Origin of the sequence: Pseudomonas sp. PDM10 (assembly GCF_014852295.1) — a bacterium.
In the GTDB taxonomy this organism is placed as follows: Bacteria; Pseudomonadota; Gammaproteobacteria; order Pseudomonadales; family Pseudomonadaceae; genus Aquipseudomonas.
In genome coordinates this window covers 283,780-512,283 of the sequence record NZ_JACVBJ010000003.1, presented here as the reverse complement: position 1 = coordinate 512,283, position 228,504 = coordinate 283,780, and the positions used below count along the sequence as shown (strand labels likewise).

The following is a 228,504-nucleotide window of genomic DNA, read 5'->3' as shown; positions in this document are numbered from 1 at the left end:
CCCGCCTAGGCTAAGACCAAGCGGGCAGCCCCAAAGGTTTAAAAACGAATGAATGCTCTAGCCCGCCGCGCTGCAGGCCTGCTGCTCAGCACAGTTTGTCTGCCCCTCTCGGCCCTGGCTGCCGATCCACAACCCACCCACGAATTCACCCTCGATAACGGCCTGAAGGTCGTCGTGCGCGAAGACCATCGTGCGCCGGTGGTGGTTTCCCAAGTCTGGTACAAGGTCGGCTCCAGCTACGAGACCCCCGGTCAGACCGGTTTGTCCCACGCCCTGGAACACATGATGTTCAAGGGCAGCGAAAAAGTCGGCCCCGGCGAAGCCTCGCTGATCCTGCGCGACCTCGGCGCCGAAGAGAACGCGTTCACCAGCGATGACTTCACGGCGTATTACCAGGTGCTGGCCCGCGACCGTCTGGGCGTGGCCTTCGAGCTGGAAGCCGACCGCATGGCCAGCCTGCGCCTGCCGGCCGACGAGTTCGCCCGCGAGATCGAAGTCATCAAAGAAGAACGTCGCCTGCGCACCGACGACAAGCCGATGTCCAAGGCCTACGAACGCTTCAAGGCCATGGCTTACCCGGCCAGCGGTTACCACACGCCGACCATCGGCTGGATGGCTGACCTGGACCGCATGAAAGTCGAAGAGCTGCGCCACTGGTACCAATCCTGGTACGTGCCGAACAACGCCACGTTAGTGGTGGTGGGCGACGTGACCCCGGACGAGGTCAAAACCCTGGCCCAGCGCTACTTCGGCCCGATCGCCAAACGTGATGTGCCGCCAGCGAAAATCCCGATGGAGCTGGCCGAGCCCGGTGAGCGCCAGATTACACTGCATGTGCAGACCCAACTGCCAAGCCTGATGCTGGGCTTCAACGTGCCAAGCATCGCCACCGCGCAAGACAAACGCTCGGTCAACGCCTTGCGTCTGATCTCCGCCCTGCTCGACGGCGGCTACAGCGGACGTATCCCGACACAACTGGAGCGCGGCGAAGAGCTGGTCTCTGGCGGTTCGTCGAGTTACGACGCCTATACCCGTGGCGACAGCCTGTTCACCTTGTCGGCAACGCCCAACACCCAGAAAAACAAAACCATGGCTCAGGCTGAAGCTGGCCTGTGGAAGCTGCTCGAACAGCTGAAAACCACCGCGCCGTCCGCTGAAGAACTGGAACGCGTCCGCGCGCAGGTCATCGCCGGCCTGGTTTACGAGCGTGACTCGATCACCAGCCAGGCCACCGCTATTGGCCAACTGGAAACCGTCGGCCTGTCCTGGAAGCTGATGGACACCGAACTCTCCGAGCTGGAAAGCGTGACTCCGGAAGATATCCAGAAAGCCGCCAAGCTGTATTTCACCCGCGAACGTCTCAGCGTCGCCCATGTATTGCCAGAGGAGACGACTCATGAGTGAGCGTAAAAAACCGCGCCTGGCGCTGATTGGCCTGATCGCTGTCGCCTTGATCGGGTCTGCCGCGTTCTACTTCTCGAAGACCGACGATTCCAAGGCCAGCGAAGCCCTCGACAAGGCCAAGGCCAGCCAGAAACTGCAATCACTGGCCGAGCTCGATGGCAAAGCGCCAAGCCACCGCACCCTGGACGTGCAGACCTGGAAAACTGCCGAGGGCGCCAAGGTGCTGTTCGTTGAAGCCCGGGAGCTGCCGATGTTCGACATGCGCCTGATCTTCGCCGCCGGCAGCAGCCAGGACGGCGACGCACCTGGCCTCTCCATGCTGACCAACGCCATGCTCAACGAAGGTGTGGCCGGCAAAGATGTCGGCGCCATTGCTCAGGGCTTCGAAGGCCTGGGCGCAGACTTTAGCAACGGCGCATTCAAAGACATGGCCCTGGCTTCCCTGCGCAGTCTCAGTGCCGCGGACAAACGCGAGCCGGCCCTGAAGTTGTTCTCTGAAGTCATCGGCAAACCGACCTTCCCGGCCGATTCCTTTACGCGCATCAAGAACCAGATGCTCGCCGGTTTCGAGTACCAAAAGCAGAACCCCGGCAAACTCGCGAGCCTGGAGCTGATGAACCGTCTGTACGGCGATCACCCGTACGCGCACTCCAGCGACGGCACGGCGAAAACCGTTCCGGCGATCACCGTGGCGCAACTGCGCGCATTCCATGAGAAAGCCTATGCGGCTGGCAACGTGGTGATTGCGCTGGTGGGCGACCTGTCTCGCACCGAGGCCGAAGCGATTGCCGCACAAGTCTCCAGCGCGTTGCCGAAAGGCCCGGAGCTGGCGAAAATCCCGCAACCGGAAGAACCGAAAGCCAGCATCGGCCACATCGAGTTTCCGTCCAAGCAGACTAACCTGATGCTCGCGCAATTGGGCATCGACCGTGACGACCCGGACTACGCGGCACTGTCCATGGGCAACCAGATCCTCGGTGGCGGCGGTTTCGGTACACGACTGATGAGCGAAGTGCGCGAGAAACGCGGCCTGACCTACGGCGTCTATTCGGGTTTCACCCCGATGCAGGCCCGCGGCCCGTTCATGATCAACCTGCAAACCCGCGCCGAGATGAGCGAAGGTACGTTGAAACTGGTGCAGGATGTGCTCGCCGACTACCTCAAAACCGGCCCGACCCAGAAAGAACTCGACGACGCCAAGCGTGAACTGGCCGGCAGCTTCCCGCTGTCCACCGCCAGCAACGCCGATATCGTCGGCCAACTCGGCGCCATGGGTTTCTACAACCTGCCGCTGAGTTATCTGGATGACTTTATGCGCGAGTCCCAGAGCCTGACAGTCGAGCAGGTCAAAACCGCACTGAACAAACACTTGAGCACGGACAAAATGGTCATCGTCAGCGCTGGCCCGACCGTGCCGCAAAAGCCGTTACCGGCCCCAACTGATAAACCTGCCGAGCAACCGCTCGGGGTTCCGGAGCATTAATGGCCACTCGTCCTAAAAAACCCGTACACAACGTGCATAACGGCGTGAACCAACTGCGCATTATCGGCGGTGAATGGGGCAGCCGGAAGCTGAGCTTCCCGGATGCACCGGGCCTGCGCCCTACCCCGGACCGGGTGCGTGAAACCCTGTTCAACTGGCTCGCGCCTTATGTCGCTGGCGCCAAGGTTCTGGACCCGTTCGCCGGCAGCGGCGCATTGTTCCTCGAAGCCTTGTCCCGTGGCGCGGCCATGGGTCAGGCGCTGGACGCCAGCAACATCGCGGTCGCCAGCATCAAGGAGCATCTGGGCACGCTGCGCTGCACCACCGGCCAGATTCAGACCGCCGATGCCCTGCGCTACCTGGAAACCCAGACAGCGACTGCATACGACCTGGTGTTCCTCGATCCGCCGTTCAACCAGAACCTGTTGCCAGGCGTTTGTGCATTACTTGAAGAACGTCAGTGGCTGGCCGACGAAGCCTGGATCTACACTGAAAGCGAGAATGCGCCATCGAGCCTTGGCTTACCAGGCAACTGGCGCCTGCACCGGGAGCAGAAATCCGGGCGGGTGTATTACGCGCTGTGGCAACGTATGGCAGAGATTGCCGGTTAATCAACCGGCCTGAAAAAGGTGCGCGCCTCAAGCGAGGCTCGCACCGCTGCATCGAGAACCATCGTGCCCCATTTGCCAGAACGTTTCACCCCCGCCTTCGGCCTCGGCAACCCGCACTTGCAAACCTTGTGGGGACCGCTGTGGCGCAAAACCACACACATCGAACGCCAGCGCGAACGCTTGTGGCTTGAGGATGGCGACTTTCTCGATCTCGACTGGCACGGCCCGCACAGCGTCGAGGCGCCACTGGTGCTGGTATTGCACGGGCTGACCGGCTCTTCAAATTCGCCTTACGTGGCCGGCATGCAAAAAGCGTTAGGTGCCCAAGGCTGGGCCAGCGTCGCACTGAACTGGCGCGGCTGTTCGGGCGAACCGAATCTGTTGCCGCGCAGTTACCACTCCGGCGTCAGTGAAGACCTCGCCGAAACCATCAAACACCTGAAAGCCCAACGACCGCTCGCGCCGTTGTATGCGGTCGGCTATTCCCTGGGCGGCAATGTGTTGCTCAAGCACTTGGGCGAATCCGGCAGCAACAGTGGCGTGGTCGGTGCGGTGGCGGTGTCGGTGCCGTTTCGTCTTGATCAATGCGCCGACCGTATCGGCCAGGGTTTTTCGAAGTTCTATCAGGCGCATTTCATGCGGGAGATGGTCGCCTACATCAAGAACAAGCAACGCCAGTTCCAGCATGACGGGCGCGAGGATGGTCTGGCGGCATTGGCCGCGCTGGGTTCACTGGAGAACATGCGCACGTTCTGGGATTTCGATGGCCGGGTCACCGCGCCGCTGAACGGCTTTGCCGATGCCGAGGATTACTATCGCCGCGCTTCGAGTCGCTATTTCCTTGGCGAGATTCGGACGCCGACCCTGATCATTCAAGCGGCCGATGACCCGTTTGTCTTCCCTCATAGCCTGCCGCAAGCCGACGAATTGTCCGCCTGCACTCAATTCGAGCTACAGACCAAGGGTGGGCATGTCGGCTTCGTCGATGGCTCGTTCAGGCAACCGGGTTACTACCTGGAACGCCGCATCCCGCAGTGGCTGACCGCCGTGGGTCGCCAGTAAGGCATGGACGTCGATCAGGGCGAGTCGATCCGATTCTGGCAAACAGCACCGTTGGCCGGCGTCGAGTTATTGTCCGCGCGCTACATCGAACACCGTTTCGCACCCCATGTGCATGACGGCTACGTGATCGGCATGATCATGGCCGGCGCCCAGCGCTATCGCTATCGCGGCGCCGAACACTTGGCCGGTAGCGGCACGCTGGTGCTGATCAATCCGGACGAACTGCACACCGGTCATAAAGGCACCGAGGATGGTTGGTTGTATCGGGCGTTCTATCCGGACAGCGGTCAGATTCTGTCGCTACTCGATGAGTTGGAACTGCCGACCAACAACTTGCCGGCGTTCGGCGCGACGCTGTATCGCGATCCGGATCTGGTGAAGGGTTTCTGCCAACTGCATCGTCTACTGGAAAGTCCGTCCACGGCCCTGCAACAACAAACGGTCTGGCGGGAAATGATGCTGTTGCTGCTGCAACGGCACGCGACCGTGCCGATTGCCGGCAAGCCGGGCAAGGAACATCGGGCGGTGACGCTGGCCAAGGATCTGCTGCAAGCACAATTGGCGACGCCGCCTTCGCTGGAAGAACTGGCCGCGGCGGTCAACCTTTCGCCCTTCCACTTCGCCCGGGTGTTCCGCCGCGCCACGGGCACGCCACCGCACACCTGGCTGATGCAGCAGCGCATCGCTCGGGCGCGGGCGTTATTACAGAACGGTTGTTTGCCGCTGGAAGTGGCGACGCAGCTGGGGTTTGCTGATCAGAGTCATCTGAGTCGGCAGTTCAAGCAGGTTTACGGTGTTGGGCCGGGCGCGTATCGCAGCGCCCGCTTACGGTGATATCTCAACGCATCAATTGCCCCCTGTGGGAGCGAGCCTGCTCGCGATTGCGGTTTAACATTCAACATTGATGTTGACTGGTACACCGCAATCGCGAGCAGGCTCGCTCCCACAGGGGTTAAGCGTTTATTCGCCTATGGCGATGCCGTGCGCTGGATCGTTGATCCACTCACTCCATGAGCCGGCATACAACGAGCCCAGCGGATAGCCGGCCAGGCACAACGCGAACAGGTTGTGACAGGCCGTCACGCCAGAACCGCAGTACGCCACCAAATCGGTCGGCGAGCGATTACCGAGCTTCGCGGCAAACCGCTGCTTGAGCTGATCGGCCGGCAGAAAACGCCCGTCGCTGCCCAGGTTGTCGGTGAACGCCGCGCATTGCGCGCCGGGGATGTGCCCGGCAATCGGGTCGATCGGTTCTACTTCGCCCTTGAAACGCGGCAAGCCGCGGGCATCAAGGAGGGTCAGCGCGGGCTGGCCGAGACGTTTCTGGAGCTGTTCGGCGCTCAAGACCAGCGCGTTGTCCGGCGTCCCCGTGAAGGTGCCCCGCTCAATCTGTGGCGCATCAAGACTCAGGGGCAAACCGGCTGCGTGCCAGGCCTTGAGCCCGCCATCGAGGATGAACACGCCGTCACGTTTGCCCAGCCAGGCCAGCAACCACCAGGCCCGCGCCGCGTAGGCACCCGGGCCGTCATCGTACAAAATCACATCGCTGTCGGCGTTGACGCCCCAGGCTTGCAGTCGCTCGATCAAGTCTTCAGGTTCAGGCAAAGGATGGCGCCCGGTCACACCCTTGACCACTGTCCCGCTCAAATCACGCTCAAGATCGGCAAAGCTCGACTCGGCGATATGCCCTTCGGCATAGCTGCGCTGACCGTAATCCGGGTCTTCGAGGGCAAAACGACAATCCAGAATCACCAGCCCCGGCTGCTCCTTTTTCAAGTCCAACGCTTGCGGGCTGATCAGTTGCGCTATGGGCATAACGGGCTCCTGTGATAGGCGATGTTTGATCCTACTGCACTTTCTATCCCACTTCTTCCAACGCTTGGGCCAACGGCACGTAAAACTCCTCGAACAGCGCATTCACCGCGGCGCGAGACTGATCCGTGACAAAACCTGCCTCAAGCACCAGCACCTGATACACACCACGTTTTATGGCCTGCTCGCTCAGGTGATTGGAATTTTCGCGCGTGGTGCACAGAAAACGTACCCAGGACGTCAGGATGATCCAGGCATTGAGCGTCAGGGACTCGATCTGAACCTTGTCCATTTGCAGGATGCCGGCCTCGACGAAGCCCGCGTAGATATGCGTGCCATAGATCAGACAGCGTTGGGAAAAGCGCCGATAACGGGCGGCCAGCTCCGGATCACTGTCGAGCAAGTGCTCCAGATCACGGTGCAAAAACCGGTAGCGCCACATGGCGGCCAGCAGCTCCTGGAGGTAGAAGCGCTTGTCTTCGACCGTGGCGGCACGCCCCTGGGGCGGGCGCAGGAAGCTGTCCACCAGGCTTTCGTACTCACTGAACAGCACGGCGATGATCGCCTGCTTGTTGGGGAAGTGGTAGTACAGGTTGCCCGGGGAAATTTCCATGTGGGCAGCAATGTGGTTGGTGCTGACGCTGCGCTCACCCTGCTGATTGAACAGCTCCAGGCTGTTCTGCACGATGCGCTCGCTGGTTTTGATCCGAGGGGCCATGGCTTGGGCTTTAATTCAAAAGGCGTTGACGGGCATCTTACGACCTATCCGCGAGTGGATAAAACAAAGCTGCGCCAGGATGTCATTTGACTTTATAGAGCATAGACTCTAAAAAGTCCCTCATTACAATAAATCCGGAGCCGACCATGACTGCTGACATCGCTTACTTGCAGAACCTGCAGCAGCCCCTGGAAGAGCTCCAGACCCTGTTCGACGCCCAGCGCGCGGCGTATGCCGCCAACCCGATGCCACCCGCCGCCCAGCGCCAGCAATGGCTAAAAGCCCTGCGCGATCTGTTGAGCAATGAGCGTCAGGCATTGATCGATGCCATCAGCCAGGATTTCAGCCATCGCAGCGCCGATGAAACCCTGCTCGCCGAACTGATGCCCAGTCTGCACGGCATTCACTACGCCAGTCAGCACCTCAAAGGCTGGATGAAAGCGTCGAAGCGCAAGGTCGGGGTTGCCTTTCAACCCGCGGCGGCCAAAGTCATTTATCAGCCGTTGGGTGTGGTCGGGGTGATCGTGCCCTGGAACTACCCGCTGTATCTGGCCATCGGGCCGTTGGTGGGCGCGTTGTCGGCAGGCAATCGGGTGATGCTCAAGCTCAGCGAATCGACCCCCGCCACCGGCGTGTTGCTCAAGGAACTGCTGGGCCGAATCTTCCCGCAAGACCTGGTTTGCGTGGTGCTGGGCGAAGCCGATATCGGTGTAGCGTTCTCCAGATTGCGTTTCGATCACCTGCTGTTCACCGGCGCCACCAGCATCGGCAAACACGTGATGCGTGCAGCGGCCGAGAACCTGACCCCGGTGACCCTCGAACTCGGCGGCAAATCCCCGGCCATCGTGTCGCGCGACGTACCGCTCAAGGATGCTGCCGAACGCATCGCCTTCGGCAAGACGCTCAACGCCGGGCAGACCTGTGTGGCCCCGGACTATGTGCTGGTGCCGGAAGATCGCGTCGGAGCTTTCGTCGAAGCCTATCGTCAGGCGGTTCGTGGGTTTTATCCGACCTTGACCGACAACCCGGACTACACCGCGATCATCAATGACCGACAATTGGCGCGCCTCAACGGCTACATCAGCGACGCCACCAGCAAGGGCGCGCTGCTGATTCCGTTGTTCGACAAGGGCCAGGGGCGCCGCATGGGCCACAGCCTGCTGCTCAACGTCAGCAACGACATGATGGTGATGCAGGACGAAATCTTCGGCCCGCTGTTGCCGATCGTTCCGTACAAGGATCTGGATCAGGCCTTTGCCTACATCAATGAGCGACCTCGTCCGCTGGCCCTGTATTACTTCGGCTACGACAAGCGTGAGCAACACCGCGTACTTCACGAAACCCATTCCGGCGGCGTGTGCCTGAACGACACCCTGCTGCACGTCGCTCAGGACGACATGCCATTCGGCGGCATCGGCGCCTCGGGCATGGGCCATTACCACGGCCACGAAGGTTTCTTGACCTTCAGCAAAGCCAAAGGTGTGCTGATCAAGCAGCGGTTCAATGCGGCGAAATTGATCTACCCGCCGTACGGCAAATCCATTCAGAAGCTGATCCAGAAGCTGTTTATTCGCTAACGATCATCATCCCCTTCGGGTAATAACAATAATGAGCCCAAGTCTGTCCGACACACCCGCGCTGTCACGGCGCGGCTTGCTTAAATTCAGCCTGGGTGCCAGCGCTTTTCTCGCCACCGCCGGTTTGGGCGCGAGCCTCAGCGGCTGCTCATCGAGCACTCCGGCCAGCGGTTTCGCGATTCTGCGCAGCGGTGACTTGCTGTTTCTGCGGGCACTGATTCCGGTGATGCTCGACGGCGCTGTGGCCGTCGAAAAAATGCCGACGGCCGTCGGTGACACCCTGCACTGCCTGGATAACGGTCTGAATCACCTGTCGCCGGAAATGCTCAAGCTGACCCGGCAGTTATTCGATGTGCTGGGAATGAGCATTACCCGCGGACCGCTCACCGGGATCTGGGGCAGTTGGGAAAACGCCAGTGCCGACGAAATCCGGCATTTTCTCGATCGCTGGGAAAACAGTTCGTTAAGTCTGCTGCGCATGGGCCACAGCTCGCTGCTGCAACTGGTGATGATGGCTTGGTATAGCCGGGCGGAGTCGTGGGCGCATTGCGGGTATCCCGGGCCGCCGACGGTCTGAAACCGTGGCGACCCAATCGCGAGCAGGCTCGCTCCCACAGGGGGGTACGCGATCCAATGTGGGAGCGAGCCTGCTCGCGATGGCGTCAGCCGCCTCACCACCGAACCCAAAACAAGAAGAGAACCTGAAGATGCCCGTACCCGATCCGTTCCGCGAAGGCCTGGCCCGTGGCTGGAAAACCTATAACGGCTCGCAACTGACCCAGGACCTGACCCTCGAAGCGGACGTGGCGATTATCGGCAGCGGCGCGGGCGGCGGCACCACCGCCGAAATCCTCAGCGCCGCGGGCTACAAGGTATTGCTGATCGAGGAAGGCCCGCTCAAGACCAGCAGCGACTTCAAGATGCTCGAAGACCAGGCCTACACCAGCCTCTACCAGGAAGGTATCGGCCGCATGAGCAAGGACGGCGCGATCACCATCCTTCAGGGCCGCGCGGTGGGCGGTACCACGTTAATCAACTGGACCTCAAGTTTTCGCACGCCGGACCCGACCCTCGACCACTGGGCCAAGGAACACGAGGTCAAAGGCCACACGCCGGCCGAGATGGCGCCGTGGTTCGAAAAAATGGAACAACGCCTGGGCGTCGCCCCCCGGATGATCCCGCCCAATGCCAACAACGACGTGATCCGCAAAGGCTGCGAAAAACTCGGCTACGCCTGGCATGTAATCCCGCGCAATGTGCGTGGCTGCTGGAACCTGGGCTACTGCGGCATGGGTTGCCCGACCAACGCCAAGCAATCGATGCTGGTCACGACCATTCCGGCGACTCTGGAAAAAGGCGGCGAGTTGCTCTATCTGGCTCGCGCCGAAAAGCTCTTGATCAGCGGCGGCAAGGTCACAGGCTTGCACTGCGTTGCGATGGACGACCGCTGCGTCGCACCTACCGGACACACGGTCACGGTCAAGGCCCGGCATTACGTGCTGGCCGGTGGCGGGATCAACAGCCCGGCGTTGCTCATGCGCTCCGAGGCACCGGATCCGCACAAACGGCTGGGTAAACGGACTTTTCTACACCTGGTGAACATGTCGGCCGGGCTGTTCGACGAGGTGATCAACCCGTTTTATGGCGCGCCACAGTCCATCTATTCCGACCATTTCCAATGGCAGGACGGCACCACCGGCAAAATGTCTTACAAACTCGAAGTCCCGCCGCTGCACCCGGCACTGGCCACGACCCTGCTCGGCGGTTTCGGCAAGGAAAACGCCCAACACATGGAAAACCTGTCCCACACCCACGCCATGTTGGCCCTGCTGCGGGACGGTTTTCACCCGGACAGCCCCGGCGGCAGCGTCGAGTTGCGCGGTGACGGCACGCCGGTGCTCGACTATCAGGTTTCACCCTATGCGTGGGACGGATTGCGTCGCTCGTTCCACAGCATGGCAGAGATCCAGTTCGCGGGCGGTGCCAAGGCGGTAATGCCCATGCACGCCGACGCTCGCTACGTGAAAACCCTCGCCGAAGCGCGCACGCTGATCGACGGCCTGAGCCTGGAGCTGTATCGCACACGACTGGGTAGCGCCCATGTGATGGGCGGTTGTGCCATGGGTGAAGACCCGAAAAACGCCGTGACCGACAGCCTCGGCCGGCATCATCAACTGGGCAATCTGTCGATTCATGACGGCTCGCTGTTCCCCACCAGCATTGGCGCAAACCCGCAATTGTCGGTCTACGGGCTGACGGCGCAGCTGGCAACTTCTTTGGCCGAACGTTTGAAAAACCCATGAAAAGGGAGAATATTCCCATCGTCTATAGTGCTTTCTTACTCAAAAGGCGACTTGGCCGACCGGGAAGGCTGCGATACCATCCGACTCCCCAACGGACTCCCGCCAGGACGACGCGATGAACCGAGTGTTGTACCCAGGTACCTTCGACCCTATTACCAAGGGCCATGGCGATCTGGTCGAACGCGCCGCGCGCCTGTTCGATCATGTGATCATCGCCGTCGCCGCCAGCCCGAAGAAAAACCCGTTGTTTCCCCTGGAACAGCGTGTGGCGCTGGCCCGCGAGGTCACTAAACATTTGCCCAACGTTGAAGTCGTCGGCTTCTCGACGTTGCTGGCGCATTTCGCCAAAGAGAAGAACGCCAACGTGTTCCTGCGTGGTTTGCGAGCGGTGTCGGACTTCGAATACGAATTCCAGCTGGCCAACATGAACCGTCAGCTGGCGCCGGATGTGGAAAGTCTGTTTCTTACCCCGTCCGAGCGTTATTCGTACATTTCCTCGACGCTGGTCCGTGAAATCGCAGCCCTGGGCGGCGATATCACCAAGTTTGTACACCCTGCGGTGGCGGATGCCCTGAACGAACGCTTCAAGAAGTAACAACCGCTCAAGCGGCGTCCGCGTGCACTGCGGGCGCCAATGCGGCACAATTGTGCGCATTGGTTTATTGCGCCCGGGCCTTCCGCCCTGGCTGGAGTTAGCATGTCCCTGATCATCACCGACGATTGCATCAACTGCGACGTCTGCGAACCCGAGTGTCCGAACGCCGCCATCTCCCAGGGCGAAGAGATCTACGTGATCGACCCGAACCTGTGCACCCAGTGCGTCGGCCACTACGACGAACCTCAGTGCCAGCAAGTGTGCCCGGTGGATTGCATTCCGCTGGACGAGGCGCACCCGGAGACTGAAGAGCAGTTGATGGAGAAGTACCGGAAGCTTACTGGCAAGGCTTGAGTCAGATAGTTTTGTAGCGGCTGTGCCGGCCCTATCGCGAGCAGGCTCGCTCCCACAGTTAATCGCGGTCTACTGTGGGAGCGAGCCTGCTCGCGATAGGGCCATCAGCCACACCAAAGAAGTAACCGACTTTACTCCCGCTGCTCAAACCCTTCCCCGATACACCCAAGACACCGCACGAACGCCGCTTTCGCCGGGTCGACCACCAACGCCTGCCCCGCATCGCCGACACCGCCACCCAACGCGGTAAACGGCAACGACACCACAAACGCTCCGGCACCAATCACCGTCGCCACGACCAGCAAGGGTCGGGCAATCAGCAAATCGCCGATCATGGCGTACGCCGGGGGATTCTGGATGGTGTAGCGCGGGTCGCCGCTGCCCGCATTTGCTGCCAGCACTGGCGCACCGATGCTCAGCAGCAAAACGACGACAAGGGTTCGAAACAGGTTCATGGCACAGTCCTTGGGCTAGGCAGTCAGAACACTGACTATAGACCCTGAGCGTTTCAGCTCTGACAACGCGGGCAAAAGACGCTGGCGCGCTGCCCGAGCTTCACTTCCCGCAACTCCGTGCCACAGACTTTGCAGGGCGCACCGCCACGGCCGTACACGAACAGTTCCTGCTGGAAGTAACCCGGCTGACCGTCACCGCCGATAAAGTCGCGCAGTGTGGTGCCACCGCGCTCGATAGCGGCCGCCAGGATGCGCTTGATCTCGATCGACAGTTTCAGATAACGCCCCCGAGAGATGCTTTTGGCCTCACGACGCGGGTCGATACCGGCGGCGAACAACGCTTCGGTTGCATAGATATTGCCCACGCCGACCACCACCGCGTTGTCCATGATGAACGGCTTGACCGCCATGGATCGCCCGCGGGACTGCTGGAACAAGCGTTCCCCGTCGAACAGCTCGGTCAACGGCTCCGGCCCCAGGCGGATCAACAATTCGTGGTTGAGCGGGTCGAGGCTCCAGAGCATCGCGCCAAACCGGCGCGGGTCGGTGTAACGCAGGGCCAGGCCGGATTCCAGCTCGATGTCCACGTGCTCATGCTTGGCCACCGGCGTGCCGATTTCCACCAGACGCAGATTTCCCGACATCCCCAAATGGCTGATCAGCGTGCCGACTTCGGCATTAATCAGCAAGTACTTCGCGCGTCGCTCCACCAGCACGATGCGCTGGCCAGACAGCCGCACATCCAGGTCTTCGGGAATCGGCCAGCGCAAGCGCCGCTCACGCACGATCACCCGGCTGACGCGCTGGCCTTCCAGGTGTGGCGCAATTCCGCGGCGAGTGGTTTCGACTTCAGGCAGTTCCGGCATGGTGCTCTCGAATCAGGCTGTGCAACGCTCAGCGGTGAGCGCCAAGGTCACGAATCGTTTGTTTGAGGGTCTCGAAGTCGTAGTCCGAGAGGCCGACATAATCGAGAACCAGCGGTGCGATGCTGTTCCACTCATGGTCATCACGCTGGCTGCCCAGCACCCGGAAGGACGCACAAATGTGCTCGGCCATTTTCAGGATCGCCAGCAGGTTTTTCAGCTGACTGTTGCGCGACGACTCATCGCTGAAGATTGCCAACGCATTGTGGTGATTGGCGATGGCGGCGGTCACATGCTCCGGCAGGCGCCAGGATTTGGCGGTGTAATAACCGACCACTGCGTGGTTGGTATTGAACACCCCATTCTCAGTGTCCACCACCCGGCATTCAGCGCTGGCGCTGGCGTAAGCCTCTTCCAGAACGGTCATGTAGTTGGGGAAGCGCTTGAGCATCAGCGGCACGCCGCAGTCATGGAACAGACCCAGGGCGTACGCTTCATCGCCGGCCTGGACGCCGATGCGCTTGGCCAGGGTCAGGCAGGTCATCGCCACATCCTGGGCGGTATCCCAGAAACGATTCAAGGTAACGATGGTGTCGTCGTTCATCTCGCCCTTGATCGACTGCGCGTTGATCAGGTTGATGATCGAGCGGCTGCCCAGCAGGTTCACTGCACGCTGAATCGAGGCGATCTTGTTGCTCAAGCCGTAATACGGCGAGTTGACGATTTTCAACAAGGCGCCAGAGAGGCCCGGGTCCTGGGAGATCAGCTTCGCGATCACCTCCAGATCCGGATCGGGCATGTACTGTTCCATCTGCAAATCCACCATGATTTGCGGCTGGGCCGGCACGCTGATGCCTTGCAGGGACTGTTGAATCTGTTCGGTGGTCAGCTCTGGGGACATAAGTACACACTCTGGGACAGGCGGCGATTCTAACCCTTAAGAAGATGGATCCGACAGTCAGTCAAGCGCAAGCCCGCTCCCACAGGTTCAGCACCTTACTGACGACCCTCATCGGCGTTTCATCGACCACCAAACCCGCCACTACCTCAACACGCTATACTCCCGCTCTTTTTTCCGGAGCGACGTCATGTCCCTGCCTAGCCTGCGCCTCAAAGCCAACGCCGACCGTCGCCTGCGAAACGGCCACTTGTGGGTCTACAGCAACGAAATCGATGTAGCCGCCACCCCATTGCATGGCTTCAAGGCCGGCGACCAGGCGATCCTCGAAGCGGCCAGCGGCAAGCCGCTGGGCATCGTTGCCATGAGCCCGAACAACCTGATCTGTGCCCGCCTCTTGTCGCGCGACATCAAGTTGCCGCTGGACAAGTCGCTGCTGGTGCATCGCCTGAACGTCGCGCTGTCCCTGCGCGATCGCCTGTTCGACAAGCCGTTCTATCGCCTGGTCTACGGCGATTCCGACCTGCTGCCAGGTCTGGTAGTTGATCGTTTCGGCGACATCCTGGTGGTACAGATCGCTTCGGCAACCATGGAAGCCCATAAAGAAGACGTGATCGCAGCGCTGACCCAAGTGGTCAAGCCTAGCGGCATTCTGTTCAAGAACGACTCCGCTGCCCGTGATGCCGAAGGCCTAAACCGCTACGTCGAAACCGTGTTCGGCCTGGTGCCGGAGTGGGTTGCCCTGGAAGAAAACGGCGTGAAGTTCGAAGCACCCGTCATCCAGGGACAGAAAACCGGATGGTTCTACGACCACCGCATGAACCGCGCGCGCCTGGCACCTTACGCCAAAGGCAAACGCGTGCTGGACCTGTACAGCTACATCGGTGGCTGGGGCGTGCAAGCGGCCGCATTCGGCGCCAGTGAAGTGTTCTGCGTCGACGCATCGGCCTTCGCCCTCGACGGCGTCGAGCGCAACGCCGCGCTGAACGGTTTCGCCGACAAGATGACCTGCATTGAAGGTGACGTGTTCGAAGCCCTGAAAGAGCTGAAAGCCAGCGAAGAGCGTTTCGACGTGATCGTTGCCGATCCTCCGGCGTTCATCAAACGCAAAAAAGACATGAAGAACGGTGAAGGTGCCTACCGTCGCCTGAACGAGCAAGCCATGCGCCTGCTCAGCAAGGACGGCATCCTGGTCAGCGCTTCGTGCTCGATGCACCTGCCGGAAGACGATCTGCAGAACATCCTGCTGACCAGCGCCCGTCACCTGGACCGCAACATCCAGATGCTGGAGCGTGGCGGTCAAGGCCCGGATCACCCGGTTCACCCGGCTATCGCCGAAACCCGCTACATCAAGAGCATCACCTGCCGTCTGCTGCCAAACAGCTGATTTCGCCGGTTTGACGGGGAGCCAGCCGGCTCCCCGTTCTATTATCTGTTATTGAACTCTCTAACTTCCTACTCCAGCGATCTTAATGACTTGCAGGACGTTTCGCCCTGCCTGTTATTTAAGCGGACAGAACTTACAAGGCTCATCCAACCCTCAGATCAATCCGACAAAACTACTGGAACATTCCTACCCAATTTCCCCTTGATAAGAACTCATTACAAACTATGATTAAGTCGTCACAAAGGAGTGACACTCACAATCAATTACAAGGAGTTCAAAACATGAAAGCAATTACTCTGGAAACCAACAAAATCGCTAACCTGGCTTTTCTGGTTGAGCCAAAAGTTCGCTAAGTAAATGAAACGCTGGGGAATGCCGGCTACCCAGCGTTTTCTATGGAAAAGACCAGAGTGAATCGCCAATCATGCAGATAAACCCTTATATATTCATACTTCCTCGCACGCCCGACCAAATAGTCTGGGATTACAAGAACCACAAACAATTCGAATTGAACCTTGAGTATTCAACCCGTCTCGCACACCTTATCGACAACCCTGAAAAGTTTGATGGCAATAACATAATTGACACGCAACTCCTGAACGCGGGAATACTCACACCCTCAATACAAAACCCTCTTGAATGGGGTTGGGATGAACTGTCGAAGATATTTCATATCGGCACCAAGAACATTCCTTGTGAATATGTCCCCCAAGATATTAATGAATGGTCGAGACACTATCTGGACCATTGCGCCGAAGTACTGGCTACTCCTGCCCCCCAGACCAGGCGCACAGAGCGCCCGACAACCGAACGAATTGCCCTGCCTCAACCTTCCTGCTTCCCGGTAAAAGCGCTGGTAAAGACATTGATCGAGAGAAAGACCTGTCGCACCTTCACGGGTGAAAGGGTTTCCCTCGATGAGGTGAGCACTCTTCTGTATTTGTCCCTTGGCTATTTGCGTGAGCGCGACAACGACATCGACGAAACCATCGCTGACGGTCTCGGCGCCCGGCGTAGCAGTCCATCCGGTGGCGGACTGAATGCCTGCGAAGGTTTTCTTCATGTTCAGAACGTCAGCGGCCTGAATCCCGGTCTCTACGCCTACCACCCCGACGAACATGCTCTGAGCTTCGTCAGTCCGGTGCCTGACTCGCCCTTGGGCCAGTTGTTGTGTGGGCAGCATTTCATCAACAACCTGCCAGTCGGCCTGTTCATCACCGCTCGCTTCGACAAACTGTGGTGGAAATATGAACACTCGCGGGCGTACCGAATGGCCTACGTGGAGGCCGGTCATATTTCCCAGACCTTTCAACTGGTGGCCACCGCACTTGGGTTAAGCACCTGGCTGACCGGTGCGTTGGCGGATGATCAGGTCGAAACGTTGCTGGGGATCGAGGACAGCGCCGAACAACCGTTGTTTTTTGTGGGCTGCGGCCAGAGTGACGGGCAAGTGATGTGCAAGGAATTAAAAGCACTGCTGCGCAGCCGAGGCTCACAACAATGACCGAGCCCCGCACAGACGACCTGTCACTGCCCGACGCCTGGGCACAGCGCTTCACCCTCGGTGACTGGAACAGCCGAGCCTCGGTACGAACCAGCGACCACACCTATCAATTGCCATCTGATCTGGAACGGCAACTGGAAACACGACACTGGTTCCCGCCCGCCTTCTTGCCCTACCTGAATCACCCGGTGATCGAAGCGGCCGGCAGCGCGATCACCCATCGTTTATCAGCCAACCATCTGGTGTATTTCCTCGACTACACCACCCGGCTCGAACATCGGATCGTCAACCGCTCCGTGGAAACCATCGTCCACGATGAGCTCGGTGCGCCCATCCCCCGACGGATGAAAACGGCCGCCCTCCAGCTCTATACCGATGAGGGTTATCACGCGCTGTTCTCCAATAGTCTCGCCGAGCAGATAGCCGACCTCTACGGCATGACCCAACGCCCGGTGATGCCGCACCGCATTACCCGACTGAACGCCCTGATTGACCACTGCCCAGACAGGCATAAAGCGCTGGCCTGGTTTCTCGTCGGTTTCGTGTCCGAGACCATCATCGCCAGGGAACTGCTTGAGGTTTGCCGCAACGAGCTGGTGTCCAGCGTCCAGGAAATGCTCAGGGACCACCTCACCGACGAGGCCCGACACAGTCGTTATTTTTGCGAGGTGTTCCATTATCTGTGGCTGACCCTGAACAGCAGCCAACGCACGTTCGCCGCGAAGCTGCTGGTGGACATCCTCCTGATGTTCTTTGAGGTCGATGAACGATGGCTGAAGGAAAGCCTGAACAGCGTGGGCCTCAGGGAAAATTGCGTCGCAGAAATCCTCAGTGCCCTGACCGGCCCGCAAGCCTGCCTTCAGCGCGCCCGATCAGGTGCAGGCGCGACGCTACAGGCAATGGAAAAGGCAGGTTTTTTCGACCTGCCTTTTAACCAGCGGCTCTTCGTACAGGCAGGACTTATCGATGGATGAAGGAAAATCTGCGGTCAGTGTCAAACACCGCCGCTCTGCGATCACCCTGTTAATGACCATGGTCATGCTCGGGGTCTTCCCTCTGGATGTTCTGCTGCCATCGTTCCCGGCGCTGGCCGAACACTTCCGGACCACGCCAGGCGACATCGCATTTTCCATCAGCCTGTTTGCCATCGGGATCGCACTTTCCCAACTGCTGGTCGGGCCGCTCTCGGATGTCATCGGGCGCAAAAGTCTTCTGCTGGCGGGAATGGCGGTCTCGATTGTCGGTGCGACGGGTTGCGTGCTGTCCACCGACTACGCCTGGTTCCTGATGTTCCGGGTGGTACAGGCCATTGGCTGCGGTTGCTTCGTACTTTCACAGGCGTTGGTCCAGGACCTGTTCGACGGCAAGGAGCGGGATCAACTGCGGATCCTGATGGTCACCGCCAGCGGGATCTTCATTTCCGTCTCGCCACTGGCTGGCACCCTGTTGCAACAGGCACTGGACTGGCCTGCAAGCTTCATTGTCTTTATTGCCCTCGCGGCTGCCGTGTTCCTCAAGGCCTGTTTCTTTCTTGAAAACCGGCACACCGCCACAACCCCGCGCCGAAGCATTCTTCAGTCCTACCGGCGCGTCTGTCGCGATGCGGGTTTCCTCGGCTATTGGCTGATCGCCGCAATCGCCTTCACCTGCCACTTTTCCTTCATTGTCATCTCGCCCCTGATCTTCATGGAGCAGTTGCAGCTTTCGGCCTACGAGTTTTCCCTGACATTGTTGCTGTATGGCGTGGCCTACATCATCGGCGGCATTGTCGCTCGAGTCCTCGATGGACGGATCGCACCCAATACACAGATCATTGTTGGTTTGAGCCTGATCTTTTTTTCGGGGCTGGTAATGCTCTTGCTCTCAAATCTGCTGGGGCTTTCAGCCCTGACCGTGCTGATCCCTATGGTCATCTGCACCGCCGGCACGACCATCGTCCGCCCTGTCGCCACCTCCAAAGCCATGGAAGTGTTCCCGGACAATGCCGGTACATCGGCGTCGGCCGGGAACACGCTGATCTTCATCTTTGGCGGGGTGATCAGCGCCTTGATCAATCTGAGTGGAGCCCATCTGCAAACGACTCTCGCATTGAGTTTCATCGTCTTGAGCACCGTCGGCGTTTCCTTCAATGCACTGATCACACGTCGGCAGCTCTCGCTGAATACCGGATGATTCCTGCCGGTCGTCATCCCACACGCCCCGTCAGCGCTGGATCCCCCTTTTCCGGCATTCCCTCCTGACGCCAGCCGTGTAGAATCGCGACATTCATCGCCAGTCATCCCCCGGCGGGTTTATGAGCTCAAGCTGAAGCGCGCGGCGATCCCGCAAAGTTATCGGCAACTTCCGGACACACGGCCATTTCTGAGTGTTCCAGACGTCAATAGAAGCTCACTTCCCTTTTGATACCTGATTAGCCGCCCGGAGTGCTTCATGCCTGATTACCGCTCGAAAACATCCACCCATGGCCGCAACATGGCCGGCGCCCGCGCACTGTGGCGCGCAACGGGTATGAAAGATGACGACTTCAAAAAGCCGATCATCGCCATTGCCAACTCCTTCACCCAGTTCGTACCGGGCCACGTCCACCTCAAGGACCTGGGCCAACTGGTCGCCCGCGAAATCGAACGCGCCGGCGGTGTCGCCAAAGAATTCAACACCATCGCCGTAGATGACGGCATCGCCATGGGCCACGACGGCATGCTGTATTCGCTGCCGAGCCGCGAGATCATCGCCGACTCCGTCGAGTACATGGTCAACGCTCACTGCGCCGATGCGATCGTCTGCATCTCCAATTGCGACAAGATCACCCCTGGCATGCTGATGGCCGCCCTGCGCCTGAACATCCCGGTGATCTTCGTTTCCGGCGGCCCGATGGAAGCCGGCAAGACCAAACTGGCCAGCCACGGTCTCGACCTCGTCGACGCCATGGTGATCGCCGCCGACTCCAGCGCTTCTGACGAGAAAGTCGCTGAGTACGAGCGCAGCGCCTGTCCGACGTGCGGTTCGTGCTCCGGCATGTTCACTGCCAACTCGATGAACTGCCTGGTCGAAGCCCTGGGCCTGGCATTGCCGGGCAACGGTTCGACCCTGGCCACCCACAGCGACCGCGAGCAGCTGTTCCTGCAGGCCGGCCGCACCATCGTCGAGCTGTGCAAGCGTTACTACGGCGACAACGATGAGTCGGTATTGCCGCGCAACATCGCCAACTTCAAGGCGTTCGAAAACGCCATGACGCTGGACATCGCCATGGGCGGCTCCACCAACACCATCCTGCACTTGCTGGCTGCGGCCCAGGAAGCCGAGATCGATTTCGACCTGCGCGACATCGACCGTCTCTCCCGTCACGTTCCACAACTGTGCAAAGTCGCGCCGAATATCCAGAAGTACCACATGGAAGACGTGCACCGCGCCGGCGGGATCTTCAGCATCCTCGGCTCGCTGGCCCGTGGCGGTCTGCTGCACACCGACCTGCCGACCGTGCACAGTAAAACCCTGGCCGAAGGCATCGCCAAGTGGGACATCACCCAGACCAACGACGAAGCGGTGCATCACTTCTTCAAGGCTGGTCCTGCGGGCATCCCGACCCAAACTGCGTTCAGCCAGTCGACCCGTTGGGAAACCCTGGACGACGACCGTGAAAACGGCTGCATCCGCAGTGTCGAACACGCCTACTCGAAAGAAGGCGGCCTGGCCGTTCTCTACGGCAACATCGCGCTGGACGGCTGCGTGGTGAAAACCGCCGGCGTCGACGAGTCGATCCACGTGTTCGAAGGCAACGCGAAGATCTTCGAAAGCCAGGACAGCGCCGTGCGCGGCATCCTCGCGGACGAAGTGAAAGCCGGCGACATCGTGATCATTCGTTACGAGGGCCCGAAAGGCGGCCCGGGCATGCAGGAAATGCTGTACCCGACGTCGTACCTGAAATCCAAAGGCCTGGGCAAAGCTTGCGCCCTGCTCACCGATGGCCGTTTCTCCGGCGGCACCTCGGGCCTGTCCATCGGCCACGCTTCGCCAGAAGCGGCGGCCGGCGGCGCGATTGGTCTGGTGCAGGATGGCGACAAAGTGCTGATCGACATTCCGAACCGCTCGATCAACCTGTTGATCAGCGACGAAGAAATGGCCGGTCGTCGTGCCGAGCAGGATCAGAAAGGCTGGAAGCCTGTGGAAAAACGTCCACGTAAAGTGACCACCGCACTGAAGGCCTACGCCCTGCTGGCAACCAGCGCCGACAAGGGTGCTGTGCGTAACAAGGCGATGCTCGACGGTCTGTAAGCGTCAGTCGCAAAAATAAAAATGCCCCGCCAAGTGCGGGGCATTTTTTTGTGGCCAACTCGGTCAACTGTGGGAGCGGGCTTGCTCGCGAAAGCGGTGGGTCAGTCGACATCATCATCGGATGTGACGGCCTCTTCGCGAGCAAGCCCGCTCCCACATTGGTTCTATGGTGCTCACAAAATCTGTGTATCACCCCAACCCATGTGGGAGCGAGCTCGCTCGCGATGGCAGCGCCTCGGTCTTACTGAATCTCTTCCGGCTTCACGATCACCCAGTTTTTGTCCGCCGTGACCTGCAACCCTTCCTTGGCCTGAGCCGCCGCGTGCTTGGCCATCATGCCGTTAATCTGGGTCATGTATTTGTCTTTGCGGTTGACCCACAAGTGGATGCCACCCTTGGCCACGTCGACATCGTGGAACAGCATGTAACCGTCGCTGCTCGGGGTATCGCCGCCCACCAGTACCGGTTTTTTCCACTCGTCGATGTAGGTCAGGATTGCCGCATGCTTGCCGGCCATCCAGGTCGCCGGGGTCCACAGGTACGGGGTCAGTTCGAGGCCGAGGTTGGCCTTCTCGTCATACTTGCCCGCGGTGATCTGCTTGCGCGCCGTAGTCAGCTCGCCGGTCTGGCGGTCCTTGAGCAGCGTGGTCACGCCGATCACGTTCTGCGGTTTGACGTTGTAGCCGTACTTCGGATCGGCGGCGACCATGCGCACCAGCTCTTCGGAGGCGGCGGTCATCACGTAGACATCGATGCCGTTCTCCATCAGCTTGTTGTAGAGCTCTTTCTGGCCGGTGAAGATTTTCGGCGGGTTGACGTCGAGGTTCTTGACCACGTCGCCTTCGTAATACGTCGCCGGCACCGGTTTACCAGACGTCATTAACTCATCGACGTAGCCTTTGAGTTCCTGGAGGGTGAAGCCGGAGAACACTTGGGCGACCCATGGGTAGCAAACCATGTCGTCGACTTCGCAAAGTCGATAGTAGTAGCTGAACAGGCTTTCCTTGTGGTCGGCAGTGTCTTTGAACGGCATCAGTTTCAGGGAGGGATCGAGTTTCTCGCGGGTGATCAGGCCCTTGTTTTCCATGAACGGCAGCAACGACTCTTCGAGGTCGTAGCGGTAACTGGTGTTGTCCATGTCGAACACCGCGTAGTTACCTTTGTTGGCGTTGGCGGCAATCATTGCGTCCAGCGCCTTGGCCTGATCGGCTGGCCAATGCTTCAAATCCGTGGCGAATACCTGGCCGGCGAGGCCAAGACCCAAACTCAATCCCAACGCGGCAGCCAGAAATTTCGGTGCAAGCTTCATCGGCATTTCTCCCTGAATGAAAGACATCGACGCTAACAAATAAGTGTGACAGTCCTCGCCTGTCAGCGACCGCTCACGTCTCCATTGCGCCAGCTGCATCCCCGTGAGCGACGCGCGCTTATTCCAAAAACGACGGTTTTCATACGTTTTTGGTATTAATTCATTGGAAATCAAGCTGTTAGGCTTGCCGGTTCGCAGTCACCCCGGAAGGTGGCTGGCACAAGTCTTATCGGAGTTCTCATGAATCTGCCGCTGATCCTCAATCTGCTGGTGTTCCTCGCGTTACTTTTTGGTCTTGCACAAACCCGTCACACCACCTGGAGCCTGGCGAAAAAAGTTCTGCTCGCGCTGGTGCTGGGCGTGGTGTTCGGTGTGGCTCTGCACACCGTTTACGGTGCCGGCAACCCGGTACTGAAAGCGTCGATCGGCTGGTTCGATCTGGTGGGCAACGGTTACGTGCAGTTGCTGCAAATGATCGTGATCCCGCTGGTGTTCGCCTCGATCCTTAGCGCCGTGGCCCGCCTGCACAACGCCTCGTCGCTGGGCAAGATCAGCTTCCTGACCATCGGCACGCTGCTGTTCACCACGGCCATTGCGGCGCTGATCGGTATCGGGCTGACCAACCTGTTTGGTCTGACCGCTGAAGGCCTGGTGGCCGGCACTCAGGAAATGGCCCGTCTGCAAACCATTCAGACCGACTACGCGGGCAAGGTTGCCGACCTGAATGTGCCGCAGCTGTTGCTGTCGTTCATTCCGCAAAACCCGTTCGCCGACCTCGCTCGCGCGAAGCCGACCTCGATCATCAGCGTGGTGATTTTTGCTGCGTTCCTTGGGGTCGCGGCGCTGCAACTGTTGAAAGATGACGTCGAGAAAGGTCAGAAAGTGATCAACGCCATCGACACCCTGCAAGCCTGGGTGATGCGCCTGGTACGTCTAGTGATGAAGCTGACCCCGTACGGCGTATTGGCGCTGATGACCAAAGTGGTCGCCGGCTCCAACCTGCAGGACATCATCAAACTCGGCAGTTTCGTAGTGGTTTCCTACATCGGGCTGGGGCTGATGTTTGTGGTCCATGGCCTGTTGGTGTCGGCGGCCGGGATCAACCCGCTGCGTTTCTTCCGCAAAATCTGGCCGGTGCTGACGTTTGCTTTCACCAGCCGTTCCAGTGCGGCGACCATTCCGCTGAGCATCGAAGCCCAGACCAGCCGTTTGGGTATTCCACAGTCCATCGCCAGTTTCGCCGCGTCGTTCGGCGCGACCATTGGCCAGAACGGTTGTGCCGGTCTGTACCCGGCGATGTTGGCAGTGATGGTTGCACCGACTGTGGGCATCAACCCGCTGGACCCACTGTGGATCGCGACGCTGGTGGCGATTGTGACGCTGAGCTCGGCGGGTGTGGCCGGAGTGGGCGGTGGCGCGACGTTTGCCGCGTTGATCGTGTTGCCGGCGATGGGCTTGCCGGTGTCACTGGTGGCGTTGCTGATTTCGGTTGAGCCACTGATTGATATGGGGCGCACGGCGTTGAACGTGAGTGGTTCGATTACCGCCGGTGCGATCACCAGCCAGATCATGCAACAGACCGATAAAGAGCTGCTGGATGCGGATGAGCATTCGGAGTTGGCTCACGCTTAAATTTTTTAGCGTCTGATCCGGCCTCATCGCCAGCAGGCTGGCTCCCACAGGGATTTTGCGTGTTCACACAATCCGTGTTTCACCTCAAACCCACTGTGGGAGCCAGCCTGCTGGCGATGCTTTTAGGCCTTTTCCCACACCTCGAAGTTGTACGCCGGCTTGTCGCCTTCAGCCGGATTCGGAACATTCGACACCAGTTTCCACTGCCCCAAATCAAACTCTGGAAACCACGCATCCCCTTCCGGGCTCAGCGCCACGCGCGTCAAATACAGCCGATCAGCCTGGGCCAACCCCTGCGCATATAACTGCGCCCCACCAATCAGCATCAGCTCATCGACGCCCTGTTCCCGCGCCCACTCTTCAGCGCGAACCACTGCAGCCGCAAGCGACGGATAAACCTCCGCACCTTCCAACTTCAGATCCGCCTGACGGCTGACCACGATGTTCAACCGGCCCGGCAACGGGCGACCGAGGGAATCCCAGGTCTTGCGACCCATGATGATCGGCTTGCCGAGGGTCGTGGCCTTGAAGTATTTGAAGTCCCCCGGCAAGTGCCAGGGCATGCTGTTGTCGACGCCGATCACACGGTTTTCACCGAGGGCTGCGATCAGGCTGAGGGGGAGTGATTTAGTCATGTCGGCGAGGATACCAGAGCCTCCCGTACCCCGATAAGCGCCACAGCGGTTATGCTCACCGTTCAATTGAGCGACGGGATGCCGCGTGACTGAACTGACTCCACTGCAAAACCTCTGGCTGACCGAGACGGTGCGCCTGCGCGAAGAACACGCCGGCCCCCTGGATGATCTGGAAGCCAACCGACTGGCCCGCAGCGCGGGCGGCGATCTGCCGACACGTATTCAACGCCGTGCCCTGTGGCTGGCCGAGCGCGATGGGCTGACCAGCGCCCTCAAACATTGGCTTCAAGGCGCGCGTCTGGCGCTGATCGTGATGGCGGTGCTGGCCATTGCCAGCGGCGCCGGTCTGGCGTTTGCCGCGTTGGGCGACGGACAAACTCCGGTGAATGTGTTCTGGGCCTTGGGCAGTTTGCTCGGGCTGAACCTGATTCTATTGCTGAGCTCGGCCTTGGGCCTGGCCTTCGCTGGCGAACACGGCGCCACCCTCGGCCGCTTATGGTTATGGCTCAGCGAAAAACTCGCCCGCGATGCCAAAGCCGCACAACTGGCCCCGGCCCTGCTGCTCTTGCTGCAACGACAGAAACTCAATCGCTGGGCGGTCGGCATACTGGTCAACAGCTTGTGGTTGCTGGCGATGCTCAGCGCACTGATCATGCTGTTGATGCTGATGGCGACCCGCCGTTATGGCTTCGTCTGGGAAACCACGCTCTTGGGCGGCGACACTTTCGTCGCCATGACCCAGGCCCTCGGTGCCCTGCCGGCCATGCTGGGTTTCAACGTTCCGACCGTGGAAATGATCCGCGCCAGCGGCGACGCCGCATTGAATATCGAAAGCGCCCGTCAGGCCTGGGCAACATGGCTGGTCGGCGTACTGGTGGTCTACGGTGTTTTGCCGCGACTGTTGCTGGCGCTGTTTTGCCTGTGGCGCTGGAAAACCGGGCAAGCAACATTGCATCTGGATTTGAACCTGCCCGGTTACGCCCAACTGCGCGAACGGCTGATGCCGACCAGCGAACGCCTGGGCATCAGCGACGCTGAGCCAGAGCAATTGCATCGTATTGAAAGTGGTGTCAGCGACCTGCCAAGCGATGGCGCGCTGTTGGTGGCCATCGAGCTGGACGACCAACGCCCCTGGCCGCCGCCACTGCCGAAATCCGTGAGCAACGCCGGCGTCCTCGACAGTCGCGAATCGCGGCACAAACTCCTCGAACAGCTGAGTCGCTTCCCCCCGGCCCGTCTGGCCATCGCTTGCGATCCGCGACGTTCGCCGGACCGCGGCAGTCTGGCACTGATCGCCGAACTGGCCCGCAGCGCCAGCGCCACCCGCGTCTGGCTGCTGCAAGCTCCGCCGGGTGAAGCGCTGGATGCCGAAAGGCTCGGCGACTGGCACGTGGCGCTGCAACAGCTGGACTTGCCGTTCGCCGATTGCGCGCCGTTGAACTGGCTGGAGAGCGGTCATGACTAATCCATGGAAACCGCCCTTGAAGCTCGCAGTGGTCGGCCACACCAACGTCGGCAAAACCTCATTGCTGCGCACCCTGACCCGCGATGTCGGTTTCGGTGAGGTGTCTCATCGCCCCAGCACCACACGACACGTCGAAGGCGCACGGTTGTCGGTGGACGGCGAGCCGTTGCTCGACCTCTACGACACCCCCGGCCTGGAAGATGCCATCGCCCTGCTCGACTATCTCGAACGCCTGGAGCGTCCCGGTGAACGCCTCGACGGCCCGGCACGGTTAGCGCGATTTCTTGATGGCAGCGAAGCACGACAACGGTTTGAACAGGAAGCCAAGGTGCTGCGGCAACTGCTGACCTGCGACGCCGGTCTCTACGTGATCGACGCCCGGGAACCGGTACTGGCCAAGTACCGCGACGAACTGGAAGTGCTGGCCAGCTGCGGCAAACCGCTGCTGCCGGTGTTGAATTTTGTCAGCAGCGCCAACCACCGCGAACCGGATTGGCGCGAAGCGTTGGCACGCCTCGGCTTGCACGCATTGGTCCGCTTCGACAGCGTCGCACCGCCGGAGGATGGCGAACGTCGACTGTATGAAAGCCTCGCCCTGCTGCTGGAGAACGCCCGCCCGCAACTGGAACGCTTGATCGCTGATCAGCAAGCCCAACGCCAGGCCCGGCAACAGAGTGCTGCGCGGCTGATTGGCGAATTATTGATCGACTGCGCCGCGTGCCGGCGCAGCGTGGTCAGCGAAGCCGAGCAAGAACAGCAAGCCATCAACGAACTGCGCAAAGCAGTTCGACAACGGGAACAACGCTGCGTCGAAGCGCTGCTCAAGCTCTACGCCTTCCGTCCTCAGGACGCGGCGGCCAGTGACCTGCCGCTGCTCGATGGCCGCTGGGGTGACGACCTGTTCAACCCGGAAACCCTGAAACAGCTCGGCGTGCGAGTCGGTGGCGGTATCGCGGCCGGCGCGGCAGCCGGGGCCGGAGTCGACTTGCTGGTAGGCGGCCTGACCCTCGGTGCGGCCGCATTGGCTGGAGCGATTGCCGGTGGCGCCCTGCAAACGGCCCGCAGTTATGGCAGTCGGTTGATGGGCAAGATCAAAGGCCAGCGCGAACTGACCGTCGATGACAGCGTGCTGCGGCTATTGGCGCTGCGTCAGCGACAACTGCTGCAAGCACTCAATGCGCGTGGGCATGCGGCGATGGACAGCATTCAAGTCGCCACACCTCAGGACAAGACCTGGCGCGAAGGCAAACTGCCCGAACCGCTGAACAAGGCCCGGGCGCATCCGCAATGGTCGTCGCTTAATCCGCATTCGAAGTTGAATCAGGCGGAGCGGCAAGAGCAGATCGAAGTATTGGCGCAGCAACTCTGAACCTGATCGTTCCCACGCTCCTGCGTGGGAATGCAGCCCGTGACGCTCCGCGTCACTGGACGCGGAGCGTCCCTTGAGGCATTCCCACGCAGAGCGTGGGAACGAGCAACCACTACCAATCGACCTTCAGAAACTCTCTCACCAACGACCTGACACGACTGCGATCCGTGCGATCCGCGCGCCCGTCATTGTCCACATCCGAACTCAGTATCACCTCCAGTCCACCATCGTTATCAAGATCGTGAGCCGCGGCTTTATAGGCAATCTTCTGCCCCTCGTGAAAATGTAGCCGCACCGTTTCAGGTGTGCCGTCAGCGGATGAATTCTGCGAGAAGATGCGCAAGTGCCGCGCCTCACCTTCACCCTCGTTGAACCAGGCGCATTTCAAATAGGTTTTGCCGAGCGACCTGAGTTGTTGCCGATCTGCATCCGTCGTCTCACGCTGCAACCGATCAGCTTCATAGAATTCAAAATGAACGGTATCTGCCGAGCCCTTCCCGCTTCGATCCTGTGCAATCACTTTCAAATAACGCATCCGTGCGCTTCCTTGCGAAAAGCCCAGATTGAACCGTTATCGCAAGCCCCTCCATCCGCCGTTTCTCAATTGCCTGTGAGACAACTCATTGCGCCTCGCGGGACAATAGACCGACCGCTTTGCGTTTCAACACTTCCAGATCAATCACCGGCACCGCCATCTCCTTCGCCAGCTCATCCCACTGGCGCATGCGCAGACTGACCTCGCACAACGGATCTTGCTCGAAGGCTTCAGCCTCGGCGACCGTCATCACCCCGCCCTGATACTCCAGCGTCCGACGACTGGCTTCACTCAAGCGCTCGTAGTAACCCGGTTCTTTAAGTGTCAGATAACGCTTGGCCTGAACGTGATACTCCACCAGCCGTGCCATGCGCTCGCTGAAACCTGCACGGCGTAAATAATCCGCGCCCAGGCGCTCGTGACTGACCACGCCGAAGCCGCCCATGTTCTCGGCACTCTCTGCGCAGATATGCCCGATGTCGTGGAAGAACGCGGCCAGCACCACTTCGTCATCGAAGCCCTCGGCCATCGCTAGTTCGGCGGCCTGGGACATGTGCTCGATCTGCGACACCGGTTCGCCGATGTAATCGCTGTCGCCAAAGCGCTCGTACAGACCGAACACCTCGGCGATCACTTGCTCATTGCGATCCATCAATGCTCTCCCAACAACGTTGCTACGTTGCGTTCAGCCATCGCTGGCCCGACGCTCATGCCGACACCCGTGTGCATCAGCGCCACGCTCACGCCCGGCATCGGCCGCAGGAACGAGAACGGCCCCGGACCACGAGAACCATAGACGCCCTGCCAACGTTCAACCACTTGCACCTTGCAACCCAGGGTGTGTTCCGCGAGCTCAAGCATCCAGTTATCCACCTGCTCAGCGTTGAACGGCGACGGGTCGCTGCCGTAATGGTGGGAGTCGCCGATGATCAATTCGCCATACGGTGTCGGGCTGATCAGCAGGTGAATGCCGTTTTCATGCAGGTGCGGCGCGTCTCGCAGGATTTGCGCCTGCACCGCCGCCGCTTCCGGCAGATCGGCGAAGGCGCCGTAGTGCACGCAGCTCAAACCGGTGAGCAACGCGTGTTGCAGGTTGAGGTTGATTTGCGGCCGGGCGCGAAGCATTTGAAGGCGGCAGATTTGCGGGTTGAGTTCAGCGATCGGCTCGGCCAGCAGCGTCTGATAATCGTGGCCGGAACAGACGATGATCTGCTCGGCACTGAAGGATCCGGCGGTGCTGTGCAAGCGGCCGGGCTCGATGTCGCGCACGAGAGTGGAGAAGTGAAACGTGACACCGAGTTCGCGACGCAGGTAGTCGATCAGCGCTGGTATCGCTTCACGGGAATACAGTTGCTGATCGTCCATCCCGTGCAACGCGGCGCGGTGATGGCTGAACTGGCCGCGGTACACATCGCGCAATGCAGCGCCACGCAGCAGGTTGACGCGGTAACCGTGTTCCACGGCGCGACCGGCGCAGAAGGCTTCCAGCAGATGTTCTTCGGCTTCGGTGCGGGCAAACAGGTATGAGCCGTTGCGCTTGAGTTGCAAGCCGGCGAGTTGTGCCCAATGGCCCCAGATCTCGCGGCTGGCTTTGGCCAGTTCGAGCATCGGGCCCGGTGGTTGGCCGGTGACCAGGGCCTGGCCGAAGTTGCGCACCGAGGCGCCCAAAGGCGTTTCGCTGCGTTCGAAAACGGTGACTTTCAGACCGCGCCGGGCGGCGGCGTAGGCGTGGGACAGACCGAGGATGCCGGCGCCGACGATCAGCATGTCGTTGTGGTGTGTCATGGAGTTCCCCCAATGATCGTTCCCACGCTCTGCGTGGGAATGCAGCCATGGACGCTCCGCGTCCACTGTGACGCAGAGCGTCACGTGATTCATTCCCACGCAGAGCGTGGGAACGATCGGTGTCAGTTACTTGGCAGCCACTTTCTCGGACTTGCCGTCATAGCGCTTGCGCCATTCGGTCAGGATTTCGTCGCGATTCTTCGACGCCCAGGCGAAGTCGTTCTTGATCAAACGCTGCTCATAATCCGCCGGCAATTCGGTCTGCGGCTTGGCAATACCCGGTTGCGCGAGCACGGCGAAGTTCTCTTTATAAAGCTCCATCGCTGCCGGGCTGGCGGAGAAGTCAGCCAGTTTCTTCGCCGCTTCTTCGTGCGGTGTGCCCTTGATCACAGCCGTCGCTTCGATCTCCCAGCCCAGGCCTTCTTTCGGCAGGATGATGTCCAGTGGCGCACCTTGGCGTTTCAGCTGAACGGCCGGGTATTCAAAGGAAATACCAATCGGGAATTCGCCCGCCGCCGCCAGTTTGCAAGGCTTGGAACCGGAGTGAACGTACTGGCCGATGTTCTGGTGCAGGTCGTCCATGTACTGCCAGCCCTGCTTATCGCCGAAGGTTTGCAGCCAGGCGCTGACATCGAGGAAACCGGTGCCGGACGAGGCCGGGTTGGGCATCACGATCTTGCCTTTGTACTCAGGCTTGGTCAGGTCCTGCCAGCTCACCGGTTTGGTTAAACCCTGCTTTTCGGCCTCGACGGTGTTGAAGCAAATGGTCGCAGCCCAGACGTCCATGCCGACCCAGGCTGGCGGGTTGGCGGCGTCGCGGTAGTTGCCGCCGATCTTGCCCAGGTCCTTCGGCGCGTAGCTTTGCAGCATGCCTTGCTGGTCGAGGATTGCCAGGCTTGAAGCCGCCAGGCCCCAGACTGCGTCGGCTTGCGGGCGAGCTTTTTCGGCCAGCAGCTTGGCGGTGATGATGCCGGTGGAGTCGCGCACCCACTTGATCTCGACGTCCGGGTTGGCTTTTTCGAAAGCTTCTTTATAGGTCTTCAGTTGTTCGGCTTCGAGGGCGGTGTACACCGTCAACTCGGTTTTCGCCGCGAAGGCGTTCAGGCTGAAAGCGGTGAGGACAGCAGCGGCCAGGGCCAGGGGCTTGAACATGATCTTTTCCTGTTTTTGAGTTGAGGGGCTTTCGGTTTTAGGAGCAGCGAATCAATGACCAGGCGCGGTCTGCCGCCAGGCCTGGGAGCGGCGCAGCAAACCGCGCGAGGCCCAGGCCAGCAGCAGGGACACGCCCGCCGAGGTAAACAGAATCAGGGTCGACATCGCCGCTGCGCCGCCGACGTTGCCGGCGTCGTCCATGTTCAGCACCGCCACCGCCGCGAGGATGGTGTCGGGGCTGTAGAGGAAGATCGCTGCCGAGACGGTGGTCATGGCCGAGACGAACAGGTAGCGCACGATGTCCAGCAGCGCCGGCAGGCAAATCGGCACGGTGACGCGCAGGTAATGCCGATACAGCGGCGCCTTGAGCGACAGCGCGGCGGCTTCGAACTCGGCGTCGAGTTGGCGCAGTGCGGTGGTGGCGGTCATTTGCGCGGTGGTCAAATAGTGAGCAATGGTGCAAACCACCAGCAGGGTCATGGTCCCGTAGAGCACATGCAGCGGGTTGCCCGTGAGGTTGAAGAAGAAGACATAACCCAGGCCCAGCACCAGACCCGGCACCGCCATCGGTACGAAACTGAGCATGCGCAGTGTCAGATTCAGCCCTCGTTGGCCCTTGGTTTTTTCCATCAGGTAGGCGCCGGTGAAGATCAGCACGCTGCCGATCAACGCCGTGCATAAGGCCATCTTCACGCTGTTGCCATAGGCCAGCCAGCCACCGCCCGCGGTGTCGTTGAACTGGTAATGATTGAGCGACAGCGACAGGTTGTACGGCCAGAATTTCACCAGTGACGAATACACCGCCATGCCGAACACCAGCAGCAACACCGCGCAGATCAGCAGCACGATGGCCAGGTAGCAACCGTCCCGTAGTTTCGACGGCGCCGGTTGAAAGACCTGCGCCCGACCGCTCATGGAGTCGCCGTGACGCCGACGCAACCAGGCATCGACACCGAAGCTGAACAGCGCCGGCAGCAGCAGGACCATGCCGATCAACGCGCCGCGACCGAATTGTTGCTGGCCAACCACGGCTTTGTAGGCTTCCAGCGCCAGCACTTGATAGTCGCCACCGACCACCACGGGCACGCCGAAGTCGGTGATGGTCAGGGTGAACACCAGACAGAACGCCGCGAACACAGCCTGACGAGTCGCAGGCCACGTGATGCTGCGAAACGCCTTCGCCGGACTGGCGCCCATGCTGGAGGCGGCATCGAACAGTCGCGCATCCGCCAGGGACAGCGCCGACAGCAGAATCATCAGCGCGTGTGGGAAGGTGTAGATAACCTCGCCCAGAACAATGCCCCAGAAGCCGTAGATATTGTCCGAAAGCAAACCGCGCAACATGCCCTGGTTGCCGAACAGATAAACCAGCGCAATGCCCGGCAACATCGACGGCGCCATCAGCGGCAACAGCGACATGCCGCGCCAGATACCTTTACCCGGAATCAAGGTGCGTTGCAGGGCGTAGGCAAACAGGTAGGCCAGCGGTACGACAATCGCCGCCACGCTGAGGGAAACTTTCAGGCTATTGCCGAGCAACCAATGGAAATTGGCACTGGTCAGCAATTCACGGGCGGCCACTAGACCGCCGCCCTGCCCGGCTTCGGAGCTGAAGCCGCGCCAGAAGATCGCCAGCAACGGCATCAGTACCGCAACGCCGAGCAACACCAGTAACAGGACTTTGCCGCCGACCACGAACACCCGGTCGGCGATCTCGGCACGGGAGGTCTGCCGAACCTGCTTGTGCGGGATCGGCAGCGCGAGGTTCGCGCTCATCAGGCAAACACCTGCAGGCTGCGCGGAGGCAAGGCGACCATGATCTGTTGCACGCCAAGGCGCGGCATGGCTTCCGGCGCCAGTTCCGCCAGCAATGCATGACCCGGCAGTTGATCGAGTTCGAAGCTCATGCGGCAGCGGTTGCCGAGAAAGGTTATTTCGCGAACCTTGGCCGGGAACAGGTTTTCTTCATGCACGGGCGGGTTGATGTTGATCGCTTCCGGGCGGCAAAACAGACGACCCGATGCGGCGTTGCCCGAATCGGCGGCCAGGCGCATGTTCATCCCGCCGACCTGGGCGTGGCTGTCGCTGCTGCGCTGGAAGGGCAGCCAGTTGCCCTGGCCGACGAACTCCGCCACAAACGGTGTGGCCGGGCGGTCGTAGATTTCCTGCGGGGTGGCGTATTGCTCGACCTTGCCGTTGTTCATCACGGCGATGCGGTCGGCCATCAGCATGGCTTCGTCCTGATTGTGGGTGACCATCAGGGTGGTGATGCCGAGGTTGCGCTGCAATTGGCGCAGTTCGGTGCACAGATGCTCGCGTACCCGGGCGTCGAGGGCCGACATCGGTTCATCCAGCAGCAGCAACGAAGGTGCCGGCGCCAATGCCCGAGCGAGTGCGACGCGCTGCTGTTGGCCGCCGGACAATTGGCCGGGGTACTTTTTCTCACTGCCGATCAGGCCGACCAGCTCCAGCATCTGACCGACACGTTTGCGCACTTCATCGCGACCACTGCCGGCGAGGCCGTAGGCAATGTTCGCTTCGACGGTGAGATTGGGGAACAGCGCGTAGGACTGAAACAGAATGCCGTAGTCCCGAGCCTGAGGCGCAAGGTGGGAAACGTCGCGATCACCGAGGTACAACTCGCCGCTGTCCTGTTTCTCAAGACCAGCAATGCAACGCAATAAAGTGGTTTTGCCGCAGCCCGACGGACCGAGCAGGCACACCAACTCACCGGCCGCCACGTCGAGGGACACGTTATCCAGCGCGGTGAAGGCGCCGAAGCGTTTCTGCACGCCGCGCACTTTCATCGGCGCGCCGGGGTTGGTCAGGGCAGTTGCGATCGAGTGGTTCATGGACAGGCCTCATCAAGCAGATGAGGGCCATCCTAGGTTTGTAATGCGTCCGTCATGTGGCAGTGAGGCAAAAACGGCTGATAGTGGTATTCGAGGATTTGGGTTCACCGCCGATCGTTCCCACGCTCTGCGTGGGAATACCTCAACGGACGCTCCGCGTTCGGCTCTTGGGACGCAGAGCGTCCCGGGCTGCATTCCCACGCGGAGCGTGGGAACGATCATTACGCGGGGGCCATTTCCTGCGCCAACCCCAGAAACGCCGCCGGCAGCCGTGCGCCTTTTCGCTCTTTGAGGCAGTACAAGTACTCGGGAATCTGCGGCGCATTCTCGATGGTCAGCACGCGCAGTTGCGGATCATGCGGCACTTCCTGCCGGGCAATGATGCTGATGCCGATGTTGCGCAACACCGCCTCACGGATCGACTCACGGCTGCCAATCTCCAGCAGCGGCCCGAAACTCACCCCGGCGCTGGCCAGCAATTCCTCGGTCAGACGTCGAGTGGTCGAACCCGATTCGCGCATCAATAACGTATGCCCGGCCAACGCACTGAGCGGCACATGGTCGTGAACCGCCAGCGGATGATTGCGATGCACCGCCAGCACCAGCGGATCGCTGCCAAGTACCCGGCGAATCAGCCGTGCATCGTCGAGCAACTGCGACGACGCCGCGACATCCACCCGATAGTCCTCCAGCGCTTCGAGCACCTGCTGGGAGTTGCCGATCTCCACTGACACTTCCACCTGCGGCAAGCGCTCGCGGAAGGTCTTCACCAGATCGAGGATGTAATACGGCGCAGTCGCGGCGATGCGCAACGTGCCTTGGACCTGACCGCTGTTGCGCAGGAAAAACTCGATGTCGGCTTCCTGCTGCAACAGCACCTTGACCATCGGCAACAGCCGCGCACCTTCATCGCTGACGCTGAGGCGGCGGCCGCCACGGTAGAACAGTTCAACCAAGTACTGACTTTCCAGATTGCGAATCTGCGTGGTCACCGTGGGTTGGCTCAGGCCAAGCTTTTTCGCCGCCAGGGTAATGCTGCCCAGGCGAGCAACCATGTAAAACGCCTTCAGCTCGGCACTCAGCACACCCTTCCCCCATCGCTTATTTGCGCAACAGGCGCAAACCGTTAAACACCACCAACAGGCTCACGCCCATGTCGGCGAACACCGCCATCCACATGGTGGCGATCCCGGCGAAGGTTACCCCAAGAAAGATCGCTTTGATGACCAATGCCAAGGCAATGTTCTGTTTGAGGATGCTTGAGGTTTGCCGTGACAGCCGGATGAAGGTCGGGATCTTGCGCAGATCGTCGTCCATCAGGGCGACATCGGCGGTCTCGATGGCGGTATCGGTGCCCGCCGCCGCCATGGCAAAACCGATCTCGGCTCGCGCCAGGGCCGGAGCGTCGTTGATACCGTCGCCGACCATGCCGACGTTATGGCCCCGGGCATAAAGGGCGTCGATGGCTTGCAGCTTGTCGGTCGGCAGCAGATCGCCCTTGGCCTCGTCGATGCCGACTTGCGCGGCAATCGCCTGAGCGGTGTGGACGTTGTCGCCGGTCAGCATCAGGGTTTTGATGCCCAGCTCGTGCAGTTGCTGGATCGCCTCGCGGCTGGACTCTTTCACGGTGTCGGCCACAGCGAACAGCGCCAATGGGCCGGATTTGTCGAGCAGCAGCACCACGGACTTGCCCTGTTTCTCCAGCGCGAACAGCTTTTCCTCCAGCGCAGGCGAGCACAGGTTCAGTTCTTCCACTAAACGGTGATTACCCAAGTGGTAAACCTGACCGTTAATTTCGCCGCGCACTCCGCGACCGGCCAGTGCCTCAAAGTTATCCACAATCAGCGGAGCGAATTGTTTATCCACAGCCGCGTTGGCAATGGCCAAGGACACCGGGTGATCGGAGCGACCGGCCAGCGCCGCCGCAATCGCCGGGGCTGATGCGTCCGCGGTCGGATCAAGCGACAGGTAATCGGTCTGCACCGGTTTGCCGTGCGTGATCGTGCCGGTCTTGTCCAAGGCCAGGTAATCGAGCTTGTAACCGCCCTCCAGATAGACGCCGCCCTTCACCAGAATGCCTTTGCGCGCCGCCGCCGCGAGGCCGCTGACGATGGTCACCGGGGTGGAAATCACCAGCGCACATGGGCAGGCGACCACCAGCAACACCAGCGCTCGGTAGATCCAGTCGAACCATACGGCGCCCATGAACAGCGGCGGGATTACCGCAACGGCGAGCGCCAGGATGAACACCGCCGGGGTGTAGATTTTCGAGAAGCTGTCGACGAAACGCTGGGTCGGCGCCCGCGCGCCCTGGGCCTGTTCCACGGCGTGGATGATTCGCGCCAGGGTCGAGTTGTTGGCCGCCGCGGTTACCGAGTATTCCAGGGAGCCAGACTGGTTGATGGTGCCGGCGAAGACTTTATCGCCGATGGTCTTCTCCACCGGCAGGCTTTCACCGGTGATCGGCGCCTGATTGATGGTCGAACTGCCCGACACCACTTCACCGTCCAGACCGATCCGCTCGCCGGGACGTACCCGCACTCGTGCCCCCAACTCGATGGCTTTGACCGGCTGCAAGACCCAACTACCGTCGGCCTGCTGCACCGTGGCCTGTTCCGGGGCCATCTGCATCAGACCACCGATGGCGTTGCGTGCCCGGTCCAAAGACTTGGCCTCGATCAACTCGGCTACGGTGAACAGAAACATCACCATCGCCGCTTCGGGCCACTGACCGATCAGGATCGCGCCGGTCACCGCGATGCTCATCAGCGCGTTGATGTTCAGGTTGAGGTTTTTAAGTGCGATCCAGCCTTTTTTATAGGTGCCGAGGCCGCCGCTGAGGATCGAGATCAGCGCGATGACCGCCACCACCCAGTTCGGCGCAGCGCTGGTGAAGTGGATAACTTCGGCGACCAACGCGCCAACACCCGACAGCGCCAAGGGCCACCAGGGCTTTTTCTCGGGCGCCGGTGCAGGCAGTTCAGCGCCCTGCTCCAGCGGCTCGGCCTGCATGCCAAGGGACTTGATCGCGTCGATGATCGGCGCAGTGCTCGGCAGGTCATGAGTGACACCCAACACGCGGTTGATCAGGTTGAATTCCAGTTGCTGCACGCCCACGAGTTTGCCGAGTTTGTTCTCGATCAGCGTCTGCTCGGTCGGGCAATCCATGGCGTCGATGCGGAAATTGCTCAGTCGCGCGCCAGCCGTTGTGGTTTCACTCAACTTGATCAGCGACGGTGCAGCCACTTTGGCGGAACAGCAGGAATCCCCGTGGCCGCCATGCTCATGCTTCTGTACAGGCTGCAGCTTGTGGCTGTGATCGTGATCGTGATCGTGATCGTGATCAGCCTCGGGTTTGTGCGTGTGAAGGGAATCGCTCATTGGGTCGCGTCCGGAAAGGTGCCTGTTGCCAAGTAAAGACCCTGTAGCCACTATAGGGTCAAGCATCCTTTTGGAGATTGTCGTCATGAAGATCGGAGAACTGGCCAAACTCACCGACTGCGCCGTGGAAACCATTCGCTACTACGAACGCGAAAACCTGCTGCCGGAGCCGGCCCGCAGCGACGGCAACTACCGCGTCTACACCCAGGCCCACGCCGAGCGCCTGACTTTCATCCGCAACTGCCGCACCCTCGACATGACGCTGGAAGAAATCCGCAGCCTGCTGGCCCTGCGCGACAGCCCGCAGGATCAGTGTGAAAGCGTGAATGCGCTGATCGACGAACACATTCATCACGTGAAGGCGCGGATTGACGGGTTGATGGCATTGCAGACACAGCTGCTCGACCTGCGCCAACGTTGCAGCGAAGGGCCGGATATCGATCAGTGCGGGATTTTGCAGCGGCTGGAGGTCAGTGGCGGGGTTGTGGCGACGGAGGTTGAGCATTCCCATGTTGGCCGCAGCCACGGGCATTAAGCACACCACAAAACCCTGTAGGAGCCGAGCTTGCTCGCGATAGCGGTTAGTCAGACACATCAATGTTGAATGTGCTGCCGCCATCGCGAGCAAGCTCGGCTCCTACAGGGTCTGCGGTAGTTCTTTAGACCGCCATCGGTGCGGTCATTGGGGCGTGGTGCTCGTAGCCTTCCAGCGAAAAATCGCTCGGTTCGATCAACTCCAGCCACTCCGGCTGATAAACACCGGTCTTGGCAAACTCAGGCACACGGTCGCTGATCACCAGTTTTGGCATCGGGAACGGCTCGCGCTTGAGCTGTTCATTGAGCATGTCCAAATGGTTTTCATAAACGTGGGCATCACCAATGAAATAGGTGAACCAGCGCGGCGTGTAGCCGGTCAGGCGACCGATCAAGCTCAGCAGCGCGGCGCCTTCGGTGAGGTTGAACGGCGTGCCCAGGCCCAAATCATTGGAGCGGATGTACAGAGTCAAAGAGATCTCTTTGGTCTCCACATTCGGGTGGAACTGGTACAGCAAGTGGCACGGCGGCAAGGCCATTTCATCAAGTTGGGCCACGTTCCAGCCGTGGAACAGGATGCGGCGGCTGCCCGGGTCTTTGATGATGGTGTCGACACACTGGCGGATCTGGTCGATCGCCTTGTACAGCACCACGTAAGCCTGGCCGTCTTCTTCGCCTTCGGCGATCTGGCGGTAGCCCTGATTCAGGGTCTGCTCGATGGCGGCCTGGTTGCTGACCGGGATCTGCTTGTATGCCGGCCATTTGCGCCATTGCACGCCGTAGATCTCGCCGAGGTCGTCCTCGCCCTGACGGAACGGGTTGGCCAACCACTGGGCGTTTTCGTTGGCGTTCTGATCCCAGACCTTGCAGCCCAGCGCACGGAACTCGGCGGCATTGTTCACCCCGCGCAGAAAACCGCACATCTCGCCGATAGCCGATTTGAAGGCCATTTTGCGGGTGGTGATCGCCGGGAAACCTTCCTTCAGGTCATAACGCAGCATCGCGCCAGGGAAGCTGATGGTGTTCACGCCGGTGCGGTTGGCCTGTTTGGTGCCGTTCTTGATGACGTGGGCGACCAGTTCGAGATATTGCTTCATGAGTTACCTGTGTCCTTGAACCCGGGACCGTCGCCCCGGGGTTCGAATTTATACAGCCGCCGCTGGAGCCGCCGGTGCACGGTGATACGCCAGCCAGATCAGGTACAGACCGCCGACGATCATCGGTACGCACAGCACCTGACCCATGGTCAGCCAGTTCCAGGCCAGATAGCCCAGTTGCGCATCCGGTACGCGGACGAATTCGACGATGAAACGGAAGATGCCATAGAACAGCGCGAACATCCCGGACACCGCCATGGTCGGCCGCGGCTTGCGCGAGAACAACCAGAGAATGGCGAACAGCGCCACGCCTTCGAGGGCGAACTGATAGAGCTGCGACGGGTGGCGCGCCAGTTGCGCCGGATCGGTCGGGAAGACCATCGCCCACGGCACATCGGTGGCCTTGCCCCACAACTCGGCGTTGATGAAGTTGCCGATACGTCCGGCGCCCAGACCGATCGGCACCATCGGTGCGACGAAGTCCATCAGCTGGAAGAACGACTTGCCGTTCTTTTTACCGAACCACAACGCGGCCAGCATCACGCCGATAAATCCGCCGTGGAACGACATGCCGCCCTTCCACACTTCAAAGATCAACAACGGGTTGGCGATGTAAGCACTCAGATCGTAGAACAGCACATAGCCCAAGCGGCCGCCGACAATGACGCCCATCGACATCCAGAACACCATGTCGGAGAGTTTCTCTTTACTCCAGGTCGGGTCGAAGCGGTTCAACCGGCGCGACGCCAGCAGCCAGGCGCCGCCGATGCCGATCAGGTACATCAAGCCGTACCAGTGGATTTTCAGCGGACCGATGGCCAATGCCACCGGGTCGATCTGCGGGTAAGGCAGCATTGCGACTCCTCGTTAGAGTTGAAACCTTTAAAATTCCCGGGCGACGCTGTCACGCCAGGATTAAGCCAGGATTGCGCTGCGTCAGAGCAGGAAATTCAGGCCGACGCAGAACAGCAAAGCGGCGAACAGTCTTTTCAGCAACCTCGGCGACAGGCTGTGAGCCAGTCGTGCGCCGAGTCGGGCGAAGAACATGCTGGTCAGGGCAATCCCCAGCAGCGCCGGCAAATAAACAAAACCGAGACTATGGGCCGGCAACAATGGATCGTGCCAGCCCAGAATCATGAAAAATAATGCACTGGACAACGCAATCGGCAGGCCGCAGGCGGATGAAGTCGCCACGGCTTGCTGCATCGGTACGCTGCGCCAGGTCAGGAACGGCACCGTCAGCGAGCCGCCACCAATCCCGAAAATCGCTGACGCCCAGCCAATCACACTGCCGGCCACGGTCAGACCGACTTTACCCGGCACCGTTCGACTGGCCTTGGGTTTGAAATCCAGTGCCAGTTGCGCAGCGATGACCAGGGCGAAAACGCCAATGATTTTCTGCAGGTTGGGCCCGGAAATCGCTTCAGCCGTCAGCGCGCCGAAACCGGCGCCGATGAGAATACCGAGGGTCATCCAGGCAAAAATCGGCCAACGTACGGCACCGCGGCGGTGATGCTCGCGGATCGCATTGACCGAGGTAAATATGATTGTCGCCAGGGACGTGCCGACCGCCAGGTGCGTGAGGATCGACGGATCGAACCCTTGCAGCTTGAAACTGTAGACCAGCACCGGAACGATAATGATCCCGCCGCCGACCCCGAACAGCCCGGCCAGCACACCTGCACAGGCGCCGAGCGCCAGATAGAGCAGAAATTCCATGCGCATCCCCAAATGAGAGCGGCATGGTAACGGATGCATGGCCTCAAGCTCCACTGGATGGCGATGGATACCCACACGATGACTGAGTAGAGTGGGCAGAAAACACACAAGGACTGCCTTATGTGCCTGATTGTTTTCGCTTGGCGACCGGGTCACGCCCAGCCGCTGATCGTGGCGGCCAACCGCGACGAATTCTATGCCCGGCCCAGCCTGCCGCTGGCGCAATGGCCCGAAGCACCGCACGTGCATGCCGGTCGCGATCTGGAGGCGGGAGGCACCTGGCTCGGTGTTGGCGCCAATGGACGCTTCGCCGCGCTGACCAATATCCGCGATCCGCATCAGCCGCCCGCGCGCAAATCGCGAGGTGAACTGGTCGCGCGATTCCTGACCGGCGACATGTCGATAGATGACTACTTGACGGACGTTGTCGGACGTTCACTGGAATATGCCGGATTTAACCTGCTGGTCGGCAATGCCAACGAACTGTGGCACTTCAATGCCCGAGAGACTGAGGCGGTGATGCTGCCACCGGGGGTTTATGGGTTGTCGAACGCCGGGCTGGATACGCCGTGGCCGAAACTGCTCAAAGCGCGGGCAGCGCTGGAGGAAGTGCTGGACGATCCGCAACCCCAGGCTTTATTGGCGTTGCTGAATGATCCGCAGACGGCACCCTTTGCCGAACTGCCGGATACCGGAGTCGGGTTGGCCACCGAGACGTTGCTGTCGAGTGTGTTTATTGCCAGTCCGACTTATGGGACGCGAGCGAGTACGGCGTTGATTGTTCAGGCGGATGGGACGCGGTGGATGGTGGAGCGGAGTTTTGGGCCGTATGGCGGGCATTTGGGGGAGGTAGAGGTGCGGGTTTAGATTGTGAGGTGTCAGTTAGAACCACCCCTCACCCTAACCCTCCCGAAACGTCGGACCGCCCCAGGGGGTAGAGGGGACTGACCGAGTTGTTTTTTTGATATTTTGCGACCGAGGAAATCGAGTCGAACTCAGGGTTTGAACAGCATGGAGATCGGCTCCCTTTCCCCCTCTCCCCCATGGGGAGAGGGCTGGGGTGAGGGGTCGATTTTAGAGTCGCACCAGGTTTAGAGGGTCTTGGCCGAAGCCGGATTAATCATCCGCGCCAACCCTAGGTTCTTCAGCGCCAGTTGCAGCGAGCTGTGGATAACTTGCGGGTTGTCGATGGTCATCAACTCCGCGAGCAATTCCTTGGCCTTGCTCAGGTTGATCTGACGCAACATCCACTTCACTTTCGGCAAGTTGGTGGCGTTCATCGACAGGCTGTCGAAGCCCATCGCCATCAACAGCACTGCCGCCGCCGGGTCACCGGCCATCTCGCCGCAGATACTCACTGGCTTGCCTTCGGCATGAGCGTCACGCACCACGCTCTGAAGGGCTTGCAGCACCGCTGGGTGCAGGTAGTCGTAGAGGTCGGCTACCCGCGGGTTGTTTCGGTCCACCGCCAACAGGTACTGGGTCAGGTCGTTGGAACCGACCGACAGGAAGTCCACTTGCCGCGCCAGTTCCTTGGTCTGATAAACCGCCGCCGGAATTTCGATCATCACGCCGATCGGCGGCATAGGCACGTCGCAGCCTTCGTCGCGGACTTCGCCCCAGGCCCGGTGAATCAGGTGCAGGGCTTCTTCCAGCTCGTGGGTGCCGGAGATCATCGGCAGCAGAATCCGCAGGTTGTTCAAGCCTTCGCTGGCCTTGAGCATGGCGCGGGTCTGCACCAGGAAGATTTCCGGGTGGTCGAGCGTGACGCGAATGCCGCGCCAGCCGAGGAACGGGTTGTCTTCCTTGATCGGGAAGTACGACAGCGACTTGTCGCCGCCGATGTCCAGGCTGCGCATGGTCACCGGTTGCGGGTGGAATGCAGCGAGTTGCTCGCGATAAATCGCCAGTTGCTCCTTTTCGCTTGGGAACCTCTGATTGATCATGAACGGCACTTCGGTGCGGTACAGACCGACGCCTTCAGCCCCACGCTTCTGCGCTCGCGCTACATCCGCCAGCAGGCCGGTGTTGACCCACAGCGGCATGCGGTGGCCATCGACGGTCACGCACGGCAAGTCCCGCAGTGCATCCAGCCCGAGGGCCAGTTGTTTCTCTTCCTCGACCACTTCGGCGAACTGCTTGCGCAGCACTTCGCTGGGGTTGGTGTAGACCTCGCCGTGGTAGCCGTCGACGATCATCTGGATGCCGTCGACCTTGGAATACGGCAAGTCGACCAAGCCCATCACCGTCGGGATACCCATGGCGCGCGCCAGGATCGCCACGTGGGAGTTGCCGGAACCGAGTACTGACACCAGACCGACCAGCTTGCCTTCCGGCACCTCGCCGAGCATTGCCGGCGTCAGTTCTTCGCTGATCAGAATGGTGTTGTCGGGGTAGACCAGGGTCTGTTGACGCTCTTCCTGCAAGTAAGCCAGCAAACGTCGACCGAGGTCCTTGACGTCCGAGGCGCGCTCACGCAGGTAGGCGTCGTCCATCAATTCGAAACGGTTGACGTGCTCGGCAACCACCTGACGCAACGCGCCCTGGGCCCACTGGCCAGTCTTGATCACGGTGGTGATTTCGCTGCCGAGCGAGGCATCGTCGAGCATCATCAGGTAAACATCGAACAGCGCGCGCTCTTCCGGGCGCAACTGGTTCGCCAGTTTGGCGGACAAGGCGCGCATGTCGGCGCGCACGCCTTCGATGGCAGTCTTGAACAGCGCGAGTTCGGCGGCGATGTCGGTGATGGTCTTGTCCGGCACCACGTCCAGATCGGCCGGCGGCAGCATGACCACCGCGGTACCGACCGCCGCACCCGGCGAACCCGGTACGCCGATGAACTTGGCTTCCTGGATGCCCTTGCCCTGACGGCCCAGCCCGCGGATCGAACCGGTGGCTTCGGCGTGGGCGATAACGCCGGCAAGCTGCGCGCTCATGGTCACGAGGAAGGCTTCTTCACCTTCGTCGAACTGGCGACGTTCCTTTTGCTGAATGACCAACACGCCGACGACGCGGCGGTGGTGAATGATCGGCGCCCCGAGGAACGAGGCGTAGCGTTCTTCACCGGTCTCGGCGAAGTAACGGTAGCGCGGGTGATCCGCGGCGTTTTCGAGGTTCAGGGGTTCTTCACGCGTGCCGACCAGGCCAACCAGACCTTCGTTGGGTGCCATGCTGACTTTGCCGATCGAGCGCTTGTTCAAGCCCTCGGTGGCCATCAGCACGAAACGGTTGGTTTCAGGGTCAAGCAAGTAGACCGAGCAGACCTGGCTGCCCATGGCCTCTTTGACGCGCAACACAATAATCCCCAACGCCGCCTTGAGATCCTTGGCGGAGTTAACTTCCTGGACGATCTTGCGCAGCGTATTGAGCATGGCTCGGGGTCGAACTCCGTCGTCAGTCGCGCGATAAAAGGCGCGGGGCAAGCTCTTTGAGAGCGCGTCGATACACTTCGCGCTTGAATGTCACCACCTGGCCCAACGGATACCAATAGCTGACCCAGCGCCAGCCATCGAATTCCGGTTTACCGGTCAAATCCATCCGCACCCGCTGCTCGTTGGAGACCAGGCGCAGGAGAAACCATTTCTGTTTCTGGCCGATGCACAGCGGTTGGCTGTGCGTGCGGACCAGACGTTGCGGCAAACGATAGCGCAACCAGCCCCGGGTGCAGGCGAGAATTTCAACATCTTCGCGCTCAAGCCCCACTTCTTCGTTCAACTCGCGGTACAAGGCGTCTTCCGGCGTCTCCTGGGGGTTGATCCCGCCCTGTGGAAACTGCCAGGCATCTTGATTGATACGGCGAGCCCATAGCACCTGTCCGGCATCATTCGTGAGAATGATCCCGACATTGGGGCGGAAACCATCGGGGTCGATCACGGCAACAACCTCGCAAACGCATGTCGCCGCATTGTTCCACAAAGGTTGTGATAGCAGCAACGAGCCGGCCTACCTTATGTGCACTCTTGTGAAAAGTCCGTATTCTGAACGCCTTTCTACAGACTTTTCAGCGAGTAACTGCAATGCGGCTGGCTTTATTCGACTTGGACAACACGCTCTTGGGCGGTGACAGCGACCACGCTTGGGGCGATTACCTGTGCGAACGCGGCTTCCTCGACGCCGTCGCCTACAAGGCACGCAACGACGAGTTCTATCAGGATTACCTGGCCGGCAAACTGGATAACGATGCCTACCTGAACTTCTGCCTGGAAGTGCTCGGCCGCACCGAGATGGCCACGCTGGATCAATGGCATCTGGATTACATGCGCGATTGCATTGAGCCGATTGTGTTGCCCAAGGGTCTCGAACTGCTGGCCAAGCACCGCGAGGCGGGTGACAAGTTGGTGATCATCACCGCGACCAACCGTTTTGTTACCGGGCCGATTGCCCAGCGTCTGGGCGTCGAAACCCTGATCGCCACGGAATGTGAAATGGTTGATGGCCGCTACACCGGGCGCAGCACTGATGTTCCGTGCTTCCGGGAAGGCAAGGTCACAAGGCTGAGTCGCTGGCTGGAAGAGACCGGGCATTCGCTGGCAGACAGTTACTTCTACAGCGACTCGATGAATGATTTGGCGCTGCTTGAGCAGGTAACGAATCCGATCGCCGTCGACCCGGACCCGAATCTGCGTGCTGAAGCCGAGAAGCGTGGTTGGCCGGTGATTACTCTGCGCGACTGATATCGCCATCGCGAGCAGGCTCGCTCCCACAGGGATTTGCGTCGATCACAAATCCAATGTGGGAGTGAGCCTGCTCGCGATTGGGGCGACTCGATTTAAACCTTAAACCGGCTTGGCGCCCATCAACCCCGCGATCGCGATAAAACAGACGAAGCTGAACAGTGCGATGGCGAAAGTGAGCTTGCCGCTGCCACTCGGAACAGTGCGCAGTTTGTTCAGCCGCACCAGCAACCAGAACCAGCCCAACGCCGCGACGGTGTAAAGCACACTGGAAGCCAACAACCAGATCTGCCCCAGCGGCCAGCCCACCAGATGCACCATCCACCAGCCGGTAAACGGCATGCTCAGCAGGGCCAGCCCCATCACCAGCCAGATAAATACTCGCGGCCGCTGCAATGTGCGCGCATGAGCCGTTGCGTCGCCGTTACGGCGCGTACGCCACACCCAGATCGCCAGACCCAGTGCGCTGACCAGCAGCAACACCGTCGCCACCATATGAGCGACTTTCAGGGCGGTTAACGTTTCCATTGTTCGATTTCCTTATAGCCTGGCCATCAGCGTAGCCGCTCAGCCGAGAAACAGCTGATAGGCCGGGTTGTCGCTTTCGTCCCAGTACGGGTAGCCGATTTCTTCCAGCGCTGCGGGCACCAGATGGCGTTCATCGTGAGGCACTTGCAGGCCCGCGACCACACGACCATCCGCTGCGCCATGGTTGCGGTAATGGAACATCGAGATGTTCCAGCGCCCACCGAGCTTGTTGAGGAAGTTGAACAGCGCGCCCGGACGCTCCGGGAATTCAAAGCGCAGAATCACTTCATCCACCACATGCGCCGCACGTCCGCCAACCATGTGACGGATGTGCAACTTGGCCAACTCGTTGTCGGTCAGGTCGAGCACCGGAAAACCCTGCTCCGTCAGGCTGGCAAGCAGCGCACTGCGCGGATCGTTTTCCGGGTGTGTCTGCACGCCGACAAAGATGTGCGCCTCGTTGCCGGTGTTGTAGCGGTAGTTAAATTCTGTGATCTGGCGCTTGCCGATGGCTTCGCAGAACGCCTTGAAGCTGCCCGGTTTCTCGGGGATGGTCACGGCGATAATCGCTTCGCGGCCCTCGCCCAGTTCAGCACGTTCGGCGACGTGGCGCAGGCGGTCGAAGTTGACGTTGGCGCCAGAGTCGATGGCCACGAAGGTATGCCCGGTGACGCCGCGTTGCTCGACGTACTTCTTGATCCCGGCCACGCCCAAGGCGCCGGCAGGTTCGGTGATCGAGCGGGTATCGTCGTAGATGTCCTTGATCGCCGCGCAGATTTCATCGGTACTGACGGTGATCACTTCATCGACATAATCTTTGCAGATGTCGAACGTGTGCTGACCAATCTGCGCCACGGCGACGCCGTCGGCGAAGAGGCCCACGGTCGGCAGGATCACACGCTCGCCAGCGGCCATGGCGGCTTGCAGGCAGTTGGAGTCGTCCGGCTCGACGCCGATGATTTTGATTTCAGGCCGCAGGTACTTCACGTACGCCGCGATCCCGGCGATCAATCCGCCACCACCCACCGGGACGAAGATCGCGTCCAGACGGCCAGGGTGCTGGCGCAGGATCTCCATCGCCACCGTGCCCTGCCCGGCAATGGTGTGGGGATCGTCGTAAGGGTGGATGTAGACGTAGCCTTTTTCGTCGACCAGTTTCAGCGAGTAGGCCAGGGCTTCCGGGAACGAATCCCCGTGCAGCACCACTTTGCCGCCGCGTGAACGCACGCCTTCGACTTTGATTTCCGGGGTGGTCTTGGGCATCACGATGGTCGCTTTCACGCCCAACACTTTCGCCGCCAGGGCCAGGCCTTGGGCATGGTTGCCCGCGGAAGCAGTGACCACGCCACGAGCGCGCTCTTCATCGGAAAGCTGCGTGAGCTTGTTATAGGCGCCACGAATCTTGAACGAGAACACCGGCTGCAAGTCTTCGCGCTTGAGCCAAATACTGTTGCCCAGCCGCTCGGAGAGCTGGCGGGCAGTCTGCAATGGGGTTTCTACGGCAACGTCATAAACGCGCGAGGTGAGGATCTTTTTGACGTACTGTTCGAGCATCGGAAAGCATCACTGAGCGGGTTGGGCAGGGCCAAGGAGTCTAACCCGGCTTTCGGCTGGGCGACCACACGAATCAAGAGGTTTTAGCCTTCGCAAACACCGCAGATCCATTGTGGCGAGGGGATTTATCCCCGTTGGAGTGCGAAGCGCTCCCCAGCATTCCCCCAGATACACCGCACTCTCAGGTTTTACGACGGCTGCGCCGCCGAACGGGGATGAATCCCCTCGCCACAGGAGGTTTTAGCCCGGCATGGGGCTATAATGCCGGCCTTTCCGTTCTTCCCTTGCCCGCTTCGGAGCCCGCATGACCCAGGATCAACTCAAACAGGCAGTGGCTCAGGCCGCCGTCGACTTCATCCTCCCGAAACTCGACGACAAGAGCATCGTCGGGGTCGGCACCGGCTCCACCGCCAACTGCTTCATCGACGCACTGGCCAAGCACAAAGGCGCGTTCGACGGCGCGGTCGCCAGTTCTGAAGCCACCGCTGCCCGCCTCAAGGGCCACGGCATTCCGGTGTATGAGCTGAACACGGTCAGCGACCTGGAGTTCTACGTCGACGGCGCCGATGAAAGCGACGAGCACCTGAACCTGATCAAGGGCGGCGGCGCAGCCCTGACCCGCGAGAAGATTGTCGCGGCTGTGGCCAAGACCTTCATCTGCATCGCCGACGCCAGCAAACTGGTGCCAGTGCTCGGTGCGTTCCCGCTGCCGGTGGAAGTGATCCCGATGGCCCGCAGCCACGTGGCCCGCGAGCTGGTGAAGCTCGGCGGCGACCCGGTCTACCGCGAAGGCGTGCTGACCGACAACGGCAACATCATCCTCGACGTGTTCAACATGCAGATCACCAACCCGGTGGAGCTGGAGACGCAGATCAATGCGATCGTCGGCGTGGTCACCAACGGTTTGTTCGCGGCACGTCCGGCGGATTTGCTGCTGCTGGGTACCAGCGAAGGCGTGAAAACCCTGCGCGCGAAGTAATTCGACACGCAGATAAATCATGTGGGAGCGAGCCTGCTCGCGATAGCGGTCTTTCAGTCAACATCTCGATCGACTGACACGGCCTCATCGCGAGCAAGCCCGCTCCCACAGTAGATTTGGGGTGTTGGTCAGGGTTGTACCGGTTTTTTGAAGACGTAGAACAGGTTCGGCTCGCTCACCAGGTACATCGTACCGTCGTCATCCATGGCGATCCCTTCCGCTTGGGGCACCGTCTTCTGCAACCCCTGACGCCCTTTGCTCAATGACAGGGTACTCAGCGGCCGCCCGTCCACATCGAGTTCCAGAATCAGCCGCGACTCATCCGACAACGCCAACAGATGGCCGCTGCGCTCGTCGTATTGCAGGCTCGACAGGTCCGTCACGAACATCCCGGCATCGCGCTTGGGGTTGTTCACGACGTGCACCGCGTAGGATTTTTCCGGGTTGTAATGGGGAAAGCCCTGCACTTCGTAGATCAGCATCGGGTCGCGCTCCTTGGCGACAAACAACCGCTTGCCCACCGAGTCGTAAGCCAGGCCTTCGAAGCCCTTGTTGCCGCTCATGTGCACGCCAAGGGTCATCTGCTCGGCATCCGCTGCATCAAGGAACGTTGTGTCGTTCTCCAGATGAATCTTGATCAGCCGCTGCTGACGTTCGTCAGTGATCACGTACGTATCGGCGCTGATGAATTCCACGGCTTCCGGATCGCCAAACCCGATCAACGCAATGCGTCGAACAATTTGGCCGTCCAGCGACAGTTCGATCAGCTCTGAGTTTTTGTTGGTGACGGTGAACAGGCTTTTGCGCACCGGATCGAAGGTCAGCGCCGAAACATCGTTGTCCAGCCCAACAATGACTCGCGCCTCGACCGCTACCTGGTACTGATCCAGAGCGATGGACTGACCGTTCTCTGGCTGCCAAAGGGCGTGCAGGTTGAACCAGGCGCGCTCGAACAGGCGCAGGTTCTGGCCGACCGCAACCAGCGCGATCAACGCAATGACCGACAGGATCAGAATCAGGGGTTTGGGGCGGGCAAGTCGGCGCATTCGGGCAAGTTCGGAATCAGGACGGGCGGATGAAATACCACGGCAGTCTGAATTGAAGCTTAATGGCCAGTGGCCGCGGTCCCGCAGGTGTACCCCAACAGGCGACCGCGCGCCACCCTCACGGCGGGCTTATTTCTGCTTTTCGAAGCGGTAGAACAGGTTCGGCTCGCTCACCAGGTACAGCGTGCCCGCCTCGTCCATGGTCACGCCTTCAGCGCGAGGAATGGTTTTCTTCAAACCATTGAAGCCGCCCAGCAAGGTCATGAAGCTGACCTGCTCGCCTTTCTCGTCCAGCTCCAGCAATAAGTGGGAGTCGGCAGACAGCACCAGGGTGTGGCCAGTGCGCGGGTCGATGGCCAGGGCCGAGAGGTTGCGGATGTCCAGTGCATCACTGGTGAGTTTTTGCTTGTCGCCGGTGAGTGTCTGGCCATCGTTGCTTTTCCAGGAGGACAACGCCGGTGGACGCTCTTCACCCAGCAACATTTGCTGATTGCGCGAATCCCAGACAATGGCTTCGAACGCCTTGTTCTGGTCTTTCGAAGGGCCGAGGTCGTATTTCGCAAAGTTGGCGATGTTCAGCTCGCGGGTGTTGGCGTCAACCTTGACGATGGAGAGCATGTGGTCGCGCTCATCAACGATGGCCAGCAGACCGTTGCCCATCACGGTCACGCCTTCAGGATTGCTCCAGCCCACCAGCGGCATTTTGCGCAGCACGTCGCCCTGCAGTGTCAGCTCGACGAGGAACGGGTTCTTGCCCATGACCGAGAACAGGGTTTTGGTTTGAGGGTCGTACGCCAGGTCCGACGCTTCGTCCTTCTCCATGCCCGGCAGCACCTTGGCATCGATCACTGCCCGGTAATCCGGCAGCCAGATGCTCTGCTGACGTTCGGCGGGACTTTCGAAACGCTCGCGCAACCAGAGCACGCCACGGTCATCCCAATGCATGGCAAACGCAACGCCGTACGCGATGGCTGCCACCAGCAAAAGCCAGGAATACCAACGCATGACAAAGCGCGAGCGGCGGGCAGTTTTAAGCTTGGGCAGTGGTTGTTGGGTGACCATTGAGGGATGCGTTCCAGAAATTCAGGCTAAGGGTAATAGCACAATTGGGACCGGCCAAGACGCCGCAAGTCCCGGAATTATCCGGACGGAATGTGAAAAAAACGGGAAATGGCGGGATTGCCCTTCCATTGCCCATCACAGAAACCAAATGTGGGAGCGAGCCTGCTCGCGATGAGGCCAGCACATTCAACAATGATGTCGAATGACAGACCGCTATCGCGAGCAGGCTCGCTCCCACAGGGTTCAGCGGTGATCTGACTAGCGCACGCTGCTGGTGAAGCTGCTGGCGCCTGGCAATTCCAGCACCAGTTCGTCACCGACATTCAGCGGGCCGACGCCAACTGGCGTACCCGTCAGGATCACATCACCGGCCTGCAGCGAGAAGCAGCCGGCCATGTGCTGGATCATCGGCACGATCGGGTTGAGCATTGCGCTGCTGTTGCCATCCTGGCGCACTTCGCCGTTGATGGTCAGGCGGATGCCGATGTCGGTCAGGTCAGCGAATGTGCTGCCGGACACGAATGGCGCAATCACCGCCGCACCGTCAAAGGACTTGGCGATTTCCCACGGCAGGCCCTTGGCTTTCAGCTCGGCCTGCTTGTCGCGCAGGGTCAGGTCCAGGGCCGGGGCGAAGCCGGAGATGGCATCGAGCACTTCTTCACGGCTCGGTTTGGTCGACAAAGGTTTGCCGATCAACACCGCGATTTCCGCTTCGTAATGCACCGAGCCACGTTCGGTCGGAATGCTGAAACCACCCTCCAGCGGCACGACGCAACTGCCCGGCTTAATGAACAGCAGCGGTTCTGTAGGCACCGGGTTGTCCAGTTCCTTGGCGTGTTCGGCGTAGTTACGGCCAATGCACACCACTTTCCCCAGTGGGAAGTGAATACGCGTACCGTCGACATACTGGTGCTGATAGCTCATTACCGACTCCTGTTTCGTGCTCTTAACGTTCGAAAATCAAACAGCGAAGATCTTGCCCGGGTTCATGATGCCGTTCGGATCGAACACCGCTTTGACCGCTTTCATGTACTCGATCTCGACCGGCGAGCGGCTGTAAGTCAAGTAATCACGCTTGGTCATGCCCACGCCGTGTTCGGCGGAAATCGAACCGTTGTACTTCTCGACGGTTTCGAACACCCACTTGTTGACGGTCGCGCACTTGGCGAAGAACTCATCCTTGCTCAGGTTTTCCGGCTTGAGGATGTTCAAGTGCAGGTTGCCGTCACCGATGTGGCCGAACCAGACGATTTCGAAATCCGGGTAGTGTTCGCCGACGATCGCGTCGATTTCCTTCAGAAATGCCGGGACTTTCGACACAGTGACCGAAATGTCGTTCTTGTACGGCGTCCAGTGGGAAATGGTCTCGGAGATGTATTCGCGCAGCTTCCAGAGGTTCTGCAGCTGGGTTTCGCTCTGGCTCATCACGCCGTCCAGCACCCAGCCCTGCTCAACGCAGTGCTCGAAGGTTTCCAGGGCGTGGTTGGCCACTTCTTCGGTGGTCGCTTCGAATTCCAGCAGCGCGTAGAACGGGCAATCTGTTTCGAAAGGCGCCGGTACGTCACCCCGGCCCATGACCTTGGCCAACGCTTTATCGGAGAAGAATTCGAAGGCGGTCAGGTCGAGCTTGCTCTGGAACGCGTGCAGCACCGGCATGATCGAGTCGAAATCGGCCGTGCCGAGGACCATGGCGGTGAGGTTTTTCGGCGCGCGGTCCAGACGCATGGTGGCTTCGACCACGAAACCGAGGGTGCCTTCAGCGCCGATGAACAGCTGGCGCAGGTCGTAACCGGTGGCGTTCTTGATCAGGTCTTTGTTCAGTTCCAGCAGATCACCTTTGCCGGTGACCACTTTCATGCCCGCGACCCAGTTACGGGTCATGCCGTAGCGAATAACCTTGATCCCGCCGGCATTGGTGCCGATATTGCCGCCAATCTGGCTCGAACCTGCCGAAGCGAAATCCACCGGGTAGTACAGGCCTTTATCTTCGGCGACGTTCTGCAGGTGTTCGGTGACCACGCCCGGCTGGCAGACCGCGGTGCGGTCGGTCATGTTCACATCGAGGATCTGGTTCATGTAGTCGAAGGACACAACGACTTCGCCATTGGCGGCCACGGCAGCGGCGGACAGCCCGGTGCGACCGCCCGACGGCACCAGCGCAACTTTGTGCTCATTGGCCCAACGGACAATGGCCTGGACCTGCTCGGTGGTCTTGGGGAACACGATGGCGGTCGGGGCCGGGGCGAAATGCTTGGTCCAATCCTTACCGTAAGCATTCAGGGAGTCGGCATCGGTCAGCACCTTGCCAGGCTCAACCAGGGTCTTCAGCTCTTCAATCAGGGCAGGATTGGTCATCGACAGAACTCTCGAACAATTCATGGTCATCCTGAGAACGCTTCACGTCGCAGGAATGAGTGTTTAGCGGGGTGCATATGCTAGCATACCGACCCCGCAGGATAGTGCCCAACGGCTATTCTGTGGCGACGGCTTTCCTGCCGTCCGGGTCAGCGTCTGCTGGCTATTTCCTGCCATTTTTCTCCGGGATACAGGTTTACGCAGATGAGCAAGACTTCTCTCGATAAGAGCAAGATCAAGTTCCTTCTTCTCGAAGGCGTCCACCAATCGGCTGTCGACGTCCTCAAGTCGGCGGGCTACACCAGCATCGAGTACCTCACAGGTTCTCTGCCGGAAGCCCAGCTGAAGGAAAAGATCGCTGATGCGCACTTCATCGGCATTCGCTCGCGCACTCAACTGACCGAAGAAATCTTCGATCACGCGAAGAAACTGGTCGCTGTCGGCTGTTTCTGCATCGGCACCAACCAGGTTGACCTTAATGCTGCCCGCGAACGCGGCATCGCAGTGTTCAACGCTCCGTACTCCAACACTCGCTCCGTTGCCGAGCTGGTGCTGGCCGAAGCGATCCTGTTGCTGCGCGGCATCCCAGAGAAGAACGCTTCCTGCCACCGTGGCGGCTGGATCAAGAGCGCGGCCAACTCCTTCGAGATCCGTGGCAAGAAGCTCGGCATCGTCGGTTATGGCTCGATCGGTACTCAACTGTCGGTTCTGGCGGAAGGCCTGGGCATGCAGGTGTACTTCTACGACACCGTGACCAAGCTGCCTTTGGGCAACGCCACTCAGGTCGGTAACCTGACCGAGCTGCTGGGCATGTCCGACATCGTCACCCTGCACGTTCCGGAAACCGCTGCGACCCAGTGGATGATCGGCGAGAAAGAAATCCGTGCGATCAAGAAGGGCGGCATCCTGATCAACGCGGCTCGCGGCACTGTAGTTGAACTGCAAGCGCTGGCGGACGCGATCAAGGACAAGCACCTGATCGGCGCTGCCATCGACGTATTCCCGGTGGAGCCACGCTCCAACGAAGAAGAGTTCGAAAGCCCGCTGCGTGGCCTGGACAACGTGATCCTGACCCCGCACATCGGCGGTTCCACCGCTGAAGCGCAAGCCAACATCGGTCTGGAAGTGGCAGAAAAACTGGTCAAGTACAGCGACAACGGTACCTCGGTATCGTCGGTGAACTTCCCGGAAGTGGCCCTGCCGGCTCACCCTGGCAAGCACCGTCTGCTGCACATCCACGAGAACATTCCGGGTGTGATGAGCGAGATCAACAAGGTCTTCGCCGAAAACGGCATCAACATTTCCGGTCAGTTCCTGCAGACCAACGAGAAAGTCGGCTACGTCGTGATCGACGTCGACGCCGAGTACTCGGAAATGGCGCAAGAGAAGCTGCAGCACATCAACGGCACCATTCGTTGCCGCGTGTTGTTCTGATAGTGACTTGAGTGACAAAAAAAGGAGACCTTCGGGTCTCCTTTTTCATGGGCGCGACTAACGCTACTTAACGTTGACGGTGATTTTTTCCGACACGATCGGCGGATCGAACGGCATGTGACCGCTATCGCCCAGTTCCAGCTGCAAGGTGTGCTTGCCCGGCGTCAGCTTGACTTCAGCCTGGGTCTGCGCCTTGCCGAAGTGCAAATGGTTGGCATCGTTGGGGATCGGCGCACCGGCGGCAGGCAGTTTGTCGACATCGATCAGCAGGTGGTGATGGCCGGTGTTCTTGGTGACATCGCCCGCTGGCGCCAGCGCAATGTTCTTGACAGCGAACTTGACGACGACGGTTTGCGGTACCGTGGCTCCGTCCGCTGGAGAAACGATGGACACTTCTGCACCTTTGGGAGCCGGTGTACCAGCCGTTGCCAGCATCGAAGCACCCATCAACAGGCCAGCCAATGCTGCTCGTGACATAAAGGTTTTCATTTTCTTCTCCAGTTTTTTCGTAAAATCCGCGTGGCCATGACAACTTCACGGCCATTCGTTGTCGAAGGCTCTCGACAACCATAGCAAAGCGAGCCTGAACAGAGCGTCGCGATAATGAATTCAAAGGAGTGACCATGCGTTTTCTGCCTGGCCTGATCTGTCTGCTACCCCTTCTGAGCCCTTTGGCTCATGCCGAACTGATTGACGATGTAAACGACCGAGGCGAATTGCGTATTGCCCTTGAGGCTAATACACCGCGCTTCAATTTCAAGGAAGACGGCCAACTCTCCGGCTTCGAAGTCGAGTTGGGGCAACTGCTGGCCAACGAACTGGATGTGCGGGCCGACTTCGTCGTTACCGATTCCGACGACCTGTTGACCGGTGTCGAAAGCGGTAAATACGACATCGCCATCAACCACATAGCAGTGACCCCGGACCTCAAGGATCGTTTCGATTTCAGCGAACCTTACATTCACACTGATGCGCAATTGATCGCGCAGAAGGAAGAGCCGCGTTCGATTCTGCTGGTGCAGTCGCTGACGGAAGAGAAGCCGAAGGCTGGCCCGGCAGTGAGCCTGGCGATTCCGTTTCAGAAAGGTAACCCGGCGTTTCATGCCAGCCTGGAAAACGCGCTGCAGCGGATCAAGGCGGATGGGCGACTGGAGGCACTGGAACAGAAGTGGTTGGGGGCGGATGCGAGTGTGGCGCCGAAACCCTAGATATCGTCAGCCGCTAGAACCACCCCTCACCCTAACCCTCTCCCCAGGGGGGCGAGGGGACTGACCGAGGTGTCTAACGCTATCCATCGACCTGAAAAATCGAGTCGATTATCGATTCAGTAAAAATCGTTCAGGTCGCAAAATTTCTTCAGATCCCCACGATCAGTCCCCTCGCCCCCCTGGGGAGAGGGTTAGGGTGAGGGGATGGATTCCGGATAAGCCCAAAACACCCAAAGCTACCGCAGCCTTAACCAACTCCAGCTCACTGAAGACCTGCACACCATGGCGCTTGAGCAATGCGGCAGTCACACCTTCGCCACTCACCTTCACCCCACTGAACGTCCCGTCATAGGTCAACAGATTCCCGCAAGACGGGCTGTTGGCCTTGAGCACGGCAATGCGGATGCCGTGCTTTTGCACCAGTTCCAACGCCTGACAAGCCCCCGAGAGAAACTCGGCGCTGACATCGTCGCCCTCGGTGGTGATCACTGAGGCGTGGCCATCCAGCACTTCACTACCCTGCCCGCCCGAAATCTCGGCCGCTGCCCTTGGCGTCGGCAACCCGCCGGCCACCTCCGGACACAACGGCACCACCCGACCTTCATCAAGCCACTGCTGAAGCTGATCGAACGGTCCACTGGCCCCGCCGTCATAACGTACGCGGTGCCCCAGCAGACAGCGGCTAACCAGAATTTTTTGCATGATCAGAACGGCTCATTGCCACGCCGCCGGAACCAGCCGGTCAACGACAGGCGATCACGGTTCGCGGGCAGGACTTCGTGGGGCACTTCACCCGACAGGAACACCACCAGGCATCCGCCGGTGGGCACCACATCATGTTCGACGCTTTCATCCAGGTACATGCGCAACTGGCCGCCGTATTCGGGCAACCAGGCGTCATTGAGATAGACCACCGCCGACACCATGCGCCGGTCGTCGTCGCGGAAACGGTCGACATGCCTGAGGTAGAACGCGCCGGGCGGGTACAGCGCGAAATGGCTTTCGAAATCTTCCAGGCCCAGAAACAAACCGCGATTCATCGCCTCGCGCAGGCTGTCCATCAAATCCAGATAGCTGTCGCACACCAACGCCTGGCCGGGCTCGATCCATTGGATATGGTCGCCGCGAATCCCCTCGCGAATCCCGGATGTCGACCCGCGCCCTACGGCGGCCGGGGCCAATTCGCCCTCGGCAGCACGTTTACGGCACTCAGCCGCCAGTTCCCGGGTCAGACCCAGAGGAAGGAAAACATTCTGCTGCGACCAGCCATGTTCGGCCAGGTCGTCGACGATACGTAACAGCAGCGGGTGATCAGAGGGTATTCGCATGCCGCGCATAGTATTCCTGTGCCTGAAAATCCGACAGAGCCGCGCAGCGGGTTGATACGAATTCTCGACAAGGACGAATGCCACACGGAGAATAGTCGCCTGCTGACAGGAGTCCCTATGCGCCGTTTGCTTTTTTCACTGTTGATGTTCTGTGTATTGCCCGCTTGGGCAGACGGCCACGACCAGTTGTACAAGGTCGCCGGTTGGCCAGAACAACGCGCGCATTTCAACGACGCTCTCTCGGCGGCTCAGCAGCGGTACCAGAACAGCCTGCCGCCGGCAGTGTTCCAGGCGCTGGTGAATAACAGCAATCAGCGCTTTGCCCCCCAGGCCGTCGACCAACGCGCCGAAGCGCAATTGCGCAAGACCCTCGCCGATCCGAAACCTGCGCTGACATTCTTTCAGTCGCCCCTTGGCAAGAAAATCGTGGCCGCCGAATTGCTCGCGACCCGTCGCGATCAGCTGGCAAAAAACGCCAAGGGTTTGCCCAAGGTCCAGGCCAGCGACAGCCGCCTGCTGATCATCGGCCATCTGGCCCAGGCCTTGCCCGCTCGCGAAGCCGGCGCTGAAGTCAGCCTGGCGATTGCCGGCGTCGCGGCCGACAGCCTCAGTTCGATGATCCCCGGCCTGCTCGGCGGTGGTCAGGCGCAAGGCATGTTGAATGGTCAGCGTCAGCGCTTGATGGAGCAGATCGGCAACGACCTGAACAACACGCTGTTGTATGTCTATCGCGACCTGTCGGATGAAGAACTGGAAGAGTTCGCGACCTTCGCCGAGTCCACCGAGGGCAAGGCTTATTACCAGGCAGCCTTGGCGGCGATTCGCGCGGGGTTGGCGGTGGGGCAGGACACTTCAAGTCTTCGCCAGTAATCTTCGGTGCCTTATAGATCGCTATCGCGAGCAGGCTCGCTCCCACAGTGAGCGAGTTGTTCAAATGTGGGAGCGAGCAGGCTCCGGGCGGCGATCCGACGATGAGGCCCTGACGACCGCTAAAGATTCCGGCCCTTGATCCGCTTGGTCAAAAACCCGAAATACTCCCGCCGCAACGCCAGCGTCTCATTCGCCAGGTGATGCCGCGCCTCAGGCAACATCAGCACCTGCGGCCGATCGAACTTGCCCCGCAACACTTCAAGGTTATGCTCCCAATCCACGGTCATGTCCGCCTGCCCCTGCACAATCAGCGGTCGCCGCATGCTGTACGGTGCGGCTTCGATGCGCTTGATCCAGCGCGCCAACGCACCGACCCAGGCGGTCGGCAAACGGAGCGGCTGCAACGGGTCCGCTTGCAGGAAAGGCAGAAAATCCGGGTCGTTGGAGTTCTCGCTGAAGCGCCGGGCAATCGCTTTGACGAAAGGCTTGAGCAGGTAATAGCTGAGTTGCGACCAGCCCCAGGCCCGTGGCCTTACCAACGGCGACAGCAAGATGACCTGGCCCTGGGCCGGACTGCTGGCGCCCTGATTGAGCACATGATCGATCACGATCGCGCCGCCCGTGCTTTGCCCGCACAGGTGCCACGGCTGAGGCAGATCGAGGGATTGCGCCTCGGTGAACAACCCTTGCAGCGTGTCCTGATACTCGGTGAAATCCTTGATGCTGGCCCGTTCGCCGCTGGACAGTCCGTGCCCCGGCAGGTCGCAGGCAATCACCGCAAAATTCTGATCCAGCGCCCACTCGATCACATGCCGGTAGAGCCCGGTGTGATCGTAATAACCGTGGAACAAAAACAGCGTCGCCTTCGCCCGCTCGGGCCACCAGACCTGACTGACCACGTCATAACCATCGACCGCAAAACGCCCAAGGCCATTGCGCACGTTGCGCCCCGCAAAATCCAGCCCGTAGAAATGCTGGTAAGCCAGCGCTTCCTCCGACAGCGGCTGCCAGTCGGCCAGCGGCCGCAGGCTGGCACGCAGATGATCGGAGTCGAAAGTGGCAGACATGAGCAATTCCAGAACGCGAAACAGACTTTATGGGCCTGCGATATTCATCTGTTGGGGCAAGCATGGCAAGCTAGCGCACCTTCGAGGACTGAAATCCATGCGCTCGCCCTACCGCGCCACACTGCTTGCCAGCCTGCTCGCCCTCGTGTGTGCCGGTTTGCTGTGGGCTGCCTACGACTGGTTTGAGGGGCGCTACTTGCGAGCGTTCAGCGAGCACACCGCGGTGTTCTCCGGCGACCCGCTGCGCCTGCCCGACAACCTCGCCGGCCCCGGCGCCATCCGCCTCGTGCACTTCTGGGACCCGGCCTGCCCGTGCAACGTCGGTAACCAACAACACCTGAGCGAACTGGTTGAGCACTACGCACCGCAAGGCGTGGAGTTTTATGCGGTACAAAAACCTGGCAGCCACGGTCAGTTGCCAAGCACCTTAAGCCGCCTGAAAAGCATCGTCGTCCTGCCAGGTTCCGAACAGATCCCCGCGAGCCCGGCCGTGGCGATCTGGGATCGCAGCGGCAAACTGGCGTATTTCGGCCCGTACAGCGAAGGCCTGACCTGCAATTCGAGTAACAGCTTTATTGAGCCGATACTGCAAGCGTTGAGCGAAGGCCGCGCGGTGAATGCCACGCACACACTGGCCGTGGGTTGTTACTGCCCGTGGCCTGTCGACGCAGTGAAGCAAGGCTGACAGGAGACGCGAATCCCTCCTAAGTGCGATGGCCATGGCGGCAAGCCGTGTTAAACAGTGGCGCCAGGGAACTGCTGCCACGGATAACAACAAGGAATCACCATGAAACGTAGCCTGACCGTCCTCGCCCTGCTGATTGTTGCGCTCGCCGCAGGTGCAGGCGGGTACGTCTACAGCAAGCAACCGACACGCCAAGGCATGGTGGAACTGCAACACCTGCAAGGTTCGGTCACCGTGCGCTACGACGAACGCGGCATCCCGCACATCCGCGCCGAGAACGAAACCGACCTGTACCGCGCCCTCGGCTATGTGCACGCCCAGGATCGGCTGTTTCAGATGGAAGTCCTGCGCCGCCTCGCCCGCGGCGAGCTGGCCGAGGTACTGGGCCCAAAACTGCTCGACACCGACAAGCTGATGCGCAGCCTGCGCATTCGCGAACGCGCCGACACCTACCTGGCGAACATGGACAAACAGTCGCCGGCCTTTATCGCCATGCAAGCCTATCTGGATGGCATCAACCAGTATCAGGACGGTCATTCAAAACCTGCGGAGTTTGATGTACTGGGCATCCCCAAACGCCCCTTCACCGCCGTGGACACCATCAGCATCGCCGGTTACATGGCCTACAGTTTTGCCGCAGCGTTTCGCACCGAACCGTTGCTGACCTACGTGCGCGATCAGTTGGGCGCCAACTACCTGAACGTCTTCGATCTCGACTGGCAGCCCAAGGGCGTGCTGGCGAAACACCGCAGCGCTGCCATGCCACCCCTCGCCAGTACCGACTGGAAAGACCTCAACGCCCTCGCCCGTCTCAGCGAACAGGCACTGGCCGACAACGGCTTGCCGCAGTTCGAGGGCAGCAACGCCTGGGCCGTCTCTGGCAGTCGGACCAAAAGCGGCAAACCGCTGCTGGCCGGCGACCCGCATATCCGTTTTTCCGCGCCGTCGGTGTGGTATGAAGCGCAGCTCTCGGCGCCGGGTTTCGAGCTCTACGGCCACTATCAGGCATTGATGCCGTTCGCCTCCCTCGGGATGAACCGCGACTTCGGCTGGAGCATCACCATGTTCCAGAACGACGACCTCGATCTGATCGCCGAAAAGGTCAACCCGGACAACCCCAATCAGGTCTGGTATCGCGGCAAGTGGGTGGACATGCTGACCAGCGAACAGCAGATCGCGGTCAAGGGCCAGACGCCGGTGACACTGGTGCTGCGCCAGTCGCCCCACGGTCCGATCGTCAACGATGCGCTGGGCAGCGGCGTCGGTAAAACGCCGATCGCCATGTGGTGGGGTTTTCTCGAAAGCCAGAATCCGATCCTTGAGGGCTTCTACCAGCTCAACCGCGCCGACACCCTGGCCAAGGCGCGCAGTGCCTGCGCAAAGGTCCAGGCGCCGGGCCTGAACATCGTCTGGGCCAACGCCAAGGGCGACATCGGCTGGTGGGCAGCGGCGCAACTACCAAAACGTCCAGCGGGTGTGCGTCCGGGGTTCATCCTCGATGGCAGCACCGCCGACGCGGACAAGGAAGGTTTCTACCCGTTCAGCGCCAACCCACAGGAAGAGAACCCGACACGCGGTTACATCGTCTCGGCCAACTTCCAGCCGGTGTCGCCGACTGGCATGGAGATTCCCGGTTACTACAACCTGGCCGATCGAGGTCAGCAGCTCAATCGCCAGCTCAGCGACAAAACCATCAAGTGGGATCTGGACGCCAGCCAGAAGCTGCAACTGGGCACCACCACCGCTTACGGCCCGCGCTTGCTGGCGCCGTTGCTGCCCGTACTGCGTGAAGTGGTGAGCGATCCCGCCGAACTCAAACTGGTTGAGCAACTGGCCCAATGGCAAGGCGACTACCCGCTCGACTCCACTAGCGCCACGCTGTTCAACCAGTTCCTGTTCAACCTGGCTGACGCGACGATGCACGATGAGCTGGGCAATGACTTCTTCGAGACGTTGCTGTCGACCCGGGTGATTGATTCCGCATTGCCGCGCCTGGCCGCGACTGCCGATTCGCCGTGGTGGGACAACCGCAACACCCTCGGCAAGGAGACCCGCGCCGACACGGTCAAGGTTGCGTGGCAGGCGAGCATCGCGCATCTCAAGACCACCCTCGGCGGCGATTTCGCGCAATGGCAGTGGGGCAAGGCGCACACACTGACCCATGGCCATCCGCTGGGGCAGCAAAAGCCGCTGGACCGGATCTTCAATGTCGGCCCGTTCGCGGCACCCGGCACCCATGAAGTACCGAACAATCTCTCGGCCAGGATCGGCCCGGCGCCTTGGCCTGTGACTTACGGTCCGTCGACGCGGCGCCTGATCGACTTCGCCGACCCGACCCACAGCCTGACCGTCAACCCGGTTGGCCAGAGTGGCGTGCCGTTCGACAGCCACTATGATGATCAGGCTGAGGCGTATATCGAAGGGCTTTACTACCAGGCGCATCTCAACGACGAAGAAGTCACGGCCAACACGCGCAGTACGTTGAAGCTGTTGCCAGCGCGGTCAGGGCAATAGATTTGTGTTGACCGGGCTGACGCCATCGCGAGCAGGCTCACTCCCACAATGGATCTTCATTGGACACAAATATTGTGTGCGCCGACGATCCAATGTGGGAGCGAGCCTGCTCGCGATGAGGTCCTGACAAGCAACAAAAATGTCAGCTCAAACCATCGCCGCAAAGTTCAGCCTGAACTGCTGCGGCGTCACGCCCAGCCTGCGGTTGAACACACTGCGCATGTGCTGGGCATCGCGAAATCCGCACTGATACGCCACGGTCTTCAGCGGTGAGTGGGTGCTTTCAAGCAGCACCCGCGCCGCATCCACCCTGGCTCGCTCGACGAATTCCGCCGGGGTGACTTTCGCCTCTTTGGCAAACACCCGTGAAAAGTTGCGCGCACTCATGTTGGCGGCGTTGGCCAGGTCGGCAATCGCCAGGTCGCCCGTCAGGTTGGCCAACACGTAGAGCTGCACCAACGCCACGGCAGAAGTAGGTTCGGCGTGTGGCGTGAGGAATGGGCTGAACTGTGACTGCCCGCCCGAGCGTTGAGTAAACACCACCAGTCGCTTTGCCACACTCAGCGCGACTTCCGGCCCGTGATCCCTGGCCAGCAAGTACAGCGACAGATCAATCCCGGCCGTGACACCCGCCGAGGTGTAGAGCTCGCCGTCCTCCACGTAAAGGCGATCTGCCTCGACCTGAGTCGACGGGCACAACTGCGCCAGCGCCGCGGCATCGCCCCAGTGGGTGGTGACCGTTCGCCCTTCCAGCAATCCGGCCCGGGCGAGCATGAACGCGCCGTTGCAGATCGAGCCAAAGCGTTGCGCCCGCGCGCAGGCATCGCGCAGCCAGGCATCGAATGCCGCACCAAAATCCATGAACGGCAACTGCGGCCCACCGGCCACCAGCAGCAAGTCATAGGCCTCCAGCGCTTCGCTGAAATGCCAATGGGCATTGAGTGACAAACCGTTGGAACACGCCATCATCCCGCGCTCGACACCGATCACCTCCAGTCGATAGTGATCGTGCGGTTCGAGGAAACGATTGGCTTCGCAAAACACATCCATGGGGCCGGTGACGTCCAGGGACTGAACGCCGGCGAAGACCACGATGGCAACGGTTTTACTCATGGCAGGAATCGCTCTCAATGGATCATGGCCAACACTAATCTGTGCCAAGTGCGTCTTTGTGGTGAGGGGATTTATCCCCGCTGGGCTGCGCAGCGACCCCAAAAAGTCTGGGAGCGCTGCGCACTCCAACGGGGCGGTGCGACGTTTCGCTAAATCCCCTCGCCACAAAAGCTTATTCCCCGAGAGCAAACTTAGCCAATCCGCGCCCAACAAGCGAGGTTGGCGCGATATGCATGCTCATTGGCCGGGATCGCAGCCATGGATCGATTGTCCGGTTTGGGGTGCGCGGACAGACTGACTCCATCAGCGCCGCCACGGCGTTCCCCGAGAGGACAGCACCATGAGCAGCACCATCGCCGGTATCGAAATCCCCGACAGCGCGTTGGCCAAAGCCACCACGGAATACATTCGCGACGTCGAATCAGACCTGCTGTATCACCACTCGCGCCGGGTGTTTCTGTTCGGTGCCTTGAGCGGCGAACGCAAGCAACTGACCTACAACCCAGAACTGCTGTACGTCGGCGCGATGTTCCATGACTTGGGTCTGGTAGAGGGTCATCGCACTGACGACGAGCGCTTCGAAGTCGATAGCGCCAACGCTGCCAAAGCATTCCTCAAGCCCTACGGTTTGTCCGACGATGATATCGAGCAGGTCTGGTTGTCGATTGCTCTGCACACCACACCGGGCGTGCCGCAACACCTGCGGCCTAATGTGGCGCTGGTCACCGCGGGCGTTGAAATGGATGTGCTGGGCATCGATTACGCAGCGTTCCCCAGCGCGCAACGCGAAGCCGTGGTGCATGCCCACCCGCGTGGCGAAGGGTTCAAGGAGTGCATCTTGTGTGCGTTTGCCAATGGCTTCAAACACAAGCCGGATACCACGTTTGGCACCGTGAACGCAGATGTGCTGGTGGATAGCGAGCCAGGTTTCAAACCGATGAACTTCGTCGAGATCATCCGCAAGTCCCCTTGGGTTGCCTAGAACCAAATGTGGGAGCGAGCCTGCTCGCGAAAACGGAGTGTCAGTCGACATCAATGTTGACTGACGCACCGCTTTCGCGAGCAGGCTCGCTCCCACATGGGATCTGGCGTGGCCACTTATTCGTGACCAACCTTCAAGCCGCTTCCGGCGCCTGCTGTGCGCGACGCACGTCCGGTTGTTTCCAGGAGTCGGCAGCGCCTTCTTCGATCGCCTGCTGGATCGCACGTTTGCGACTTTCTTCGGCACGACGGCTGAAGAACCAGACCAGGAACGTCATCAGCGATACCGCCAGCAAAATCAGACTGGCCACGGCGTTGATCTCGGGTTTCACGCCCAGACGCACCGCCGAGAACACTTCCATCGGCAGGGTCGTCGAACCCGGGCCCGATACGAAGCTCGCCAACACCAGGTCATCCAGGGACAAGGCGAACGACATCATGCCGCCGGCCCCCAACGATGGCGCAATCATCGGGATGGTGATCAGGAAGAACACCTTCCATGGCCGCGCGCCAAGGTCCATGGCCGCCTCTTCGATGGACAGGTCCAGCTCACGCAAGCGCGCCGAGACCACCACCGCCACATACGCCGCACAGAACGTGGTGTGGGCGATCCAGATGGTGATGATGCCGCGTTCCTGTGGCCAACCGATCATCTGCGCCATCGCCACGAACAGCAGCAACAGCGACAGACCGGTGATCACTTCAGGCATCACCAGCGGCGCAGTGACCAGGCCACCGAACAGCGTGCGACCCTTGAAGCGGGTGATACGGGTCAGTACAAACGCCGCCAACGTACCCAGCACCACCGCCGCCACCGCCGTGTAGCAGGCGATTTCCAGCGAGCGCACCACCGAGCCCATCAGTTGGGTGTTGTCCATCAAGCCGACGTACCACTTGATCGACCAGCCGCCCCACACCGTCACCAGTTTCGAGGCGTTGAACGAGTAGATCACCAGGATCAGCATCGGCGCGTAGATGAACAGCAAACCCGCCACCAGCATGAAACTTGAGAAACGGAAGCGCTTCATTCTTTACCCTCCATTTCCTTGGCCTGACTGCGGTTGAACAGGATAATCGGCACAATCAGGATCGCCAGCATCACCACCGCCAGGGCAGACGCCACCGGCCAGTCACGGTTGTTGAAGAACTCTTGCCAGAGCACTTTACCGATCATCAGGGTTTCCGGACCGCCGAGCAGTTCCGGGATCACGAACTCGCCCACCACCGGAATGAACACCAGCATGCAGCCGGCGACGATGCCGTTCTTGGACAGGGGAATGGTGATCTTCCAGAAGCTGTTGAAGTTACTCGAACCCAGGTCGGAGGCAGCTTCCAGCAGGCTGTTGTCGTGCTTCACCAGGTTGGCGTAGAGCGGCAGGATCATGAACGGCAGGTACGAATAAACGACGCCGATGTACACCGCGAGGTTGGTGTTGAGGATCTGCAGCGGTTCGTCGATCCAGCCCATGCTCATCAGGAAACCATTGAGCAGACCGTTGTTGCTGAGGATGCCCATCCATGCATAAACGCGGATCAGGATCGCGGTCCAGGTCGGCATCATAATCAGCAGCACCAGCACCGTTTGCAGCTCTTTACGGGCACTGGCGATGGCGTAGGCCATCGGGTAGCCGATCAGCAAACAGAGGACGGTGCTGATCAGCGCCATCTTCAACGAGCCGAGGTAGGCGGCGATGTACAACTCGTCGCCGGCCAGCATCGCGTAGTTGCTCAGGTTAAGCAGCAACTGCACCTTTTGGTCGAGGTAGCTGTAGATCTCGGTGTACGGCGGAATGGCCACGTCGGCTTCGGCGAAGCTGATCTTCAGAACAATGAAGAACGGCAACATGAAGAACATGAACAACCAAATGAACGGAACCCCGATGACCATCTGACGGCCACCGGGAATTATTCGATTGAGTCTGCGTTTGAATTTGCGCATGTTCATGAGCGAAGTACCACGCCGCTGTCGTCTTCCCAATACACGTAGACCTGGTCACCCCAGGTTGGACGCTGACCGCGGCGCTCGGCGTTGGCGACGAAAGACTGGACGATCTTGCCGCTCGGCAGTTCGACGTAGAACACCGAGTGGCCACCGAGGTAGGCGATGTCGTGCACCTTGCCGCTGGACCAGTTGTATTCGCAGGTCGGCATGGTCGGCGTCACCAGCAGTTTTTCCGGACGGATCGCGTAGGTCACGGATTTGTCCTGCACCGAGGTGCTGATGCCGTGGCCCACGTAAATCTGCCGGTCCAGGTCCTTGCAGGTGATGATTGCGTGGCCTTCGGCATCGTCGATCACTTCACCGTCGAAGATGTTGACGTTGCCGATGAACTCGCAGACCAGACGGCTGGTCGGGGTTTCATAGATGTCGATCGGGCTGCCGATCTGGGCGATCCAGCCCAGGTGCATGATCGCGATGCGCTCGGCCATGGTCATGGCCTCTTCCTGGTCGTGGGTCACCATGACGCAGGTTACGCCGACCCGCTCGATGATTTCGACCAGCTCCAGCTGCATTTGCGAACGCAGCTTCTTGTCCAGAGCACCCATCGGTTCGTCGAGCAGCAACAGCTTCGGCCGCTTGGCCAGGGAACGCGCCAGGGCCACACGCTGACGCTGGCCACCGGACAACTGATGCGGCTTGCGCTTGGCGTATTGCGTCATCTGAACCAGCTTGAGCATGTCCGCGACACGGGCATCGACTTCAGCTGCGGGGATTTTGTCCTGTTTGAGGCCAAATGCGATGTTCTGCGCCACGGTCATGTGCGGGAACAAGGCGTAGGACTGGAACATCATGTTGATCGGCCGCTCGTAAGGCGGCATGTCGGTGATGTCTACGCCATCGAGGAAAATGCGCCCCTCCGTGGGCCGTTCGAAGCCTGCGAGCATGCGCAGCAACGTGGATTTGCCCGATCCCGAACCGCCGAGCAGGGCGAAAATCTCGCCTTTCTTGATTTCCAGGGACACATCGTCCACGGCAATCGTCTCGTCGAACTTCTTCGTGACCCGGTCGATTTTGACCAACACCTGTTTAGGTGATTGATCGCCCTCGAGGGCTTTCTTATAGGCGCCGGAGGCAACTGCCATTTACGAAACTCCCAGAAAAAAAGAGTGCAGTTCGCTCAAGGTGAGCCAACCTTGGATAATTTGAGCCTTGCAGCTATTTACCCGACTTGACCTTGGTCCAGCTGCGGGTCATCAAACGTTGAATGTTTGGTGGTAACTCGATAGACACGTAGGTCTTGTCGAGGACGGCTTGCGGTGGATAAACCGACTCGTCAGTACGGATGGACTGTTCCATCAATTTGTCCGAGCCGGGGTTGGGGTTCGCATAGCCAACAGAATCGCTGACCTGTGCGATCACCTCGGGTTTCAACAAGTAATTGATGAAGGTGTGGGCTTCCTTGACGTTGGCCGCGTCCTTGGGGATCGCCAGCATATCGAACCAGAGCGCGCCGCCCTCTTTGGGAATGGTGTAAGCGATGTTCATGCCCTTGCCGGCCTCAGCCGCCCGGGCCTTGGCTTGAAACATGTCACCGGAGAAGCCGATCGCGATGCAGATATCGCCGTTGGCAAGGTCCGCGATGTACTTGGACGAGTGGAAGTACGTCACGTAAGGCCGCACCGCCAGCAACTTGGCTTCGGCTTTCTTGTAATCTTCGGGGTTGGTGCTGTTGGCGTTCAGGCCCATGTAGTTGAGGACCGTGGGCATCATTTCATCGGCGGAGTCGAGGAACGCCACACCACAGCTTTGCAGCTTCTTGATGTTTTCCGGTTCGAACACAGCGCTCCAGGAATCGATCTTGTCGACGCCCAATACCGCCTTGATCTTGTCGACGTTGTAACCAATGCCGTTGGTGCCCCAAAGGTACGGTACGGCGTATTGGTTACCCGGATCGTTTTGCTCCAGGCGCTTGAGCAGCACCGGGTCGAGATTGGCATAGTTGCTCAGCTTCGACTTGTCGAGCTTCTGGAAGGCGCCGGCCTTGATCTGCTTGCCAAGGAAGTGATTGGACGGCACGACCACGTCGTAACCGGTGCGCCCGGCCAGCAACTTGCCTTCCAGGGTTTCGTTAGAGTCGAAAACGTCATAAACCGGTTTGATGCCGGACTCTTTCTGGAAGTCGGCCAGGGTGGTCGAGCCGATGTAGTCGGACCAGTTATAAATATGCACGGTACTCGCGGCCTGGACGCTGACAGCCAGTGTCAGTCCGGCGCCGACCAGCACGGCATTGCGCAACAAAGAAAAAACAGGCACGTGGAGGTCCTCTAAAATTAGTTGGGCCCAAGTTGCCCCGCGTTACATGACAGCGATGGCTGCCTGGCAACAAAACCGGCGCGCAACTTACCCTCGAAAAACCGTTCCAGCAAAACTTTCTGTCATTTAATTACACCGGCTGCCGTCACCGCGCAGGCGACGACAGCAGGTGATTACCTCAAACCGGCTTACTTACCGGATTTGATCTTGGTCCAACTGCGAGTCAGCAGTCGCTGGGTCGCGGCCGGCAAGTCGGCAATCGCGTACAGCTTGGCCTGCACTTCCGGCGACGGGTAGATGCCCGGGTCACTAGTGATGTCTTTATCGACCAGTGCGGTGGCGGCCGCGTTACCGTTCGGGAAGCGCACGGCGTTGGTGATTGCAGCCATGACTTCCGGCTTCTGCAGGTAGGTCATGAACTTGTAGGCGCCTTCGACGTTTTCGGCATCTTTAGGGATGGCGACCATGTCGTAGAAGCTGCCCGCACCTTCTTTCGGAATGTTGTAGCTGACTTTCACCTTGTCACCGGCTTCAGCAGCACGGGACTTGGCCTGATAGACGTCACCCGAATAACCGACTGCGACGCAGATGTTGCCGTTGGCCAGGTCGGAGATGTACTTGGACGAGTGGAAGTAAGCGATCGAAGGACGGACTTTCAGCAGCAGCGCTTCAGCCTTGTCGATGTCTTCTTTCTTCTGGCTGTCGGTTGGCAGGCCCAGGTAGTGCAGCGCCGCCGGAATCATCTCGGTTGGCGAATCCAGCAGGCTGATACCGCAAGACTTCAGCTTGGCGGCGTTTTCAGGCTTGAAGATCAGGTCCCAGGAGTTGGTTGGAGCATCGGCACCCAATGCAGCCTTGACCTTCTCGGCGTTGAAGCCGATACCGATCGAACCCCACATGTAAGGGAAGGCGTGTTCGTTGCCCGGGTCGCTCACCGATACCGCTTTGAGCAGTTCAGGGTTCAGGTTCTTCCAGTTAGGCAGCTTGGACTTGTCCAGCTTCTGGTAAACGCCGGCCTTGATCTGCTTGGCCAGGAAGTTGTTCGACGGTACGACGATGTCGTAACCGGACTTGCCTGCCAGCAACTTGGCTTCCAGAGTTTCGTTGCTGTCAAAAACGTCGTACACCACCTTGATCCCGGACTCTTTTTCAAAGTTCGCGATGGTGTCCGGTGCAATATAGTCGGACCAGTTATAGACGTGCAGGACCTTGTCGTCCGCCTGCACCGCGCCCGCCATCATGCCCATCAGGGACATGGCAAGGAGAGTCTTGCCAGCAAACTTCTTTCCTAATGCCTTCATTCGTAATGCTCCAAATTTTTCTTTTTTGAACCACTTTGTTCAGCGGCCGAACCCGGACAACTGGAACCGCGACTAGTCTGGCAAGATCCGAGGCGGTCTTTCAAGGAAAGCCCGCCCTTCAAGACTGCTCTGAGCGAAAGTTTCATATGTCCGCTCAGAGCCTAGCACTTAGCCCTGCAACGCACTCAGGGTCAGGTCCAGACACTTGCGTGCCTTGGTCACCAACTCATCGATTTCAGCCGGTGTAATCACCAGTGGCGGAGCGATGATCATGGTGTCGCCGACGGCGCGCATGATCAGGCCGTTTTCGAAGCAGAACGTGCGGCAAATCATGCCGGCGCCCTTGCCTTCGTAACGCTTGCGAGTGGCTTTGTCCTTCACCAGCTCGATCGCCCCCAGCAGACCTACCCCACGCACTTCCCCCACCAACGGGTGATCGCTCAGTTCCCGTAGACGCTTTTGCAAATAGGGTGCCGTTTCTGCATGAACGCGCTCGATAATTTTTTCTTCGCGCAGGATGCGGATGTTTTCCAGTGCCACCGCAGCAGCCACCGGGTGTCCGGAATAGGTGAAACCGTGGTTGAAATCGCCACCTTCGTTGAGCACCGCCACCACTTCATCGCGCACGATCAGGCCACCCATAGGGATGTAGCCGGACGTCAGGCCTTTGGCGATGGTCATCATGTCGGGTTTGAGGTCGTAGAAATCGCTACCGAACCACTCACCGGTACGGCCGAAACCACAGATCACTTCGTCAGCCACGAACAGGATGTCGTACTTGGCGAGGATTTCCTTGATGCGCGGCCAGTAGGTGGCAGGCGGAATGATCACGCCGCCGGCACCCTGGATCGGCTCGGCAATAAAGGCACCGACGTTGTCCACGCCGACTTCCAGAATCTTCTCTTCCAGCTGATTGGCCGCCCAGATACCGAACTCTTCCGGCGTCATCTCGCCGCCTTCAGCGAACCAGTACGGCTGCGCGATGTGGACGATGCCCGGGATCGGCAAATCGCCTTGTTCGTGCATGTACGTCATGCCACCCAGGCTCGCGCCGGCCACGGTGGAACCGTGATAGCCGTTTTTGCGGCTGATGATGACTTTCTTCTTCGGCTGGCCCTTGATCGCCCAGTAGTGGCGAACCATACGCAGCATGGTGTCGTTGCCTTCAGAGCCGGAACCGGTGAAGAACACGTGGTTCATGCCTTGTGGCGCGATGTCGGAGATGGCCTTGGCCAGTTCCAGCACCGGCGGGTGAGCCGTTTGGAAGAACAGGTTGTAGTAAGGCAGTTCGCGCATTTGTTTGCTGGCGGCATCGGCCAGTTCATCGCGACCGTAGCCGATGGCTACGCACCACAGACCGGCCATGCCGTCGAGGATCTTGTTGCCTTCGCTGTCCCAGAGGTAAACGCCCTTGGCGTTGGTGATGATCCGCGGGCCTTTCTCTTTCAGCTGCTTGAAATCGCTGAACGGGGCCAGGTGGTGATCGTTGCTCAGGGTTTGCCATTCACGGGTTTGCGGGTTGTTGCTGGTCATGCGAATTCTCCTAAGATTTCAGTGAAAGGCGCGGCAATTTCCAGCCGCGCCCGGCGCATCAGACGGCGAAGAGCAGGAATTCCCGCTCCCAGGAACTGATCACGCGCTTGAAGTTTTCATGCTCGGCCCGCTTGACCGCGACGTAGCCAGTGATGAATTTCTTGCCCAGGTATTTCTCGATAGTCGCGCTGTGTTCCATGCGTTCCAGCGCGTCTTCGATGGTCAGTGGCAGGCGCAGGTTGCGGCGTTCATAGCCACGGCCCACCACCGGCGCACTTGGGTTCAAACCTTCGACCATGCCGATGTAACCGCAGAGCAGGCTCGCGGCAATCGCCAGGTACGGGTTGGCGTCGGCGCCCGGCAGGCGGTTTTCCACCCGACGGTTTTGCGGCCCGGCATCCGGAACCCGCAGGCCCACGGTACGGTTCTCTTCGCCCCACTCCACGTTCACCGGTGCCGAGGTGTCCGGCAGGAAGCGGCGGAACGAGTTGACGTTCGGCGCGAACAGCGGCAACAGCTCAGGGATCAGTTTCTGCAAACCACCGATGTGGTTCAGGAACAGCTGGCTCATGGTCCCGTCTTCATTGGAGAAGACGTTCTTGCCGGTCTCGATGTCGATGATGCTCTGGTGCAAGTGCATCGCGCTGCCCGGCTCGCCGGTCATGGGCTTGGCCATAAAGGTGGCTGCCACATCGTGCTTGAGCGCGGCTTCGCGCATGGTGCGCTTGAACACCAGGATCTGGTCGGCCAGGGACAGGGCATCGCCGTGACGGAAGTTGATTTCCATCTGCGCCGTGCCGTCCTCGTGGATCAGCGTGTCGAGGTCCAGTTCCTGCAATTCGCACCAGTCGTAGACGTCTTCGAACAGCGGATCGAATTCGTTCGCCGCTTCAATCGAGAAGGACTGGCGACCGGTTTCCGGGCGACCGGAACGGCCAATCGGCGGTTGCAGCGGGAAGTCCGGGTCTTCGCAGCGCTTGGTCAGGTAAAACTCCATTTCTGGCGCCACGATCGGCTGCCAGCCCTTGTCGGAATAGAGTTTCAGCACCTTTTTGAGCACGTTGCGCGGCGACAGCTCGATGGGGTTGCCTTGCTTGTCGTAGGTGTCGTGGATCACCTGAGCGGTAGGCTCGATGGCCCAGGGCACCAGGAATACCGCGTTCTGGTCGGGGCGGCAGATCATGTCGATGTCGGCCGGGTCGAGCAGTTCGTAATAGATGTCGTCTTCGACATAGTCGCCGGTCACGGTCTGCAACAGAACGCTCTCGGGCAGGCGCATGCCTTTTTCGGCAATGAACTTGTTGGTCGGCGAAATCTTGCCCCGGGTGATCCCGGTCAAGTCGGCGATCATGCATTCGACTTCTGTGATCTTGTGGTCTTTCAACCAATCGGTGAGCTGGTCGAGGTTGTTACTCATAAATGCCTCTTAGGCTGAGTTTCCTGACTCTAATAAGTCAGGCGTTGTTTGACGCATCGGCGTCGCGTTGTAATGCGTGCTTACGACAGGCATCGCCAAATGCCTGGAAGATCGCAAGGTAATCCGGGTTTGAGCTTACCTGCCATTCGGGATGCCATTGCACTCCCAAAGCAAAACCCTTGCCCTGCGGGACCGAGACTGCCTCAATCAACCCGTCAGGCGCCAAGGCTTCGACGCAAAGGCCCGGCGCCAGACGTTCAACGCCCTGACCATGAATCGAATTGACCTGTATCTCGCTCGCCAGGCCCAGACCTGCGAGCACACCACCCGGTTGAATGTGCACAGGGTGACTTGGCGCATACTGCCCTTCAAGCGGTAGGCTATCGTCTTCACGGTGATCCATGAATGGACCGGCTTCGTGGACTTTTTGATGCAGGCTGCCGCCGAACGCCACATTCATTTCCTGGAAGCCGCGGCAAATGCCGAGCACGGGAATACCGGCCTCGACGGCGGCGCGGATCAACGGGAGGGTGGTGGCATCACGTGCAGAATCATGAGCAGTGCCCGGCGCGCTGGCTGGGCCGCTATAGTGAAACGGTTCTATATTGGAAGGAGAGCCTGTAAAGAGGATGCCATCCAGACCGTCCAGAATATCGGACGGTGCCAGCAAATCGGCCAGGGACGGAAGAATCACCGGCAGCCCCTTGGCCGCTGAGGCCACGGCGCGGACGTACTTGTCGCCACTGATGTGATAAGCATGCAGACCGATCTGCTTAGAGCAGGCGGTGACGCCGATTAACGGCAGGCGAGCCATGAAGCACCCCGGTATTATTGGTGTTATGGGTTTGAATCGAGCTTAGCCTTGTTCATTTTTTTACACAACACCCCCGTAAAAAATACAACACGGCCTGCTCCAGCCCGCAGGCGCTAAAGCGCTCAAAGGCATAAAAACGCCCCAAAGTGCCTCAAAAAAGCCCCACGGGTGCTTTTTTAGGGCAAAAAAGGCCTCGCTTGACTTCGGCATGCCGTTCGGGTTGACTGGAATCCGAAGAGATCAATGATTGATATTTTTAACAACAAAGGTGTTGCATCATGTCGGTACCCCCGCGTGCCGTTCAGCTTAACGAAGCGAACGCGTTCCTTAAGGAACATCCTGAGGTTCTGTACGTTGACCTTCTGATTGCGGATATGAATGGTGTGGTGCGCGGCAAGCGCATTGAACGCACCAGCCTCCACAAGGTTTACGAGAAAGGCATCAACCTGCCGGCCTCTCTATTTGCTCTGGATATCAATGGCTCGACGGTGGAAAGCACCGGCCTGGGCCTGGACATCGGCGATGCTGACCGAATCTGCTATCCAATCCCTGACACCCTGTGCAACGAGCCTTGGCAGAAGCGCCCTACCGCGCAACTGTTAATGACCATGCACGAACTTGAAGGTGAACCTTTCTTCGCGGATCCCCGTGAAGTTCTGCGTCAAGTTGTTGCCAAGTTCGACGAGATGGGTCTGACCATCTGCGCCGCGTTCGAACTGGAGTTCTACCTGATCGACCAGGAGAACGTGAACGGTCGCCCACAACCGCCTCGCTCGCCAATCTCCGGCAAGCGCCCGCATTCGACCCAGGTTTACCTGATCGACGACCTCGACGAATACGTCGACTGCCTCCAGGACATTCTGGAAGGTGCGAAAGAGCAAGGCATCCCTGCCGACGCGATCGTCAAGGAAAGTGCCCCGGCGCAGTTCGAAGTGAACCTGCACCACGTTGCCGACCCGATCAAGGCCTGCGACTACGCGGTCCTGCTAAAACGCCTGATCAAAAACATCGCCTACGACCATGAAATGGACACCACGTTCATGGCCAAGCCTTACCCGGGCCAGGCGGGCAACGGTCTGCATGTCCACATCTCGATTCTTGATAAAGACGGCAAAAACATTTTTGCCAGTGAGGATCCCGAGCAGAACGCCGCACTGCGTCACGCGATCGGCGGTGTGCTCGAGACCCTACCGGCGCAGATGGCTTTCCTCTGCCCGAACGTCAACTCCTACCGTCGTTTCGGTGCACAGTTCTACGTGCCGAACGCACCGTGCTGGGGTCTGGACAACCGTACTGTTGCGGTGCGTGTGCCGACCGGTTCCGCCGACGCGGTCCGTCTGGAACACCGCGTTGCCGGCGCCGATGCCAACCCGTACCTGCTGATGGCTTCGGTCCTGGCAGGCGTGCACCACGGCCTGACCAACAAGATCGAGCCGGGCGCACCCGTGGAAGGCAACTCCTACGAGCAGAACGAGCAAAGCCTGCCGAACAACCTGCGCGATGCATTGCGTGAGCTGGACGACAGCGAAGTCATGGCCAAGTACATCGACCCGAAATACATCGATATCTTCGTCGCGTGTAAAGAGAGCGAGCTGGAGGAGTTCGAACACTCCATCTCCGACCTCGAGTACAACTGGTACCTGCATACCGTGTAAGTGGTTGCAGTAAAAACAACGCCGCCGGCTTCACAGCCTGCGGCGTTTTTTTATGGCTGAACACAGACTTTGTGGCGAGGGGATTTATCCCCGTTCGGCTGCGAAGCAGTCGCAAAACCTCTGTACGCGATACGCCTGACACACCGCAGCTGCAGGCTTTGGGGCCGCTTCGCGACCCAACGGGGATATGGAACATCTGCCCGCTCTGCGTACAATGCCCGCTGCCCCGCAGGAGACTTCAATGACGCGCACCGCCACCCTTCGCAAACCCCGCGCTCGCAGCCAGGCCCGGATCGACTCGATACTCGATGCCGCCCGCACGCTGCTGGCTGCCGAGGGCGTGGCCAGCCTGTCGATCTACAGCGTCGCCGAACGCGCGGAGATCCCGCCCTCCTCCGTCTACCACTTCTTTGCCAGCGTCCCGGCGCTGCTCGAAGCCCTGACGGCCGATGTCCATGCTGCGTTCCGTGCCTGCCTGCAAGCGCCCATCGACCACGAAGCCCTCAACGGCTGGCGCGATCTGTCGCGACTGGTGGAACAGCGCATGCTCGACATCTATGACGAAGACGCCGCCGCCCGCCAACTGATCCTTGCCCAGCACGGGCTGACCGAAGTCACCCAGGCTGACCGTCAGCACGACATCGAACTCGGCGACTTGATGCACAAACTCTTCGATCATCACTTCGAGCTGCCGAGACTGCCGACCGACGTTGATGTGTTTGCGTTGGCCATGGAGCTCGGCGACCGCGTCTATGCGCGCTCGGTGCAACAACACGGACAGATTACGCCGCGCATGGCTGAGGAAGGGATGCGGGTGTTTGATGCGTATTTGGGGCTGTATTTGCCACCCTATTTGCCCAAGCGCACCGTTTGATTATTCGCTGACCATCTTGGCCTCATCGCGAGCAGGCTCGCTCCCACATTGAGTTAGTGTCGGGCACACAATTCATGCTCACTGGAGATCAACTGTGGGAGCGAGCCTGCTCGCGATAGCCGCACCGCTGATTTACCGGAAAACACGCATAAAAAACCCCGAAGGGCTTAAACCGTTCGGGGTTGTTGTTTGCGCACGCGCTTACAACTTGGCGATCGACACCTCGGTGGATTTTACAAACGCGATCACTTCGCTGCCGACCACCAGTTCCAGCTCTTTCACCGAGCGAGTGGTGATCACCGAGGTGACGATGCCGGAAGCGGTCTGTACGTCGATTTCGGACAGCACGTCGCCGAGAACGATTTCCTTGATGGAGCCTTTGAACTGGTTGCGAACGTTGATGGCTTTGATCGTCATGATGTTGATTCCTGTCGTTGGATAAGGCTTGAGTTATTGAGCCCAGCGCAACTGCGTGGGCAATGGTGAAACAGGTTCCGGTGCCGGCGGTTCGCCGGGCAACGCCAGCACGCGATTGAGTACTTCGGTTTCCAGCGCCGCCAGCCGATGGGAGCCACGAACCCGAGGGCGCGGCAGCTCAACGTGCAGGTCGAGGCCGACTTCGCCCTCTTCGATCAGGATCACCCGATCGGCAATCGCCACCGCTTCACTGACATCGTGGGTGACCAGCAACACGGTAAAACCGTGCTTCTGCCAGAGCCGCTCGATCAGTTGCTGCATTTCAATTCGGGTCAGTGCGTCAAGCGCGCCCAGCGGTTCGTCCAGCAACAGCAAACGCGGTTGGTGGATCAGCGCGCGGGCCAGGGCCACCCGTTGCTTCTGGCCACCGGACAAGGCGGCCGGCCATTCATTGGCGCGATCCGCCAGGCCCACCGACTCCAACGCCTCCAGCGCTTGCGGACGCCAGTTGCCCTTGAGCCCGAGGCCGACGTTGTCGATGACCTTTTTCCACGGCAGCAAGCGCGCTTCCTGGAACATCAATCGAGTGTCTTCCCGCGCCTTACTCAGCGGCGCAGAACCTGCGAGCAATTCACCGCCCGTGGGCTTGTTGAGACCGGCGAGCAAGCGCAGCAAGGTGCTTTTGCCGCAACCGCTACGACCGACCACAGCGACAAACTGACCGGCCGGGATGTGCAGATCGATCTCGCGCAAAACCTGGCGCGTACCAAAAGTCTTCTGCAGTTTGCGCACTGCCAGCGGAATCCCGCGCAGCAGGCGTGGAGGTTGTTGAGCCGTCATGCCGCACCTCCTTTAACAACCTGATAGGCCGGGTGCCAGCGCAACCACACGCGTTCAAGTCCACGGGCCGCGAGGTCGGCGAGTTTGCCGAGCACGGCGTACAACAGAATCGCCAGTACCACCACGTCGGTCTGCAAGAACTCCCGGGCATTCATCGCCAGGTAGCCGATGCCGGAACTGGCGGAAATGGTTTCCGCGACGATCAACGTCAGCCACATGAAGCCCAGTGCGAACCGCACGCCGACCAGAATCGAAGGCAGCGCCCCCGGCAGAATCACCTGACGGAACAGGCTGAAACCGGACAAGCCATAACTGCGGGACATTTCCACCAGCGCCGGATCAACGTTGCGGATGCCGTGATACGTGTTGAGGTAGATCGGGAACAACGTGCCCAACGCCACCAGGAAAATCTTCGCCGACTCATCGATGCCGAACCACAGGATCACCAGTGGAATCAGCGCCAGGTGCGGCACGTTGCGGATCATCTGCATCGAACTGTCGAGCAGGCGTTCGCCCCATTTCGACAGGCCGGTGATGAAGCCCAGGGTCAGACCGATGCTGCCGCCGATGGCGAATCCCAGCGCTGCACGCCAGCCGCTGATCGCCAGGTGCGTCCAGATTTCACCACTGCGCACCAAGCTGACGCCAGCTTCGATGACGGCGATTGGCGCCGGCAGAATCCGTGTCGACAACCAGCCCGCCGACACCGACAACTGCCACACCGCCAGCAGCAACAACGGCAACGCCCAAGGCGCGAGGCTATGGATGATTTTCTTCATGGCGCGCCTCAGCTCTGCGACGCGGCTTTGGGAAGAATGTCGTTGGCGACCATCTCACCAAACGGGCTGACGTAACCGGCACTTTTCGGCAATTCCGGACGCTCGATATCGAGGTGCGGGAACAGCAATTCGGCGACGCGGTACGACTCTTCCAGGTGTGGATAACCGGAGAAGATGAACGTGTCGATGCCCAGGTCCGCGTATTCCTTTACGCGAGCGGCCACGGTCGGACCGTCGCCCACCAATGCTGTACCGGCACCGCCACGCACCAGGCCGACACCGGCCCACAGGTTGGGGCTGACTTCCAGGTTGTCACGGCTGCCGCCATGCAGCGCGGCCATGCGTTGCTGACCGACCGAGTCGAAACGCGCCAGAGAAGTCTGGGCACGAGCGATGGTGTCGTCGTCCAGATGAGAGATCAGCCGATCCGCCGCTTGCCAGGCTTCGGCATTGGTTTCACGAACGATCACATGCAAACGAATGCCGAAGCGCACGGTGCGCCCGAGCTTCGCGGCTTTGGCGCGTACTTGTTCGATCTTCTCGGCAACCGCAGCCGGCGGCTCGCCCCAGGTCAAAACCATTTCGACCTGCTCTGCCGCGAGGTCTTGCGCCGCTTCCGAAGAACCGCCGAAGTACAGCGGCGGGCGCGGTTGCTGGATCGGCGGGTAGAGCAATTTCGCGCCCTTCACGCTGATGTGCTGACCGTCGTAATCGACGGTTTCGCCTTCCAGCACGCGGCGCCAGATGCGGGTGAATTCCACCGAGGCTTGATAGCGCTCTTCGTGAGTCAGAAACAAACCGTCGCCGGCCAATTCTTCCGGATCACCGCCGGTTACCAAGTTGAACAACGCACGGCCGCCGGACAGGCGATCCAGCGTCGCAGCCTGACGCGCGGCCACCGTCGGGGAAATGATCCCGGGGCGTAGCGCGACGAGGAATTTCAAACGCTGGGTCACCGGGATCAGCGACGCGGCGACCAGCCACGAGTCTTCGCAAGAGCGACCCGTAGGAATCAGCACCCCGCCGAAGCCCAGACGATCCGCCGCTTGCGCAACTTGTTGCAGATAACCGTGGTCGACGGCGCGGGCGCCTTCGGCGGTGCCAAGGTAATGGCCGTCGCCGTGGGTAGGCAGGAACCAGAAGATATTGAGGCTCATGGAGTGGTCTCCTTAGGGATTCGAATTACTGAGCGTTGGCAACGGCCGCCGGTGGCGTCCAGATCACGTCTTTGATGCTCAGCGGCTTTGGAATCAGCTTGAGCTGGTAGAAGCTGTCGGCGATTTTCTGTTGCGCGGCGACCACTTCAGGCGTGAGGAACAGCGCGCCGTAACCCTGGCGTTTCACCGAAGTCAGGGTGATGTCCGCCGGCAAACCGAGCAGTGGCGAGACTTGTTGGGTCACCTCGATGGGATTGGCCTTGGACCACTCACCGACCGCGCGCACTTCTTCCACCAGGGTCTTGATCACCTCAGGATTTTTCTGCGCGTACGGCTTGGTCGCGAGGTAGAACTGATGGTTGTCGACGATGCCTTGGCCATCACGCAGGGTGCGTGTTTGCAACTGTTGTTCGGCGGCGGCCTGGTACGGGTCCCAGATCACCCAGGCATCGACACTGCCACGTTCGAACGCAGCGCGGGCATCGGCCGGCGGCAGGAATACGGTCTGGATGTCGGTGTAGTTGAGGCCGGCATCTTCAAGCGCGCGGACCAGCAGGTAGTGAACGTTGGAGCCTTTGTTCAGGACGACTTTCTTGCCCTTGAGGTCCTGCACCGATTTGATCGGCGAGTCCTTCGGCACCAGGATCGCTTCGCTGTGAGGCGCCGGCGGTTCGTAGGCGACGTAGAGCAGATCGGCACCGGCTGCTTGAGCGAATACCGGTGGCGTTTCACCCGTCACGCCGAAGTCGATGGAGCCGACGTTCAGGCCTTCGAGCAATTGCGGGCCGCCGGGGAATTCAGTCCATTGCACGTCCACGCCTTGGGCGGCGAGGCGTTTTTCCAAAGTGCCCTTGGCTTTGAGCAGCACCAAAGTGCCGTATTTTTGATAGCCGATTCGCAACGTCTCGGCCTGTGCTTGAGAAATAACGCCGAAGGACACAGCCGCAGCAAACAGAGCGACCAGACCACGACGCAAAATGACAGTGCGCATGGCGCTCTCCTTTTTGCAGTTGGGTTTTGGCTGCACCTGCTTGGCCGTTAGCGGCTGAGTAAGGTGAGTACTTCAAATTGGGGTAAGGCTTAAATGCTCCAGCGAGCACTCAACAAACGTTCATTCAACAGGTTCGGATCGATCGGCTTGGGCCGTCGGGCCATGGCGCTGAAAAACAGCTCCAGCGATTCATTCAGTCTTTCTTCCAGCTCCGGCGCCAACTGCGCCTGGACGCTGCCTTCGCCGTAAGCGATCTGGCTGTCTACGGCGAAAATCCCGTGGAGCATTTCCTGGGCTTTCAACGCCGACAGCACCGGTTTTAGCGCGTAATCCACCGCCAACATGTGAGCGATGCTGCCGCCGGTGGCCATTGGCAAAACCACTTTGTGGGCCAGGGCGCGTTCGGGCAGCAGGTCCAGCACGGTTTTCAATGCGCCGGAGAACGATGCTTTGTAGACCGGCGTGGCGATCAGCAGGCCATCGGCGTTTTCAATCTGTTGCAGCAGGTCGATCACCTTCGGGCTGTCGAAGCGCGCATGCAGCAAGTCTTCAGCCGGGAAGTCCCGTACCTGGTAACTCACCACTTCCACACCTTGCCCCTGCAACCAGCGTTGGGAGCGCTCCAGCAGTACGCCGGAACGGGAGCGTTGGCTGGGACTGCCACCGAGTGAGACGACCAGCATTCAGAGGATTCCTTGAACGGTGTTGGCGATTCGCGGTTTGCGATCTCGCGTTGATGGAAGTGACCTTAACAGGTGATTGTTATATCCATAAATCATATTTATTCATTTGGTTATTCTTTATAGATCTATATGAAATAGCTTTTCCGGGCAAAAAAACAGGCCGTAAAAACGGCCCGAAATCCCTGCTGATCGTTCCCACGCTCTGCGTGGTAATGCCTCAAGGGACGCTCCGCGTCCAGTGACGCGGAGCGTCACGGGCTGCATTCCCACGCAGAGCGTGGGAACGATCAATTCAACGATTGGGCTGTGGCGTCAGACGCAGGTACGGCTTCACCGCGCGATAGCCCTTGGGAAAGCGTTTGTTGATTTCGTCTTCGTCCTTGAGCGACGGCACGATTACCACTTCATCACCGTCCTGCCAGTTGGCCGGGGTGGCCACCTTGTAGTTGTCGGTCAGTTGCAGCGAGTCGATCACTCGCAGAATTTCATGGAAGTTACGGCCGGTGCTAGCCGGGTAGGTGATGGTCAGCCGAACCTTTTTGTTCGGGTCGATCACGAACAGCGAACGCACGGTCAGGGTGTCGTTGGCGTTCGGGTGGATCAGGTCGTAGAGGTCCGAGACCTTGCGGTCGGCGTCGGCAAGGATCGGGAAGTTGACGAGGGTGTTCTGGGTTTCGTTGATGTCTTCGATCCACTTGTGGTGCGAATCCACCGGGTCCACGGACAGGGCAATGGCTTTCACACCACGTTGGGCAAATTCGTCCTTGAGCTTGGCAGTGAAGCCCAACTCCGTGGTGCACACCGGGGTGAAGTCCGCCGGGTGGGAAAACAGCACACCCCAGCTATCGCCCAGCCATTCGTGGAAACGGAGGGTGCCGGCGCTGGAATCCTGTTCAAAGTCGGGGGCAATGTCGCCCAGTCTGAGGCTCATGGTGCTGCTCCTGGTGAGTGCTTGTTGAGGTCAACTGTGCCTGCATTTTTTATTCATTAAAAAGAATAAATATCGATTTATTTAGATCGTAAATGAATATTAAAAATGTGTTCACTGGACCTCGGCGACGATCAGGACGACCATCGCCCACAAGGTTCGAGAAGGCCTTGAGTTGCTGCACAAAGAGGGAAATTTCGAGGAGGGTTTACGGGGGTGAGCCTGACTTGAAAATGCAAAAGCCCCGCCCGGCGAGATGCCGGGCGGGGCTTTTTTTACTTCAGTTACGCGAGTGCTATTACAACAGCGGGATCGAGTAGCTGACGATCAGACGGTTTTCGTCCTGGTCGCGTTGGCCCGGGATGTCGTTGCGCCACATGGCGTTTTTCCACGTGAGGCCCAGGTTTTTCAGTGGGCCTTCCTGGACTACGTACGCCAGGGTCAGGTCGCGTTCCCACTCAGAGCGGCCGGTTGCGTTAACGCTAGTCTGAGCAGCACCCACTTTACCGGTGGTGTCGATGTTATCGCCACGCAGGTAAACGATGCCGGCAGTTGCGCCTGGCAGGCCAAGCTTGGCGAAGTCATACGAGTAGCGAGCTTGCCAGGTACGTTCGCCGGCGCGAGCGAACTTGGCAATCTGCGAGTCGGTAGTGAGGTAAGCCGACGAGCCGTCACCCTGGTTCAACCAAGGGAAATCGCTGTTACCGTTGCTGACCTGGTAACCGCCACCGAAGGTGTGACCGGCAACCGAGTACAGGAACAGGCCGCTATACAGGTTGTTGTCGACTTTGCCTTTGGTGATGCCAGTACCGTAGTCACCCGTGGTGAAGTAGGCGGACTCATGGCCGTTGGCGCCATCGTCACGGCTGTTGAAGTAACGGAAGTCAGACTTCAGTACGCCCGGACCGATCGACCAGTTGTGAACCAGACCCAGGAAGTGCTGCTTGTAGAAATCTTCCAGGTTGCCGTAGTAGTACTGGGCAGTCAGGTCTTTGGTGATCTTGTAGTCGCCACCACCGTAGATGAACTTGTTGCTGTCACGGCCGGAAGCGGTGGGGGAGTTCGCACCAGCAATCGACAACTCTTCGTTGTTGCTGGAGTTACGACCCTTGGCGTGCTCGATCTGACCACCGACCAGTGTCAGGTCTTTGATTTCGTTCGAGGTGATCTGACCACCTTGAAAGGTTTGCGGCAGCAGACGGCCATCGTTGGTCACGATAACCGGCAGTTTTGGCTGCAGGGTGCCCAACTTCAGCTCAGTCTGGGAGATCTTGGCCTTGGCCGTCAGACCCAGGCTGGAGAAGTTATCAACCGCTTCACCGTTAGACTTGCTTGGGAAAACAGTGCCGCCGTAAGAAGTCGAAGTGGCGCCGTTAGTGCCGCCGCCCGAATCCAGACGCACACCCAGCAGGCCGATAGCATCGATACCGAAGCCGACGGTGCCTTGGGTGTAGCCGGAGATGAAGCGCAGGTCGAAGCCTTGACCCCATTCTTCGTTCTTGCTTTGAACGCCGTTGGCCTTGACCCTGGCGGTACCCGCGTCGGAATCACGGTTATCGGTGTTGATGTAGAAGTTACGCAGCCCCAAAGTAGCTTTGCTGTCTTCGATGAAACCGGCGGCGCCTGCCTGCTGCGCCAAAACCCCTACGGCCACAGCCAGGGCCAAGGTGGACTTGTTCATTTGTTTCGCTCCTATCGTTTCTAATTTTTAAGGTCCTGAGTCGAATGCCCTGGATCCTGAAATGCTCGGTGAGTGCCAGACCGTGTGACTACGGCGATGGCCTGACCTCTGTGATTTTGGTCCGCATGATAAACACAAAAAGAATTATTTCATTACTTTTCATGCCATTCAGGAATATAGCTTCGTGCCATTACTCTGAGTCGGGACACAAGGTATCGGCTCATAAGCCACCCACTTTAGGCGTTTGGCCTAAAAGCTAAAAAGAATAAAAAATTACTACTTAAGCTATATTTGGAATATTAAAAAAAACACAAAAAAAAACCTCGCCGGCGGGCGAGGTTTTTTCTGATGGCTATTACAAGAAGCTGTAGGTGTAGTTGAAGATCAGACGGGTCTGGTCAACATCAGGGTTGTTGCTGACTTCACTGCCACGGTAGACGCCATTACGCAACGTCACGCCGAAACCTTTGAGAGCGCCCTGCTGGATGGTGTAGTCGATCCGCATGTCGCGTTCCCACTCGGACGCATCAGGGCCACTGCCGTTCGTTGCCTTGATGTTATCGCCGTGCAGGTAGGCGATCGAGGTTTTCAGGCCCGGTACACCCAACGCTGCGAAGTCATAGGAGTACTGACCGAAGGTGGTGTTTTCACCGGCACGGACAAAACCATTGATCATGGAGTCGGTGAACAGATAGAAGCTTGCGCCACCATTGCCTTCCGCATGGCCATTGCCATCAACCACGTTGCCCTGGTTCAGGTAAACGAAGCCGCCGTCATCGTTGACGCGCTGATGGCCCAGCAAGAAGGCATTGCCACCCAGGGTGTAGGTGAACATGGCGCTCCAGGTCTTGTTATCGACCTCGCCCGGCTTGCTGGCGTAACCGTTGTTGTTGTTGAAGCGATAACCCGCATCACCGTTCTTGCCGTTGGAGCTGCTGTCGAAATAGCGGATATCAGTCTTGAAGGACTGGTTGGCGTTGATCGGGAAGACGTGGATCAAGCCGAAGAAGTCCTGCTTGTAGTAGTCCTTCAGATCCGAGTGGTAGTACTGCAAGGTAAGGTCCTTGGTGACCTTCCAGTCAGCACCGCCATAGCGGAACTGGTTGCTGTCATGAGTACCGCCAGCCACGGCCAGGCCGGTGGAGTTTGACGAGGCGCGACCGGCCGAGTGTTCCAGCTGACCTGCGTTGAAGGTCACGTTGTCGATTTCCTTCGAGGTGAGGGTGCCACCGTCAAAGGTCTGTGGCAGCAGGCGGCTGTCGTTCGCTACCAAAATTGGCAAGTTAGGCTGCAGAGCGCCACCCAGATGGGCTTCGGTCTTCGAGAAGCGTGCCTTGACGTTAGCTGCTGCACGGCTCCATTCGTCCACAGCCGAACCATCGCTGTCGCTTGGGAAGAACGTGTTGTTGTTGGCTGGGTGGTGGCCTCTGCCGCCGTCCAGATGGATACCTACGAGGGCCTGGGCGTCGATACCGAAGCCGACAGTGCCTTGGGTGAAACCGGACAGATAATCGAACTTGAGGCCTTCAGCGGTCTCTCTCTGATCCGCGCCGCCTTCTCGGTTATCGTTATTGAAATACATGGTGCGAGAGCTGACGGAAGCCTTGCTGTCTTCCAGGAAACCCGCGGCGCCTGCCTGCTGCGCCAAAACCCCTACGGCCACGGCCAGAGCCAAGGTGGACTTGTTCATTGTTTCGCTCCTATCGTTTCTAATTCTTGTATTCCTGGTCCGGGGTTAATTGCCTCGGATCCTAAGATGCACGATTAGCGCCAGACCGTGACTCACAAGTCAATCGTAACTTTGTGTGTCTACGACCATAGTCTAATCCCCAGTAAATTCGCTCCTTGCCGGGCAATGAACGCTTCATAAACCCAAAAAGAATCACCCAATTCTTTTTCATACCGTTTAGGAATTAAGCTCCGCACACCTCTTGAGCCAGGACACGGGCACCGGCTCATAAGCTAATTCCTAAATGGTATTTGTTAGCCTTTTTTTAGATCGATTAGTTTTGATGCAGTCCACGATCAATCACTATCGAAAGGCAGCGCCATGACCACCAAACGCGCACTATCCGGCTCAATTGTTACAGTTTGTGTATCGCTAATAATATCCTTCAGCGCTCAAGCGGCAAACCTCACAATCGGTTATCAAACCGGCATCGACCCCAGCAAAGTCCCCCAGGCAGACGGACTGTACGAGAAAACCATAGGCCAGAAAATTGATTGGCGTCGTTTTAATAGCGGCCCGGAAGTGGTTACTGCCATTGCTTCTGGCGACGTGCAGATTGGCAACCTCGGCTCAAGTCCGCTGGCAGCCGCGGCTTCGCGCAATCTGCCAATCGTTGCGTTCATTGTTTCCGCCCAGATCAACGCTGCTGAAGCACTCGTGGTGCGCAATGGCAGCGGCATCGATAAACCGGATGATCTGATCGGCAAGACCATCGCCACCCCCTTCGTATCAACCTCCCACTACAGTTTGCTGGGTGCGTTGAAGCACTGGGGCCTGGATGCCTCGAAAGTCAAAGTGGTGAATTTGCAACCGGCGGAAATCGCGGCGGCGTGGAAGCGTGGTGACATCGATGGGGCGTTTGTCTGGTCACCCGCCCTGGGGGAAATTCGCAAGACTGGCAAGACCTTGACCGACGCGGCACAGGTCGGCCAATGGGGTGCACCGACCTTCGAGGTCTGGGTCGCGCGCAAGGATTACGCCGAGAAGCACCCAGAGGTGGTGGCCAAATTCGCCAAGGTCACGCTGGACGCGTTCGCCGACTATGCCGCGCATAAGGACAGCTGGACTGCTGACTCGGTACCGGTGCAAAAAATCGCCAAACTGACCGGTGCCAATGCCGTCGATGTGCCGGAGTTGCTGGCCGGTTCCACGTTCCCGGATGCAAAAGCCCAACAGACCACCGCGCTGCTGGAAGGCGGCACGGCCAAGGCGATTGGCGAGACGGCGAAGTTCTTGAAGGAACAAGGAAAGGTCGAGACGGTGCTGCCGGATTATTCGCCGTATGTCAGTGCGAAGTTTGTGCAGGATTGATGATCGTTCCCACGCTCTGCGTGGGAATGCAGCCCGGGACGCTCCGCGTCCCATCTAGAGCCGAACGCGGAGCGTCCGTTGAGGCATTCCCACGCAGAGCGTGGGAACGATCAAGCGTGCGGTCAGAGGGCTTTTTCGAAGATCTTCGAATTACGCTGGTAGTTGTACAGCGACGCCCGCGCTGATGGCAGACGTTCAACACTGCTCGGCACAAACCCACGCTCGCGAAACCAGTGAGCGGTGCGGGTCGTCAATACGAACAAGGTTTTCAGCCCCTGCGCCCGGGCGCGGGTTTCGATGCGCTCCAGCAGCTCATCACCACGACCGCCATGGCGATACTCCGGGTTCACCGCCAGACACGCCAACTCCCCCGCATCCGAATCAGCAATCTGATACAGCGCCGCACACGCGATGATCATGCCTTCGCGTTCGACCACACTGAACTGCTCGATCTCACGCTCCAGCACCTCGCGGGAACGCCGAACCAGAATGCCCTGCTCTTCCAGCGGGCTAATCAAGTCCAGCAAACCACCGACGTCTTCGATGGCCGCTTCGCGCACCACCTCGAATTGCTCCTGGGCCACCAGCGTACCGCCGCCATCGCGGGTGAACAGTTCGGTAAGCAATGCGCCGTTTTCGACATAACTGACGATATGGCTGCGGGCGACACCGCCGCGGCAGGCCTCAGCGGCCGCATCCAGCAGCTCAGCCTGATAGTTGCTGCCCAGGCGCTGCAGATGCGCTGGCACTTGTTGCGGACGCAACTCACGAACCAGACGACCGTTTTCATCGATCAGCCCCAGGTCAGCACCGAACAACAGAAGCTTGTCCGCCCCCAGATCGATGGCCGCACGGGTGGCGACGTCTTCGCAGGCGAGGTTGAAAATCTCACCGGTCGGCGAGTAGCCCAGCGGCGACAACAGCACGATGGAACGCTCATCCAGCAGGCGATTGATGCCCTTGCGGTCGACCCGACGCACTTCGCCAGTGTGGTGATAGTCGACACCTTCCAGCACGCCAATCGGCCGCGCCGTCACCAGGTTGCCGCTGGCCACCCGCAGACGCGAGCCCTGCATCGGCGATGAAGCCATGTCCATGGACAGCCGCGCCTCGATGGCGATGCGCAGCTGGCCGACCGCATCGATCACACACTCCAGCGTTGCGGCATCGGTGATGCGCATGCCGTGGTGGTAATGCGGGGGCAGGCCGCGCGCAGCCAGGCGGGTTTCAATTTGCGGACGGGAACCGTGAACCAGCACCAATCGCACGCCCAGACTGTGCAACAGCACCAGGTCGTGGACGATATTGCCGAAGTTCGGGTGCTCCACGCCGTCGCCGGGCAGCATGACGACGAACGTGCAATCGCGGTGGGCGTTGATGTAAGGCGAAGCGTGACGAAGCCAATTAACGTATTCGGGCATGAACCTGGGCCTGTAATAAATAGCAGCCAAAAAATGGGCGAAACAGAAAACGCACAGCGGGCTGATGGTTATCGTCGGAACAGGCTTGGCGACACGCGCGCTCTCCTCATGAATACGGGTTGGGACACCGGCAATTTACAAGGCTTGCCAGCCGTGACACAGCCCCTGTGGGAGTGAGCCTGCTCGCGATAGCGGAATGTCAGTCGATACTGAAGTGTCTGACACACCGCTATCGCGAGCAGGCTCACTCCCACAGGGATCTCGCTCAACCGACTGGCATTGGCGTTTTGGCCGGTGTCAGGCAGTAATGTTCAATCAGTTGACGTAATAGATGCACCGTAGGCTGCAAACGTGACATTTCGAGGTATTCCCCCGGTTGGTGCGCACAGGCGATGTCGCCAGGGCCGAGCACCAGTGTTTCGCAGCCAAGACGCTGAAGATAAGGCGCTTCGGTGCCGAACGCCACTGCTTCGGCACGATGGCCGGTGAGCTTTTCCGCAACCCGGACCAATTCTGCATCCTCGGCCTGCTCGAACGGCGGCACTTCGGGGAACAGCGGCGCGTAATCGATCTTCACCTGATGCCACTCGGCAATGGGCTTGAGCTTCTTCAGAATCTCAGCGCGCAGGGCATTGGGGTCCATGCCCGGCAACGGACGCAGATCAAACTCCAGCGAACACTGACCGCAAATACGGTTGGGGTTATCGCCGCCATGGATGCAGCCGAAATTCAGGGTCGGCGTCGGTACGCTGAACTGTGGATTACGGAACTCACGCTGCCACGCCAACCGCAAACCACGCAGTTCACCGATAGCATCGTGCATGGCTTCGAGGGCGCTGTGGCCCAGGCGCGGATCCGAGGAGTGGCCGCTCTGACCGAGGATGTCGATGCGCTCCATCATGATGCCTTTGTGCATGCGGATCGGCTTGAGCCCGGTCGGCTCGCCGATCACCGCCGCACGACCGAGCGGACGCCCGGCTTCGGCCAGGGCGCGAGCGCCGGACATCGAGCTTTCTTCATCGCAAGTGGCGAGGATCAACAGCGGTTGCTTGAACGGCTGATCGAGCAGCGGTATGACGGCTTCGATGGCCAGCGCGAAAAAGCCCTTCATGTCACAACTGCCCAGCCCCACCCAGCGACCGTCGACTTCGGTCAGCTTCAGCGGATCGGTCTGCCACAGCGCGCCATCGAACGGCACCGTGTCACTGTGACCGGCCAGCACCAGGCCACCGGGGCCGGAACCGAAACTGGCCAGCAGATTGAATTTGCCGGGGCTGACCTGCTGGATGTCGCAGGTAAAACCCAGATCGCCGAGCCACGTCGCCAGCAAATCGATCACCGGACGGTTGGTTTGATCGAGGCTGGCCTGCGTACAGCTGACGGACGGTGCGGCGATCAGCGCAGCGAACTGATCTTTCATGGACGGCAAAGGCATCGCTGACTCCAACTCCCGAGTTGAACTCCATCATAGAACCATCCGGCGACAGGAATAAACCGTCGCGGCGCGTAGGTACGTTCACTCCTGTACACTGCACGACCTTGGCAGCCACACATTTCCCCCGGCTGCGCTCCCGATCCTGGATTTTCCGGCCATGCAGAAAGAAACCGAAATCAAACTCCGCGTCAGCCGAGAAACCCTCGCGGCCCTGCGCGAGCACCCGCTCCTGAAAAAACGCAACAAAAGTGGCTGGGAACGCCGTGAGTTGATGAATCAGTACTTCGACACGCCTGAGCGCGACCTGGCCCGCGCCAAGGTTGCCCTGCGCCTGCGCCGCGATGGCGAAGAAGTGATTCAGACCCTCAAGACCCGCGGCCAGAGCGTCGCCGGTTTGTCCGAGCGTAACGAATACGACTGGAACCTGCCCAAAGCCAAGCTCGACGTGAAGAAACTCGACGGCGAATGCTGGCCTGAAGAGCTGGCCGAACTGGACAAGAAAACCCTGAAGCCGATCTTCACCACCGATTTCGTCCGCGAACGCGCGGAAATCGCCTGGGGCCGTGGCAAGACCAAAGTGGTGATCGAAGCCGCACTGGATCTGGGTCACGTGATCGTGGGCAAGCAGAAAGAAGAAATCTGCGAGCTGGAACTGGAACTGCGTGAAGGCGAGCCGGCCGCTCTGCTGGAACTGGCCGCCGAACTGGCCGCGACCCTGGCCCTGATGCCCTGTGACATCAGCAAAGCCGAGCGCGGTTATCGTTTGTACGACGCCAACAGCTATTCGTTGAGCCTGCCGGCGCCGCAGATCACCGCCGAAATGCCGCTGGACGACGCTTTCGCCGCGCTGAGCTGGCACTTGCTGAGCAGCAGCCAGCGCCTGGCCGAGCAGTATCGCTTCAATGGCCACTGGCGCCTGTTGCTGGACTGGGTTGAAAACCTGGCTGAATTGCGCGCGTTGCTGAGCAGCCTGGGCCAAGCCGCACCGCGTCAGTCGACACACGATCTGCGCGTCGCGCTGGATGCCTTGCTGGAAGACTGGCGCCCGCTGGTACAGGCCGGTATCGACGACGAAGACGTGCGCAAAGCTGCACCGGAGCAGTTCCTCGAAGAACTGCAAGATCCGCGCTGGGGCTTGTTCTCGCTGAACACTTCGCGCTGGTTGCTGGCCCGCACCTGGACCGCCGATCGCAACGTTCGTGGCAATCGCCAGGGCGCTGCGCAATTGGGCAGCTGGTTGCCGCGTCTGCTGGGTGAAGAAGCGACCTCCCTGCAACTGCAGCGTTACCAGCAACAGCCGGAAGACCTGGCCGAGCAACTGCCGCGCATCGAGCGCATCCAGGCTTGGCTGCACCACGCCCGCAGCGTGCTGGACATCCCGGAAATGGATCGCTTGTACGGTGAGCTGAAACAGCTTGCTCAATTGGCGAACGAGCCGATCACCGATGAATCGCTGGATGCGCGCAAGCAGCAGGCGATTGCGGTGTATCAGAATCGTGCCTGGAAAATGCTGCTGCGCATGTAAATCTCGCGATGATGATCGTTCCCACGCTCTGCGTGGGAATGCCTCAAGGGACGCTCCGCGTCCAGGTGACGCGGAGCGTCACCGGCTGCATTCCCACGCGGGAGCGTGGGAACGATCAGTGTAGGGTCAGCGCAACACCGGCAAACTCGTCGTGGATTTGATCTCCGACAACGCCACGATCGAGTTCACCTCCTGGATCCCCGGCACCATCGACAGCTTCTCGAAAAAGAAGCGCTCATACGCCTCGATGTCCGCCGTCACAATCCGCAGCAAGAAATCCACCGACCCCATCAGCACATAACACTCCAGCACTTCGGGAAAACCGCGAATCGCCTCGGTGAATTCGGTGAAGTTCGAACGCCCGTGAGCGTTGAGTTTGATTTCAGCGAAGATCTGCGTGTTAAGCCCGATTTTCTTCCGGTCGAGCAAGGTCACTTGCCCGCGAATGATCCCCTCCTCCTTCATCCGCTGAATCCGCCGCCAGCACGGCGACTGCGACAACCCCACCTGTTCCGCAATCTGCGCACTGGAAAGCGAAGCGTCCTCTTGCAGCAACGCGAGAATCTTGCGGTCGTAGCCATCCAGCTCGCTATGCATAAAAAAACCTTTGATTGATAACTTATCGAATCAAGCAATTCAAACAATCGCCAATAAGCCCAATCATAGATAAGAAATGCCCGGCACCGAATGTAAAAATTCCTCCAGTGATTTTGGAGATCGACCATGCCGCATCTAGAAACCGTAAACACTCCGCACACCCGCGCCGATGTCTGGAACGTCAGCAACGCCCACTGCCACGTTCACTATCAATTGCTGGCCGAGGCCGAACCGGACTTGCTGTGCCGGGCGCTCAACCTGTTCGCTTTGCAGTTTCTGACGCCACAACAGGTCAACGTGCAGCGGATGGACGATCTGTTGTCGATCGACATCGTGATAGACGGCCTAAACTGGCACCGCGCCCAAGTGATCGCGGAAAAATTACGTAACCTGATCAGCGTCTGTTCAGTTGAGCTGCAAGCGGTTGATTGCGTGTGGAATGAACCGGCACAGGCGGCGGGCTGAAAAAACTCGACACGGCTTCGTCGAGTAGTGGCCCAACGGTCTGCCGGTCCGCGACTATCCTTTGCGAACTGTTGTTCATGAGGAGCCCGCATGTCCGTTCAACTTGCCATTCAGGACCGCTGGCTGGATCTCAATGATTTGCTGCGTGAACTGGTCGCCCAAGGTTTTATCAGTCAGGATTCGGCCGAACACGCGCTCAATGCTCGACGCCGTCACGCAGCCAATGGCCAGACGCACCCGCTGGAATTCATCGCCAGCCAACTTCTGGACGACCTCAGCCGTCCCGGTAAACACCTCGACCTGGAAAGCCTGACGCTTTGGCTGTCGCAGCAGGCCGGCCAGCCTTATCTGCGTATCGATCCGCTGAAAATCAACGTGGCGGCGATTACCCCGCTGATGTCCTACGCCTTCGCCCAGCGCCACAAGATTCTTGCGGTGTCTATCGACCGCGACGCAGTGACCGTGGCCAGCGCCCAGCCCTACGTCACCGGTTGGGAAGCCGACCTGACCCATGTGCTGAAACTGCCGATCAAACGTGTCGTCGCCAACCCGGTCGACATCCAGCGCTTCAGCGTGGAGTTTTTCCGCCTGGCCAAATCGGTCACCGGCGCGACCAACGCCGATCAGCAAATGAACACCCTGGGCAATTTCGAGCAACTGCTCAACCTCGGCGCCAGCGACCAGGAACCGGACGCCAACGACGCGCACATCGTCAACATCGTCGACTGGTTGTTTCAGTACGCGTTCCAGCAACGCGCCAGTGACATCCACATCGAACCCCGACGCGAACAAGGCACGGTGCGCTTTCGCATCGACGGCGTGCTGCACAACGTCTATCAATTCCCGCCGCAAGTGACCATGGCCATCGTCAGCCGCCTGAAAAGCCTCGGGCGGATGAACGTCGCGGAAAAACGCAAACCCCAGGACGGCCGGGTCAAGACCAAAACCCCGGACGGCGGCGAAGTCGAGCTGCGCCTGTCGACATTGCCGACCGCCTTCGGCGAAAAAATGGTCATGCGGATCTTCGACCCGGAAGTACTGCTCAAGAACTTTGATCAGTTGGGCTTCTCCGCCGATGACTTGCGCCGCTGGCAGGACATGACGAGCCAGCCCAACGGCATCATCCTGGTCACCGGTCCGACCGGTTCCGGCAAAACCACCACGCTGTACACCACCCTGAAGAAACTGGCGACGTCGGAGGTCAACCTCTGCACCATCGAAGACCCGATCGAAATGGTCGAGCCGGCGTTCAACCAGATGCAGGTCCAGCACAACATCGACCTGACCTTCGCCGCCGGTGTGCGCGCCCTGATGCGACAGGATCCGGACATCATCATGATCGGTGAGATCCGTGATCTGGAAACCGCTGAAATGGCGATCCAGGCTGCGCTCACGGGTCACTTGGTGCTGTCGACGCTGCACACCAACGACGCGCCGAGCGCAATCAGCCGCTTGCTGGAACTGGGCGTGCCGCATTACCTGATCAAAGCCACGGTGCTTGGCGTTATGGCCCAGCGCCTGGTCCGCACCTTGTGTCCGCATTGCAAGGCGCCGCTGACCCTGGGTGAAGAAGACTGGCAAACCTTGACCCGGCCCTGGCAGGCACCGTTGCCGAACAACGCACATCGCGCCATCGGTTGCCTTGAATGCCGCGATACCGGCTACCGCGGCCGCGCCGGGGTCTACGAAATCATGCAACTGACGGACGGCGTCAAAGCGCTGATCAACCCCGACACCGATTTGCTGGCCGTGCGGCGGCAGGCCTTCAAGGAAGGCATGCGCAGTTTGAGATTGTCAGGCGCGCAAAAAGTGGCGGCGGGTTTGACGACGATTGAGGAGGTGCTGCGGGTAACACCGCAAAGCGAGCAAAAGTAGGCGCGGCCGTTACGGAACTCGATTGGGGGATTTGTAATCCAACGCCGCAGTTAACCCAGTGGAGTCACCCAATATGCGTCTCAAACTTGCTGTCGCTACCATCGCCTTGTTGTCCCTTCCTGTCGGTTCGGCGATGGCTGATAGCTTTTGGCGTAACGTCATCTCATCCGGTGCGACCACCGGTTCGACCTACCTGACCTTCAAGGATAACAAGCTGATCGTTGCCGCCCAGGACGATGCTGGCAGCTTTGTCGCCAGTGACGGCGGCATCCGCGGTCCATACCTGGAGGCCGCGATGCAGAAAGTCCGTGCCGACAACCCAGGCCTGCAGGCCACGGACATGGAACTGGCGAACGCGATTCTGGCGAAGAATGCCGTCGCTTCGAATTAAGATTTATTGCTGAACAAAAATGCCGCTCCCATGAGCGGCATTTTTTATGCCTGATACAAAACCCTGGGGGAGCGAGCCTGCTCGCGATAGCGGTGGATCAGTCGAAATCATCCATGACTGTCACACCGCTATCGCGAGCAGGCTCGCTCCCACAGTGGATTTGTATCTCCTGCGAGATCAGCGGTAATCGTCTACCGGCACGCAGGCACAGAACAAATTGCGGTCGCCGTAAACGTTATCCACCCGGTTCACCACCGGCCAGTACTTGTGCGCCTTGGTGTGAGCATCCGGCGTCACCGCCTGCGCGATGCTATAGGACCGCTCCCAAACCCCGGTGATGTCCGCCAGGGTATGCGGTGAACGTTTCAGCGGGTTGTCATCGGCCGGCCAGTTGCCGTTCTGCACCTCGGTGATTTCCGCGCGGATACTCAGCATCGCCCCGATAAACCGGTCCAGCTCTGCCTTCGATTCACTTTCGGTGGGCTCCACCATCAACGTTCCCGGCACCGGAAACGACATGGTCGGCGCATGGAAGCCATAGTCCATCAACCGCTTGGCGACGTCCTCCTCGCTGATCCCGGTCAGCGTCTTGAGTGGCCGCAGGTCAAGAATGCATTCGTGAGCCACCCGCTCGTTGCGCCCGGTGTAGAGCACTGGGAACGCCCCGGACAAGTGCTGCGCCAGGTAATTCGCGGCGAGGATCGCCACCTCACTGGCATCCGCCAATTGCGGCCCCATCATCGCGATGTACATCCAGCTGATCGGCAGGATGCTCGCGCTGCCCCAAGGCGCCGCACTGATTGCGCCGTTTTGCGCCAGCGGCCCGTCAATCGGCACCACCGGATGGTTGGCCACGAACGGCGCCAGATGCGCGCGCACACCAATCGGCCCCATGCCCGGCCCGCCGCCACCATGGGGGATGCAGAAAGTCTTGTGCAGGTTCATGTGGGACACGTCGGCGCCAATGTCCGCCGGGCGCGCCAGTCCGACCTGAGCGTTGAGATTGGCGCCATCCATATAAACCTGGCCACCGTGGCTGTGGATAACTTCACAGATTTCGCTGATGCCTTCCTCGTATACACCGTGGGTCGAAGGATACGTCGCCATCAGGCAGGCGAGTTTATCTGCGGCCTCTGCGGCCTTGCCTTTGAGGTCATCCAGATCAACGTTGCCCGCCTCGTCGCATTCGACGATCACCACGCGCATGCCGGCCATCTGCGCCGAAGCCGGGTTGGTGCCATGGGCCGAGGACGGAATCAGGCAGATATCCCGCGCGCCCTCATGTCGACTCTCGTGATATTTGCGGATCGCCAGCAACCCGGCGTACTCACCTTGGGCGCCCGAGTTGGGTTGCATGCAGATCGCGTCGAAACCGGTAATAGCGCAGAGCCAACGCTCCAATTCTTCGATCATCAGCGAATAACCCACCGCCTGCTCTTTCGGCACGAACGGGTGCAGGTTGGCGAACTGCGGCCACGTGATCGGGATCATCTCGCTGGTGGCGTTGAGCTTCATGGTGCAGGAGCCCAGCGGGATCATCGATTGGTTGAGCGCCAGGTCCTTGTTCTCCAGTTGCTTGAGGTAGCGCAGCATCTCGGTTTCACTGTGATGGGCGCTAAACACCGGGTGACGCAGGTAAGACGAGGTACGCAGCAGACCTGCGGGAATGCCGGAAACAAGAGCTTCAGCGTCCAGTTCGTCGACGTTAAGCCCATGATCGGAACCGAGGAACACATCAAACAACTTCGCGACGGTGGATTCGTCAGAGGTTTCGTCGAGGCTCAACCCCAACTGCCCACGCCCGAGAATGCGCAAATTGATCTGCGCGGCCTGGGCACTTTCGATGATTGCCGTCTGAGTACCACCGACTTCCAGCGTCAGGGTATCGAAAAAGTGTGTGTTGAGGCGGGTGATGCCGTGGCGCTCCAGGCCAGCGGCGAGGATGCTGGTCAGCCGATGGACGCGTTGGGCAATACGTTTGAGCCCTTCCGGACCGTGGTAGACCGCATAGAAACTGGCAATGTTGGCCAGCAGCACCTGCGCGGTGCAAATGTTCGAGTTAGCCTTTTCCCGGCGGATATGTTGCTCGCGGGTTTGCAGGGCCATGCGCAGGGCGACGTTGCCGCGAGCATCTTTCGACACGCCGATGATCCTCCCGGGAATCGCCCGTTTGTATTCATCGCGACTGGCAAAAAACGCCGCGTGAGGGCCGCCGTAACCCATGGGCACGCCGAAACGCTGGGATGAACCGAACACCACGTCGGCACCCAACTCCCCCGGCGGCGTCAGCAACAGCAGACTCAGCAGATCGGTGGCGACACACGCCAAGGCTTGCTGCGCATGCAGATGATCGATCAAGGGACGAAGATCGCGGATCTCGCCGTGGGTGTCGGGATATTGCAGGAGCGCGCCGAACACCTGGTGCTGTTTCAAGTTATCCACAGAATCGATGATCAGCTCGAAGCCGAACCCTTCTGCTCGGGTCTGCACCACGGAAATGGTCTGCGGATGACAGTTTTCGTCGACGAAGAACAGATTGCTTCTGGACTTGGCGACACGCTTGGCCAGTGCCATGGCTTCCGCCGCCGCCGTGGCTTCGTCCAGCAGTGAGGCGTTGGCAAGCTCCAGGCCGGTGAGGTCGATGGTCAATTGCTGGAAGTTCAGCAGCGCTTCGAGCCGCCCTTGGGCGATCTCTGGTTGATAGGGTGTGTACGCGGTGTACCAACCGGGATTTTCCAGCACGTTGCGCACAATGACGGCTGGCGTGAGGGTGCCGTGGTAGCCCATGCCGATCAGGCTGGTCCAGACCTGGTTTTGCTCGGCGTAACCACGCAGTTTGGCCAGCGCGGCTTCTTCGTCGAGGGCGGGTGGCAGGTCGAGCGGCCTGTTCAGGCGGATTCCTGGCGGCACCGTCTGCTCGATCAACTCGACCCGGCTGCCGAGGCCGAGGCTGTCGAGCATCGCCTGTTGTTCGGCGGCATCGGGCCCGAGGTGGCGGCGAAGGAAGGCATTAGGGTCGCGTAACTGGCTCAAGGACGGCAACTGGGACATGACGGGCTCTCTCTTGACTGGCGCTCAACGTCGATGCAACACGGTCAAACCAGCATAGCAGTCGATACCCGAGCGGATGGATTGGCGCCAACGATCATTGCGGATCAGAATGCTCGGCATCTGCCCAATGTCCGCTGATCAGGTGACTGTATTTATGAGCCAACTGCCTTTCCTGCCATTCTCCAAACCCACCATCGACGAAGCCACGATTGCCGCTGTGGGTGACGTATTGCGCTCGGGCTGGATTACCAGCGGCCCCAAGGTTCAGGCCTTTGAACAACAACTCTCGGAGTATTTCGGTGGGCGCCCGGTGCGCACCTTCAATTCCGGCACCTGCACCATGGAGATCGCCTTGCGCATTGCCGGTATCGGGCCGGGCGATGAAGTGATCACCACACCGATTTCCTGGGTGGCCACCGCCAACGTCATTCTCGAAGTCGGCGCTACGCCGGTGTTTGCCGACATTGACCCGATCACCCGCAACCTCGATCTGGATCAGCTGGAAGCGGCAATCACCCCGCGCACCAAAGCGATCATTCCTGTGTACCTCGCCGGTTTGCCGGTGGACATGAGCCGGTTGTATGCGATCGCCAAAAAACACGGATTGCGGATTGTCGAAGACGCCGCGCAAGCCTTGGGTTCGAGCTGGAACGGCCAGCGCATTGGCTCGACCGGCGATTTCGTGTCCTTCAGTTTCCAGGCAAACAAAAACGTCACCTCGTCAGAGGGCGGTTGCCTGGTATTGAACAATGATGAGGAAGTGCAACTGGCGCAAAAGTACCGTCTACAGGGCGTCACCCGTAGCGGCTTCGATGGTCTGGATGTCGATGTGCTGGGCGGCAAGTTCAACATGACCGACGTTGCAGCGGCCATCGGCCTTGGGCAATTTGCTCACATCGAAGCAATCACAACCCATCGCCGTGAACTGGCCAGGCACTATTTCGCTTGTTTTGGCGAGGATTTCGAAGCGTTGTATGGGGCTCAACTGCCCCCGGCGGATTTCGAGAACAGCAACTGGCATTTGTTTCAGCTGGTGCTGCCTGAGCGCAGGGATGGCCAACCGGCACGGGCTACCTTCATGGAACAGATGCAGGCGTTAGGTATCGGCATCGGTTATCACTACCCACCGATTCACCTGCTGAGTCTTTACCGCGAACGCGGGTTCAAGGAGGGCATGTTCCCGGTCGCCGAGCGGGTCGGTCGCCTGATCGTTTCACTGCCGATGTTCACCGCCATGACTAAAGCGGATGTTGAGCGGTCAGTCGCAGCGGTGAAGTCAGTGCTAAATCCATAGACCCTGTGGGAGCGAGCCTGCTCGCGAAGTGGGAGTGTCAGTTGGCATAACTGTTTGCTGACACACCGCTTTCGCGAGCAGGCTCGCTCCCACATGGATTTCGCAAGGCGACGATTATTCGCCGATGGCGGCTTTATAGCCGGCGGCGTCCAGCAGCTTGTCCAGGTCAGCCGCGTTGCTTGGCTTGAGCTTGAAGATCCAGGCACCGTACGGGTCGGAGTTGAGCAGCTCAGGGTTGGCGCTCAGTTCTTCGTTGATCGCAATCACTTCACCGGCCACCGGGGAGTAGATGTCCGAAGCGGCTTTAACCGACTCCACCACACCGGACTGATCACCGGCAGCGAAGACTGTTCCGACTTCGGTCAGCTCAACGAACACCACGTCGCCCAAGGCTTCCTGAGCGTGATCGCTGATGCCCACGGTAACGCTGCCATCGGCTTCGAGACGGGCCCACTCGTGACTTTCGGCAAAACGCAGGTCGGCAGGAATATCGCTCATGTTCTGTGTCCTCAAGAGAATTGTCAGCGGTCGTTGCCCGCCAAAAAAGGTTAGATCAAGGTTTTGCCATGGCGTACGAAGGTCGGTTTGACCACTCGGACCGGGTACCACTTGCCACGGATTTCCACTTCTGCGCGGTCGGCTGTCGCCATCGGCACGCGCGCCAGTGCAATCGACTTGCTAAGCGTAGGAGAGAAACTACCACTGGTGATCTCCCCTTCGCCAACATTGGCGATGCGGACAACTTGATGAGCGCGCAAAACCCCACGCTCCTCAAGGACCAGACCGACCAGTTTGTGCTGCACGCCACCCGCCCGCTCGGCTTCAAGAGCGCTGCGCCCGATGAACTGGCGAGTGGCCGGTTCCCACGCAATGCTCCAGGCCATGTTGGAAGCCAGTGGTGAAACGTCTTGATGAATGTCCTGGCCGTAGAGGTTCATACCGGCTTCGACCCGCAGCGTATCGCGCGCCCCGAGGCCGATCGGTGAGATGCCCGCGCCCACCAGATCGTTGAAGAATCCTGGCGCTTGATTGGCTGGCAGAACGATTTCCAGGCCATCTTCGCCGGTGTAACCCGTGCGTGCGATAAACCAGTCACCGTCGGCCTGGCCTTCGAAGGGCTTGAGCATCTGAATCAGGTTGCCGCGGGACTGGGTCACCAGTTCGGAGATTTTGTGCCGGGCGTGGGGACCTTGAATGGCCAGCATCGCCAACTCGGAGCGCTCGTTGAGCTGCACCTTGAAACCTTCGAGGTGAGCCTGCATCCAGGCGAGGTCCTGATTGCGGGTGGAGGCGTTGACCACCAGCCGATAACCCTCCTCGAGACGGTAGACGATCATGTCGTCGACGATGCCGCCGCGCTCGTTGAGCATAGTGCTGTACAAGGCACGGCCAGGGCTGTGCAGACGTTCGACGTCATTGGCCAGCAAATGCTGAAGCCAAGCCTTGGCCTGAGGGCCGCTGACATCGATCACGGTCATGTGGGATACATCGAAAACCCCGCAATCGCGGCGCACCTGATGGTGTTCCTCGACCTGCGAGCCGTAATGCAATGGCATATCCCAACCGCCAAAATCGACCATCTTCGCGCCGAGGGCGAGATGAAGGTCATACAGAGGCGTGCGCAGTCCCATGGGTTTCTCCTTCCGGGCGTGGCGAAGGTGCGGGCCGGTGCTGCACGGAGTGAAAGCCTTGAAATAGAAGGCTTTCAGCCGATTTCAGCTACCTGGTCCGTAGGACGGACCGCACCGAATGCCGCGCATTGTAGCCTCAAGGTGTAGGACTGGCACCTAGGCGTTTCGATGCGCTGAACGTCGAATCAATCCGATGACCGGTAACAGCCCGACCAAAACCAGGGTCAGTGCCGGCAGCGAGGCCCTCGCCCACTCGCCTTCGCTGGTCATTTCGAAGATCCGCACCGCCAGCGTGTCCCAGCCAAACGGGCGCATCAGAAGGGTCGCGGGCATTTCCTTGAGCACATCGACGAACACCAGCAACGCGGCGCTCAACGTTCCTGGCAGCAATAACGGCAGATACACTTTGAAAAACAGTCGTGGCCCACTGACGCCAAGGCTACGTGCCGCTTCGGGCAAAGATGGCCGTATTCGCGCCAGACTGCTTTCCAGCGGCCCATAAGCCACCGCGATGAAACGCACCAGATAGGCCAGCAACAACGCCGACAGGCTGCCCAGCAGCAATGGCTTGCCGGCGCCCCCCAGCCAACCCGACAACGGGATCACCAGTTCGCGGTCCAGGTAACTGAACGCCAGCATGATCGACACCGCCAGCACCGAGCCTGGCAAGGCGTAGCCGAGATTGGCCAGGCTGATGCCGGAGCGGATCGCGCGGGTCGGGGCCAGACGCCGGGCAAACGCCAGCACTAAAGCAACACTGACGGTAATCAGCGCCGCCATGCCGCCCAGGTACAACGTATGGACGATCAGCCCCGCGTAACGCTCATCCAGGTCAAAGCGCCCGCGCTGCCAGAACCACGCCACCAGTTGAAGCACTGGAATGACGAAAGCGCAGGCGAATATCAGACCGCACCAACTCATGGCCGCCAGCGCCTTGAAACCGCGCAGGTGATACAGCGCCTTGACCCGTGGTCGTTCGTTACTCGCCCGGTTGGCCCCGCGAGCACGGCGCTCGCCGTACAGCACGACCATCACCACCAGCAGCAACAGGCTGGCCAGTTGCGCGGCGGTGGAAAGGCTGAAAAATCCGTACCAGGTCTTGTAGATGGCGGTCGTGAACGTGTCGAAGTTGAACACCGACACCGCACCGAAATCCGCCAGGGTTTCCATCAACGCCAGCGCCACGCCAGCGCCGATGGCCGGGCGCGCCATGGGCAAAGCGACTCGCCAGAACGCTTGCCACGGGGATTGCCCCAGGACTCGCGCCGCCTCCATCAAGCCTTTGCCCTGAGCCAGGAACGCGGTTCGCGCCAACAGATAAACGTAGGGATAGAAGACCAGCACCAGCACCAGAATCACGCCGCCGGTGGAGCGCACGCGCGGCAACCTCAAGCCCGAGCCGAACCATTCGCGCAACAGGGTTTGCACGGGGCCGGCAAAGTCCAACAGGCCGACGAAGACGAATGCCAGCACATAGGCGGGAATGGCGAATGGCAGCATCAGCGCCCAGTCCAGCCAACGCCGACCGGGGAATTCGCAGAGACTGGTGAGCCAGGCCAGGCTAACGCCCAAGAGCGTCACGCCGATACCGACACCGAGTACCAGGGTCAGGGTATTGCCCAGCAGGCGCGGCATCTGGGTATCCCAGAGGTGGGACCAGATTTGATGATCGATGGTTTGCCATGACAACAGCAAAACGCTGAGGGGCAACAGGACCAGCGCAGCGATGGCGAAGACCAGGGGGTACCAGCGGCGTTGGGCGGGGTGGGCCACGTTGAGGTCTCTGAGACGGTTAGTTTGGTGTCTGGGTCAAAATCGGCTCCTTCTAACCCTCCCGAAACGTCGGACCGCCCCAAAGGGGCGAGGGGACTGACCGCGGCGTTTGGTTGAAATCCTGCGACCTGAAATTTCAAAGTCGAACTCAGGATTTGAAAAGCATAAAGATCGGCTCCCTTTCCCCTCTCCCCCGTGGGGAGAGGGTTGGGGTGAGGGGTGGATCTTGAAGCTAACGAAAGAAGACCGACAGACTCAGTTCCAGCCAGCCCGATCCATCATGCGAATCGCTTCAGCCTGACGCTTGCCGGCAATTTCCACAGGCAAGGTATCAGCCACAAACTTGCCCCAACTCGCCACTTCTGCAGAAGGCTGAACCGCAGGGTTGGCCGGGAATTCCTGGTTCACGTCAGCAAAGATCTTCTGTGCTTCAGGCGTGGTCATCCACTCCACCAAGGCCTTGGCCGCTTCCGGGTGCGGGGCGTGTTTGGTCAGGCCGATGCCCGACAGGTTCACGTGCACGCCACGGTCACCCTGGTTTGGCCAGAACAGCTTCACGGCCAGATCAGGCTTCTGCTTGTGCAGACGACCGTAGTAGTACGTGTTGACGATGCCGACGTCGCATTGACCCGCGTTGATGGCCTCCAGCACCGCGATGTCATCCGAGAACACATCGGTGGACAGGTTATTCACCCAGCCCTTGAGAATCTTCTCGGTTTTTTCGGCGCCATGGACTTCGATCATGGTGGCGGTCAGGGACTGGTTGTAGACCTTCTTCGCCGTACGCAGGCACAGGCGGCCTTCCCAGTTCTTGTCGGCCAGACCTTCGTAGGTGGTCAACTCACCGGGTTTCACCCGATCGGTGGAGTAAGCGATGGTCCTCGCCCGCAGGCTCAGGCCTGTCCAGGCATGGGCGGATGAGCGGTATTGCAACGGGATGTTGGCGTCGATCACCTTGGACGTAAACGGTTGCAGGATGCCCATTTGCTCGGCCTGCCAGAGGTTGCCGGCATCGACGGTCAGCAGCAGGTCCGCGGTGGCGTTCTCGCCCTCGGCCTTGATCCGCTGCATCAGCGGCGCTTCCTTGTCGGTGATGAATTTCACCTGCACGCCGGTTTTCGCGGTGTAGGCATCGAAGACCGGTTTGATCAGCTCGTCGATACGCGAGGAGTAAACCACCACCTCGTCAGCGGCCTGGGCAGCGGTGCTGCCAATCAGGGTCAGGGCGAGCGCGGTCAGTAGACGCTTCGGTGCCAACATGGGAGCGATCTCTCGATTGGAAAATTGAAGCCAAATGATATGGACTCACATTTAGCTTCTCAATCGAACTGTTTGTGGAGGAGTTACCAGATGTTGCACAGCTGGAAATTTGCGGTGAATGTTCCGGCCCCATCGCGAGCAGGCTCGCTCCCACAGAGATCTTCAGTGTTCACAAACCCCCTGTGGGAGCGAGCCTGCTCGCGATGGGGCCATCAGACGCAGTGAATATTCAGGCTTTGGCCAACGCCGGCAGATCCCCGGTCAACCCCAGCGCCTCACGCACGAACAGCGCCTTGGCTTCGGGCATTTGGTCGACCATCTTCAACCCGGCATTGCGCAACCAGCGAATCGGCAACGGATCAGCCTGGAACAGGCGCTCGAAGCCTTCCATCGCCGCCATCAACGCCAGGTTGTGGGGCATGCGCCGACGTTCGTAACGGCTGAGCACTTTCACATCCGCCAGACGTTCGCCACGCGTGGCCGCTTGCAACAGCACTTCGGCCAGCACGGCGGCATCGAGAAAACCAAGGTTCACGCCCTGCCCGGCCAAGGGGTGAATGGTGTGCGCCGCATCACCGATCAACGCTAAACCTTCAGCTACATAGCGCTTGGCATGACGCTGGCGCAGCGGTACGCACAGACGCGGGTCGGCGCTGAGCACCTTGCCGAGTCGGCCTTCGAAGGCCCGCTCCAGCTCTTTGCAGAAATCGTCGTCATCCAGCGCCATCAGGTGCTCGGCTTCGCTCGGGGTGGTCGACCAGACGATCGAACACCAATCCTGCTGACCGTCACGCTCCAGCGGCAAAAACGCCAGCGGACCGTTGTCGGTGAAGCGCTGCCACGCGGTCAGTTGATGAGGTTTGGCGCTGCGCACGCTGGTGACAATCGCGTGGTGCAGGTAGTCCCACTCGCGCGTCGCCATGCCGGTCAGACGCCGAACGGCGGAATTGGCGCCATCCGCTGCGATCACCAAAGGTGCGCGCAAGGTGCGGCCATCGGCCAGGGTCAGCAGCCAGTCATCGCCGGAACGACGCATTTGCTCCAGGCGCGCGTTGGCCAACATGCCGAGATCGCAATCGTGCAAGCGGTCGAGCAAGGCGTCCTGAACCACGCGGTTCTCGACGATATGCCCCAGCACGTCGGCATGCACACTGGCTGCCGAAAAATGGATTTGCCCGGTGCCGCTGCCGTCCCAGACCTGCATGTCGGTGTAGGGGCTGCTGCGCCGTTTGGCGATGCCGTCCCAGACGCCCAGACGATCAAGAATCCGCTGGCTGGCAATCGATAAGGCGCTCACTCGCGGCTCGAACGAAGCCTGAGCATCGAAGGGTTTGACGCTCATGGGGCTGCCGTCCAGCAGCAGGACTTCCAGCCCGCTGTCCTGCAACGCCAGCGCCAGGGCGCTGCCGACCATTCCGGCCCCGACAATCAGCAGATCTGCGCGCATTTCCATGCTTTAAGCCTGTCTCGCTTGCGGCTTGAGCCGCCTATAAAGGGATTTAACCAAAGTGCCGGCGCCGAGGTTCGGCAGGTAGAAGCTGCCGAACGTGTTGGCCAGCCACTTAAGCATCGGGACGCGTACCCAAACCCATGGCCTGTCGCGCGAACCAGCGTTTGGCCGGCGGCAACAGGTCCAGCCCGAGCAGACCGATGTTGCGGCCCAGGGAAACCAAGGGTTGAGTACTACCGAACAAACGGGTGACCTGATCGGAGAAACCCACGGTCAGGTTCTGATCCAGACGCTGACGCTCGCGGTAGGCCTGCAAGGTCGCAAAGTCTCCGGGAGATGTTTCGCTGGCCAGCAATGCATCGGCCAGCGCTTGAGCATCACGCAAGGACAGGTTGAAACCTTGCCCGGCAATCGGGTGCAGGCTGTGGGCAGCATTGCCGAGAATCGCCAGGTGCGGACGCACCTGCTCCTCGGCCTCGATCAATGTCAGCGGGTACAAATGCCGCGCGCCAACCTGCTTCAAAGTGCCGAGGCGATAACCGAACACGCCTTGCAACTCGCTGAGAAAGCTCTTTTCATCGAGGGCCGCCAGCCGTTGCGCGTCCATGCCCAATCGGGTCCAGACCAGTGCGCAGCGGTTTTCCGGCAACGGCAACAAGGCCATCGGCCCGTCATCGGTGAAACGCTCGAAGGCCATGCCGTTGTGCGCTTCACTCGGCGTGATGTTGGCGATCAACGCGCTCTGGTTATACGGGCGCTTTTTGATGCCGATCCCCAGTTGCTCGCGCAGGCCGGAACGGCCGCCATCAGCCAGCACCGCAAGCTCGCATTCCAGCGTGGTTTCGTCGTTGAGGGTCAGGCGATAGCCATCGATCAGCGGCTCCATGCGCGTGACTTCCGCCGGGCAACGCCAGCTGATCACGTCCTTGTCCAGCCCCTGCCAGAGGCATTGGCCGAGCCAGGCGTTTTCCACCACATAACCCAGCGCCGGAACGCCCTCTTCCATCGCCGACAATCGCGCGGTGGAGAAGCGTCCACGGTCGGAGACATGAATCTGTTTGATCGGCTCGGCGCGGCGGGAGATTTCCTGCCACACGCCCAGGCGTTGATAAATCTGCTTGGCACCGTAGGACAACGCCGAGGAACGGGCGTCATAGCTCGGTTGATAAGTATCGCCGGGGGCAAACGGCTCGATCAGCACGATCTTCCAGCCACGAGCCTTGGCCCCGGCCTGCAACGCCAACGCCAGGCTGGCGCCGACCAGACCACCACCGATGATTGCCAGATTGACTCGACTCATGCCGCTTGTGTCCGAGCGGCGGCCATCAAGGCCTCGATCTCGGCGACCGTTTTCGGCACGCCTTTGGTCAGGATTTCACAGCCGCTTTTGGTGACCACTACGTCGTCCTCGACGCGCACGCCAATGCCGCGCCATTTCTTCGCTACGTTCTGGTTGCCCGGGGCAATGTAGATGCCCGGTTCCACGGTCAGCGCCATGCCGACTTCCAATACACGCCATTCGCCGCCGACCTTGTATTCGCCAACGTCATGTACATCCATGCCCAGCCAGTGGCCGGCGCGGTGCATGTAGAACGCTTTATAGGCTTCGCTGGCGATCAACTCGTCGACGTCGCCCTGCAACAGGCCCAACTTCACCAGACCGGCAGTAATCACCCGGACTGTGGCTTCGTGGGCCTGATTCCAGTGTTTGTCCGGGGCGATTTCCGCAAACGCAGCTTCTTGCGACGCCAGCACCAATTCGTAGATTGCCTTCTGTTCCGCTGAATACTTGCCGTTGACCGGCCAGGTGCGGGTGATGTCGCTGGCGTAGCAGTCGATCTCGCAACCGGCATCGATCAACACCAGATCGCCGTCCTTGAGCACCGCGTCATTCTGCTGGTAATGCAGGATGCAGCTGTTGCGCCCAGCGGCGACGATCGAACCGTAGGCCGGCATTTTCGCCCCGCCCTTGCGGAATTCGTAGTCGAGTTCGGCTTCGAGGCTGAACTCATGCAGCCCCACACGACTGGCCTGCATCGCGCGGATGTGTGCCTGTGCGGAAATCCGTGCGGCTTCGCGCATCACCTTCACTTCTGCCGCCGATTTATACAGGCGCATGTCGTGAAGCAGATGATCCAGGGCAACGAATTCGTTAGGCGGCTGGGCGCCGAGGTGCGCTTTAGAGCGGATCACGTTGATCCAGTCCATCAGGTGCCGGTCGAATTCCGGGTTGCTGCCCATGGCCGAATACACCCGGTCGCGACCTTCGATCAGGCCCGGCAGGATGTCGTCGATGTCAGTGATGGGGAAGGCGTCGTCGGCGCCAAAGTCGCGAATCGCGCCTTCCTGCCCGGCGCGCAGGCCGTCCCACAACTCCCGTTCGGCATTGCGTTCACGGCAGAACAGTATGTATTCGCCATGCAGACGCCCCGGCATCAAAACGATGACCGCTTGAGGTTCGGGAAAACCGCTGAGGTACTGGAAGTCGCTGTCCTGACGGTAGACGTGCTCGACGTCGCGGTTGCGGATCGCAACGGCGGCGGCGGGCAGGATGGCGATGCTGTTGGGTTCCATCTGCGCCATCAGGGCCTTGCGGCGACGGCTGTATTCCGATTTCGGGATATGAATCATGGGCAGATGGCTTTCCCTTTCACGCGATTAATGCAACGACGGTTTGGCGGCAGCCGGCGCGTCCGGCTTTTTGTTTTCGGTGAACAGCAGCAGCGGCGCGACGCGCAGGTACTCCATCACTTCCATGTAATCGCTTTCGCCGTCGTCGGACTCTTCCAAGGCGTCTTGCACCTGCGAAATAGCCGCCAGGTCCTGAAGCACTTCGGTGGCCTCGGTGCTCAGCATGCTGCTGTCACGGCAGTTCAGGCCGAAACCGCTGAGGAAACCCTGGCACCATTGGCCCAGTGCAGCGGCGCGGTCGGCCAGTGGTTCGTCATCGGTCGGCAGCAGCAGAACGACGGTCACGTCGTCGCCGGTGAGCTCGCCCTTGACCATCTCCTGCAAGCCGATCAAGGCGTTGCGGACATTATCCTGCGGCTCGCTTTCGAGCAGCTCGGCGGCATCGATCAGCCAGCCTTCGGCATCGAAACCGGCTCCGGCGCAACTGCGGCCGAGCAACAGGCCATGCAGTTCGGCAGGCGAGACGTTATGACCGCTGGAAGTCAGCAGTTTGGCGAAGGCTTGGTACGGGGAATTCTGAATGGGCATGGGCAGCTAGGCGCCAGACGGCGCTATGTCTAGAATGAAGGCCTGTATCCTACATCGACAGACTCGCCAAGACTATTAAAGGCTGTCCGCCAGCTACCACCCATCTGACACATTTTCAGTGGACACAATGGAAGACACCGACCTGCAAGCGCTGATGGCCAGACTCGAACTGCTAATTACCCGCGTCGAGCAACTAAAGAGTCAAAACGGACTCCTATTAGCTCAGGAAAAGACCTGGCGCGAGGAACGCGCTCACCTCATTGAAAAGAACGAAATCGCCCGGCGTAAGGTCGAATCAATGATTTCGCGCCTCAAGGCCCTGGAGCAAGACTCATGAGTTCAAGCAATAGCGTTACCGTGCAGATCCTCGATAAAGAATATTCGATCATCTGCCCCCAGGAAGAGCGCAGCAACCTGGTGAGCGCCGCCCGTTACCTGGACGGCAAAATGCGCGAAATCCGCAGCAGCGGCAAAGTCATCGGCGCCGATCGCATCGCCGTGATGGCCGCCCTGAACATCACCCACGATCTCCTGCACAAGGAAGAACGCCCGGATGTACAGGCCAGCGGCTCGACCCGTGAGCAGGTTCGCGACCTGCTGGATCGCGTCGATCTGGTGCTCGCAACCGATCCGGACGTCACCAAGGGCTGAAACGCGAAACCGCTTGGGGTATACTCGCATCACTCCCTGGGGTGCTTGCCAGTTGACCACGTCCCTGAGCCGATTCGCACTACCCTGGAAGTTGCACGTTGGGCTGGTGTGCATGTCCGCTAGACGGAAAGCCTTAAAGCCTACTGCATCTTCCACCTTGAACTTTCGGGTTCAAGGGCTAAGTCAGCAGCGGTTCATCCGGGGAGCCTGATTCCAGTCCGATGCCGGTTTAAATACCGGCATCGGCTTTTTTACGGGTACGCTTTATGTACTTACCCTTCTGAAGCCCGAATCCATGACCGAACCTGCGCTGCTGCCCCGCCCGCAACTTCGACGCATGCTGCGCAAGGCCCGCCGCGCACTGACGCCCAGTCAGCAACGCCAGGCCGCTCGCGGGCTGTACAAGCAATTGGCCCAGCAACCGCTGTTTCGCCGCGCAAAACATATTTCCCTGTATCTGCCCACCGACGGTGAAATCGACCCGCGTGTTTTGCTGCGTGCCGCTCAACGCCGGGGCAAGGCAACTTATCTGCCGGTGCTCAGCGCCTGGCCACGAACCAAAATGGTGTTCCAGCGAATTCGCCCCGGCGAGAAGCTGAAACCCAACCGGTTTCGTATTCTCGAACCCATGCACAACCTCGCCCGGCAACGCAAAGTCTGGGCGCTGGATCTGGTGTTGCTGCCGCTGGTGGGGTTTGACGATGTCGGCGGACGTCTTGGGATGGGCGGTGGTTTCTACGACCGGAGCCTGGCGTACCTGGCGCGGCGCAAAAACTGGCGCAAGCCGACGCTATTGGGGCTGGCCCATGAATGTCAGAAGGTCGAACGATTGGCTCAAGCGAGCTGGGATGTGCCGTTACAGGGAACGGTGACAGACAAGGCGTGGTATTTCGCCGGCTAGACGCCACTGGAATCAGCGGCGTCCGAAGACAGTTTCAGCGTTTGAAGGCCGATGGCTGTTGTTGCTGCGCGATTTCGATCGGAGCGTCGGTCTTGTTGCTCCACAGGCTTTGGGCATAGCCAGTGGTCACGACGCCGAGGCCGAACAAAATAACCAAAATCCATAGTAAATCCGGTTTGCGTTTCATCGATTGCCCCCCAAAGGCACATCAACACGATGACAGCAGCGGTTTCCGTTGTAGGTGTAGGCCGTGCAGCAGCGTCAAGCTTAGAAGGCCGGCATTTTGCGACAACGTGAACCGACACGCAAACGCTGGCGTCAACCGACCGTCGGTTTGTCATAAAATTCCCTGACAACTTGCCCACCCACTTCGCAAGGAGCAAAAACCATGGCTTATTGGCTAATGAAATCCGAGCCCGACGAACTCTCGATCAAGGGCCTGGAGACGTTTGGCAAGGCGCGCTGGGACGGGGTTCGCAACTACCAGGCACGTAATTTTCTGCGGGCCATGGCGGTGGGCGACGAGTTTTTCTTCTATCACTCCAGCTGCCCCGAACCGGGGATCGCCGGGATCGGGAAGATCGTCGAAGCCGCGTATCCGGACCCGACAGCGCTGGAGCCGGAGAGCCCTTACTACGATCCCAAGGCCACGGCAGAGAAAAACGCCTGGAGCGCGATCGATGTGGCCCACGTCGAAACGTTCACGAAAGTCCTGAAACTCGATTACCTGAAACAACAAACAGCGCTGGCCGAGATGCCGCTGGTGCAGAAAGGCTCGCGACTGTCGGTGATGCCGGTGACGGCCGAGCAATGGGCGGCGGTGCTCGATTTACGTTAAATACAGCAGAACCACCCGGTCACCCTCTTTTCTGCGCCGAACAGGGTTAGGCTTGGCCCACAGTTGACTGGTATCAACGCGCCTCGGCGCTCGATCAACCAGACTAGGACGCAACAGCCGCAGGATGCCCGCATGTCTACGCACAGTCGCTCTTCGATTTTTTTCGCCAGCGCTTTAATGGTACTGCTGCTGGCCGCCGGTGGTTTTGGCTACTGGAAGTCGATGCATGACCGGTTGCCCGAAGGTTTGTATGTCGGCAACGGCCGTCTCGAAGCCACCGAAGTGCAGATCGCCAGCAAGACATCGGGGCGACTGGCAGAGGTGCTTGTCGATGAAGGCGACAAGGTCACCAAGGGCCAATTGCTGGCCCGCATGGACACCCGCACCCTTGAAGCCCAACGCAACCAGGCTGAAGCTGAAGTGTTGCGCGCCCGGGAAAACCTCAACGCAGCACAAGCCAACGTGCAATTGCGCCAGAGCGAGCAACTGCTGGCCCAGCAGGAACTCAAGCGTTCTCAGGAACTGTTCAAACACGGTTTCGTCAGTGGCCAGATTATCGATCAACAGCAGGCGCGCCTCGACACCGGCGTCGCTTCGGTCGCCGCGTCTCGGGCCCAGGTATCGGCCGTTGGCGCGGCGATTGGTGCGGCACAAGCCCAAGTCGCGATGTTGACCAGCGAAATCGACGACAGCAGTTTGCGAGCGCCTATCGACGGAGTGATCCAGCTGCGCATGGCCGAACCCGGTGAAGTATTGGGTGCTGGCGGACGCGTATTACTGCTGATCGACCCGAACGATCAATACATGAACCTCTACCTCCCGGCCTCCGTGACTGGACGCCTGGCGGTGGGCGATGAAGCGCGGATTTTGCTCGATGCCCTGCCCGACCGCCCACTGCCGGCGAAAATCAGCTTTGTGGCAGCCAAGTCGCAATTCACCCCCAAAGAAGTCGAGACCCGCGATGAGCGGCAAAAACTGGTGTTCCGCGTCAAGCTACACCTGACGGACCCCAGTGCCATGCCGCAGGCCAAACCCGGCATGCCCGGCGCCGGCTATGTGCGCACCACTTCCGTTGCCTGGCCGGCCAATCTGCAATGACCGGCCAGGCGGTTCAAGCGACCGGCATCAATCATCGCTACGGCAAACAACAGGCGCTAAGTGACATCACGTTCAGCCTGCCCGCCGGAACCCGTTGCGGGTTGATCGGCCCCGATGGCGCTGGCAAATCGAGCCTGCTGGGGCTGATCGCCGGGGTAAAAACGCTGCAGCAAGGCCAGCTGGAGGTGCTCGGCGGCTCGATCCAGGATCGCCGCCATCGCAACACCCTCTACGCGCGCATCGCTTTCATGCCCCAAGGCCTGGGGGGCAACCTTTACCCCGAGTTGTCGATCAGCGAAAACATCCACTTTTTCGCCACCCTGTTCGGCCTGTCAAAAGCTGAATGCGATCAGCGCATGCACAATCTGTTACTGGCTACCGACCTGTTGCGCTTTGCCGACCGCCCGGCCGGCAAACTGTCCGGCGGCATGAAGCAGAAGCTGGGCCTGTGCTGTGCGTTGATCCATGAGCCGGATCTGCTGATCCTCGATGAACCGACAACCGGCGTCGATCCCCTGTCCCGTCGGCATTTCTGGGAACTGATTGACGATGTGCGGCGCCAGCGTCCACAACTGACACTGCTGGTTGCCACCGCGTATATGGAGGAGGCCGAGCAGTTCGAGCATTGCCTGATGCTCGATGGCGGCAAGCTGATTGCCACCGGGTTAAGCAAGGAATTACGGGCAGTCACAACCAGCGGCAAACTCGACGAAGCCTTCACCCACTATCAGGGCGACAGCAGCCACGACAATCAGCCTCTGATGATCCCGCCTCGAACCGGCACCACCACCGATATCGCTATCGAAGCCCACGATCTGACCCTGCGCTTCGGCGACTTCACTGCTGTAGACAAGGTCAGTTTTGCCATCGGTCGTGGCGAAATCTTTGGCTTCCTCGGTTCCAACGGCTGCGGCAAAACCACCACGATGAAAGTGCTCACTGGGCTGATACCCGCCAGTGAAGGCAGTGCCACGCTGCTAGGTAACCCGGTGAATGCCAAGGACCTGGCCACCCGCAAACGGGTCGGGTTCATGTCCCAGAGCTTTTCGCTGTATGGCGAACTCAGCGTGCGGCAGAACCTGGACTTGCACGCGCGCCTGTTCGATTTGCCCACAACCCAAAGCACACAACGCATCGATGAGCTGATCCAGCGCTTCAATCTGGGCAGCGTTTGCGATCAGCAGTCCGGGGCGCTGCCTTTGGGCTTGCGCCAACGCCTGTCCCTGGCGGTGGCGGTGTTGCATCGCCCGGAAGTATTGATCCTCGACGAACCGACTTCCGGCGTCGACCCGGCGGCGCGGGACGACTTTTGGCGACTGCTGATCGAGTTGTCCCGTGAACAAGGTGTGACCATCTTCCTCTCCACCCATTTCATGAACGAAGCCCAACGTTGCGATCGCATCTCGTTGATGCACGCCGGTAAGGTACTGGCTTGCGATACACCGCCAGCACTGCAACAACAGTTCAAGGGCGAAACACTGGAAGCTGCATTTGTCACTTGCCTGGAGCAAGCCCAGGACACCCCTGAACCACCGAAACCTCCAGAGCCTGCGAATGCGCCCGTCATGCCGGCCATGCCCAAGAAAGATCGCGGCTTCAGTCTCGGCCGCCTGATGGCGGTGGCGAATCGTGAGGGCAAGGAACTGCTGCGCGACAAAGTGCGGATGGCCTTTGCCCTGCTCGGGGCGATTTTCATGATGGTGATCTTCGGCTACGGCATTTCCCTGGACGTAGAGAAACTCGCCTTCGCCGTCTACGATCAGGACCAGACGCCACAGAGCCGCGCGTATCTGGAAGCCTTTCGCGGTTCTCGGTACTTCGACGAACAACCCTCTATCCGCGATGCCAAAGAGCTGCATCGCCGCCTTCAGCGCTCTGAAATCAAACTGGCACTTGAGATTGCGCCGGGTTTTGGCCGGGACTTGTACGCCGGGCGTCAACCGGCCGTGGCTGCCTGGCTCGATGGTGGCATGCCGTTTCGCGCCGAGACCAGCCGCAACTACGTCGAGGCCGTGCACCTGGCCAATATTGAACAACTGGCCGAACAGAGCAGCCCCGCGCTGAACCGCCAAGCAGCCGCCCGACTGGAAACCCGCTTCCGCTACAACCAGGACGTTGTCAGCGTCAACGCCATCGGCCCCGGCGTCATGGCGCTGATCCTGGCGTTCATCCCGGCAATGCTGACAGCGCTGGGCATCGTACGGGAGAAAGAACTGGGTTCGATCACCAACTTCTACGCCACGCCGCTGACACGACTCGAATTCCTGCTGGGCAAACAGGCACCGTATCTGGCAATCAGCCTGATCAACCTCGCGGTGCTAGCCGCGATGAACCGGTGGCTGTTCGGTGTGCCGTTCAAGGGCAGCTTCCTGACCCTGACCTTTGGTGGACTGCTTTATGTGCTGGCAACTACCAGCATGGGCCTGTTGATCTCGGCGTTCACCCGAACCCAGATCGCAGCCATCCTCGGCACCATGATCATCACCAGCTTGCCGACCATCCAGTTTTCCGGGCTGATCGTGCCGCGCTCGTCCCTGGAGGGTGCGGCATCCGTGATGGGCATGCTGTTCCCCGCGGGTCACTTTCTCGATATCGCGGTAGGCACTTTCACCAAGGCCCTGGATATACGGCAGCTTTGGCCACAATGTCTGGCGCTGTTCGGGTTCTTTCTCGGGTTCACCGGGCTCAGCCTGGTCATGCTGAAAAAGCAGGAGGCCTGATGCACAAGCTCGCGCACATCCTGCGCCTGGGTCTCAAGGAACTCACCAGCCTGCGGCACGACAGCGTCCTGCTGCTGTTCCTCTTCTACGCCTTCACGGTGGCGATCTATATGCCGGCTGCCGGTTCGGTGATCGGCGTGCATAACGCCAGCGTGGCTATCGTGGACGAAGATCACAGCCTAGTGTCGCGACAACTGGCGCAGGCGCTGCAACCGCCGGAGTTTCAACGCCCGGTCTTGCTGCCTTATGGGCAACTCGATCAGGTCATGGACAGCGGCCAGTACACGTTTGTGATCAATGTGCCGGCGAACTTTCAGACGGATTTGTTGGCTGGTCGCCAGCCTGCCATGCAAGTGAATGTCGACGCCACGGCCATGAGCCAGGCGTTCATGGGCGCGGGTTACATAGGGCGGATTTTCCAGCGCGAATTGTTGAATTACAGCGGCCAGAGCGATGTGGCGAGTAAAGCGCCAGTCCTGCTGACCACCCGCTCGCTGTTCAATACGAATCTGGAGGGCGGCTGGTTTCTGGCCGTCATTCAGATCGTCAACAACATCACCATCCTCGCCATCATCCTGACCGGCACGGCACTGCTGCGCGAACGCGAACACGGCACCCTCGACCATTTGCTAGTGTTGCCGCTGACAGCGCTGGAAATCATGCTGGCGAAAATCTGGAGCAACATGCTGGTGGTGGTGCTGTGCACCTGGCTGTCGCTGGAAGTGATCGTCAAAGGCGCGCTCGGCGTGCCACTGGCCGGCTCGATGACCTTATTTTTGCTGGTGACTGCGGTTTATCTGTTCGCCAGCACAGCCCTGGGAATATTCCTCGCGACCCTCGCCCGCTCGACACCGCAGTTCGGCTTGTTGGCGATTCCGGTAATTATCCCGATGTTGCTGCTCTCTGGCGGCAGTACGCCACTCGACAGCATGCCGCAATGGCTGCAATGGGTCATGCAGGGGTCGCCATCGACGCACTTCGTCAGCCTCAGCGCCGCGATATTGTTTCGCGACGCCGGGCTGAGCGTGGTCTGGCCGGACTTACTGGCGCTCACGGTCATTGGGCTGCTGTTCTTTGCGATTGCGCTGATGCGGTTTCGCAAGAGTCTGGCGTCCTGAATGCAGGAGCACGGCTTGCCGGCGATGGCGGTCCTTGTGGGGGGCGCTATCGCGAGCAAGCTTTGCTCCTACGGATCCAGCATTACTGGATGATCAGGTTGTTGAACAACAGATCCTCAACCACCGGGCTGCCGGTTTCGTCGTTCATGATTTGCTGGGTCTGCTTAAGGGCTTCCTGACGCAGCTTTTCCTTGGCCTCGACGTTGTTCATCGCTTCAGTGGTCTGCTGGGCAAACAACGCCACCAGTTGATTACGAATCAACGGCTCATTGGCTTTCACCAGTTTGGTCGCCTCATCACCGGTTACTCGCAACGCCACATCGGCCTTGTAGACCTTGAGCTTCGGCGTCCCGTCCAGCCCGTAGTTGCCCACGAACGGCGGGCTCAGGGTGATGTAATTGACCTTCGGCGCTGCACCTTCTTTGGCTTCTTCGGCCATCGCTGCCACAGGCAGAGACAGGGCCAGTAACAACATGATCCACGCTTTCACAATTCGCTCCTTATCCGGTTTGCGGCCTAGCATAACGACCCGCCGCTCAAGCACAAGCTTATGGCTGACTATCAGGGCCGGGCATGCTCGTTGACCCATCGACTCACACACCTACACTTATCGGCCATCACTCCCAAAGGAATAGCCCTGATGAAAGCCGTGCTGTGCAAAGCCTTCGGCCCTGCCGAATCGCTGGTGCTGGAAGACGTCGCCAGTCCTGTCGCGAAGAAGAATGAAATCCTGCTGGACGTGCACGCCGCCGGGGTGAATTTCCCCGACACGCTGATCATCGAGGGCAAATATCAGTTCAAGCCGCCCTTCCCGTTTTCCCCGGGCGGCGAAGCGGCTGGCGTAGTCAGCGAAGTAGGCGAAAAGGTCAGCCACCTCAAGGTCGGCGACCGGGTCATGGCGCTGACCGGCTGGGGCAGTTTCGCCGAACAGGTCGCGGTGCCGGGCTACAACGTGCTGCCCATTCCGCCATCGATGGATTTCAACACCGCCGCCGCGTTCAGCATGACTTACGGCACTTCGATGCACGCGCTCAAGCAACGGGGCAACCTGAAACCGGGTGAAATCTTGCTGGTACTCGGCGCTTCCGGTGGTGTCGGTCTGGCCGCTGTAGAAATCGGCAAAGCCATGGGTGCCCGGGTGATCGCCGCCGCCAGCAGCGCCGAAAAACTCGCAGTGGCCAAAGCCGCCGGTGCCGATGAGTTGATCAACTACAGCGAAACCAGTCTCAAGGACGAAATCAAGCGCCTGACCGATGGCCAGGGCGCCGATGTGATCTACGACCCGGTCGGCGGCGATCTGTTCGACCAGGCCATCCGCGCCATCGCGTGGAACGGCCGTCTCCTGGTAGTCGGCTTCGCCAGCGGACGCATCCCCGAACTCCCTGTGAACCTCGCACTGCTCAAAGGTGCAGCGGTGGTGGGTGTGTTCTGGGGCTCGTTCGCCCAGCGCCAGCCTCAAGACAACGCGGCGAACTTCCAGCAATTGTTTGGCTGGTTTGCCGAGGGCAAGTTGAAACCGCTGGTGTCGCAGGTGTATCCACTGAGCAATGCGGCACAGGCAATCAATGATCTCGGCCAGCGCAAAGCGGTTGGGAAAGTGGTGGTTCAGGTTCGCTGAGCCCAATGAAGCGGTCTGGACTTCAACATCAAGTTGTCAGGCCGCTTACTTCCCATCCAATCGAAGGACATTTCCCAAAGCCTCGTCCTACCCTGGAGCGAAATGCGGCATGAAGACCTGCAAGTAACGCTTCCTACAACGCCCTACAGTTATACCTGAGCGACATGTTCATAAAAGAACATGCAATCTCCAACATTTCCGCTATTTGACCAATGCGAACCGGTGCTATTTTCGGTAACGAAACTGTAACATTCGCATCCGCAGTCAAAACAAGAAATCTGGAGCTCTTGAATGTTTGCTTTCTTTCGTCCTGCCGCACATCAGGCTCCATTGCCTGAAGAAAAAATAGACAACACCTACCGGCGCCTTCGCTGGCAGATCTTCGCCGGTATTTTTATCGGCTACGCCGGCTATTACCTGCTGCGCAAAAACTTCTCCCTGGCCATGCCCTATCTGATCGAAGAGGGTTATACCCGCGGCGAACTGGGCTTGGCGCTGTCGGCCATCGCCATTGCCTACGGCCTGTCCAAGTTCCTGATGGGCATCGTGTCCGACCGCTCCAATCCGCGGTTCTTCCTGCCCTTCGGCCTGCTGGTGTCGGCCGGTGTGATGTTCATTTTCGGCTTCGCGCCCTGGGCGACGTCCAGCGTGACCATCATGTTCATCCTGCTCTTTATCAATGGCTGGGCTCAGGGCATGGGCTGGCCACCGAGTGGGCGGACGATGGTGCACTGGTGGTCGCAGAAGGAACGCGGTGGCGTAGTGTCCTTGTGGAACGTGGCGCATAACGTCGGTGGCGGCCTGATCGGCCCGCTGTTCCTGCTCGGCATGGGCTTGTTCAATGACTGGCACGCAGCGTTTTACGTGCCGGCGGCGGTCGCCATGGCGGTGGCGGTGTTTGCCTTCGTCACCCTGCGCGACACCCCGCAATCGGTGGGCCTGCCGCCCATCGAAAAGTACAAGAACGACTACCCGGAAGGCTACGACGCCAGCCACGAAGAAGAATTCAGCGCCAAGGAAATCTTCGTCAAATACGTGCTGCGCAACAAAATGCTCTGGTACATCGCCCTGGCCAACGTCTTCGTCTACCTGTTGCGCTACGGCGTGCTGGACTGGGCACCGACCTACCTCAAGGAAGCCAAGGGCTTCACCGTGGATAAGACCTCGTGGGCCTACTTCTTCTACGAATGGGCAGGTATTCCGGGCACGCTGCTCTGTGGCTGGATGTCGGACAAGATCTTCCGTGGCAACCGTGGCCTGACCGGCATGGTGTTCATGGCTTTGGTGACTGTTGCGACCCTGGTGTATTGGCTCAACCCGGCCGGCAACCCGACAGTCGACATGATCGCGCTCATCTCGATCGGCTTCCTGATCTACGGCCCGGTGATGTTGATCGGCCTGCAAGCGCTGGAATTGGCACCGAAGAAAGCCGCCGGTACGGCTGCGGGCTTCACGGGTCTGTTCGGTTATCTGGGTGGTTCGGTCGCGGCCAGTGCAGCGATGGGCTACACCGTGGACCACTTCGGCTGGGATGGCGGTTTCATCTTGCTGATCGGCGCGTGCCTGCTGGCGATGGCCTTCCTGGCGCCGACGCTGTGGCACAAACAAGTCGCCAGTCAGAGCCGCGAAGCAATCGCCTGATCGGCCGTTGATTTGCAGCGCTTGAGCCGCGCCTCCAGATTCCGGTCTGGCATGGCGTGGCTACGCAGGGCGTGGGCGGTCTGCTCGACATAATCGCGAGTGGTGCCGTAACGCCCGCAAGCGTTTTCGAACACGTGGCTCAGCACGTGATCCGGCAAGTTGCCCGCATAGCTGGGCAGATGCCGCTCCAATACAAACCCCAACGCCTGAACCTGACTTCCGTCTTCAAGACGGCAGTTGAGCCAGTGTGGGCGATAGGACGGGAATGGCATTTCGCGCTGCCAAAGTGCGTAAAGAGAGGCTTCAAGTTGTTCTTCAGGCAAGCGATAGGCGAAGCCGCTGCAAGAACCACCGCGATCCAGGCCGAACACCAGCCCAGGCACTTCGGGTGTGCCGCGATGTTCGTGGGACCACAAATACAAACCGCGATGGTAGCCATGCACACGACCCCGCACTCGCTCCACCGCTGCACATTCAGGACGCCAGATCAGCGAACCGTAAGCGAACAGCCACACCGGCCCGCCCTTGTGGCGCGCCATCGTCGACTGCATTGAGCTGAGCAATTGTTCGTGCGTGAGCTGCGGCCCCAGATCGAGCTGCGGAGGGTAAGCCAGATTCAAAAAAGCAGATTCAATGGCGCTCATGGCGATTAGCGTTCAGCTCCCCGCGGGTGAAGAATTACTTAATAGAACGCACCGCTGTAACAATAAGGCACATATGTTTTAAGGCAATTTAAGTGCCATGGCACAGTTCATAACTATTTGCCTGGATGACATATAACCTACCGGTATTTATATAAATCTATAAATACCGATCGGCTATATAGGGAGTTATAACGAATAAGATCGAGGATCAAAATCGCGAATCAAAATCGCGGATCAAGATCGCGGCGCGTACGCAAATACATCCGCGCGCATTTGATGAGCATCCATCCCGGCTTCGACCAAAGCATCCAGCGTGCCGTAGACCATGGCCGGAGAGCCGCTGGCGTAGACATGCAAGGGTTTCAGATCCGGGAAGTCCTCGCACACCGCCTCATGCAACATGCCGCAGCGCCCCTGCCAGCCGCATTGATCGCTGACCACTTTATGCAGGAACAGATTGGGCAGTTTCAGCCATTCATCCCAATGTTCGATGGCATAAAAATCTTCAGGACGACGCACGCCCCAATACAGATGCACCGGATGTTTGAAGCCCGTGGCGCGGCAATGTTCGATCAGGCTATGGATCTGGCCCATGCCGGTGCCCGCGGCAATCAGCACCAGCGGACCGTCCGGCAGTTCCGCCAGGTGGGTGTCGCCGAATGGCATTTCGATTCGCACCATCAGGTTGCGTTGCAACTGGTCGATCAGGCTCAGCGCACTGCTTTCGCGCGCCAGCACATGAATTTCCAGATCACGCCCGCCATGCGGAGCCGAGGCCAGGGAGAACGCGGATTTCTCACCGTTCTCGCGCTCGATCATCAAGTACTGACCGGCGTGATAACGCGGCGGCTTGCCGGCCGGCGCTCGCAGTCGTACACGCCAGGTATCGCCGCCGACGTCCCTGCATTCAATGACCTGACACGACAAGCTGCGCACCGGCAATTCTCCCAGCGCGAGCACGCCATCCCACAGCACGATGCAGTCTTCCAGCGGCTCTGCAATGCAAGTGTAGAACTCGCCATGGTCGCGCACACCGCCTTCCTGTTCGACGCGCCCTTCCACCAGCAGTGCGGCGCACACGTGGCAATTGCCGTTTCGACAGCTTTGCGGGCATTCATAGCCCAGACGCCGTGCGCCATCGAGAATCCGCTCGCCGGGCAGAATCTGTAGCACTGCTCCGGAGGGCTGCAAGGTTACACGCATCAATCTATTCCTAACTGATTCCAGATGGCATCGATCCGCTGGGTAACGGCTTCGTCCTTGACGATCACCCGGCCCCACTCGCGAGTGGTTTCGCCCGGCCATTTATTCGTGGCATCGAGCCCCATCTTCGAACCCAGGCCGGAAACCGGCGAGGCGAAGTCCAGGTAATCGATCGGCGTGTTGTCGATCATCACCGTGTCGCGCTTGGGGTCCATGCGCGTGGTGATGGCCCAGATCACGTCGTTCCAGTCGCGTGCGTTGATGTCGTCATCACAGACGATAACGAACTTGGTGTACATGAACTGTCGCAAAAACGACCAGACACCGAGCATTACCCGCTTGGCGTGGCCCGGATACGACTTCTTCATGGTCACGATGGCCATGCGGTACGAGCAGCCTTCGGGCGGCAGGTAGAAGTCGGTGATCTCGGGGAACTGCTTCTGCAGGATTGGCACGAACACTTCGTTCAGCGCCACGCCGAGAATTGCCGGCTCATCCGGCGGACGGCCGGTGTAGGTGCTGTGGTAGATAGGTTTGATGCGGTGGGTGATGCGCTCGACGGTGAACACCGGGAAGCTGTCGACTTCGTTGTAGTAACCGGTGTGGTCGCCGTACGGGCCTTCATCGGCCATTTCGCCCGGATGGATCACGCCCTCAAGGATGATCTCGGCGGTGGCCGGCACTTGCAGGTCATTGCCACGGCACTTCACCAGTTCGGTGCGGTTGCCGCGCAGCAGACCGGCGAAGGCGTATTCGGAGAGGCTGTCCGGCACAGGCGTCACCGCGCCGAGAATGGTCGCCGGGTCGGCGCCCAGCGCCACGGACACCGGGAATGGCTGGCCGGGATGCTTCTCGCACCACTCACGGTAATCCAGCGCGCCGCCACGGTGACTGAGCCAGCGCATGATGACCTTGTTGCGGCCGATCACTTGCTGACGGTAGATGCCGAGGTTCTGGCGATCCTTGTTCGGACCTTTTGTGACGGTCAGGCCCCAGGTGATCAGCGGGCCGACGTCGCCCGGCCAGCAGGTCTGCACCGGCAGCATCGCGAGGTCGACGTCGTCGCCTTCGATGACCACTTCCTGGCACACCGCGTCTTTGACTACCTTCGGTGCCATGGCGATGATCTTGCGGAAGATCGGCAGCTTGGACCAGGCATCTTTCAGGCCTTTCGGCGGCTCGGGTTCCTTGAGGAACGCCAGCAGCTTGCCGATCTCGCGCAATTCGCTGACCGCTTCTGCGCCCATGCCCAGCGCCACGCGCTCGGGGGTGCCAAACAGGTTGCCGAGCACCGGGATGTCATAACCCGTGGGCTTTTCGAAAAGCAGGGCCGGACCTTTGGCACGCAGGGTGCGGTCGCAGACCTCGGTCATTTCGAGCACTGGGGACACCGGAACCTGGATGCGCTTGAGTTCGCCGCGCTTTTCCAGACCGCTGATAAAGTCGCGCAAGTCGCGATACTGCATGCGTGAGCCTCGTGTTGGCCGTGCCGTTCGGGGGTGGCAGTTTAGCGCCGAACCCCTCTGTTCAGAACCACGAACTGGCAATTGATCAAAAATCAGATAGCAAAAAGCCGGGTTTCCCCGGCTTCTTGGCCTTATCGACTTACTTGCGTTTCATCGACAGGAAGAACTCATCGTTGGTCTTGGTCGTTTTCAGCTTGTCGACCAGGAACTCGATGGCAGCGATTTCGTCCATCGGGTGCAGCAGCTTGCGAAGGATCCACATGCGCTGCAACTCGTCGTCGGCGGTCAGCAACTCTTCGCGGCGGGTACCGGAACGGTTGATGTTGATGGCCGGGAAGACGCGTTTTTCAGCGATGCGACGATCCAGCGGCAGTTCCATGTTGCCCGTGCCTTTGAATTCTTCGTAGATCACTTCGTCCATCTTCGAGCCGGTTTCAACCAGCGCGGTGGCGATGATGGTCAGCGAACCGCCTTCTTCGATGTTGCGCGCGGCGCCGAAGAAACGTTTCGGTTTCTCCAGGGCGTGGGCATCGACACCACCGGTGAGTACTTTGCCGGAGCTCGGGATCACGGTGTTGTAGGCGCGAGCCAGACGAGTGATGGAGTCGAGCAGGATCACCACGTCCTTCTTGTGTTCGACCAGGCGCTTGGCCTTCTCGATCACCATTTCGGCAACCTGCACGTGGCGGGTTGGCGGCTCATCGAACGTCGAGGCAACCACTTCGCCGCGCACGGTGCGCTGCATTTCGGTCACTTCTTCCGGACGTTCGTCGATCAGCAATACGATCAGATGAACTTCAGGATTATTACGCGCGATGTTGGCTGCGATGTTCTGCAGCATGATGGTTTTACCGGCTTTCGGCGGTGCAACGATCAGACCGCGCTGGCCTTTGCCGATCGGGGCGCACAGGTCGATGACACGACCGGTCAAGTCTTCGGTGGAACCGTTGCCGGCTTCCATCTTCATGCGCACGGTCGGGAACAGCGGGGTCAGGTTCTCGAAGAGAATCTTGTTTTTCGCGTTCTCGGGACGATCGTAGTTGATCGTATCGACCTTGAGCAGCGCGAAATAACGCTCGCCTTCCTTTGGAGGACGGATCTTGCCAACGATGGTGTCACCGGTGCGCAAGTTGAAGCGACGGATCTGACTCGGCGAGACGTAGATATCGTCTGGGCCGGCGAGATAGGAAGCGTCAGCGGAGCGAAGGAAGCCGAAGCCGTCCTGGAGAATCTCCAGCACGCCATCACCGGAAATTTCCTCGCCGCTTTTAGCGTGCTTTTTGAGCAGGGAGAAAATCACGTCCTGCTTGCGCGAACGGGCCATATTTTCTATGCCCATCTGTTCGGCCAATTCGAGCAGTTCGGTAATCGGCTTTTGCTTGAGTTCAGTCAGATTCATATAGGAATGACGTAATCATTTATGGAGGGGGGGAAATTAAGCTTTTGGCTTAATGAGGCCGCGCCGCAGAGAAGGCGACAGGATCGCGTACTTATTCGAAAAGGAGTGCGTCGGCGACGGCTAGCAGGGGGCAGTGGAGAAACCAGTGCGGGGCCGAATGTACCACCTGAGTTTCGGAGCGTCTAGCCCTCAATAACGAAAAGGCCCCGCGATGTGCGGGGCCTTTTTGATGACACTTTAAACGACGCTTAGATGTTGGCGTCGAGGAAAGCAGCCAGTTGCGACTTCGACAGCGCGCCAACCTTGGTCGCTTCAACGTTGCCGTTCTTGAACAGCATCAGAGTCGGGATACCACGCACGCCATGCTTGGCCGGAGTTTCCTGGTTTTCGTCGATGTTCAGTTTGGCAACAGTCAGCTTGCCTTTGTAGGTTTCAGCAATTTCGTCCAGAACAGGAGCGATCATTTTGCAAGGGCCGCACCATTCAGCCCAGTAGTCGACCAGTACAGCGCCTTCGGCCTTGAGGACGTCGACGTCGAAGCTAGCGTCGGTGACGTGTTTAATAAGATCGCTGCTCATGGAAGTCTCCAGGTTGTAAGCAAAAAAACGTGGCCCATCATAGCTGCCCTTCCCTCGTTCAGGAAGGTGCAGATGATTGAGTCTCGCTATGGTGCCGCATGAGTTTGGGTATAGCTCAAGTCACGAGGTGGCGGGAGCGACGAAGGCAATTCCAGTGCGCAGTGCCGCGTTACGCACATGTTCGTGCATGGCCTTCTGTGCTGCGCCGGACGCCCGCCGGGCCAGTGCGCGGAGGATTTTGCGGTGCTCCTGCCAGGTTTCCATGGCCCGCTCGGCCCGGATGAACGGTAACTTTTGGCTCTCTAGAAAGATGTCGGCACTGGCGGTCAGGATGCTCAGCATCGCTTGATTGCCGCTCGCCAGCAGGATGCGCCGGTGAAACTCGAAATCCAGTCGCGCCGCGGCCTCGAAGTCGCCGGCCTTCAATTCGACGCGCATGGCGGCGACGTTATCTTCCAGTGCATCGAGCTCGTGAGTACTCAGGGTCACCGCCGCCAAACCGGCGGCAAAACCTTCCAGGGCGTAGCGCAACTGGAAGATGTCCAGCGGCGAGGCCTGGGCCGCGAACGGCCAACTCAGCCCCGCATCACCTCGCGGCAAATCAACCGGTGACTGCACGAACACGCCTTTGCCCGGCTGGATGCTGATCACCCCCAACGCACTCAATGACGACAACGCTTCACGCAGCGACGCCCGACTGACCCCCAATTGCACCGCCAGATCCCGTTGCGAGGGCAAGGCATCGCCCGGGCCGAAACCTTGCTCGGTGATCAGTTTACGGATGGCTTGCAGCGCCACTTCAGGTACGGCGCGGGAGATCGAGTTCATGGTTTTTCAGACGAACCAGGCCAATGAGCGGTTAGTTGTAAAGCTATTCGCGACGCCCGGCAAGTCGTGCCCCATGGGGGTTCGGAGATTTTCATGGATGCGCTATCGGGGTGCGAAACCATGCACGACTGTTCAGACCAGTAAGACCGAAAGACTCCAGCAAAACCGTGGCCTTGCGCCCCAAAAACCCGATATTGGCACGGCCCATGCTCTGTCGATCCGCAGAATTCACTTCTCGCCGATTCGGAGATTTGCCATGACCCAGCGTTACAGCGCCCTCCTCGCAGCCCTGTTTGCCAGCCTGATGCTGAGCCAGGCGCCCGCCCACGCCGACGGTCTGGAGGATGTGGTCAAGCGCGGCGTCCTCAAGGTGGCCGTGCCCCAGGACTTCCCGCCCTTCGGTTCGGTCGGCCCGGACATGAAACCGCGCGGCCTTGATATCGACACCGCCAAGCTGCTGGCCGACCAACTCAAGGTCAAACTCGAGCTGACGCCGGTCAATAGCACCAACCGCATTCCGTTCCTGACCACCGGCAAGGTCGATCTGGTGATCTCCAGCCTCGGCAAGAACCCCGAGCGCGAGAAGGTTATCGACTTCTCCCGTGCCTACGCGCCGTTCTACCTCGCCGTATTCGGCCCGCCAGACGCCAGCATCAAAAGCCTGGACGACCTCAAGGGCAAAACCATCAGCGTCACCCGTGGCGCCATCGAAGACATCGAGCTGACCAAAGTCGCGCCCGAAGGCGTGACCATCAAGCGCTTCGAAGACAACAACTCGACCATCGCCGCCTACCTCGCAGGGCAAGTTGACCTGATCGCCAGCGGCAACGTGGTGATGGTGACCATCAGCGAGCGCAACCCGAAACGCATTCCGGCGCTGAAAGTGAAGCTCAAGGATTCGCCGGTCTATGTCGGCGTGAACAAAAACGAGCCGGCGTTGCTGGACAAGGTCAACCAGATCCTCGCCACCGCCAAGACCGACGGCGCGCTGGAGAAGAACTCCCGGACCTGGCTCAAAGAGCCGCTGCCGGCTGATCTCTGATCGTCGTTGCGGAGACTGAATATGGCTTATCAGTTCGACTTTCTACCGGTGGTGCACAACACCGACCTGCTGCTGCGCGGTGCGCTGTTCACCCTTGAACTGACGGCCATCGGCGCGGTGCTCGGGGTGAGTCTGGGCATCGTCGGGGCGCTGGTGCGAGCGTGGAACATCCGTCCGTTCGCCGGCATTTTTGGGGTTTACGTCGAGTTGATCCGCAACACGCCGTTTCTGGTGCAGTTGTTTTTCATCTTCTTCGGCCTGCCGTCACTGGGGGTGCAGATTTCGGAATGGCAGGCGGCAGTGCTGGCGATGGTGATCAATCTGGGCGCCTATTCCACCGAGATCATCCGCGCCGGCATCCAGGCGATCCCTCGAGGACAGCTGGAAGCTGCCGCCGCGTTGGCGATGACCCGTTTCGAAGCGTTCCGCCACGTGGTGCTGCTGCCAGCACTGGGCAAGGTTTGGCCGGCATTGAGCAGCCAGATCATCATCGTCATGCTGGGTTCAGCCGTCTGCTCGCAAATCGCCACCGAAGAACTGAGCTTCGCCGCCAACTTCATTCAGTCGCGCAACTTCCGCGCCTTTGAGACCTATGCCCTGACCACACTGCTCTACCTGTGCATGGCGCTGCTGATCCGCCAGTTGCTGAACTGGATTGGTCGCCGTTTTATCGCAAGGAGCAGCAACCAATGAGCGATTTCACCTTCTGGGACGTCGTACGCAACCTGCTCACGGGCCTGCAATGGACCCTGGCGCTGTCGCTGGTGGCATTTATCGGTGGCGGACTGATCGGCTTGCTGGTCATGGTCATGCGCATCTCGAAAAAATCCCTGCCGCGCAATTTCGCCCGCACCTACATCGAACTGTTCCAGGGCACGCCGCTGTTGATGCAGCTGTTTCTGGTGTTCTTCGGCGTGGCGTTGGCGGGGATAGAGATTTCGCCGTGGATGGCGGCGGCGATAGCCCTGACGCTGTTCACCAGCGCCTACCTGGCGGAGATCTGGCGTGGTTGCGTCGAATCGATCCCCAACGGCCAGTGGGAAGCTTCATCAAGCCTGGCGCTGAACCCGCTGGAGCAACTGCGCTACGTGATCCTGCCGCAAGCGCTGCGAATCGCCGTGGCGCCGACCGTGGGCTTCTCGGTGCAGGTGGTCAAAGGCACCGCCGTCACCTCGATCATCGGCTTCACCGAACTGACCAAGACCGGCGGCATGCTCGCCAACGCGACCTTCGAACCGTTCATGGTCTACGGCCTCGTGGCCCTCGGTTACTTCCTGCTCTGCTACCCCTTGTCCCTCAGTGCGCGCTATCTGGAAAGGAGACTGCATGCCTCTGCTTAGAATCTCGGCCCTGCATAAATATTACGGCGACCACCATGTGCTCAAAGGCATCGACCTCAGCGTCGAGGAAGGTCAGGTGGTAGCGATCATCGGCCGCAGCGGCTCGGGAAAATCCACCTTGTTGCGCACCCTCAATGGCCTGGAATCGATCAACGACGGCGTGATTGAAGTCGACGGCGAATACCTCGACGCCGCCCGTGCCGACCTGCGCAGCTTGCGACAGAAAGTCGGAATGGTGTTTCAGCAGTTCAACCTGTTCCCGCACCTGACGGTCGGCGAGAACGTGATGCTCGCACCGCAAGTGGTACAGAAAGTGCCGAAAGCCAAAGCGGCCGACCTTGCGCGGGAGATGCTGGAACGGGTCGGGCTGGGGGAAAAATTCGATGCCTTCCCGGATCGGTTGTCTGGCGGGCAGCAACAGCGGGTGGCGATTGCCCGGGCGCTGGCGATGTCACCGAAGGTCTTGCTGTGCGATGAAATTACCTCGGCGCTGGACCCGGAATTGGTCAATGAAGTGCTGAGCGTGGTCCGGCAACTGGCCAAGGAAGGGATGACGTTGATTATGGTCACCCACGAGATGCGTTTTGCCCGGGAGGTTGGGGATAAGTTGGTGTTCATGCATCAGGGCAAGGTGCATGAGGTGGGGGATCCGAAGATTCTGTTCGCCAACCCGCAGACCACGGAGTTGGCGAATTTCATTGGCACTGTTGAAGCGACAGCCTGAAAGAGCCTCAGTGTCTTTAATGCCCTCATCGCTAGCAGGCTAGCTCCCACAGGGGTACGCATTCCAATGTGGGAGCTAGCCTGCTAGCGATTGACCGCGCAGCGGTCACCGACTTTCCTGCGTCGGATCAAGGCTTTGAACACTGCGCGTTGGCGGCAGCGTTTGATCGTGGCACGATGTCGAGGTTATCGACCGAGACCCCCTGACCATGCCGCAATCCCAAGCCAAGAATCTGTCCCTGATCGCCGCAATCGACCTGGGCTCCAACAGCTTTCACATGGTCGTGGCCAAGGCCCAGAACGGCGAAATCCGTATTCTCGAACGACTCGGGGAGAAGGTTCAGCTGGCCGCCGGCATCGACGATGAGCGTCAGCTCAGTGAAGAATCCATGCAACGCGGGCTCGATTGCCTGAAGCGTTTTGCCCAACTGATCAACGGTATGCCGCCCGGCGCCGTGCGGATCGTCGGCACCAACGCCCTGCGTGAAGCCCGTAACCGTGGCGAATTTATCCGCCGCGCTGAAGAAATCCTTGGCCACCCGGTGGAAGTCATCTCCGGCCGTGAAGAAGCACGCCTGATTTACCTCGGCGTCTCCCACACCCTCGCCGACACCCCGGGCAAACGCCTGGTAGCCGACATCGGCGGCGGCAGTACCGAATTCATCATCGGCCAGCGCTTTGAACCACTGCTGCGCGAAAGCCTGCAGATGGGCTGCGTCAGCTACACCCAGCGCTATTTCAAGGATGGCAAGATCACCCCGGCCCGCTACGCCCAGGCGTACACGGCGGCGCGGCTGGAGATCATGAGCATCGAACACGCCCTGCACCGGCTGACCTGGGATGAAGCTATCGGCTCCTCGGGCACCATTCGTGCGATTGGCCTGGCGTTGAAGGCTGGCGGTCATGGCACGGGCGAGGTTAACGCCCAAGGCCTGGCCTGGCTCAAGCGCAAGCTGATCAAGCTCGGCGACGTCGAAAAGATCGATTTCGAAGGCATCAAGCCTGACCGTCGGGCGATTTTCCCGGCGGGACTGGCAATTCTCGAAGCGATTTTCGATGCCCTCGAACTGCAACGCATGGACCACTGTGAAGGCGCCCTGCGCGAAGGCGTGCTCTATGATCTGCTAGGCCGCCATCATCACGAAGACGTCCGTGAGCGCACCCTTAGCTCGCTGATGGAGCGTTATCACGTCGACCTGGAACAAGCGGCGCGGGTTGAGCGCAAGGCGTTGCATGCTTTCGATCAAGTGGCTGAGGATTGGGAGCTGGATGACGGGGTCTGGCGTGAATTGCTCGGCTGGGCGGCCAAGGTCCATGAAGTGGGCCTGGACATCGCTCACTATCAGTATCACAAACACGGCTCCTACCTGATTGAGCACTCGGACCTGGCCGGGTTCTCCCGCGAAGACCAGCTGATGCTCGCGCTGCTGGTGCGCGGCCACCGCCGCAATATTCCCCGGGACAGGTTTGCCGATTTCGGCGATGACGGCATCAAGCTGATTCGCCTGTGCGTGCTGCTGCGCTTTGCGATCCTGTTCCATCACATCCGTGGCACCCAGGAAATGCCCCAGGTCGTGCTGCACGCCAACCGCGACAGCCTTGATGTGCAGTTCCCGGAAAACTGGCTGGACGAAAACCAGCTGACCCAGGCCGACTTCGCCCTTGAAGCGGAGTGGCTGACCCGCGTCGGCTTTGTGCTTAACGTTCGCTAACACCACCCCTGTGGTGATGGGATTCTGTGGCCAGGGGGATTTATCTGTGGCGAGGGGATTTATCCCCGTTGGGCTGCGAAGCGGCCCCGAAAACTACCACCTCGGTGCATCAGGCAGACCGCATCCACTGATTTCACGACTGCTTCGCAGCCGAACGGGGATAAATCCCCTCGCCACAGCTACCCCCCCCTGGCCACAGATAAATCCCCTCACCACAGTTATGTAGCCACAAACAAAAATGGCGATCCGCAGGGATCGCCATTTTTTATTACCCGACGTTTGCGTTAACGAACGGCGAGGATCGGGCTGCCCAAACGCTCCAGCAAAGTCGCCTGCGCGCTGCGCGGGTTCTGGTTGCCGGTCGGCGTGTTGCGGATGTAACGACCGTCCGCCTGCAGGCTCCAGCTGTGAGTGTTATCGGTGAGATACAGCTCCAGCTCTTTCTTGACCCGCATGATCAGCTTCTTGCCCTCGACCGGGAAGCAAGTCTCGACGCGCTTGTCGAGGTTGCGCTCCATCCAGTCGGCGCTGGACAGGAACATCTGCTCTTCGCCGCCATTGAGGAAGTAGAAGACCCGGGTGTGCTCCAGGAAACGCCCGATGATCGAGCGCACGTGGATGTTGTGGGAAACCCCGGCAATGCCCGGACGCAGGCAGCACATGCCGCGCACCACCAGATCGATACGCACCCCGGACTGACTGGCCTTGTACAGCGCGCGGATGATCTTCGGATCGGTCAGCGAGTTGAACTTGGCGATGATGTGCGCCGGTTTGCCGTCCAGGGCGAACTGGGTCTCCCGGGCAATCATGTCGAGCATGCCCTTCTTCAACGTGAACGGCGCGTGCAGCAGCTTCTTCATGCGCAGGGTTTTACCCATGCCGATCAGCTGGCTGAACAGTTTGCCGACGTCTTCGCACAAGGCGTCATCCGAGGTCAGCAAACTGTAGTCGGTGTACAGACGGGCGTTGGCCGCGTGGTAGTTGCCGGTCCCCAAGTGGGCGTAACGGACAATCTCGCCGGCCTCGCGACGCAAGATCAGCATCATTTTGGCGTGGGTCTTGAAGCCGACCACGCCGTAAATCACCACCGCACCGGCCGCTTGCAGACGGCTGGCCAGTTGCAGGTTGGACTCTTCGTCGAACCGCGCACGCAATTCGATCACCGCAGTGACTTCCTTGCCGTTACGCGCCGCATCGACCAACGCATCAACGATTTCCGAGTTGGCGCCGGAGCGGTACAGGGTCTGACGAACCGCCAATACATGCGGGTCCTTGGCCGCCTGGCGCAGCAGGTCGACCACCGGGGTGAAGGACTCGAACGGGTGCAGCAGCAGAATGTCCTGCTTGCTGATCACGCTGAAGATGTTCTCACTGTTTTGCAGCAGTTTCGGGATCTGCGGGGTGAACGGCGTGTATTGCAGCGCTCGCTGACTGTCCAGACCAGTAATGCTGAACAGGCGGGTCAGGTTGACCGGACCGTTGACCTGGTACAACTCGGTCTCGTGCAGGTTGAACTGCTTGAGCAAGTAGTCGGACAGGTGTTTCGGGCACGTGTCGGCCACTTCCAGACGCACCGCGTCACCGTAGCGACGGGAGAACAACTCGCCGCGCAGGGCGCGGGCCAGGTCTTCCACATCTTCGGTGTCGACGGCGAGGTCGGCGTTTCGGGTCAGGCGGAACTGGTAGCAGCCCTTGACCTTCATGCCCTGGAACAGGTCATCGGCGTGCGCATGGATCATCGACGACAGGAACACGTAATTATCGCCAGCGCCGCCCACTTCTTCCGGCAACTTGATGACGCGCGGCAGCAAACGTGGCGCCGGGATGATCGCCAGACCGGAATCGCGGCCGAAGGCGTCGATACCTTCGAGCTCGACGATGAAGTTCAGGCTCTTGTTCACCAACAATGGGAACGGATGCGTCGGGTCGAGGCCGATCGGGGTAATGATCGGCGCGATCTCGTCGCGGAAATAGCGGCGCACCCAGGTTTTGATCTTGGTGGTCCAGTGACGCCGGCGGATGAAGCGGACCTGATGTTTCTCCAGTTCCGGCAACAGAATGTCGTTGAGGATCGCGTACTGGCGGTCGACGTGACCGTGTACCAATTCGCTGATGCGGGCCAGGGCCTGATGCGGTTGCAGGCCATCGGCGCCGGCCTGTTCGCGGGCGAAGGTGATCTGTTTCTTCAGGCCGGCCACACGAATCTCGAAGAACTCGTCCAGGTTGCTGGAGAAGATCAGCAGAAACTTCAGCCGCTCCAGCAACGGGTAGGACTCATCCAGCGCCTGCTCCAGCACGCGGATGTTGAACTGCAGTTGCGAGAGCTCGCGATGGATGTACAGGCTGCTGTCATCCAGGCCGGGAATGGCAATCGCTGGCGCCGCTACAACGGGCTCGGCCACCGCCGCAGGTGGAGCAGGCTCCAGTTCCGGCGGGGTTTCGGCGATTTGCTCCATCACAGGTTGAGCATCTTTTACGGCAACTTCAGTGAGCACTTCGGTATTCATCGAATGTTCCTGGGAGGGCTATTTTTGCTCTCGTAACAATTGAGCAGCACGGACGGCAAAGTAAGTCAGGATGCCATCAGCGCCTGCACGTTTAAAAGCGGTCAGGGATTCGAGGATAACCCCTTCGCTCAACCAGCCATTCTGGATCGCCGCCATGTGCATGGCATATTCACCGCTGACCTGATAAACAAAGGTCGGCACTTTAAATTCTTCTTTGACCCGGTAGAGGATGTCCAGATACGGCATGCCTGGCTTGACCATGACCATGTCCGCGCCTTCTGACAAGTCCGCCGCCACTTCGTGCAGGGCTTCGTTGCTGTTGGCCGGGTCCATTTGATAGGAGGCCTTGTTGGCCTTGCCCAGGTTCAGCGCCGAACCGACCGCATCGCGGAACGGGCCGTAATAGGCGCTGGCGTACTTCGCCGAGTAGGCCATGATCCGCACGTTGACGTGATCGGCCAGCTCCAGCGCTTCGCGGATCGCCTGGATGCGACCGTCCATCATGTCCGACGGGGCCACCACCTGAGCGCCGGCTTCGGCGTGGGACAGTGCCTGCTTGACCAGTGCGTCGACGGTGATGTCGTTCTGCACGTAACCTTCTTCGTCGAGGATACCGTCCTGGCCATGAGTGGTGAACGGGTCCAGGGCGACGTCAGTGATCACACCCAACTCCGGGAACCGGTCACGCAGGGCGCGGGTGGCGCGCTGGGCGATGCCGTTGGGGTTCCAGGCTTCGGCGGCGTCCAGAGACTTGAGCTCTGGTGGCGTCACCGGGAACAGCGCCAATGCCGGAATCCCCAGCTCGACCCACTTGGCCGCTTCTTCAAGCAACAGATCGATGGTCAGGCGCTCGACGCCCGGCATCGACGCCACCGCTTCGCGACGGTTTTCACCGTCCAGCACGAACACCGGCAGGATCAGATCGTCGACGGTCAGAATGTTTTCACGGACCAGTCGACGCGAAAAATCATCACGACGATTGCGACGCAGGCGGGTTGCTGGGAACAAACGGTTGGCGGGGGTAAAGCTCACGGCAGACTCCTGAGCCCGCGTTGGCGGGCGAGCGTGACAGTTATAAGCGGCCATTATGACGAAGACATGACAGTTGTGCTTAGCCCTGTGACACGTAGCCGCATTCCATTGTCCTTGTAGGAAATGTTCACGTCGAGACACATTTGGACACTTTCATGAATGATCACGAAGGGTTAGGCTGCGCGTTCATTTCGCCAGCATCCAGACAATGCTCCAACAATTTCTTCAGGAATTCGGCTACTTCGCCCTCTTTCTCGGCACGTTTTTCGAAGGCGAAACCATTCTGGTGCTCGCAGGCTTCCTCGCGTTCCGCGGATACATGGACCTCAAAGTGGTCATGATCGTGGCGTTCCTCGGCAGTTATGCCGGCGATCAGCTGTGGTATTTCCTTGGACGCAAGCACGGCCGCAAGTTGCTGGCGCGCAAACCGCGCTGGCAATTGATGGGTGATCGGGCGCTGGAACACATCCGCAGGCACCCGGACATCTGGGTACTGAGCTTCCGCTTTGTCTATGGCCTGCGCACGGTGATGCCGGTGGCGATCGGCCTGTCGGGCTATCCGCCAGGACGTTATCTGCTGCTCAACGGGATTGGTGCCGCGATCTGGGCCGCGGCGCTGGCTGCCGCCGCCTACCACTTCGGTGCAGTACTCGAAGGCATGCTCGGCAGCGTCAAGAAGTACGAGCTGTGGGTGCTCGGCGCCCTGCTGATACTGGGCTTTTGCCTGTGGCTGCGCCGACGCTTCAAGAACGCCCGTCTGGCGAAAAAGATCTACGCCGACGAGCAGGCCTTGAAAGCTGAACAAGCCAAAACCAACGAACCTACGACGCCAGTCGAGTGAAACGGTTTCTGCAACAGTAGAGACCGAGACCACTGAGCAGGCTGTAACTCAGCAGGCCGACCCAGCCTGCCGCGCTGGCCGGCCACAGCCCAACGACCGGCGCCAGCCACACCAGCGGCACATTCGACGCCAGGCGCAGCAGCTCAAGTTTCAGCGCCCACGGGCGATTCTCCAGGGCCACGCCCAACGTAAACAAACCCAGCGCCACGGCACTCCAGCCGAGCACCAGCGCGGCGGTTGGCAAACTCTGCTCCAGGTTCATCAAGTAGCTGCCCAGGGCGATGTAGACGCAGAACTGCAACACGACGTAAAGCTGCTGACGCCCATCCAGCGGCACCTCGAATTTACGGAACTGACTCAGGTCAGGCTTGTTCATCGGGTACCTGGCCGCCACATCCGCCGGCCGCCAACCGGTGCGCATGAACCAGATGCGCAGCTTGTCCCATTTGCTTTGCGCACGCCGCGCGTCATCCCACAACTGTGCGTAGAACTGCACGTTCGCCCACAACGGATTCCAGCTCGCGAGCGGCGTGGTCACGCCGAAAATCACCGGCTCGTTATCGTCCTCTTCCTGGAACGAGCCAAATAGACGGTCCCAAATAATGAACACCCCGCCGTAGTTGCGATCCATGTAGAGAGCGTTCTGTGCATGGTGGGCCCGATGATTGGACGGCGTGACAAAGAACCACTCGAACCAGCCGAGCTTGGGAATGTGTTTGGTATGCACCCAAAATTGGTACAGCAAGTTCAGCGAGGCGACGCTGATGAATACCAGCAGCGGCACGCCGAGCACGGCCATCGGCAGATAGAAAATCCAGCTCAACAGGAAGCCGGTACTGGTCTGGCGCAGCGCCGTGGACAGGTTGTAGTCCTCACTCTGGTGATGCACCGAATGCGCCGCCCAGAGGATGTTCCGTTCGTGGCCCATGCGATGCAGCCAGTAGTAGCAGAAGTCGTAGAGGACGAAGGCGAATACCCAGACCCAGACGCTGTCGGCCGAGAGTTCGACCAGTGCCAGGTGCTTGAGGGCAAACGCATACGTCACCAGGCCGACGCCTTTGGTCAACAGCCCGGTGGTGGTCGACAGCACGCCGGTGCTCATGCTGTTGATCGCGTCCGCTACGCGATAATTGCTCACCCCGCGCCAACGGTCGGCCAGCAGTTCGACGGCAATCAGCACAAAGAAAAACGGCACCGCATACAGAATGAAGTCCATGACGCGTCCTGATCGGAATCTTGAGGACAGATCCTAGGTGTAGCCGCGATTTAACCCTATGGCAACGAGTGACAAATTAGTGGACATTTAACGCCATGAATCTGGAGAAAAGCCCATGAGCAAAAAAATTGCAGTGATCCTATCCGGCTGTGGCGTGTACGACGGCGCCGAGATCCACGAAAGCGTGATCACCCTGCTGCGTCTGGACCAGCGGGGAGCTCAGGTGCAGTGTTTCGCACCGAACATCACGCAGTTGCATGTGATCAATCACCTGACCGGCGAAGAAATGCCCGAGTCGCGCAACGTGTTGGTGGAATCGGCGCGGATCGCCCGGGGCAACATCAAGGATATCCGCGAAGCGGACGTGGAAGACTTTGATGCGCTGATCGTTCCCGGCGGATTTGGATCGGCCAAGAACCTGTCGAACTTTGCCGTCGAAGGCGCCGGATGCAGCGTTCAACCTGACGTCCTGGCGTTGACCGAAGCGTTCGCCGAGGCCGGCAAGCCGGTCGGGCTGATCTGCATCTCGCCGGCACTCGCGGCGAAAATCTATGGACCGGGCGTGACCTGCACCATCGGCAACGACGCCGATACCGCCGCCGCCATGAACAAGATGGGCGCTACACACGCCGACTGCGCGGTAACTGACATCGTTGAAGACAAGGCGCGCAAACTGGTCAGCACCCCGGCGTACATGCTGGCGCAATCGATCAGCGAGGCAGCGTCAGGCATCAACAAACTGGTAGACCGCGTGCTAGAACTGACCCACGAAGACGACGCCTGACATAGTTCAGTGTGGGAGTGAGCCTGCTCGCGATAGCGATCTAACCGTCGACATCAATGTTGAATGTGCCGACCCCATCGCGAGCAGGCTCGCTCCCACAGGGACCGCCGTCATGCTTAAGACTTGCGCGATAGCCGCGTGAGTATCCGGTCCAGCGCATTGGCAAACGCCTGCTTCTCGCGCTCGCCAAATGGCGCGGGCCCGCCGCTCATCTGCCCCTGCTCACGTAGATCGGTAAACAGGTTACGCACCGCCAACCGATCGCCCATGTTCTGCGCATCGAACTCTTTACCCCGCGGATCCAGCGCCGCAACGCCCTTTTTCACCAGACGGTCGGCCAGCGGCACATCGCTGCAGATCACCAATTCTCCGGGGACCGCGTGTTCCACCAGGTAGTCGTCGGCGGCATCCGGACCACTTGGCACTACGATCAACTTCACCAGCGCCAGACCCGGCTTGATCTGCGGCTGTCCGGCCACCAGCACCACTTCGAACTGGCGCTTGAGGGCGAACTTCACCACCAGATCCTTGGCCGCCCGCGGGCAGGCGTCGGCATCGATCCAGACACGCATTGTGTTTTCCTCTTCCAAAAAAATCGCGAGCAGGCTCGCTCCCACAGGTTATACGCAATTCCTGTGGGAGCGAGCCTGCTCGCGATTGTGAGCGCAGCGAATGCTGTTAAGAAACCTGCACCCGCCGCTTCTCAGCTATCCGGCTACGGCTGTACAACACGATGATCGCAATAATCGCCACCGCCTGCGCACTCAGCGAATACGCATCAGCGTGGATCCCCAGCCAGTCGAAGTCAAAGAACGGCACCGGCCGGGTGCCGAAAATCCCGGCTTCCTGCAACGCCTTCACGCCATGCCCGGCAAACACCACCGACAACGCGCACAACAGACCGGCGTTGATACTGAAGAACAACGACAACGGCAATTTCGCCGAACCGCGCAGGATTACCCAGGCCAGACCCACCAACAAAACCAACGCTGTCGCACCACCCGCCAGTACCGCGTTATGGCCCGCTGGACCTGCCTGCAACCACAAGGTCTCGTAGAACAGAATCACTTCAAACAGTTCGCGATACACCGAGAAGAACGCCAGCGTCGCAAACCCGAAACGCCCACCGCCGCCTACCAGGCTGCTCTTGATGTAATCCTGCCAGGCCGCCGCGTGACGACGATCATGCATCCACACGCCGAGCCAAAGCACCATGACCGCAGCGAACAACGCCGTCGCACCTTCCAGCAATTCCCGTTGCGAGCCGCTGACATCGATCACATACGCTGCCAGCGCCCAGGTCCCCAGACCGGCCAGCAGCGCCAAGCCCCAACCGACGTTGACGCTGCGCACCGCCGATTCCTGGCCGGTATTGCGCAGGAACGCGAGGATTGCCGCCAACACCAGAATCGCTTCCAGGCCTTCGCGCAACAGAATCAACAAACCGGAGAGGTAGCTCAGGGACCAACTCAAGCCATCGCTGCCCAGCAGGCCGGCGGATTCCTTCAATTTGGCCTTGGCCGCGTCCAGACGCTGCTGGACCTGAGCCACCGGCAAACCGTCCTGCAACGACTGCCGGTAAGCCATCAGCGATTTCTCAGTGTTTTTGCGCACGTTGGCATCGACGTTATCCAGAGAACTTTCGACCAGTTCGAAGCCCTCAAGATAAGCCGCCACCGACAGGTCATAGGCCTGATCGTGATCACCCGCACGATAGGCCGCGATGCTCTTGTCCAGGGTCGCGGCGGTGTAGTCGAGCAACTGTGCCGGACCACGCTTGACCTGCGGCGGTTGCGCTCGCTGCGCACGGAAGGTCGCCGCCGCTTGCGGCCCCTCGGCGATTTGCACTTCTGCGGGAGTCTGACGGGCCAGGTCGGCGATGTTGTAGGTCTTCTCGGCTTTTGCAGCAGCCGGATCGGCGCTGAAACTGGCGATGTAGGTTGCCAGGTCCCAACGCTGACGATCGTCCAGCTGGTCGGCGAAGGCCGGCATGTCGGTGCCTTCGACACCGAGGCCCAGAGTGCTGTAGATCGCGTAGAGGCTCAGGTGATCCAGCCGCGCCGCATCACGCAGATTGGCTGGCGGCGGCGTCATGCCGACGCCCGCCGGGCCATCACCTGCGCCCGCGTCGCCGTGGCACACCGAGCATTGCTGTGCGTACAGCGGCGCACCACGGCTCGGGTCGGGGGTAATCACTGGAGCCTGACTGACTTCATAAGCCACCGCCAGCTTCGCCCCAAGTTGCCGCGCCTGACGGGCGACGTCCGCACCGTCTTTGCGAGCAGAGATTGCACTGCGCAAGTCGCTGACGCCCTGCTCCAGCTCCGCGCGTTCGGGCCTGGCCGGCAATCCGCTGATCAGGTCTTGCAGAACCCCGAGAAACTCCAATTGTTCGCGGTATTCCGACTCATCAATGACCTTGCCGGCCTGGACCGTTACCGGGTAATCGGCGCCAATGTAATCGAGCAAATGCAGCGCCTTTGGCGCGCCTTCCGCCGTTTCGGCCAGCGCGTTGAAGCTGCAAAACGCAATCACAGGCAGCACTAGCCATGACAGAAAGCGGGAGGAGGCAATCATGAACGAATCTCAAATGGAAATACGAAGTAACACATTGTTCACTCCCAATGCGTTTCACTCAAGCTTTGTTGGTATTTCCTGCACGACAGCGTGCAAAGTCAGCGTGTCTAGCCCTGAAAAACAGATCAGAAGGTGTAAACCTTGTTCAGGACGGGACAGCGACAAATAAAAAAGGCGACCTGAAAAGGTCGCCTTTTTTGTGCCTGGCGATTTTACACCACTGCTTTGCGGAGGGTCGCCATGAATGCCGCCGCACCAATGAACAGCCCGGCAAACGTGCGGTTCATGCGTCTCTGCTGCTTGGGCGTGCGCAACATCCGCAGCACCTTCGATGCCAGTCCGGTGTAGCCGGCCATGACGATCAGGTCGACGCAGATCATGGTCACACCGAGGATCAGGTACTGCGCCACCAGCGGCGCATGTGGATCAATGAATTGCGGCAGCACCGCGAGCATGAACACCAACGCCTTGGGGTTGCTGACGTTCACCAGGAAACCCCGGAACACCAGCGCCAGCGGCTTGCCGATTTGCCGGACGGCCGCGTCGTCGCTCATGTCATGGGGCAGCGCACGCCATTGCTTGACCGCCAGGTAAACCAGATAGGCCACGCCAAACCATTTGATCGCGTAGAAAGCGGTGGCCGACGCCGCGAGGATTGCACCGACACCGGCGGCGACAATCGCAATCTGTAACGCCAGCCCCAGTTGCAGGCCCAGGGCGTTCCAATAACCGCGCCAGAAACCGTATCGCAGACCGCTGGACATCGACGCAATGGCGCCGGCACCGGGAGACAGGCTGATCACCCAGCAGGCGGCAAAAAACGCCAGCCATGTTTGAAGCACCATCGCACACCTCGACTCAGACTCGTGACAGACGTCTAAGCTAATGCGGCTTTGGGCCGATGACTACCGATTTTTTTGCAGGACAGAGTGGACTGCCGACCAGCGTTTACAGCTGTAGGGCCTCATCGCGAGCAGGCTCGCTCCCACATGGGATTTGTGAGCGTCGAAAACCATTGTGGGAGCGAGCCTGCTCGCGATGACGATTTATCAGACAACCTCTATGCAAGAGGTAACGACTATTTTTCGAACCCATTGGACGGAAACATATCCGTGCCGCGCCAGCGTCGAACCGAGCGCTGGAAGAACAGGCTATTGGGCACTTGCACCATGGCGCTGCCGGTGCCGAGTTCTTCCGCTTCAATCAGCGTGGTGTAGAGCAGATTAATCGCAACGACCCGGCCTTTGACGCCGGGCTTGTCGGTGGTGTCCACCAACTCGACCACATCACCGATCCGAAATGGGCCGACGGTGAAGATCAGGATGGCGCACAACAGATTCGAGAGCACGCTCCACATGGCGAAGAACGCCACTGCCGCTACCGCGACAAACCCGGACAACGCGGTCCAGAGCACCGTAGCCGAAACGCCGAGGCGTTCCAGGACGAAGATCAGCGCGCTGCCCATGATCAGCCAGCGCAAACCACCACGCAGCGGCATCAGCAACTGCGGCGGTAACGGATAGCGCTCGCCCAGACGCGTCAGGCACTTGGCCACGAAGCGCTGAGCGATGTAGCCCGCCAACAAGATCAGCAGGATTTGCCCAAAGAGCCACAGAGGCTCAATCCACACGGCAGCCAATGGCAGCTTGAACGCGTCCATCAAGACAGAGCCTCCAGCTCCGCCTGCATGCTTTCCAGCAACTCCAGCGCTTCCATCCAGGCTTCTTCCAGCTCGGCTTCACGGACCTTCAGCTTGGCCTGCTCGGCCAGCAGATCACGCAAATCGTTTTTGCGCGCCGGCTCGTAAATGTCGCTGTCGCCGAGGCTGGTATCGATCTTCGCCAGCTTCTCGTGCAGCTTGCCCAGTTCGGCTTCGAGCTTGTCAGCCTCGCGCTTGTGCGGTGCCAGTTGCTGACGCAACGCGGCCGCCGCCTGGCGCTGGGCCTTCTTGTCGGTCTTGTCCGGATTGACCGGCGTATTGCTGACCGGGGCATTGCGCTGACGGTAATCCACCAGCCAACGGGTGTAGTCTTCCAGGTCGCCGTCGAACTCCTCGACCTTACCGTCCGCCACCAGGTAGAAATTGTCGGTGGTACTTTTGAGCAAATGGCGATCGTGGGAGACCACCAGTACCGCGCCACTGAATTCCTGCAGGGCCATGGTCAGCGCCAGGCGCATTTCCAGGTCCAGGTGGTTGGTCGGTTCGTCGAGCAGCAACAGGTTCGGTCGGCCCCAGGCGATCAATGCCAGCGCCAGACGGGCCTTTTCGCCACCGGAGAAGTTCAGCACCGGCTCATCGATACGCGCACCGCGGAAGTCGAATCCACCGAGGAAATCGCGCAGCGTCTGCTCGCGCTCGGTCGGCGCCAGGCGCTGCATGTGCAGCAGCGGGCTGGCCTTGGAGTCGAGTGAGTCCAGCTGATGCTGGGCGAAGTAGCCAACGACGGTGTTCTCGCCACGGGTCAGTCGGCCGGACAACGGTTCGAGTTCACCGGCAAGGTTTTTGATCAGGGTCGATTTACCGGCACCGTTCGGGCCAAGCAAACCGATCCGCGCACCGGGGGTCAGTTGCAGCTTGACCTTCTCCAGCACGGCTCGCTCGCCGTAACCCAGTCGGGCGTCGGAGAGATCAATCAACGGGCTGGAGATTTTCACTGATTCGCGGAAAACGAAATCGAATGGCGAATCGACGTGGGCGGCGGACAGTTCTTCCATCCGCTCCAGCGCCTTGATCCGGCTCTGGGCCTGACGGGCCTTGGTGGCCTGGGCCTTGAAGCGGGCGATGTAGCTTTCCATGTGCGCACGTTGCGCCTGTTGCTTCTCGTAGGCCTGCTGTTGCTGGGCCAGACGTTCGGCGCGAGCGCGTTCGAAGGCGCTGTAACCACCGCGATACAGGGTGATCTTGCGCTGATCGACGTGGGCCACGTGATCGACCACGGCATCGAGGAAGTCCCGGTCGTGGGAAATCAGCATCAAGGTGCCAGGATAGCTTTTGAGCCATTCTTCGAGCCAGATGATGGCGTCGAGGTCCAAGTGGTTGGTCGGTTCGTCGAGCAACAACAAGTCCGAGGGGCACATCAAAGCCTGCGCCAGGTTCAGACGCATCCGCCAACCACCAGAGAAATCTCCTACCTGGCGATCCATCTGCTCATTGGTGAACCCAAGGCCGGCCAGCAGTTTTCGGGCCCGGGCATCGGCGGTGTAACCGTCGGCGCTGTCGAGTTCCGAGTGCAGGCGGGCCTGAGCGGTACCGTCATGGGCCGCTTCGGCTGCCGCGAGGTCGCGTTGCACCTCACGCAGGCGCAGGTCGCCATCGAGCACATAGTCGACCGCCACCCGATCGAGGGTGTCGATCTCCTGGCGCATGTGGGCGATGCGCCAGTCCGCCGGCAAGAAGCAATCACCCGAATCCGGGTGCAGGTCACCCAGAAGCAAGGCAAACAGGCTCGATTTGCCGGCGCCGTTGGCACCGATGAGGCCGGCTTTGTGGCCGGCGTGCAGGGTCAGCTCGGCGTCTTCTAGCAGACGTTGCGGGCCACGCTGTAAAGTCAGGTTCTGAAGTCGAATCATAATGGCGGCGGAGTCTACCAGCTTCGCTCGCAACTGGCGCGAGTAGCACTATGTCCTCTGACCTGTGGAGCTTTTCCCTTAGTACTTACGCCCGTCCCGGCGTTGAACCTGCGTGCCTGCAATTGCAGTCGGCGGGTATCAATGTGTGCTTGCTGCTCTGCGGGCTGTGGCTGGGAGAACGTGGCGTCGCCTGTAACGAACACCGATTGCAGCAACTGCGTAGCGTGGCCGAGCCGTGGGACGCAGAGGTGGTGCAACCGCTGCGAGCCTTGCGGGTGAATTGGAAAGTCGTCGCCGACGTCGATGGCGAACTGAATGCCTTGCGCGAGCAAGTGAAGGCACTCGAACTGGAAGCCGAGCGACATCTGTTGTTGCGACTGGAGAGAACGGCGCAAAGTTGGCCGCAGGGTGACGCGGCCGATCTAGCGGCCTGGCTGGCAGGTGTGACGGCAGGCGCCGTCCACCTGGACCGCGACGCGCTGCATCAGCTGCGCGTCGCGGCAACCGGCACTTAGGAAGCGCTGGTTGGGGTGGTTGCTGCGATCGATGCGGCGGCCGGCGTTGGCGCTGGCGGCGTTGTCGAGGTGGCTGCTGCTAAAGCAGACGTTGCCGCCGGAACCGGGTTGGCTGGCTTGGCAACTGGCGCGGTGGCCGGCTTGGCGGCAACAGGTTTTTTCACCGCTGGTTTCGCAACAGGCTTGGCCGCGACTGGCTTGGCAGCAGGTTTAGCCGCAGCAGGTTTTGCTGCTGGCTTAGCGGCTGGTTTGGCAGCAGCTTTTACCGCCGGTTTTGCAGCTGGTTTTGCAGCAGCTTTAGCCGCAACAGGTTTGGCAGCCGGCTTGGCCGCAGGTTTCGCCGCCGCAGTTTTGGCAGCGGGTTTGGCTGCAGGTTTAGCGGCCGTTTTTGCTGCTGGTTTGGCTGCTGGTTTGGCTGCGGCAGTTTTCGCCACGGCTGGTTTTGCAGCAGCCGTTTTTGCAGTGGCTGGCTTGGCGGCGGCAGGCTTGGCAGCCGTCGTTCTAGCAGCCGGTTTCGCAGCGCTGGCAGCGACTGGTTTTCTCGCCGCAGGTTTTGCTGCTGGTTTTGCTGCGGCTTTCACCGGTGCTTTGGCAGTCGGTTTGGCGGCAGGCTTGGCCGGTGCTTTTGCAGCAGCCGGTTTGGCAGCGGCTTTCTTGGCAGGAGCCGCAGCAGGCTTGGCCGAACGCAGGGACAACGCCTTGCCGACAGCCTCTTGTACACGACCGACGCCCTGGGCCAGTTTCAGGCTTTCTTGAGCATCGCGCTTGAGTTGCAGAATGTAGCTGCGAGTTTCGGATTGACGATCCTTGAGGGCATCGAGCAAGTCCTCAAGCTCCTTCACCGCGCCCTTGGCTTTGGCTTGTGCCTTGGCCTTGCCGGCCGCCGCAGCGTCCTGCAATTTGGTACGGGACTTGTGCAGTTTTTCTTGTGCTTTTCCGCGTTGCTTTTCCAGTTTGGCGAGCAGTTTTTCAGCATCAGCCAAGGCTTGGGAGCAAGCGTTTTCCAGATGCTCGAGCAAGCTGCCCGAGAGTTGTTGGAGTAAGTGCAACGGAGTATTTACAGGCTTCTTGGTGGCCGACATGGTTTACCTCCTGGCTGACGTGGGTGCGGCTCATACTAGACCTCTGCTGCTACCGCCGCTAGGGCATCTTGACAGTATCCAAAGCGCGACGTTGCAACGGATTGAAATTCTTCTGCGCTTGCGCAAAACCAGTTCACCGTCGAGCGCATTCACACTGGCATAATCCCCCGCACCTCAGGTCGGAGAGTGCCCATGTCGCGCTACCTTTTTTTATCACTGTGCGTGTTTTTTTCCGTGGCCCAGGCCGCCGAAAAAACCAAAGAAAATGACACTCATGATCTCTCTTACAGCCTGGGCGCAAGTCTCGGCGAACGCCTGCGCCAGGAGGTTCCCGATCTGCAACTTCAGGCGCTGATCCAAGGCTTGCAACAAGCCTATCAAGGCAAACCCCTGGCGCTGAAAGATGAGCAGATCGAACAGATTCTTGCCGAGCACGAAGCCCAGGTCGCCTTGCAACCGAGCACGCCGCAAAGCGAAATCGCACTCGAAAAAGAGCAGGCTTTTCTCGCCGAGGAAAAAGCCAGACCGGGCGTTCGTGAGCTGGCCGATGGAATATTGCTAACGGAGTTGGCGCCAGGCACGGGTGCCAAAGCTGGCCCCAACGGCAAAGTCCAGGTGCTATATATCGGTCGCCTTCCCGACGGCACGGTGTTCGATCAGAACAGTCAGCCGCAGTGGTTCAGTCTCGACAGCGTGATCAGCGGATGGCGTAGCGCGTTGCAGCAAATGCCGGTCGGTGCGAAATGGCGCCTGGTGATTCCATCAGCCGAAGCCTATGGCGCCGAGGGTGCCGGCGACCTGATTGCGCCCTTCACACCGCTGGTATTCGAAGTCGAACTGCGCGGTGCCACAGGCTGAATACCGGAAATGAAAAACGGCGCGCATAGCGCACCGTTTTTGGAGGTCTTGCAGGAAGGGGGTTCAGGCCTGAACCGGGTCCTCTTCCTTGTGAGCGGTGTGCAGCACTTCGATCAGGCAGTCTTCCAGCTCGAAGCGCTCGTGCAACAGGCCACCCAGCTCTTTGAATTTCTCTGCCACGCATTGACCTGCATCACATAGGTCGTTGAACGCGAGCAGCTTCTCGGTGATGACGTCGATGCGAGGGTAGATGGTCTCGGCCAGCTCGAGACCGCGAGTGTCACCAAACGCTTTGGCTTCGCCGGTCAGCTGTTCGTAGATCTCGAAGTGCCCGGCAGACACGTAATCGACCAGCACGCCGCAGAATTCCTGCAACGGCTTACGGTTCTCACCCAGTGCCTCAGGCTTGGCGCCGAGAGCATCATAGGCCCGAACCAGCTCGTGACGCTCCTGCAACCAGCGATCGATCAGCAGATGCACTCCACCCCAACGTTCCTGAGCATTCTGACAACTTTCGAGCATGGTGATCTCTCTTCCCTTGTGGGTCATGCTGCCCTACACCCGTCGCCACACTTGAAGGTCAAGTATCGGCCAGGCAGAGCGTCATTCGAGCAACATAATTCCAATGACACGTGCGGGCCAGATTATGCCCGCGCGACAATGGCTTCAAGGTACGCAGGAGATAAAGTTCATACAAGTGTTTAATCACCCGCCACCACCCGGTGCGACGAACCGCCGCTGAGCGGTCGCAGACAGGCTTTCCAGACAAGTCGCAGCAACTGGTAAATACCTAAAATCGTCATCGCCATGAAGAGCAGCAGACTCCACTCAGGAATGCTCAGGTCGAACAGTGTCCAGGAAATCTCCGCGCACTCTGCCTCCCCTTTAAACATCTGTGTCACTTGGCAAAACCAGGGCATGTCCTCGTACTGAACAGCCAGATCAGGCGGGCACGTCATCAGCCGATGCGCTGGATCGCTCTGCAGCACTACCTGCCGCCACGCCGTGACCGTACCCGCCAGACTGCAAAACAGCCCGAGCATCCAATACAGGAAAGAGCCAAAGCGGCCCGGCCCATGCACCGAAGCAGCCAGGCAAATACCCGTGAGTAACGCGAGGCAAGATCGCTGCAACAGGCACAACCCGCAAGGTTTGAGGCCGACCACATATTCCAGGTAATAAGACACGCCCAAGACCAGGGCACCTGCAATGAAAGCCATGAAAAACAAGGAGCGTGAGCAGGCCAAAGACATGGCATTTCCGTAACAGTAGAGACAGGCGGTTACGGTAGAGGAAAGCGCTGCAGCCTTTCAAGGCAGGTCAGCGGGGACACTTCAGCAGAAGTGTAGGGAATTCCCGACAGGAACGAGAGGATTAGGTGTAGTCCCCTGTAGGACTTTGCCGTTAACGGACTACAAAGGTTAAATCCCGACAGTTTGCAGGCGACTGGATCGCTCCTTTGAGCGACCCGTCATCCACTCTTCAAGCGTGAACAGGAACCGGCAACGGTGCCGCCAGCAAGCGCTCGTCCAGCAAGACCAAGCCCTCCTGGAACAACTGATTGCTGCGTTCTGTGTCACCCAGCTGCGCCAGCAGCCGCGCCAGTTCCGCACAGGCTTCCGGGTTGCGCTGCACTCGCAGGCTGCTTTCCAGATAGTCCCGGGCCTTGCCCCAAAGGCTGCTTTGCAGACACAAGCGCCCCAAAGTCAGCAGCAGGCTCGGATCGGCCGGATGATCCTTGAGCCAACCCTCGGCCGTGTGCAGTTGACGTGCCGGATCGCTGCCGCGAACGAGTCCATAGAGGCGCGCCAGATGACTGTCATAGTTGCGCTTGAGCGCCGTCCGCAGGATCTCTTCGGCCTCGACCTGAGCACCCAGTTGCCGAAGTTGCTCGGCATAAGCGAGCACCAGTTGCGGTTCCTGACGCTGAGCTGAGGTCAACTGCTGCCAGGCGCGATTGAGCGATTGCAAGCCGACCGCCCCGTCTTCTTCCCGATGCGCCGCCAGGGACAGGTTCTCACCCCAGGCCCGGCGTTCCAGTTCGGCCAGTTCGGCCGGTGGCAGGACCTTATCCTTGCGCAGCTCCGGCAGCAGACGAATCACGGCCGACCAGTCGCCCCGCTGTTGGTGCAAGCGCTGCAACTGGCGCAAGGTCTGGACGTTATGAGGATGACGCTCGCGCATGGCTTGCAGGGTCACCAGGGCGCCGTCGGTATCGCCGCGATCAGTCTGTAATTGCGCGTGGCTCAGGGCAATCGCCAACTCTGCCTGGGGTTGTCGCTCAAGAGCGCGCTCCAGCAGGTTGTCGCTTTCCTCGTATTGACCTTGTTCGTTCGCGGCCCTGGCGGCGCCGAGGTAGTAAAGCAGAGGCTGGCGCTCGGCTTCCGCAGCCCGATGCAGATGGCGCTGCGCACTGGCCCAGCGACCTTCGGCCAGATCCAGCTGACCGTGCTCAATTGCCACCTGCACCCGGCGACTGCGATTGCGCCGCGACCAGGGATTGACCACGCCGCTGGAGGTCGTCACCAATTCGATCAACGCCTTGATGCCCCAGAACACCAGCCAGAGCACGGCGACCAACGCCAGGGTTGCCCACAGACTAGACTCGTAACGGAAGCTTTTATAGGCGACCAGCACGTAACCGGAATGCTCGGCAATCGCCAGCCCGAGCGCGGCAGCAGCGGCGATCACCAGGAACACGATCACATAGAGGCGTTTCATGGCGTCGCCTCCGGAATGGTGTCCGCGGCAGGTTTGGCCATCGGCTTGATCGAGTCCTCGGCGTTGACGTTACGCCGCTCCAGATACCCTTGAACTGCACTCAGCGTGCCGGTCAGGTCTGGCGTGACAACGGTGACCGGTTGCTTGCTCAACTCGCCAACCTGCTCAAGCATCACTTTGCTCTGAGGATTGTCCGGGTTGAAGTTGCCCTTGAGCACGTCCCGCGCTTCGGCCAGCGCCTGGGTATAAACCGCGGCCTGGCCATTGAGCGCGGCCCATTGCGCCTGCTCCAGTGCCAGGCTCAGGGCCAGGCGCACCTGGCTCAGGCTCTGCCCGGCCAGCAACGGACGCACATTCTTGTCGGCGTTGAAGTCGATGCGGATGTAGCGCGAGACCTGATCCCACCATTGCGCCCAACGACTGGCGCCGTCGCCATCAGCGGTGAGACCCAGCAGGGATTCGCCACGATCCTTGTACTCAGGTGCCAGCTCGGTGAGGCCGATCACTTGATCGCGCAGCGCCCCCAGCCGCAGGAACAGACCGGTGCGATCCGGCTGTTGGGTGCTACGCAATGCCACCAGCGTTTTGGCAACTTGCTCGCGAGCGGCAAAGGAACCCGGATCGTTCTGTTCGCGCAGAATCTCATCGGCGCCCTGCACCAAAGCCTGGGCACTGCTGATGTCCTGCAACGCGGAAAGACGCAGGCTGGCCAGACGCAGCAGGTGCTCGGCCTCGGCCAGACGCCAATCCTTGCGGCTGGCGCCGAGAACCGTTTCCAGACGTTGATTCAGGCGTTGCTGATCGCCTTGAAGTTGAATGACCAAACGACTGCGCGCGTCTAGCTCGGCGGCGGCAGGCATTTGTTCCAGGCGAGCAGTCAGGCGTTGTTCATTGAGCTTCAGGTCCTGTGCCTGATCGTTCAATGCCTGGACCTGACTCAACTGCAGTTGAGTATTGGCTTGCAGGTGACGCACCTGCCAGACTCCCCAACCGCCCACGGCGACACCGGCAGCGCCCAGCAACAGCGCGACGATTGCCAGCCCATTGCCTCGGCGCTGCACTGCAGCAGGTGGCCCGGTTTCAACCGGTGCTTCAACCGGTGCATCGAGCACTGGCTTGACGTCATCTTTAGGCAAGGCTGTTTCGCTCACGTATCCATCCTTTGCATTAGAGAACGGGTCCGGGATGCTCCCGCAACGCCGTCAGCAAAGCCGCGGCACTGGCGCCACGACAATCCACAACTGTTTGGGCCCCGGCGGCACGTGCCAGCTCGGCAACCCTGGGGCTTGGAACAAACAACGGCAACCGCGCCAATCGCGGCCAGGCATCGCCGGCCAATTGATGCAGGTGCTCAAAACCCTGTCCACTGCTGACCACCAGCCCGTTCAAGCGTTCCGCTTCGATCCGGTCAGACAGCGCTGCCGGCGGGTACTGCGGCAGGTCGCGGCGGTACAACTCCAGATACTCGACACTAGCACCAAGCTCGCGCAAACGCTCAGCCAGCAACTCACGCCCGCCCTCCCCACGCATGATCAGCACGCGCGGACCGGGCCGCGCGATTGCCTCGCGCAACTGAGGAAGTTCAAGCAAGGCTTCGCTGTCATCGCCCTCCACCGGAAAGCTGATGTCCAACCCGCGATCCTCGAGGATCTGCGCGGTGGCGGCGCCCACGCTGAACCACTTCAAACGAGGGGGTTGCGGCCGATACCTGTCGAGCAGATCCACGGCAATTCTGGCGGCCGGCTTACTGACCACGATCACCGCGCAATAGCGATCCAGCCCCTGAATCATCTCGCGCATTGTGTCAGAGGCAGGAATCGGCTCGATCTCCAAAAGCGGCAAACTGCTGCTGAAAATCCCCTTTTCGGCCAAAAGACTGCTCAGCGCCGCCGACTCATCCGCGGGACGCGTCAGCAGCAGGCGCCAACCCATCACTCGTGACCTGCCTCGCCGTAGACTGCTTTCAGAATGTCGTTGGCGCCTTGACTCAGCAGGTCTTCAGCCACTTGCACGCCCAAGGCTTCGGCATCGCTTCGTGGCGCACGAGCCTCGGCGCTGAGCAGCAGACCGCCGTTCGGATCACCGACAAGACCCCGCAACCAGATCTGCTCGCCTTCAAGCACGGCATAGCAGGCGATCGGCACTTGGCAGCCGCCATTCAAATGTTTGTTGAGAGCACGTTCGGCGGTCACGCGGATGGCGGTGTCCTGATGGTGCAGCGGTGCCAACAGCGCGTGAATTTCGCTGTCGACGCTGCGGCATTCGATACCCACCGCGCCTTGGCCACCGGCCGGCAGACTGTCGTCGACGCTGATGGCCGAGGTAATCCGATCTTCAAAGCCGAGACGAATCAGGCCGGCGGCCGCGAGGATAATGGCGTCGTATTCGCCGGCATCGAGCTTGGCCAGACGCGTGTTGACGTTGCCGCGCAGGAAGCGAATTTCCAGGTCCGGACGACGGGTCAGCAACTGGGCCTGACGGCGCAGGCTGGAGGTGCCGACGATGCTGCCTTGCGGCAATTCGTCCAGGCTGGTGTAGGTGTTGGAGACGAATGCATCGCGCGGGTCTTCGCGCTCGCAGATGCAAAACAGACCGAGGCCTTCAGGGAAGTCCATCGGCACGTCTTTCATCGAGTGCACCGCGATGTCGGCTTCGTTTTCCAGCAGCGCGGTTTCCAGTTCTTTGACGAACAGGCCCTTGCCGCCGATTTTCGACAGTGGCGAGTCGAGCAACTTGTCACCGCGACTGACCATGGGCACCAACGTCACAAGCAGACCCGGATGGGCCTCTTCCAGACGGGCTTTGACGTATTCGGCCTGCCACAGGGCGAGTGCACTTTTACGGGTGGCGATGCGGATTTCGCGAGAGGACATGGATCAATCCGTACTGAATAGATACGGCGGATAATAACAGCTCAACCAAATCCACTTTGACTTGTATCAGAAACCGCGTGGCCTCCCTGGCCTCAGACATCCAGCAATCGGGATGAAACCCGCCCGTAAATGGCGGATTAAAGCTGTTGCATCATCTTGCGCACGCCGGCCACATGCCGTCGGCTGACGATCAGGGCGTCGCCGTTCAAGCCTTTGAGGAACAGCTGAAAATGCCCCAGAGGCGTGCGCTGCAGACGTTCGATGCGCTCGCGGGCGACCAGCGCGTTGCGGTGGATTCGCACGAAGCGATCGCCAAATTCATCTTCAAGGGCCTTGAGCGGCTCATCCAGCAGCACTTCGCCGCCTTCGTGGCGCAAGGTCACGTATTTGTGATCCGCAATGAAGTAGACCACCTGATTCAATGGGATCAGCTCGATGCCTTTACGGGTACGGGCGCTGATGTGGCTGCGCGGGCCGCTGCCACTTTCGGCGGCGGGACGGGTCAGGGCCGCGAGCTGGACGCGATTGGGCCGCTCGGCTTTTTTCAACGCTTCATGTAATTGTTCTGTACGCACAGGTTTCACCAGATAGCCTACGGCGCTGGCCTGTAAGGCTTCCACGGCAAATTCATCGGGGCCTGTGCAAAACACCACGGCGGGCGGGGTTTCGCGTTCGCACAATCGTGCAGCCACTTGCAGGCCATCGAGGCCCGGCATGCCGATATCGAGCAGCACGATATCGGGTTTGTGGCTGTCGATCAGAGCCAACGCTTCATCGCCGTTCGTGGCGCTAGGCTCCAGGACACTGTATCCCTCGAGTTCGCCAACCATTCGGCTCAGGCGCTCGCGGGCAAGGGGTTCGTCATCAACGATCAGGACATTCATATTGCGCTGGATTCCTGCGTGAGTCTCGCACAAGGATAGCGTAGACAGGTGAAGTGACGTCCGTCACCGCGATCCACGCTAAGACTAGCGCGACGGCCAAAAAGTGCCGCCCGACCGACGGTTATATTTTCATCTGTCGTGCGTTTGGCGGCCCAGGCCCGCGTTAACGAGGCATCGCCGTAGGGTTTGTTGATACACAATATGAACACCCCCTCTTCTTATAGTCAGCTGCAGCGTCTGGAAGTGCGCTGGTCCTACTGTCCAACTGTAGACGGTTGCCGGCACGATATTGCTCAATTGAAAAATATCGTTGCGCAAATTCCCTCGGCGCTGATTCGAGTATGGGCCGCCACCTGAGAAAAAAACGTATCGACCAGTGTCAGCGACAGGATTGGCAACCCTGTTATTATCCGCGACAGCTTTCTACGCCATCTTTCTTCAGCCGACACGAGCGAATTCATGAGCACTGACAAGACCAATCAGTCCTGGGGCGGCCGCTTCAGTGAACCCGTCGACGCCTTCGTCGCCCGCTTCACCGCCTCCGTCACTTTCGACCAGCGCCTGTATCGCCACGACATCATGGGCTCGATCGCTCACGCCACGATGCTGGCCAAGGTCGGCGTGCTGACCGATGCCGAGCGCGACAGCATCACTGATGGCCTGAAGACCATCCAGGGTGAAATCGAGGCCGGCCAGTTCGACTGGCGCATCGACCTCGAAGACGTGCACATGAACATCGAGGCGCGTCTGACCGACCGCATCGGCGTCACCGGTAAAAAGCTGCACACCGGTCGCAGCCGTAACGACCAGGTCGCCACCGACATCCGCCTGTGGCTGCGTGACGAGATCGACCTGATCCTGAGCGAAATCACCCGCCTGCAAAAAGGCTTGCTGGAACAGGCCGAGCGCGAAGCCGGCAGCATCATGCCGGGCTTCACTCACCTGCAAACCGCGCAGCCAGTGACCTTCGGGCATCACATGCTGGCCTGGTTCGAAATGCTCAGCCGCGACTACGAACGCCTGGTCGACTGCCGCAAGCGTACCAACCGCATGCCGCTGGGCAGTGCCGCACTGGCCGGTACCACCTACCCGATCGACCGCGAATACACCGCTCAACTGCTGGGCTTCGACGCTGTGGGCGGTAACTCGCTGGACAACGTGTCCGATCGTGACTTCGCCATCGAGTTCTGCTCGGCCGCGAGCATCGCGATGATGCACTTGTCGCGTTTCTCCGAAGAGCTGGTGCTGTGGACCAGCGCGCAGTTCCAGTTCATCGATCTGCCGGACCGTTTCTGCACCGGCAGCTCGATCATGCCGCAAAAGAAAAACCCGGACGTCCCGGAGCTGGTGCGTGGCAAGACCGGTCGCGTATTCGGCGCACTGATGGGCCTGCTGACCCTGATGAAAGGCCAGCCCCTGGCCTACAACAAGGACAACCAGGAAGATAAAGAGCCGCTGTTCGACGCCGCCGACACGTTGCGCGACTCGCTGCGGGCCTTTGCCGACATGATCCCGGCGATCAAACCCAAGCACGCGATGATGCGTGAAGCCGCCCTGCGTGGCTTCTCCACCGCCACCGACCTGGCCGACTACCTGGTACGTCGTGGTCTGCCGTTCCGTGACTGCCACGAAATCGTTGGCCATGCCGTGAAATACGGCGTGGAAAGCGGTAAAGACCTGGCGGAAATGAGCCTGGAAGAGCTGCGCAAGTTCAGCGATCAGATCGATCAGGACGTGTTCGCCGTACTGACCCTGGAAGGCTCGGTGAATGCCCGAGACCACATCGGCGGAACTGCGCCGGCACAGGTCAAGAAGGCTGTGGTTCGCGGCCAGGCGTTACTCGCCAGCCGCTAAAAGCATCGCGGGCAAGCCTTGCTCCTACGGATTCGCGTGATCCGCAGGAGCAAGGCTTGCCCGCGATGACATTCGCAAGAACGCTGCAAAAACCTACTTCTTGGACGCGACCATCGCCAAAAACGCTGGCATCGCCGCTTCCTTGTCCTTCGCAATCCGCTGCACATTCGGATTTTGCCCCAGACGCTCCAGCAGCGCCTTGGCTGCCGGCATCTCAGCCAGCAAATCCAGGTCAAACAGCTTCTGCGCCACCGCACAGGCCAGCGGCACGCTGTAGAGGAAATACAAATCCGCAATGCTCAGGCTATCACCTGCCACATAAGGGGCGAACTTGCCGTGCCTGCCCAGTGAGGCAAACCCCAGCAGCAACTCGGCTTTGGTCTTGTCCTTGATCGCATCCGGCACCGTCATGCCGAAAAATGCTTCGGCATAGCAGGCACGCCCCGGCAATTCGATGTACAGCTCGATTTCCTTGGCCAATGCCAGGACCTGCGACCGCTCATAGGGATCGCTCGGCAACAGCGGCGTGCCTTTCTGGCTTTGTTCGAGGTATTCGAGAATCACACTGGTTTCGTTGATGAAGCCCTGCTCGACACCCAGCACCGGCACCTTCCCGCGCGGGCTGATGGCTAATGCCTCGGGGCTCGGCCCCGGGTGAAACAGCACCTCTTCAAACGGCAGTCCCTTCTCAAGCAGCGCCAGCTTGACCATGTTGTAGTAGTTGCTGACGGAAAATCCATAAAGCTTGAGCATCACATAGCCTCCAGGCCGTGCGGGGTTGGCAGGTGCCTTTTATAGAATGCCGCGACGTTTCTTGCCAGCAGCATCACAGCGCTGAATGCAGGTAAACTGGCTGCCTTAACTTGAGGAGCCTGCCATGAGCGAGCCAACAGATATCGAGATCGACGAAGAAGAATTCGCCGAAAACACCTTGGTCGAAGCCATCGAAAACCAGATTGAAAGCGACAACCCGCCAGCCGCCAAGGCCACCTTCAACAAGCTGACCCTGGTGGGTTACGAGCGTGAAGAAATCCTCAATCTGATGGCCCACGTTCTGGCAGTGGAAATCGACGCGATCCTCGAAGAAGACCGCGCGTTCAATACCGAATGGTATGAAGCCGCGTTGCGTGCATTGCCAGAGTTGCCGCCGGAAAAGAAGTAATTCCGCAGGCCCCCCTGTGGCGAGGGGATTTATCGAAACGTCGCACCGCCCCGTTGGGCGGCGAAGCCGCCCCAAAACCATAGCACTCGGTGTATCAGGTATACCGTGTGCAATGGTTTACGACTGCTTCGCAGCCGAACGGGGATAAATCCCCTCACCACAGGCGACCTCCACAACCACAAAAACCCGCGCCAACACAAATTGTCACCAATCGCTCCCGCCTTCCTCCAGCCCCTGACTACACTGAACCCACCCCGCTGCCGCACCACCCACCGGGGAATGCTGCCCAAGGCGAAAAAACCCTGTCGCGAGCACTGGACATGCCGCCCGAGTGGGATCACCTTAGGGACGCTGTCGTCCAATTCCTAGAAAGTCTGGAGTCCTTATGTCGCTTACCCCTGAGTTGGTTGCCGAACTGGAAATCCTCGCACTCTTCAACCTGGACAGTTCCCAGGAAGGTTTGAAAATTCATCAGACCGCTGCCCCGAAAGCCATTGCCGCCGCCCAAAGACTGTTCGACAAAGAATTGATCACCCAGCCAGATGGTGGTTATCTGACCAGCCTCGGTCGTGATGCCGCGCAAAATGTGCAAACCGTTCTGACCATTCTCAACGTCCGGGAAACTGCCTGAGCATTACCGTAGCGCCCACGGAAACCCCTGCTACGGGATTTCCGCGGGCACATTTCGTTACCTGCCCTGTTGCCAGCCGTCGCCCCGCGATAAAAATCTGACGCCGGAAAAACAAAATCAGCTTAAAAGTCCTGGAGCCGAGGCGCTAAACTGCCCCTCATCCGCAGACAATCACGTCTGAGCCCCGCGAGCCGGTTTGAGCTGACATGACCCGCACCCATGAAATCCGCCCCGATCTGGACGAGGGAATCGACCGCAAGGTTCTCAGCCAGCTGCGCGCACGTTTTCTGAAGCTCAATGAAGGCCGTATGGCCCGCGCCATGGAAGGGTTGTCGACCCGCCAGCAAGCGGTGCTGAGCTTGTTGCCGCTGTTTTTTCACGTCAATCACCCGCTGTTGCCAGGGTACGTTTCGGGCAGCACGCCGGCCGGGCTGTCGAATTACGAACCCGACGCCAACACCCTCGCCGAAGCCCAGCGCCTGACCCGCTCGTTTTCCTATAAGCCTCGCCATGGCAGCAATCCGCCGCGACCGATTCACGGCCTGTTCCTGATGGGCAGCCTCGGCACCCTCGCCCAGGCCGACCAAAGCGACATGGACGTGTGGGTCTGCCACGGGCCGGACTTGAGCGAAAGCGAGCTCACTGAACTGCGCAAAAAATGCCAGCTTCTCGAAACCTGGGCTGCCAGCCAGGGCGCCGAGGCGCATTTCTTCCTGATCGACCCGACCCGTTTCGTACGCGGCGAACGTGATACCCAACTGAGCTCGGAAGACTGCGGCACCACCCAGCACTATCTGCTGCTGGATGAGTTTTATCGCACCGCGATCTGGCTGGCCGGACGCACGCCCATCTGGTGGCTGGTGCCCGTCTACGAAGAAGCGAGCTACGACCGTTACACCCACACGCTGATGTCCAAGCGTTTCATCCGTGCCGATGAAACCCTCGACCTGGGGCATCTGGCCTATATCCCGCCTGGCGAATTTATCGGTGCCGGGCTCTGGCAGTTGTTCAAGGGCATCGAGTCGCCCTACAAATCGGTCCTCAAACTGCTGCTGATCGAGGTCTACGCCAGCGAACACCCCAAGGTCCATTGCCTGAGCCTGCGCTTCAAGCAAGCGGTGTTTGCCAATCGGCTCGACCTTGACGAGCTGGATCCATACGTCGTGGTTTACCGGCGCATCGAGGAATACCTGACCGCCCGTGGCGAGCCGGAACGCCTGGAGCTGGTACGCCGGGCGTTGTACCTGAAGGTCAATCGCAAACTCACCGGCAGCAGCAGTCGCACGCAGAGCTGGCAGCGTTCGTTGCTCAAACGCCTGGCCCACGAATGGCAGTGGGATCATCGTCAACTGGCCCTGCTCGACAGCCGCAGCCAGTGGAAAGTCCGCCAGGTCGGTTCTGAACGCAGGGCCTTGGTCAAGGAGCTCAATTACAGCTATCGCTTCCTGACCCAGTTCGCCCGCACCGAACAAACCGTCAGCCTGATCAACAAGCGCGACCTCAACGTGCTGGGTCGACGGCTGTACGCAGCTTTCGAGCGCAAAGCCGACAAGGTCGAGTTCATCAACCCTGGCATCGCCCCGGATCTGGCCGAAGACACCCTCACGCTGGTGCACGCGCCGAACAAAAAAGAATTGGGTCAAACTCAGTGGGGTTTGTACAACGGCAGCCTGACGGCCCTCGAATGGGAGCATTTCGCACCGATCAAGCGCAGCCGCCACTTGCTGGAACTGCTGACCTGGTGTCACCGCAACGGCGTGATCGACAGCAGCACTCGCCTGGCCTTGCATCCCGGCACCAGCGACCTGAGCGAGTTCGAACTGTTCAACCTGCTCGGCAGCCTGCAACAGAGCATCGTCCTGCCGCTGACGACCGTCGCCGAAGAACCGTTACTGCGCGCCAGCGTGCCGAGCGAAGTGCTGATTCTGGTGAACGTAGGCGTCGATCCACTCAAGCACCACCGCGACCTGAACATCCTGATGACCACCGAGCGCACCGATTCCCTGAGTTACGCCGGCGTCCGGGAAAACCTGGTACTGACCCTGGATCAGGTCACACTCAACAGTTGGAACGAAGTGCTGGTCAGCCGCTTCGACGGCCCTCACGCGCTGCTCGACTGCGTGCGCGATTACCTCAACAACCTGCCCGGCGGGCTACAACAACCCACGTTGCGGGTTCGGTGCTTCTGCCACAACCGCGCGCAGTTCATCGCCCAGCGGGTTGAAGAGATCCTCGACACCGCGCAGAACCTGCTGTTGAGCAAACTCAATCATCGCTACCTGATTCAGGTCCAGCAGCACTACCACGTGTTGGAACTGGTACCCGGCCAGGTCAATCATGTCGCCCTCGCCACGCTGTCGGCGCTGGTCGATTACCTGGGCGAAGAGCGGGCAAGCTACAGCCCGCTGCACCTGGACCCGATGGCACTGGAAGACCACGACCTGGCGCTGGTCCTGCCGATGGGTCAGCCCGATTGCATTCAGGTGTTCTACCGGATCAACGAATACCACGCCGACCTGTACGTGCTGGATGAATTCAATGCCCTGTGGCAACAGCGCTTGCCCTACCACGACGAGCAAAGCCTGCTGGTGCCGCTGCAACGTTTCCTGCAATCGATCCAGTACCGGCGCGACGCCTTGCTGGCGATGGACGTCGCCCAGCCGTTGAGCCTGGACACCTTGTATTACCAACTGCTGCCCTCCGGCCCTGTACGGGCGCGTCGGGTCGAAGCTCGGCCAGCGCCGCAAACCCCGGTCAACAAACCGTTCTACGACGTGCAGGCGATTGTCGGCAAAGCCGCACCGGGACAGGTGCAGGTCACGTTGTATTGCAATCAGCGGGAATTTTCAGAGCTGGAACATGGCGACCGACTGTTCAACGTGGTCGCCCGGGAAATCGTCGAGCAGCGCCGTGAAACCGAACGCTATCGCTGCTACATCACCGACCTGGACCTGTCGGGCCTGCTCGGTGATGGTCAGCGTTCAAGTATTTTGTATTTGCGCTACAAGGCTGACCTGGAGCGCGCATTGAACGAGGCGCTCGAGCAGGTCTGACGAGCTTATTCCGGAAAGTGACCGCCCTCGGCCGGCTGCCATTCAACTTCCAGCAGGGTGAGTTTGAGCGTCTTGCCGCCCGGTGCTGGCCAGTCGATGTGCTGACCCACCTTCAGGCCGAGCAGCGCGCTGCCCACTGGCGCCAGAATGGAAATCTTGCCTTCGTCGGCATTGGCATCCTTCGGATAAACCAGCGTCAGGTGATAGTCCTTGCCGCTGCCTTCTTCGCGGCAATGCACACGGGAATTCATGGTCACGACATCGGCGGGTACTTCATCGTGACCGACCAGGGTATCGGCGCGATCCAGTTCGGTTTGCAGCGCGATAACGCCCGGCAGCGTGTCATCCAGGCTGTCGATCAGGCGCTCCAGACGTTGCACGTCCAGACGGGTAAGGGTGATTGAAGGTGCTGTCATGATTTGGGCAGACTCCTTTCTTCTGCACAGAAAAAGCAAAACCCCGCCAGAAAAAGGCGGGGTTTTCACGAGCCTCGATGGGTTGAGGCGTTTCTCGACACTATCACAGCTCAATAAATATACAAGTGAGGGGCGACCACCACCCTTGACTGTTATAGAGAACCAATGTGGCGAGGGGATTTATCCCCGTTCGGCTGCGAAGCAGCCGCAAAGCCCGAGAGCGGGGTGTCTGGCACTTCACAGTTGCAGGTTTCAGGGTAGCTTCGCGACCCAACGGGGCGGTGCGACGTTTCGCTAAATCCCCTCACCACAATCGTCACATAGCTGACTTGCGATCACGGGCCTGGGCGCAAATGACACGACGCCGATCGTCATCGGCCGAGCGCCATTCGCGGATGTCTTCGACATGGCGAAAACACCCAAGGCAGACCTTCTGTTCATCCAGCCGACACACGCCGCTGCACGGTGAAGCCACCGCCGGGCTGACATTGCTGTAGAGCGGTTTGGGCGCACGAATGGGCGCAGGCTCGGTCACGATCTCACAGACCTTCGAAATCGAGCTCGGCGTCAGCTTGCTGCTTGACGATGCGCTCGAGCATCTCGCCGAGTTGTTCGTCGCTCTTGTCACACATCCAACGCTTGCTTTCTTCGTCGTAATCGAAGTGGAACCCGCCGGACACGGCTGCCAGCCATAGCTGCCGCAGCGGTTCCTGGCGGCTGAAAATCAACTGGCTGCCGTTTTCGAACTTGACGGTGAGCACACCGGCCGAGCTCTCCAGATCGATATCCAGGTCACACTCGTCAAAAATATCCTCCAGCGTCTGCTGGGTGGCATCGACCAGATCGTGGAAACGGGCTTCAGTCAAACTCATTGCGGGAACCTCAAAAAGTGTCTACTCACGCTCAAGCGCCGCAAGATACGGGCGAGCCCCGGTGATTGCAAAGGATAACGACCAAGGGCCGATATAGGTACACCTGTGGGAGCGAGCCTTTGTGGTGAGGGGATTTATCCCCATTGGGTTGCGCAGCAGCCCCAGCAGTTCAAGGTTAAGCGTGAATGCTTGCGACTGCTGCGCAGCCGAACGGGGATAAATCCCCTCACCACATAGCCCCGCCGGACGGGAGCCCCGTCGCATAGGCAAGCTGCCGGGTGGCCGGTATACTCCGGCGCAATTAACGCATTTTCAAGGATTTCGCCATGAAGCGCCTGATCTCTTCCCTTGCTGCGCTCGTCGCGGTTGCCTGCCTTGTGTCGGCCTGTGGTCAAAAAGGCCCGCTGTACCTGCCTGACGATTCTCAGGACCCTGCCGAGCAGGCCCAGTCATCGCAGAAGTCTCCGTCGAAAGCACACAAGCACGACGTCTACCAATAAGGGAACGCCATGGACGCTTTTAACTACCGTGACGGCGAGCTGTTTGCGGAAGGTGTTGCCCTGTCCGCCATCGCCGAACGCTTTGGCACACCGACCTACGTCTACTCCCGTGCGCACATCGAAGCCCAGTACCTGGCTTACGCCGATGCGCTGGCCGGCATGCCGCACCTGGTCTGCTTTGCGGTCAAGGCCAACTCCAACCTGGGTGTACTGAATGTCCTGGCGCGTTTGGGCGCCGGTTTTGACATCGTCTCCCGTGGTGAGCTGGAACGTGTACTGGCCGCTGGCGGCAGCGCCGACAAGATCGTGTTCTCCGGTGTCGGCAAGACCCGTGACGACATGCGTCGTGCCCTGGAAGTCGGCGTGCATTGCTTCAACGTCGAATCCACCGATGAGCTGGAACGTCTGCAAGTGGTCGCCGCCGAGCTGGGCGTTCGCGCGCCGATCTCGCTGCGCGTGAACCCGGACGTCGACGCCGGCACCCATCCGTACATTTCTACCGGTCTTAAAGAGAACAAGTTCGGCATCGCCATCGCTGATGCCGAAGACGTGTACATCCGCGCCGCGCAACTGCCAAACCTGGAAGTGGTCGGTGTCGATTGCCACATCGGCTCGCAACTGACCACCCTGCCGCCGTTCATCGACGCCCTCGACCGCCTGCTGGGCCTGGTCGACCGCCTCGGCGATTGCGGCATTTACCTGCGCCACATCGATCTCGGTGGTGGTTTGGGCGTGCGTTATCGCGATGAAGAGCCGCCATTGGCTGCCGACTACATCAAAGCTGTGCGCGAGCGTCTCGACGGTCGTGACCTGGCGCTGGTGTTCGAGCCGGGCCGCTTCATCGTCGCCAACGCCGGCGTGCTGCTGACTCAGGTCGAATACCTCAAGCACACCGAGCACAAAGACTTCGCCATCGTCGACGCGGCCATGAACGATCTGATCCGCCCGGCGCTGTACCAGGCCTGGATGGACGTCACCGCTGTGCGCCCGCGCACTACCGCGGCTCGCGCCTACGACATCGTCGGCCCGATCTGTGAGACCGGCGACTTCCTGGCCAAGGATCGTCAGCTGGCCCTGGAAGAAGGCGACTTGCTGGCCGTGCATTCGGCCGGTGCCTACGGGTTTGTCATGAGTTCCAACTACAACACCCGCGGCCGTGCCGCTGAAGTGTTGGTGGACGGTGATCAGGCATTTGAAGTGCGTCGCCGTGAGACGGTAGCCGAGTTGTTTGCTGGCGAAAGCCTGCTGCCGGAGTAAAACCATGCTGCTGCGTTTTACCAAGATGCACGGCCTGGGCAATGACTTCATGGTCCTCGACCTGGTCAGCCAGCATGCGCACATCCTGCCCAAACACGCCAAGCAATGGGGCGATCGGCATACGGGTATCGGTTTCGACCAGTTGCTGATCGTCGAAGCGCCCAGCAACCCGGACGTGGATTTCCGCTACAGGATCTTCAACGCCGACGGCTCCGAAGTGGAACAGTGCGGCAACGGTGCGCGCTGCTTCGCTCGCTTCGTGCTCGATAAGCGCCTGACCGCGAAGCGGCAGATCCGCGTCGAGACCAAAAGCGGCATCATCGAACTGGATATCCGCAGCGACGGGCAGATCGGTGTCAACATGGGCGCACCGCGCCTGGTGCCGGCCGAGATTCCATTTGAAACGCCGGAGCAGGCCACGAGCTATCAGGTTGACGTCGACGGCACCCTGGTCGACCTGGCCGCCGTGTCCATGGGCAACCCCCATGCCGTGCTGCGGGTCAGCGACATCAACAATGCACCGGTGCATGAACTGGGGCCGAAAATCGAAAACCATCCGCGCTTCCCGGCGCGGGTCAATGTCGGTTTTCTCCAGGTCATCGACCGGAGCCGCGCGCAACTGCGCGTCTGGGAACGCGGGACCGGGGAAACCCAGGCGTGCGGAACCGGCGCTTGCGCTGCTGCAGTGGCCGCGATCAGCCAGGGGTGGATGGATTCGCCACTATTGATCGACCTGCCCGGCGGGCGTTTGTCCATTGAATGGGCAGGCCCTGGCCAACCGGTCATGATGACCGGCCCGGCAGTGCGCGTTTATGAAGGACAAGTGCGTCTTTGAGAGAGTCGAATCCATGAAAGATAAGCCCCAGGTTCCCGCCCTACAGCCCGACGAATCCCCTTCCGAAAGCCTTGAGGCGGCGGCGATTGCCGCGTACCTGGAGGCTCATCCGGATTTCTTCGTCAAGCATGAAGACCTGCTCGCGACCTTGCGCATTCCGCACCAGCGCGGCGACACCATTTCGCTGGTCGAACGCCAGATGACCATCCTGCGCGACCGCAATATCGAGCTGCGCCATCGCCTCTCTCACTTGATGGACGTCGCCCGCGACAACGACCGCCTCTTCGACAAGACCCGCCGCCTGATTCTCGCGCTGATGGACGCCACCAGCCTGGAAGACGTGGTAATCAGCGTCGAAGACAGTCTGCGCCAGGACTTCCAGGTGCCTTTCGTCAGCCTGATTCTGCTGGGTGACAACCCGATGCCGGTCGGCCGCTGGGTGACCCATGCCGACGCGCAAACGGCCATCGGCGGTTTGCTCTCGGAAGACAAAAGCGTGAGCGGCAGCTTGCGTGAACACGAACTGGACTTCCTGTTCGGCGAAGAACAGCGCAAGCAGATCGGCTCCACCGCCGTCGTCGCCATCAGCTACCAGGGCATCCACGGCGTCCTGGCTATCGCCAGCCGTGACCCGCAGCACTACAAGAGTTCGGTGGGCACGCTGTTCCTCAGCTACATCGCCGAAGTCATGGGCCGCGTGCTGCCACGGGTCAACACCTCCCTGCGCTCGGTACGCTGATCGTGGAACGGCAACTGGACGCTTACTGCGAACACCTGCGCAGTGAGCGGCAGGTGTCGCCTCACACGCTGTACGCCTACCGGCGCGACCTCGACAAAGTGCTGGGCTGGTGTGTCAAACAAAACATCAGCAGTTGGGCGGCCCTGGACATTCAACGCCTGCGCAGCCTGATCGCACGCCTGCACTCACAAGGCCAATCGTCCCGCAGCCTGGCGCGGCTGCTGTCGGCGGTGCGCGGGCTCTATCATTATCTGAACCGCGAAGGCCTCTGCGACCACGACCCGGCCAACGGCCTGGCGCCACCGAAAGGCGAACGTCGGCTGCCAAAAACCCTCGACACCGATCGCGCGCTGCAACTGCTTGAGGGCGCGGTGGAGGATGATTTTCTGGCGCGTCGGGATCAGGCGATTCTGGAGCTGTTTTATTCCTCAGGTTTGCGATTGTCGGAGCTGACCGGGCTCAATCTGGATCAGTTGGACCTGGCCGACGGCATGGTTCAAGTGCTCGGCAAGGGCAGCAAGACCCGACTGCTGCCGGTCGGTAAAAAAGCTCGCGAAGCGCTGGAGTTGTGGCTGCCGCTACGGGCCATGACCAACCCGGCGGACGACGCGGTGTTTGTCAGCCAACAAGGCCGGCGCCTCGGCCCACGGGCGATTCAAGTGCGGGTTAAAGCCGCTGGCGAGCGCGAGCTGGGGCAGAACCTGCACCCGCACATGCTGCGGCACTCCTTTGCCAGCCATTTGCTGGAATCGTCCCAGGACCTGCGGGCGGTTCAGGAATTGCTCGGCCACTCGGACATCAAAACCACCCAGATCTACACCCACCTGGACTTCCAGCACCTGGCGACGGTTTACGACAGCGCCCATCCACGGGCCAAACGCATCAAAGGCGATGAGTCATGAGAATTCAATTGATCACCTTCGACCTCGACGACACCCTGTGGGATACCGCCCCGGTGATCGTCAGCGCCGAAGCCGTATTACGTGAATGGCTGACCGAGCATGCACCGAATCTGGGCGCCGTGCCGGTGGAGCATTTGTGGGCGATTCGCGAGCGGATCCTGAGCAGTGAGCCGGGCCTCAAGCACCGCATCAGCGCCCTGCGCCGCCGAGTCTTGTTCCATGCGCTGGAAGAGGCCGGTTACGACCAGGGTCAGGCCTCAGACCTGGCCGATCAGAGTTTTGAAGTGTTTCTGCATGCGCGGCATCAGCTGGAAATCTTCCCGGAGGTGCAACCGACCCTCGAGACTCTGGCCAATCACTACGCCCTCGGCGTGGTCACCAATGGCAACGCCGATGTGCGCCGCTTAGGGCTGGCGGACTACTTCAAGTTTGCCTTGTGTGCCGAAGACATCGGCATCGGCAAGCCGGATGCGCGACTGTTTCATGAGGCGTTGCAACGCGGTGGTGCGACGGCCGAGACGGCCGTGCATATCGGCGATCATCCGGGTGATGACATTGCCGGCGCCCAGCAGGCGGGATTGCGGGCGATCTGGTTTAACCCGGCGGGCAAGGTGTGGGAAGCCGAGAAGGCACCGGATGCCGAGATTCGCAGCCTGAGCGAGTTACCGGCGTTATTGGCCCTCTGGAACGCCCAACACTAACCTTGAGATCACCGATATTCCCCTTGTGGGAGTGAGCCTGCTCGCGATAGCGGAGTGACATTCAGTATTTATATTGCCTGACACACCGCTATCGCGAGCAGGCTCACTCCCACAGGGGATCGACGCAGGCTCAAAAGTTTTGTTTTACCCATGAAAAAGCCCGCAGCGACGGCGGGCTTTTTCAGCAAGCAAGCGGCGGCCTTAGATAGGCCGGCTGCCGTACTTGTTGTCAGGCTTCTTGGGCGGATCGGCGACCACATTGGCCTCCACTTCCTGCACCTTGCCGCCCTTGGCCAGGAACTCTTCCATGGCCTTGGCCAAGGCATCGCGCTCCTTGTTTTTCGCTTCGACGCTCGGCAGCTCATCGACCGATACCGCTGCCTTGGCTTTGCCTTTGGCGGTCGGAACGGGCGCTTCACCGCCATCGTCGTCAGCAACGTCTTCCGCTGCTGTTTCCAGACCTTCTTCGGTTTCGTCGTCGTCGCCTACTTCGAGGTCGTCGTTTTCCAGATCATCGTCGCTCATGTTCTACCTCATGACTTGCGAAAAGCAGATTAGTTATAGCCCAGCTTCGCCGTCTGTCGAAGGCCGCCGGAAAAAATTCTACAAACGCTGGTAACCAGCGGTTTATGCCTCTTCACCGTGCACGGTGGCGAGGACTTTGCGGGCACCGCCAAAATCACGGTGCTCGCCCAGATAAACGCCTTGCCAGGTCCCCAGCGCCAGTCGGCCTGCCGAAATCGGCAAACTGAGCTGACAGCCAAGTACGCTGGCCTTGAAGTGCGCCGGGAGGTCGTCCAGGCCTTCGTCGTTATGCTCATAGCCGTCTGCTCCTTGTGGGATCAGACGATTGAAAAATCGTTCGAAGTCGCGACGTACCGCCGGATCGGCGTTCTCGTTGATGGTCAACGACGCCGAGGTATGCTGCAGCCACAAATGCAACAGACCGACCCGACATGCCTTGAGTTCAGGCAGGCCGGCGAGTAACTCGTCCGTTACCAGATGAAAGCCCCGGGGCCTCGCCCGCAGGGTAATCAGAGTCTGTTGCCACATACAGTTCTCCGCACGTTCGGGGCGCATTCTAGCGCGCTCTGGGAAAAAACAAAGGCCCTAATATTCCTTCTATCATGTAAGCCATTGGCCGCAGAAAAACGCCCGTCGTAAACGCCACTAAACGTGTACGAAAAAACCTTTCAGCAGTTCCTTCACTGACAAACTTCAGACAAAAAAATGCCCGGCAAGCCGGGCAAATTTTTTGTGCGCGTGCTTACAAGTTGTAGCCGCGTTCGTTGTGGAGTGCCAGATCGATGCCGACAGCTTCTTCTTCTTCGGTGATACGCAGCCCCATGACGGCGTCCAGCACCTTGAGAATGATGAAAGTGACGATCGCGGTGTAGATCACCGTGAAGCCCACGCCTTTGCACTGAATCCAGACTTGTGCGGCGATGTCGGTGACGGTGCCGAAGCCACCCAGCGACGGTGCAGCGAAGACACCGGTCAGGATCGCGCCGAGAATACCGCCGATACCGTGTACACCGAAGGCGTCCAGGGAGTCGTCATAGCCGAGTTTGCGTTTCAGGGTGGTGGCGCAGAAGAAGCACACCACGCCGGCTGCCAGACCGATGACCAGAGCCCCCATCGGGCCCACGGTGCCAGCGGCTGGGGTGATTGCAACCAGACCGGCCACTACACCCGAAGCAATACCCAAAGCACTTGGTTTGCCGTGCGTGATCCATTCGGCGAACATCCAGCCCAATGCAGCGGCGGCGGTTGCGATCTGGGTCACCAGCATCGCCATACCGGCAGTGCCGTTGGCCGCAGCAGCGGAACCGGCGTTGAAGCCGAACCAGCCGACCCACAGCATTGCAGCGCCCATCAGGGTGTAACCGAGGTTGTGCGGCGCCATCGGGGTAGTCGGGAAACCTTTGCGCTTGCCCAGCACCAGGCAGGCAATCAGACCGGCCACACCGGCGTTGATGTGCACCACGGTGCCGCCGGCGAAGTCCAGCACGCCCCAGTCCCACAACAGGCCGCCGTTACCGGACCAGACCATGTGCGCGATCGGTGCATAAACCAGGGTGAACCAGACGCCCATGAAGATCAGCATGGCAGAGAACTTCATCCGCTCGGCGAAGGCACCGACGATCAACGCGGGGGTAATGATGGCGAACGTCATCTGGAAGGTGACGAACACCGCTTCAGGGAACAGCGCCGCAGGGCCGGTCAGGCTCGCAGGCGTGACACCGGCGAGGAATGCCTTACCCATGCCACCGAAGAACGAGTTGAAGTTGATGACGCCCTGTTCCATGCCGGTGGTGTCGAACGCGATGCTGTAGCCATAAATGACCCACAGGATGCTGATCAGGCCGGTAATGGCGAAGCACTGCATCATCACGGAAAGAATGTTTTTGGAGCGAACCATGCCGCCGTAGAACAGCGCGAGACCGGGAATGGTCATGAACAGCACGAGGGCTGTCGAGGTCATCATCCAGGCAGTGTCGCCGGAGTTGAGGACTGGGGCCGCCACTTCGTCTGCCGCCATAGCCAAGCCGGGCATTACGAGGGACAACAGGGCTCCTAGCCCTGCGAATTTACGCAGAGTCATATTGTTTTCTCCTGGGGCGTTGGGTTTGTGGCGGCTTAGATTGCGTCGGTATCGGTTTCGCCGGTACGGATGCGAATCGCCTGTTCCAGATTGACCACGAAGATCTTGCCGTCACCGATCTTGCCGGTGTTGGCCGCCTTGGTTATCGCCTCGATAACCCGGTCAAGATCCTTGTCGTCAATGGCGACATCGATCTTCACCTTTGGCAGGAAATCGACCACATATTCCGCGCCGCGATACAGCTCGGTGTGACCCTTCTGCCGACCGAAGCCTTTGACTTCAGTAACGGTAATGCCCTGCACGCCGATCTCGGACAGCGACTCGCGTACGTCGTCCAGTTTGAACGGCTTGATGATGGCAGTGACTAGCTTCATGAAAACTCTCTCCCGAATTGGTGGACTTGCCCCAGGAAAACAAACCCGACTCAAGTCTAAGCGCAGTGCCTGGCTTTGTAACGCATCGTCGGCCTTACCTGCCCGTCCGACGCCTGCTAACCACTCCGCACGAAACACTTCCCCCGTTCCGCTTGGCGCACTGCATTCGTCACAGCGACTGCATCAGTGCATGGGTTACTACTGACTAAGCAGAAAGCTTGCCATCTCCACAAAACTCTCTGTTTTCAAGCCCTTGGCAGCAGATGCCAACCACTTCGCCGCAACTGCTGCCGCGTTACGCACAACAACAGTGCGATGCCGTCCGTCCGCATGCGCGAAAAGCGTGCACAGTCAGCGGTCGGGATTGACTATAGACACTGCGTGATACACTGCCCGCCATTGTTGACAGGACATTTCCCATGCTCGCACCCAAAGACTTCCTCGATGCCCTGAGCGGCACCGCCTCGCGCCTCTTCAGCGGCGACACCCCGCTGCCGAAAAGCGAAATCGAAAGCCAGTTCAAGGCTCTGTTGCAGAGCGGCTTCAGCAAGCTGGACCTAGTGAGCCGGGAAGAGTTTGATAGCCAGATGGTTGTGCTGGCACGGACCCGGGCTCGGTTGGAGAGTCTTGAGGCGAAAGTCGCGGAGCTGGAAGCGAAGCTGAGTCCACCTTCCGAATAACACCGCAGATCCCACGGTGAAACCCAACCCACTGTGGGAGCGAGCCTGCTCGCGATAAGGTCGGAACGACCTTCAGATTTATCTGTAGGAGCTGCCGAAGGCTGCGATCTTTTGATCTTTAAGCCCTCAAAAATCCCGGCAACGTCCTACAAAGATCACCACCGCCGTCCGATTGCGCCGCAAAGCCCCGGTTCCTAAGCTCAACTTCTGCTGAATGTTCAGCACTGGGTTTGGCGACCTGGAACCAAGCTATGCACGCAACCTCATTCGATTATGGATATATCTCCCGATTCGAATTATGGCGGCTGCGTGTGGGAGACCTTCGGGTCTGCCGGTATTCGCTTGGCCGGTTCGCCAACCCGCACGCAGCTGCCACCCTTATTGTTTGGCGACGATAAGTGGCAGTCATCTATCAAGCGAATTTGGGTACTGCACCATGGACGAAAACTATCTGACTCCACACATCTTCACCCGCCACAAACTCCACCTCCACGCCCTCCTCCTGGAAAACCAACCCTGGTTCAGCGCCCGCGACCTAGGCCGACTCCTGCGCCTCTACCTTGATGAACGCGCCGTCCGCAAACTCGACCCCGACCAACACCAAACCCTGCAAATGCCCATCCACGGCACCATCGAAAACACCCTGCTAATCAGCGAATCCGGCGTCTACGCCCTACTCGTCTACCACTACTGCCCCGAATATCGGGCGCTGCGCGAATGGCTAACCCACGACGTGGTCCCAGCCCTCAGAGATGCCCAGCAATCCACTTCAACCGAACGCCCGATCCTAAGCCTGCTCAATTGGCCGGACATGTCCTTGAGTTTGCTGCACTGGAATAACCAGCCGTGGATTCGGCTACAGGATGTGCCACACGTACTACCTGATCATGAGGAGTCAAAACGTACGGTCAATGCGCCTTGGTGGAAGCGAGCTTCGCGGATGCTGCAATCGTTTTAACACCAATTGCGCCGCTTATTGACTACGTTTGCTGCGCGCCAAACGTAGTCCTTTCCATAACCAAACCGAATTCCACACGCTGTGCTTCTGACGTCCTTCATTCAACTAAGTACGGTCCTACAGTAGCCAACTCCTGCGCCTGATTACGTGACCGCGCCCGCGTCCGTTACCTTCTTCGCCTCGATTTCAACAGTACAAAGCGATGAGAAGAAAAGGAAAAGGCACGGAACTCCGTAATCAGATATTCAAGTCTGACGCTCGAAATCTTACTTGCGAAGCCATGTCCTATGATCCTGATATTCGTGCCGCAGGAATCCACGTCTCAGCACTCAGGCTCGATCCGATCACCATGGCTGCAATCAACTCCTGTCATCTGTGGGAAGAAGTGATCCCGTACCCATGGGAGTGCATCCCGGAATGGAAGCGAAAGGATGCAAGGGGACTGGATCTGGCCATCTGGTATGAAGAAGAGCTCTGTGGCTTGTGCTATGCGACTCCGCGTGAAAGCACTATCTGCATAAAAATCGTGCTTTTGCAGGGACACACAAGAAACACCCACCCTTTGCGGGGCTGGATCGCTCCAATTGCATTGAGGGCTACGGAGTTTTATGCGCGGATGCTGGGCTGCGATGAGATTGAGGTACAAGAACCCGACCCGGGTGCCATCTCCTACTATCAAAAACTTGGATTCATTTTTGACAAAACCAACCGCCTTGTCTTTTCGCTAGACGACCAATAAGATCAATCCACTCATCCAGGCACGCGAGGTGTCTATGAAACGCAAAAAGCCAAAAGCGAAGCCGTTAATGATCGCTGAGTATCATGCCGAGGCGCTCCGTTTAGCCGGAAACGTTTCTGCCAGCCAACATCGCTTTTTTAAAGTGGCGGCAATGTATGGCAAAGAACTTGAACCTGATGGCTTGCTTGCAGGTGCACGAGTCTGACTAGGTTCCCCCGAAAAAACCGCCCGAGTGGCGGTTTTTTCACCTCGTAATAACGTGCATGGGGATCTGCACTTCCCAGAGAATTCCTGCCCCCCCCCCCCCGCAAATCCCCCTCCCGCCTACCCTTTCAAAAACCTCAGGAAACGTTACCCGTAAAGCTCAAGGATCGACCATAGAAGCGGGACAAATCCCTCAAAGAGCTGGACTTGGCTCAGGGTCCACAACCTTGAGCACGCATCCTTCATAGATTCAGGCGACGTCCTACAAAAATCTCATCCCGCGACTGATTACGTCGGTACTCCACACTCGCTTACGCTCCACCAATCAGAAAGACACTCGCAACATCCTGCGAAAGTTTGGTGCCTGTGTCGTAACGCAATCCAACTACTCTTCAAAAAACCGCAGGAAGCGGTTCTCTGCCAGCTCAAGGAACGACCATGTCTCTCTCCATCGTCCACAGCCGTGCCCAGATTGGCGTGGATGCGCCCGCCGTTACCGTAGAAGTCCACTTGGCCAACGGTTTGCCGTCACTGACGATGGTCGGATTGCCGGAAGCGGCGGTGAAAGAAAGCAAGGATCGCGTGCGGAGTGCAATCATCAATTCCGGCCTGCAATTTCCGGCACGACGCATCACATTGAATCTCGCCCCGGCGGATTTGCCAAAGGATGGTGGGCGATTCGATCTGGCGATTGCTTTGGGGATTCTGTCGGCCAGTGTGCAGGTGCCAACGTTGACGCTGGATGACGTGGAGTGCCTCGGGGAATTGGCGCTTTCAGGGGCGGTGCGGGCAGTTCGCGGTGTATTGCCGGCAGCGCTGGCGGCGCGCAAGGCCGGGAGGGCGCTGGTGGTGCCGCGAGCGAATGCCGAAGAGGCGTGCCTGGCGTCGGGATTAAAGGTGATCGCGGTGGAACATTTGCTTGAGGCCGTTGCGCACTTCAACGGACACACGCCGATCGAGCCTTACGTATCCAATGGCTTGCTGTACGCGAGCATGCCGTATCCCGATTTGAATGAGGTGCAAGGCCAAATGTCAGCCAAGCGTGCGCTGCTGATTGCGGCGGCAGGCGCACATAATTTGCTGCTCAGTGGGCCGCCAGGAACGGGGAAAACCCTATTGGCCAGCCGTTTACCGGGGCTTTTGCCGCCACTGGCCGAGAATGAAGCACTTGAGGTCGCGGCGATTCAATCGGTCTCTAGCTGTGTACCGTTGAGTCATTGGCCCCAACGACCTTTTCGCCAACCTCATCACTCCGCATCAGGCCCGGCACTGGTCGGGGGCGGCTCACGACCACAGCCCGGCGAAATCACCCTCGCCCACCACGGCGTACTGTTTCTGGACGAACTCCCGGAGTTTGATCGAAAGGTGCTGGAGGTATTGCGAGAGCCGCTGGAGTCCGGTCACATCGTGATATCCCGCGCCAAGGACCGTGTTCGCTTCCCGGCGCGTTTCCAATTGGTGGCAGCAATGAATCCTTGCCCCTGTGGATATCTTGGCGAACCCAGCGGGCGATGCAGTTGTTCACCGGACATGGTGCAGCGTTACCGCAACAAACTTTCCGGGCCCCTGTTGGATCGCATAGACCTGCACCTGACTGTCGCTCGGGAGGCAACTGCTTTAAATCCTGCCCCCAAGCCTGGTGACGACACAGCAACCGCGGCAGCACTGGTCGCCGACGCAAGAGATCGGCAACACAAACGCCAAGGCTGTGCCAACGCATTCCTCGATCTACCGGGCCTACGTAGACACTGCAAGTTATCCACAGCCGATGAAAACTGGCTTGAGTCCGCCTGTGAACGACTGACATTGTCGCTGAGAGCAGCCCATCGCCTACTAAAGGTTGCCCGTACGTTGGCAGACCTTGAACAGGTCGATGCAATTACCCGCGAACACTTGGCGGAAGCGTTGCAGTATCGACCTGCATCAACGTAACCGATTGCTATTCGCCCAAATCATTTATGCAGATCACTTTTCAGAGAGAGCGTCAGTAATACATGGATTTACTAAAGAGTCATTGGATCAGATTTGTCTATTGCTTGATAAGCATTGCCATCGTTTGGACGGCGCTGCTGCAGCAGGAAGTCGTTGTCGGCTCTCCGACATCCCTGAATAATTTTTCCTACGTTGGCACGGTGATAACCATCGTCGCGCTCATCATTTCAATATCTGAAGTTTTGCACAGTGTTCGTTACTCACGGAGCATCAGCGCAGAAGCCAACAGTGTGCTCAAGGACGCTAAAGCTGTAGAGGGCGCCTCAGCCGTAAGCGAATGCCTTGCGACGCTCAATGAGACAGCAGGCTATGTGGACACCGAAAATTATCAATTGGCGCTGAAGTGCTATCAGCATTTCAGGATTCTGTTTGCCAAAATACCTGGCACAGGTCAGGAGTTTGAAAGGATTGACAATATCCTTGGAGAAACTGAAACCGCGATCAGAAAAGGAATTTACACGTCAGCGAGCGCTCGGCTTGAGAAATCGACCCGAATAGTTATTCATCACAATCTCGAAAACATCAAAGAGAACCTTGAAAAGGTTAACCCGGCCAGAGGGCGACAATATGTTACCGCCTAAATTTCTCGATTTTGTCAAAACGCTTACAGCGAGAACGGAGCAAGGCGAATTCGCCTGGAGTTATGATGACAATAACTCGCTGGTGAAACTTAAAGAAAAAGCCTTTTCGCTTTCATTACGCTACAGCTTCAACGCCGATGAAAAATATGCGGAGTACGTCATCTATTACTTCGATGATATCGAAGACAAGGAGTACCGATTTTATACCAATCAAACCTGGAATGACTTCGATTTCATCCGGCGGTTGTTTGATGCCGCACAAGCCTCAAAAATGAAACTTCCCTTTTGACCCTTCAATGAGCAGTGAACACCACATGCGAGATCACTGCTCACCTAGCAGTTGTCGATGGATAGAGAGACGCAGCTTACTCCTTGGTCAAATCCACCAATGGAATCTGCCTCACCTCAGTCTCCCGCCCACCCTGAATATCACTCACCGTCTTCAACGCCTTATCCACAGCCCCTTTATCCGCCAGCAAGCTGTACCTGATCTGAAACTGCTTCTGCTCTTTAACCCCAATCATCGGCACCAAACCAATCGGCCGCTGATACCGACGGTTGTAGGAAAAGCTCGTCCCCGGTTCAAGACCTGTGACATAGCCCTGCCCTTGGGTGTCCGTGTTTTTCCACAGGGAGAACACCGGCAACTGTTGAGTATTGAAACCCACCGAAACCCCGAGGCTGCCGGCCTTGTTATGCAGCACGGTCAACGTGTCACCCTTGGCATCGCCATAAGGCACCACATTGTAAACCGTCTCGTCGTAATCCTTGGTCGGCGCGCGGTAAGTCTGCCAATCCGGCAAATCCCCTTTGGCTTTGTCATTGAACGGCGACACCTGTTTCACCGGAGCGGCAAAACGGGCGCCCTGTTCCAGGAATGGGGTGCTGAAGTTACTGTGATACAGCGCCTGATATTCCTTCGGATAATCACCGTTGTTGGTGAGGGTATCGTTGAGGGAGAACGCCGCGCTGCCAGGTTCGGTGACCAGCTCAGTCATCACCGAGAAGTCGACTTTCTTGAACGCCTGCTCTTTGAGCTCGCCGCGCAGGCTGATGGCGTAAGGTGGTTTTTCATCGATGTGCAACGTGACTTTGCTGGCCGGGATGTTGGCGGCACGGCCGTGGAGCGTCAGCAGTTCACCGTTATCCATGCCTGGATGACCGACCCACTCGTAGCCGCAGCGGGTGACCAGTTCGTTAAAGCCTTCGAGCCAGCCCAGACCGCCGCGACCGTTGAGTTCGATGAAGGACGGATTGACCACGTCCTTGACCGGCGAATCCCAACCCATGCGCACATTACCGACCGTCGCCTGCAGGACGTTCATGCCACGGGTCGGCACCACCGAGAGTTTCATCGTGCCGTTATCGATGTCGACGATGCTGACGCCCTCCTGCCGACCGCCGTGCAAGTTACGAAGGGTCACGGAGAAGGGTTTGTCGGTTTTTACACCGAGTTGCTGGCTGGTGACCTGCCAGTTTTGGGCAGCCTTGTCGCTGTCGAGCAGGACGTAATCCCAGGCCATGGCGTGGGAGGCGGACAGTGCGCCAAAGGCAACGACGAATTTGAGCGGAGTCATGGGGAAGCCTTTCTTGGAGTTGTGCGTTTTTTATAGCGCTGATGAAACGATTCAGCAAGCCTAAAAAACGTACACCCGAGCCTTCCCGAGCCAATTTAAATTGACCTCATGCAACCTCCGCACGCTTACGCTAGTCTCATACGGTTTTGAACCTCCGGCAGATTGACGGCGACATCATTGTGACATTAAGGTCGCCAGCTAATTGCAGGAGCAAGCGCAGACACTTTTGTCTGTCATTTTTGCGCAGCGGAACATACGGAGTTTGAATGCGCGGGGCACTATTACGCAGCGGTAAGAGCGGGTCATTCACTGCCCTGGGCGAAACAGGTCAACCGGTTTACCGGGCAGCCCTGCAATTGCGCGAAGCCATTCGCCGCAAGAACCCTGAAATGGTCGATCACCTGGCCATCCCTCAAAGCGATGAACTCGGCAACCAGATTGACTGGTACAGCGGCCTCGACGGCGATGTGATCCCGTGGAGCAGCGCGACTGAAGAAGAACGCGCCCCTGCACGCCGCCAACTCGAAGCGCTGAAGACCTCGCTCGACGAATTGAGCCAGCGTTTCCTGGGCAATGATCCAGCCGAACAGCAGCAAGGCGACAAAGCCGTGTTCGGCAAGCTGCTCAAGCGTGTGATTCATTTCCCCGATGAAAACTTCGTCTACCTGGTGCAAGGCAAGCCGGTGCTGACCTTTTGGGGCTTCGAGCATGCCGGTACCGGCAATCGCGATCCCCTGCACTGCCTCTATCAAGTTCCGCCCGCGTTTACGCTGCCCCCGGTGGTCGAAGCCGCGCCCGTGGTGGCGCCGCCCGTCGTGCCGGTGATTGCTCGTCCGTGGTGGCGGCGCTGGTGGTGGCTGTTGCTGCTGCCTTTATTGCTGCTGCTTTTGTGGCTATTACTGGGCTTGCGCGGTTGCGTGCCGATTCCACTGGTGGCGGTCAATCTGCTCCCCGAGGGCGTCGTGCCTGTTGAAAGGCAACGGGAAGAACCACAACTGACCGGCCATGCCACGACGCTCAATGGCGTTCCTGTGACGGGCACCGTTGTAGGCTCCACCACGGGAACCGGCACCGCTGTGACCGGAACCCAGGACGTGGAAGCGCCGGCGGTCGAGGGCAACGAAGCTGATGCAGCGCCGGCCGGCGTGACCCAAGACCCCGCCAAAGACCCGGCAGCAGACCCGACAGCCGAATCGCCAACCGCGCCACCGGAAAACAAGACTGCGCCGCCGGATATCACATCGCCCGAGGCCGAAAAATCCGCCGCCGCAAAACCCGGCCCGCCCCTGAGCATTCCGCCAGACGCCGCCGACGGTGCCGCCAAGTTCCTCGACGGTCAGTTCCGCGCCGGTGCCGGTATTCAGGATCGCCGAACCGGCAAACCCCTGCGTCTGGAATACCAGCTCAAGGACGGTAAAGGCGAAGTCATCGTACACCAGGCCGACGGCACGAAATGCAGCGGGCCGGTGAGCGCTACTATGAAGGGTGGCAGCCTGGCCATCGACAGTCAGGGCCAGGCCGTGTGTGGCGATGGCAGCACTTACGACATGCCCAAGGTCAACTGCCGCAAAGGGGCGACCACAGTCGCAGACTGCACCGGCGGTTACGGCAAAGAACAATTCCCCATGTCCATGCGGCACGTGGCCGAATAAAAACGGAATAACCCGAAATGTTGCCTGAAGTCACCCAATTCGAAGACACCGTCACGCTGGTCAGCGACACCGGCATCCAGTTCATGGATTTCGCGCTGCGTCTGGACCCCCGCAAGGAACCGGCGGGCGAATTCGCGCCGATGATCAGCGGGCTGATCTGCCGCCTGTCGTACAACGAAGAGAAAGACTTCTTTTTCTACGAACCTGAACCGGAAAAGGTCGAGAAAGCCAAACCTGCGTTCAGCGTCGATATGAAAAGCAGCCTCGAGTTGCTGGACGGTATCTGGCTGCCGACCCCGTTTTTCCGCTTCATGCCGCCGCATCGCTTCGACGAAGGCCCGACCAACTGGTCGCGCATGCGTCTGGTGAAGCTGGCGACGCCCGACATCGACGGCAACACCCACCGCCTGACGATGGCCTTCGACAGCCGCGTGATGCCCAAGCGTGACGGCACCGCTTACCTGGCGCCCAACGAAGAAGACATCAGCTCCGGGGTGTCCTTCAAACTGGCGACGAAGGCCAGCGAAACCCGCTGGTTCCTGGCCCAGCCGTGGGTCAACGAGTGGCTGTTGGAAGTGTTCAACGAGGGCAATGCCCACCGCTCGCGGGCCGAGCTGGACACCGATATCCGCGCCAACTATCACCTGGCGCACTACCTCAACTTGCTTAGCCTGTTGAGCACACCGTCCGCCGCCCAACAGTCGACGGCCCGTGCGAAAGTTGAAATCCCTGAGCTGAAAGTAGTCGCCAACGACAGCAATGGCCTGGTCAAACCGATTCCGGTGGACCTGGTGCTGGACGTCGGCAACTCGCGCACCTGCGGCATCCTGATCGAGAACCACGGTCAGGCCGGCTCCGGGCTGAAGCAAAATTACGTGCTGGAACTGCGCGACCTGATCACCCCCGAACACACCTACAATCTGCCGTTCGAAAGCCGCGTGGAATTCGCCCAGGCGTACTTCGGCAAGGACCACTGTTCGGTCAAGAGCGGCCGGCACGATGCGTTCCAGTGGGCGACGATTGCCCGCGTCGGCAATGAGGCCAGTCGTCTGGCCAGCCGTCGTCGCGGTACCGAAGGTTCCACTGGCCTGTCCAGCCCGAAACGTTATCTGTGGGATGAAAACGCCTACGGCCACGGCTGGCGCTTCAACTGCTCGTACATCAAGACCGACAGCGAGCCGTACGCCACCGCCGCGCCGTTCTCGCACCTGATCAATGAAACCGGCGAGGCGCTTTACAGCCTCGAAGAAGACGATCGTCTGCCGGTGTTCATGCCGCGTTACTCGCGCAGCTCGCTGATGACCTTCATGCTCGCTGAAGTGCTGGCCCAGGCGCTGTCGCAAATCAACAGCCCGGCCCAGCGTTCCCGCCAGGGTCACACCCGCGTGCCGCGTCAGCTCAACAGCATCACCCTGACCGTGCCGCCGGGCATGCCGCAGGCCGAGCGCAGCATCCTCAACGAACGCATGCTGCAAGCCATCGGCCTGGTGTGGAAGAGCCTCGGCTGGCATGTCGGCGAAGAGGATCCACATCAGGATCAGGCCGTCAGCCCGCGCACGCCGATCCCGAGTATCCGCGTGGAATGGGACGAAGCCTCTTGCGGCCAGTTGGTGTACCTGTACACCGAGGTCAACGAGAACTTCGCCGGTCACCCGGAAGAGTTTTTCGACACCATCGCCCGCCCTGACAAGACCGACCGCGAACGCATCACCCTGGCAACCATCGACATCGGCGGCGGCACCACGGACCTGGTGATCACCGACTATCGCCTCGACCGCGCCGGCAACACCGGCAGCGGCAGCAACGTGCACATCGTGCCCGAGCAGCGTTTTCGCGATGGTTTCAAAGTGGCCGGCGATGACATCCTGCTGGACGTGATTCAGGACTTCATCCTGCCAAGCTTCGAAAAAGCCTTGCAGAACGCCGGTGTGAAAGCCCCGGATTCGCTGATGTCACGCCTGTGTGGCGATGAATCGGTCAGCGCGCAAGACATGATCCTGCGCCAGCAATTGAACCTGCAGGTGTTCGCCCCGCTGGGCCTGGCGCTGCTCAAGGCGTACGAGCATTACGATCCGCAAGTGCCGCAAGAAGTCACCCCGCAAAGCTACCGTCAATTGATCGGTGACAACGCGATCAGCCAGACCGTGCTCGACTACGTCAACGCCGCCGTGCGTCGCGATGTCGGCGGTCAGAGCGGTTTCGACCTGTATGATGCGCCGATCAGTTTCGACCTGCAGAAGCTTCACGCCGCGTTCCTCAACGACCAGATCAACATCACCAAGATTCTCGGTGCGCTGTGTGAAGTGGTCGCGCATTACCCGTGCGATGTCTTGCTGCTGACCGGCCGCCCTTCGCGCCTGCCCGGCATCCAGGCGTTCATTCGCAAGGTGTTGCCGCTGCCACCGGGGCGCATTCTGGCGCTGCAAAACTACCGCACTGGCGGCTGGTACCCGTTCCACAAGAACGGCCGGATCGACGACCCGAAAAGCACCGCGTCGGTGGGCGCCATGCTCTGCCTGTTGTGCGCCAACCACAGCGTGCCGAACTTCTACTTCCGTGCTTCGGCGCTCAAGCCATATTCGACGGTCAAGCACATCGGCGTGATCGACCTGAACAACGTGATCAAGGATGCCGACGTGCTGTACCGCGACATCCAGTCCGAAGACTACAAAATCAAGCTGCCGGAAATCGGCGTTGGCGATGCCGCCGACACGCCACAACTGGAAATGCGCGGCGATCTGCGCCTCGGTTTCCGTCAGTTGGCCGCCGACCGCTGGGCCGCGTCGCCGCTGTATACCTTGCGGTTCACCAAGGCCGGTCGGGAGAAGTTTTCCCGCGCGATCGGTGAAAACGGCAGCGCGCCGCTGCTCAAGGTGCGGTTCGAGGTCAAGCCGGCGGACAAGTACACACGCAAGCAGGATCTGGTCAGCGACCGCCTCTCGGTTCGCGACATCGAATCCAACAGTAACAACGTCAACTTCAACCCGCGCAGCGACCTCGAGCTGGAACTCAACACCATGCTCGATGCCGGCCTGAGCGAGACCAAGTACTGGCTCGACAGTGGAAGTGTGAAACGCAAATGAATGATCTGACCCCCGATCAAACTCAGCTCTCTGCCAGTTGGGCCGCTGTTTATAACGGTGCCGGTCAGGCGCTGGACTGGATTGCCCAGACGCGCGGCAACGCGCCACGCCTGGACAGCGAAGCCGACAACCTGAACATCCGCCTGCACCGCGCCCGCAACCTGGCTCACAGCCTCGGTCGCGTGGCCTGCACGCCGATGACCATTGGTTTTTTCGGTTTGTCCCAGGCCGGCAAGTCCTACCTGATTTCGGCCCTTGCCGCCGGTCAGAACGGCAAGCTGGAAACCGATTTCGGTGGCCAGCGCCTGGACTTCATCAAGCACATCAACCCGGTGGGTGGCGGCAAGGAGGCCACCGGCCTGGTGACGCGCTTCAGCCGTCGGGCCACGGAGAGTCAGGACAATGACTTTCCGGTAGAACTCACGCTGTTCAAGGAAATCGAGCTGGCGAAGATTCTCGCCAACTCCTGGTTCAAGGATTTCGACCTTGAGCGCATTTCCTACGAGATCGACGAAGAACGCATCCAGCGCGTACTCAAACCGTTCGAAGGCCGCGAAACCGGGCCACTGCAAACGGGCGTCAACGCCGATGATCTGGTGTCGCTGTGGGATTACCTGCGGGACAACTTCCGCAACTCGGTGAAGAAACTTGAGCACCTGTACTGGCCCAAAGCACTGCAACTGGCGCCACGCCTGAATTTCCAGGAACGGGCCGAGCTGTTTTCGATCCTCTGGGGCGAGCAAAGCGAACTGACACGCGTGTATCAGCAACTGGCCGGCGCGCTGCACAAACTAGGCCTGCCCGAGACCGTATTCGCACCGTTGAAGGCCTTGGTGAGTTTCGAAAACGACACCTACAGCCAGCGCGACAGCATCATGAACGTCGACATTCTCGAACGCTTCGGCAGCCCACGGGACTTGCCGATCGACGTTCGACCACTGGTTGGCGATCGCCTGCAAAACAGTCAGGCAATTCCGGTTGCACAACTGGCGGCGTTGACGGCCGAAATGACCTTCCGCCTGATCGAAGCGCCGGTGGATGACATCGTCAATCAGGTCGACCTGCTGGATTTCCCCGGTTATCGCGGGCGCCAGAAACTGCACGAGATCGCCGACTCCAACGACCCGCAATCCGCCACCAAGGACAACTCCGTTTCGCAGCTGATCCTGCGTGGCAAGGTCGCCTACCTGTTCGAACGCTACACCGACAACCAGGAAATGAATGCGCTGGTGGTTTGCACCGGTTCGACCAAGCAGAGCGACGTCAACGACGTAGGCCCGGTGTTGACCCGCTGGATCGAAAAGACCCAGGGCGCCGACTCGGCCGCTCGCAGCAAGCGCGAAACCGGTCTGATCTGGGCGCTGACCATGCTCGACCTGCGCATCACCAACTCCCTGAGCCTGACGCCTGATCAGTACGACGAGAGCTGGAACGGCATGGTCAAGCTGACCATGCTGGAGCGCTTCGGCAGCCTGAGCTGGATGAGCGACTGGGCCGGCACACCGTTCCAGAACACCTACCTGGTGCGTAAACCGCGCATGGACGCGGCATTCATCGAACAAGACGCGACGGGTGCCGAAACGGGCCTCAATGCCAGCTATCAGGACCGTGTCAGCGCGCTGGGCACCAGCTTCGCCAGCAACGACCTGGTGTGCAAACACATCCACGATCCTGCCAACGCCTGGAAAGAAATGCTGCGCAACGATGACGGTGGCATCAGCCACTTCAGCGGCAGTTTCAAAGGCGTGGCCAATATCGAATTCAAATTGCAGCGCATCCGCGAGCAGTTGAGCGAATGCCTCGAAGGCCTGACCACTCACGGTCTGAGCACCTGGTACCACGCCGACGACGACGGTGCTGCCGCCGCCAAGAAAGCCCTGGCGCAAAAGATTCTGACCGGCCTGGGCCGTCGCCCGGCAGTGCTCGGCGAGCTGATCGATCAACTCGACATGCCGAGCGAAGAGGTGCGCGACCTGTACCTCAGTGGTGTGTACGAAACTGATGACGAGCCGGCCGCGAAGGACGAGCCAGTCGCCCCGACACCGAGCCAGAGCCTGTACGGCGACGACGCCGGTTTCGACTTCGATTTCGGTGACGACCTGAGCCACGACGCGCCGGTCAGCAGCAACACCGGCACCCCGGCGCCCGAACTGCAAAGCAACGAACACCGATTCGCCAAAGCGGCATTCAAGGCCTGGATCGCGCACCTGCGTGAACTGACCACCCGGCAAAGCCTGCTCAACCTGCTGGGGTTGGAAAAAGCATTGCTGGAAGCGGTGGTCGACGAATTGATCACCGCCGGCTATCGCCAGGACTTGCCGGGGCAACTGAGCCGTGCGGTCCTCAAACGCGCACAAAGCGGCGCACGGCGCGATCAACTGGTTGAGCGCCAGGTCCTGGAAGTGCAACGGGTACTGCGCGATTTCGTGTCCTGGTTCGGCTACCTCCAGAAACCGGTAAGCGAGCGTCCGAACAGCCGCGCCGGTGCCAAGGCGCCGCTGTTCTCGTTCTACACCGACATCAGTCCGGGACAAGTGCCCGTGCTACCGGCGCAACCGGCGAATCAGGCGCAGCGGTATCTCGGCGACTGGCTCTCGGGCCTGGCCTACCTCACGCAGGACAATGCCGGCCATGGCGCCGGACGTGAAATCACCCCTGAACAGAATGAACGGCTGGGCCAAGTGCTCACAGCCTTCACAGCGAGATAAGCAATGCCAATTCGTGTCGACCTGCTCGCGTTAGAGCCCAATGTGCCTGGCCAGGCCCGCCTCACTGTGAAGAAATGGCAGGGTGGCGAGGAACAGCTGGAGTTCTCCATTCAGCGTAACCAGGACGGTTTTTACCTCCAGGACCACAAGGCCTGGAGCAACAATCCATTCTGGTTCAAGGTCTCGCGTTTCAACGTCACGGCCAGCGGCGAAGGCCTGGAAGCACAGGTCGGCCCGGACGTGGTCGACCCGCTGCTGGAAGGCGGCGCCAACTCGCAGTTCCAGATCGAACTGCGCGAACAGAACCAAGGCCACACTGACAGAGGCGTGGTTCGGCCAGGCGTTGGCGTTTTGCCGTCCACGGCTGGCGGCCAGACGCGCTCGACTTACGGCGGCGCCGAACTGACGGCGCCGAGTGCGCCGGCACCGGCACCGGAAATCCCCGAGATCCCGGAGCTGCCTGAGCTGACCCTGTCCACCGCCGAGCCAGAACTGGAATTGGAGTCGGTGCTCACCGAGCGCGCCTACACGCCGCCTCCCGCACCGGTGAAGAAAAGCAACAAAGGCCTGATCGGCCTGTTGGTTGTCGTGTTGTTGCTGCTGGCCGCAGGCGGCGGATTCTGGTTCTACAAACGCCCCCCGGCGACTGCCCCGGTGGCCACATCCGCTGCCGCCGCACCGGCCGGCGCCGACGCTCAAGCCTGCACCCTGGAGAGCATGAACAGCCTGCCCGAATTGACCTTCGTCCAGACCTGCATCAAGGCGGCGCCCGACAGTGCCAAGTTGCTGGAGATCATCAACCAGGCCAAGGCCGGCAAACACTGCGGTGTCGCCCAGCGCCTGTACGCCAACCGTGCCCAGGCCGGTGACGCGCTGATCGCCAATGCCTATGCCCGCGAATACGACCCTAAATACCTGAAGGCCAGCGAGTGCTTCCCGGTCGCGGACAACGCCACGGCGGCCTATTGGTACGAAACCATCCTCACCCAGGACCCGAACAACGCCGAAGCCAAGCAGCGTTTCGAGGAGTTGCAGAAGTGATGCGTTCGCCCGTGAGTCGATTCCTGTTGAGCGGTGCCGCATTGTTGGCGCTGTGTATCAGCCCGCTGTCCCAGGCCGATGACAAACCGCTGATCCAGGCCGGTAAAAAGACCTTGTTCCAACGCGTGCTGACCACCCCGGGCTGCAAGATCAGCCCGACAGCGGGCGGTGCCGCCGGTGACGCACAACCGGTCTTCAGCCGCTTTTATGTGTACGAGCGCGCCCAAGCGAACAACGCCGAATGGCTGAAAGTCGGCCCCGACAGCTACGGCAAAACCATTGGCTGGCTGCCTGCCGGCTGCACCACCGACTGGAAGATGCAGCTGACACTGGCCTTCACCAACCCGGCCAACCGCGACCGGTTGCTGTTCTTCAAGGACCGCGCCACCGTCGAAGGCATCCTCGATGCGCCGGACCCGGTCAGCAAAGTCGCGCCGCTGCGGGCCACGCTGAAAAAGGGCCAACAAGCACCGGGCGTACTGGCTGAAGAACCTGAATATTTCGTCGACCTGCAAAAGCAGTTCTACCTGCTGCCGGTGCTCAGTGGCGAAGAAGTCATGACCGAAGGCGGTTTCCGCACGCGCCTGCTCAACGTCGCGTCGGTCAGCAAGCCGGATGACAAGAATGCCAAGGGCGGTGCTGCCAACAGCGCTGCCGGTGGCAAGGCCGCCGAAGACAAAAACGCCAACCAACTGAAGGAGTTCAGTGCGGCGGTGGTGTTCGTCATCGACTCGACGATCTCGATGGATCCGTACATCGACCGCACCCGCGAGGCGATCCGCAAGGTTTATCAGCGGATCGAAGCGCAGAACCTCGGCAAGCAGGTCAAGTTCGGCATGGTCGCTTTCCGCTCCAACACCCAGGCGGTGCCGGGGCTCGAATACACCACCAAGATGTACGCCGACCCTACCAAAGTGAAAGACAGCGCCGACTTTTTCGCCAAGATCGCCGACCTCAAACAGGCCTCCGTGTCGAGCAGCAGCTTCGATGAAGACTCGTTTGCCGGCGTCATGGAGAGCATCGACAAGGTCGACTGGAGCCAGTTCGGCGCACGCTACGTGGTGTTGATCACCGACGCAGGCGCCATCGAAGGTGACGACAAACTGTCGAAGACCGGTTTGAGCGCCGCGCAGGTACGCATCGAAGCCGCCAATCCGGGCGTGGCGATTTACACCTTGCACTTGAAAACCCCGGCCGGGGCCAAGGACCACGCCAAGGCCGAGGCGCAGTACCAGAACCTGTCGACCTACCCGGGCACCAACACCTCGCTGTATTACCCGGTGAACGCTGGCGATGTGAATGAATTCGGGCGCAAGGTCGACGCACTGGCCGCCGCGATCACCTCTCAGGTGAAAGCCGCCTACATGGGCGAAGACGCCATCGGCAGTGCGGCGAATGCCAAGCAGGACCCGGCCGAGAAGAAAATGCTCGAAGACGCGGCGCTGATCGGCCACGCCATGCAACTCGCCTACCTCGGCGAGAAGACCAACAGCAAGGCCCCGCCGGTGTTCAAGGCGTGGATCAGCGACCGTGACCTGATCAAGCAGAACATCCCGACCACCGATGTGCGGGTGCTGCTGACCAAATCCCAGCTCAGCGACTTGAGCGACGTGATGAAGAAGATTCTCGACGCGGCCAACGAAGGCCTGATTTCACCGACGGAAATGTTCGATCGCCTGCGTTCGGTGGCGGCGACCATGGGCGCCGATCCCAATCAGCTCAAACAGAACAGCAACGCCAAACTGGCGGACATGGGCGTGCTCGGCGAGTACCTCGAAGACCTGCCCTATCAGAGCGAAGTGCTGAACCTGGATGAAGAGACCTGGAAGAGCTGGGACGGTCTGGCGCAAGAGAAATTCATCCGCACGCTGAACACCAAACTGCGGCATTACCAGCGTTACAACGCGGATGTCGACCGTTGGGTCGCTTTAGCCAAGGACAGTGATGCACGGGACAACGTGTATCCCGTGCCACTGGAAATGATGCCTTAACGAGACGCCGATGCTCGATATCAAGAACCTGCTGGTGCGCCGTGGTGAAGGCGCACAGGCTCATCATGTGCGACTGCCGCACTTGCAGGTCGGCGCCGGAGAAATCCTTGCCATCACCGGCGAGAGCGGCAGCGGCAAAAGCACCTTGCTCGAAGCCATCGGCCTGTTACTCGCGCCGGTGGAACTCGAGCGCTTTCGCCTGGGCGCGGCGCACGCTCAAGACATTGCCCAATTGCTCGCCACGGATGACCAGCCGGCGCTTGCAGCGGTGCGTTCACGGCACTTGGGGTTCATTTTGCAGAGCGGCGGCTTGCTGCCGTTCCTGAGCGTGCGGGACAACATCAGCCTGCCGCGCCGTTTGCTCGGGATGTCGGTGAAGAGCGAGCACATCGACCACGCCGTTGACGTGCTGCGCCTGCAAGGGTTGCTGGATAAACAACCGCAGGCCTTGTCGATCGGTGAGCGCCAGCGCGTTGCCTGTGTGCGCGCCATTGCCCATGAGCCGCTGCTGCTGTTGGCCGACGAGCCGACCGCTGCGCTCGACCCTCACAGCGCCCGGCGTTTGTTCGAGTTGCTGCTGAGCCTGGTGTCGAGCATGGGTTTGAGCGCGCTCGTTGTGTCCCATGACTGGGCCTTGCTGAAAGATTTCGGCTTGCCGCGGCTCGGCGCTATCAGCCGTCAGGGAGAAACACTGTTTGAACCGATGGACTGATCGCTTGCGCCTGCTGGGCTCCCTGGCGCTGCAAGACCTCTGGCACGACCGCAAGGTCTCGCTGTGCATCGCCGCGTCGCTGGTGGCGGTGATTGCGCCGTTGTTGCTGCTGTTCGGGCTCAAGCACGGGGTGGTCAGCCAGTTGCAGGATGAACTGCTGCGCGACCCGCGCAACCTTGAAGTGAAGATGCTCAGCAACGGCAACTACGACACGGCCTGGATCGAGCGTTTGCGCCTGCGCCCCGAAACCGGTTTTGCCCTCGGCCAGACGCGCTCGCTCAATACCCAGGCTGACCTGTGGATCGGCATGCAACGGTTTGTCGAAGGTGCGGAAATCATTGCCACGGAACCTGGCGATCCACAACTGGATCTGCCGTCGCTCAACCCGGTCGGCAATCAAGTGATCCTCAGCGCCCGCGCCGCGCAAAGTTTGCAGGCCAAGGCCGGCGACAGCGTGCAGCTGCGGGTGTTGCGTCGTCTGGAAGGTGTCAATGAACGCGGCGAGATGACGCTGACGGTGCTGGCGGTACTCGACGGTGCGCGCTTCGGCCGCGCGGCCGGGTTTGTCGCCCCGCCGCTGCTGCTGGATCTGGAGCGCTTTCGCGACGGGTATCAGGTCAGTGCGTTCGGCGTTGTCACCGGCAAGCCTCTGGGCGATCTGCAACCGCTGTACGCCCGCGCCCGCGTGTATGCGCGCGACATCGATCAAGTCGCGCCGCTGGAGCACTGGCTCAACGAACAACACATCGAAACCTCGAGCCGACTGGCCGACATCGACAACGTCAAAGCCATCAACCATGTGCTGGGGCTGATTTTCGGCGTAATCGCCGTGGCGGCGCTGATTGGCTGCGTGGCGTCGATGGTCGGCGCGTTCCTGGCCAACATCGACCGCAAACGCAAAAGCCTCGCGGTCCTGCGTTTGCTGGGTTTCAAGCGCCGGGCCGTCGGCGGTTTCGTGGTCCTGCAAGCGCTGGTGCTGAGCCTGGCCGGCTACGTTGGCGGGCTGGGGTTTTATGCCGTCGGCAGTCATCTGTTCGACTACCTGCTCGGCAGCAGCCAGGCCACCGGCACCTTCGTTTGCCACATCACTGTCTGGCATGGCCTCGCTGCCCTGCTCCTGACTTTTTTGGTCGCTGCATTGGTGGCCGTGATCGGCGCCCTGCGAGCCATCAACATCCAACCTGCGGAGAGTCTACGTGAGCTATAAACGTTTTGGCTTGCTGTTGCCCCTGAGCCTCGGCTATATGCTCGACGCCTCGGCGGCGGGCTGGGAAGAGAAATTTTATAACCCGATGCCGGACGCCGCCGACGTGGTGCTGCCGATGCCCTGCGAAGGCTCGATGGTCTTTCGCAAAGTGTTCATCCCCTTGGCCGGGCCGCTCGATGACTACCCGATCAACATTGGTCAGGACGGCGCGGAATATGGCTACGTCGAACAGACCCGACCGACGTTCATCGCCGGCAGTTTCACAGGCGCCAAGAACGACAAATCCCGCTACTACCTGATGGCCAAGTACGAGATGAGTCAGCTGCAATACGCCGCGCTGACCGACGCAACCTGCCCCACCGCCGCCACCAAAATGCGCGTGCCGCAAACCGCAGTGAGCTGGGTGCAAGCCATCGAAGCCGCCGACAAGTACAACCTGTGGTTGCGCAAAAACGCCGCCGACAAGTTGCCCAAGGAGGACGGCGCACAGGGCTTCCTGCGCCTGCCGACTGAAGTCGAGTGGGAGTTCGCCGCGCGCGGCGGGCTGGAAGTCGGTGCTGCAGAGTTTCGCGACACGCACTACCCGATGCCGGAAGGCATCAACGCCTACGAGTGGTTCGCCGGGGCGCAATCGTCCAACGGTAAAGTGCAGTTGTCCGGCCTGCAAAAGCCCAATCCTCTGGGCCTGCACGACATGCTCGGCAACGTCGACGAAATGATGTTCGAGCCGTTTCGCCTGAACAAACTTGATCGCCAGCACGGTCAGGCCGGCGGCTATGTGGTGCGTGGCGGCAACTACCTGACCGCCCAGGCCGACCTGCGCACGGCTTTGCGCAAGGAACAGCCGTACTACAACGCCGACGGTCAGGTGAAAAACAAAACCACCGGCCTGCGCCTGGTCATGGTCTCACCGACCCTCACCTCTCGCGAACGGGTCGCCAGCATTGAAAGCAGCTGGAAGAAACTCGGCACCGGCAGCAAGGAAACCGAATCCGCCGACAAAGGCACCGTTCAGTCTCTGAACAGCCTGGCCTCGGGCGTCGAAGACAAAGCGCTCAAGGAAAAACTCCAGGCCCTGGAAAACAAGTTGCGCGCCAGCAACCAGCAGCAGGAAGAAACCCGCGACCAGGCGATTCGCGCCAGCCTCAATCTGGGCGCATTCTTGTGCACCAAGATGCTAGACGACGGCCAGTACTTGGACTTCCTGCAAAAGAACTACAAGCTCAATTGCGAAAGCGCGGACAAAGACGCCAGTTGCGACATGCGCAAAGGCAAGCTCGACGAGCAGAAGGATCGCCTGCACAAGCTCAGCCGCTACTATGCCAGCAGCCTGGTGGAATCGGCGACCTTGTACGGCCAGCCATTGCTTGAAACGCAGGTCCCGGTGATGGAAGAAATCATCACCCGCAACAAACAGCTGCAAGACCTCAAACCTTACTTGCGCACCCACTGGGCCAATCAGAAGGCGTTCCTGCAAAAGCAGAAGATCGACACTGAAGCCTGGCTGAACAGCTGCAAAACCGTTACCCAATAACTCACCTTAATAACAACTCGTCAACACCGTCACCGAGGAGTTTCACCATGTCGCGCAGCCTTTGGACTCGCTTCAAGCTACAGATCGCTTTCGTTGTCGCCGGCAGCCTGTTGCTGACCGGTTGCGCCAACACCGGTAGCTCCATGCTCGGCGACAGCGACGGCACCGACCCGCGCCTGACCCAGGGCCAGGACGCAGAGTTCTTCAGCAAGTCCGGCTATCAGGCCTGCGCCATGGGCGCCGGTGTCGGCATCCTCGCTTGCGCGCTGTCCAACAGCAACAACAAAGCCGTGTGCGCCGTCGCCGCCGGTATTACCGCATGTGGCGTGGCCATGGGCGCGAACTACTACCTGGATCAGCGTCGCACCGAATACGCCGACACCACCACCCGCTTGGCTAAAATGAACAGCGACGTCGAACAAGACACCCAGAACGTGATCGCCCGTACCGCGACCGCTCAGCAAGTGATCAATGATGATCAGGCGAAAATCGCCCGGATCAAAAAAGACATCGCCAACAAGAAAGTCGACAAGATCCAGGCCCAGGAGCAAATCGCCGAGATCGATTCGAACATCGCGCGCCTGCGTAAAGACCTCGGCAACATGCGCATCAAAGTCACCGAGTACACCAAAGTGGCAGACGCCGAGCGTGCACAAGGCGCCGCTGGCGCCGAGATCAGGCAGGTGGACATGAACATTAAGAAAATGAACCAGAAAGTCGCTGCCCTGCAGAAGGAAGTCGACGGTCTGTACAGCCAACGCTCCGCCATCACCCTGGGCTAAGCACATGACGTTACGACAACTGGCGGTCCTCACCGCCGTCCTGGCCTTGAGCGGTTGCGCGACCCAACCGGGCGAATGCGATGCGACCAATCGCGACAGCAGCATGCTGACCAAGATGAACTGCGACTACTCCGGTGGTTACAGCGATCAGGTCAAGCAGAAGGAACTGGCCCTGAGCGAGTCCCGTCAGCAAAACGCAATGTTCCGTCAGGTGTACGAGAACATTCAGGCCCAGCAGCTGAGCACTAAAACCGACCTGGCCAGCCAGCAGAAAGCCCAGGCGGCGCTGAATCAGTCGCTGGGACAACTGCTGGCCTCGCTCAAGGCCCGGCATGGCAATGAAAGCCAGGTGAAAAAGCAGATCGCCGGTCTCGAGCAGCAGCTCAAGGCTTCGCAGGCAGCGCCAGCCACCAAAGCCACTCCAGCGACGCTGAAGGCCAAGCAGGAAGAGCTGAAGGCGTTGCAGAAGAAGGTCAATCAGCTGCAATTCAGCCTCGGCTACGAAGAGTAACTTTTCACCCCGCAGGCCTCTCGTTGGAGGCCTGCACTTTTTCAGGAATCGTCGTCATGCAGCGGGTCATCAGGGATGCGCAAGCCACACCGGAGGGGATGAGTGCGCTGCAAGCTAAAGTCGCCCTCATCCAGAAACACTTTCCGCCGACCGTCGCCAGCCTGTTTGCCATCCCGCGGATGGGCAGCGGCGACGTGCTGGAATGGTGGACCGAACTGGGTGGCCAACCTACGCCCTACGCCGACCTCAACGAGGACGCGCAACGACGTTTGCTGGAAACCTATGAAGTGCGCCAGACGTCCCTCGGGCAACTGGCGGACGAACTGCAAAGACGCGGTCAACCGAAAGAAGCCGAAGACCTGCGCAGCCTGCTCGGCACACCGGAGCTGGACAAACTCTACAGCCTCAACGGTGAGCCATTGGTGGTGCGCTGGAACCAGCGCCCGCCCAAACCGATCGTACCGCCGGTTGTTCCGGTGGTGCCGGTTGTTCCGCCATCGCGCCGTGGCTGGTGGATCGCGGCGGCCTTGCTCGCGTTGTTGTTGCTGCTTCTGGCGCTGTGGCTCTGGTGGTTCTTGCACCGTGAGCCGGTTGTCGTGGTTCCGCCGGTTGCGCCGGTAGCGCCCGTGGTGGCGCCCGTCGAGAAACCGGTCGAGCCTGTTCCCGAGCCTGCCGTGGAACCGGAACCTGTTCCGGAACCAGAGCCCGTGCCCGAACCAGCACCCGTGCCGCCGCCGAAGCCGGTCCCACCACCAAAACCGGTCGTGGCCGCGCCGCCGCCACCGCCACCGCCGCCACCTCCAGCCCCGACGCTGGACAACTACGCGTGCCGTAAAAAAGCGCCTGATGCCGTGCCCCCGCAATTTGTAGTGGTACTCGACACCTCGGGTTCTATGGATTTGAACATCAAGTCGGTGAAATCCGATGAGGACTGGTTCTTCGGCAATGAGATGAACAAGTACCTGGACCCGAACCGCACCATGCAGATCTTCGCCAAGCCCAGCCGCATGGATGTCGCCAAGGACTCGCTGGCCGGCATGATCAATGGGCTGGACCCGAAGATCGACACGCGCCTGATCACCTTCGCCGGTTGCGAAAGAACACCGGACCAGGGCGTGTTCAAGTTTGGCGATCGTCAGCGATTGATCAACGGGATTCGCGGTCTGGTTCCCAACGATGGCACGCCACTGGCCGACAGCCTGGCCTACGCCGCCAGCAAGGTCGACGGGCGCAATAACGATGCAGTGATCGTGATGTTCGTCGACGGCGAGGACGGTTGCGATAAAGACGCTTGCGCGGTGTCCCGCCGAATCGCCAGGGAACAGCCACGCCTGCGGGTCAACGTGGTGAAAATCGGTGCCGGTGGCCCGTCACGTTGCATCGCTGAAAACACCGGTGGCCGGGTTTACAACAGCACCAATGCGGCAGAACTGGGTAGCCAGCTGAAACAGGCGACCAAGGAAGTGTCCAGCAATGCCAAGTGTAACTAGTCACTTGGCTTGAATACTGAGGTGAGCCCATCGCGAGCAGGCTCGCTCCCACACTGGATTTGTGATCGACACAAAAACCTGTGGGAGCGAGCCGGCTCCGGGCGGCGTTCCGACGATGGCTGTTTCAGAGGCACCTCAACGAAACCGGTCAACCTCATGCCGCAAATCCGCCGCCAGCTTCTCCAGCTCTTTGGCGGTGATCGCCAGATTGGACACCACCTCACGCTGTTCACTGTTCGCCAGGGCAATGCTTTGCAGGTTACTGCTGAGCAACGTCGCAGTACTGCTCTGTTCCTGAGTCGCCGTGGTAATTGCGGCAAACTGCTCACCGGCCGAACGGCTCTGCTCGTCGATCCGCGCCAGGGCTGAAGCCACATTGGCGTTACGCGACAACCCTTCCTGCATCAACACATTGCCCTGTTCCATGGTGCTGATGGCGTTACCGGTTTCCTGCTGAATGCTTTGGATCATGCCGGAAATTTCATCAGTGGCCTGACGGGTACGCGACGCCAGGTTACGCACCTCATCGGCCACCACCGCAAAACCACGCCCCTGCTCACCGGCACGCGCGGCTTCGATGGCGGCGTTGAGCGCCAGCAAGTTGGTCTGCTCGGCAATCGAGGTAATCACACCGACGATGCCGCCGATTTCCTGGGAGCGCTGGCCCAAGGTATTGATCACCGTCGCCGTGCTGTTCAGCGCGCCAGCGATTTGTTCCAGAGACGAGGACGCTTCGTCCATCGACGTACGACCGATCTGGGTTTGCTGTGCGTTTTCTTGAGCCAGACGCTGAGTGCTGCCCATGTTGTCGGCAATGTTCAGGGAGGTGGCGCTGAACTCTTCCACGGCGCCGGCCATGCTGGTGATTTCGCCCGACTGCTGCTCCATCCCTTCATAGGCGCCACCGGACAGACCGGACAAGGCCTGGGCGCGGCTGTTGACCTCTTGCGAGGCCTTGCGGATGTGCTCGACCATGGTCGACAGCGCCTGGCTCATCTGGTTGAACGCACGGGCCAGCTGACCGATCTCGTCGTTGCTCGATACGTTCAGCCGCACGCTCAAATCACCGGCGCCCAAGGCTTCGGCCTGACGCACCAGATCACCCAAAGGGGCGAGTTTGCTGCGCAGCAACCAGACCGCCGCCCCCACAGCGATCAACATCGCCAGCAGACTGCCAATCGCCAATTGAATGCCGACACTCCAGGTCACGGCACGGATTTCGGTTTTCGGCATGCTCGCCACGACCGACCATGGGCCACCTTCAAACGGTACGGCAATGCTGTAGAAGTCTTCGGACTTATCGCTCCAGAACTCGCCCTTGCCCGGCGTTTTCGCGAGATTGACGATGGCCGGGACCGCTTGATCCAGCGCTTGTACGCCCGCGATCGGCACCAGCCATTTGCTCTGCTCATCCAGCAGCGCCAGGGAACCGGTCTGGCCGATACGGAAGCGCTTGAGGTTGGCGAACTGCGCGTTTTGCGCGTCGGTGTAGTCGAATCCTACGAACAGCACGGCAATCACCCTGCCGCTGATATCGCGTACGGGGGTGTATTGGGTCATGTAGGAGCGGTCGAAGAGCAAGGCGCGACCGACGTAACTCTGCCCCGCCATCAAGCGTGCATACGCCGGGTTCGCGTGATCGAGCAGCGTGCCGATGGCTCGGCTGCCGTCCTGTTTGCTCAGGGACGTGCTGACCCGAATGAAGTCTTCGCCGCTGCGCACAAACACCGTGGCAACACCGGCGGTCATTTGCTTGAACTCGTCCACTTCCTTGAAATTATTGTTCAGCACTTCGCTGCCCAGGTGCAGGCCCGGCGTCTGCGCGCCCGCTACTGCCACCGGTTCATCCGGGTGCACGCTCAAACCGGCGCTGAAGCGCTTCTCGAACAGACCACTCAGGCGTTGGGTACTTTCACGCAACGTGCCGTGAAAGGTACTCAACTGATCGGCCAGCAACCGGGCTTCACTGGCCAGGTGCTCTTCGCGGGTGGCAAGGTTGGCGGAATCCAGCGAACGCAGGGCGAACACGGTACTGCCGCTGATGACAATCGCCAGTATCACGGCAAGCGCAAGACCAAGCTGTGAGGCGATCCGGGCACGAGGTTGAGACATGACAGCTCCTGGCCGAGCGACCGGATCTTCCTTGATCTGGCTGCACACTCAGCAAAATTCTAATAATGGGAATTGCGTCGAACCTGCACGAAGGTTCCACCTGCATTTTCGGCGGAAAATCGGAATACTTGAGTAATTAACCGGGGTATGGCTCAAGGCCGCCATTGCGACGGCTCTATCGATTCAGCCCAAGTGTTGAACGTCGGGCAATTCCATTGCTCGGGCTTCGCCTTGCAGGAAGTCGCTGAGCCTGCGCAAACGTTCACCTCCGGGGCGGGTTTTCGGCCAGACCAGGTAATATTTCTCACCGCTGGCGACGGCCGTCGGCCACGGCAGACTCAGACGTCCCTGAGCCACATCTTCCGCCACCATCAGCAGATCGCCCATGGACACGCCATAACCTCGGGCGGCGGCGATCATGCCCAGCTCCAGCGTGTCGAACACCTGCCCGCCCTTGAGCGACACCTGATCCGCCAGCCCCATGCGTTCCAGCCAACTGCGCCAGTCACGACGGTCCAGTGTCGGGTGCAGCAGTTCGGCATTGGCCAGCCGTGCGACATCCCACGGTTGATCCTGCAGAAGATTCGGCGCGCCGACTGGAATCAGCTCTTCCGGGAACAGGAAACTCGTCTCCCAGTCCGGTGGGAAATTACCGTTGCTGAGGATGACGGCGCAGTCGAATGGTTCATGGTTGAAGTCCACCGAGTCGACGTCCATCCAGGCGCTGGTCAACTGAACCTCGTTGCCCGGTTGCAGGTGCCGAAAGCGGCTGAGCCGTGCCAGCAGCCAACGCATGGTCAGGGTCGACGGCGCTTTCATGCGCAGGATGTCATCTTCGGCGCGCAAGGTATTGCAGGCCCGCTCCAGGGCGGTGAAGCCTTCGCGAATGCCGGGCAGGATCAACCGCGCCGATTCGGTCAGTTGCAGATTGCGCCCACTGCGGTGAAACAGCCGACAGGCAAAATGCTCTTCGAGCGTACGAATGTGCCGACTGACCGCGCTTTGGGTGATCGACAGTTCTTCGGCCGCACGGGTAAACGAACTGTGCCGCGCCGCCGCTTCGAATGCGCGCAGGGCATACAAGGGAGGAAGACGACGGGACATTCGGAAAGCTCCTATAGCGGGATTCGGTCACCCTAGCAGAAACTTCCAGCATGAGTTTGAATCATGCAACCCATCCTTTTTATCCCTTTGTGAAAACCCCGTAGAGCGCCGAGAATCGACGCTTTCCTGTCCCTCTTTAATTATCGAGCGTGATGACCATGCAGCATCCAGCACGTACCGAACTCTGGGCCATCCTGCGGCTGGCGGGGCCGTTGATTGCCTCGCAGTTGGCGCACATGCTGATGGTCCTCACCGACACTTTGATGATGGCGCGCCTGAGTCCCGAAGCGTTGGCCGGGGGTGGTTTGGGCGCCGCCACTTACTCGTTCGTGTCGATCTTTTGCATTGGCGTCATTGCGGCGGTCGGCACCCTCGTGGCGATCCGTCAGGGTGCTGGCGACATCGTCGGCGCCGCCAGGCTGACCCAGGCCGGGTTATGGCTGGCGTGGTTGATGGCGTTGGTGGCCGGTCTGCTGCTGTGGAACCTCAAACCGGTGTTGCTGCTGTTCGGCCAGACCGAAACCAACGTCCACGCGGCCGGGCAGTTCCTGCTGATCCTGCCGTTCGCCCTGCCCGGCTACCTGAGCTTCATGGCCCTGCGCGGCTTCACCAGCGCCATCGGCCGGGCAACACCGGTGATGGTCATCAGCCTCGGCGGCACCGTGGCCAACTTCCTGCTCAATTACGCATTGATTACCGGCATGTTCGGTCTGCCGAAACTGGGGCTGATGGGCATCGGGCTGGTCACCGCTATCGTCGCCAACTGCATGGCGCTGGCGCTGGCCTGGCACATCCGTCGGCATCCGGCTTATGACGCTTACCCCTTGCGCCAAGGCCTGTCGCGGCCTAACCGTCAGTATCTGAAGGAACTGTGGCGCCTGGGCCTGCCGATTGGTGGCACCTACGCGGTGGAAGTCGGGCTGTTTGCGTTCGCCGCGCTGTGCATGGGCACCATGGGCAGTACGCAACTGGGCGCACACCAGATCGCCCTGCAAATCGTTTCGGTGGCGTTCATGGTTCCGGCGGGGATTTCCTATGCGATCACCATGCGCATCGGGCAGCACTACGGCGCCGGGCAGCTGCTGAATGCACGGCTGGCGGGACGGGTCGGCATCGCTTTTGGCGCGGCGGCGATGCTTGCCTTCGCCATGGTCTTCTGGTTGCTGCCGAATCAGTTGATCGGTTTGTTCCTGGACCACAACGATCCGGCGTTTCGCGACGTCATCAACCTGGCCGTGAGCCTGTTGGCGGTCGCCGCGTGGTTCGAGCTGTTCGACGGCACGCAAACCATCGCCATGGGCTGCATTCGCGGACTCAAGGATGCCAAGACCACGTTCCTGGTGGGTTTGGGCTGTTATTGGCTGATTGGCGCGCCAGCCGCCTGGTGGATGGCCTTCCATTTGAATTGGGGGCCGACAGGCGTCTGGTGGGGATTGGCGCTGGGACTGGCGTGCGCGGCGGTGAGTCTGACGTGGGCGTTTGAGTGGAAGATGACGCGGATGATTCGGCAGGAGGTAGCGCCGCGGAATAGTTTCCCGGTCGCACAGCCTGACTAGAACCCCCTGTGGAAACCGAAATCCCCTGTGGGAGCGAGCCTGCTCGCGATAGCGGTGTGTCAGTTAACAACGATGTTGACTGACACACCGCTATCGCGAGCAGGCTCACTCCTACAGGGGTTTTGGGTTAGTTCACGACTTCCAGGGCGGGCTGCTGGTTACTACCGAAGGTCAAGTACTCAACCAACTCCGCCAACGGCAACGGCTTGCTGATCAGATAGCCCTGCACCTGATCGCAGCCAAACCCGCGCAACAGATCCAGTTGCTCCGGCGTTTCTACGCCTTCGGCGACCACTTCAAGATTGAGGTTGTGCGCCAGATTGATCATCGCGTGGACCAGTTTGCGATTCTCTTCGCGCTGTTCCATGCCGCCGACAAAGCTCTTGTCAATCTTCAGCAAGGTAATCGGCAGGCTGTTGAGGTGCACGAACGAAGAGAAACCGGTGCCGAAGTCGTCCAGGGAAAAGCGCACACCCAGACGCCCCAACGCATCCATGGTCTGCTTCACCAGATCGCTGCGGCGCATCACCGCGGTTTCAGTCAGTTCGAACTCGAGCCATTGCGCCTCGACACCGCGCTCGGCAATCAGCCGACTCAGTGTCGCGAGTAACTGGCTGTCCTGAAACTGCCGGAACGACAGGTTGATCGCCATGTGCAACGCCGGCAAACCCCGCTCGCGCAACGCTTGCATGTCGCGTAATGCGCGGGAAATCACCCAGTAACCCAGCGGCACAATCAAGCCGCTTTGCTCGGCCAGCGGCACGAATTCGCTCGGAGGCAGCAAGCCACGCTCGGCATGGCGCCAGCGCACCAAGGCTTCGAGGCCGACGATCTGCCCGTCCTCAAGGTTCAGGCGAGGCTGGTAATGCAGTTCCAGTTCATCCCGGCGCAACGCCCGGCGCAGCTCGCTTTCGAGATCGGCCATGCTGCGGGCATTGCGATTGATGCGTTCGTTGAAGATGTGAAAAGTGCAGCCCTGAGTACTTTTGGCTTGTTGCATGGCGATGTGTGCGTGCCACATCAATGGGTCCGCGCCGGCCTGAGCCCGGGCGTGGGCGATGCCCAGGCTGGAGCCGATCAACAGGCTTTCGCCGTCGACCCAATAGGGTTCGGACAGGGCTTCGGTAATGCGTTCGGCCATCCATTCGGCGCGCTGAGGCGCACGGCGGGTGTCGATCAGCAGGGCGAACTCATCACTGCCCAGTCGGGCCAGTTGATCGCTGGCCTCAAGCTGGCTTTTCAGCCGCGCGACCACTTGCAGGATCAACCGGTCACCGGCCTGGTGGCCGAGGGCATCGTTGGCGTGACGGAAGTTGTCGAGATCAAGGTGACCGAGGGCCAGGCCGCGGCCGTCGTTTTCCGCCAAGCGTGCCGCCAGCAAGGTCTGGAAACCCTGGCGGTTGGCGATGCCGGTCAGCGGGTCCTGCTCGGCCAGGCGCTGCAGGGTGTTTTCCAGCAGGCCACGTTCGCGCACATGCCGCAGGCAACGGCGCAACATGCCGGGATCGAGTACATCGCGCACCAGCCAGTCACTCACCCCATCGGGCGGCAACAACGGCTCATGTTCGAGCAGCAATACCGTCGGCAGGCTGCAACGGCCAGGTAGAGGTTGAAGCGCTGGAATCGTCAACAACACCGCACCGCGGTTGTCATCGAACAGACTGCTGACCGACTCCCAGCTCGGCGCGCTGATCAGCACGGTCGAGCTCCCCATCGGAGCCAGGCACTCGCGCAACAACGCTGCCCACGCTGGCTCTTCGGCCAGTAGCAGCAAACGCAAGGGTTCGACAGGCGTAGACAAGCTAGCTCCCTAGACTCTGCAAAGATGTAGGCGGCGGGCATTATGCAGCGCCGGTAACCAATGACCAAATGACCCCGGTTATCAAACGCGGCTTTGTATCTTGAACATGAACAATAGACGCACATTCATCGCGCATCCTGCGTGAAAGTATCAAAACCGGCAAATATAGATAGCGTGCTGCGTCACAAGTCGGAGAGAGCAGCACAATTCGCTGAGCCTGTTAAAATGCCGGCCCATTTCGCAAACGACTCCCTGATTTCGTATGTCCCGACTCAATCCCCGGCAGCAAGAAGCCGTGAGCTACGTCGGCGGCCCTCTTTTGGTGCTCGCCGGTGCAGGCTCCGGCAAGACCAGCGTGATCACCCGCAAAATTGCGCATCTGATCCAGAACTGTGGCATTCGCGCCCAGTACATCGTCGCCATGACCTTTACCAACAAGGCCGCGCGCGAGATGAAGGAACGGGTCGGCACCCTGCTCAAGGGCGGCGAAGGCCGCGGCCTGACCGTCTGCACCTTCCACAATCTGGGCCTGAACATCATCCGCAAGGAACACGTGCGGCTGGGCTACAAGCCGGGTTTCTCGATCTTCGACGAGACCGACGTCAAAGCCTTGATGACCGACATCATGCAGAAGGAATACTCGGGCGACGACGGTGTCGACGAGATCAAGAACATGATCGGCTCGTGGAAAAACGACCTGATCCTGCCGCCCGAAGCCCTGGAAAACGCGCGCAACCCCAAGGAACAGACCGCCGCCATCGTCTACACCCACTATCAGCGCACGCTCAAGGCGTTCAACGCGGTGGACTTCGACGACCTGATCCTGCTGCCGGTGAAGCTGTTCCAGGAACACGCCGACATCCTCGAAAAATGGCAGAACAAAGTCCGCTACCTGCTGGTGGACGAATACCAGGACACCAACGCCAGCCAGTATTTGCTGGTGAAGTTGCTCATTGGCATACGCAATCAGTTCACCGTGGTGGGCGATGACGACCAGTCGATCTATGCCTGGCGCGGCGCGCGGCCGGAAAACCTGATGCTGCTCAAGGACGATTACCCGTCCCTGAAAGTGGTGATGCTCGAGCAAAACTACCGCTCCACAAGCCGCATTTTGCGCTGCGCCAACGTGCTGATCTCAAACAACCCGCACGAATTCGAAAAGCAGCTGTGGAGCGAGATGGGTCACGGCGACGAGATCCGCGTGATCCGTTGCCGCAACGAAGACGCCGAAGCCGAGCGCGTGGCCGTGGAACTGCTGACCCTGCACTTGCGCACGGATCGGCCCTACAGCGATTTCGCGATCCTGTACCGCGGTAACTACCAGGCCAAGCTGATCGAGCTGAAGCTGCAACACCACCAGATTCCGTATCGCCTGTCCGGCGGCAACAGCTTTTTCGGACGTCAGGAAGTGAAAGACCTGATGGCCTACTTCCGCCTGATCGTGAACCCTGACGACGACAACGCCTTCCTGCGGGTGATCAACGTCCCACGCCGGGAGATCGGTTCGACCACGCTGGAAAAGCTTGGCAACTACGCCACCGAACGCAAAATCTCGATGTACGCCGCCACCGACGAAATCGGCCTGGGCGAACATCTGGACACGCGCTTCACCGATCGTCTGTCGCGCTTCAAGCGCTTCATGGACAAAGTCCGCGAGCAGTGCGCCGGCGAAGACCCGATCTCGGCGCTGCGCAGCATGGTCATGGACATCGACTACGAGAACTGGCTGCGCACCAACAGCTCTAGCGACAAGGCCGCCGATTACCGCATGGGTAACGTCTGGTTCCTGATTGAGGCGTTGAAGAACACCCTCGAGAAAGACGAAGAAGGCGAGATGACCGTCGAAGACGCCATCGGCAAACTCGTCCTGCGTGACATGCTGGAACGTCAGCAGGAAGAGGAAGACGGCGCCGAAGGTGTGCAGATGATGACCCTGCACGCCTCCAAGGGTCTGGAATTCCCTTACGTGTTCATCATGGGCATGGAAGAGGAAATCCTTCCGCACCGTTCCAGCATCGAAGCCGACACCATCGAAGAAGAACGTCGCTTGGCCTACGTTGGAATTACCCGGGCGCGTCAGACGCTGGCCTTCACCTTCGCCGCCAAGCGTAAGCAATACGGCGAGATCATCGATTGCGCGCCGAGCCGCTTCCTCGATGAGTTGCCGCCGGACGACCTGGCCTGGGAAGGCACCGACGACACGCCCGTTGAAGTCAAAGCCGTTCGCGGCAATACCGCATTGGCGGATATACGCGCGATGTTAAAGCGCTAGAATCGACTACTTTTTAACCAGCCTTAGACGCATAGCCGTCCTTAGAGGAAAGCTTCATGGAAGCACTGCACAAGAAAATTCGCGAAGAAGGCATCGTGCTTTCCGACCAGGTCCTGAAAGTCGACGCCTTTCTGAACCACCAGATCGACCCGGCCCTGATGAAGCTGATCGGCGACGAATTCGCCTCGCTGTTCAAGGACTCGGGCATCACCAAGATCGTCACCATCGAAGCCTCGGGCATCGCGCCGGCAATCATGACCGGCCTGAACCTCGGTGTGCCGGTGATTTTTGCGCGCAAGCATCAGTCCCTGACCCTGACCGAAAACCTGCTGTCGGCGACCGTTTACTCGTTCACCAAACAAACCGAAAGCACCGTGGCGATCTCCCCGCGCCACCTGACCAGCAGTGACCGCGTGCTGATCATCGATGACTTTTTGGCCAACGGTAAGGCGTCGCAAGCGCTGATCTCGATCATCAAACAGGCCGGCGCTACCGTGGCGGGTTTGGGGATCGTGATCGAGAAGTCGTTCCAGGGCGGCCGTGCGGAACTGGATGCGCAGGGTTATCGCGTTGAATCCCTGGCCCGAGTTCAGTCGCTGGCTGGCGGCGTCGTGACCTTCATCGAGTAACCCGCAACACCGCATTTCCCCTGTGGGAGCCAGCCTGCTGGCGATGGCCGTCTGTCAGTCATGAAGGTTTTGACTGATACGACGCCATCGCCAGCAGGCTGGCTCCCACAGGGGTTTTTTGTTGGCTGTTACTGTGCGGTGGCTTTGAGGCCGGTGAGCAGTAGCCGTTGAAACAAATCCTCTTTCAGCCCTTCCGGGCTGGTCAGCTGCATTCGCTCCAGATGTTCGGGAAACGAATCAGTCCCTGACCCTGACCGAAAACCTGCTGTCGGCGACCGTTTACTCCTTCACCAAGCAGACCGAAAGCACCGTGGCGATCTCCCCGCGCCACCTGACCAGCAGCGACCGCGTGCTGATCATCGATGACTTTTTGGCCAACGGTAAGGCGTCCCAAGCGCTGATCTCGATCATCAAACAGGCCGGCGCGACTGTGGCGGGTTTGGGGATCGTGATCGAGAAGTCGTTCCAGGGCGGCCGTGCGGAACTGGATGCGCAGGGTTATCGCGTTGAATCCCTGGCCCGCGTTCAGTCGCTGGCTGGCGGCGTCGTGACCTTCATCGAATAGCCTGCAACACCGCATTTCCCCTGTGGGAGCCAGCCTGCTGGCGATGGCCGTCTATCAGTCATGAAGGTTTAGACTGATACGACGCCATCGCCAGCAGGCTGGCTCCCACAGTGGTTTTTTGTTGGCTGTTACTGTGCGGTGGCTTTGAGGCCGGTGAGCAGTAGCCGTTGAAACAAATCCTCTTTCAGCCCTTCCGGGTTGGTCAGCTGCATTCGCTCCAGATGTTCGGGAAACGATGAAGGCTCCGGCGCATCCAGCGCTGCCTTGCCCAGTTCCAGAATCTCCGTGAGCTTGAATTTGCTCTTCAGCCAATTCAGGGCCCGCAATAGATCCTTCTCCTCAGCGGTGAAATCACAGCCCAACGGATATTCCGGAAACAACTGCGGATGCCGCGCCTGGATGGCCTGCAAGCGCTGCGGACTGTTGTCGGCGAACCGTGGATCAATACGGAAATTCTTCGGTAACTTGCCGACGGCCTGAGCCTGTTCGATCAACCCCGGCTGGAAACGTGAGTCGCTGATGTTCAGCAACGCCTCGATCACCGCCGCGTCGGTCTTGCCCCGCAGGTCGGCGATGCCGTACTCCGTGACCACAATGTCTCGCAGGTGTCGCGGGATCGTGCAATGGCCGTACTCCCAGACGATGTTCGAACTGACCTCACCGCCCGATTCGCGCCAGCTACGCAGCAGCAACACCGAACGCGCCCCGTCCAGTGCATGGCCTTGCGCAACGAAGTTGTACTGCCCGCCGACACCGCTAAGTACTCGCCCGTCTTCGAGCTGATCGGCCACGCCTGCCCCCAGCAAGGTCATGGTGAACACGGTGTTGATGAAGCGCGCATCGAGGCGCTGCAAGCGTTTGAGTTCTTCCTGACCGTAGAGCTCATTGATGAAGCTGATGCGGGTCATGTTGAATTCGAGCCGCTTGCTCTGCGGCAACTCGCGCAGGCGCTCATAGAAACTGCGCGGCCCAAGGAAGAAACCGCCATGCACCGAGATGCCATCAGTCTGCGCGGCTTCATCCAGCGTGCCGGCATTCGCCTGTTGCTGGGTTGGCACATCGGGGTAGACCTTGCGCCGCACGATCCCGGCGTCAGCCAGCACCAGCAAGCCGTTGACGAACATTTCGCTGCAACCGTAAAGGCCCTTGGCAAAGGGTTCGACGCCGCCTTCGCGGTCGATGAGTTGCGCCCACTGGCTGAGATTCACCTCCGCCAGCAACCCCTTGTAACCGTCATTGTCGGCCTGCCGCGCCAGCAGCGCAGCGGTCAGGGCATCACCCATGGCGCCGATGCCGATCTGCAAGGTGCCGCCGTCGCGCACCAGCGTGCTGGCGTGCAGCCCGATGAAGTGATCCTGGAAACCCACCGGCATGTTCGGCGTGGAGAACAGCGTGGTGCTGTCCTTCTCGTCGATCAGCAGGTCGAACGTGTCGATAGCGATTTCGGCATCGCCCGGCATGTACGGCAAATCGTTGTGCACCTGGCCCACCAGCAGGATCGTTTCCCCCGCCGCCCGACGCTTGGCGATCATGGGGAACAGGTCGAGGGTGATGTCCGGGTTGCAGCTCAGGCTCAGGCGATCGGGGTGTTCGCTGTGGCTCGCCACCAATTGCGCCACCAAGTTCAACCCGGCGGCATTGATGTCTCGAGCGGCGTGGCTGTAATTGCTGCTGACGTAATCCTGCTGGGCCTGTGCGCTGTGGAGCAGGCTGCCAGGCTGCATGAAGAATTGCTGGACATGGATGTTGGGCGGCAGGCTGTCACGACGCAGGTCGGCCAGGAAATCCAGTTCCGGATAGTCGCCAAAAACCCGCTCGATGAAGGGCTCGAGAAAGCGCTTTTGCAAACCGTCGCCCAAGGAAGGACGGCCCAGGCACAGGGCGGTGTAGATCGTCAGCTGCCGCTCGGGCAACTGCGCGATGCGTTGAAACAGCGCGTTGACGAAGTGGTTGGGTTTGCCCAGACCTAGGGGCAGCCCCATGTGGATATGCGCCGGCAACCGTGCCAAGACATCATCGACCGCTTGCTCGATAGAACACAGCTGCACCATCTGATCCTCCCTTACATTCCGTGAATTGGGGTTGGACCGAGCTTGCCGGGTCTTTGCTGCAATGAACAGTCTCGGGCGAAAATCGCAGGCACAAAAAAGCCGCTCGAAAGCGGCTTTTTGATGAAGATGAAGGCTTATTTCAGGCCGGACATCTTCTGGATCGCGCCTTTGAGTTCGGCGTCTGCGCAATCGGCGCAGGTGCCTTTTGGAGGCATTGCATTGAGGCCGGAGATGGCTTTCGCCAGCAGGCCGTCAACACCGCCTTCCTTCTTGGCGCGCTCGCCCCAAGCGGCAGCATCACCGATTTTCGGCGCGCCCAACAGGCCGGTGCCGTGGCAAGCGTTGCAATGTTTGGCAATCACTTCGTCAGGCGTTTTGGCACCACCGCCGCCACCCGCAGAAGCAGCGACTTCCATCCCCTTGCACTCTTTACCCTGAACGCAAACCTGGCCGACTGGCTCAAGGCGTTTAGCAATATCGTCGTTGGTCGCAGCTTGTGCGCTGACTGCCCAAAGGGCCAATACGGTTGCTGGTACGGCCAGCATTTTCATAATTAGATTCACGCGTTCACCCTCAATGGTGGCTAGTCACGCCCACGGCCACGGTTCGCAGGCGGGCGCAAGTATAACGGGAAGCCCGCCACACTGAAACAACCCTAAAGTCGGAGGGGTCTTATGCGTGGCGAAAAAACAACTCGGGCACCTGCGCAATGCTCGCCGGACGCCTCTTTTATTAGAAATTCGCTGGAGTCGCTGCGCTGATTAGTCGCGCTGGCGCATCGAACGGATTACGGAAACGGTGCGGTTTAGTACTTTCAAAGTAGTAGCTGTCGCCGGCTTCGAGCACAAAAGTTTCAAGCCCTACCACCAGTTCAAGTCGACCTTCGAGCAGAATCCCGGTTTCCTCGCCCTCATGGGTGAGCATCTCCTCACCGGTGTCGGCGCCTGGCGGGTAGATTTCATTGAGGAACGCGATGGCCCGGCTCGGATGAGCCCTGCCGACCAGTTTCATGGTCACTGCGCCATCGGAAATATCGATCAGCTCGTTGGCTTTGTAGACGATCTGAGTCGGTTTTTCCTGCAGGATCTCTTCGGAAAAGAACTCGACCATGGACATGGGAATCCCGCCCAGTACTTTCCTCAGCGAACTGATCGAGGGGCTGACGCTGTTCTTCTCGATCATCGAAATGGTGCTGTTGGTGACGCCCGCGCGCTTGGCGAGTTCACGCTGGGAAAGTCCTTTGAGCTTACGGATGGATTGCAGTCGTTCACCGACGTCCAAGCTTGCGCCTCCAGGGATTCAGGTTGTTGAAATATGAGCGTTATCATGGCGACAGCGTTCAGTATTTACAACACTTGGACCTGAATCCTGTTCGATGAAGCGACTTTCGGTCGGGGCGCTTTGACCTAAGCCCCGGAATAGAGCATTGGCACCCGGCGCAGGTTGCAGAAGATCTGGTAAGGAATCGTGTCCGCGGCCGCGGCTACGTCACTGGCGAGAATGTTTTTGCCCCACAACTCGACGGTCGAACCGAGGCCGGCTTGCGGCACATCGGTCAGGTCGATGCAGAGCATGTCCATCGACACCCGGCCAATCAACTGGCTGCGCTGCCCGGCGACCAATACTGGCGTACCGGTCGGTGCCTGACGTGGGTAGCCATCGGCGTAACCCATGGCCACCACGCCCACACGCATCGGTTTCTGGGTGATGAATTTGGCGCCGTAACCGATCGGCTCGCCGGCCGGCAGTTCACGCACGCAAATCACTTTCGATTCGAGGGTCATCACCGGTTGCAGGCGGGACGCCACGGCATTGGGTTCTTCAAACGGAGTCGCGCCGTAGAGCATGATGCCCGGGCGAACCCAATCACTTGGAATCTGCGGCCAACCGAGTACTGCCGGCGAATTGCGCAGGCTGATCTCCGCCGACAAGCCCTGACGCGCCGCTTCGAACACCGCGACCTGCTCGACACTGGCCTGACTGTGCAACTCATCGGCCCGGGCGAAGTGGCTCATCAGAACAATCTTCGCCACCTTGCCGCTGGCCAGCAGCCGTTGATAGCCCGCCTGATAATCCTTTGGATGCAAGCCCACCCGATGCATGCCCGAATCGAGTTTGAGCCAGACCGTGATCGGTTTGCTCAGTGCAGCGTTCTCGATGGCTTCGAGCTGCCACAGCGAATGCACCACGCACCAGAAGTCATGCTCGACGATCAGCGACAGCTCATCGGCTTCGAAAAAACCTTCCAGCAACAACACCGGCGCACGAATGCCCGCGGCTCGCAGCTCCAACGCTTCTTCGATACAGGCTACGGCGAAACCGTCTGTTTCGGCTTCCAGCGCCTGGGCGCAACGCACCGCGCCATGGCCGTAGGCATCGGCCTTGATCACCGCGAGGGCCTTGGCCCCCGTGACTTCACGGGCGATTTGGTAGTTGTGACGCAGGGCTTGAAGGTCGATCAGGGCACGGGCTGGACGCATGGCGGCAGACTTCTAGGCGGTCATGGGAAGAAAAACCGGCGCTGGCTGACGGCGTGAACCGCCAGTAGCACCGGGAGAGGGATCTTTCTGACGGGTTTATGGCAGAGCGGCGACAACCGACAGCTCAACCAGGATTTGCGGTTCGCACAACTTCGATTCAACGGTGGCACGGGCCGGTGCGACGCCTTTTGGCAGCCACTTGTCCCAGACTGCGTTCATGCCTTCGAAGTGTGCATCAATGTCTTTCAAGTAAATCGTTACCGACAGCAGGCGGCTCTTGTCGGTCCCGGCCAGATCCAGCAAACGCTCGATGTTGGCAAGCGTTTCACGGGTCTGCTGTTCAATCCCGGCGTTCATATCGTCGCCGACCTGCCCTGCCAGATACACGGTACCGCTGTGGACTACGATCTGGCTCATGCGCTCATTGGTGAGCTGGCGCTGGATTGACATGTTTTGCAGACTCCTGAAGTTTTTTTCCATAACGGGAAATATCGAGGCCTTCGGCGCTGATCTGCGGTGTTTTCTTCGCCATCAGATCGGCCAGCAAGCGACCGGAACCGCACGCCATGGTCCAACCAAGCGTGCCGTGACCCGTGTTCAAAAACAGATTGCTGAACGGCGTAGCACCCACGATCGGTGTGCCGTCCGGGGTGGTCGGACGCAGACCGGTCCAGAAACTCGCCTGGGCCAGATCGCCGCCCTGAGGATAGAGGTCGTTGACGATCATCTCCAGGGTTTCGCGCCGACGCGGGTTCAGCGACAGGTCAAAACCGGCTATTTCAGCCATGCCACCGACGCGGATGCGGTTGTCGAAACGGGTGATCGCGACCTTGTAGGTCTCGTCGAGAATAGTCGAAGTCGGGGCCATCGCCGGGTTGGTGATCGGTACGGTCAAGGAATAACCCTTGAGCGGATACACCGGCGCCTTGATCCCCAGCGGCTTGAGCAGTTGCGGCGAGTAGCTGCCCAGGGCCAGCACGTAGCGATCAGCGGTTTCCAGCTTGCCGTCGATCCATACGCCGTTGATGCGATCACCGGCGTAGTCGAGACGCTGAATGTCCTGGTCGAAGCGGAATTCCACACCCAGTTTGGTCGCCATTTCGACCAGGCGGGTGGTGAACATCTGGCAATCGCCGGTCTGGTCGTTCGGCAGGCGCAGGGCACCGGCGAGGATGTCGGTGACGCTGGCCAGGGCCGGTTCGACGCGGGCAATGCCGGCACGGTCGAGCAGTTCGAACGGCACGCCGGACTCTTTCAGCACGGCGATGTCTTTCCAGGCGCCGTCGAGTTGAGCCTGGGTGCGGAACAGTTGGGTAGTACCGAGGCTGCGGCCTTCGTAGGCGATACCGGTTTCGGCACGCAATTCGTCGAGGCAGTCACGGCTGTACTCGGACAGGCGGACCATGCGCTCTTTGTTCACCGCATAACGGTTGGCGGTGCAGTTGCGCAGCATCTGCGCCATCCACAGGTATTGGTCGATGTCGGCGGTGGCCTTGATCGCCAGCGGCGCGTGGCGCTGCAACAGCCACTTGATGGCCTTGAGCGGCACGCCCGGCGCGGCCCATGGCGAGGCATAACCCGGCGAAACCTGCCCGGCGTTGGCGAAACTGGTCTCCATGGCAGCGGCCGGCTGACGGTCCACGACCACCACTTCAAATCCGGCACGCGCCAGATAGTAAGCACTGGTGGTACCGATGACGCCGCTACCCAAGACCATAACGCGCATTTTCATATCCCTCATCGCGGCTTGCCGCTGACGTTCGTAGTTGTCGAGCATTGATGTGCGCAGTGTAAAAAAGATTAGGCAGTGCTTTTCACTATATAAGTGCCTATATTTGGCGAGAATTCTCGGCAAAAACGCTTTTCACGGAGGCGCATCCCCTATGCGTACCAACACTCAGACCAAACGTGAGCTGGACAAGATCGACCGCAACATCCTGCGGATCCTACAAGCGGACGGACGCATCTCCTTCACCGAGCTGGGGGAAAAGGTCGGGCTCTCGACCACGCCATGTACCGAGCGGGTCCGGCGACTGGAGCGCGAAGGGATCATCATGGGCTACAACGCCCGGCTCAATCCGCAGCACCTCAAGGGCAGTCTTCTGGTGTTCGTCGAAATCAGCCTCGACTACAAATCCGGCGATACTTTCGAAGAGTTCCGACGCGCGGTCCTGAAACTTCCCCACGTGTTGGAGTGCCATTTGGTGTCAGGGGATTTCGACTATCTGGTGAAGGCGCGGATTTCCGAGATGGCCTCGTATCGCAAGTTGCTGGGCGACATCCTGCTCAAGCTGCCGCATGTGCGCGAATCCAAGAGCTACATCGTGATGGAAGAAGTGAAAGAGAGCTTGAACCTGCCGATTCCGGATTGAGACTTGTGGCGTCTGTTCAGACCCCATCGCTAGCAGGCTAGCTCCCACAGTTGATCTTCAGCGGACACACATTCTGTGCATGACACAGATCCAGTGTGGGAGCTAGCCTGCTAGCGATTACAGGCAACTCGGTCATTCCTTAGACCAGCACCTGCCGCGTCGAAGCCATGTACTCATGAATCTGCTTTTCAACCCGCGGATGAATCAGCTCCACCGGCCCCCGCCCATTCGGGCACGGCAAGGTCTTGGTGGTGCCGAATAGTCGACAGATAAGGGGCCGCTCGTCATACACGGTGCAGCCGTTGGGCCCCAGGTGAACGCAATTGAGCTCATCCATCGCAGCATCTTGCTCGGCCCGGGTCTTGCGCGGCAGGCGGGACATTTCTTCCGGCGAGGTGGTCACCGGCCCACAGCAGTCATGGCAGCCGGGCACGCACTCGAACGAGGGAATTTGCTGCCGTAGCGTGCGAATTTTCTGACTGTTGCAGCTCATCGAAGCGTTGACCAAAAGCGGAATAGAGCGGGATTCTGACGCAAAAGCCCCGATCCAGACAGCACCAACCGACCAGTGTTGCCGGTATCCGAAGGTCCGGCTTATGCTCCGTCAAATTTTCTAAACACAAGAATCAGGAACACGCACATGAATGCCCGTGCTCAGCAACCTGCCCCGAACCACCAGCATCCTGCTTCTTACTACGCCGCCAGCAGCTTGCCGCAGCCCGATCATCCGGTGCTCACAGGCGATCTGGTGGCTGACGTGTGCGTGGTCGGTGGCGGGTTCTCCGGGTTGAACACGGCGCTCGAACTGGCCGAACGCGGCTTCAGTGTGATCCTGCTTGAAGCCCACAAAATCGGTTGGGGCGCCAGCGGACGCAATGGCGGACAGTTGATTCGTGGCGTCGGCCATGGCCTCGATCAGTTCGCCAACGTGGTCGGTGCGGACGGCGTGCGTCAGATGAAACTCATGGGCCTGGAAGCGGTGGAAATCGTCCGACAGCGCGTCGAGCGTTTTCAGATCCCTTGCGACCTCACGTGGGGCTATTGCGACCTGGCCAACAAGCCCCGGGACCTCGAAGGTTTTGCCGAGGACGCCGAAGAGTTGCGCAGTCTCGGTTACCGTTACGAAACCCGTCTGCTACAAGCCAGTGAAATGCATTCCGTAGTGGGTTCCGACCGTTACGTCGGCGGTTTGATCGATATGGGCTCAGGGCACCTGCATCCGCTGAACCTGGCATTGGGCGAAGCGGCCGCCGCCCAGCAGTTGGGGGTGAAGCTGTTCGAACAATCGGCAGTCACCCGCATCGATTATGGCCCGGAGGTCAAGGTCTACACCGCCCAAGGTTCGGTCCGCGCCAAGACGCTGGTGCTGGGCTGCAACGCCTACCTCAATGAACTCAATCCCGAACTCGGCGGCAAGGTGCTGCCCGCCGGCAGCTACATCATCGCCACCGAACCCTTGAGTGAAGCGCTGGCACACTCGCTACTGCCGCAGAACATGGCGGTCTGCGATCAACGGGTGGCACTGGATTACTACCGGCTCTCGGCGGACCGACGCTTGCTGTTCGGCGGCGCCTGCCATTACTCAGGTCGCGACCCGAAGGACATCGCCGCCTACATGCAGCCGAAGATGCTGGAGGTTTTCCCGCAACTGGCCGGGGTCAAGATCGACTATCAATGGGGCGGGATGATCGGCATCGGCGCCAACCGTCTGCCGCAGATCGGGCGACTCAAGGATCAGCCGAATGTGTATTACGCCCAGGCTTATTCCGGTCATGGCGTGAACGCCACGCACCTCGCGGGGAAGTTGTTGGCTGAAGCTATCAGTGGCCAGCAGGGTGGAGGGTTTGATCTGTTTGCCAAGGTGCCGCATATCACCTTTCCTGGCGGCAAGCATTTGCGCTCGCCGTTGTTGGCGCTGGGGATGTTGTGGCATCGGCTTAAAGAGTTGGTCTGATACATTTTCTGTGCCTGTACTGGCCTCATCGCGAGCAGGCTCGCTCCCACAATGGATTTGTGAACGCCACAGATCACCTGTGGGAGCGAGCCTGCTCGCGATGGGGTCGACTCAAATCCGCCAAAACGGTTTAAGCCCCTCCTCCCGCGCCTGCTCCCGACTCAACCCGACGTCCTTAAGCTGCTCGGGCGTGAGCTCCAGCAATGCCTTGCGCGTGTGCAGACGATGCCAGAACAGACCCCAGCGACTCAGGCCGGACGGTGCGTTGCGCATGACCGCCTCGCGTGCACCGTTGTTTTGCCCTGCCGCCAGTTCCTGACTGTGTAACGTCAGCCGCACATCGCTCAAGCCGTTCATTTTGATTGCTCCTGTTTACTTGGGTAGCCAGAGCTTTCATGATGCGTCGACGGCAAAAAGCATTACAGATTCAACGAGACTGTATTAATTCCATACAGATTTTGCATTTCAGCGTCTGAATCCCCTATTTTCGCCCCATCTGTACTGGTCAACCGAATCACCCACACCGAGACTGCGCCATGACCCTTTACGTCAACCTCGCCGAACTGCTCGGCACGCGTATCGAACAGGGCTTCTATCGCCCCGGCGACCGGCTGCCGTCGGTGCGGGCGTTAAGTGTTGAGCACGGCGTCAGCCTGAGCACGGTGCAGCAGGCGTATCGCGTGCTGGAAGACAGCGGCCTGGCGACACCCAAACCCAAGTCGGGCTACTTCGTACCGGTGGGTCGTGAACTGCCGGAGCTTCCGGCCATTGGCCGCCCGGCGCAACGTCCGGTGGACATTTCCCAGTGGGATCAAGTACTGGAACTGATCCGCGCGGTGCCACGCAAGGATGTGGTGCAACTGGGTCGCGGCATGCCGGACATCACCACGCCGACCATGAAACCGCTGCTGCGCAATCTGGCGCGAATCAGCCGACGGCAGGACATGCCCGGTCTGTATTACGACAACATCTACGGCACCCTCGAACTGCGCGAACAGATTGCCCGCCTGCTGCTCGATTCCGGCTGCCAATTGACTGCTCACGACCTGGTGATCACCACTGGTTGTCACGAAGCGCTGTCCGCCAGCATCCGCTCCATCTGCGAGCCGGGCGACATTGTCGCCGTGGACTCGCCCAGCTTTCACGGCGCCATGCAGACGCTCAAGGGCCTGGGCATGAAAGCCCTGGAAATCCCCACCGACCCGCTCACCGGGATCAGCCTCGATGCGTTGGAACTGGCGTTGGAGCAATGGCCGATCAAGGCCATACAGTTGACCCCCAACTGCAACAACCCGCTGGGCTACATCATGCCGGAGTCGCGCAAACGCGCGTTGTTGACACTCGCACAGCGTTTCGACGTGGCGATCATCGAGGACGATGTGTATGGCGAACTGGCCTACACCTACCCGCGTCCGCGCACGATCAAATCCTTCGACGAAGACGGCCGCGTTCTGCTGTGCAGTTCCTTTTCCAAGACCCTGGCACCGGGGCTGCGTATCGGTTGGGTGGCGCCGGGACGGTATCTGGAACGGGTGCTGCACATGAAATACATCAGCACCGGCTCTACCGCACCGCAACCGCAGATCGCGATTGCCGAATTTCTCAAGGCTGGGCATTTCGAACCGCATTTGCGGCGGATGCGCACCCAATACCAACGCAATCGCGACGTGATGATCGATTGGGTCAGCCGCTATTTTCCAGCCGGTACCCGCGCCAGTCGCCCCCAAGGCAGCTTCATGCTCTGGGTCGAGCTGCCGGAGGGCTTCGACACCCTGAAACTGAATCGTGCGCTGCACGATCAAGGCGTACAGATTGCCGTCGGCAGTATCTTTTCCGCCTCGGGCAAATACCGCAATTGCCTGCGGATGAACTACGCTGCCAAAACAACCCCGCAGATCGAAGAAGCCGTGCGCAAGGTCGGTGCGACAGCCATCAAACTGCTGGCGGAAATCGACTGACCTTTCTTCGGGAAGCGGCGTCCATATGCTAACCGTCACTCCCCGGAATACGCTCCGTGAGAATCAGACAGCCCCTGCTTGCTCTTCTGTTACTCGCCTCGCTCCTTGGTGGCTGTACGACACTCAATGTCCCTCGCGAACCGAGTCAGGCCCTGCCGGCCGCCGATTCTGCGTTCGGCCGTTCGATCCAGGCACAGGCCGCCCCCCATGAGGGTCAATCGGGCTTTCGCTTGCTCTCCGATAGCTCAGAGGCCTTCACTGCCCGCGCCGAGCTGATTCGCAAAGCCCAAAGCAGCCTCGACCTGCAGTACTACATCGTCCACGACGGCATCAGCACACGAATACTGGTGAGCGAACTGCTCAACGCCGCCGACCGCGGCGTGCGGGTGCGGATTTTGCTCGACGACACCACCAGCGATGGCCTGGACCAGATCATCGCGACCCTTGCCGCACATCCAAAAATTCAGATCCGGGTGTTCAACCCGCTGCACTTGGGCCGCAGCACCGTCGTTACGCGAACCATGGGCCGACTCTTCAACCTGTCGCAGCAACACCGACGCATGCACAACAAACTGTGGGTCGCAGACAACAGCGCAGCGATCGTGGGCGGGCGCAACCTGGGGGACGAGTATTTCGATGCCGAGCCCAACCTCAATTTCACCGACATCGACATGCTCAGTGTCGGCCCGGTTGCAGAGCAGCTGGGGCATAGCTTCGACCAGTACTGGAACAGCGCCCTGAGCAAGCCGATCGAGCAGTTTCTCTCGACCAGGCCGACAGCCAAGGATCTGAGAAACACCCGGACCCGACTGGACGAGTCCCTGGAGGAAACGCGCAAACAGAACCACGCGCTTTATCAGCAGTTAATGGCCTATACCACTCACCCGCGCCTGGATGTCTGGCGCAGAGAGTTGATCTGGGCCTGGAACCAGGCGTTGTGGGACGCACCAAGCAAGGTGCTGGCCGACGGCGAACCGGACCCGCACCTGATACTGACCACCCAGTTGGCGCCCGAACTCAATGGGGTCAGCAAAGAGCTGATCATGGTCTCGCCCTACATCGTGCCCGCCCAACCGGGCCTGGTGTACCTGACCGGTCGCGCTGATGCCGGCGTGTCGGTGAGTTTGCTGACCAATTCACTGGAAGCCACCGATGTACCGGCCACGCATGGTGGTTACGCGCCTTATCGCAAAGCCTTGCTGGAGCACGGTGTGCAATTGTTCGAATTACGCCGCCAGCCCGGTGGCAGCGGTGGCAGCGGCAGAGGACCGAGCCTGTTCCACAGTGGGAGCAACACCTCCCGTGGTTCCGAATCCAGCCTGCACAGCAAGGCAATGGTTTTCGACCGACAGAAAGCCTTCATCGGCTCGTTCAATTTCGACCCGCGCTCGGTACTGTGGAACACCGAAGTCGGGGTACTGGTGGACAACCCGCAGCTCGCCGGACGGGTGCGCGAACTGGCACTGGAGGGTATGGCGCCGCCCCTCAGCTATCACGCCCGGCTGGAAAAGGGTCAGATCGTCTGGGTCACTGAAGATGATGGCAAACAGCACACACTGACCAAAGAACCCGGAAGTTGGTGGCAGCATTTCAATTCATGGCTCAGCAGCATGGTCGGCCTGGAGCGGATGTTGTAACAGCTGCTACAGAACTATACCGGCTGCACCGCACCAAACGCGCCTTGCCGTGACAGCAGAATCACCAACCCCAGCGCACCCGCCGCCATCAGCAGCGGCAACGCATGCCCGCTGATCCACTGACTGCCGGCGCCGGCCGCCAGCGGTCCGACCAGGCAACCGATACCCCACAGCTGCGCGATATGCGCATTGGCGCGCACCAGTGCATCGTCGCGATAGCGCTCGCCGATCAGGATCAGTGACAAGGTGAACAAACCGCCGGCACTGGCACCGAACAACACCCACAACGGCCAGATCAGCAACGTGTCGATCAACAACGGGATGGCCAGGCTCGATATCAGCAGGACCACCGCACACCCGGTGAACAGCGTGCGCCGCGACAAGCGATCGGCCAGTGCGCCAATCGGCAACTGCAGCAAGGCATCACCCACCACCACCGTGCTGACCATCGCCAACGCAATTTCCGTCGTAAAGCCCTGACGCAGGCAATACACCGGCAACAACGTCAGGATCATCGCTTCGAACGCGGCGAACAGCGACACCGCCCAGGCAATCGCCGGCAGGCCACGGCAGAAACCCAGCAAGTCGCTGAAGGTCACGCTGCAGGCTTCACTGGTCGGCGCGCCGCTGCGGCCCAGCAACAGGAACGGTGCCGCCATCAACAAACCGACGCCGACCCAGAATCCGTAATCGTGCTCAGTGCCCAGTACGCCAAGCAGCAACGGCCCGGCCAGCTGACTCAGCGCGTAGCTGCTGCCATACAACGCCACCAATCGCCCGCGCCACTCTTCCACCACAAGCTGGTTGATCCAGCTTTCGCCGAGGATGAACACAAGGGTCAGGATCACGCCGATCATCAAACGCAACGCCAGCCAAATCGGATAGCTCGGCAACAACGCCAGCAAACCGATGGACAACGCCCCGGCCCACAGGCACAAACGCATCAGATTGGCCGTGCCCAGACGCGCGGCCAGATGGCTGGAGACCTTCGCACCCAACAGCACGCCTATGGCGGGCATCGCCGCCATCACGCCAATGGCGAACGAGCCATAGCCCCAGCCTTCCAGACGAAACGACACCAGCGGCATGCTGACGCCCAAGGCCAGGCCGACACTCAAGACAGACGCCAACACGGCGAAATAAGTCGCCCAACGCATTTCCCACGCTCCTGTGGATATTTTTTGTACAGCACAAAACACTGTGGGAGCGAGTCTTGTGGCGAGGGGATTTATCCCCGTTGGGTCGCGCAGCGGCCCCAAAACCTGCAATAACGGAGTATCAGATACACCGCGTGCATGGGTTCTGCGACTGCTTCGCAGCCGAACGGGGATAAATCCCCTCACCACAAAGGCTTGCTCCCACAGGGATTTCTGTACATTCGGGAGCCTGATTTGGCAGGCTCCCTTTAACGGCTTACAACTTGATCCAGGTCGCCTTCAGCTCGGTGTACTTGTCGAATGCATGCAGCGACTTGTCACGACCGTTGCCGGACTGTTTGAAGCCACCGAACGGCGCCGTCATGTCGCCGCCGTCATACTGGTTGACCCACACGCTACCAGCGCGCAGTGCCTTGGCGGTCAGGTGGGCCTTGGAAATATCCTGGGTCCACACCGCTGCGGCCAAGCCGTAAGGGGTGTCGTTGGCAATCGCAATGGCTTCTTCGGCGGTATCGAACGTGATCACCGACAGCACTGGGCCAAAGATTTCTTCCTGCGCGATTTTCATCGCGTTGCTGACGCCGTCGAAAATCGTCGGCTCAACGTAAGTGCCACCGGTTTCCTGAAGAATGCGCTTGCCGCCCGCCACCAGTTTGGCGCCGTCGGTGTGGCCGGATTCGATGTAGGACAGCACGGTGTTCATCTGCTGGGTATCCACCAGCGCACCGACGTTGGTTGCCGGGTCCAGCGGGTTGCCCGGTTTCCAGGTTTTCAGTGCCTCGATCACCAGCGGCAGGAATTTGTCCTTGATCGAACGCTCCACCAGCAGGCGCGAGCCGGCAGTGCAGACTTCGCCCTGGTTGAAGGCGATGGCACCGGCAGCCGATTCAGCGGCAGCTTGCAGGTCCGGCGCATCGGCGAACACGATGTTCGGGCTCTTGCCGCCGGCTTCGAGCCAGACGCGTTTCATGTTCGATTCGCCGGAGTAGATCAGCAGTTGCTTGGCGATTTTGGTCGAACCGGTGAACACCAGGGTGTCTACATCATTGTGCAGGGCCAGGGCCTTGCCGACGGTGTGACCGTAGCCCGGCAGGACGTTCAGCACGCCTTTCGGAATACCGGCTTCGACGGCCAGCGCAGCGATGCGGATGGCGGTCAGCGGGGACTTTTCGGATGGCTTGAGGATCACTGAGTTACCGGTGGACAGCGCCGGGCCGAGTTTCCAGCAGGCCATCATCAGCGGGAAGTTCCACGGCACGATCGCGCCGACGACGCCGACGGGTTCGCGGGTCACCAGACCCAGCTGGTCATGGGGAGTGGCGGCCACTTCGTCGTAGATCTTGTCGATGGCTTCACCGCTCCAGCTCAGGGCTTGCGCCGCGCCTGGAACGTCGATGTACAGGGAGTCGCTGATCGGCTTGCCCATGTCCAGGGTTTCAAGCAGGGCCAGCTCTTCGGCGTGCTGTTTCAGCAGGCCGGCGAAACGGATCATGGTGGCTTTACGCTTGGTCGGCGCCAGGCGGGACCAGACGCCGGAATTGAAAGTAGCGCGGGCATTTTCAACAGCGCGCTGGGCGTCGGCGGCATCACAGCTGGCAATCTTGCCCAGCAGATGGCCATCGACCGGGCTGATGCACTCGAAGGTCTCGGCGGAGACGGCATCGGTGTATTCACCATTGATGTAGGCGCGGCCTTCGATCTTCAGATCGCGAGCCCGTTGTTCCCAATCGGCACGAGTCAGGGTGGTCATACGAGTGTCCTCCTCTTATTGAATACGAACGCTCCACGGTCTTCGCGGGCGCTGTCAGGAATTCTGCCCAGCCAGCCTGATTTGTCGGCCCAAGGCAACTGCCACCCTAAACCAGTGGCCGGGGTTGTTTCAATATATTTGACACAAGGTCGGCAAACGGCCTTGCGGTGTTCATTTTAATAAACATAGACTTTGGACTTTCCAGCCATCGCGTCGCAATCACGGGGGATAACAACAATGAGCATCCAGGACATCGTCGACTTCAGCCAGGCCACCACCCAGCCCGAACGCTATCGGCCAGACCAGGCAAAAGTCCTCAAGGGTGACCCCGAGCAAGCAGTGTACAACCACTACAACAGCCCTTGTGGTCAGTTGAACGCCGGCGTGTGGGAAGGTGCGATTGGTCAGTGGCTGGTGAATTTTACCGAGCATGAATACTGCGAAATCGTCCAGGGCGTGTCCGTGCTACGCGACAACGACGGCAACAGCAAGACCGTTCGGGCAGGCGATCGTTTCGTCATCCCGGCCGGGTTCCGGGGCACCTGGGAAGTGCTGGAGACATGCCGCAAGATCTATGTGGCGTTTGAACAAAAGACCTGAGCAGTTTGTTAAGGCATCAAAAAGGCCCATATCGCGAGATAGGGGCCTTTTTTCTGCTTAGCTGCACTGCCAGATGCCAGGTGAAATACTTAAATACCGCACTCAATCGCTGACCTTGCCGGATGCTGTTCTCGCTCCCGAATAAAGGAGCCTCACCGTCATCATTCACAAGGAAGCGAATAAACATGAAAAATTTTCTTATCACTGGCCTGCTGTCAGGTCTTTTCCTGGCAGTCACCCTGACGTCGGCGCATGCGAACGAACCGGAACAACCAGCGCAGCGATGCGATGCACGGAGGGTTACGTACCTGATTGGCGAATACCTGTCCCGGTCCGTTCGTGATGAGGCCTTCAGGGAGTCACGGGCGACCAGCATTAAAGTCAACTCTCGCGACCTGGACCCTGACAACAATCGCCTGCAAATCAGGACCGATATAAACCTGGAGATTATTGCCATGTACTGCGGCTGATCACTCGCAGGACGACTTGTGGTGGGCAACAAAAAAGGCCCGTATCTCGCGATACGGGCCTTTTTCGTAAGAGGGAAAAATCAATTACTTGATTTTGCCTTCTTTGTACATCACGTGCTTGCGAACGCGCGGATCGAACATGCGCTTTTCGAGCTTGTCCGGAGTAGTACGCTTGTTCTTGTCGGTAGTGTAGAAGTGACCAGTACCGGCGCTAGAAATCATTCGAATCAATTCACGCATGATTAGCTCCCTTAGATCTTGCCAGCTTTGCGAATTTCGGCCAGCACGACAGTAATGCCACGCTTGTCGATGATACGCATGCCTTTGGCAGATACGCGCAGACGCACGAAACGTTTCTCTTCTTCAACCCAGAAGCGGTGATGCTGCAGGTTCGGCAGGAAACGACGACGGGTTTTGTTGTTTGCGTGGGAAATGTTATTCCCAGTCACCGGACCCTTACCGGTAACTTGACATACTCTCGACATGCCTCAGCCCTCTAAAACCACATGCCCAACCCGGCATGGGTTGGCCGCTTAATCTCTCAGTCATTTGGCGCCAGGCGCCGCGTTTCTTTAGAGGTCTTACCGGCTACACCTACAGTGAAGGAACCGGGCCCCTAGAAAAGAGCGCTGCTTTATACCAGAAAGACTGGAGAGCAACAACATTCCGTGTGCGCGGACTTGATAAATTCCCCATTTTTCGCGCGCCGAGCGCCTTGGATAAAGGCTGTCGTCGATTAAGACCGCTCGTCGCAGAGAATCGGCCAACCGACCGATTCCGGGTTTTCCTCGGCCCGCATCACCGAAAACAAGCGCACATAGTCCACTTAAAATGAAAAAGGGGATAGTCATTTGCAAAAGAGCCCACTAGGGTAAGCCTTTTCCAGACTGCACTTGCAGATGGGCCTTCGATCTGTAAAGGAATCCGACCATGCGCCTCGCTGCCCTACCGCTGCTGCTCGCCCCTCTTCTGCTGAGCCCGCTGGCTCATGCCGCCGCTCTGAGCGTTTGCACTGAGGCAAGCCCGGAAGGGTTCGACGTGGTGCAATACAACTCGCTGACCACCACCAACGCCTCGGCCGACGTGCTGATGAACCGTCTGGTGGACTTCGATACCGCCAGCGGCAAAGTGGTCGCCAGCCTCGCGGACAGCTGGGAAGTCACGCCCGACGGCCTGACCTACGTGTTCAAACTGCATCCGCAGGTGAAATTCCACCGCACTGAATACTTCAGCCCGACCCGCGACCTGACCGCCGAAGACGTGAAATTCAGTTTCGACCGCATGCTCGACCCGGCGAACCCGTGGCACAAGGTCGCCCAGAGCGGCTTCCCGCACGCCCAGTCGATGCAGTTGCCGGCATTGATCAAGAAGATCGACGCACTGGACCCGCTGACCATACGGTTCACCCTCGACCACCCGGACTCGACCTTCCTCGCGACCCTGAGCATGGGCTTCGCCTCGATCTATTCGGCTGAATATGCCGACAAACTGATGAAGGCCGGCACCCCGGAGAAGCTCAATAGCCAGCCAATCGGCAGCGGGCCGTTCATTTTCACACGCTTCCAGAAAGACGCCTCGATCCGCTACAAGGCCAACCCGGATTACTTCCGCGGCAAGCCTTCGGTGGATCCGCTGATTTTCGCCATCACCCCTGACGCCAACGTGCGTCTGCAGAAATTGCGCCGCAATGAGTGCCAGATCGCCCTGTCGCCCAAGCCTCTGGACGTACAGGCCGCGCTGAAAGAACCGACCCTGAAAGTGGAAAAGACTGACGCCTTCATGACCGCGTTCGTCGGCATCAACAGCCAGCATCCGCCACTGGACAAGCCTGAAGTGCGTCAGGCGATCAACCTCGCGTTCGACAAGGCCAACTACGTCAAAGCTGTGTTCGAAGACACCGCCGAGGCCGCCAACGGCCCGTACCCGCCTAACACCTGGAGCTATGCCAAAGGCCTGCCGGGTTACCCGCATGACGTCGAAAAAGCCAAAGCACTCATGGCGAAGGCCGGGCTCAAGGACGGTTTCCAGACCACCATCTGGACCCGACCTTCTGGCAGTCTGCTTAACCCAAACCCGAGCCTCAGCGCTCAAATGCTGCAATCGGACCTCGCGGAAATCGGCATTCAGGCCGAGATTCGGGTGATCGAATGGGGTGAGCTGATTCGCCGCGCCAAGGCCGGTGAACACGACCTGTTATTCATGGGCTGGGCCGGCGACAACGGCGACCCGGACAACTTCCTCACGCCGCAGTTTTCCTGCGCTGCGGTCAAATCTGGCACCAACTTCGCACGCTACTGCAACCAGGATCTGGACAAGCTGATCAGCGCCGGCAAGACCACCGGCGAGCAAGGTGTGCGTACCAAGCTCTACGAACAGGCCCAGGCACAGATCCAGCAGCAGGCGCTGTGGCTGCCCCTGGCCCACCCGACCGCCTTCGCACTGACGCGCAAGGACGTTGAGGGTTATCAGGTCAGCCCTTTTGGTCGCCAGGATTATTCCAAGGTCAACCTCAAGTAATCCGCCCCGCCACAAAACCCTGTGGGAGCGAGCCTGCTCGCGATTGCGGAGCGTCAGTCACCGAATAGTTTGACTGACACGACGCCATCGCGAGCAGGCTCGCTCCCACATGGGCTCGCTTAACCCGCCCCTTCCTCTTACATCCACCCGTACTCGGCCATGGACAGCGGATCGCCGTCACCGATGATGAAATGGTCGAGCACCCGCACATCGATCAGGTCCAGCGCCTCTTGCAGGCGCTTGGTCAGCACTCGGTCGGCTTGACTGGGGTTGGTATTACCCGACGGATGGTTATGGCAGAGGATCAACGCTGCAGCGTTGTGGGCCAACGCCCGTTTAACCACTTGTCTCGGATAGACACTGGTGCTGTCGATGGACCCGCGAAACAGCACTTCAAAGGTCTGCACTTGATGCCTGGAATCCAAAAAAAGACAGCCGAACACCTCGTGAGGCTCGTGGCGCAGCATTGATTTCAGGTAATCACGAACCGCCTGCGGATTTTCCAGCGCCGATTTTTGGCGCGCACGTTCGGCCAAATGCCGCCGGCTCATTTCCTGGACCGCTTGCAACTGAGCGAATTTCGCCGGCCCGAGCCCCAACTCCCTGCTGAACGCCTCCTGATCGGCCTCGAGCAGTGAGCGCAGACTGCCAAACTGATTCAACAGGTGTCGCGCCAGATCTACCGCGCTTTTGCCCGACACGCCCGTTCGTAAAAAAATCGCCAGCAGTTCGGCGTCTGAAAGGCTCCCCGAGCCCAACTCAAGCAACCTCTCCCGCGGCCGTTCCGCCGCTGGCCAATCGCGAATACTCATAGCACCTCCCTGGTCTGTGGGCGCCGCTGTTCCGTAGCGGTCGCTGTGATATCGTAGCCCATCTTTTTTGCGGGCGATTTCATCCCTGGGGAGGGGGTATCGCCATGCAGTCATCAACGAAATGAAAGGCAGACCTATGCAGCGGCTGTATCGGAAACGCATCGTTCTGGGCGTCGGCGGCGGCATCGCTGCCTACAAGAGCGCCGACCTGGTTCGCCGCCTGATCGACCAGGGCGCTGAAGTGCGCGTGGTCATGACCCGCGGCGGCAGCGAGTTCATCACACCGTTGACCATGCAGGCCTTGTCCGGGCATCCGGTCCACCTCGACTTGCTCGATCCTGCGGCCGAAGCTGCCATGGGCCACATCGAGCTGGCCAAATGGGCCGACCTGGTGCTGATCGCCCCCGCCACCGCGGACCTCATTGCCCGCCTGGCCCAAGGCATTGCCAACGACCTGCTGACCACGCTGGTGCTGGCCACCGACGCCGTGGTCGCCGTTGCCCCGGCGATGAACCAGGCCATGTGGCGCGACCCGGCTACCCAGGCCAACCTGCAAACCCTCGAAAGCCGCGGCCTGAAAACCTTCGGCCCAGCCTCCGGCAGCCAGGCCTGCGGCGACGTTGGCATGGGTCGCATGCTCGAAGCCACCGACCTCGCCCAGTGCGCGGCGGACTGCTTCCAGCGTCAGGCGCTGACCGGCAAACACGTGCTGATCACCGCTGGCCCGACCCAGGAAAACATCGACCCGGTGCGCTACATCACCAACCACAGCTCCGGAAAGATGGGCTTTGCCCTGGCCGAGGCCGCAGTGGAAGCCGGCGCCCGCGTCACGCTGATCACCGGCCCGGTGCACCTGCCGACCCCGGATCGCGTCACCCGCATCGACGTAGTCAGCGCCCGCGACATGCTCGCCGCGTGTGAAGCCGCGATCCCTTGCGACCTGTTCATCGCCTCGGCAGCGGTTGCGGATTACCGCCCGGAAGTCGTCGCCCCACAGAAACTCAAGAAAGACCCTACGAACGGCGACGGTTTGTTGCTACAGATGGTGCGTAACCCAGACATTCTGGCCACCATTGCCACACGCCCCGACCGTCCGTTCAGTGTCGGGTTCGCCGCCGAAACCGAACACTTGCTCGATTACGCTGCACGCAAGTTGAAAGACAAGAACCTCGATTTGATCGTCGCCAATGACGTCGCCAACCCGAGCATTGGCTTCAACAGCGAAGAAAACGCCTGCAGCGTGATCGACCGCCAGCTACACGCCACACTTTTCGCCCAGACCAGCAAGAGCAAGATTGCTCGCCAGCTGATCACTTTTATCGCCGAACGTCTGAACCAGGTTTAATTTACATGCACGCTTTGCAAGCCAAGATCCTCGACCCTCGCATCGGTACCGATTTCCCGCTGCCGCAGTACGCCACGCCAGGCTCCGCCGGCCTCGACCTGCGCGCCATGCTGGAAAAAGACACCGTCATCAAGCCGGGCGAAACCCTGCTGATCCCGACTGGCCTGTCCGTCTACATTGGCGATCCGGGATTGGCGGCGCTGATTCTGCCGCGCTCCGGCCTGGGCCATAAGCACGGCATCGTGCTGGGCAACCTGGTCGGCCTGATCGACTCCGATTACCAGGGCCCGCTGATGGTGTCGTGCTGGAACCGTGGCCAGAACGATTTCAACATGGTGGTAGGCGAACGCCTGGCCCAATTGGTGTTGGTGCCGGTGGTTCAAGCGCATTTCGAGATGGTCGAAGAATTCGTCGAAACCCAGCGCGGCACTGGCGGGTTCGGCCACTCCGGCAGCCATTGATCCGAAAGATGGCAACCCGATACTTCATTGTGGGAGCGAGCCGGCTCCGGGCGGCGTTCCGACGATGACGGCTGCACATTCGACAAAGATGTCGCCTGCGAGTCCGCTATCGCGAGCAGGCTCGCTCCCACAGGTTTTGTACTGAATTGCAAAGACGTCATCTGGAAGGTTTACCACTGAAAATCAAGGCATTGGCCGGCCATTTACTCGCCGATGCTGGTGGCATGGCCTTTTCACACCACGAACTCTCAGTGGAAAACGCCGTCATACCCTTCAGTTTGAGCCTGCCGACGAGTTCTTCGCGGCAGGTCCAGCCACTTTCGAGATGGAGCATTCCTACAGATGAGCACCCCAGCCCAAGTCGCACCCAAGTTCCCCGACAGCATCTTCCGCGCCTACGATATTCGCGGCACCGTCCCGGAATTCTTGAACGCTGAAACCGCGTATTGGCTCGGTCGCGCCATCGGCTCCCAGAGCCTGGCCCAGGACGAACCCAACGTGTCCGTCGGCCGTGACGGTCGCCTGTCCGGCCCAGAACTGGTCGAACAACTGATCAAAGGCCTCGCCGATAGCGGTTGCCACGTCAGCGACGTCGGCCTGGTGCCAACGCCTGCGCTGTACTACGCCGCCAACGTGCTGGCCGGCAAATCCGGCGTGATGCTCACCGGCAGCCACAACCCGTCGAACTACAACGGCTTCAAGATCGTCATCGCTGGCGACACCCTGGCCAACGAACAGATCCAGGCCCTGCACGAACGCCTCAAGACCAACAACCTGAGCAGCGGCAAGGGCAGCATCACCCAGGTCGAGATCCTCGACCGCTACAACACCGAAATCGTCCAGGACATCAAACTGGCTCGCCGCCTGAAAGTCGTGGTCGACTGCGGTAACGGCGCGGCCGGCGTGATCGCCCCGCAACTGATCGAAGCCCTGAACTGCGAAGTCATCCCGCTGTTCTGCGACGTCGACGGCAACTTCCCGAATCACCACCCGGACCCGGGCAAGCCTGAAAACCTTGTGGACCTGATCGCCAAGGTCAAGGAAACCAACGCTGACCTGGGCCTGGCGTTCGACGGCGACGGCGACCGCGTCGGCGTGGTGACCAACACCGGCAGCATCGTCTACCCCGACCGTCTGCTGATGCTGTTCGCCCGTGACGTGCTGGCGCGCAACACTGACGCGGAAATCATCTTCGACGTCAAATGCACCCGCCGCCTGACGCCGCTGATCAAGGAATACGGCGGCCGTCCGCTGATGTGGAAGACCGGTCACTCGTTGATCAAAAAGAAAATGAAACAGACTGGCGCCCTGTTGGCCGGCGAAATGAGTGGGCACATCTTCTTCAAGGAACGCTGGTTCGGTTTCGACGACGGCATTTACAGCGCCGCGCGTCTGCTGGAGATCCTCAGCAAAGAAAAATCCACCGCGGAAGAGCTGTTTGCGACCTTCCCGAACGATATTTCTACGCCGGAAATCAATATCCATGTGACCGAAGAGAGCAAATTCAGCATCATTGATGCTCTGCACGACGCGAAGTGGGGCGAAGGCGCCGACCTGACCACCATTGACGGCGTGCGAGTCGACTACGCCAAAGGCTGGGGCCTGGTGCGCGCGTCCAACACCACACCGGTGCTGGTGCTGCGCTTCGAGGCCGATGACGAGGCTGAATTGCAACGCATCAAGGACGTGTTCAAAGTCCAGTTGAAGCGTGTTGCCCCTGATCTCCAATTACCGTTTTGATTTAACGAAGCACCCGGAGCCCTGAATGACCCTCGAACGCGAAGCCGCCGCCAACACCGCCAAGGTCCTGTCCGAAGCGCTGCCTTACATTCGCCGCTATGTCGGCAAGACGCTGGTGATCAAATACGGCGGCAACGCGATGGAAAGCGAGGAGCTGAAAACCGGCTTCGCCCGCGACATCGTGCTGATGAAAGCCGTCGGCATCAACCCGGTGGTGGTTCACGGCGGCGGCCCGCAAATCGGCGACCTGCTCAAGCGTCTGTCGATCGAGAGCCACTTCATCGATGGCATGCGCGTGACTGACGCGCAAACCATGGACGTGGTGGAAATGGTCCTCGGCGGCCAGGTCAACAAGGACATCGTCAACCTGATCAACCGTCATGGCGGCAGCGCCATCGGCCTGACCGGTAAAGACGCCGAGCTGATTCGTGCGAAAAAGCTCACCGTGACCCGCCAGACGCCGGAGATGACTCAACCGGAAATCATCGACATCGGCCAGGTCGGTGAAGTGGTCGGGATCAACACCGACCTGCTGAACCTGCTGGTCAAAGGTGACTTCATCCCGGTGATCGCGCCAATCGGTGTCGGCGCCAACGGCGAGTCGTACAACATCAACGCTGACCTGGTGGCCGGTAAAGTCGCCGAAGCACTGAAAGCTGAAAAGCTGATGCTGCTGACCAACATCGCCGGCCTGATGGACAAGTCGGGCACGGTCCTGACCGGCCTGACCACCCAACAGGTCGACGACTTGATCGCCGACGGCACCATCTACGGCGGCATGCTGCCGAAGATCCGTTGCGCGCTGGAAGCCGTGCAAGGTGGCGTGGGCAGCTCGTTGATCATCGATGGCCGGGTGCCGAATGCGATTCTTCTGGAAATCTTCACCGACACCGGTGTGGGTACCTTGATCAGCAATCGCAAGCGTCACTGATTCAAGTACGTCAAAAGATCGCACCCTTCAGCAGCACCTATGGATGTACGAATATTCCGTAGGAGCTGATGAAGTCTGCGATCTTTTTTATGCGCGCAGGAAATGTCTGACCTGATTAAGCGAAACGTCCGACATCCCGCCAGCATTAGTCCGCATAGGATCTTCCCTGTATCCACAGGAGATCTTCCCCATGAAAAAAGACCACGTTCCCTACGGCAGTGATGTTTCAGCAGGCACTTACGAGTGCGCAGACTGCGGGCGCGAATACACCAATCAGTCAAAGACTTCGCTTCCGCCGTGTCCAGACTTCAAACCCAGCACCCACACACTCAATGGCTGGAATATCCTGACCGGCCAAGGTGACGCCGTGGCAGATCCGTATCCAAACAAGCCTTCCAAGTAATCACGGGGGTCTGAACCATGCAGATCTCGTTCACGATCGACGCCCAGGCATTCGACCTCGAGCAAAAGGAGCCGGTCAAAAAGACCCTGAGGATTTCCGACCACGAAATCGCCCACGCCCTGCAGCGAATAGCCAAGGCGAGTCTGACCGAATACTTGAAAATGCTGGTCGAAGGCGGCATGCCGAGTCGGGCCGATGAAGCGAAACAGGACCGTTTGCTGTATCTGATTCAAAGCTACTTCGGACAGACATTGCCGACCGAATCTCAGATATCGACGATTTTTCAGCTGACCCAAAGCCAAAGCAAAACCCTGCTGAAAAACACGGTTTCGCGCTTTCGCAATCAGCTGGACGAGATCCTTCAACACAGCATGAGGGCCGTGATCGAAACGGCAGAGCATGCGCAGACGGTTTATCTGGTGGTCATCAGCTCTGACGTCATTCGTGATGAGCTGAACATGCTGATCACCCAAAACGAGCCGACATTCAAACCCATCACCAAACGCAAAGGCAGCGCCGGTCAGTTCGAAATCAGTGAAGACTCCCACGCGCTGTTATGCCAGACACTGGGCCTGAATGCCGCTCAGTGACATCGTCGCGGTCAGCGGTTTGCTGCTGACCTTGACCACCTTCATGTTCAACCTGGCTTGGCCGAAGCTGCATGAAGCGTTGGAACTGGATGAAAAACAACCAGGTCCACTCGCCAGAAAACGCAGCCGGAAAACAGTAATGAACGCGTTGTTCGGCCGCGCTCTACCGCTGACGGCCGCCTTCATGGCGCTGTTTTACGTCAACTTCCCTGCCTCCGTGAGGATCATGGGAAGCAGCACGCTGAATCTGTGGGATTTCGATGTGGATCGCACGCTCTACGTGCTAGTCGTCCTGGCACTGCTGGTGTTTGCGCTGTTCAACCTGGGATTGGTATTAAAACTAATCGGAAAATGGCGAAGACTGCGCTGACGACCAAAACAAAAGACCCCGCTCAGCCTGGCTGAGCGGGGTCTTTTTTCGCCTGCAATCCCTGTGACAATCCGCCTTTTGTGGCGAGGGAGCTCCCACAGGTGATTGTGGTCAGACGCCGAATTGGGCGCGGTAGGCTTCGACGGCAGGCAAATGCTGCTTGAGCTGCGGATCATCCGCCAGGAATTCGAGCACCTGGTTCAGCGAAACAATGCTGATCACCGGAATACCGAAGTCACGCTCCACTTCCTGGATGGCCGACAACTCGCCGTTGCCACGCTCCTGACGGTTCAGGGCGATGAGCACACCCGCCGCCTTGGCGCCGTCCTGAGAAGCGATGATCTGCATCACCTCGCGGATGGCAGTGCCAGCGGTGATCACGTCGTCGATGATCAACACGTCACCGGTCAACGGTGCGCCGACCAGGCTGCCGCCTTCGCCGTGAGCCTTGGCTTCCTTGCGGTTGAAGCACCATGGCAAATCACGGTCATGATGCTCGGCCAAGGCCACTGCGGTGGTCGCCGCCAAAGGGATGCCTTTGTACGCCGGGCCAAACAACACATCGAACGAAATACCGCTCTCGACGATGGCTGCCGCGTAGAAACGACCCAGCTGCGCAAGGGCCTTCCCTGAGTTGAACAGGCCGGCATTGAAGAAGTAAGGACTGGTGCGTCCGGACTTCAGGGTGAACTCGCCGAAGCGCAAAACGCCGCGATCGATGGCAAAACGAATGAAATCGCGCTGATACGCTTGCATGAAAAAAACCCCAAATACCACGGATTTAGCTAATTAGGTTGACGCCGTGTATCATACACGCACGCGATTTTTGGGGCCATTTATGCGGATCATCAGTGTGAACGTCAATGGTATTCAGGCTGCAGTGGAGCGAGGTTTGCTCAGTTGGCTGCAAGCACAGAATGCCGACGTCATCTGCCTGCAGGACACCCGCGCCTCCGCCTTTGAACTGGACGATCCAGCCTTCCAACTGGATGGCTACTTCCTTTATGCCTGCGAAGCTGAAGTTCCCGCCCAGGGTGGCGTGGCTTTGTATTCGCGGTTGCAACCGAAGGCAGTCATCAGCGGTCTCGGCTTCGAGACAGCCGACCGCTACGGGCGCTACCTGCAAGCCGATTTCGACAAGGTCAGCATCGCGACCTTACTGCTCCCCTCGGGGCAGAATGGCGATGAAGACTTGAACCAGAAGTTCAAGCTAATGGACGATTTCGCCCGTTATCTGGATAAACAGCGACGCAAACGTCGCGAGTACATTTACTGTGGCTCGCTGTACGTGGCGCAACAGAAGCTGGATATCAAGAACTGGCGTGACAGCCAGCAATCCCCGGGCTTCCTGGCACCTGAACGTGCCTGGATGGACGAGATTGTCGGCAACATGGGTTATGTCGATGCGTTGCGCGAAGTCAGCCGTGAAGGCGACCAGTACAGCTGGTGGCCGGATAACGAACAGGCTGAAATGCTCAATCTCGGTTGGCGTTTCGACTATCAGTTGCTGACTCCAGGCCTGCGTCGCTTCGTACGCAGCGCGCGCCTGCCTCGTCAGCCACGGTTCTCGCAACACGCACCGCTGATCGTGGACTACGACTGGACGCTGACCATCTAAGCGTCGTTTCGCAGATGCAAAAAAAAGCCGACAGTGATGTCGGCTTTTTTGTGCACGCTGATTTCTGGCTCTTTGTAGGAGTAAGCCTGCTCGCGATAGCGGTAGACCAGTCACGTTAATGTTGAATGTGAAGGCCTCATCGCGAGCAGGCTCGCTCCTACAGGGGATTTGTGTTGTGACTTACTTGATCAACCGCCAGGTGAACGGGTAACGATAAGGCACCCCTTCATTGGCCTTCACGCCGGCAATGATCGTCAGCACCAGCGCACCGATCGCCAACAGACCGAACAGGAAGAACCCGACGATCACCACCATCAGCAGGAAGCAGATGGCGGAGGCAATGGCGACGGTGATCTGAAAGTTCAGCGCCTCCTTGCCTTGAGCATCAACAAACGGGTCCATCTCGCGCTTCATCTGCCAGAGAATCAGCGGGCCGATCAGCGTACCGAACGGAATCCAGATCCCCAACAAGGCGGACAGGTGACAAAACATTGCCCACTGCCGAACCTCTTTGCTCGGTGTGGGAAGTAGCTGTTGCTCGTCACTCATGGCGTCCTCCTTGTGTGGAACAGTCCGATCAGTCGGCCAGTGCAGCCTTTTGCAGCTCGAAGATTTCGGTCATGCCTTTCTTCGCCAACTCAAGCATAGCGTTCAGTTCTTCCGGCTGGAACGGAGCGCCTTCGGCAGTGCCCTGGACTTCGATGAAGCCGCCAGTGCTGGTCATCACCACGTTCAAGTCGGTCTCGGCGGCCGAGTCTTCCAGATAGTCGAGGTCGAGTACCGGCTCACCCTGGTACATGCCCACCGATACGGCTGCAATCATTTGCTTGAGCGGGTCGCCGCCTTTCAGGCCGCCGCGCTTCTTGATCACTTTCAAGGCATCGACCAGTGCAACCATGGCGCCGGTGATGGACGCGGTGCGGGTGCCGCCGTCAGCCTGGATCACGTCGCAATCGACGTACAGGGTGACGTCGCCTAGCTTGGACATATCCAGCGAAGCGCGCAGGGAACGAC

211 protein-coding genes, 1 other RNA gene and 3 pseudogenes (1 of these 215 only partly in view) are annotated in these 228,504 nt (G+C 59.8%); 102 read left to right on the top strand and 113 right to left on the bottom strand.

What is annotated here, in order from left to right; genetic code table 11:
• Positions 1-48 precede the first annotated feature (48 nt).
• The 5 genes from IB252_RS13455 to IB252_RS13435 all read left to right on the top strand — a co-directional run bounded on the left by IB252_RS13455 (position 49) and on the right by IB252_RS13435 (position 5,394).
• On the top strand, positions 49-1,404 hold the full coding sequence (locus IB252_RS13455) for a M16 family metallopeptidase (protein WP_192409118.1): 1,356 nt from the start codon (positions 49-51) through the stop codon (positions 1,402-1,404).
• On the top strand, positions 1,397-2,887 hold the full coding sequence (locus tag IB252_RS13450; protein WP_192409117.1) for a M16 family metallopeptidase: 1,491 nt from the start codon (positions 1,397-1,399) through the stop codon (positions 2,885-2,887). Before IB252_RS13455 ends, IB252_RS13450 begins: the two co-directional genes overlap by 8 nt.
• Positions 2,887-3,498 carry a 16S rRNA (guanine(966)-N(2))-methyltransferase RsmD gene (gene rsmD / locus IB252_RS13445; protein ID WP_033060498.1) on the top strand — a complete coding sequence of 204 codons (612 nt, stop codon included), beginning with the start codon at positions 2,887-2,889 and terminating at the stop codon, positions 3,496-3,498. Before IB252_RS13450 ends, rsmD begins: the two co-directional genes overlap by 1 nt.
• 63 nt (positions 3,499-3,561) lie before the next feature.
• Positions 3,562-4,560 carry a hydrolase gene (locus tag IB252_RS13440; RefSeq protein ID WP_111448439.1) on the top strand — a complete coding sequence of 333 codons (999 nt, stop codon included), beginning with the start codon at positions 3,562-3,564 and terminating at the stop codon, positions 4,558-4,560.
• Positions 4,561-4,563: 3 nt separating this feature from the next.
• The gene (locus IB252_RS13435) at positions 4,564-5,394 is read left to right on the top strand and encodes an AraC family transcriptional regulator (RefSeq protein WP_192409115.1); all 831 of its coding nucleotides are present in this window, start codon (positions 4,564-4,566) and stop codon (positions 5,392-5,394) included.
• Positions 5,395-5,520: 126 nt separating this feature from the next.
• Here the strand turns inward: IB252_RS13435 and IB252_RS13430 are convergent, their stop codons facing one another.
• Both IB252_RS13430 and IB252_RS13425 read right to left on the bottom strand, forming a co-directional pair.
• The gene (locus tag IB252_RS13430) at positions 5,521-6,375 is read right to left on the bottom strand and encodes a sulfurtransferase (RefSeq protein ID WP_192409113.1); all 855 of its coding nucleotides are present in this window, start codon (positions 6,373-6,375) and stop codon (positions 5,521-5,523) included.
• A gap of 43 nt (positions 6,376-6,418) precedes the next feature.
• Positions 6,419-7,090: a TetR/AcrR family transcriptional regulator gene (locus IB252_RS13425; protein WP_111448436.1), complete on the bottom strand. Its 672-nt coding sequence runs from the start codon at positions 7,088-7,090 to the stop codon at positions 6,419-6,421.
• A gap of 146 nt (positions 7,091-7,236) precedes the next feature.
• Here IB252_RS13425 and IB252_RS13420 point away from each other — a divergent pair, with 146 nt between their 5' ends.
• The 5 genes from IB252_RS13420 (at position 7,237) to IB252_RS13400 (ending at position 11,919) form a co-directional block, all read left to right on the top strand.
• Positions 7,237-8,667: a coniferyl aldehyde dehydrogenase gene (locus IB252_RS13420; protein WP_192409111.1), complete on the top strand. Its 1,431-nt coding sequence runs from the start codon at positions 7,237-7,239 to the stop codon at positions 8,665-8,667.
• Positions 8,668-8,698: 31 nt separating this feature from the next.
• A complete protein-coding gene (locus IB252_RS13415; RefSeq protein WP_192409109.1) occupies positions 8,699-9,244 on the top strand; it encodes a twin-arginine translocation pathway signal protein in 546 nt (181 codons plus the stop codon).
• A gap of 130 nt (positions 9,245-9,374) precedes the next feature.
• Positions 9,375-10,970 carry a GMC family oxidoreductase gene (locus IB252_RS13410; protein WP_192409107.1) on the top strand — a complete coding sequence of 532 codons (1,596 nt, stop codon included), beginning with the start codon at positions 9,375-9,377 and terminating at the stop codon, positions 10,968-10,970.
• A 115-nt stretch (positions 10,971-11,085) separates the two neighbouring features.
• Positions 11,086-11,565, top strand: a complete 480-nt coding sequence (gene coaD / locus IB252_RS13405; protein ID WP_008150570.1) for a pantetheine-phosphate adenylyltransferase — start codon at positions 11,086-11,088, stop codon at positions 11,563-11,565.
• Positions 11,566-11,667: 102 nt separating this feature from the next.
• A complete protein-coding gene (locus IB252_RS13400; protein ID WP_008150569.1) occupies positions 11,668-11,919 on the top strand; it encodes a YfhL family 4Fe-4S dicluster ferredoxin in 252 nt (83 codons plus the stop codon).
• A 131-nt stretch (positions 11,920-12,050) separates the two neighbouring features.
• Here IB252_RS13400 and IB252_RS13395 read toward each other — a convergent pair whose 3' ends face one another.
• Genes IB252_RS13395 through IB252_RS13385 form a run of 3 tightly spaced genes read right to left on the bottom strand, consistent with a single transcriptional unit; the run spans position 12,051 to position 14,084 of the window.
• Positions 12,051-12,374: a multidrug transporter gene (locus tag IB252_RS13395; RefSeq protein WP_192409105.1), complete on the bottom strand. Its 324-nt coding sequence runs from the start codon at positions 12,372-12,374 to the stop codon at positions 12,051-12,053.
• Positions 12,375-12,427: 53 nt separating this feature from the next.
• Positions 12,428-13,240 (bottom strand): bifunctional DNA-formamidopyrimidine glycosylase/DNA-(apurinic or apyrimidinic site) lyase, encoded by an 813-nt coding sequence (gene mutM / locus IB252_RS13390; RefSeq protein ID WP_192409103.1) that lies wholly within the window; start codon positions 13,238-13,240, stop codon positions 12,428-12,430.
• A 28-nt stretch (positions 13,241-13,268) separates the two neighbouring features.
• Positions 13,269-14,084 carry an HDOD domain-containing protein gene (locus tag IB252_RS13385; RefSeq protein WP_192409301.1) on the bottom strand — a complete coding sequence of 272 codons (816 nt, stop codon included), beginning with the start codon at positions 14,082-14,084 and terminating at the stop codon, positions 13,269-13,271.
• Between the two features lie 241 nt (positions 14,085-14,325).
• On the opposite strand from IB252_RS13385, the gene IB252_RS13380 reads away from it, so the two are divergent.
• From IB252_RS13380 to ilvD, 5 genes are all read left to right on the top strand, one after another.
• The gene (locus IB252_RS13380) at positions 14,326-15,522 is read left to right on the top strand and encodes a class I SAM-dependent rRNA methyltransferase (RefSeq protein ID WP_008150557.1); all 1,197 of its coding nucleotides are present in this window, start codon (positions 14,326-14,328) and stop codon (positions 15,520-15,522) included.
• Between the two features lie 424 nt (positions 15,523-15,946).
• A complete protein-coding gene (locus IB252_RS13375) occupies positions 15,947-17,026 on the top strand; it encodes a SagB family peptide dehydrogenase (RefSeq protein WP_192409101.1) in 1,080 nt (359 codons plus the stop codon).
• Positions 17,023-18,000, top strand: coding sequence for a diiron oxygenase (locus tag IB252_RS13370; RefSeq protein ID WP_192409300.1), 978 nt, complete (start codon positions 17,023-17,025; stop codon positions 17,998-18,000). The genes IB252_RS13375 and IB252_RS13370 overlap by 4 nt, the downstream gene beginning before the upstream one ends.
• Positions 17,993-19,198: a multidrug effflux MFS transporter gene (locus tag IB252_RS13365; RefSeq protein WP_192409099.1), complete on the top strand. Its 1,206-nt coding sequence runs from the start codon at positions 17,993-17,995 to the stop codon at positions 19,196-19,198. The genes IB252_RS13370 and IB252_RS13365 overlap by 8 nt, the downstream gene beginning before the upstream one ends.
• Before the next feature lie 258 nt (positions 19,199-19,456).
• On the top strand, positions 19,457-21,298 hold the full coding sequence (gene ilvD / locus IB252_RS13360) for a dihydroxy-acid dehydratase (RefSeq protein ID WP_111448426.1): 1,842 nt from the start codon (positions 19,457-19,459) through the stop codon (positions 21,296-21,298).
• Between the two features lie 241 nt (positions 21,299-21,539).
• Here ilvD and IB252_RS13355 read toward each other — a convergent pair whose 3' ends face one another.
• Positions 21,540-22,607: a haloacid dehalogenase-like hydrolase gene (locus IB252_RS13355; protein WP_192409097.1), complete on the bottom strand. Its 1,068-nt coding sequence runs from the start codon at positions 22,605-22,607 to the stop codon at positions 21,540-21,542.
• A gap of 240 nt (positions 22,608-22,847) precedes the next feature.
• Between IB252_RS13355 and IB252_RS13350 the strand changes: the two genes are divergently transcribed.
• A complete protein-coding gene (locus IB252_RS13350) occupies positions 22,848-24,239 on the top strand; it encodes an L-cystine transporter (RefSeq protein WP_046045195.1) in 1,392 nt (463 codons plus the stop codon).
• A 122-nt stretch (positions 24,240-24,361) separates the two neighbouring features.
• Here the strand turns inward: IB252_RS13350 and IB252_RS13345 are convergent, their stop codons facing one another.
• Complete coding sequence (locus IB252_RS13345; protein ID WP_192409095.1) at positions 24,362-24,874, bottom strand: dihydrofolate reductase; 513 nt, start codon at positions 24,872-24,874, stop codon at positions 24,362-24,364.
• 85 nt (positions 24,875-24,959) lie between these two features.
• On the opposite strand from IB252_RS13345, the gene IB252_RS13340 reads away from it, so the two are divergent.
• Together IB252_RS13340 and IB252_RS13335 are read left to right on the top strand one after the other, a co-directional pair.
• The gene (locus tag IB252_RS13340) at positions 24,960-26,339 is read left to right on the top strand and encodes a DUF2868 domain-containing protein (protein ID WP_192409093.1); all 1,380 of its coding nucleotides are present in this window, start codon (positions 24,960-24,962) and stop codon (positions 26,337-26,339) included.
• Positions 26,332-27,708 carry a GTPase/DUF3482 domain-containing protein gene (locus tag IB252_RS13335; protein ID WP_192409091.1) on the top strand — a complete coding sequence of 459 codons (1,377 nt, stop codon included), beginning with the start codon at positions 26,332-26,334 and terminating at the stop codon, positions 27,706-27,708. Before IB252_RS13340 ends, IB252_RS13335 begins: the two co-directional genes overlap by 8 nt.
• A gap of 112 nt (positions 27,709-27,820) precedes the next feature.
• Here the strand turns inward: IB252_RS13335 and IB252_RS13330 are convergent, their stop codons facing one another.
• The 8 genes from IB252_RS13330 to IB252_RS13295 all read right to left on the bottom strand — a co-directional run bounded on the left by IB252_RS13330 (position 27,821) and on the right by IB252_RS13295 (position 37,413).
• Complete coding sequence (locus tag IB252_RS13330; RefSeq protein ID WP_192409089.1) at positions 27,821-28,243, bottom strand: hypothetical protein; 423 nt, start codon at positions 28,241-28,243, stop codon at positions 27,821-27,823.
• An 85-nt stretch (positions 28,244-28,328) separates the two neighbouring features.
• Positions 28,329-28,895 carry a phosphonate degradation HD-domain oxygenase gene (locus IB252_RS13325; RefSeq protein ID WP_192409087.1) on the bottom strand — a complete coding sequence of 189 codons (567 nt, stop codon included), beginning with the start codon at positions 28,893-28,895 and terminating at the stop codon, positions 28,329-28,331.
• A complete protein-coding gene (locus IB252_RS13320; protein ID WP_192409085.1) occupies positions 28,895-30,028 on the bottom strand; it encodes a TIGR03364 family FAD-dependent oxidoreductase in 1,134 nt (377 codons plus the stop codon). The genes IB252_RS13325 and IB252_RS13320 overlap by 1 nt, the downstream gene beginning before the upstream one ends.
• 126 nt (positions 30,029-30,154) lie before the next feature.
• Positions 30,155-31,180 (bottom strand): putative 2-aminoethylphosphonate ABC transporter substrate-binding protein, encoded by a 1,026-nt coding sequence (locus IB252_RS13315; RefSeq protein ID WP_192409083.1) that lies wholly within the window; start codon positions 31,178-31,180, stop codon positions 30,155-30,157.
• Positions 31,181-31,231: 51 nt separating this feature from the next.
• Complete coding sequence (locus IB252_RS13310) at positions 31,232-32,956, bottom strand: putative 2-aminoethylphosphonate ABC transporter permease subunit (RefSeq protein WP_192409081.1); 1,725 nt, start codon at positions 32,954-32,956, stop codon at positions 31,232-31,234.
• Positions 32,956-34,032, bottom strand: a complete 1,077-nt coding sequence (locus IB252_RS13305; RefSeq protein WP_192409079.1) for a putative 2-aminoethylphosphonate ABC transporter ATP-binding protein — start codon at positions 34,030-34,032, stop codon at positions 32,956-32,958. Before IB252_RS13305 ends, IB252_RS13310 begins: the two co-directional genes overlap by 1 nt.
• 221 nt (positions 34,033-34,253) lie before the next feature.
• Entirely contained in the window at positions 34,254-35,117 is an 864-nt protein-coding gene (locus tag IB252_RS13300) for a LysR family transcriptional regulator (protein ID WP_192409077.1), read from the bottom strand.
• Positions 35,118-35,133: 16 nt separating this feature from the next.
• Positions 35,134-37,413, bottom strand: coding sequence for a heavy metal translocating P-type ATPase (locus tag IB252_RS13295; protein ID WP_192409076.1), 2,280 nt, complete (start codon positions 37,411-37,413; stop codon positions 35,134-35,136).
• A gap of 85 nt (positions 37,414-37,498) precedes the next feature.
• On the opposite strand from IB252_RS13295, the gene cadR reads away from it, so the two are divergent.
• Positions 37,499-37,948 carry a Cd(II)/Pb(II)-responsive transcriptional regulator gene (gene cadR / locus IB252_RS13290; protein ID WP_056738877.1) on the top strand — a complete coding sequence of 150 codons (450 nt, stop codon included), beginning with the start codon at positions 37,499-37,501 and terminating at the stop codon, positions 37,946-37,948.
• 124 nt (positions 37,949-38,072) lie between these two features.
• Here cadR and IB252_RS13285 read toward each other — a convergent pair whose 3' ends face one another.
• The 3 genes from IB252_RS13285 to IB252_RS13275 form a co-directional block, all read right to left on the bottom strand.
• The gene (locus IB252_RS13285; RefSeq protein ID WP_111448410.1) at positions 38,073-39,044 is read right to left on the bottom strand and encodes a thymidylate synthase; all 972 of its coding nucleotides are present in this window, start codon (positions 39,042-39,044) and stop codon (positions 38,073-38,075) included.
• A 48-nt stretch (positions 39,045-39,092) separates the two neighbouring features.
• Positions 39,093-39,899, bottom strand: coding sequence for a prolipoprotein diacylglyceryl transferase (gene lgt / locus IB252_RS13280; protein WP_111448409.1), 807 nt, complete (start codon positions 39,897-39,899; stop codon positions 39,093-39,095).
• Positions 39,900-39,980: 81 nt separating this feature from the next.
• On the bottom strand, positions 39,981-40,763 hold the full coding sequence (locus IB252_RS13275; protein WP_033053392.1) for a sulfite exporter TauE/SafE family protein: 783 nt from the start codon (positions 40,761-40,763) through the stop codon (positions 39,981-39,983).
• 120 nt (positions 40,764-40,883) lie between these two features.
• Between IB252_RS13275 and IB252_RS13270 the strand changes: the two genes are divergently transcribed.
• Positions 40,884-41,630: an NRDE family protein gene (locus tag IB252_RS13270; protein WP_192409074.1), complete on the top strand. Its 747-nt coding sequence runs from the start codon at positions 40,884-40,886 to the stop codon at positions 41,628-41,630.
• A gap of 224 nt (positions 41,631-41,854) precedes the next feature.
• Here the strand turns inward: IB252_RS13270 and ptsP are convergent, their stop codons facing one another.
• Together ptsP and IB252_RS13260 are read right to left on the bottom strand one after the other, a co-directional pair.
• Positions 41,855-44,134 (bottom strand): phosphoenolpyruvate--protein phosphotransferase, encoded by a 2,280-nt coding sequence (gene ptsP / locus IB252_RS13265; protein ID WP_111448407.1) that lies wholly within the window; start codon positions 44,132-44,134, stop codon positions 41,855-41,857.
• A 22-nt stretch (positions 44,135-44,156) separates the two neighbouring features.
• Positions 44,157-44,636 carry an RNA pyrophosphohydrolase gene (locus IB252_RS13260; RefSeq protein WP_008150514.1) on the bottom strand — a complete coding sequence of 160 codons (480 nt, stop codon included), beginning with the start codon at positions 44,634-44,636 and terminating at the stop codon, positions 44,157-44,159.
• Between the two features lie 143 nt (positions 44,637-44,779).
• On the opposite strand from IB252_RS13260, the gene IB252_RS13255 reads away from it, so the two are divergent.
• Positions 44,780-45,436 carry an HAD family hydrolase gene (locus IB252_RS13255; protein ID WP_192409072.1) on the top strand — a complete coding sequence of 219 codons (657 nt, stop codon included), beginning with the start codon at positions 44,780-44,782 and terminating at the stop codon, positions 45,434-45,436.
• Between the two features lie 102 nt (positions 45,437-45,538).
• Here IB252_RS13255 and IB252_RS13250 read toward each other — a convergent pair whose 3' ends face one another.
• Together IB252_RS13250 and ilvA are read right to left on the bottom strand one after the other, a co-directional pair.
• A complete protein-coding gene (locus IB252_RS13250; RefSeq protein ID WP_192409070.1) occupies positions 45,539-45,964 on the bottom strand; it encodes a DUF2269 domain-containing protein in 426 nt (141 codons plus the stop codon).
• A 39-nt stretch (positions 45,965-46,003) separates the two neighbouring features.
• Positions 46,004-47,518, bottom strand: coding sequence for a threonine ammonia-lyase, biosynthetic (gene ilvA / locus IB252_RS13245; RefSeq protein ID WP_192409068.1), 1,515 nt, complete (start codon positions 47,516-47,518; stop codon positions 46,004-46,006).
• 304 nt (positions 47,519-47,822) lie between these two features.
• On the opposite strand from ilvA, the gene rpiA reads away from it, so the two are divergent.
• Complete coding sequence (gene rpiA / locus IB252_RS13240) at positions 47,823-48,497, top strand: ribose-5-phosphate isomerase RpiA (RefSeq protein WP_134420752.1); 675 nt, start codon at positions 47,823-47,825, stop codon at positions 48,495-48,497.
• A gap of 128 nt (positions 48,498-48,625) precedes the next feature.
• Here rpiA and IB252_RS13235 read toward each other — a convergent pair whose 3' ends face one another.
• The 4 genes from IB252_RS13235 to IB252_RS13220 all read right to left on the bottom strand — a co-directional run bounded on the left by IB252_RS13235 (position 48,626) and on the right by IB252_RS13220 (position 52,960).
• Positions 48,626-49,543 carry an SdiA-regulated domain-containing protein gene (locus tag IB252_RS13235; RefSeq protein ID WP_192409066.1) on the bottom strand — a complete coding sequence of 306 codons (918 nt, stop codon included), beginning with the start codon at positions 49,541-49,543 and terminating at the stop codon, positions 48,626-48,628.
• Between the two features lie 129 nt (positions 49,544-49,672).
• Positions 49,673-50,605 carry an SdiA-regulated domain-containing protein gene (locus IB252_RS13230; RefSeq protein ID WP_192409064.1) on the bottom strand — a complete coding sequence of 311 codons (933 nt, stop codon included), beginning with the start codon at positions 50,603-50,605 and terminating at the stop codon, positions 49,673-49,675.
• A 258-nt stretch (positions 50,606-50,863) separates the two neighbouring features.
• A complete protein-coding gene (locus tag IB252_RS13225) occupies positions 50,864-51,529 on the bottom strand; it encodes a fumarylacetoacetate hydrolase family protein (protein ID WP_046045170.1) in 666 nt (221 codons plus the stop codon).
• Positions 51,530-51,565: 36 nt separating this feature from the next.
• Positions 51,566-52,960, bottom strand: coding sequence for an FAD-binding oxidoreductase (locus IB252_RS13220; protein WP_033053391.1), 1,395 nt, complete (start codon positions 52,958-52,960; stop codon positions 51,566-51,568).
• Between the two features lie 204 nt (positions 52,961-53,164).
• On the opposite strand from IB252_RS13220, the gene serA reads away from it, so the two are divergent.
• Positions 53,165-54,394, top strand: a complete 1,230-nt coding sequence (gene serA, locus IB252_RS13215) for a phosphoglycerate dehydrogenase (RefSeq protein ID WP_008150498.1) — start codon at positions 53,165-53,167, stop codon at positions 54,392-54,394.
• Between the two features lie 63 nt (positions 54,395-54,457).
• Here the strand turns inward: serA and IB252_RS13210 are convergent, their stop codons facing one another.
• Positions 54,458-54,883, bottom strand: coding sequence for a DUF4399 domain-containing protein (locus IB252_RS13210; protein WP_192409062.1), 426 nt, complete (start codon positions 54,881-54,883; stop codon positions 54,458-54,460).
• Positions 54,884-55,017: 134 nt separating this feature from the next.
• Here IB252_RS13210 and IB252_RS13205 point away from each other — a divergent pair, with 134 nt between their 5' ends.
• Positions 55,018-55,602 carry a transporter substrate-binding domain-containing protein gene (locus IB252_RS13205; protein WP_111448398.1) on the top strand — a complete coding sequence of 195 codons (585 nt, stop codon included), beginning with the start codon at positions 55,018-55,020 and terminating at the stop codon, positions 55,600-55,602.
• 162 nt (positions 55,603-55,764) lie between these two features.
• Here the strand turns inward: IB252_RS13205 and IB252_RS13200 are convergent, their stop codons facing one another.
• Both IB252_RS13200 and IB252_RS13195 read right to left on the bottom strand, forming a co-directional pair.
• The gene (locus IB252_RS13200; RefSeq protein WP_192409060.1) at positions 55,765-56,304 is read right to left on the bottom strand and encodes a DUF523 domain-containing protein; all 540 of its coding nucleotides are present in this window, start codon (positions 56,302-56,304) and stop codon (positions 55,765-55,767) included.
• A 2-nt stretch (positions 56,305-56,306) separates the two neighbouring features.
• Positions 56,307-56,939: a 2OG-Fe(II) oxygenase gene (locus tag IB252_RS13195; RefSeq protein ID WP_111448396.1), complete on the bottom strand. Its 633-nt coding sequence runs from the start codon at positions 56,937-56,939 to the stop codon at positions 56,307-56,309.
• Between the two features lie 108 nt (positions 56,940-57,047).
• On the opposite strand from IB252_RS13195, the gene IB252_RS13190 reads away from it, so the two are divergent.
• Positions 57,048-57,800: a DUF2059 domain-containing protein gene (locus IB252_RS13190; protein ID WP_192409058.1), complete on the top strand. Its 753-nt coding sequence runs from the start codon at positions 57,048-57,050 to the stop codon at positions 57,798-57,800.
• A 119-nt stretch (positions 57,801-57,919) separates the two neighbouring features.
• Here the strand turns inward: IB252_RS13190 and IB252_RS13185 are convergent, their stop codons facing one another.
• Positions 57,920-58,867, bottom strand: a complete 948-nt coding sequence (locus IB252_RS13185; RefSeq protein WP_192409056.1) for an alpha/beta hydrolase — start codon at positions 58,865-58,867, stop codon at positions 57,920-57,922.
• Between the two features lie 97 nt (positions 58,868-58,964).
• On the opposite strand from IB252_RS13185, the gene IB252_RS13180 reads away from it, so the two are divergent.
• Both IB252_RS13180 and IB252_RS13175 read left to right on the top strand, forming a co-directional pair.
• Entirely contained in the window at positions 58,965-59,552 is a 588-nt protein-coding gene (locus IB252_RS13180; protein WP_192409054.1) for a DUF6436 domain-containing protein, read from the top strand.
• A gap of 102 nt (positions 59,553-59,654) precedes the next feature.
• A complete protein-coding gene (locus tag IB252_RS13175; RefSeq protein WP_192409052.1) occupies positions 59,655-62,066 on the top strand; it encodes a penicillin acylase family protein in 2,412 nt (803 codons plus the stop codon).
• 147 nt (positions 62,067-62,213) lie between these two features.
• On the opposite strand, the gene IB252_RS13170 is transcribed toward IB252_RS13175, so the two are convergent.
• On the bottom strand, positions 62,214-63,179 hold the full coding sequence (locus tag IB252_RS13170; protein ID WP_192409050.1) for a GlxA family transcriptional regulator: 966 nt from the start codon (positions 63,177-63,179) through the stop codon (positions 62,214-62,216).
• Positions 63,180-63,519: 340 nt separating this feature from the next.
• Here IB252_RS13170 and IB252_RS13165 point away from each other — a divergent pair, with 340 nt between their 5' ends.
• Positions 63,520-64,161, top strand: coding sequence for an HD domain-containing protein (locus IB252_RS13165; protein WP_192409048.1), 642 nt, complete (start codon positions 63,520-63,522; stop codon positions 64,159-64,161).
• A 133-nt stretch (positions 64,162-64,294) separates the two neighbouring features.
• On the opposite strand, the gene IB252_RS13160 is transcribed toward IB252_RS13165, so the two are convergent.
• From IB252_RS13160 to IB252_RS13125, 8 genes are all read right to left on the bottom strand, one after another.
• Positions 64,295-65,188: an ABC transporter permease subunit gene (locus IB252_RS13160; RefSeq protein WP_008150461.1), complete on the bottom strand. Its 894-nt coding sequence runs from the start codon at positions 65,186-65,188 to the stop codon at positions 64,295-64,297.
• Positions 65,185-66,066, bottom strand: a complete 882-nt coding sequence (locus tag IB252_RS13155) for an ABC transporter permease subunit (protein WP_256596767.1) — start codon at positions 66,064-66,066, stop codon at positions 65,185-65,187. Before IB252_RS13155 ends, IB252_RS13160 begins: the two co-directional genes overlap by 4 nt.
• Before the next feature lie 35 nt (positions 66,067-66,101).
• A complete protein-coding gene (locus IB252_RS13150; RefSeq protein WP_111448387.1) occupies positions 66,102-67,244 on the bottom strand; it encodes an ABC transporter ATP-binding protein in 1,143 nt (380 codons plus the stop codon).
• Positions 67,245-67,317: 73 nt separating this feature from the next.
• Complete coding sequence (locus IB252_RS13145) at positions 67,318-68,415, bottom strand: polyamine ABC transporter substrate-binding protein (RefSeq protein ID WP_192409046.1); 1,098 nt, start codon at positions 68,413-68,415, stop codon at positions 67,318-67,320.
• 188 nt (positions 68,416-68,603) lie between these two features.
• Entirely contained in the window at positions 68,604-69,716 is a 1,113-nt protein-coding gene (locus IB252_RS13140) for a polyamine ABC transporter substrate-binding protein (RefSeq protein ID WP_192409044.1), read from the bottom strand.
• A gap of 168 nt (positions 69,717-69,884) precedes the next feature.
• On the bottom strand, positions 69,885-71,249 hold the full coding sequence (locus IB252_RS13135; protein WP_192409042.1) for an aspartate aminotransferase family protein: 1,365 nt from the start codon (positions 71,247-71,249) through the stop codon (positions 69,885-69,887).
• A 58-nt stretch (positions 71,250-71,307) separates the two neighbouring features.
• The gene (locus IB252_RS13130; protein WP_056738830.1) at positions 71,308-72,666 is read right to left on the bottom strand and encodes a glutamine synthetase family protein; all 1,359 of its coding nucleotides are present in this window, start codon (positions 72,664-72,666) and stop codon (positions 71,308-71,310) included.
• 37 nt (positions 72,667-72,703) lie between these two features.
• On the bottom strand, positions 72,704-73,480 hold the full coding sequence (locus IB252_RS13125; RefSeq protein ID WP_192409040.1) for a gamma-glutamyl-gamma-aminobutyrate hydrolase family protein: 777 nt from the start codon (positions 73,478-73,480) through the stop codon (positions 72,704-72,706).
• Between the two features lie 278 nt (positions 73,481-73,758).
• Between IB252_RS13125 and IB252_RS13120 the strand changes: the two genes are divergently transcribed.
• Together IB252_RS13120 and IB252_RS13115 are read left to right on the top strand one after the other, a co-directional pair.
• Complete coding sequence (locus IB252_RS13120; protein WP_008150449.1) at positions 73,759-75,135, top strand: glutamine synthetase family protein; 1,377 nt, start codon at positions 73,759-73,761, stop codon at positions 75,133-75,135.
• A gap of 241 nt (positions 75,136-75,376) precedes the next feature.
• A complete protein-coding gene (locus tag IB252_RS13115) occupies positions 75,377-76,009 on the top strand; it encodes a TetR/AcrR family transcriptional regulator (RefSeq protein WP_192409038.1) in 633 nt (210 codons plus the stop codon).
• Positions 76,010-76,210: 201 nt separating this feature from the next.
• On the opposite strand, the gene IB252_RS13110 is transcribed toward IB252_RS13115, so the two are convergent.
• From IB252_RS13110 to IB252_RS13070, 9 genes are all read right to left on the bottom strand, one after another.
• On the bottom strand, positions 76,211-76,426 hold the full coding sequence (locus tag IB252_RS13110; protein WP_003229256.1) for a TOBE domain-containing protein: 216 nt from the start codon (positions 76,424-76,426) through the stop codon (positions 76,211-76,213).
• Positions 76,427-76,459: 33 nt separating this feature from the next.
• A complete protein-coding gene (ssuB, locus tag IB252_RS13105) occupies positions 76,460-77,266 on the bottom strand; it encodes an aliphatic sulfonates ABC transporter ATP-binding protein (RefSeq protein WP_192409037.1) in 807 nt (268 codons plus the stop codon).
• On the bottom strand, positions 77,263-78,045 hold the full coding sequence (ssuC, locus tag IB252_RS13100) for an aliphatic sulfonate ABC transporter permease SsuC (protein ID WP_192409035.1): 783 nt from the start codon (positions 78,043-78,045) through the stop codon (positions 77,263-77,265). The genes ssuB and ssuC overlap by 4 nt, the downstream gene beginning before the upstream one ends.
• Before the next feature lie 8 nt (positions 78,046-78,053).
• Entirely contained in the window at positions 78,054-79,202 is a 1,149-nt protein-coding gene (gene ssuD, locus IB252_RS13095) for an FMNH2-dependent alkanesulfonate monooxygenase (RefSeq protein WP_192409033.1), read from the bottom strand.
• 25 nt (positions 79,203-79,227) lie between these two features.
• Positions 79,228-80,193, bottom strand: a complete 966-nt coding sequence (locus tag IB252_RS13090; RefSeq protein WP_192409031.1) for a sulfonate ABC transporter substrate-binding protein — start codon at positions 80,191-80,193, stop codon at positions 79,228-79,230.
• An 89-nt stretch (positions 80,194-80,282) separates the two neighbouring features.
• Entirely contained in the window at positions 80,283-80,876 is a 594-nt protein-coding gene (gene ssuE / locus IB252_RS13085; protein ID WP_192409029.1) for an NADPH-dependent FMN reductase, read from the bottom strand.
• A gap of 292 nt (positions 80,877-81,168) precedes the next feature.
• Positions 81,169-81,807: a peroxiredoxin gene (locus IB252_RS13080; protein WP_046053759.1), complete on the bottom strand. Its 639-nt coding sequence runs from the start codon at positions 81,805-81,807 to the stop codon at positions 81,169-81,171.
• Between the two features lie 295 nt (positions 81,808-82,102).
• Positions 82,103-83,485: an OprD family porin gene (locus tag IB252_RS13075; protein ID WP_192409027.1), complete on the bottom strand. Its 1,383-nt coding sequence runs from the start codon at positions 83,483-83,485 to the stop codon at positions 82,103-82,105.
• Between the two features lie 355 nt (positions 83,486-83,840).
• Positions 83,841-85,175, bottom strand: coding sequence for an OprD family porin (locus tag IB252_RS13070; protein WP_192409025.1), 1,335 nt, complete (start codon positions 85,173-85,175; stop codon positions 83,841-83,843).
• Between the two features lie 360 nt (positions 85,176-85,535).
• On the opposite strand from IB252_RS13070, the gene tauA reads away from it, so the two are divergent.
• Positions 85,536-86,525, top strand: a complete 990-nt coding sequence (gene tauA, locus IB252_RS13065; protein ID WP_192409023.1) for a taurine ABC transporter substrate-binding protein — start codon at positions 85,536-85,538, stop codon at positions 86,523-86,525.
• Positions 86,526-86,647: 122 nt separating this feature from the next.
• Here tauA and argA read toward each other — a convergent pair whose 3' ends face one another.
• The gene (gene argA / locus IB252_RS13060; RefSeq protein WP_192409021.1) at positions 86,648-87,946 is read right to left on the bottom strand and encodes an amino-acid N-acetyltransferase; all 1,299 of its coding nucleotides are present in this window, start codon (positions 87,944-87,946) and stop codon (positions 86,648-86,650) included.
• Positions 87,947-88,211: 265 nt separating this feature from the next.
• On the bottom strand, positions 88,212-89,381 hold the full coding sequence (gene argE, locus IB252_RS13055; RefSeq protein ID WP_192409019.1) for an acetylornithine deacetylase: 1,170 nt from the start codon (positions 89,379-89,381) through the stop codon (positions 88,212-88,214).
• 157 nt (positions 89,382-89,538) lie between these two features.
• On the opposite strand from argE, the gene IB252_RS13050 reads away from it, so the two are divergent.
• Entirely contained in the window at positions 89,539-90,906 is a 1,368-nt protein-coding gene (locus IB252_RS13050; RefSeq protein ID WP_111448372.1) for an inorganic triphosphatase, read from the top strand.
• A gap of 126 nt (positions 90,907-91,032) precedes the next feature.
• On the opposite strand, the gene IB252_RS13045 is transcribed toward IB252_RS13050, so the two are convergent.
• Entirely contained in the window at positions 91,033-91,503 is a 471-nt protein-coding gene (locus IB252_RS13045) for an Lrp/AsnC family transcriptional regulator (RefSeq protein WP_018927598.1), read from the bottom strand.
• A gap of 126 nt (positions 91,504-91,629) precedes the next feature.
• Between IB252_RS13045 and IB252_RS13040 the strand changes: the two genes are divergently transcribed.
• From IB252_RS13040 to IB252_RS13030, 3 genes are all read left to right on the top strand, one after another.
• Complete coding sequence (locus IB252_RS13040; RefSeq protein ID WP_192409017.1) at positions 91,630-91,968, top strand: hypothetical protein; 339 nt, start codon at positions 91,630-91,632, stop codon at positions 91,966-91,968.
• Positions 91,969-92,058: 90 nt separating this feature from the next.
• Positions 92,059-93,843 (top strand): GspE/PulE family protein, encoded by a 1,785-nt coding sequence (locus IB252_RS13035; protein WP_111448369.1) that lies wholly within the window; start codon positions 92,059-92,061, stop codon positions 93,841-93,843.
• A 73-nt stretch (positions 93,844-93,916) separates the two neighbouring features.
• The gene (locus IB252_RS13030) at positions 93,917-94,234 is read left to right on the top strand and encodes a DUF2388 domain-containing protein (RefSeq protein WP_111448368.1); all 318 of its coding nucleotides are present in this window, start codon (positions 93,917-93,919) and stop codon (positions 94,232-94,234) included.
• Positions 94,235-94,411: 177 nt separating this feature from the next.
• Here the strand turns inward: IB252_RS13030 and gcvP are convergent, their stop codons facing one another.
• The gene (gene gcvP / locus IB252_RS13025) at positions 94,412-97,285 is read right to left on the bottom strand and encodes an aminomethyl-transferring glycine dehydrogenase (RefSeq protein ID WP_192409015.1); all 2,874 of its coding nucleotides are present in this window, start codon (positions 97,283-97,285) and stop codon (positions 94,412-94,414) included.
• Between the two features lie 154 nt (positions 97,286-97,439).
• Between gcvP and IB252_RS13020 the strand changes: the two genes are divergently transcribed.
• On the top strand, positions 97,440-98,579 hold the full coding sequence (locus IB252_RS13020) for a DegT/DnrJ/EryC1/StrS family aminotransferase (RefSeq protein WP_192409013.1): 1,140 nt from the start codon (positions 97,440-97,442) through the stop codon (positions 98,577-98,579).
• Between the two features lie 114 nt (positions 98,580-98,693).
• On the opposite strand, the gene gcvH is transcribed toward IB252_RS13020, so the two are convergent.
• From gcvH to IB252_RS12980, 8 genes are all read right to left on the bottom strand, one after another.
• Positions 98,694-99,077, bottom strand: coding sequence for a glycine cleavage system protein GcvH (gene gcvH / locus IB252_RS13015; RefSeq protein WP_111448365.1), 384 nt, complete (start codon positions 99,075-99,077; stop codon positions 98,694-98,696).
• A gap of 50 nt (positions 99,078-99,127) precedes the next feature.
• Positions 99,128-100,210, bottom strand: coding sequence for a glycine cleavage system aminomethyltransferase GcvT (gene gcvT, locus IB252_RS13010; protein ID WP_192409011.1), 1,083 nt, complete (start codon positions 100,208-100,210; stop codon positions 99,128-99,130).
• Between the two features lie 156 nt (positions 100,211-100,366).
• A complete protein-coding gene (locus tag IB252_RS13005; RefSeq protein WP_192409009.1) occupies positions 100,367-101,983 on the bottom strand; it encodes an ABC transporter permease in 1,617 nt (538 codons plus the stop codon).
• 255 nt (positions 101,984-102,238) lie between these two features.
• The gene (locus IB252_RS13000; protein ID WP_192409007.1) at positions 102,239-103,243 is read right to left on the bottom strand and encodes an extracellular solute-binding protein; all 1,005 of its coding nucleotides are present in this window, start codon (positions 103,241-103,243) and stop codon (positions 102,239-102,241) included.
• A 229-nt stretch (positions 103,244-103,472) separates the two neighbouring features.
• Complete coding sequence (locus IB252_RS12995; RefSeq protein WP_192409299.1) at positions 103,473-104,690, bottom strand: 2-octaprenyl-3-methyl-6-methoxy-1,4-benzoquinol hydroxylase; 1,218 nt, start codon at positions 104,688-104,690, stop codon at positions 103,473-103,475.
• A gap of 115 nt (positions 104,691-104,805) precedes the next feature.
• Entirely contained in the window at positions 104,806-105,993 is a 1,188-nt protein-coding gene (ubiH, locus tag IB252_RS12990) for a 2-octaprenyl-6-methoxyphenyl hydroxylase (protein WP_008150378.1), read from the bottom strand.
• The gene (gene pepP, locus IB252_RS12985) at positions 105,990-107,324 is read right to left on the bottom strand and encodes a Xaa-Pro aminopeptidase (RefSeq protein ID WP_192409005.1); all 1,335 of its coding nucleotides are present in this window, start codon (positions 107,322-107,324) and stop codon (positions 105,990-105,992) included. The genes ubiH and pepP overlap by 4 nt, the downstream gene beginning before the upstream one ends.
• 27 nt (positions 107,325-107,351) lie before the next feature.
• On the bottom strand, positions 107,352-107,912 hold the full coding sequence (locus IB252_RS12980; protein WP_008150369.1) for a YecA family protein: 561 nt from the start codon (positions 107,910-107,912) through the stop codon (positions 107,352-107,354).
• 127 nt (positions 107,913-108,039) lie between these two features.
• Here IB252_RS12980 and IB252_RS12975 point away from each other — a divergent pair, with 127 nt between their 5' ends.
• The 4 genes from IB252_RS12975 to IB252_RS12960 all read left to right on the top strand — a co-directional run bounded on the left by IB252_RS12975 (position 108,040) and on the right by IB252_RS12960 (position 109,464).
• Entirely contained in the window at positions 108,040-108,249 is a 210-nt protein-coding gene (locus IB252_RS12975) for a TIGR02449 family protein (protein ID WP_007982902.1), read from the top strand.
• Positions 108,246-108,563 carry a cell division protein ZapA gene (locus tag IB252_RS12970; RefSeq protein ID WP_007942435.1) on the top strand — a complete coding sequence of 106 codons (318 nt, stop codon included), beginning with the start codon at positions 108,246-108,248 and terminating at the stop codon, positions 108,561-108,563. Before IB252_RS12975 ends, IB252_RS12970 begins: the two co-directional genes overlap by 4 nt.
• A gap of 30 nt (positions 108,564-108,593) precedes the next feature.
• Positions 108,594-108,772: non-coding RNA, 6S RNA (gene ssrS, locus IB252_RS12965), on the top strand.
• Between the two features lie 86 nt (positions 108,773-108,858).
• Complete coding sequence (locus IB252_RS12960) at positions 108,859-109,464, top strand: 5-formyltetrahydrofolate cyclo-ligase (RefSeq protein ID WP_111448358.1); 606 nt, start codon at positions 108,859-108,861, stop codon at positions 109,462-109,464.
• A gap of 34 nt (positions 109,465-109,498) precedes the next feature.
• On the opposite strand, the gene IB252_RS12955 is transcribed toward IB252_RS12960, so the two are convergent.
• Positions 109,499-109,651, bottom strand: coding sequence for a hypothetical protein (locus tag IB252_RS12955; RefSeq protein ID WP_008024268.1), 153 nt, complete (start codon positions 109,649-109,651; stop codon positions 109,499-109,501).
• Positions 109,652-109,852: 201 nt separating this feature from the next.
• Between IB252_RS12955 and IB252_RS12950 the strand changes: the two genes are divergently transcribed.
• The 4 genes from IB252_RS12950 (at position 109,853) to IB252_RS12935 (ending at position 115,238) form a co-directional block, all read left to right on the top strand.
• On the top strand, positions 109,853-110,302 hold the full coding sequence (locus IB252_RS12950) for an EVE domain-containing protein (RefSeq protein ID WP_192409003.1): 450 nt from the start codon (positions 109,853-109,855) through the stop codon (positions 110,300-110,302).
• A gap of 132 nt (positions 110,303-110,434) precedes the next feature.
• Positions 110,435-111,400 (top strand): HlyD family secretion protein, encoded by a 966-nt coding sequence (locus IB252_RS12945; RefSeq protein ID WP_192409001.1) that lies wholly within the window; start codon positions 110,435-110,437, stop codon positions 111,398-111,400.
• On the top strand, positions 111,397-114,120 hold the full coding sequence (rbbA, locus tag IB252_RS12940) for a ribosome-associated ATPase/putative transporter RbbA (RefSeq protein ID WP_192408999.1): 2,724 nt from the start codon (positions 111,397-111,399) through the stop codon (positions 114,118-114,120). Before IB252_RS12945 ends, rbbA begins: the two co-directional genes overlap by 4 nt.
• A complete protein-coding gene (locus IB252_RS12935) occupies positions 114,120-115,238 on the top strand; it encodes an ABC transporter permease (protein ID WP_111448354.1) in 1,119 nt (372 codons plus the stop codon). The genes rbbA and IB252_RS12935 overlap by 1 nt, the downstream gene beginning before the upstream one ends.
• Positions 115,239-115,320: 82 nt before the next feature.
• Here IB252_RS12935 and IB252_RS12930 read toward each other — a convergent pair whose 3' ends face one another.
• On the bottom strand, positions 115,321-115,728 hold the full coding sequence (locus IB252_RS12930) for a flagellar basal body-associated protein FliL (protein ID WP_111448353.1): 408 nt from the start codon (positions 115,726-115,728) through the stop codon (positions 115,321-115,323).
• A 150-nt stretch (positions 115,729-115,878) separates the two neighbouring features.
• Between IB252_RS12930 and IB252_RS12925 the strand changes: the two genes are divergently transcribed.
• Together IB252_RS12925 and glpT are read left to right on the top strand one after the other, a co-directional pair.
• On the top strand, positions 115,879-116,856 hold the full coding sequence (locus IB252_RS12925; protein ID WP_192408997.1) for an NADPH:quinone oxidoreductase family protein: 978 nt from the start codon (positions 115,879-115,881) through the stop codon (positions 116,854-116,856).
• A gap of 291 nt (positions 116,857-117,147) precedes the next feature.
• Positions 117,148-118,497, top strand: a complete 1,350-nt coding sequence (gene glpT / locus IB252_RS12920; protein ID WP_192408995.1) for a glycerol-3-phosphate transporter — start codon at positions 117,148-117,150, stop codon at positions 118,495-118,497.
• Here glpT and IB252_RS12915 read toward each other — a convergent pair.
• From IB252_RS12915 to IB252_RS12890, 6 genes are all read right to left on the bottom strand, one after another.
• Positions 118,473-119,141 (bottom strand): gamma-glutamylcyclotransferase, encoded by a 669-nt coding sequence (locus IB252_RS12915; protein WP_111448350.1) that lies wholly within the window; start codon positions 119,139-119,141, stop codon positions 118,473-118,475. The two genes, glpT and IB252_RS12915, sit on opposite strands and share 25 nt — an antisense overlap.
• A 234-nt stretch (positions 119,142-119,375) precedes the next feature.
• Positions 119,376-120,344 (bottom strand): CDP-6-deoxy-delta-3,4-glucoseen reductase, encoded by a 969-nt coding sequence (locus IB252_RS12910; protein ID WP_192408993.1) that lies wholly within the window; start codon positions 120,342-120,344, stop codon positions 119,376-119,378.
• Positions 120,344-121,810: a 4-hydroxy-3-polyprenylbenzoate decarboxylase gene (gene ubiD, locus IB252_RS12905; RefSeq protein ID WP_008150342.1), complete on the bottom strand. Its 1,467-nt coding sequence runs from the start codon at positions 121,808-121,810 to the stop codon at positions 120,344-120,346. Before ubiD ends, IB252_RS12910 begins: the two co-directional genes overlap by 1 nt.
• Positions 121,811-121,949: 139 nt before the next feature.
• Positions 121,950-123,209 (bottom strand): transcription termination factor Rho, encoded by a 1,260-nt coding sequence (gene rho / locus IB252_RS12900; RefSeq protein ID WP_007942421.1) that lies wholly within the window; start codon positions 123,207-123,209, stop codon positions 121,950-121,952.
• A gap of 248 nt (positions 123,210-123,457) precedes the next feature.
• Positions 123,458-123,787: a thioredoxin TrxA gene (gene trxA, locus IB252_RS12895; RefSeq protein WP_008150340.1), complete on the bottom strand. Its 330-nt coding sequence runs from the start codon at positions 123,785-123,787 to the stop codon at positions 123,458-123,460.
• A 120-nt stretch (positions 123,788-123,907) separates the two neighbouring features.
• The gene (locus IB252_RS12890; protein ID WP_111448348.1) at positions 123,908-124,615 is read right to left on the bottom strand and encodes a FadR/GntR family transcriptional regulator; all 708 of its coding nucleotides are present in this window, start codon (positions 124,613-124,615) and stop codon (positions 123,908-123,910) included.
• A gap of 256 nt (positions 124,616-124,871) precedes the next feature.
• Between IB252_RS12890 and IB252_RS12885 the strand changes: the two genes are divergently transcribed.
• The 5 genes from IB252_RS12885 (at position 124,872) to ppx (ending at position 129,432) form a co-directional block, all read left to right on the top strand.
• Positions 124,872-125,657: a transporter substrate-binding domain-containing protein gene (locus IB252_RS12885; RefSeq protein ID WP_033060641.1), complete on the top strand. Its 786-nt coding sequence runs from the start codon at positions 124,872-124,874 to the stop codon at positions 125,655-125,657.
• A 21-nt stretch (positions 125,658-125,678) separates the two neighbouring features.
• On the top strand, positions 125,679-126,350 hold the full coding sequence (locus IB252_RS12880) for an amino acid ABC transporter permease (protein ID WP_111448347.1): 672 nt from the start codon (positions 125,679-125,681) through the stop codon (positions 126,348-126,350).
• Complete coding sequence (locus IB252_RS12875; protein ID WP_192408991.1) at positions 126,347-126,997, top strand: amino acid ABC transporter permease; 651 nt, start codon at positions 126,347-126,349, stop codon at positions 126,995-126,997. Before IB252_RS12880 ends, IB252_RS12875 begins: the two co-directional genes overlap by 4 nt.
• A complete protein-coding gene (locus IB252_RS12870) occupies positions 126,984-127,721 on the top strand; it encodes an amino acid ABC transporter ATP-binding protein (RefSeq protein ID WP_192408989.1) in 738 nt (245 codons plus the stop codon). The genes IB252_RS12875 and IB252_RS12870 overlap by 14 nt, the downstream gene beginning before the upstream one ends.
• A gap of 208 nt (positions 127,722-127,929) precedes the next feature.
• A complete protein-coding gene (ppx, locus tag IB252_RS12865; protein WP_111448344.1) occupies positions 127,930-129,432 on the top strand; it encodes an exopolyphosphatase in 1,503 nt (500 codons plus the stop codon).
• Between the two features lie 284 nt (positions 129,433-129,716).
• Here the strand turns inward: ppx and ppk1 are convergent, their stop codons facing one another.
• Together ppk1 and hemB are read right to left on the bottom strand one after the other, a co-directional pair.
• A complete protein-coding gene (gene ppk1 / locus IB252_RS12860) occupies positions 129,717-131,888 on the bottom strand; it encodes a polyphosphate kinase 1 (protein ID WP_412548169.1) in 2,172 nt (723 codons plus the stop codon).
• Between the two features lie 69 nt (positions 131,889-131,957).
• Positions 131,958-132,971 carry a porphobilinogen synthase gene (gene hemB / locus IB252_RS12855; protein ID WP_192408985.1) on the bottom strand — a complete coding sequence of 338 codons (1,014 nt, stop codon included), beginning with the start codon at positions 132,969-132,971 and terminating at the stop codon, positions 131,958-131,960.
• A gap of 208 nt (positions 132,972-133,179) precedes the next feature.
• Between hemB and IB252_RS12850 the strand changes: the two genes are divergently transcribed.
• Positions 133,180-133,812, top strand: a complete 633-nt coding sequence (locus IB252_RS12850) for a DedA family protein (RefSeq protein ID WP_111448341.1) — start codon at positions 133,180-133,182, stop codon at positions 133,810-133,812.
• On the opposite strand, the gene IB252_RS12845 is transcribed toward IB252_RS12850, so the two are convergent.
• On the bottom strand, positions 133,793-135,028 hold the full coding sequence (locus IB252_RS12845) for a sterol desaturase family protein (RefSeq protein ID WP_192408983.1): 1,236 nt from the start codon (positions 135,026-135,028) through the stop codon (positions 133,793-133,795). The two genes, IB252_RS12850 and IB252_RS12845, sit on opposite strands and share 20 nt — an antisense overlap.
• A gap of 115 nt (positions 135,029-135,143) precedes the next feature.
• Between IB252_RS12845 and elbB the strand changes: the two genes are divergently transcribed.
• Positions 135,144-135,812: an isoprenoid biosynthesis glyoxalase ElbB gene (gene elbB / locus IB252_RS12840; RefSeq protein WP_192408981.1), complete on the top strand. Its 669-nt coding sequence runs from the start codon at positions 135,144-135,146 to the stop codon at positions 135,810-135,812.
• 116 nt (positions 135,813-135,928) lie between these two features.
• On the opposite strand, the gene IB252_RS12835 is transcribed toward elbB, so the two are convergent.
• From IB252_RS12835 to IB252_RS12815, 5 genes are all read right to left on the bottom strand, one after another.
• Positions 135,929-136,384, bottom strand: coding sequence for a YaiI/YqxD family protein (locus tag IB252_RS12835; protein WP_008076086.1), 456 nt, complete (start codon positions 136,382-136,384; stop codon positions 135,929-135,931).
• A gap of 106 nt (positions 136,385-136,490) precedes the next feature.
• Positions 136,491-138,389, bottom strand: a complete 1,899-nt coding sequence (locus IB252_RS12830; protein ID WP_192408979.1) for an FTR1 family protein — start codon at positions 138,387-138,389, stop codon at positions 136,491-136,493.
• A 212-nt stretch (positions 138,390-138,601) separates the two neighbouring features.
• On the bottom strand, positions 138,602-139,234 hold the full coding sequence (locus IB252_RS12825; RefSeq protein ID WP_111448337.1) for a LysE family transporter: 633 nt from the start codon (positions 139,232-139,234) through the stop codon (positions 138,602-138,604).
• Between the two features lie 233 nt (positions 139,235-139,467).
• Complete coding sequence (locus IB252_RS12820) at positions 139,468-140,049, bottom strand: mechanosensitive ion channel family protein (RefSeq protein WP_192408977.1); 582 nt, start codon at positions 140,047-140,049, stop codon at positions 139,468-139,470.
• A complete protein-coding gene (locus IB252_RS12815; RefSeq protein WP_046045102.1) occupies positions 140,049-141,959 on the bottom strand; it encodes an ATP-binding cassette domain-containing protein in 1,911 nt (636 codons plus the stop codon). Before IB252_RS12815 ends, IB252_RS12820 begins: the two co-directional genes overlap by 1 nt.
• A 50-nt stretch (positions 141,960-142,009) precedes the next feature.
• On the opposite strand from IB252_RS12815, the gene IB252_RS12810 reads away from it, so the two are divergent.
• Complete coding sequence (locus IB252_RS12810; RefSeq protein ID WP_192408976.1) at positions 142,010-142,474, top strand: TIGR02444 family protein; 465 nt, start codon at positions 142,010-142,012, stop codon at positions 142,472-142,474.
• Here IB252_RS12810 and IB252_RS12805 read toward each other — a convergent pair.
• Positions 142,471-143,556: an AlgP family protein gene (locus IB252_RS12805; RefSeq protein WP_192408974.1), complete on the bottom strand. Its 1,086-nt coding sequence runs from the start codon at positions 143,554-143,556 to the stop codon at positions 142,471-142,473. The genes IB252_RS12810 and IB252_RS12805 overlap by 4 nt on opposite strands.
• A 192-nt stretch (positions 143,557-143,748) precedes the next feature.
• Here IB252_RS12805 and IB252_RS12800 point away from each other — a divergent pair, with 192 nt between their 5' ends.
• Positions 143,749-144,414 (top strand): FKBP-type peptidyl-prolyl cis-trans isomerase, encoded by a 666-nt coding sequence (locus IB252_RS12800; RefSeq protein ID WP_111448333.1) that lies wholly within the window; start codon positions 143,749-143,751, stop codon positions 144,412-144,414.
• A gap of 63 nt (positions 144,415-144,477) precedes the next feature.
• On the opposite strand, the gene IB252_RS12795 is transcribed toward IB252_RS12800, so the two are convergent.
• From IB252_RS12795 to IB252_RS30575, 8 genes and pseudogenes are all read right to left on the bottom strand, one after another.
• Positions 144,478-144,936: an Rsd/AlgQ family anti-sigma factor gene (locus tag IB252_RS12795; protein WP_033053386.1), complete on the bottom strand. Its 459-nt coding sequence runs from the start codon at positions 144,934-144,936 to the stop codon at positions 144,478-144,480.
• Between the two features lie 179 nt (positions 144,937-145,115).
• Positions 145,116-145,667: a disulfide bond formation protein B gene (locus IB252_RS12790; protein ID WP_192408972.1), complete on the bottom strand. Its 552-nt coding sequence runs from the start codon at positions 145,665-145,667 to the stop codon at positions 145,116-145,118.
• A 229-nt stretch (positions 145,668-145,896) separates the two neighbouring features.
• Complete coding sequence (locus IB252_RS12785; protein ID WP_192408970.1) at positions 145,897-147,135, bottom strand: heme biosynthesis protein HemY; 1,239 nt, start codon at positions 147,133-147,135, stop codon at positions 145,897-145,899.
• Positions 147,132-148,286: a uroporphyrinogen-III C-methyltransferase gene (locus tag IB252_RS12780; RefSeq protein WP_192408968.1), complete on the bottom strand. Its 1,155-nt coding sequence runs from the start codon at positions 148,284-148,286 to the stop codon at positions 147,132-147,134. The genes IB252_RS12785 and IB252_RS12780 overlap by 4 nt, the downstream gene beginning before the upstream one ends.
• 16 nt (positions 148,287-148,302) lie before the next feature.
• Positions 148,303-149,070 (bottom strand): uroporphyrinogen-III synthase, encoded by a 768-nt coding sequence (locus IB252_RS12775; RefSeq protein WP_192408966.1) that lies wholly within the window; start codon positions 149,068-149,070, stop codon positions 148,303-148,305.
• Positions 149,067-150,008 (bottom strand): hydroxymethylbilane synthase, encoded by a 942-nt coding sequence (hemC, locus tag IB252_RS12770; protein ID WP_192408964.1) that lies wholly within the window; start codon positions 150,006-150,008, stop codon positions 149,067-149,069. Before hemC ends, IB252_RS12775 begins: the two co-directional genes overlap by 4 nt.
• A 137-nt stretch (positions 150,009-150,145) precedes the next feature.
• The gene (locus IB252_RS12765) at positions 150,146-150,892 is read right to left on the bottom strand and encodes a LytR/AlgR family response regulator transcription factor (protein ID WP_111448326.1); all 747 of its coding nucleotides are present in this window, start codon (positions 150,890-150,892) and stop codon (positions 150,146-150,148) included.
• Positions 150,889-151,208: pseudogene (locus IB252_RS30575) on the bottom strand (sensor histidine kinase); the annotation flags it as partial. The gene IB252_RS12765 and the pseudogene IB252_RS30575, both read right to left, overlap by 4 nt.
• Positions 151,209-151,351: 143 nt before the next feature.
• Here IB252_RS30575 and argH point away from each other — a divergent pair.
• Positions 151,352-152,746: an argininosuccinate lyase gene (gene argH, locus IB252_RS12760; RefSeq protein WP_008150277.1), complete on the top strand. Its 1,395-nt coding sequence runs from the start codon at positions 151,352-151,354 to the stop codon at positions 152,744-152,746.
• Between the two features lie 93 nt (positions 152,747-152,839).
• On the opposite strand, the gene IB252_RS12755 is transcribed toward argH, so the two are convergent.
• The gene (locus IB252_RS12755) at positions 152,840-153,499 is read right to left on the bottom strand and encodes a glutathione S-transferase family protein (RefSeq protein WP_192408962.1); all 660 of its coding nucleotides are present in this window, start codon (positions 153,497-153,499) and stop codon (positions 152,840-152,842) included.
• A gap of 124 nt (positions 153,500-153,623) precedes the next feature.
• On the opposite strand from IB252_RS12755, the gene IB252_RS12750 reads away from it, so the two are divergent.
• The 3 genes from IB252_RS12750 (at position 153,624) to IB252_RS12740 (ending at position 157,592) form a co-directional block, all read left to right on the top strand.
• A complete protein-coding gene (locus IB252_RS12750) occupies positions 153,624-153,908 on the top strand; it encodes a hypothetical protein (RefSeq protein WP_008150274.1) in 285 nt (94 codons plus the stop codon).
• A gap of 385 nt (positions 153,909-154,293) precedes the next feature.
• Positions 154,294-154,539 (top strand): TIGR02647 family protein, encoded by a 246-nt coding sequence (locus tag IB252_RS12745; protein ID WP_008150272.1) that lies wholly within the window; start codon positions 154,294-154,296, stop codon positions 154,537-154,539.
• A gap of 206 nt (positions 154,540-154,745) precedes the next feature.
• Positions 154,746-157,592, top strand: a complete 2,847-nt coding sequence (locus tag IB252_RS12740; RefSeq protein WP_192408960.1) for a class I adenylate cyclase — start codon at positions 154,746-154,748, stop codon at positions 157,590-157,592.
• A 5-nt stretch (positions 157,593-157,597) separates the two neighbouring features.
• On the opposite strand, the gene rnk is transcribed toward IB252_RS12740, so the two are convergent.
• The 3 genes from rnk to cyaY all read right to left on the bottom strand — a co-directional run bounded on the left by rnk (position 157,598) and on the right by cyaY (position 158,880).
• Positions 157,598-158,008 carry a nucleoside diphosphate kinase regulator gene (gene rnk, locus IB252_RS12735; RefSeq protein ID WP_008150268.1) on the bottom strand — a complete coding sequence of 137 codons (411 nt, stop codon included), beginning with the start codon at positions 158,006-158,008 and terminating at the stop codon, positions 157,598-157,600.
• Between the two features lie 316 nt (positions 158,009-158,324).
• The gene (locus IB252_RS12730; RefSeq protein ID WP_192408958.1) at positions 158,325-158,543 is read right to left on the bottom strand and encodes a DUF1289 domain-containing protein; all 219 of its coding nucleotides are present in this window, start codon (positions 158,541-158,543) and stop codon (positions 158,325-158,327) included.
• Positions 158,544-158,547: 4 nt separating this feature from the next.
• A complete protein-coding gene (gene cyaY / locus IB252_RS12725; protein ID WP_008150266.1) occupies positions 158,548-158,880 on the bottom strand; it encodes an iron donor protein CyaY in 333 nt (110 codons plus the stop codon).
• A gap of 326 nt (positions 158,881-159,206) precedes the next feature.
• Between cyaY and lptM the strand changes: the two genes are divergently transcribed.
• Genes lptM through IB252_RS12695 form a run of 6 tightly spaced genes read left to right on the top strand, consistent with a single transcriptional unit; the run spans position 159,207 to position 163,814 of the window.
• Entirely contained in the window at positions 159,207-159,380 is a 174-nt protein-coding gene (lptM, locus tag IB252_RS12720; protein ID WP_033060682.1) for an LPS translocon maturation chaperone LptM, read from the top strand.
• 9 nt (positions 159,381-159,389) lie between these two features.
• Positions 159,390-160,637: a diaminopimelate decarboxylase gene (gene lysA, locus IB252_RS12715; RefSeq protein WP_111448322.1), complete on the top strand. Its 1,248-nt coding sequence runs from the start codon at positions 159,390-159,392 to the stop codon at positions 160,635-160,637.
• A gap of 4 nt (positions 160,638-160,641) precedes the next feature.
• On the top strand, positions 160,642-161,472 hold the full coding sequence (gene dapF, locus IB252_RS12710) for a diaminopimelate epimerase (RefSeq protein WP_192408957.1): 831 nt from the start codon (positions 160,642-160,644) through the stop codon (positions 161,470-161,472).
• Positions 161,473-161,485: 13 nt separating this feature from the next.
• The gene (locus IB252_RS12705; RefSeq protein ID WP_192408955.1) at positions 161,486-162,211 is read left to right on the top strand and encodes a DUF484 family protein; all 726 of its coding nucleotides are present in this window, start codon (positions 161,486-161,488) and stop codon (positions 162,209-162,211) included.
• Positions 162,212-162,213: 2 nt separating this feature from the next.
• Positions 162,214-163,113, top strand: coding sequence for a tyrosine recombinase XerC (gene xerC, locus IB252_RS12700; protein WP_008150257.1), 900 nt, complete (start codon positions 162,214-162,216; stop codon positions 163,111-163,113).
• Positions 163,110-163,814, top strand: a complete 705-nt coding sequence (locus IB252_RS12695) for an HAD family hydrolase (protein WP_008150255.1) — start codon at positions 163,110-163,112, stop codon at positions 163,812-163,814. Before xerC ends, IB252_RS12695 begins: the two co-directional genes overlap by 4 nt.
• 201 nt (positions 163,815-164,015) lie before the next feature.
• Here the strand turns inward: IB252_RS12695 and sutA are convergent, their stop codons facing one another.
• From sutA to glnK, 4 genes are all read right to left on the bottom strand, one after another.
• On the bottom strand, positions 164,016-164,339 hold the full coding sequence (sutA, locus tag IB252_RS12690) for a transcriptional regulator SutA (protein ID WP_008150253.1): 324 nt from the start codon (positions 164,337-164,339) through the stop codon (positions 164,016-164,018).
• A gap of 102 nt (positions 164,340-164,441) precedes the next feature.
• Positions 164,442-164,867: a secondary thiamine-phosphate synthase enzyme YjbQ gene (locus IB252_RS12685; protein WP_111448318.1), complete on the bottom strand. Its 426-nt coding sequence runs from the start codon at positions 164,865-164,867 to the stop codon at positions 164,442-164,444.
• A 214-nt stretch (positions 164,868-165,081) separates the two neighbouring features.
• Entirely contained in the window at positions 165,082-166,419 is a 1,338-nt protein-coding gene (locus tag IB252_RS12680; RefSeq protein WP_033060693.1) for an ammonium transporter, read from the bottom strand.
• A gap of 35 nt (positions 166,420-166,454) precedes the next feature.
• Positions 166,455-166,793: a P-II family nitrogen regulator gene (glnK, locus tag IB252_RS12675; RefSeq protein ID WP_002555808.1), complete on the bottom strand. Its 339-nt coding sequence runs from the start codon at positions 166,791-166,793 to the stop codon at positions 166,455-166,457.
• A gap of 419 nt (positions 166,794-167,212) precedes the next feature.
• Between glnK and IB252_RS12670 the strand changes: the two genes are divergently transcribed.
• The 7 genes from IB252_RS12670 to IB252_RS12640 all read left to right on the top strand — a co-directional run bounded on the left by IB252_RS12670 (position 167,213) and on the right by IB252_RS12640 (position 172,236).
• Entirely contained in the window at positions 167,213-167,473 is a 261-nt protein-coding gene (locus tag IB252_RS12670) for an accessory factor UbiK family protein (RefSeq protein WP_192408953.1), read from the top strand.
• Positions 167,474-167,909: 436 nt separating this feature from the next.
• Entirely contained in the window at positions 167,910-168,431 is a 522-nt protein-coding gene (locus IB252_RS12665) for a Bro-N domain-containing protein (protein ID WP_192408951.1), read from the top strand.
• 280 nt (positions 168,432-168,711) lie between these two features.
• On the top strand, positions 168,712-169,170 hold the full coding sequence (locus IB252_RS12660) for a GNAT family N-acetyltransferase (RefSeq protein WP_318652726.1): 459 nt from the start codon (positions 168,712-168,714) through the stop codon (positions 169,168-169,170).
• 34 nt (positions 169,171-169,204) lie between these two features.
• Positions 169,205-169,375, top strand: coding sequence for a hypothetical protein (locus IB252_RS12655; protein WP_192408947.1), 171 nt, complete (start codon positions 169,205-169,207; stop codon positions 169,373-169,375).
• A 437-nt stretch (positions 169,376-169,812) separates the two neighbouring features.
• Positions 169,813-171,306 (top strand): YifB family Mg chelatase-like AAA ATPase, encoded by a 1,494-nt coding sequence (locus tag IB252_RS12650; protein ID WP_192408945.1) that lies wholly within the window; start codon positions 169,813-169,815, stop codon positions 171,304-171,306.
• Between the two features lie 62 nt (positions 171,307-171,368).
• The gene (locus IB252_RS12645) at positions 171,369-171,947 is read left to right on the top strand and encodes a hypothetical protein (protein WP_192408943.1); all 579 of its coding nucleotides are present in this window, start codon (positions 171,369-171,371) and stop codon (positions 171,945-171,947) included.
• Positions 171,934-172,236, top strand: a complete 303-nt coding sequence (locus IB252_RS12640) for a hypothetical protein (RefSeq protein ID WP_192408941.1) — start codon at positions 171,934-171,936, stop codon at positions 172,234-172,236. Before IB252_RS12645 ends, IB252_RS12640 begins: the two co-directional genes overlap by 14 nt.
• Positions 172,237-172,312: 76 nt before the next feature.
• Here IB252_RS12640 and IB252_RS12635 read toward each other — a convergent pair whose 3' ends face one another.
• On the bottom strand, positions 172,313-173,524 hold the full coding sequence (locus IB252_RS12635) for an aldose 1-epimerase family protein (protein WP_192408939.1): 1,212 nt from the start codon (positions 173,522-173,524) through the stop codon (positions 172,313-172,315).
• Positions 173,525-173,790: 266 nt separating this feature from the next.
• Here IB252_RS12635 and IB252_RS12630 point away from each other — a divergent pair, with 266 nt between their 5' ends.
• Genes IB252_RS12630 through IB252_RS12580 form a run of 11 tightly spaced genes read left to right on the top strand, consistent with a single transcriptional unit; the run spans position 173,791 to position 190,235 of the window.
• On the top strand, positions 173,791-175,176 hold the full coding sequence (locus tag IB252_RS12630) for an SrfA family protein (protein WP_192408937.1): 1,386 nt from the start codon (positions 173,791-173,793) through the stop codon (positions 175,174-175,176).
• Positions 175,177-175,193: 17 nt separating this feature from the next.
• A complete protein-coding gene (locus tag IB252_RS12625; protein ID WP_192408935.1) occupies positions 175,194-178,259 on the top strand; it encodes a virulence factor SrfB in 3,066 nt (1,021 codons plus the stop codon).
• On the top strand, positions 178,256-180,967 hold the full coding sequence (locus IB252_RS12620) for a putative virulence factor (protein WP_192408933.1): 2,712 nt from the start codon (positions 178,256-178,258) through the stop codon (positions 180,965-180,967). The genes IB252_RS12625 and IB252_RS12620 overlap by 4 nt, the downstream gene beginning before the upstream one ends.
• Positions 180,968-180,970: 3 nt before the next feature.
• Entirely contained in the window at positions 180,971-182,008 is a 1,038-nt protein-coding gene (locus IB252_RS12615) for a hypothetical protein (RefSeq protein ID WP_192408931.1), read from the top strand.
• On the top strand, positions 182,008-183,999 hold the full coding sequence (locus IB252_RS12610) for a vWA domain-containing protein (RefSeq protein ID WP_192409298.1): 1,992 nt from the start codon (positions 182,008-182,010) through the stop codon (positions 183,997-183,999). The genes IB252_RS12615 and IB252_RS12610 overlap by 1 nt, the downstream gene beginning before the upstream one ends.
• A 10-nt stretch (positions 184,000-184,009) precedes the next feature.
• Complete coding sequence (locus IB252_RS12605; protein WP_111448300.1) at positions 184,010-184,711, top strand: ABC transporter ATP-binding protein; 702 nt, start codon at positions 184,010-184,012, stop codon at positions 184,709-184,711.
• Complete coding sequence (locus IB252_RS12600) at positions 184,695-185,918, top strand: ABC transporter permease (protein ID WP_111448299.1); 1,224 nt, start codon at positions 184,695-184,697, stop codon at positions 185,916-185,918. The genes IB252_RS12605 and IB252_RS12600 overlap by 17 nt, the downstream gene beginning before the upstream one ends.
• Positions 185,908-187,452, top strand: coding sequence for an SUMF1/EgtB/PvdO family nonheme iron enzyme (locus IB252_RS12595; protein ID WP_192408929.1), 1,545 nt, complete (start codon positions 185,908-185,910; stop codon positions 187,450-187,452). The genes IB252_RS12600 and IB252_RS12595 overlap by 11 nt, the downstream gene beginning before the upstream one ends.
• Positions 187,453-187,499: 47 nt before the next feature.
• Complete coding sequence (locus IB252_RS12590; protein ID WP_192408927.1) at positions 187,500-188,234, top strand: hypothetical protein; 735 nt, start codon at positions 187,500-187,502, stop codon at positions 188,232-188,234.
• A 4-nt stretch (positions 188,235-188,238) separates the two neighbouring features.
• Positions 188,239-188,745: a hypothetical protein gene (locus IB252_RS12585; protein WP_192408925.1), complete on the top strand. Its 507-nt coding sequence runs from the start codon at positions 188,239-188,241 to the stop codon at positions 188,743-188,745.
• 56 nt (positions 188,746-188,801) lie between these two features.
• Positions 188,802-190,235, top strand: coding sequence for a vWA domain-containing protein (locus tag IB252_RS12580; protein WP_192408923.1), 1,434 nt, complete (start codon positions 188,802-188,804; stop codon positions 190,233-190,235).
• A 135-nt stretch (positions 190,236-190,370) separates the two neighbouring features.
• Here IB252_RS12580 and IB252_RS12575 read toward each other — a convergent pair whose 3' ends face one another.
• A complete protein-coding gene (locus tag IB252_RS12575) occupies positions 190,371-192,347 on the bottom strand; it encodes a methyl-accepting chemotaxis protein (protein WP_192408921.1) in 1,977 nt (658 codons plus the stop codon).
• A gap of 183 nt (positions 192,348-192,530) precedes the next feature.
• A complete protein-coding gene (locus IB252_RS12570) occupies positions 192,531-193,451 on the bottom strand; it encodes a LysR substrate-binding domain-containing protein (protein WP_192408919.1) in 921 nt (306 codons plus the stop codon).
• A 158-nt stretch (positions 193,452-193,609) separates the two neighbouring features.
• On the opposite strand from IB252_RS12570, the gene IB252_RS12565 reads away from it, so the two are divergent.
• On the top strand, positions 193,610-195,007 hold the full coding sequence (locus IB252_RS12565) for a NorM family multidrug efflux MATE transporter (protein ID WP_192408918.1): 1,398 nt from the start codon (positions 193,610-193,612) through the stop codon (positions 195,005-195,007).
• A gap of 127 nt (positions 195,008-195,134) precedes the next feature.
• Here the strand turns inward: IB252_RS12565 and IB252_RS12560 are convergent, their stop codons facing one another.
• Positions 195,135-196,808 carry a putative bifunctional diguanylate cyclase/phosphodiesterase gene (locus tag IB252_RS12560; RefSeq protein ID WP_111448292.1) on the bottom strand — a complete coding sequence of 558 codons (1,674 nt, stop codon included), beginning with the start codon at positions 196,806-196,808 and terminating at the stop codon, positions 195,135-195,137.
• Between the two features lie 262 nt (positions 196,809-197,070).
• Between IB252_RS12560 and rep the strand changes: the two genes are divergently transcribed.
• The 3 genes and pseudogenes from rep to IB252_RS12545 form a co-directional block, all read left to right on the top strand.
• Positions 197,071-199,080 carry a DNA helicase Rep gene (gene rep, locus IB252_RS12555; protein ID WP_008150203.1) on the top strand — a complete coding sequence of 670 codons (2,010 nt, stop codon included), beginning with the start codon at positions 197,071-197,073 and terminating at the stop codon, positions 199,078-199,080.
• 56 nt (positions 199,081-199,136) lie between these two features.
• On the top strand, positions 199,137-199,709 hold the full coding sequence (locus tag IB252_RS12550; RefSeq protein ID WP_008150200.1) for a xanthine phosphoribosyltransferase: 573 nt from the start codon (positions 199,137-199,139) through the stop codon (positions 199,707-199,709).
• 238 nt (positions 199,710-199,947) lie between these two features.
• Positions 199,948-200,274, top strand: a pseudogene (locus tag IB252_RS12545) (xanthine phosphoribosyltransferase); the annotation flags it as partial.
• Between the two features lie 128 nt (positions 200,275-200,402).
• Here the strand turns inward: IB252_RS12545 and IB252_RS12540 are convergent.
• The 6 genes from IB252_RS12540 to dadA all read right to left on the bottom strand — a co-directional run bounded on the left by IB252_RS12540 (position 200,403) and on the right by dadA (position 206,531).
• Positions 200,403-202,325, bottom strand: coding sequence for an acetyl-CoA hydrolase/transferase family protein (locus IB252_RS12540; protein ID WP_192408916.1), 1,923 nt, complete (start codon positions 202,323-202,325; stop codon positions 200,403-200,405).
• 134 nt (positions 202,326-202,459) lie between these two features.
• Positions 202,460-202,876, bottom strand: a complete 417-nt coding sequence (locus tag IB252_RS12535; protein ID WP_033053381.1) for a c-type cytochrome — start codon at positions 202,874-202,876, stop codon at positions 202,460-202,462.
• Between the two features lie 181 nt (positions 202,877-203,057).
• The gene (locus IB252_RS12530; protein WP_064680419.1) at positions 203,058-203,606 is read right to left on the bottom strand and encodes a cupin domain-containing protein; all 549 of its coding nucleotides are present in this window, start codon (positions 203,604-203,606) and stop codon (positions 203,058-203,060) included.
• Between the two features lie 125 nt (positions 203,607-203,731).
• Positions 203,732-204,805 (bottom strand): alanine racemase, encoded by a 1,074-nt coding sequence (gene alr, locus IB252_RS12525; RefSeq protein WP_192408914.1) that lies wholly within the window; start codon positions 204,803-204,805, stop codon positions 203,732-203,734.
• 96 nt (positions 204,806-204,901) lie between these two features.
• Complete coding sequence (locus tag IB252_RS12520; protein WP_076029299.1) at positions 204,902-205,255, bottom strand: RidA family protein; 354 nt, start codon at positions 205,253-205,255, stop codon at positions 204,902-204,904.
• Complete coding sequence (gene dadA / locus IB252_RS12515; protein WP_033053439.1) at positions 205,227-206,531, bottom strand: D-amino acid dehydrogenase; 1,305 nt, start codon at positions 206,529-206,531, stop codon at positions 205,227-205,229. Before dadA ends, IB252_RS12520 begins: the two co-directional genes overlap by 29 nt.
• A 157-nt stretch (positions 206,532-206,688) precedes the next feature.
• On the opposite strand from dadA, the gene IB252_RS12510 reads away from it, so the two are divergent.
• Positions 206,689-207,177 carry an Lrp/AsnC ligand binding domain-containing protein gene (locus IB252_RS12510; protein ID WP_003206849.1) on the top strand — a complete coding sequence of 163 codons (489 nt, stop codon included), beginning with the start codon at positions 206,689-206,691 and terminating at the stop codon, positions 207,175-207,177.
• A 139-nt stretch (positions 207,178-207,316) separates the two neighbouring features.
• Here IB252_RS12510 and IB252_RS12505 read toward each other — a convergent pair whose 3' ends face one another.
• Complete coding sequence (locus IB252_RS12505; RefSeq protein ID WP_007947437.1) at positions 207,317-207,670, bottom strand: YkgJ family cysteine cluster protein; 354 nt, start codon at positions 207,668-207,670, stop codon at positions 207,317-207,319.
• Between the two features lie 147 nt (positions 207,671-207,817).
• Between IB252_RS12505 and IB252_RS12500 the strand changes: the two genes are divergently transcribed.
• Complete coding sequence (locus IB252_RS12500) at positions 207,818-209,131, top strand: NAD(P)/FAD-dependent oxidoreductase (protein WP_192408912.1); 1,314 nt, start codon at positions 207,818-207,820, stop codon at positions 209,129-209,131.
• Between the two features lie 111 nt (positions 209,132-209,242).
• Here IB252_RS12500 and IB252_RS12495 read toward each other — a convergent pair whose 3' ends face one another.
• Positions 209,243-209,488 (bottom strand): DUF1127 domain-containing protein, encoded by a 246-nt coding sequence (locus IB252_RS12495; protein ID WP_008150185.1) that lies wholly within the window; start codon positions 209,486-209,488, stop codon positions 209,243-209,245.
• A gap of 179 nt (positions 209,489-209,667) precedes the next feature.
• Here IB252_RS12495 and IB252_RS12490 point away from each other — a divergent pair, with 179 nt between their 5' ends.
• A complete protein-coding gene (locus tag IB252_RS12490) occupies positions 209,668-211,089 on the top strand; it encodes a PLP-dependent aminotransferase family protein (protein WP_192408911.1) in 1,422 nt (473 codons plus the stop codon).
• 56 nt (positions 211,090-211,145) lie between these two features.
• Positions 211,146-212,726: a phospholipase D family protein gene (locus IB252_RS12485; protein WP_192408909.1), complete on the top strand. Its 1,581-nt coding sequence runs from the start codon at positions 211,146-211,148 to the stop codon at positions 212,724-212,726.
• 14 nt (positions 212,727-212,740) lie between these two features.
• On the opposite strand, the gene IB252_RS12480 is transcribed toward IB252_RS12485, so the two are convergent.
• Together IB252_RS12480 and IB252_RS12475 are read right to left on the bottom strand one after the other, a co-directional pair.
• On the bottom strand, positions 212,741-213,883 hold the full coding sequence (locus IB252_RS12480; protein ID WP_111448286.1) for an MFS transporter: 1,143 nt from the start codon (positions 213,881-213,883) through the stop codon (positions 212,741-212,743).
• A gap of 256 nt (positions 213,884-214,139) precedes the next feature.
• A complete protein-coding gene (locus IB252_RS12475) occupies positions 214,140-215,633 on the bottom strand; it encodes an aldehyde dehydrogenase (protein WP_192408907.1) in 1,494 nt (497 codons plus the stop codon).
• 237 nt (positions 215,634-215,870) lie between these two features.
• Between IB252_RS12475 and IB252_RS12470 the strand changes: the two genes are divergently transcribed.
• Together IB252_RS12470 and IB252_RS12465 are read left to right on the top strand one after the other, a co-directional pair.
• Entirely contained in the window at positions 215,871-216,233 is a 363-nt protein-coding gene (locus IB252_RS12470) for a cupin domain-containing protein (protein ID WP_111448285.1), read from the top strand.
• A gap of 185 nt (positions 216,234-216,418) precedes the next feature.
• On the top strand, positions 216,419-216,703 hold the full coding sequence (locus IB252_RS12465; protein WP_111448284.1) for a peptidase inhibitor: 285 nt from the start codon (positions 216,419-216,421) through the stop codon (positions 216,701-216,703).
• A gap of 84 nt (positions 216,704-216,787) precedes the next feature.
• Here the strand turns inward: IB252_RS12465 and rpmG are convergent, their stop codons facing one another.
• Together rpmG and rpmB are read right to left on the bottom strand one after the other, a co-directional pair.
• Complete coding sequence (rpmG, locus tag IB252_RS12460; protein ID WP_008150173.1) at positions 216,788-216,943, bottom strand: 50S ribosomal protein L33; 156 nt, start codon at positions 216,941-216,943, stop codon at positions 216,788-216,790.
• A gap of 11 nt (positions 216,944-216,954) precedes the next feature.
• Entirely contained in the window at positions 216,955-217,188 is a 234-nt protein-coding gene (gene rpmB / locus IB252_RS12455) for a 50S ribosomal protein L28 (protein ID WP_007894701.1), read from the bottom strand.
• A gap of 445 nt (positions 217,189-217,633) precedes the next feature.
• On the opposite strand from rpmB, the gene IB252_RS12450 reads away from it, so the two are divergent.
• Positions 217,634-219,220: an ABC transporter substrate-binding protein gene (locus tag IB252_RS12450; RefSeq protein WP_008150170.1), complete on the top strand. Its 1,587-nt coding sequence runs from the start codon at positions 217,634-217,636 to the stop codon at positions 219,218-219,220.
• Positions 219,221-219,357: 137 nt separating this feature from the next.
• On the opposite strand, the gene radC is transcribed toward IB252_RS12450, so the two are convergent.
• On the bottom strand, positions 219,358-220,032 hold the full coding sequence (gene radC, locus IB252_RS12445) for a RadC family protein (protein ID WP_111448282.1): 675 nt from the start codon (positions 220,030-220,032) through the stop codon (positions 219,358-219,360).
• A gap of 136 nt (positions 220,033-220,168) precedes the next feature.
• On the opposite strand from radC, the gene coaBC reads away from it, so the two are divergent.
• The 7 genes and pseudogenes from coaBC (at position 220,169) to IB252_RS12410 (ending at position 225,872) form a co-directional block, all read left to right on the top strand.
• The gene (coaBC, locus tag IB252_RS12440; protein WP_192408905.1) at positions 220,169-221,377 is read left to right on the top strand and encodes a bifunctional phosphopantothenoylcysteine decarboxylase/phosphopantothenate--cysteine ligase CoaBC; all 1,209 of its coding nucleotides are present in this window, start codon (positions 220,169-220,171) and stop codon (positions 221,375-221,377) included.
• Positions 221,378-221,382: 5 nt separating this feature from the next.
• The gene (gene dut / locus IB252_RS12435) at positions 221,383-221,838 is read left to right on the top strand and encodes a dUTP diphosphatase (RefSeq protein WP_111448280.1); all 456 of its coding nucleotides are present in this window, start codon (positions 221,383-221,385) and stop codon (positions 221,836-221,838) included.
• Between the two features lie 363 nt (positions 221,839-222,201).
• Positions 222,202-223,578: pseudogene (locus IB252_RS12430) on the top strand (phosphomannomutase/phosphoglucomutase); the annotation flags it as partial.
• A 25-nt stretch (positions 223,579-223,603) separates the two neighbouring features.
• Positions 223,604-224,509, top strand: coding sequence for an acetylglutamate kinase (argB, locus tag IB252_RS12425; RefSeq protein WP_008007602.1), 906 nt, complete (start codon positions 223,604-223,606; stop codon positions 224,507-224,509).
• Between the two features lie 190 nt (positions 224,510-224,699).
• On the top strand, positions 224,700-224,912 hold the full coding sequence (locus tag IB252_RS12420) for a hypothetical protein (protein ID WP_134098477.1): 213 nt from the start codon (positions 224,700-224,702) through the stop codon (positions 224,910-224,912).
• 17 nt (positions 224,913-224,929) lie between these two features.
• Positions 224,930-225,502, top strand: coding sequence for a hypothetical protein (locus IB252_RS12415; RefSeq protein ID WP_192408901.1), 573 nt, complete (start codon positions 224,930-224,932; stop codon positions 225,500-225,502).
• Positions 225,489-225,872 (top strand): hypothetical protein, encoded by a 384-nt coding sequence (locus IB252_RS12410; protein WP_192408899.1) that lies wholly within the window; start codon positions 225,489-225,491, stop codon positions 225,870-225,872. Before IB252_RS12415 ends, IB252_RS12410 begins: the two co-directional genes overlap by 14 nt.
• 111 nt (positions 225,873-225,983) lie before the next feature.
• Here the strand turns inward: IB252_RS12410 and pyrE are convergent, their stop codons facing one another.
• Positions 225,984-226,628: an orotate phosphoribosyltransferase gene (pyrE, locus tag IB252_RS12405; RefSeq protein WP_111448275.1), complete on the bottom strand. Its 645-nt coding sequence runs from the start codon at positions 226,626-226,628 to the stop codon at positions 225,984-225,986.
• Positions 226,629-226,710: 82 nt separating this feature from the next.
• On the opposite strand from pyrE, the gene IB252_RS12400 reads away from it, so the two are divergent.
• Positions 226,711-227,490, top strand: coding sequence for an exodeoxyribonuclease III (locus tag IB252_RS12400; protein WP_007934608.1), 780 nt, complete (start codon positions 226,711-226,713; stop codon positions 227,488-227,490).
• Between the two features lie 180 nt (positions 227,491-227,670).
• Here IB252_RS12400 and IB252_RS12395 read toward each other — a convergent pair whose 3' ends face one another.
• Complete coding sequence (locus IB252_RS12395; protein ID WP_008150150.1) at positions 227,671-228,039, bottom strand: DUF4870 domain-containing protein; 369 nt, start codon at positions 228,037-228,039, stop codon at positions 227,671-227,673.
• Positions 228,040-228,067: 28 nt separating this feature from the next.
• Positions 228,068-228,504, bottom strand: partial view of a ribonuclease PH gene (gene rph / locus IB252_RS12390; RefSeq protein ID WP_010465211.1) — the 3' portion only. The gene runs 286 nt beyond the window's last position; only the last 437 of its 723 coding nucleotides appear in the window; the start codon falls outside the window, past its right edge — the gene reads right to left on this strand; its stop codon occupies positions 228,068-228,070.

Excerpts from the sequence above, each read along its gene's own strand:
- IB252_RS12705 (WP_192408955.1), top strand. The coding sequence starts at position 161,486 with ATGAAAGATAAGCCCCAGGTTCCCGCCCTACAGCCCGACGAATCCCCT.
- IB252_RS12685 (WP_111448318.1), bottom strand. The coding sequence starts at position 164,867 with ATGTGGCAACAGACTCTGATTACCCTGCGGGCGAGGCCCCGGGGCTTT.
- ubiD (WP_008150342.1), bottom strand. The coding sequence starts at position 121,810 with ATGCAGTATCGCGACTTGCGCGACTTTATCAGCGGTCTGGAAAAGCGC.
- IB252_RS12585 (WP_192408925.1), top strand. The coding sequence starts at position 188,239 with ATGACGTTACGACAACTGGCGGTCCTCACCGCCGTCCTGGCCTTGAGC.
- IB252_RS13140 (WP_192409044.1), bottom strand. The coding sequence starts at position 69,716 with ATGAAGGCATTAGGAAAGAAGTTTGCTGGCAAGACTCTCCTTGCCATG.
- IB252_RS12510 (WP_003206849.1), top strand. The coding sequence starts at position 206,689 with ATGCGTACCAACACTCAGACCAAACGTGAGCTGGACAAGATCGACCGC.
- IB252_RS12630 (WP_192408937.1), top strand. The coding sequence starts at position 173,791 with ATGCGCGGGGCACTATTACGCAGCGGTAAGAGCGGGTCATTCACTGCC.
- rho (WP_007942421.1), bottom strand. The coding sequence starts at position 123,209 with ATGAATCTGACTGAACTCAAGCAAAAGCCGATTACCGAACTGCTCGAA.
- IB252_RS13420 (WP_192409111.1), top strand. The coding sequence starts at position 7,237 with ATGACTGCTGACATCGCTTACTTGCAGAACCTGCAGCAGCCCCTGGAA.
- IB252_RS13255 (WP_192409072.1), top strand. The coding sequence starts at position 44,780 with ATGCGGCTGGCTTTATTCGACTTGGACAACACGCTCTTGGGCGGTGAC.
- IB252_RS13310 (WP_192409081.1), bottom strand. The coding sequence starts at position 32,956 with ATGAGCGCGAACCTCGCGCTGCCGATCCCGCACAAGCAGGTTCGGCAG.
- IB252_RS12850 (WP_111448341.1), top strand. The coding sequence starts at position 133,180 with ATGCTCCAACAATTTCTTCAGGAATTCGGCTACTTCGCCCTCTTTCTC.
- IB252_RS13380 (WP_008150557.1), top strand. The coding sequence starts at position 14,326 with ATGTCCCTGCCTAGCCTGCGCCTCAAAGCCAACGCCGACCGTCGCCTG.
- IB252_RS12680 (WP_033060693.1), bottom strand. The coding sequence starts at position 166,419 with ATGACTCTGCGTAAATTCGCAGGGCTAGGAGCCCTGTTGTCCCTCGTA.
- IB252_RS12635 (WP_192408939.1), bottom strand. The coding sequence starts at position 173,524 with ATGACTCCGCTCAAATTCGTCGTTGCCTTTGGCGCACTGTCCGCCTCC.
- ubiH (WP_008150378.1), bottom strand. The coding sequence starts at position 105,993 with ATGAGTCGAGTCAATCTGGCAATCATCGGTGGTGGTCTGGTCGGCGCC.
- IB252_RS12575 (WP_192408921.1), bottom strand. The coding sequence starts at position 192,347 with ATGTCTCAACCTCGTGCCCGGATCGCCTCACAGCTTGGTCTTGCGCTT.
- elbB (WP_192408981.1), top strand. The coding sequence starts at position 135,144 with ATGAGCAAAAAAATTGCAGTGATCCTATCCGGCTGTGGCGTGTACGAC.
- IB252_RS12470 (WP_111448285.1), top strand. The coding sequence starts at position 215,871 with ATGAGCATCCAGGACATCGTCGACTTCAGCCAGGCCACCACCCAGCCC.
- lptM (WP_033060682.1), top strand. The coding sequence starts at position 159,207 with ATGAAGCGCCTGATCTCTTCCCTTGCTGCGCTCGTCGCGGTTGCCTGC.
- rbbA (WP_192408999.1), top strand. The coding sequence starts at position 111,397 with ATGACCGGCCAGGCGGTTCAAGCGACCGGCATCAATCATCGCTACGGC.
- IB252_RS12825 (WP_111448337.1), bottom strand. The coding sequence starts at position 139,234 with ATGGTGCTTCAAACATGGCTGGCGTTTTTTGCCGCCTGCTGGGTGATC.
- IB252_RS13325 (WP_192409087.1), bottom strand. The coding sequence starts at position 28,895 with ATGGATCGCAATGAGCAAGTGATCGCCGAGGTGTTCGGTCTGTACGAG.
- glpT (WP_192408995.1), top strand. The coding sequence starts at position 117,148 with ATGTTTGCTTTCTTTCGTCCTGCCGCACATCAGGCTCCATTGCCTGAA.
- IB252_RS12935 (WP_111448354.1), top strand. The coding sequence starts at position 114,120 with ATGCACAAGCTCGCGCACATCCTGCGCCTGGGTCTCAAGGAACTCACC.
- rsmD (WP_033060498.1), top strand. The coding sequence starts at position 2,887 with ATGGCCACTCGTCCTAAAAAACCCGTACACAACGTGCATAACGGCGTG.
- IB252_RS13210 (WP_192409062.1), bottom strand. The coding sequence starts at position 54,883 with ATGAAAACCTTTATGTCACGAGCAGCATTGGCTGGCCTGTTGATGGGT.
- IB252_RS12500 (WP_192408912.1), top strand. The coding sequence starts at position 207,818 with ATGAATGCCCGTGCTCAGCAACCTGCCCCGAACCACCAGCATCCTGCT.
- serA (WP_008150498.1), top strand. The coding sequence starts at position 53,165 with ATGAGCAAGACTTCTCTCGATAAGAGCAAGATCAAGTTCCTTCTTCTC.
- ssuB (WP_192409037.1), bottom strand. The coding sequence starts at position 77,266 with ATGACGGCTCAACAACCTCCACGCCTGCTGCGCGGGATTCCGCTGGCA.
- IB252_RS12880 (WP_111448347.1), top strand. The coding sequence starts at position 125,679 with ATGGCTTATCAGTTCGACTTTCTACCGGTGGTGCACAACACCGACCTG.
- IB252_RS12665 (WP_192408951.1), top strand. The coding sequence starts at position 167,910 with ATGGACGAAAACTATCTGACTCCACACATCTTCACCCGCCACAAACTC.
- tauA (WP_192409023.1), top strand. The coding sequence starts at position 85,536 with ATGACCACCAAACGCGCACTATCCGGCTCAATTGTTACAGTTTGTGTA.
- IB252_RS12975 (WP_007982902.1), top strand. The coding sequence starts at position 108,040 with ATGGAAGACACCGACCTGCAAGCGCTGATGGCCAGACTCGAACTGCTA.
- argH (WP_008150277.1), top strand. The coding sequence starts at position 151,352 with ATGAGCACTGACAAGACCAATCAGTCCTGGGGCGGCCGCTTCAGTGAA.
- gcvT (WP_192409011.1), bottom strand. The coding sequence starts at position 100,210 with ATGGGACTGCGCACGCCTCTGTATGACCTTCATCTCGCCCTCGGCGCG.
- IB252_RS12815 (WP_046045102.1), bottom strand. The coding sequence starts at position 141,959 with ATGATTCGACTTCAGAACCTGACTTTACAGCGTGGCCCGCAACGTCTG.
- alr (WP_192408914.1), bottom strand. The coding sequence starts at position 204,805 with ATGCGTCCAGCCCGTGCCCTGATCGACCTTCAAGCCCTGCGTCACAAC.
- IB252_RS12640 (WP_192408941.1), top strand. The coding sequence starts at position 171,934 with ATGTTACCGCCTAAATTTCTCGATTTTGTCAAAACGCTTACAGCGAGA.
- IB252_RS12695 (WP_008150255.1), top strand. The coding sequence starts at position 163,110 with ATGAGAATTCAATTGATCACCTTCGACCTCGACGACACCCTGTGGGAT.
- ssuE (WP_192409029.1), bottom strand. The coding sequence starts at position 80,876 with ATGCTGGTCGTCTCACTCGGTGGCAGTCCCAGCCAACGCTCCCGTTCC.
- IB252_RS13175 (WP_192409052.1), top strand. The coding sequence starts at position 59,655 with ATGAAACGTAGCCTGACCGTCCTCGCCCTGCTGATTGTTGCGCTCGCC.
- IB252_RS13250 (WP_192409070.1), bottom strand. The coding sequence starts at position 45,964 with ATGGAAACGTTAACCGCCCTGAAAGTCGCTCATATGGTGGCGACGGTG.
- IB252_RS12495 (WP_008150185.1), bottom strand. The coding sequence starts at position 209,488 with ATGAACGGCTTGAGCGATGTGCGGCTGACGTTACACAGTCAGGAACTG.
- cyaY (WP_008150266.1), bottom strand. The coding sequence starts at position 158,880 with ATGAGTTTGACTGAAGCCCGTTTCCACGATCTGGTCGATGCCACCCAG.
- IB252_RS13040 (WP_192409017.1), top strand. The coding sequence starts at position 91,630 with ATGCCGCATCTAGAAACCGTAAACACTCCGCACACCCGCGCCGATGTC.
- IB252_RS12885 (WP_033060641.1), top strand. The coding sequence starts at position 124,872 with ATGACCCAGCGTTACAGCGCCCTCCTCGCAGCCCTGTTTGCCAGCCTG.
- IB252_RS12475 (WP_192408907.1), bottom strand. The coding sequence starts at position 215,633 with ATGACCACCCTGACTCGTGCCGATTGGGAACAACGGGCTCGCGATCTG.
- IB252_RS12995 (WP_192409299.1), bottom strand. The coding sequence starts at position 104,690 with ATGCGCGCAGATCTGCTGATTGTCGGGGCCGGAATGGTCGGCAGCGCC.
- IB252_RS13200 (WP_192409060.1), bottom strand. The coding sequence starts at position 56,304 with ATGCAAAAAATTCTGGTTAGCCGCTGTCTGCTGGGGCACCGCGTACGT.
- IB252_RS13305 (WP_192409079.1), bottom strand. The coding sequence starts at position 34,032 with ATGAACCACTCGATCGCAACTGCCCTGACCAACCCCGGCGCGCCGATG.
- IB252_RS13110 (WP_003229256.1), bottom strand. The coding sequence starts at position 76,426 with ATGACGATCAAAGCCATCAACGTTCGCAACCAGTTCAAAGGCTCCATC.
- IB252_RS13170 (WP_192409050.1), bottom strand. The coding sequence starts at position 63,179 with ATGAGTAAAACCGTTGCCATCGTGGTCTTCGCCGGCGTTCAGTCCCTG.
- IB252_RS13045 (WP_018927598.1), bottom strand. The coding sequence starts at position 91,503 with ATGCATAGCGAGCTGGATGGCTACGACCGCAAGATTCTCGCGTTGCTG.
- IB252_RS12765 (WP_111448326.1), bottom strand. The coding sequence starts at position 150,892 with ATGAATGTCCTGATCGTTGATGACGAACCCCTTGCCCGCGAGCGCCTG.
- IB252_RS13205 (WP_111448398.1), top strand. The coding sequence starts at position 55,018 with ATGCGTTTTCTGCCTGGCCTGATCTGTCTGCTACCCCTTCTGAGCCCT.
- IB252_RS13400 (WP_008150569.1), top strand. The coding sequence starts at position 11,668 with ATGTCCCTGATCATCACCGACGATTGCATCAACTGCGACGTCTGCGAA.
- IB252_RS12615 (WP_192408931.1), top strand. The coding sequence starts at position 180,971 with ATGCCAATTCGTGTCGACCTGCTCGCGTTAGAGCCCAATGTGCCTGGC.
- sutA (WP_008150253.1), bottom strand. The coding sequence starts at position 164,339 with ATGAGCGACGATGATCTGGAAAACGACGACCTCGAAGTAGGCGACGAC.
- IB252_RS13195 (WP_111448396.1), bottom strand. The coding sequence starts at position 56,939 with ATGCGCGGCATGCGAATACCCTCTGATCACCCGCTGCTGTTACGTATC.
- IB252_RS12820 (WP_192408977.1), bottom strand. The coding sequence starts at position 140,049 with ATGGACGCGTTCAAGCTGCCATTGGCTGCCGTGTGGATTGAGCCTCTG.
- IB252_RS13295 (WP_192409076.1), bottom strand. The coding sequence starts at position 37,413 with ATGAGCGATTCCCTTCACACGCACAAACCCGAGGCTGATCACGATCAC.
- IB252_RS13125 (WP_192409040.1), bottom strand. The coding sequence starts at position 73,480 with ATGGCTCGCCTGCCGTTAATCGGCGTCACCGCCTGCTCTAAGCAGATC.
- IB252_RS13225 (WP_046045170.1), bottom strand. The coding sequence starts at position 51,529 with ATGAGCTATCAGCACCAGTATGTCGACGGTACGCGTATTCACTTCCCA.
- IB252_RS13415 (WP_192409109.1), top strand. The coding sequence starts at position 8,699 with ATGAGCCCAAGTCTGTCCGACACACCCGCGCTGTCACGGCGCGGCTTG.
- IB252_RS12625 (WP_192408935.1), top strand. The coding sequence starts at position 175,194 with ATGTTGCCTGAAGTCACCCAATTCGAAGACACCGTCACGCTGGTCAGC.
- trxA (WP_008150340.1), bottom strand. The coding sequence starts at position 123,787 with ATGAGCAGCGATCTTATTAAACACGTCACCGACGCTAGCTTCGACGTC.
- IB252_RS12605 (WP_111448300.1), top strand. The coding sequence starts at position 184,010 with ATGCTCGATATCAAGAACCTGCTGGTGCGCCGTGGTGAAGGCGCACAG.
- IB252_RS12795 (WP_033053386.1), bottom strand. The coding sequence starts at position 144,936 with ATGCTCGAAAGTTGTCAGAATGCTCAGGAACGTTGGGGTGGAGTGCAT.
- IB252_RS12590 (WP_192408927.1), top strand. The coding sequence starts at position 187,500 with ATGTCGCGCAGCCTTTGGACTCGCTTCAAGCTACAGATCGCTTTCGTT.
- coaD (WP_008150570.1), top strand. The coding sequence starts at position 11,086 with ATGAACCGAGTGTTGTACCCAGGTACCTTCGACCCTATTACCAAGGGC.
- IB252_RS13020 (WP_192409013.1), top strand. The coding sequence starts at position 97,440 with ATGAGCCAACTGCCTTTCCTGCCATTCTCCAAACCCACCATCGACGAA.
- glnK (WP_002555808.1), bottom strand. The coding sequence starts at position 166,793 with ATGAAGCTAGTCACTGCCATCATCAAGCCGTTCAAACTGGACGACGTA.
- argE (WP_192409019.1), bottom strand. The coding sequence starts at position 89,381 with ATGCCTTTGCCGTCCATGAAAGATCAGTTCGCTGCGCTGATCGCCGCA.
- rpiA (WP_134420752.1), top strand. The coding sequence starts at position 47,823 with ATGACCCAGGATCAACTCAAACAGGCAGTGGCTCAGGCCGCCGTCGAC.
- IB252_RS12520 (WP_076029299.1), bottom strand. The coding sequence starts at position 205,255 with ATGTCAATCCAGCGCCAGCTCACCAATGAGCGCATGAGCCAGATCGTA.
- rpmG (WP_008150173.1), bottom strand. The coding sequence starts at position 216,943 with ATGCGTGAATTGATTCGAATGATTTCTAGCGCCGGTACTGGTCACTTC.
- IB252_RS13230 (WP_192409064.1), bottom strand. The coding sequence starts at position 50,605 with ATGGTCACCCAACAACCACTGCCCAAGCTTAAAACTGCCCGCCGCTCG.
- IB252_RS13270 (WP_192409074.1), top strand. The coding sequence starts at position 40,884 with ATGTGCCTGATTGTTTTCGCTTGGCGACCGGGTCACGCCCAGCCGCTG.
- IB252_RS13160 (WP_008150461.1), bottom strand. The coding sequence starts at position 65,188 with ATGAAGCGCTTCCGTTTCTCAAGTTTCATGCTGGTGGCGGGTTTGCTG.
- IB252_RS13165 (WP_192409048.1), top strand. The coding sequence starts at position 63,520 with ATGAGCAGCACCATCGCCGGTATCGAAATCCCCGACAGCGCGTTGGCC.
- IB252_RS13115 (WP_192409038.1), top strand. The coding sequence starts at position 75,377 with ATGACGCGCACCGCCACCCTTCGCAAACCCCGCGCTCGCAGCCAGGCC.
- IB252_RS13220 (WP_033053391.1), bottom strand. The coding sequence starts at position 52,960 with ATGACCAATCCTGCCCTGATTGAAGAGCTGAAGACCCTGGTTGAGCCT.
- IB252_RS12755 (WP_192408962.1), bottom strand. The coding sequence starts at position 153,499 with ATGCTCAAGCTTTATGGATTTTCCGTCAGCAACTACTACAACATGGTC.
- IB252_RS12870 (WP_192408989.1), top strand. The coding sequence starts at position 126,984 with ATGCCTCTGCTTAGAATCTCGGCCCTGCATAAATATTACGGCGACCAC.
- ssuD (WP_192409033.1), bottom strand. The coding sequence starts at position 79,202 with ATGAGCCTCAATATCTTCTGGTTCCTGCCTACCCACGGCGACGGCCAT.
- pyrE (WP_111448275.1), bottom strand. The coding sequence starts at position 226,628 with ATGCAAGCGTATCAGCGCGATTTCATTCGTTTTGCCATCGATCGCGGC.
- IB252_RS12580 (WP_192408923.1), top strand. The coding sequence starts at position 188,802 with ATGCAGCGGGTCATCAGGGATGCGCAAGCCACACCGGAGGGGATGAGT.
- IB252_RS13355 (WP_192409097.1), bottom strand. The coding sequence starts at position 22,607 with ATGAAGCTTGCACCGAAATTTCTGGCTGCCGCGTTGGGATTGAGTTTG.
- IB252_RS12480 (WP_111448286.1), bottom strand. The coding sequence starts at position 213,883 with ATGCGTTGGGCGACTTATTTCGCCGTGTTGGCGTCTGTCTTGAGTGTC.
- IB252_RS13075 (WP_192409027.1), bottom strand. The coding sequence starts at position 83,485 with ATGAACAAGTCCACCTTGGCCCTGGCTGTGGCCGTAGGGGTTTTGGCG.
- ppx (WP_111448344.1), top strand. The coding sequence starts at position 127,930 with ATGCCGCAATCCCAAGCCAAGAATCTGTCCCTGATCGCCGCAATCGAC.
- IB252_RS13035 (WP_111448369.1), top strand. The coding sequence starts at position 92,059 with ATGTCCGTTCAACTTGCCATTCAGGACCGCTGGCTGGATCTCAATGAT.
- rep (WP_008150203.1), top strand. The coding sequence starts at position 197,071 with ATGTCCCGACTCAATCCCCGGCAGCAAGAAGCCGTGAGCTACGTCGGC.
- IB252_RS13235 (WP_192409066.1), bottom strand. The coding sequence starts at position 49,543 with ATGCGCCGACTTGCCCGCCCCAAACCCCTGATTCTGATCCTGTCGGTC.
- IB252_RS12540 (WP_192408916.1), bottom strand. The coding sequence starts at position 202,325 with ATGGTGCAGCTGTGTTCTATCGAGCAAGCGGTCGATGATGTCTTGGCA.
- IB252_RS12945 (WP_192409001.1), top strand. The coding sequence starts at position 110,435 with ATGTCTACGCACAGTCGCTCTTCGATTTTTTTCGCCAGCGCTTTAATG.
- IB252_RS13185 (WP_192409056.1), bottom strand. The coding sequence starts at position 58,867 with ATGTCTGCCACTTTCGACTCCGATCATCTGCGTGCCAGCCTGCGGCCG.
- IB252_RS12790 (WP_192408972.1), bottom strand. The coding sequence starts at position 145,667 with ATGTCTTTGGCCTGCTCACGCTCCTTGTTTTTCATGGCTTTCATTGCA.
- IB252_RS12620 (WP_192408933.1), top strand. The coding sequence starts at position 178,256 with ATGAATGATCTGACCCCCGATCAAACTCAGCTCTCTGCCAGTTGGGCC.
- IB252_RS12650 (WP_192408945.1), top strand. The coding sequence starts at position 169,813 with ATGTCTCTCTCCATCGTCCACAGCCGTGCCCAGATTGGCGTGGATGCG.
- IB252_RS12805 (WP_192408974.1), bottom strand. The coding sequence starts at position 143,556 with ATGTCGGCCACCAAGAAGCCTGTAAATACTCCGTTGCACTTACTCCAA.
- IB252_RS13000 (WP_192409007.1), bottom strand. The coding sequence starts at position 103,243 with ATGTTGGCACCGAAGCGTCTACTGACCGCGCTCGCCCTGACCCTGATT.
- IB252_RS12745 (WP_008150272.1), top strand. The coding sequence starts at position 154,294 with ATGTCGCTTACCCCTGAGTTGGTTGCCGAACTGGAAATCCTCGCACTC.
- IB252_RS13070 (WP_192409025.1), bottom strand. The coding sequence starts at position 85,175 with ATGAACAAGTCCACCTTGGCTCTGGCCGTGGCCGTAGGGGTTTTGGCG.
- IB252_RS13410 (WP_192409107.1), top strand. The coding sequence starts at position 9,375 with ATGCCCGTACCCGATCCGTTCCGCGAAGGCCTGGCCCGTGGCTGGAAA.
- IB252_RS12950 (WP_192409003.1), top strand. The coding sequence starts at position 109,853 with ATGGCTTATTGGCTAATGAAATCCGAGCCCGACGAACTCTCGATCAAG.
- IB252_RS12550 (WP_008150200.1), top strand. The coding sequence starts at position 199,137 with ATGGAAGCACTGCACAAGAAAATTCGCGAAGAAGGCATCGTGCTTTCC.
- IB252_RS12955 (WP_008024268.1), bottom strand. The coding sequence starts at position 109,651 with ATGAAACGCAAACCGGATTTACTATGGATTTTGGTTATTTTGTTCGGC.
- mutM (WP_192409103.1), bottom strand. The coding sequence starts at position 13,240 with ATGCCGGAACTGCCTGAAGTCGAAACCACTCGCCGCGGAATTGCGCCA.
- argB (WP_008007602.1), top strand. The coding sequence starts at position 223,604 with ATGACCCTCGAACGCGAAGCCGCCGCCAACACCGCCAAGGTCCTGTCC.
- cadR (WP_056738877.1), top strand. The coding sequence starts at position 37,499 with ATGAAGATCGGAGAACTGGCCAAACTCACCGACTGCGCCGTGGAAACC.
- IB252_RS13320 (WP_192409085.1), bottom strand. The coding sequence starts at position 30,028 with ATGACACACCACAACGACATGCTGATCGTCGGCGCCGGCATCCTCGGT.
- IB252_RS13375 (WP_192409101.1), top strand. The coding sequence starts at position 15,947 with ATGCAGATAAACCCTTATATATTCATACTTCCTCGCACGCCCGACCAA.
- IB252_RS12505 (WP_007947437.1), bottom strand. The coding sequence starts at position 207,670 with ATGAGCTGCAACAGTCAGAAAATTCGCACGCTACGGCAGCAAATTCCC.
- IB252_RS12980 (WP_008150369.1), bottom strand. The coding sequence starts at position 107,912 with ATGCCCATTCAGAATTCCCCGTACCAAGCCTTCGCCAAACTGCTGACT.
- IB252_RS13090 (WP_192409031.1), bottom strand. The coding sequence starts at position 80,193 with ATGCGCACTGTCATTTTGCGTCGTGGTCTGGTCGCTCTGTTTGCTGCG.
- IB252_RS13180 (WP_192409054.1), top strand. The coding sequence starts at position 58,965 with ATGCGCTCGCCCTACCGCGCCACACTGCTTGCCAGCCTGCTCGCCCTC.
- IB252_RS12960 (WP_111448358.1), top strand. The coding sequence starts at position 108,859 with ATGACCGAACCTGCGCTGCTGCCCCGCCCGCAACTTCGACGCATGCTG.
- IB252_RS12450 (WP_008150170.1), top strand. The coding sequence starts at position 217,634 with ATGCGCCTCGCTGCCCTACCGCTGCTGCTCGCCCCTCTTCTGCTGAGC.
- IB252_RS13285 (WP_111448410.1), bottom strand. The coding sequence starts at position 39,044 with ATGAAGCAATATCTCGAACTGGTCGCCCACGTCATCAAGAACGGCACC.
- IB252_RS13190 (WP_192409058.1), top strand. The coding sequence starts at position 57,048 with ATGCGCCGTTTGCTTTTTTCACTGTTGATGTTCTGTGTATTGCCCGCT.
- IB252_RS12845 (WP_192408983.1), bottom strand. The coding sequence starts at position 135,028 with ATGGACTTCATTCTGTATGCGGTGCCGTTTTTCTTTGTGCTGATTGCC.
- coaBC (WP_192408905.1), top strand. The coding sequence starts at position 220,169 with ATGCAGCGGCTGTATCGGAAACGCATCGTTCTGGGCGTCGGCGGCGGC.
- IB252_RS13050 (WP_111448372.1), top strand. The coding sequence starts at position 89,539 with ATGCAGAAAGAAACCGAAATCAAACTCCGCGTCAGCCGAGAAACCCTC.
- IB252_RS13425 (WP_111448436.1), bottom strand. The coding sequence starts at position 7,090 with ATGGCCCCTCGGATCAAAACCAGCGAGCGCATCGTGCAGAACAGCCTG.
- IB252_RS12750 (WP_008150274.1), top strand. The coding sequence starts at position 153,624 with ATGAGCGAGCCAACAGATATCGAGATCGACGAAGAAGAATTCGCCGAA.
- dapF (WP_192408957.1), top strand. The coding sequence starts at position 160,642 with ATGCTGCTGCGTTTTACCAAGATGCACGGCCTGGGCAATGACTTCATG.
- IB252_RS13430 (WP_192409113.1), bottom strand. The coding sequence starts at position 6,375 with ATGCCCATAGCGCAACTGATCAGCCCGCAAGCGTTGGACTTGAAAAAG.
- ptsP (WP_111448407.1), bottom strand. The coding sequence starts at position 44,134 with ATGCTCAATACGCTGCGCAAGATCGTCCAGGAAGTTAACTCCGCCAAG.
- IB252_RS13130 (WP_056738830.1), bottom strand. The coding sequence starts at position 72,666 with ATGAGTAACAACCTCGACCAGCTCACCGATTGGTTGAAAGACCACAAG.
- IB252_RS13395 (WP_192409105.1), bottom strand. The coding sequence starts at position 12,374 with ATGAACCTGTTTCGAACCCTTGTCGTCGTTTTGCTGCTGAGCATCGGT.
- IB252_RS12420 (WP_134098477.1), top strand. The coding sequence starts at position 224,700 with ATGAAAAAAGACCACGTTCCCTACGGCAGTGATGTTTCAGCAGGCACT.
- IB252_RS12490 (WP_192408911.1), top strand. The coding sequence starts at position 209,668 with ATGACCCTTTACGTCAACCTCGCCGAACTGCTCGGCACGCGTATCGAA.
- IB252_RS13455 (WP_192409118.1), top strand. The coding sequence starts at position 49 with ATGAATGCTCTAGCCCGCCGCGCTGCAGGCCTGCTGCTCAGCACAGTT.
- ilvD (WP_111448426.1), top strand. The coding sequence starts at position 19,457 with ATGCCTGATTACCGCTCGAAAACATCCACCCATGGCCGCAACATGGCC.
- IB252_RS12740 (WP_192408960.1), top strand. The coding sequence starts at position 154,746 with ATGACCCGCACCCATGAAATCCGCCCCGATCTGGACGAGGGAATCGAC.
- IB252_RS12875 (WP_192408991.1), top strand. The coding sequence starts at position 126,347 with ATGAGCGATTTCACCTTCTGGGACGTCGTACGCAACCTGCTCACGGGC.
- IB252_RS12655 (WP_192408947.1), top strand. The coding sequence starts at position 169,205 with ATGAAACGCAAAAAGCCAAAAGCGAAGCCGTTAATGATCGCTGAGTAT.
- ssuC (WP_192409035.1), bottom strand. The coding sequence starts at position 78,045 with ATGAAGAAAATCATCCATAGCCTCGCGCCTTGGGCGTTGCCGTTGTTG.
- IB252_RS13345 (WP_192409095.1), bottom strand. The coding sequence starts at position 24,874 with ATGACTAAATCACTCCCCCTCAGCCTGATCGCAGCCCTCGGTGAAAAC.
- IB252_RS12830 (WP_192408979.1), bottom strand. The coding sequence starts at position 138,389 with ATGATTGCCTCCTCCCGCTTTCTGTCATGGCTAGTGCTGCCTGTGATT.
- IB252_RS12835 (WP_008076086.1), bottom strand. The coding sequence starts at position 136,384 with ATGCGTGTCTGGATCGATGCCGACGCCTGCCCGCGGGCGGCCAAGGAT.
- IB252_RS13350 (WP_046045195.1), top strand. The coding sequence starts at position 22,848 with ATGAATCTGCCGCTGATCCTCAATCTGCTGGTGTTCCTCGCGTTACTT.
- IB252_RS13135 (WP_192409042.1), bottom strand. The coding sequence starts at position 71,249 with ATGACCAGCAACAACCCGCAAACCCGTGAATGGCAAACCCTGAGCAAC.
- IB252_RS12410 (WP_192408899.1), top strand. The coding sequence starts at position 225,489 with ATGCCGCTCAGTGACATCGTCGCGGTCAGCGGTTTGCTGCTGACCTTG.
- pepP (WP_192409005.1), bottom strand. The coding sequence starts at position 107,324 with ATGATTCATATCCCGAAATCGGAATACAGCCGTCGCCGCAAGGCCCTG.
- IB252_RS13435 (WP_192409115.1), top strand. The coding sequence starts at position 4,564 with ATGGACGTCGATCAGGGCGAGTCGATCCGATTCTGGCAAACAGCACCG.
- hemC (WP_192408964.1), bottom strand. The coding sequence starts at position 150,008 with ATGTCCTCTCGCGAAATCCGCATCGCCACCCGTAAAAGTGCACTCGCC.
- IB252_RS12670 (WP_192408953.1), top strand. The coding sequence starts at position 167,213 with ATGCTCGCACCCAAAGACTTCCTCGATGCCCTGAGCGGCACCGCCTCG.
- IB252_RS12535 (WP_033053381.1), bottom strand. The coding sequence starts at position 202,876 with ATGAAAATGCTGGCCGTACCAGCAACCGTATTGGCCCTTTGGGCAGTC.
- IB252_RS13335 (WP_192409091.1), top strand. The coding sequence starts at position 26,332 with ATGACTAATCCATGGAAACCGCCCTTGAAGCTCGCAGTGGTCGGCCAC.
- IB252_RS13120 (WP_008150449.1), top strand. The coding sequence starts at position 73,759 with ATGTCGGTACCCCCGCGTGCCGTTCAGCTTAACGAAGCGAACGCGTTC.
- IB252_RS12645 (WP_192408943.1), top strand. The coding sequence starts at position 171,369 with ATGGATTTACTAAAGAGTCATTGGATCAGATTTGTCTATTGCTTGATA.
- IB252_RS13365 (WP_192409099.1), top strand. The coding sequence starts at position 17,993 with ATGGATGAAGGAAAATCTGCGGTCAGTGTCAAACACCGCCGCTCTGCG.
- IB252_RS12915 (WP_111448350.1), bottom strand. The coding sequence starts at position 119,141 with ATGAGCGCCATTGAATCTGCTTTTTTGAATCTGGCTTACCCTCCGCAG.
- IB252_RS13330 (WP_192409089.1), bottom strand. The coding sequence starts at position 28,243 with ATGCGTTATTTGAAAGTGATTGCACAGGATCGAAGCGGGAAGGGCTCG.
- IB252_RS13275 (WP_033053392.1), bottom strand. The coding sequence starts at position 40,763 with ATGGAATTTCTGCTCTATCTGGCGCTCGGCGCCTGTGCAGGTGTGCTG.
- IB252_RS12890 (WP_111448348.1), bottom strand. The coding sequence starts at position 124,615 with ATGAACTCGATCTCCCGCGCCGTACCTGAAGTGGCGCTGCAAGCCATC.
- IB252_RS12400 (WP_007934608.1), top strand. The coding sequence starts at position 226,711 with ATGCGGATCATCAGTGTGAACGTCAATGGTATTCAGGCTGCAGTGGAG.
- gcvH (WP_111448365.1), bottom strand. The coding sequence starts at position 99,077 with ATGAGCGATATTCCTGCCGACCTGCGTTTTGCCGAAAGTCACGAGTGG.
- dut (WP_111448280.1), top strand. The coding sequence starts at position 221,383 with ATGCACGCTTTGCAAGCCAAGATCCTCGACCCTCGCATCGGTACCGAT.
- IB252_RS12610 (WP_192409298.1), top strand. The coding sequence starts at position 182,008 with ATGCGTTCGCCCGTGAGTCGATTCCTGTTGAGCGGTGCCGCATTGTTG.
- ppk1 (WP_412548169.1), bottom strand. The coding sequence starts at position 131,888 with ATGGAGCAAATCGCCGAAACCCCGCCGGAACTGGAGCCTGCTCCACCT.
- rnk (WP_008150268.1), bottom strand. The coding sequence starts at position 158,008 with ATGACAGCACCTTCAATCACCCTTACCCGTCTGGACGTGCAACGTCTG.
- IB252_RS12415 (WP_192408901.1), top strand. The coding sequence starts at position 224,930 with ATGCAGATCTCGTTCACGATCGACGCCCAGGCATTCGACCTCGAGCAA.
- IB252_RS12785 (WP_192408970.1), bottom strand. The coding sequence starts at position 147,135 with ATGAAACGCCTCTATGTGATCGTGTTCCTGGTGATCGCCGCTGCTGCC.
- IB252_RS13370 (WP_192409300.1), top strand. The coding sequence starts at position 17,023 with ATGACCGAGCCCCGCACAGACGACCTGTCACTGCCCGACGCCTGGGCA.
- radC (WP_111448282.1), bottom strand. The coding sequence starts at position 220,032 with ATGAGTATTCGCGATTGGCCAGCGGCGGAACGGCCGCGGGAGAGGTTG.
- argA (WP_192409021.1), bottom strand. The coding sequence starts at position 87,946 with ATGCCCGAATACGTTAATTGGCTTCGTCACGCTTCGCCTTACATCAAC.
- dadA (WP_033053439.1), bottom strand. The coding sequence starts at position 206,531 with ATGCGCGTTATGGTCTTGGGTAGCGGCGTCATCGGTACCACCAGTGCT.
- IB252_RS12565 (WP_192408918.1), top strand. The coding sequence starts at position 193,610 with ATGCAGCATCCAGCACGTACCGAACTCTGGGCCATCCTGCGGCTGGCG.
- IB252_RS12925 (WP_192408997.1), top strand. The coding sequence starts at position 115,879 with ATGAAAGCCGTGCTGTGCAAAGCCTTCGGCCCTGCCGAATCGCTGGTG.
- IB252_RS13150 (WP_111448387.1), bottom strand. The coding sequence starts at position 67,244 with ATGGCAGTTGCCTCCGGCGCCTATAAGAAAGCCCTCGAGGGCGATCAA.
- IB252_RS12395 (WP_008150150.1), bottom strand. The coding sequence starts at position 228,039 with ATGAGTGACGAGCAACAGCTACTTCCCACACCGAGCAAAGAGGTTCGG.
- lysA (WP_111448322.1), top strand. The coding sequence starts at position 159,390 with ATGGACGCTTTTAACTACCGTGACGGCGAGCTGTTTGCGGAAGGTGTT.
- gcvP (WP_192409015.1), bottom strand. The coding sequence starts at position 97,285 with ATGTCCCAGTTGCCGTCCTTGAGCCAGTTACGCGACCCTAATGCCTTC.
- lgt (WP_111448409.1), bottom strand. The coding sequence starts at position 39,899 with ATGCTGCCTTACCCGCAGATCGACCCGGTGGCATTGGCCATCGGTCCG.
- IB252_RS12465 (WP_111448284.1), top strand. The coding sequence starts at position 216,419 with ATGAAAAATTTTCTTATCACTGGCCTGCTGTCAGGTCTTTTCCTGGCA.
- IB252_RS13030 (WP_111448368.1), top strand. The coding sequence starts at position 93,917 with ATGCGTCTCAAACTTGCTGTCGCTACCATCGCCTTGTTGTCCCTTCCT.
- IB252_RS12970 (WP_007942435.1), top strand. The coding sequence starts at position 108,246 with ATGAGTTCAAGCAATAGCGTTACCGTGCAGATCCTCGATAAAGAATAT.
- IB252_RS12570 (WP_192408919.1), bottom strand. The coding sequence starts at position 193,451 with ATGTCCCGTCGTCTTCCTCCCTTGTATGCCCTGCGCGCATTCGAAGCG.
- IB252_RS12660 (WP_318652726.1), top strand. The coding sequence starts at position 168,712 with ATGTCCTATGATCCTGATATTCGTGCCGCAGGAATCCACGTCTCAGCA.
- IB252_RS12910 (WP_192408993.1), bottom strand. The coding sequence starts at position 120,344 with ATGCGTGTAACCTTGCAGCCCTCCGGAGCAGTGCTACAGATTCTGCCC.
- ilvA (WP_192409068.1), bottom strand. The coding sequence starts at position 47,518 with ATGCTCGAACAGTACGTCAAAAAGATCCTCACCTCGCGCGTTTATGAC.
- IB252_RS13315 (WP_192409083.1), bottom strand. The coding sequence starts at position 31,180 with ATGTTCAAGCCCCTGGCCCTGGCCGCTGCTGTCCTCACCGCTTTCAGC.
- IB252_RS12800 (WP_111448333.1), top strand. The coding sequence starts at position 143,749 with ATGTCGCGCTACCTTTTTTTATCACTGTGCGTGTTTTTTTCCGTGGCC.
- IB252_RS13080 (WP_046053759.1), bottom strand. The coding sequence starts at position 81,807 with ATGAGCCTCAGACTGGGCGACATTGCCCCCGACTTTGAACAGGATTCC.
- IB252_RS13450 (WP_192409117.1), top strand. The coding sequence starts at position 1,397 with ATGAGTGAGCGTAAAAAACCGCGCCTGGCGCTGATTGGCCTGATCGCT.
- rpmB (WP_007894701.1), bottom strand. The coding sequence starts at position 217,188 with ATGTCGAGAGTATGTCAAGTTACCGGTAAGGGTCCGGTGACTGGGAAT.
- IB252_RS12810 (WP_192408976.1), top strand. The coding sequence starts at position 142,010 with ATGTCCTCTGACCTGTGGAGCTTTTCCCTTAGTACTTACGCCCGTCCC.